Raw genomic sequence first — 230,686 nt, forward strand, 5'->3', positions numbered from 1 at the left:
GGACCGGAAGACGTACTGGTCGCGGATGGTGACCGCGCCCGCGTTCTCCATCGCGCCCGCGTTGAACTCCGGCACGAAGAGCTGGTCGTACTTCTCGAACGGGTAGGCGTAGTCGAACTTCTCCTGGAACCAGTCGAAGCCCTGCCGGGTGACCTCGAAGATCGCGTCCGCGTCGAGGAACTCGGCGAGGGAGGGCCGGCAGTAGACGCCGAGCGGGACCGACTGCCCGTTCTTCTCGTACACGCCGTGGACGCTGTGGTACGGGCCGACGATCAGCGCCGTGATGTACGTCGAGATGCGCGGCGTCGGCTCGAACACCCAGACGTCGTCCTGCGGCTCGGGCGTCGGCGAGTTGGACACCACCGTCCAGCCCTCGGGGGCCTTCACGGTGAACTGGAAGGTGGCCTTCAGGTCCGGCTGCTCGAAGTTGGCGAAGACCCGGCGGGCGTCCGGGACCTCGAACTGGGTGTAGAGGTAGGCCTGGTCGTCGACCGGGTCGACGAAGCGGTGCAGGCCCTCACCGGTGTTGGTGTACGCGCAGTCGGCGACGACCCGCAGCACGTTGCGGCCCCGGAGCAGGCCCGGCAGGGCGATCCGGGAGTCCTCGAAGACCTCGGCGGGGTCGAGGGCGTCGCCGTTGAGGGTCACCTCGTGGACGGTCGGGGCCACCAGGTCGACGAAGGAGGCGGCGCCGTCCTCCGCGACGTCGAAGCGCACCGTGGTCACGGACCGGTAGGTACCGCCCTCCTGCGCGCCGGAGAGGTCGAGATCGATCTCGTACGAGTCAACGGTGAGCAGCTTCGCCCGCTGCTGCGCCTCTTCGCGAGTCAGGTTTGTGCCAGGCACGCGGTCATCTCCTCGTGATGTGTGGATTGCGCCATCCTTCCACGTGACCCGCACGGAACGCGACGACCGGATCCCGCCGGTGACCGGGGCGGCGGGGCACGAGCCTGAGGGCATGACGACAGTGAGCGAAACGACGGGACACAGCGCACGTGCCATCGCTCCGGCCGTGCTGGCGCGGCTGCGGGAACGGGACGACGCGGGACGTCCGACGGCCCCCTTCACCGACGAGGAGGGCGGCGCGCCCCTGCGCTGCTGTCTGCGCAGGAGCGAGCCGGGGGAGCGGATCGCGCTGGTCTCCTACGCCCCGCTGCGGCGCTGGGCGGCGGAGACGGGTGCCACTCCGGGCGCGTACGACGAGCAGGGGCCGGTCTTCGTCCACGCGCGGGAGTGCGCGGGGCCGGCCGGCGAAGGCCACCCGTTCACCAACGCCCACCGTGTGGTCCGGCGCTACGGCACCGACGGGCGCATCCTGGGCGGGCGGCTGGTCGGCGAGGGCTCCGCCCGGTTCGACGCGGCCTTCGCGGAAGCGTTCGACGACCCGGCCGTGGCGCTCGTCCACGTCCGGGCCGTCGAGTACGGCTGCTTCCTCTACGAGGTGCGCAGGGATCGGGTGACCGGCGACTAGCCCTTGAGCTCCGCCGCCACCAGCTCCGCGATCTGCACCGCGTTCAGGGCCGCGCCCTTGCGGAGGTTGTCGTTGGAGATGAACAGGGCCAGGCCGTTGTCCACCGTCTCGTCGCGGCGGATGCGGCCGACGTACGACGGGTCCTGGCCGGCCGCCTGGAGCGGCGTCGGGATGTCGGAGAGGGCGACACCGGGGGCGCCGCCCAGCAGCTCGGTCGCGCGCTCCACGCTGAGCGGGCGCGCGAAACGGGCGTTGACCTGGAGGGAGTGACCGGAGAAGACGGGGACGCGCACGCAGGTGCCGGACACCTTCAGCTCCGGGATCTCCAGGATCTTGCGGGACTCGTTGCGGAGCTTCTGCTCCTCGTCGGTCTCGTTCAGGCCGTCCTCGACGAGGTTGCCCGCGAAGGGGAGCACGTTGAAGGCGATCGGGCGCTTGTAGACGGACGGCTCGGGGAAGTCCACGGCCGCGCCGTCGTGGGTCAGCCTGTCGGCGTCCGCGACGACCTTCTGGGTCTGGCCGTGCAGCTCCGCGACGCCCGCGAGGCCCGAGCCGGACACCGCCTGGTAGGTGGCGACGACCAGCGCCTGAAGGCCCGCCTCCGCGTGCAGGGGCTTGAGGACCGGCATCGCGGCCATCGTGGTGCAGTTCGGGTTGGCGATGATGCCCTTGGGGCGGTCGGTGATCGCGTGCGGGTTCACCTCGGACACCACCAGCGGGACGTCCGGGTCCTTGCGCCACGCCGAGGAGTTGTCGATCACCACGGCGCCCTGCGCGGCGACCTTCTCGGCCAGCGCCTTCGAGGTCGCGCCGCCCGCCGAGAACAGCACGATGTCCAGGCCGGTGTAGTCCGCGGTTGCCGCGTCCTCCACCGTGACCCCGTCGAGGACCGTCCCCGCCGAGCGGGCCGAGGCGAACAGGCGCAGCTCGGTCACCGGGAAATCGCGCTCCGTGAGGATCCCACGCATGACCGTGCCGACCTGACCGGTGGCTCCGACGATTCCGATCCTCACGGTGACTCCTTCTGCTCACTTCACTGGCGCTGCGTACGCGGTACGCGCAGGACGGTTCCATCATGCGTCTGTCCCGGGTCCGTCTGTCCAATCATTGCCCACGGAGTGGGACGGCGTGCGACGGCCCGGTGGGTGGGCTCCGCCGGAAACGCAAGGGGCGGGCTCCGAGTGGAGCCCGCCCCGCCGTCACGTACCGGAGGTGGAGACCGCCGTTACGGGACGACCTTGCCGATCTTCACGCTGCCGAGGCCCGCGGCGGTGCCGCGGGTGTTCAGCACCTGCACCTCGCCGAAGAACTCGCGGCCCGCGGGGGCCGGCTCGTTCGCGATGACGTCGGCGGAGATCTGCGCCGTGCCGTTCGGGGCGAGGGAGAACACCTTCGCCTCGTCGACCTTGACCGAGCCGAGCGCCGCCGAGTAGTACACGTCCCGGTAGTCGTAGGCCGTGGTGCCGGCCGGCACCGAGTAGGCGTCGATCAGGATGGTGTACGTGCCCGCGGCGGGCTTGGCGATGGAGACGGACTCCTCCGAGCCGCCCGCGGCGGAGTAGGCGACGCGCGTGCCGGCGGCGTTGTACACGTACAGGTCCAGGTCGGCCCCGGCGTCCGAGACGTTGCCGATGGCGACGTCCAGGCGCTCGGCACCGGCGGGGACGACGACCGTCCTGGTGTGGGTGTCATGGTTGGCGATGGTCGGCCGGTCCGTCTTCGACGAGCCCAGCGAGCCGCCCTTCAGCTTGGCGTCCAGCCCGGCGAGCTTGTTCGTCAGCGTCCAGGACACGGGGGCCGGCGTACCGGCCTTCGCCTCGTCGACCGTCTGCACCGCGGGGCTGAAGTCCAGCCCGTAGACCGCCGCGTTCAGCGTGTACGGGTTGTCGAGCAGCGGCGAGGTACGACGCGACTCGACCTCGATCTCCCACACTCCCGGCATCGGCTTGGCGTACGAACGCACGTCCGGACGGCAGGTGTTGGCCGGGTTGTTGTAGTTCGGGTAGCAGTTGGGCGTCGAGGTGGGGTCCACCGGGGTGCCGTACGGGTGGATCGCGATGAAGCGGGTCTGGCTGCCGTCCTTGAGACCGCTCATCGAGACCTCGAGGGTCTTCGCGCCCTGCGGGACCGTCACGAAGTACGACGTGGTGCTGTTGCGCTGCGCCACACCCGACACCGAGTAGGTGTAGGACGGCTTGGCGATCTCCGTGGAGACCACGACGGTCAGCATGATCTGCTTGTCCACGCCCTCGGTGCGGCGGTCGTCGACCTCGAGGATCGCGCTGTGCACACCGGCGGAGTCGGGACGTGCCTCGATCTTGACCGTCACCGGCTGGTTCAGCGGCAGCGAGACCTCGTCGTCGCCGAGGATCCTGAAGGTGCCGTCGTCGTTCTTCAGGCTCAGCTTGTGCTTGACCGAACCGGCCGGGCCCGTCGTGCGGGTGACCTGGACGTCGTAGGTCTTCTTCTGGCCCTTCTTCAGGCCGCCCTCGCGGTCGTACAGGCCGGTGCCGAAGTCGGGGGTCTTGAGCGCCCAGGACAGCGAGGTGGTGACCGGGGCCTTGACCGCGTACTGGTGCGCCGAGGCGCCCTGCTCGATCGACTCCCAGGCCTTGACGATGTCCATCAGGCCGGCGCCCTCGCTGTGCGGCTGCTCGCCCTTGATGTGCTTGGCGGTCGAGGTCAGCGCGGTGCGGAGCGTGGCCGGGGGCAGGTCGATGCGCTTCTGCTTGGCCGCCGAGAGCAGCAGCGCGGACGCGCCGGCCGCCTGCGGGGACGCCATCGAGGTGCCCTGGAGCATCGAGTAACCGGCCGGGAGCGTGTAGCCGGCCTCCGCGACCGGGCCGCCGGGCAGCCAGGTCTGCGTGGTGTTGATGGCCGCGCCGGGCGCCGAGATGATCGGCGTGAAGCCGCCGTCCTCACGCGGACCGCGTGAGGAGAACGGCATCATGGCGTACGACTTGTCCACCACGGAGCCGTAGTTGGCCGCCCAGGTCTCCTTGGAGATGGTCGCGCCGACCGAGATGACCTTGTCGGCGAGGCTGGGGTCACCGATGGTGTTCAGGCCCGGGCCGCTGTTGCCCGCCGAGATGACGAGCTGCACGCCGTAGGTGTCGATGAGCCGGGTGTACAGCAACGCGCGGGCGTTGTTGCCGTCGTTGAGCGCCGGCAGGCCGCCGATGGACATGTTGACGATGTCCACGCCGCGGTTGACGACGAGGTCGGTCATGCCCTCGGTGAGCGCGACGCTGGTGCAGCCGCCGCCCCAGTTGCAGGCCCGGGAGGAGACGATCTTCGCGCCGGGGGCGGCGCCGTTCATCTTCCCGCCGAACAGGCTGTTGGCGGCGGTGATGCCGGCGACGTGCGTGCCGTGCTCGGACTCGATGAGGCCGATGTTGACGAAGTCAGCCTTCTTGCCGATCCAGGACCCGCCGTAGGGGTCCATCGCCACGTCCTTGCGGATCTCCACGACGAACGGCACGCGCAGGTCGGCGCCGGTCTCCGGGTCCTTCTTGTCCTGGCCGAAGTAGCCGACCTGGTAGCCGTCCTTGTACGGCTTCATCGGGACGTCGTCCGTGAAGTCGTTGTTGTTGTTCAGGTCGACACGGACGGTGCCGTTCGCCGGGTCGTACAGGACGCCCCACACGCTGGTGGTCCTGCCGTCGCGGTCGAGGTCGCCGTTGGCGTCGCCGCCCTTGGTCGCGGACTCGCTGAAGGTGTTGAACAGGAAGTTGCCCGCCGGCGTCTTCCAGGTCTTGCCGCCCGAGGTGAACTGACCCGAGACGCTGGTGGTCATCGGCCGCCAGGTGCCGTCGCTGTCGACGATCGGGTCGGTGGCGGTGACCCAGTCGACGATCTTGCGCTCGCCGGTGGTGGTCTTCTGGAGCGCCGGGTGGGCGATGTCCACGCCGGAGTCGAGGATGCCGATGGTGACGCCCCGGCCGTCGGCCTTCGGGTTCTTCTGCACGAAGTCGACGGCGCCCGTCTCGAAGGACGGGTTGTACGGGTTCTCGGCGGGGGTGTTCTTGTCCGGCGCCGGGTAGGTGCCGTTGTCCTGGCCCTTGCTCTTGTCCTTGCCCTGGGGGGCGTCGGCCTCGGGCCTCGGGTCGTCGAGCTGGATGTCCTGGTTGAGCTCGATGGCCTGCACGGAGGACAGCTTCGTGGCGGCGGCGATCGCCGAGTCCGCCTTGTCCGTCGGCACGGTGGCGCGGACGTAGCCGAGCTTGTCGTAGGTGCGGCCCACGGCGCCGCCGTCGACCGCGTCCAGCTGCTTGGCGACCTGCGCGGTCTGGCCCGGCTCGGTCGCGATCATCATGGTGACGTTCTTGGCGCCCTCGGCCTTGGCCTCGGCGAGCAGTTCGGCGTCGGCCGAACCGAGTTTGTCGCCCGCCGGCTTGACGGTCGGGTCGGTGGCCGCGGGGCCGTCCTGGGCGACGGCCATGGGTATCGGGCCGGCCACGGAGAGCGCGGCCACCACGCCGGCGGCCATGGCGATGCGGGCCAGGCGTCTCGCGCCCGTGAGCGGTGCGCGCTGGGGGTCGGGGGTCATCGGCATCCCTTGCAGGTAAAGGAACCAAGCGAGGTGCGATCGGGGTCGATCGCGATCGTCCGGATTTCGGAGTCGGATGATCGCTCAGCTTTACCCAAAGGAAAGATGTTTGACGAGACTTGGTCCTGGCGGGATGGAAGCATGGCGTACTTCCGCCATGCGCCACGAGGGGCATAGGGGCCCAAACCATGGCGCTTCCCCCGGCATCGCCGGAGGGCAACCACCCCTGCCGGAACGAGCGTTCACCCGGCCGCGCGTGAGCCCCGTCCTCGTCGATTCACGCCGGACAGCCCCCTTCCTGCCGTAACGTCCACCCATGAACAAGGAGTTGAGGGTGGCGGCCTACGCCGTGTGTGTGCGGGACGGACGGCTGCTGCTGGCCCGCTGGGTGGCGGGCGACGGCGCCCGGCGGTGGACCCTGCCCGGCGGTGGCATGGAGCACGGCGAGGACCCCTACGACACCGTCGTGCGCGAGGCCGAGGAGGAGACCGGCTACACCGTCGAACCGGTCGCCCTCCTGGGCCTGGACTCCGTCCGCCGCAACTACCCGCGCCCCCTGGGCACTCACGCCGACTTCCACGGCCTGCGCATCCTCTACGAGGGCCGTGTCACCGGCGGCGAACTGCGCCACGAGACGGGCGGCTCCACGGACCGAGCCGCCTGGCACCCCCTGGACGCGGTACCCGCACTGCCCCGCGTCGGCCTGGTCGACGTGGGCCTGCACCTGTGGCACAACCGCCCACCCACGGGAAACCCCACCTGACGGCACCCGGATGCCCGCGGCACGCGCCCGTACGCCTTGTGGCGTGCGAGAAGGGGCCGCCGGGACGTGGCCGGTGGCCCCTCCTCTCCTGACGTGTCCGTCGGGCGCTCGGGCGCTACCGGGGGAGTGCCACCACGTGTGCGGCCGGGTCGCGGTCGGTGGCTGCCATCAGGGCGGTGCGGACGACGGTCGCCTGCTGGTCCGGGGACTCCCGCAGCTTCCGGGGGGTGACGTGGACGACCGTGATGCCCAGCCGCTCCAGGTGCTCGCGCTTGCGGGCGTACTCGGAGTGCCGGGTCTCGTCGTCCGTCCGGCTGCCGTGGCGGGGTGTGCGGGTGTCCAGCTCCAGGGCGACCGCCTGCTCCGGCCAGTACGCGTCCACGCCGCCGAGACAGGGGCCGCCCGGCAGCCGCAGGTCCACGTTCCAGACCGGGTCCGGCAGCCCGTGCTCGCGCACCATCCGGTACAGCCGGTCCTCCGCGAGCGCCCGCCCCTCGGCCAGCAGCAGGCCCACCGCGTCCACCACGTGCGGCCGGCCCAGCAGCCCGGTCCCGGTCAGTTCGCGGACCACGGCGGACGGTTCGCAGTACCCGCCGCGCACCGCCTCCGTCAGCAGCCGCCGTACCGTGCCCGCGTCGGACAGACCGGCCACCGCGTCCGCCAGGGCGCGCGGCACCGGGGCCACCGGCAGACCCGTGACCGCCTCGGCGGCGGGCAGGCCGGCCGCCCGGACGATCCGCGCGCAGCCGGCCGAGCGCAGCCGCCGGCCGCGCTCGACCAGGACGTCGATCTTCTCCAGGGCCGGCAGGCCGGGCGACGTGGCGAAGCCGTGCAGGGTGAGCGCCGCCAGACCGGTGACCATCACCTCCGCGTACACCGGGCGGTGCGGATCCTGGGCGCTCGGCTGCGTCGGCACCCCGGCGGCCGCGTGCGGAAGCGGTCCGCGCGCCGCGTACAGGAGCACCGCGTGGAGCCGCTCCTCACTCGTCGGTGGGCCCGGATGCAGCAGGAACACGCCGGGCAGGAGCTGTTGCCAGGGTCCTCCGGCGCGGCACCGCACGGCCGTCTCGGCCGCCGGCACTCCGTGCTCGCGCAGCTGAGCGGTGGTCAGGACCCGGCGCGGTGCCTCTGCGAGGTGGTGCAGGGGGCGGGGGGAGAGCGGAGTTTCGTGGTTCATGTCCGGCACGTTTCCCGCTTCGCGACCGGCCCGTAACCGCTGTTACACGCCCGTTGGCAAACCTGGACAAGCCCGCCCTAAAGGACGGTTGTTCGGATGCCGAAAACCCCTGGTCCCCTCATGGGTGGACCAGGGGTTACGGCGAGCCGGGCACGCATCGTGTAACAGTTACGGCGTGCCCGACCCTTGGCCAGAACTGCGGGTCAGCCGGCGGACGTTCCGGCCGCCGCGTCGCACGCCTGTCCGCGCAGCGCCCGTGCCAGGTCGTCCCGGGCCTCCAGCACCAGGCGGCGCAGGGCGGGAGCGGCTCCCTCGTGCGCGGCGAGCCACGCGTCGGTCGCCTCCAGGGTCTCCGGCGAGTCCTGCAACGCCGGGAACAGCCCCCGTACGACGTCCATGCCGATCTGGATGGACCGCTCGGTCCACACCCGCACGATCGCCTCGAAGTACCTCGGCGTGTACGGCGCGAGCAGCTCCCGCTGGGAGGCCTGCCCGAAGCCCGCGATCGTCGCCTCGACCAGCGCGTTCGACAACGCGTCCGAGTCGACCACCTGCTCCCAGGCCCCCGCCTTGACGGCGGCCGAGGGCCGCGCGGCCAGGCAGCGTACCTGGTGCCGCTTGCCGGAGGCGGTGTCGTCCCGGGCGAGTTCGGCGGCCAGCACCTTCTCGTCCGCCACCCCGTGCGCCGCCAGCGGCTCCAGGAACGCCCAGCGCAGCTCCTGGTCGACCTCCAGGCCGGCGATCTCCTCCGTGCCGTCCAGCAGGCCCTTCAGCAGCTCCAGGTCGTCCGGCGCCGAGGCCGCCGTGGCGAAGAACCGCGCCCACGCGAGCTGGTGCTCGCTGCCCGGCTCGGCCTGCCGCAGCTCGGCCAGCGCGCCCTCGGCCAGCGCCCGCCCGCCGGTCTCCCGCCACTGCGGCGCCGCGTAGTGCACCAGCGCGGACTCCGCCCAGGCGTGCAGCATCTGGAGCACGCCGATGTCGGTCTCACGGCCGGCGAAGCGCAGCACCAGGCCCACGAAGTCCCGCGCCGGCAGCAGCGCGTCCCGGGTCAGGTTCCACAGCGCCGACCAGCACAGCGCGCGGGCCAGCGGGTCGGTCAGGCCGCCCAGGTGCTCCCGCAGGGTCGCCAGCGAGGTCTCGTCGAAGCGGATCTTGCAGTAGGTCAGGTCGTCGTCGTTGACCAGCACCAGATCGGGCGCGTCCGCACCCGCCAGCTCGGACACCACCGTACGGGCGCCGGCCACGTCGGTCTCGGCGCGCGCGTACCGCTCCAGCGCCCCCACCTGGGACCGCTGGTACAGGCCCACCGCCACCCGGTGCGGGCGCAGCTCCGGGTACGACTCGGCGGCCTCCTGCACCACGGCCAGCTCCTCGATCCGGCCGTCGGCACCCAGCACCACCTGCGGGGTCAGCGAGTTGACCCCGGCCGTCTGGAGCCACGACCGCGCCCACGCGCCCATGTCCCGGCCGCTGGTCTCCTCCAGCACCGCGAGCAGGTCGCCCAGCCGGGTGTTGCCGTAGGCGTGCCGCTTGAAGTAGCGCCGCGCGCCCTCCAGGAACGCGTCCTGGCCGACGTACGCCACCAGCTGCTTGAGCACCGAGGCGCCCTTGGCGTAGGTGATGCCGTCGAAGTTCAGCTTGGCGTCCTGGAGGTCGCGGATGTCCGCGGTGACCGGGTGCGTGGAGGGCAGCTGGTCCGCGCGGTACGCCCAGGCCTTGCGGCGGTTGGCGAAGGTGATCCAGCCGTCCGTGAAGCGGGTCGCGCCGACCAGCGAGAACGAGCCCATGAAGTCGGCGAAGGACTCCTTCAGCCACAGGTCGTCCCACCACTCCATGGTGACCAGGTCGCCGAACCACATGTGCGCCATCTCGTGCAGGATCACATTGGCCCGGGCCTCGTAGGAGGCCTGCGTGACCTTCCCGCGGAAGATGTACTCCTCCCGGAAGGTGACCATGCCCGGGTTCTCCATCGCGCCGAGGTTGTACTCGGGCACGAACGCCTGGTCGTACTTGCCGAACGGGTACGGGTAGTCGAAGTGGTCGTGGAAGAAGTCCAGGCCCTGCTTGGTGACCAGGAAGACGTCCTCGGCGTCGAAGTGCTTGGCGAGCCCCTTGCGGCACAGCGCGCCCAGCGGGATCTCCAGCCGCGTACCGTCCTCGAACACGCGCTCGTAGGAGTCCGTCACCTGGTGGTACGGGCCCGCGACCACGCAGGTGATGTACGTCGAGATCGGCTTGGTCTCGGCGAACCGCCACACCCCGTCCTGCCGCTCGCCGACCCCGTTGCTCCACACCGTCCAGTCCTCCGGCGCCCGCACCTCGAAGCGGAACGGCGCCTTCAGGTCGGGCTGCTCGAAGTTGGCGAAGACCCGGCGGGAGTCGGCGGGCTCGTACTGCGTGTAGAGGTAGACCTCGCCGTCCTCCGGGTCGACGAAGCGGTGCAGGCCCTCGCCGGTGCGCGAGTAGGCGCACTGCGCGTCCACGACGAGCTCGTTGTCGGCGGCCAGGTCCTCCAGGAGGATCCGGGAGCCGTCGAAGACCTCGCTGGGGTCGAGGTCCCTGCCGTTGAGCGAGACGGCGGTGACGCTCGGCGCGAGCAGGTCGGCGAAGCTCGACGCGCCCGGCTCGTTGCAGCGGAACCGGATCGTCGTCACGGACCGGAACGTCCGCGGACCGTCCCCGGTGTCCTCGCCCACCGCGGACCGCACGTCCAGGGACACCTCGTACGCGTCGACGGACAGCAGGGCGGCCCGCTCCCGGGCCTCGTCGCGGGACAGATTCTCACCGGGCACAGGCGGCACTCCCTCGGATGGTTTCACGATGTGGACAGCACCGATCCTGCCATGCGGGTTTGCCGCGCGGCAGCCGGGAATGCCGTGCACGACCGTCGATGTTGGCAGTTCAACGACCCTTTACCGAGGAGAGCCATGTCCGAGACCGCCTCCGCCGCGACCCCGTCGTCCGGCAAGACTCCCGTCGACTTCTGGTTCGACCCGCTGTGTCCCTGGGCCTGGATCACGTCCCGGTGGGTGCTGGAAGTGGAGAAGGTGCGGGACATCGAGGTCCGCTGGCACATCATGAGCCTCGCGGTGCTCAACGAGCCGAGGCTGGACGAACTGCCCGAGGAATACCGGGAGCTGCTGACCACCAAGGCGTGGGGGCCGGTGCGGGTGGTCACCGCGGCCTGGCAGAAGCACGGCCAGGACGTCCTCGGCCCGCTCTACACCGCGCTCGGCACCCGCTTCCACAACCGCGGCGAGGGCCCCACCCGCGAGGCCGTCGTCGCCGCGCTCGCCGAGGTGGGCCTGCCCGCCGACCTGATCGACTACGCCGACCAGGAGAACTTCGAGTTCGACGCCGAACTGCGCGCCTCGCACAAGGAGGGCATCGAGAAGGTCGGCCAGGACGTCGGCACCCCGGTCATCGCGGTTCCCGGCCCGGACGGCGAGCAGATCGCCTTCTTCGGCCCGGTCGTCACCCCCACCCCCAAGGGCGAGCAGGCCGCCCGGCTCTGGGACGGAACCCTCGCGGTCGCCTCCGTCCCCGGCTTCTACGAGATCAAGCGCACCCGCACGGTGGGACCGGACTTCAGCAACCTCTGACCCGGCCGGTCAGCGGAAGCTCTCGGGGAGGCTGAAGCCCTTCGCCTGGGTCCAGCGCGGCTGGACCCACAGGCAGCGTCCCTTGGGGCTCTGGCTCTCGCACCGCCACCAGCCGTGGCCGTCCCGCACTCCGCGTGCCTCGTTGATGTGCTTCGCCTCGTCCGGGCCCACCTTGCCGAAGGGGTGCAACTTCTTCTCGGGGCAGTTGGGGCAGTGGATGTAGTCGGGCATGCGCGCCTCCGGTCCGGTCGTCGGATCGCTGTACGATTCGCCGGAATTGGGATCGTAAGGGCGCGGGTGCCGCGCCGCGAGCCCGGAACCGGTCCTGCCGGGGGCGGAACCGGCCCTGCCAGGGCGGCATCCGAAGGCGAAGCCCCCGCGAGTCAGGTTCTCGAGGGGGCTTACTTCTTTCCGCCTGCCGGGTGAAGGGTGACGGGCGAGGGGTGAGCAGACGATCACGACGCCGGACGGACCCGGGCGGCGTTCCGGGGCGCGTCAGCTGCGGGCGCGCCCGCACTGCCGGATGTACCCGGCCGCCGCCAGGAACAGTGTCATGGCGCCCGTCGAGTACAGCTGCACCCGCGTGCCGGACTCGCCGGCCATCAGGACGAAGACCGCCGCCATACCGGCCAGGGCCACCCAGGTCAGCCATGGGAACGCCCACATCCGGACCACCAGCTTCTCCGGCGCCTCCCGCTCCAGCGTGCGGCGCAGCCGCAGTTGCGAGACGGCGATGAAGACCCAGACGACGAGGATCACCGCGCCGATCATGTTCAGCAGCCAGGGGAAGACGTCGTCGGGCCGCCAGTAGCTCAGCAGCACGCAGACGAAACCGAAGACGGAGCTGGCCAGCACCGCGGTCCGCGGCACCCCGCCGGAGACCTTCGCCAGCGCCTTCGGGCCCTGACCGCGCTCGACCAGCGAGTACGCGATGCGCGAGGAGCCGTAGATGTTGGCGTTCATCGCGCTCAGCAGCGCGACCAGCACCACCACGTTCATCAGCTGACCGGCCCCCGGGATGCCGAGGTGGTCCAGCGCGGCGACGTACGGGCCCTTCCCGACGACCTCCTCGGAGTCCCAGGGGACGAGCGTGACGATCACCGCCATGGAGCCGACGTAGAACAGCGCGATGCGCCACATCGCCGTACGCACGGCGCTCGCCACGCCGCGCACCGGGTTCTCCGACTCGGCCGCCGCGATGGTGACTGTCTCGAGGCCGCCGTAGGCGAAGACCGAGGCGAGCAGGCCGATGACCAGGCCGTGGCCGCCGTGCGGCAGGAAGTCGGTGAGGTTCGAGACGCCCGGGGAGTCCGTGCCGGGCAGCACGCCCGCGACGGCCAGCACACCGAGGACCAGGAACAGGGCGATCGCGCCGACCTTCAGCGCGGCGAACCAGAACTCGAACTCGCCGAAGTTCTTCACCGCGGCCAGGTTCGTGCCGCAGAACACCACCATGAACAGCGCCACCCACGCCCACTCCGGCGTGCCCGGCAGCCAGCCGGTGACGATCTTCGCGGCGCCCATGCCCTCCAGGCCGACCGCGGTGCACAGCAGCACCCAGAACGACCAGCCCGCGGTGAAACCGGCCCACGGACCGAACGCCCGCTCGGCGTGCGCGGAGAACGAGCCCGACGACGGGTACGCGGCCGACATCTCGCCCAGCATCCGCATGACCAGCATCACGAGCGCGCCGGACAGGGCGTAGGCGACGACGATCGAGGGGCCGGCGGCGGCGATGCCCGCGCCGGAGCCGACGAAGAGGCCGGCGCCGATCACACCGCCGAGGGCGATCATCGACAGATGGCGCTGCTTCAGGCCGTGGGACAGGGAGGCGTCGTCCACCCGCGGGGGCGTCGACGGGGGTCCCCCTTGCTCCGGTGAAGCCGAGAGATGGGGGGAGGCGGTGTCGCTTGGCATGGGGAGGCTCGTCCGGTGGGGGGCAGATGCGAAAACGCCCACAGTCTGGGCGGCCGCTCCACCGCGACGGAGCGCCCGCTCACCATCCGGACGCGCCCTGTGCGCAGAGTGAGACGGTGATTACCCGCACGGGCCGTCGCGGCCGGTGTGCGGCGCGCGGCACCGCCCATGATCCAGCCGTCGAGCCGTTTGGTGGGACCCTACAGTCGCCGTGCCCTCGGCCCGAGTGGCGGAAACCGCGCCACCTCAGTGACAGGCGTCACGTGCCGCCGGGTGTAGGGCGTTTCCTTTGTGTGAAACCGACCAAGCGTCCGTCCCCCCCTTGTCGAGCGCTGACGGTGATCGCCGCGCCGCCGCTGGGATAGCGTCACGCTGTCCCGAACTGTCCTCACTCCGCGGAGTCCCCATGAGCACCGCTGCCGCCACCCCCGCCCGTACCGGGGTCGTCCTCGCCGACCTGCTGCCCACGTCCCGTGTCCGGGACGTGGCCCTCGTGGTGGGCGGCGCCGCGCTCACCGGACTCGCCGCCCAGATCGCGGTGCCCGTCCCGCACTCCCCGGTGCCGGTGACCGGTCAGACCTTCGCGGCGCTGCTCGTGGGCACCACGCTGGGCGCCGGCCGCGGTTTCCTCGCCCTCGCGCTGTACGCGCTCGCGGGCGCGGCGGGCGTGCCGTGGTTCGCGGGCGGCGCCTCGGGCGCGGGCTCCGTCTCCTTCGGCTATGTCCTCGGCATGCTGCTCGCCGCCACCGTCGTGGGCGCCCTGGCCCGCCGCGGCGGGGACCGCAAGGTCTGGCGCACGGCCGGCACGGTGGTGCTGGGCCAGGCGATCATCTACGCGGTCGGCGTGCCCTACCTGGCCCTGGCCACCGGCATGTCGGCGTCCGCCGCGCTCGCCGCCGGCCTCACCCCGTTCCTGATCGGCGACGTCCTCAAGGCCGCCCTGGCGATGGGCCTGCTGCCCAGCGCCTGGAAGCTGGCGGGGAAGTGACCGACCGCTTCGCGATGCCGTAGTTCCCGCCGGTACTGGCGAGAGGTTCCCGCCGTACTCGCGAAAGCCCGCGAGAATCCCGCGGAAATCCCGCGAAATCGTGTGAAAGAGGCCCGCCGCGTCGCCCTGCGACGCTCCGGCGGGCCTCTTTCGCGTTCCGGACCGTCAGGCCCGACTGCGCCTGCCGGGCCCTGCCGCGACCGTCGTCAGCCGGCCGCGACCTTGTCCTTCTCCTCGGCGGCCGGGGCCGCGACAGCCGTACGGCCGCTCCCGAACCTCTGCTTGACGAAGGAGATCACCAGCACGATCGCCGCGACCAGCAGCGACAGCAGCACGGTCTCGCGGCCGTCGTGCTCGGTGTCGGTCAGCATGTAGCCGAAGACGAAGACGATCAGCGCGGCCGCCGCCCACGTCAGATACGGGTACAGCCACATCTTCACGACCAGCTTCTCCGGCGCCTCCCGCTGGATGATCTTCCGCATCCGCAGCTGCGAGAAGCAGATCACCAGCCAGACGAACAGGGCGACCGCGCCGGAGGAGTTGACGAGGAAGAGGAATACGGAGTCCGGGAACCTGTAGTTGAAGAACACGGCCACGAAGCCGAACACGACCGACGAGACGATCGCGGCCATCGGCACACCGCGGCGGGTGGTCCGTGCGAACGCCTTCGGCGCGTCCCCGCGCTCGCCGAGCGAGAAGGCCATCCGGGAGGCGGTGTAGAGGCCGGAGTTGAGGCAGGAAAGCACCGACGTCAGCACGATGAAGTTCATGATCTGACCGGCGTGCGGGATACCGAGGGAGTCGAGGGCGGCCACGTAGGAGCCCTTCTCGGTGATCGCCTTGTCGTTCCAGGGGAGCAGGGCGACCACGACGAAGACGGAGCCGAGGTAGAAGACGCCGATACGCCAGATGATGCTGTTGGTCGACTTGGTGACGGCGCGCTGCGGGTCCTCCGACTCGCCCGCCGCGAGGGTGGCGATCTCACTGCCCATGAAGGAGAAGACGACGAGCAGTACACCGGTCAGGATGGCGCCGGGCCCGTTGGGCAGGAACCCGCCGTGGTCGGTGAGGTTGCCGAGCCCCGCCTTGTCGCTGTGCACGCCGGGCAGTGCGCCGAAGACGGCCAGTCCGCCGACGACGATGAACGCGGCGATCGCCACGACCTTGATCCCGGCGAACCAGAACTCGAACTCGCCGTAGGAGCCGACGGAGACGAGGTTGGTGGCGGTCAGTACCACCATGACGATGAGGGCCCAGCCCCACTGGGGCACGGCCGGCACCCAGCCGGAGAGGATCTTGGCGCCCGCCGTCGCCTCCACGGCCAGCACGACGACCCAGAAGAACCAGTACAGCCAGCCGATGGAGAACCCGGCCCAGCCGCCGAGCGCCCGGTCGGCGTGCGCGGAGAAGGAGCCGGAGGTGGGGTTGGCGGCGGACATCTCGCCGAGCATGCGCATCACGAGGACGACGAGCGTGCCGACGAGGGCGTAGGAGAGGAGGATGCCCGGTCCGGCGGTGGCGATGGCCGAGCTGGAACCGACGAAGAGACCGGCGCCGATGACACCGCCGATGGCGATCATCGACAGATGGCGGTTCTTGAGCCCGGCCTGGAGTCCCGAACCGTGGCCCTCGGGGTTCGTATGGCCGCTTCCGGTCTCCGACAGGGTCGGCTGCGAAGTCATGGGGGGAATTCCTTTGCTCGGGTGGAGCGGTCTCCCGTACGAGCGGTGCACGGGATGCTCCAGTGAAACGGAGGCATTGGAATCCGTGAACCTTCGAAATGTAATTGTTACTTGAGGTTTCTTTGAGCTTTGAAAGATTAGCCACATTCTTCTGGCGGATGTGATAGTGCACGTGACCCGGCGCTGCCGCGCGCATTCCGCCGTGTCACACTCGGACCATGCGCGTGTATCTCGGCTCCGACCATGCGGGCTTCGAACTCAAGAACCACCTCGTCGAGTGGCTCAAGGCGGCGGGCCACGAGCCCGTCGACTGCGGACCGCACATCTACGACGCCCAGGACGACTACCCGCCCTTCTGCCTGCGCGCCGCGGAGCGCACGGCCGCGGACCCCGACTCCCTCGGCATCGTGATCGGCGGCTCCGGCAACGGCGAGCAGATCGCGGCGAACAAGGTCAAGGGCGTGCGCGCGGCGCTCGCCTGGAGCGAGGAGACGGCCTCCCTCGGCCGCCAGCACAACAACGCGAACGTCGTCGCGGTGGGCGCGCGCATGCACACCACGGAGGAGGCGACGAAGTTCGTCGAGACCTTCCTCGGCACCCCCTTCTCCGGCGACGAGCGCCACATCCGCCGCATCGACATGCTCACGGCCTACGAATCGACGGGCGACCTCCCCCCGATCCCGGCCCACCACCCCCAGCAGTAACCGCCTCACCGTCCAAGGCACGGCGCCCTGAGGGGAGCCGTGCCGCCACCTTGCGGGCCGGCTCAGCCCTCGATCCCGGCCGAGTTCTGCCAGGGGTGCAGGGGACGGAGTCCCCGCGGGGGTCTGGGGCGCAGCCCCAGGCTCGGCACCCCTTCACCCACCGAGACGGGGGGTGGGTGGGAAACGGGGTCCGGGGCGAAGCCCCAGCGGGGTCCGGGGCGAAGCCCCAGCGGGGTCCGGGGCGAAGCCCCAGCGGGGTCCGGGGCGAAGCTCCAGGGCCGGCGCCCCTCCAGCCACCGAGTCGGGTGGGTGGGCAAGGAACCGCAAGAAGGGACACCCCGTGCCAGAGGGGCACACCATCCACCGCCTCGCACAGGACTACGCCGCCCACTTCTCAGGCCGGCAGGCCCACGTCACCAGCCCCCAGGGCAAGTTCTCCACCTCCGCCACCCTCCTCACCGGAGCGGAGCTCACCCGCACGGAAGCCCACGGCAAACACCTCTTCCTCCGCTTCCGCGACAGCGACTGGATCCACATCCACCTCGGCCTCTTCGGCAAGGTCACCTTCGGCGACGCCCCCGCGCCCCCGCCCACGGACACCGTCCGGCTCCGCCTCGCCAACGCCACCTCGTACGTCGACCTGCGCGGCCCCACCACCTGCGCCCTGATCACCGACGCCGAGAAGCAGGCCGTGCACGACCGCCTCGGCCCCGACCCCCTGCGGCCCGACGCCGACCCGGACCGGGCCTACGCCCGCATACGCCGCAGCCGTACGACCATCGCCGCCCTGCTGATGGACCAGAAAGTCGTCGCGGGCGTCGGCAACGTCTACCGTGCCGAGGTCCTCTTCCGGCACCGCGTCGACCCCTACCGCCCCGGCAGGGACCTGACCCCGGGCGAGTGGGACGCCATCTGGGCCGACCTCGTCGCCCTCATGCGCGAGGGCGTCCGCAACAACCGCATCGACACCGTCCGCCCCGAGCACACCCCCGAGGCCATGGGCCGCCCGCCCCGCGTCGACGACCACGGCGGCGAGGTCTACATCTACCGCCGTACCGCCCTGCCCTGCCACATCTGCGGCACGGACATCCGCACCGCCGACCTCGCCGCCCGCAACCTCTTCTGGTGCCCCACCTGCCAGCAGCCCGCGAAGGTGGGATGAGACGCCCGTCTCAGAACCCGTGCGGCAGCCACGGCGCCACCGCCGAGCCGAACGCCACCGACGCCTCGGACAGCGCCCCGCGCCGCAGCTCCCGTACCCGCCCGGCCGCCGCCAGCCCGGACAGCGGTATGCCGCCGAGGTACGTCGCCCCCAACTCCCGTACGGACAAGGAGAGTTCCGCCGCGTCCGTGGTCCGCTCGCAGGACGCCCCCTTCGCGTCCCCGGTCAGCCGCCACCGCCCGGCGTTCCAGGGGCAGAAGTCGTCCGCCACCTCCAACACCACGTCCACCGGCGTCTGGTAGGTCCGCGCGGCGAGCGCCGCGCCCACGTCCACGAGCCGTACGTACAGCACGTCCCGCAGCCGCGGCCGGCACCGCCGGATGTCGGACACCAGGTACTGCCAGGCATCGTCGACCGGCCGCTCCCGCAGGATCAGTGTCGAGGTCAGGTCGATGCCGAACAGGAAGCGCCACAGGGCCGCGTCGCTCTCCGGGTCCAGCGCGGCCAGGTCGGTCAGGAGCACCGCGCCCTCGGGCCCGCCGACGCCCCAGCCGGGCTTGACGCGATAGCGGGCGTACCCCGTGACCTCGCCCGCCCGCTCGGCGACCACGCACTGCAGCGGCGAGGCGCCGTCCCGTGCGCTCTCCGGGTCGAGCAGCGCCAGCCGTTCCCAGCCGGGCTGCCGGGCCAGCATCCCGGGCCGGCCGGGCACCAGCCGCGCGTACACCGCCTCGCAGCCGTCCAGCACCTCGGCGGGCGCCGCGTACCGCAGGCGTACGTCGTCCGTGCCGGCCGGGACCGTCAGGCCGGCCCGGTCGGTGTCGATCTCGGCGCTGAGCTGGAAGGTCGCCGCGCCGTACCCGAAGCGGCCGTAGATCGCCGGCTCGGAGGCGGTCAGCACCGCCAGCGGCTCACCCCAGGAGCGCACGTCGTCCAGCTGCCGACGCATCATCGACGTCAGCACACCGCGCCGCCGGTGGGTGGCGGCCACGCTCACCATCGTGATGCCGGCCGCCGGCAGCGAGTCGCCGCCCGGCACGGTGATCCGGAAGCGGAACGCCCCCGCCGTGCCCACGCACACGTCCCCGTCCCAGACACCCAGGGAACGGTCCGGCTCGGTGAGGGAGTTCCAGGCCTCCCGCTCCTCGGCCGGCTCCGGGACCCCTCCGAAGGCGCGGATCAGGTTGTCGTACCAGCGGTCCCACTCGTCCCGCCGCAGCACCCTCGGCTCGGTCGCACGCTCAGTCGCCATGCGCCATGCCTACCAGCGCGCCACGGAACAGGCGAACGAATTTCGCCCGGGTGGCAGCGAGACGGCCGCCGGTGAAGTTCACTGTGAATCCGAGCCTCGGACGGGGGACAAGTGGGACCTCCCGTGCCAAGCGTCAGGTCCGATGGATAGGGTCCCCAACTAATGGCAGCAGGACGACAGCGGCGCGCGGAAGCCGAGACGTTCACGGCCCGGTTGAAGATGCAGTGGCACCGGGCCCGCGTCGGCGTGCGCAGAGCCGCCGTCGACTACTTCCGCGGGGACGGCTCGGACTGGATCGCGCTCGGCGGTCTGCTGCTGACCATCCCGCTGATCCTGGTGCTGACGCTCGCCAACTCGGTGTGGTTCTCCCCGGTCGCGCTGGTGCTGCCCATCGTCGCCGGCGGGCTGCTGCTGCGCCCGGCGAGCCTGCTCGGCCTGTACGCCGCCGCGGCCACGGCGCTGATCGTGGAGTCGGTGCGGCTGGGGCCGTACACGGAGGGCCCGTCCAGGGTGACCCCGGGCGTGGTGCTCGTGGTCGCCGCCTGCGGCTTCTTCGGGCTGATCATCGCCCAGTTCCGCAGCCGGGTCGGCGTGCCCTGGCGGCGCGGTGGCACCATGCTGTTCGACCTGCGCGAACGCATCCGCGTCCAGAGCAAGCTGCCGCACCTGCCCGGCAGCTGGCACCACGAGATGGCGCTGCGCCCGGCCGGCGGCCAGTCCTTCTCCGGTGACTTCGTGGTCGCCGCCCGTACGAACGGCGGCCGCACCCTGGAGGTCGTGCTCACGGACGTGTCCGGCAAGGGCATGGACGCGGGCTCGCGGGCGCTGCTGCTGTCGGGCGCGTTCGGCGGTCTGCTCGGCAGCCTGCCCCCGCACGCGTTCCTGCCCGCCGCCAACGGCTACCTGCTGCGCCAGGACTGGGACGAGGGCTTCGCGACCTCCATCCATCTGGTGCTGGACCTGGACTCCGGCGACTACGAGCTGTACTCCGCGGGGCACCCGCCGGGCCTCCAGCTCAGCGCGGGCAGCGGCCGCTGGGAGGAGAAGGCCGCCGAGGGCCCGCTCCTCGGCGTCTACGACGGCGCCCAGTTCGACCCGGTCAAGGGCTCCCTGCGCGCCGGAGACGTCCTGATGCTGTTCACCGACGGCCTGGTGGAGACGTCCGACCGCGACATCGTCGAGGGCATCGACCGCCTCACCGGCGAGGCCGACCGCTATGTCGCCGGCGGCTTCCACGGCGCCGCCTGGCACCTGATCGAAGCGGTGGCGAAGGACGTCAACGACGACCGCGCGCTGCTCCTGATCTGCCGCGAGGGCCCGACGGCCCTGGCGGCACGCTGACACACTGGACAGGTGACCGACACGCCTGGCACCCCGCGCACCATGTCCCCGGCCGAGGTCGAGACCGTCGCCCGGGCCGCTCACCAAAGTCAGACCGACAAGGCGGGCCGGCCCTACGCCGAGCACCTGCGGGCCGTCGCCGAGGGCGTACGGGCCCGGGGCGGTGACGACGAGCAGATCGCGGCGGCCTGGCTGCACGACTCCGTGGAGGACGGCGCCCTGTCCGAAGGGTGGCTGCGCGAGGCCGCGCTGAGCCGCCGTACGAAGGACATCGTGCTGGCGGTCACCAAGCGGGCGGGGGAGGACCCGGAGGCGTACGCGCGGCGGATCCTCGCCACGCCCGGCGCGCTCCTGGTGAAGGAGGCGGACCTGGCGCACAACGCCGACCCGGTCCGCCTCGCGGTCCTCGACGAGGCCACCCGCACCCGGCTGACCGGGAAGTACGCACGGATGCGCGCACTTCTCGGGCTCCCGGCCGGTCCTCTCAGGCGCTGACCGAGCCGGCCTTCTCCCACCGCGGCCGCTGTGCCTCCCGGCGCTCGCGGGTCTGATCGCCCGCGTCCTGCCGGAAGGCCCACTTCATCTCGGGCTCCATGACGCAGCGGAAGACCCGCCGCACGGGGCGCGTGCACAGCAGGGTGATGACCGTCGCCGCCAGGACGGTGACGAGGATCTCGCCGAGCGGACGGTGCAGCCAGGCGTGGTCGAACCAGCCCTGGAAGTCGGCGCCCTTGATGACGAAGCCGTGCAGCAGATAGCCGTACAGCGTGCCCGCGCCGAGCGCCGTGAACCACATCCGCCGCCCCGGCACCCAGGCGAAGAAGCAGGCGGTCAGCACCACCGAGCAGCCGAACAGCGCCAGCGTCATCACCGGGCCGGCCCACCAGGGAGCGCCCAGATCCTGCGCGGCGTCACGGTGGTAGAACCAGGAGGTGTTCATCCGCGGCGCCGCCCACCAGGCGGTGACCAGCGCCGCCGCGAACACCGGCACCGCCGCGATCCGCACCGAACGGCGGCGCACCAGCCGGAAGTGCTCGGCCTTCATCGACAGCCCCAGCACGAAGAACGGCAGGAACTGCAGTACCCGCTGAAGGTCCAGGTCGTTGCCGATGGCCGAGCTGGCCGATGCCAGCATGGCGATGACGAGCGCGAGCGGCAGCGGCCGGCGGACCAGTTTCCAGATGGGGGCGGTCAGCCGCCAGATGAACAGGGCGCACAGGAACCAGGTCAGGTACCAGGGGTCGAGGAGGCTGATGTCCTGTTCGGGGCTGTGGCCGGCGTAGCGCTTGAAGAGGGAGAGAGCGGTCTCGAAGACGATGTACGGAACCGCGACACCGGTGATCAGCCGCTTGAGCCGGTCGGGCCGGGCGTCGAAACTGCGCGAGAAGTAGCCGGAGATGACGATGAAGGCCGGCATGTGGAAGGTGTACACGAACATGTACAGGCTTCGCAGGACGCGGCTGTCGTCCATGAGCGGCGCCCAGGAGTGACCCGCTGCCACCAGCACGATCGCCAGGTATTTGGCGTTGTCGAAGAACGCGTCGCGCTGTGCGGCCGGTCTTCCGCCCGACTGGTCCGACCGGCGCGGACTCGGCACCCCGGGGGCCGGTGACTGTGCCGGAGGGAGCGGTGTTCTGTTCTGACCGGGGGACGAGGCAGCGTGGAACATCTGAGGCACCCTAGTGTTGTCCGCGGGGTTCCGTAAAAGCGCCGACGTCATACGCCGGTTATTCGCTGCGGCTACCCGGGATTTGACGAAGTCGGCATGCCTTCAAGGGTGATGGTCGACACATCGCACGTTCCCTTCATGCGGGCAGTCGCACCCTCAATGTCCGGACTCATCCTGATGAGTTGGTGCACGGGTTCACGTTCTGGGCGATGATTCGAATTCCTTGCGAACATAATGTGCAGGCGTGTAAAAGATCACGCTGAATTCCCTGCGGAGGCGGTGCGCCGAACGGCGCCGAATTGCCGTACGGATCAAGGTCGGAGAAGCGCCCCGCCCCAAGGGGCGCGGTCCCCGGAGCGAGTGGCGTGGCCGATGATGTGTCAGCCGCCGCATAGGGGAGCCGGGTTGGTGGCACGATGGTTCCAGCGGGGTGCGCGGGGCTGGCGTCCGCGGGCCGGGAGAGCGACCGACCGAGGGTGTGATCAGTTGTGGCCATTTCACTGTCAGTGGTGCTGATGTTGGCGATCATCCTGGTGGTGCTGCTCCGAGGGGGCTCCATCAAGGCGGGCCCGGCCATCGTCGCCATACTCTTCGGCTTCTTCCTCGCCTCCACCGGAATGGCGCCGTCCATCAACCGCTTCCTGAACTCGATAGCGCACACGATCAACTCGATCGGCTTCTGACGGCCAGGTGACGTGCCGCTGACCCGGCGGGATGGGGTGCGAGCAGTCCGTGTTCGTGGAAACGGCTCAGGGCCGGGTCGGAGGATCAATCCTCCGACCCGGCCCTGAGCCGTACAGAGCGGGCGACGGGAATCGAACCCGCGTAGCCAGTTTGGAAGACTGGGGCTCTACCATTGAGCTACGCCCGCACACAAGGCGCCGCTGGTCTGCCGACCGCGGCACACAAGGCATCGTAGCGGGTCGTGCGCCGTCGACGCACACTCCGTTCCCCCGAGGTCGCCGTTCGCGCCCGGCGCGCTCCCGGTGGTCGTGGAATGCGGCGTCCGCACTGCCTGCGGGCATGTACCCTACCTGTCGCACCAGACGGGGTGTGGCGCAGCTTGGTAGCGCGTCCGCTTTGGGAGCGGAAGGCCGTGGGTTCAAATCCCGCCACCCCGACCATCCGCCGGCCGCCGGTCGGCGTCACCACGCGTGATCGCCTTTGGGGGCGCGGAGTGGCTGCGGTTACTATGCAAACTGCGCGCCCGTGTGTCCGGTCCTGCTGGGCCTGCGAACTCCTCCGGGCGGGTCGAAATCCGCCGGACCCATCTGGCCCCGGCAGAATCCAAGCAGTCAGCCACAAGGAGACCGAACCGTGAAGAGCGCCGTGGAGACCCTGAACCCGACCCGGGTTCGGCTCACTGTCGAGGTGCCCTTCGAGGAGCTCAAGGACAGCCTCGACGCGGCGTACAAGAAGATCAACCAGCAGGTCACGGTGAAGGGCTTCCGCAAGGGCAAGATCCCGGCCCGCGTCATCGACCAGCGGTTCGGCCGCGGTGCGGTTCTCGAGGAGGCCGTCAACGACGCGCTGCCGAAGTTCTACACCGAGGCGGTCAACGAGGCGGAGCTGAACCCGCTGGGCCAGCCCGAGGTCGACATCACCGAGCTGAAGGACGGCGAGACGCTGAACTTCACCGCCGAGGTCGACGTCCGCCCGACCGTCGAGATCCCGGACTACTCCGGCATCGAGGTCGAGGTCGACGCCATCGAGGTCGCGGACGAGGACGTCGACAAGGCCGTCGAGCAGCTGCGCGAGCGCTTCGCCTCGACGAGCCCGGTCGAGCGCGCCGCCGAGGACGGCGACGTGGTCACCATCGACCTGGAGGCCAAGGTCGACGGCGAGGTGCTCGAGGACGGCGTTGCCAACGGCGTCTCCTACACCATCGGCTCCGGCGAGCTGCTGGACGGCATCGACGACGCCGTGAAGGGCCTGGAGGCCGGTGGCGAGGCCACCTTCACCTCCGAGCTCAAGGGCGGCTCCGCGGCCGGCAAGGAGGCCGAGGTCTCCGTCAAGGTCACCCAGGTCGCCGCGCGCGAACTGCCCGAGCTGGACGACGACTTCGCGCAGCTCGCCTCAGAGTTCGACACCCTCGAGGAGCTGCGCGCGGACAGCCGCAAGCGCCTGGAGAACATGAAGCAGTACGACCAGGCCACGCAGGCCCAGGAGCGCGTCCTGGACAAGCTGCTCGAGCTGGTCGAGGTCCCGGTCCCCGAGAAGCTGCTCGAGGACGAGATCAACACCCGCAAGCACAACCTGGAGCACCACCAGCTCGGCCAGATGGGCCTCACCCTCGACAAGTACCTGGAGATCCAGGGCAAGACCGCCGAGGAGTTCGAGACCGAGACCCGCGACGCCGCGGTCAAGGGCATCAAGACCCAGTTCGTCCTCGACGAGCTGGTCAAGACGGAGAAGCTCAACGTCAACCAGGAGGAGCTCACCGAGCACCTCATGCGGCGCGCCGCCTCCTCCGGCATGTCCCCCGACCAGTTCGCGCAGGCGGTCGTCGAGCAGAACCAGGTTCCGCTGCTGGTCGGCGAGGTCGCCCGCGGCAAGGCCCTGGCCGTCGTGGTCGAGGCCGCGACCGTGAAGGACACCAACGGCGAGATCGTCGACCTGGACGACGAAGAGGACGAGGCGGAGACTGCCGACGCCGACGCCGACGCCGACGCCGACGCCGACGCCGCCGCCGCCGAGGGCGAGGGCGAGGGCGAGGAGAAGGCCGAGGCCTGATCCGTACGGCATACGGATGCGCGCGGCGGGCGGGCCCCGGGTACGTTGGTGACCTGGGGCCCGTTCGCTTTTTCCGAAGGCCACGCGCTACGCCCCCGGCGAACACTCCCCTCAGCGGGATTCGCCGACGGGAGCCGCGCGTTAGGGTCCATGAGTACGGGGGCAGGGGAGTCCCCAGCCCCTGGCAGGAACACGTGAGACGGCCCGGCGCCGTCGTAAGACGAGCAGGTGGATACGTGACGAATCTGATGCCCTCCGCCGCCGGCGAGCCTTCCATCGGTGGTGGCCTCGGCGACCAGGTCTACAACCGGCTGCTCAACGAGCGGATCATCTTCCTCGGCCAGCCGGTCGACGACGACATCGCGAACAAGATCACCGCACAGCTGCTGCTCCTTGCCGCGGACCCGGACAAGGACATCTACCTGTACATCAACAGCCCCGGCGGCTCGATCACGGCCGGCATGGCTATCTACGACACCATGCAGTACATCAAGAACGACGTGGTGACCATCGCCATGGGCCTCGCGGCCTCGATGGGCCAGTTCCTGCTGAGCGCGGGCACCCCCGGCAAGCGCTTCGCGCTGCCGAACGCCGAGATCCTGATCCACCAGCCCTCCGCCGGTCTGGCCGGCTCGGCCTCGGACATCAAGATTCACGCCGAGCGGCTGCTGCACACCAAGAAGCGCATGGCCGAGCTGACCTCCTTCCACACCGGCCAGTCGGTCGAGCAGATCACCCGCGACTCCGACCGCGACCGCTGGTTCGACGCCCACGAGGCCAAGGAGTACGGCCTCATCGACGACGTCATCACCTCGGCCGCCGGCATGCCGGGCGGCGGCGGCACCGGGGCCTGAGCCGCTCCCACGGGGCCCACGAGGCCCCCTGAGCCGCTCCTGCGGAGTTCCCGGCCCCGTGCGGGCGTCCGAGACCTCCGCGCAGCCCAGCCAGCCCCAGCCGACCGCCCAGCCCCTTTCCAGGAGACACCGTGAACGACTTCCCCGGCAGCGGCCTCTACGACCGTACGCGTGCCGAGTACACCGGCCCCACGGCCGAGTCCCGTTATGTCATCCCGCGCTTCGTGGAGCGCACCTCCCAGGGCATCCGCGAGTACGACCCGTACGCGAAGCTCTTCGAGGAGCGCGTGATCTTCCTCGGCGTCCAGATCGACGACGCCTCCGCCAACGACGTCATGGCGCAGTTGCTGTGCCTGGAGTCGATGGACCCCGACCGGGACATCTCGGTCTACATCAACAGCCCCGGCGGTTCCTTCACGGCGCTGACCGCCATTTACGACACCATGCAGTTCGTGAAGCCCGACATCCAGACCGTGTGCATGGGCCAGGCCGCCTCGGCCGCCGCCGTCCTGCTGGCCGCGGGCACGCCGGGCAAGCGCATGGCGCTGCCCAACGCCCGGGTGCTGATCCACCAGCCGTACAGCGAGACCGGCCGCGGTCAGGTCTCCGACCTGGAGATCGCCGCCAACGAGATCCTCCGGATGCGTTCGCAGCTGGAGGAGATGCTGGCCAAGCACTCCAGCACGCCGATCGAGAAGATCCGTGAGGACATCGAGCGCGACAAGATCCTCACGGCCGAGGAGGCCCTCTCGTACGGGCTGATCGACCAGATCATCTCGACCCGGAAGATGAACAACGCGTCCGTCCGCTGACGGGAGGCAGTATCGTCTGCCACTCCTTGGCACGGTGCACGTCAAAGCGAACCGTGCCAAGGGGGGCCCGAACGAGGGGCCCGGCAAGGTACCGTCGACATAAGGCAGCACCAGGAGCCGCTGGACGTAGGCGTCTCCCAGGCGAAGGGGAAGCACACCGTGGCACGCATCGGTGACGGCGGCGATCTGCTCAAGTGCTCGTTCTGCGGCAAGAGCCAGAAGCAGGTCAAGAAGCTCATCGCAGGGCCCGGTGTGTACATCTGCGACGAGTGCATCGATCTCTGCAACGAGATCATCGAGGAGGAACTCGCGGAGACCAGCGAGGTGCGCTGGGAGGAACTGCCCAAGCCCCGCGAGATCTACGAGTTCCTGGACGGGTACGTCGTCGGCCAGGAGGCCGCGAAGAAAGCCCTGTCCGTCGCGGTGTACAACCACTACAAGCGCGTCCAGGCCGGCGAGAACGGCGGCGCGCAGGGCCGTGACGACGGCATCGAGCTCGCCAAGTCCAACATCCTTCTGCTGGGCCCCACGGGGTCCGGCAAGACCCTGCTGGCCCAGACGCTGGCCCGCATGCTGAACGTCCCGTTCGCCATCGCCGACGCCACGGCGCTGACGGAGGCGGGGTACGTCGGCGAGGACGTCGAGAACATCCTGCTGAAGCTGATCCAGGCGGCCGACTACGACGTCAAGAAGGCCGAGACCGGGATCATCTACATCGACGAGATCGACAAGGTCGCGCGGAAGAGTGAAAACCCGTCCATCACGCGGGATGTGTCGGGCGAGGGCGTCCAGCAGGCCCTGCTGAAGATCCTCGAGGGGACCACGGCCTCGGTTCCGCCCCAGGGCGGCCGCAAGCACCCCCACCAGGAGTTCATCCAGATCGACACGACGAACGTCCTGTTCATCGTGGGCGGCGCCTTCGCGGGCCTGGAGAAGATCATCGAAGGCCGGGCGGGTGCCAAGGGCATCGGCTTCGGTGCGACAATCCGTTCCAAGCGGGAGCTGGAGACCAAGGACCAGTTCGAGGACGTCATGCCCGAGGACCTGGTCAAGTTCGGCATGATCCCCGAGTTCATCGGCCGGCTGCCGGTGATCACCTCGGTCCACAACCTGGACCGCGAGGCACTCCTGAAGATCCTGGTCGAGCCGCGCAACGCGCTGGTCAAGCAGTACCAGCGCCTGTTCGAACTCGACGGCGTGGAGCTGGACTTCGAGCGCGAGGCCCTGGAGGCCATCGCCGACCAGGCCATCCTCCGCCAGACCGGCGCCCGCGGCCTGCGCGCCATCATGGAGGAGGTGCTCCAGGGCGTGATGTACGAGGTCCCGTCCCGCAAGGACGTGGCCCGCGTGGTCATCACGGCCGACGTCGTCCTCTCCAACGTCAACCCGACCCTGATCCCGCGCGACGCGCGCGGCCGCGGTCCGGGCGAGCAGAAGACGGCGTAACCGCCGCCGCGGGAGCGAGGACGCCGCACGCACGAGGAAGGGCCCCGGTCGACCGACCGGGGCCCTTCCTCATCTGGCGGATACCGGATGCCGGCGTCACGCCTTGACGCGCACGTCCTTGCGGAGCTTGGCCGCGGTCGCGGCCGCGTCCTCGAGGCTGCTCGCCTTGCCGGTCATGGCGGATGCGAAGTCGACCGCCATCACCAGTCCGAGGGTGCTGTGGTCCCCCCAGATGCAGACCGGCATCGTCATGTCCTTGGGGCCGCCGGCCGTGCTGCCCGACGTGCCCAGGCCGACCTTGATCTCCTGGCACTTGAGGACGGCGCCGTCCAGGCCGCTCGGGCTGTACGCCTTCGGGCTGCCGAGGAGCTCTCCGCCGTCGCTCTTGTCCTTCTCGGCGTTCTTCTTCATGTCCGCGAACATGTTGTCGACGGCCTTCTCGGGGTCGTCGATGGTGCCGTAGACGCCGCCGAAGGTGACCTGCTTCATGGCGAGCGGGTTGCTCTTGTCCCCGGACTGGTAAGTGGCGCTGACGTCCTTCGGGCTCTTCACGCCCCAGCTCTCGGCGTCCTTCAGGTCCGACTTGGACATGCCGTCGTTCCCGGAGCCCTCGGCCTTCTTGTACTGGCCGTCGAGAACCGTCGCCGGCGTGATCAGCTTGTGCGGGCCGTCGTCCGCGACGCTGGAGCCGCCGCCCCCGTCCATCAGGAAGTACACGCCCGCCGCGATCACCGCGATCACCACGACGACCGCCACCACGCCGATGATCAGGCCCGTCTTCTTGCCGCCACCGGAGGCCGGGGGCTGCGGGAAGCCGCCCTGGGGAGGCTGCTGGCCGTACGGGGGCTGCTGTCCGTAAGGAGGCTGCTGGCCGTAGGGGCCCTGCTGGGGCGGGACGCCCGGGGCCTGCTGCGGGTAGCCGTAACCGGGTTGTGGCTGGGCGGGAGGGGCCTGCTGGGGGTAGCCGTAGCCGGGCTGGGCGGGCGGTCCCTGCGGCGGCTGCTGGCCGTAGGGGCCCGGCTGGCCGTACGGCCCGGGCTGCTGGGGCTGCCCGCCGTACGGGCCCGGCTGGTTGTTGCTCATTTCCTGGGTTCCCCTCCAGATGCTTATGTGTCCCTGACATCCTGGCCCAGGTACGGCGATGCCATGTCGTCGGGGTCGCCACCGTTACGAAACAAATGCGGTTCGGGACAGCGCCGTGACGCCTCTAAACTGACCCCGTGACCGAAAACGCTCAGCAGCAGCCACCAGCGCCCGACACCGAACTGCCGACCCAGTACGCGCCGGCCGACGTAGAGGGGCCGCTGTACGAGCGCTGGGTAGAGCGGGGTTACTTCGAGGCGGACGAGAAGAGCGACAAGCCGCCGTTCACCGTCGTCATCCCGCCGCCGAACGTCACCGGCTCGCTCCACCTGGGGCACGCCTTCGAGCACACGCTCATCGACGCCCTCACGCGCCGCAAGCGCATGCAGGGTCACGAGACGCTGTGGCAGCCCGGCATGGACCACGCAGGCATCGCCACCCAGAACGTCGTCGAGCGCGAACTCGGCAAGGAGGGCAAGTCCCGGCACGACCTCGGCCGCGAGGCCTTCGTCGACCGCGTCTGGCAGTGGAAGAACGAGTCCGGCGGGCAGATCTCCGGCCAGATGCGCCGCCTCGGCGACGGCGTCGCCTGGTCGCGTGAGCGCTTCACCATGGACGAAGGGCTGTCGCAGGCCGTTCAGACCATCTTCAAGCGGCTCCACGACGACGAACTCATCTACCGCGCCGAGCGCATCATCAACTGGTGCCCCCGGTGCCTGACCGCCATCTCCGACATCGAGGTCGAGTACCAGGACGACGACGGCGAGCTCGTCTCGATGAAGTACGGCGACGGGGACGACACCATCGTCGTCGCCACCACCCGTGCCGAGACCATGCTCGGTGACACCGCCGTCGCCGTTCACCCCGACGACGAGCGCTACCGCCACCTCGTCGGCAAGCTCATCAAGCTGCCGCTCACCGACCGTTCGATCCCGGTCGTCGCGGACGAGCACGTCGACCCCGAGTTCGGCACCGGCGCCGTCAAGGTCACCCCGGCCCACGACCCGAACGACTTCGAGATCGGCCGGCGCCACGACCTGCCCGCCATCACCGTGATGGACGAGCACGCCGTCATCACCGTCCACGGCCCCTTCCAGGGCCTGGACCGCTTCGAGGCCCGCTCCGCCATCGTCGGCGCGCTGCGCGCCGAGGGCCGGATCGTCGCCGAGAAGCGTCCGTACGTCCACTCCGTCGGCCACTGCTCGCGCTGCAAGACCACCGTCGAGCCGCGCCTGTCCATGCAGTGGTGGGTCAAGGTCGGTCCGCTGGCCAAGGCCGCCGGCGACGCCGTCCGGGACGGCCGCGTCAAGATCCATCCGCAGGAGATGGAGAAGCGGTACTTCGACTGGGTCGACAACCTCCACGACTGGTGCATCTCACGGCAGTTGTGGTGGGGCCACCGCATCCCCGTCTGGTACGGGCCGAACGGCGAGGTCGTCTGCGTCGGCCCCGACGAGCAGCCGCCCGGCACCGAGGCCGAGGGCTGGAAGCAGGACACCGACGTCCTCGACACCTGGTTCTCCTCCGGCCTGTGGCCGTTCTCCACCCTCGGCTGGCCCGAGCAGACCGAGAGCCTCGCGAAGTTCTACCCGAACTCCGTCCTGGTCACCGGCTACGACATCCTCTTCTTCTGGGTCGCCCGGATGATGATGTTCGGCCTGTACGCGATGGACGGCACCCCGCCGTTCCACACCATCGCCCTGCACGGCATGGTCCGCGACCAGTTCGGCAAGAAGATGTCGAAGTCCTTCGGCAACGCGGTCAATCCGCTGGACTGGATGGACAAGTACGGCTCCGACGCTCTCCGGTTCACCCTGGCCCGCGGCGCCAACCCCGGTGTCGACGTGCCGATCGGCGAGGACTGGGTCCAGGGCTCGCGCAACTTCGCCAACAAGATCTGGAACGCCACCCGTTTCGCGCTGATGAACGGCGCGACGGTGGACGGTCCGCTGCCGGACGCCTCGAAGATGTCGGCGACCGACCGCTGGATCCTGTCCCGGCTGAACTCGGTCGTCGCCGAAGTCGACGCGTACTACGAGGACTTCCAGTTCGCCAAGCTGTCGGACACGCTGTTCCACTTCGCCTGGGACGAGGTCTTCGACTGGTACGTCGAGCTGTCCAAGACGACGTTCCAGGCGGGCGGCGAGCCGGCCGAGGTCTCCAAGCGCGTCCTGGGCGAGGTCCTGGACGTCACGCTGAAGCTGCTGCACCCGGTGGTCCCGTTCGTCACGGAGACGCTGTGGACGACGCTGACGGGCGGCGAGTCCGTCGTCATCGCCGAGTGGCCGACCGACAGCGGCTTCCGGGACGCGGCCGCCGAGCGGGAGATCGAGACCCTCCAGTCCGTGATCACCGAGGTGCGCCGGTTCCGCGCCGACCAGGGGCTCCAGCCGGGCCAGCGCGTCCCGGCCCGCCTGGTCCTTGACGGTACGGCGCTGGCCACGCACGAGCCGGCCATCCGGCAGCTCCTGCGGCTTCAGCCGGAGGGCGACGGCTTCACCGCCACGGCGACGCTGCCGGTCGCGGGTGTCGAGGTCGCGCTGGACCTGTCCGGGGCGATCGACGTCGCCGCGGAGCGCAAGCGGCTGGCGAAGGATCTGGCGGCCGCGGAGAAGGAGAAGGCCCAGGCGAACGGCAAGCTCGGCAACGAGGCGTTCCTGGCGAAGGCGCCCGACCAGGTGGTCGAGAAGATCCGTACGCGGCTGGCCAAGGCCGAGGAGGACATCACACGGATCGCGGCACAGCTGGAGCGGCTGCCGCAGGGCTAGTACGCCGCCTGCGGGCGCATTCCACGGTAACGACGGCCCCCGGAGTCACGCGACTCCGGGGGCCTTCGCCCAGAATGTCGGCGGCCCTCCGTACACTTGGGCCCGTGAGTGAGTTCCCCCCGGACAGCAGCGGCCAGCCAGACCCTCTCGACACCTTCGACGAGATCATCGCCACGGAGACCGAGCGCGACCCCGATCTCGCGGTCATCGAGGCCGGCAGCCGCACCCTGCGGACCCAGGGCGGTCCGTCGCAGGCGGACGTACCCGGGCGCCCGGAGGACCCCGAGGTCGACAAGGCGCTGCGCGAGGTCGAGGGCGAGCTGGCCACCCGCTGGGGTGAGACCAAGCTGGAGCCCTCGGTCAGCCGGATCGCCGCGCTGATGGACGTCCTGGGCGAGCCGCAGCGGTCGTACCCCTCCATCCACATCACCGGCACCAACGGCAAGACCTCCACCGCCCGCATGATCGAGGCCCTGCTCGGCGCCTTCGAACTGCGCACCGGCCGGTACACCTCCCCGCACGTGCAGTCGATCACCGAGCGGATCAGCCTGGACGGCGCCCCGATCTCCGCCGAGCGGTTCGTCGAGACGTACCACGACATCAAGCCGTACGTGGAGATGGTCGACGCCTCGCAGGAGTACCGGCTGTCCTTCTTCGAGGTGCTGACCGGCATGGCGTACGCCGCCTTCGCCGACGCGCCGGTCGACGTGGCCGTCGTGGAGGTCGGGATGGGCGGCAGCTGGGACGCCACGAACGTCATCGACGGTGACGTGGCCGTGGTGACCCCCATCGACCTGGACCACACCGACCGCCTGGGCGGCACGCCCGGCGAGATCGCCGGGGAGAAGGCCGGCATCATCAAGCAGGACGCCACGGTGATCATGGCCCAGCAGCCGGTGGACGCCGCGCAGGTGCTGCTGAAGAAGGCCGTGGAGGTCGACGCGACGGTCGCCCGCGAGGGGCTGGAGTTCGGTGTCGTGGCCCGCCGGGTGGCCGTGGGCGGGCAGCTGCTGACCCTGCGCGGCCTGGGCGGCGACTACACCGAGGTGTACCTGCCGCTGCACGGCGCCCATCAGGCGCACAACGCCGCCGTGGCGCTCGCCGCCGTCGAGGCGTTCTTCGGCGTCGGCGCGCAGCGCGCCCAGCCGCTGGACGTGGACACCGTGCGCAAGGCGTTCGCGTCCGTCGCCTCGCCGGGCCGGATGGAGGTCGTGCGGCGCTCGCCGACCGTGGTGCTGGACGCCGCGCACAACCCGGCGGGCGCGCGGGTGACCGCCGACGCGATCCGGGAGGCGTTCGACTTCAGCCGGCTGATCGGGGTGGTCGGGGCCAGCGGCGACAAGAACGTGCGCGGTCTGCTGGAGGCCTTCGAGCCGATCTTCGCGGAGATCGTGGTCACGCAGAACTCCAGCCACCGCGCGATGGACGCCGACGAGCTGGCCGGGCTCGCCGTGGAGGTGTTCGGCGAGGACCGGGTCCAGGTCGAGCCGCGGCTGCCGGACGCGCTGGAGGCCGCGATCACGCTCGCCGAGGAGGAGGGCGAGTTCGCCGGCGGCGGTGTGCTCGTCACCGGCTCCGTCATCACCGTCGGTGAGGCCCGACTGCTCCTGGGGAGGGGCTGACTTCTCGTGCGTACGCTGTGTTCCTCGACCCTGATCGGCGAGTTCTTCGTCATCGGCTTCGCCGCGCTGGTCGCGATGAAGGACCCCGGCCTGTCCATGGCGGCCGTGTGGACGGTCAGCGGCATCGCGATGCTGCTGTGCCTGCTGCTGTGCGGTGTGGTGACCCGGCCCGCCGGTGTGGTCCTCGGCTGGGTGCTCCAGTTCGCGCTGATCGCGTCCGGCGTGGTGGTGCCGATGATGTACTTCCTCGGCGCGGTCTTCGCGGCGCTGTGGTGGGCGTCGGTGCACTTCGGGCGGAAGATCGAGGAGGCGAAGGCCAGGTTCGCGGCCCAGGCCGCCGAGGTCGGCCCTCCGGCTGACGCTGCGTGACAGGTGCGGCGACACGCCCTGTAACCTCGTCCCACCGCACATCTGCCAGGAGAAGGAGCCACCCGTGACTCAGCGCACCCTCGTCATCCTCAAGCCCGACGCCGTCCGTCGTGGCCTGACCGGCGAGATCATCAGCCGTATCGAGCGCAAGGCCGGCTGGCAGATCACCGCGCTGGACCTGCGCGCCCTGGACACGGAGACCCTGGAGCAGCACTACGGCGAGCACAAGGGCAAGCCCTTCTACGAGCCGCTGATGGTGTTCATGGCCTCCGGCCCGGTCGTGGTCATGATCGTCGAGGGTGAGCGGGTCATCGAGGGCGTGCGCGCGCTGGCCGGCCCGACCGACCCGATCGCCGCCGCCCCGGGTTCGATCCGCGGCGACTACGGCGTGATCGTCCGGGAGAACCTGATCCACGCCTCCGACTCCGAGGAGTCCGCCGAGCGCGAGGTGAAGATCTTCTTCCCGGGCCGCGGCTGACCCCCGAGCGCCCTCTCCGACCCGGCCGAGCTGATGCCCCGTCATCTCGGCCGTCCGCCTGACCTGGGCGGCCGCACGAACCCGGCCGCCCGGTGGCATACGGGGTGCCGATCGGGGGAACGAGTGCCCCCGATGGACCGTCTCCAGAAGCGAGGCGGTACGCCATCTGCTGACAATGGCGAAGACCCTCGCGCAGTGTTCGTGCAGGCGCGTCTACGATGGAAGCCTTCACGTCACAGCACCCACCTCGCCGTACCTGAACTGCCGTCAAACGCTCCCAGGGAAGGCCAGACGAATCCTGATGGGGAACTCAATGTCGTTCATCGGCCGTGACATGGCTGTCGACCTCGGGACCGCCAACACGCTGGTGTACGTCAGGGGTCGCGGGATCGTACTCAACGAGCCGTCCGTCGTCGCGATCAACACCAACACCGGTGGGATCCTAGCGGTCGGCGCCGAGGCGAAGAAGATGATCGGGCGCACGCCGGGCAACATCGTCGCCGTGCGTCCGCTCAAGGACGGCGTGATCGCGGACTTCGAGATCACCGAGCGGATGCTCCGCTACTTCATTCTGAAGATCCACAAGCGGCGGTATCTGGCTCGTCCGCGCGTCGTCGTCTGCGTGCCCTCCGGTATCACCGGCGTCGAGCGCCGCGCCGTCATCGAGGCCTCGTCCCAGGCCGGCGCACGCCAGGTGCACATCATCGAGGAGCCGATGGCCGCGGCCATCGGCTCCGGCCTGCCGGTCCACGAGGCCACGGGCAACATGGTGGTGGACATCGGCGGCGGCACCACGGAGGTCGCGGTCATCTCGCTCGGCGGCATCGTCACCGCCCAGTCCATCCGCGTCGCGGGCGACGAGCTGGACAACGCCATCATCCAGCACGTCAAGAAGGAGTACTCGCTCCTGCTGGGTGAGCGGACGGCCGAACAGATCAAGCTCACGATCGGTTCGGCGTACGACCTCGACTCCGACGAGCACACCGAAATCCGCGGCCGGGACCTCGTGTCCGGGCTGCCGAAGACCGTCGTCATCTCGGCAGCCGAGGTGCGCAAGGCGATCGAGGAACCGGTCAACGCGATCGTCGACGCGGTCAAGACCACCCTCGACAAGTGCCCGCCGGAGCTGTCCGGCGACATCATGGACCGCGGAATCGTTCTGACCGGCGGCGGAGCACTGCTGCGCGGCCTGGACGCGCGGCTGCGCAGTGAGACCGGCATGCCGATCCACATCGCCGAGGACCCGCTGGACAGCGTGGCGCTCGGCTCGGGCAAGTGCGTCGAGGAGTTCGAGGCACTCCAGCAGGTCCTGGACGCCCAGCCCCGCAGATGACACAACTCAGCGACTCCGCCGTACGAGATGATCTTTTCTCGTGCGGCGGATCGTTGATATAGAGGCATAAGCACCCGCAAACGGGCCCCTTGGGATCGCGCGCGCAGACCGCGCTTCGACGGGGCCACCCGGTTCCTATGAGGAAGGGCACGGCCGCCGCACGTGAGGGACACGAAAGAGAGCCGGCTGCTCCTGGTGCTGCTGATCGCCATCGCGTTCGCGCTGATCACGGTGGACATCCGCGGCGGGGAGAACTCCCCGGTGGACGGTGCCCGGCAGGCCGCCGCCGCCGTCTTCGGCCCGATCGAGAACGGCGTGTCGGCCGCGGTGGACCCGGTCGGCAACGCGGTCTCCGCGGTTCGCGACTCCGGCGAGCGCCACGACCGGCTCGCCGCGCTGGAGAAGGAGAACGCCGCCCTCAAGGCCGAACTCGGCAGCGACGACCGCAAACGCAGCCGCCTCACCCAGCTGAACAAGATGCTGAAGCTGGCCGGCGACGGCCAGTACGGCATCAAGGGCGCCCAGGTCATCGCCATAGGGGCGGCCCAGGGCTTCTCCTGGACCATCACGATCGACGCCGGCGCCGACGACGGCATCCAGCGCGACATGACCGTCCTCAACGCCGATGGACTGGTCGGCCGTGTCACCACCGTGGGCCCCAGCACCTCCACCGTGCTGCTCGCCAGCGACCCCGACTTCACCGTCGGCACCCGCATGGAGGGCAGCGACGAACTCGGCTTCGCCTCCGGCCAGGGCGACCGGCCGCTGCGCGTGCAACTCCTCAACGGCAAGGCGGACGTGAAGAAGGGCGACCGCATGGTGACCTTCGGCTCCCAGGCCGACCGGCCCTTCGTGCCGGGCGTCCCGGTCGGTGTCGTCTCCCGCGTCGACCCCTCCGGCGGCGACCTGACCCGCACCGTCTACGTCACGCCGTTCGCCGGCTTCACCAAGCTCGACGTCGTCGGCGTCGTCGTCCAGGCCCCGAAGAAGGACCCGCGCGACGAGGTCCTGCCACCGAAGCCCAAGCCGACCCCGACGCCCACGGTGACCGTGACGGTCACCCCGTCCGCCGACGCCTACGCCAACGACTATCCGCAGCAGTAGGAGCTTCACGTCCCATGCGCCCCAACCGGATCCTGCTCTCCACCGCGCTGGTCGTCGTCGCCCTGGTGATCCAGGTGAGCGTCCTGTCCCGGCTGCACCTGCCCGGAGCCGTCCCCGACCTGCTGCTGCTCACCGTCCTCGGCCTGGCCATGGTCTACGGCCACGTCGGCGGCGCCCTGGTCGGCTTCGGCGCCGGACTGCTCGCCGACATCGCCCCGCCCGCCGACCACGCCGCCGGCCGCTACGCCCTCGTGCTGTGCGTCATCGGCTACCTCGCCGGACTCATCAAGCCCGAGACCGGCCAGGTCAAGTCGGCCACCGGCCCCATGGCCGTGGTGGTGGCCGCCGCCATCGGCTCCACGCTGCTGTACGCGGGCGTCGGCGCCCTCGTCGGCGACACCGCCGCCCGCCATGTCGGCCTGGGCGGACTACTGCTGACGGCCGCCGTGTACGACCTGCTGCTCGCGCCCTTCGTCGTGCCCGGGATCATGTGGCTGGCCAGGCGCGCGGAGAACGATCCGCTCGCCGAGTCCGGCTCCGTCGCCAAGAAGGCCGACATCTCCTCCGGCTGGCTCTCCTCCGGCACCGGACTGAGTATCGGCGGCCGCCGCGGGGCGCTCGGCAGCCTGAAGGCCAAGGCCCGCACCCGCTCCACCCGGGTCGGCCGCATCAAGGGGGTCAAGCGGCTGTGACAGCACGGCAGTCGGCCGCCCTGCCGGCCGCACAGGTCCGTTACACGCACTGAGAGGGGGAGGCAGCACCCGTGACCAACATCCCTGAGACCGGCCGGACCCCACGCGTCCAGACCCGGCTCGTCGTCATCCAGATCCTCGTCCTCTCCCTGCTCGGCACGCTCGGCGGCCGGCTGTGGTACCTCCAGATCCGCGAGGGCGCCCACTACCAGAAGGAGGCCTCCGGCAACCACGTCCAGCAGGTCGTCCAGCCCGCCGTGCGCGGCTCCATCCTGGACGCCCGCGGTGTGCCGCTCGCCGACAACGAGACCCGGCTGGTGGTCTCCGCCTCCCGCACCGACCTGCTCAAGCAGAAGGACGACGGCAAGGCGGTCCTCACCAAGCTCGCCGCCGTCCTCGGCATGGACGCCGACGAGGTCATGCAGAAGGTCCGGCTGTGCGACGCCAAGACCCCACAGCCCTGCTGGAACGGCTCGCCGTACCAGCCCATCCCCGTCACCGACGAGGCCACACCGCGCCAGGCCCTGCAGATCCGCGAACGCGCCGAGGACTTCCCCGGCATCACCGCCGAACCCGCGGCCGTGCGTCGCTACACCGGGCCCGGCAAGTCCAACTCCGCGCAGGTCCTCGGCTACCTCTCACCGGTCACCGACGACGAGATCCAGAAGGCCAAGGACACCGACTCGCCCTACCTGCGCTCCGACATGGTCGGCCGCTCCGGCCTCGAACGGCAGTACGACCGGGAGTTGCGCGGCAAGGCCGGCGTCACCCGCTACGAGGTCGACAACCTCGGCCGCGTCATCGGCAAGTCCAAGGCGGACGCCGCCGAATCCGGCTCCAGCCTGGTCACCAGCATCGACTCCCGCGTCCAGCGGATCGCCGAGTACGAGCTGGACAAGGCGATGAAGGCCGCCCGGACCCAGTGGGACAAAAACACCGAGACGAACTACAAGGCCGACTCCGGGGCCGTCGTCGTGATGGAGGCCAAGACCGGCCGTGTCGTCGCCATGGCGTCCGCCCCCACGTACGACCCGAACGTCTGGGTCGGCGGCATCTCCGCCAAGGACTACAAGGCGCTCACCGGCAAGGACTCCGACTACCCGCTGCTCAACCGGGCCATCCAGGGGCAGTCCGCGCCCGGCTCGACCTTCAAGGTGGTCTCCACGGCCGCCGCGGTCGAGGCCGGCTACGACTTCAACGGCAACTACCCGTGCACCAGCTCCTACTCGGTCGGCGGCCAGGTCTTCAAGAACTTCGAGGGGGAGAGCTTCGGCCCGATCTCACTCGGCCGGGCCCTGGAGGTCTCCTGCGACACCGTCTTCTACTACCTCTCGGACAACGAGTGGAAGAAGGACGGCGGCATCAACCCCAAGAAGGGCAAGCCGAAGGACTACTTCTACAAGGCCGCCCACCAGTTCGGCCTCGGCAAGGAGACCGGCATCGACCTGCCCAACGAGGTCTCCGGCCGCGTCCCCGACCGCCAGTGGAAGCAGCGGTACTGGGAGGCCAACAAGGACGCCTGGTGCAAGACCGGCAAGAAGGACGGCAGCTACGTCGAGAAGATCGCCTACGAGAACTGCCTCGAGGGCAACAGACTGCGCGAGGGCGACTCGATCAACTACTCCATCGGCCAGGGCGACACCCTCCTCACCCCCATCCAGGAGGCCGTCATCTACGGGGCGATCTCCAACGGCGGCACCATGTACACCCCGACCATCGGCAAGGCGATCGTCAGCCCCGACGGCAAGCACGTCACCGAGATCAAGCCGAAGTCCCACGGCAAGCTGCCCATCACCAAGGCCACCCGCGACATGATGGACCAGGCCCTGGCCGGCGTGGCCACCCGCGGTACCGCCGCCTGGAAGTTCGCCGGCTGGCCGCAGGACAAGATCCCGCTGCACGCCAAGACCGGTACCGCCGAGGTCTACGGCAAGCAGACCACCTCCTGGCTGGCCACCTACACCAAGGACTACACGGTCATCATGACCATCGCCCAGGCCGGTACCGGCTCGGGCGCCTCCGGTGAGGCCGTCCGCAACATCTACAGCGCCATGTACGGCGTCCAGGCCGACGGCTCCATCGACAACAAGAAGGCCCTGCTGGGCACCCCGCAGAAGAGCCTGCCGCAGATCCGGCCCGACGGTTCGATCGCCGCCCCGAAGATCCCCGCCGACCCGGCCAAGGACCAGGAGGAGATCGCCAAGCAGGCCGCCGAGCAGGCCGGGCAGGGTGGTATCGCGCCGAACGACCAGCAGGACGGCACCACGGCGAACGACCAGCAGGGCGGCGCCGCACCGAACGACCAGCAGCCGCCGGCGACCACCGCCTCGCCCCCCACAGGCAACAGCAACACCCGCAGGCGCCAGCGCCGAAGGGGAAGCCGGAGGATGACCGCATGACCGGCGCGAACAGCTTCTCCATCTCCGGATACGGCCCCGAACGCGGCGGCTGGACACGGGTCTTCGCCCGCGACTCGGCTGCCCGTCGGCTCGACTGGCCGATAGTGTTCTGCGCGCTGGCGCTGTCCGCGATCGGCGCCGCCCTGGTCTACTCCGCCACCCGCAACCGCACCGGCATCAACCAGGGCGACCCGTACTACTTCCTGGTCCGTCACCTCATGAACACCGGCATCGGGTTCGCCCTGATGATCGGCACCGTCTGGCTCGGCCACCGCACCCTGCGCAACGTCGTGCCCATCCTGTACGGGCTCTCGGTCCTCGGGGTGCTGCTGGTGCTCACCCCGCTCGGCGCCACCATCAACGGCAACCGCAACTGGATCGTCCTCGGCGGCGGCTTCTCCCTCCAGCCCTCCGAGTTCGTGAAGGTCACGATCATCCTGGGCATGGCGATGCTGCTCGCGGCCAGGGTCGACGCGGGCGACAAGATGTACCCCGACCACCGCACGGTCCTTCAGGCGCTCGGCCTGGCCGCCGTACCGATCTCGGTCGTGCTGCTCATGCCCGACCTCGGCACGGTCCTGGTCCTGCTGACCATCATCCTGGGCGTGCTGCTCGCCTCCGGCACCTCCAACCGCTGGGTCTTCGGCCTGCTCACCGCGGGTGTCGTGGGCTGCATCGCCGTCTGGCAGTTGCACATCCTGGACGAGTACCAGATCAACCGGTTCGCCGCCTTCGCCAACCCCAGCCTCGACCCGGCCGGCGTCGGCTACAACACCAACCAGGCCCGTATCGCGATCGGCTCCGGCGGCCTGTCCGGCGCGGGTCTCTTCCACGGCTCCCAGACCACCGGCCAGTTCGTCCCCGAACAGCAGACCGACTTCGTCTTCACGGTCGCGGGCGAGGAACTCGGCTTCCTCGGCGCCGGCCTGATCATCCTGCTGCTCGGCATCGTGCTCTGGCGCGCCTGCCGTATCGCCCGCGAGACGACCGAGCTGTACGGCACCATCGTCGCCGCCGGAATCGTCGCCTGGTTCGCCTTCCAGTCCTTCGAGAACATCGGCATGACCCTGGGCATCATGCCGGTCACCGGCCTGCCCCTGCCCTTCGTCTCCTACGGCGGCTCGTCGATGTTCGCGGTCTGGGTGGCCGTCGGACTGCTCCAGTCGATCAGAATGCAGCGGCCCATGTCGGCGTAGCGGCGGTGACCTGCGCCCGGACCCCTGCCGCCGGGGCCGGACCCGCACTAGATTCGGGTCATGGCGGACATGAAGGCGAAAAGGGAGATCGAGCGGAAGTACGAGGCCGGCGACGGCGGGCTGCCCGACCTGACCGGCGTCGGCCCGGTGGCGGCCGTCGTCGACCAGGGCGTCGCCGAACTCGACGCCGTCTACTACGACACCCCCGACGAACGCCTCACCGCCGACGGACTCACCCTGCGCCGCCGCACCGGCGGCACCGACGCCGGCTGGCACCTGAAGTTCCCGGTCGGCCCCGGCGTACGCGACGAGATCCACGCCCCCCTCTCCGACACCGTGCCCCCCGCCCTCGCCGGACTCGTCCGCTCCCGCGTCCGCGACGCCGAACTGCTCCCACTGGTCCGCATCCGCTCCCGCCGGGGGATCAGCCACCTCGTCGACGCCGACGGCACCCCGCTCGCCGAGGTCGCCGTCGACGCCGTACGGGCCGAACGGCTGACCGGTCACGGCGGCGCCGCCCAGTGGACCGAGATCGAGGTGGAACTCGCCGACGACGGCGACCCGAAGCTCCTCGACGCCGTCGGCAAACGCCTGCGCAAGGCGGGCGTACGCCCCTCCCCGGCGGCCTCGAAACTGGCCCGCGCCCTGACCGAGACCGCCCCGCCGGACCACCCCCGCCCCACGGCGGCCGGGCACGCGGCCCCCACGACGGCCGGCGACCACGTCCTCGTTTACGTGCGCGCCCAGCGCGACGCCCTCGTCGCACTCGACCCCGCCGTACGCCGGGACGAGTACGACTCCGTCCACCAGATGCGCGTCGCCACCCGCCGACTGCGCAGCGCCCTGCGCACCTACCGCAAGGTCCTGGACCGGACCGTCACCGACCCGGTCCGCGCGGAACTGAAATGGCTCGGCACCGAACTCGGCCTCGGCCGCGACCAGGAAGTCCTCACCGAACACCTCACCGCCGGCCTCGACGACCTGCCCTACACCCTGGTCACCGGCCCCGTCCGCACCCGGCTGCGCACCTGGTCGCAGACCGCCCGCAGCGACTCGCGCCGACGCCTCCTCGCCGACCTCGACGGCGCGCGCCACCTGGCCCTCCTCGACACACTCGACGCCCTGCTGGCCGACCCGCCGCTGCGCCCGGCCGCCGCCGGGAAACCGGCCAAGGTGATCACCAAGGCCGTGCACAAGGACTTCGCGGCGCTCTCCGCCCTGCTCCGGCACGCCCTTGACCTGCCCCCGGGCCACGACCGCGATCTCGCCCTGCACGAGGCCCGCAAGAAGGCCAAGGCGACCCGGTACGCGGCCGAGGCGGCCGTACCCGCCCTCGGCGATCCGGCCGCCGGCCTGGTGAAGGCGGCGAAGTCGCTGCAGAGCCTGCTCGGCGACCACCAGGACAGCGTCATGGCCCGCCGGACCCTGCGCGAGCTGGCCGGCCAGGCACACGCGGCGGGGGAGAGCGCGTTCACGTACGGAGTGCTCCACGGGCGCGAGGAGCAGCGGGCGGCCGAATTGGAGGCGCGGCTGCCGGAGACCTGGCGGGCGATCGAGAAGGGGACGGCCCTCTGAGCGCTCCCGCGACCGCCTTCCGGGCGTGTTCGGGACAGGTCCGGGACCGGGTTAGGCTTGATGGTCACCCCTGTCAGCTCACGAAGGTCCGTCGAGATGCCTGCCGAAGCCGCCGAGACCGTGTTCCCGCAGCTCGAAGCTCTGCTCCCGCATGTGCAGAAGCCGATCCAGTACGTCGGCGGAGAACTCAACTCCACGGTCAAGCCCTGGGAGTCCTGCGACGTCCGCTGGGCGCTCATGTACCCGGACGCCTACGAGGTCGGCCTGCCCAACCAGGGCGTCATGATCCTCTACGAGGTCCTCAACGAGCGCGAGGGTGTCCTGGCCGAGCGCACCTACAGCGTGTGGCCCGACCTGGAGGCGCTGATGCGGGAGCACGGCGTCCCGCAGTTCACGGTGGACGGCCACCGCCCGGTGAAGGCCTTCGACGTCTTCGGCCTGTCCTTCTCCACGGAGCTGGGCTACACGAACATGCTCACGGCCCTGGACCTGGCCGGAATCCCCCTGGAGTCCAAGGACCGCACGATCGACGACCCGATCGTGATGGCGGGCGGCCACGCGGCCTTCAACCCCGAGCCGATCGCCGACTTCATCGACTGCGCGGTCATCGGTGACGGCGAGCAGGCGGTGCTGGAGGTCACGGAGATCATCCGCGCCTGGAAGGCGGAGGGCCGCCCGGGCGGGCGCGAGGAACTCCTCTTCCGCCTGGCGAGGACGGGCGGGGTGTACGTGCCCGGCTTCTACGACGTCGAATACCTCCCCGACGGCCGTATCGGCCGCGTGGTCCCCAACAAGTCGGGCGTCCCGTGGCGTGTGTCGAAGCACACGGTGATGGACCTGGACGAGTGGCCGTACCCCAAGCAGCCGCTGGTGCCGCTGGCGGAGACGGTCCATGAGCGCATGTCGGTCGAGATCTTCCGCGGCTGCACGCGGGGGTGCCGCTTCTGCCAGGCCGGCATGATCACCCGCCCGGTGCGCGAGCGCTCCATCACGGGCATCGGCGACATGGTGGAGGCCGGTCTGAAGGCCACCGGCTTCGAGGAGGTGGGCCTGCTCTCCCTGTCCTCGGCCGACCACTCGGAGATCGGCGATGTCGCCAAGGGCCTCGCCGACCGCTACGAGGACGACAAGATCGGCCTCTCGCTGCCCTCCACCCGCGTGGACGCCTTCAACATCGACCTGGCGAACGAGCTGACCCGCAACGGCCGCCGCTCGGGCCTCACCTTCGCCCCGGAGGGCGGCTCGGAGCGCATCCGCAAGGTCATCAACAAGATGGTCTCGGAGGACGACCTGATCCGCACCGTCGCCACGGCCTACGGCAACGGATGGCGCCAGGTGAAGCTGTACTTCATGTGCGGTCTGCCCACGGAGACGGACGAGGACGTCCTCCAGATCGCCGACATGGCGATGCGCGTGATCCAGAAGGGCCGCGAGGTCTCCGGCTCCAACGACATCCGCTGCACGGTCTCGATCGGCGGCTTCGTCCCCAAGCCGCACACCCCGTTCCAGTGGGCGCCCCAGCTCTCCGCCGAGGGGACGGACGCCCGTCTGGAGAAGCTCCGCGACAAGATCCGCGGCGACAAGAAGTACGGCCGCTCGATCGGCTTCCGCTACCACGACGGCAAGCCCGGCATCGTCGAGGGCCTGCTCTCGCGCGGCGACCGCCGGATCGGCGCCGTCATCCGCGCGGTCTACGACGACGGCGGTCGCTTCGACGGCTGGCGCGAGCACTTCTCCTACGACCGCTGGATGGCCTGCGCGGACAAGGCCCTCGTCCCCTTCGGCGTGGACGTCGACTGGTACACCACTCGCGAGCGCACCTACGAGGAGGTCCTCCCCTGGGACCACCTCGACTCCGGCCTCGACAAGGACTGGCTCTGGGAGGACTGGCAGGACGCCCTCGACGAAACCGAGGTCGAGGACTGCCGCTGGACGCCGTGCTTCGATTGCGGGGTATGTCCGCAAATGGACACCCACATCCAAATCGGCCCGACCGGCAAGAAGCTGCTGCCTCTGGCGGTCAAGAACGCAGGTCCGACGCCCGCTGCGAGTGGTCACACCCACTGACGTGAGCGAGGCACTCGATCGGGTGATCGAGGCGCCGACGGGGGCGAGTGAGGACGAGGTGGCCGCGGCGTTGGCTGCGGTCGGCGCTTCGCGTCCTCGCTCGCCGGTTCCGAAGTGGGGTGGGTTCAGGGGGCCGCTCCGATGGCCCGTTCTCGGGCTTCGTCCTCACGCCGGAACAAAGCGCCGTCTCACATGCGTCGCCGCGGTATCCGGGGCAGGCTGGTGGTGCGGGGAGTTCTGACGTGGGAATCCTGCGTGCGCGACGGCCTGTCCGCCCCGGCATTGGCCCGAAATGTAGGTGAAGATCCAGAGCCGGCCTCAGGGGCGATGATTCTCCCTCTGCGCGAGTCGCACACGGACATGGGCGTGCCACGAGGCGGTCCGATTCAAGGCGTCCGATCGCAGCGTCCCCTCGTCCCAGTGCCTGCCGTGCTCGGCAGGCGGCAGCGGGAAGGAAGCGCGATGGAGATCAAAGGATCGATTGCCCTGGTGACGGGGGCCAATCGCGGCATCGGCCACGCCTTCGCTCGCGCACTGATCGAGCGGGGAGCAGCCAAGGTCTACGCCGGTGTCCGCGATCCGGCGAGTGTGAGCGACGAGGATCTCTCTGCGCTGCGTCTGGACGTCACCAAGCCGGATGACGTCGCCGCGGCGGCCGCGGCCGCCGGTGACGTCACCATCGTCGTCAACAACGCGGGCGTCGGAGGTTTTGGGACCAAGCTACTGACGGGCTCCTTCGACGGCGCGCGCGAGGCGATGGAGATCAACTACTTCGGCACCTGGGCCGTGTCCCGTGCCTTTGCCCCGGTCCTGGCGCGCAATGGCGGCGGCGCACTGGTGAACATGCTGTCGGCTGTCTCCTGGATCTCCCGGCCGGAGTATCCCGGATATGCGGCCTCCAAGGCGGCCCAGTGGTCGTTGACGGGCGCGCTGCGGGAAGGCCTGCGCGAGCAGGGAACACTCGTGATCGGTGTCCACGCCGGTTTCGTGGAGACGGATCTCAGCTCCTTCACGGACGCACCGAAGATCAGCGCAGCGGACGTGGCGGAGCAGACCATGGACGCCCTGGCGAACGACCGGGTCGAAGTCCTCGCCGACGAGCGGACCAAGCAGATCAAGCATGCCCTGGCGCAACCACTCGAACAGTGAGGAGACGTTGGCTGGGCCGGGAGGAATCATGACCGAGACGTACGATCGCCGCCGCACGGCCGTTCTGCTGGTCGATCCCTGCAGCGACTTCCTCTCGGAGGGCGGCAAGGTCTGGCCGCGGCTGGAGCCCGTGGCCGGCAGCGTCGGTCTGCTGGATCATCTGCGCTCTGTTGTCGCCTCGGCCCGTGCGGTCGGTGTGCGCGTGGTGTTCGTGCCGCACCGCCGCTGGGAGCCGGGTGACTACGAGACATGGGACCATCCGACCCCCTCGCAGCGGAAAATCCTGCTGCGAGGGGTCACACCCACTGACGTGAGCGAGGCACTCGATGGGGTGGTTAGTAGTGCATTGGCGGGGCTGAGTGAGGACGAGGTGGCCGCTGCACTGACTGCGGCAGGTGTTTCGCCGCCCACCCGCTTGGGGTGGTGGGGGAGTTGGACGGTTCCTGGTGTCGGCGCTGTGTGCGACCCTCGAGCGGTTCGGCGTGTTCGTGGCGCTGGATGAGGGTCCTGACCATCCGGTCTATCCCGGCGTCGGCTTCATCACGTGTCCCGAACTGCCCTGGCGCCGTTCGAGGTGTCGTTCGAGGTCGTGGAGATCGGCCAGCGAGTGTCGTGCGGGTTCTTGCAGTTCGACATGCGGAGCGGGGAAGCTCGGCGCCCACGTCTCGTCGCCGGGCCGGCTCGGTGCGATCACCTACGCGGGTCTGAGTGCGCGAGCGGTTGCCTGCCGCGCGCGGCGACGGAAGGGTGGGCGCATGCGCCGACTGCTGCTGCTCGCCACGCTGTTGCTGTTCACCGCCGGCTGCGGGGTGGTGCAGTCCTCCGCCGAGGACGAGGCGACGGACGCCGCACGGGAGGTGGCCAGGAAGGCGGGCGAGCGGCTCTACGGCCAGCGTCCGCGCACGGCGGAGGAGGTCGGGCGCTCCGCTTCCGGCATCGACGGGGTGGAGGTACTGCGGGTGACGGGTACCTCGACACACGACGGGGACGGCGTCGACGTGGTCGTCCGCACGTCTGTGGGATGGCGCGACCTTGAGGAGGTCGCCGTGCGGCGCTGTTTCGCGGTGCGGGTGTCGCCCAAGTCGGAGTGGGGTGAGGATCCCCGTGACGTGGACTGCCCGGATGGCCGTCCGCTGACCTTCGCCCCGCCACTCGAACCGCCCCGGCTGCCCTACGAGGAGCTCCGCGCGAAACTTCCCCGGGTGCCGGAGGGCGGCCGGGTGGACGAGGCCGAGGTGCGCTGTGCGCTCGCCGCCGTGGACTTGCCTCCGGCGATCCGTACCGAGGTGAAGGCGGACGGCGGCCGGGTCGGCGTTCTCCTGTCGGTAAAGGGCAATGGCTTCGACGCGCAGGACTGCCTTCTTGCCCGCGTGGTCCCCGGCGTCACCGAGGTGTGGGTGCCGCCCCGGATCCAGCGGATGCCCGGAGAGGGCGGCTGCACCGTCGGCAACGCCCTGGACCCGATACCGTCACCGCACTGAAAACGGGGTGCCTGGCTCCGGCGTGTCCTCTCCCTGATCCGTGCCGAGCCCAGCAGGGCGGCTCCGCCGATGTGACGCTCCTGCGTGGATTTCCTTCCGCCCACCGTCCACCACCCAGCGCCCACGTGTCACGTCATATTTGCGCAATCTGGAAATTGTGCCGTTATGCTGCCGCCGATTCGCGACAGACGGCTCGCTCGCCGTGGCGTCTGGAGGAAGGACGGAACGTGCGGAACGCGGATACGGCGGCAGACGCGCCCAGGACCGGGGCGCGGCTCGGCCGGCTCGGACGGCATCCGGTGAGGTGGCACACCGCGCTGCTGACTGTGTGGGCGGCCCTCTGGTTCGTCGTGGCCGAGCGCCACGGCGCCGTGTCCTGGCACTATCTGAGAACCGGTGAGGAGCTGCTGTTCGGTGAGATTCCGGGCGGCGGCCTCGGGCTGTACGCCAACCATCCCGAACTGCAGATCGGCCCGGTCAGTTTCGTGGCCGCCGGCCTGTTCACGCCGTTCCCCGAGGTCGTGGGCGAGAAGCTGGCGGACGCGTTCATGTCGGGCCTCGCGCTGTACATGCTGGTCCTGGTCGGTCGCACCGCCGCCGACCACTACCGGGGTACCGGACTGAACCACCGGCGCCTCCAGCAGCGCGTACTGGTCGCCGGGGCCGCCTTCATCCCCATGTGGGTGGAGGTCGCGGTGCGTTTCGCGCACCTCGACGACGTGCTGGCGCTGTTCTTCACCACCCTCGCCGTGCGCGCGCTGGTGCGCGGCAACGCCACCGCCGTCGGGGTCCTGCTGGCCCTGGCCGTTGACTCCAAGCCCTGGGCGGTGGGCTTCCTGCCGCTGCTGCTGGCGCTGCCCCGGCCAGTACGGCTGAGGGCGGGCGCCTGGGTGGTCGTGCTGGTGGCCGCCGCCTGGCTGCCGTTCTACTTGACCCATCTGGACACCTTCGCTGCGGCGCACTTCACCATCCCCAACCAGCCGGCCTCCGCCCTGCGCTGGTTCGGCGTGAACGACCCGGGCACCCCCTGGTGGGATCGCCCCGCGCAGATGACCCTGGGCATGGCCCTGGGCGCGCTGGCGGTGCGCAGGCACCGCTGGGCCGCCGTGGTGCTGCTCGCCGCCGATGCGCGGATCGTGCTGGATCCAAGCGTGTACACGTACTACAACGCCTCGGTCCTGCTCGGCACGCTGATCTGGGACTCGATCGGTCAGCGGCGGCTGGTGCCCTGGGTGAGCTGGATCGCCCTGATCTCCCTCTACGGCAGCACCCTGCTGGTCCCCTCCGACTCCGCACGGGGCCTGATCCGGCTGGCCTTCGCGGTCGGTTCCGCCCTGTACGTCCTGTGGTGGCCGCAGCGCACCCTCCGCAGCCGCCGTGGGCCGACCGGTTCCGTCGGCCCGTCGGCCGAGCAGGATCCGGTCGCACGGGTTCCCGGATCGGCCCGACCGGCAAGAAGCTCCTGCCCCTGACGGTCAAGAACGCGGCCCCGGCACCTGCGTCGAGCGGTCACGCACACTGAGCCGAGCGAGGCACTCGGACCGTGGGCTTGGCGATCGCGAGAACACCGCACCGGCGCCGAGTGGTCCCGTGTGCGGGTGGGGCGGGGGACCATACGGTGGAAGTGCAAGCCGCCGGCGCGCGGTGCCATGTTGTGCGGGTGTCGTCGCGCCGGTTCCGCACAGGACCGGAAGGTGGTCCGGATATGGCTACAGCGTCCGACGCTCCCGTTCTCGACACGCTCGCCGCGATGACCATCGACTCGATCGAGCGATGCGGCATGGACAACAGGACTCTGATCCTCACACGTATCGCCGCGCTCGCGGCCATGGACGCACCGGCGGTCTCCTACCTCGCCCATGTCGATCCCGCGGTCAAGGCCAACCTGACGGTAGACCAAGTGCAGGACGTTCTCGTCGCGATCGCTCCCGTGGTGGGCACGGCACGCGTGATGGCGGCGGCGGGTCACATCACCGAGGCGCTCGGCTTCGCCATCGCGGTGGCGGACTCCGACGCCGAGGCGATGGCCGCGGCCCAGAGCAGGAGCGGCTCCTGAACAGTCGCCGCCGCTGACGGCCGGTCAGCGGCGGCGGTTGCGCCCGGATCGAGTCGGCCCCCTCCCGTTGAACGGGAGGGGGCTTCAACGTGTTTGAGAAGTGGGGAACTGGTCAGATCGAGGCCGGAAACGAGTGGCTGCGGTGTGCCGGGAATTGTTTGTATGACCTGTCACTTGCCGCTCAATTGCTTGAGGTGTGAAGCCACTTGAAGAAGGTCCTGACCGCAATAGCCGCCGCTGTCATGGGTGTCACGATGTTCGGCGGGAATGCCCAGGCGGTGGATGCCACTCCGTTCAGCGCGACGAACTGCACCGGGAATGCGGGATCCACGGACGGGTCCGGATCCGTTTGTATCACGGTGAACGGGACCGGGCTCAAGGTGGACAGCTTCTACCTGTCCAAGCAGTCGAACAACCGGGCCTGGACCGATTACGCGCACATCAACTTCACGGACGGATCGGGCGGTTTCATGAGCCAAACCGTCAGTGCCGCGCGGGTCGAGAAGAAGACGGTCGGAACCACTTGGGGGCTTTCGGCGGCGGACGGCAGCAAGATCTGCGGGTATTGGCACAATTACCCGGGAACCAAGGCCTGCGCGACGATTCACAAGTAATCCGCGGCGCGGAACGGGCGGGGCGGGCCGGTTCGGTCCGCCCCGTTGTCGTGGGCGGGCAGAGGCGGATCGGGGTCCGGCCTCTGCGGAGTCCTGCCGAGTGATGTGTGGGCCTCGTGCATCCGGCGGGGGCGCCGCCGCGTCCTCTCCGGTATGGAACTGGAGAAGCGGGGGACCGGTGAGCGACCGCCCGAGGGGTGCCTCGTGGTGGCGATCCGGATGCCCGTACGGATCGTCGTGCTCGTGCTGGTCGTGCCGGTGCGCATGGCGTGGGACGCGCTAGTCGTCGGCGGGCGGCTCCTGCGCGACACCGTGCTGCGACCGCTCGGCCGGGCGCTCGCATGGCTCGGGCGCGTACTGGTCGTCGTGCCCCTCGTATGGCTCGGGCGCGTACTGGTCGTCGTCCCGCTCGTATGGGCGTACCGGTGGGTGCTGACGCCGATCGGGCACGCGCTCGTGTGGCTCGCGCGGAGAGCCGGCGACCTGCTCGCGTGGGTGTACGCGCGCGTGCTCGCGCCGATCGGGCGCGCGGCCGAGTGGGCGCTCAGGAGGCTCGGGCTCGTGCTCGCCGCCGTGGGAGCAGCGGTGTTCGCGGGCGTGGCCTGGCTCGTCCGGTGGCTCCTCGTGGCCCCCGGCAAGTGGTGCTGGACCTGGATCCTCACGCCGGTCGGCCGTGCGCTCGCCCGGTGTGCGAGGGGGCTGTGGTGGGTTCTCGCGGCGGTGGCCGCCGGGGTCGGTGCGGTTCTGTACTGGACCTGCCGTGTCCTGCTCGTCCTGCCCGCGCTCGCGCTGTGGCTGTGGGTCCTCACGCCGGCCGGCCGTGGGCTCGCCTGGTGCGGGAGGGGGCTGTGGCGGTGGGTGCTCGTACCCGCCGGTCGCGCCCTGGCCGTCGCCGGGCGGGAGGTGGCGGACGCCCTCGGGCATGCCTGGCGGGTGGCCGGGCGGATCTCCCTCGCCGTCGGGCGGTTCCTGGGGAGCGTCCTGCGCCTGCTCGTCGTGGAGCCGGTGCGCTGGGCGTACCGCCGGGTGCTCACGCCCCTCGGGCACGCCGTCCGGGACGCCGTCCTGCGCCCCGCGGCGCGGGCCGCGCGCCAGGTGGGCCGCACCACCCGGCAGGCTTTCGCCGCGGCGCGCGACATCGCCCGGCAGACCCGCGCCGACCTGCGCCGGGCGCTCCTCGGGGAACCCCGGCCGGTGGCCCGTCGGGAACCTGTGGCGGCCGAGACGCGTACTCTAGAGACAAGGACCGGGCGCGAAGTCTCCCCGCCGACGCGGGGGTGATCCGGACGGGACGGCACTGGAAAGGTGCCGGACCGGACGCTCCCCGCCGACGCGGGGTGGTGCCACGGACCGTCCGCCGTACACGAGGAGAAGTTCCACTGGGCAAGCGACAGCCCGAAGGCCCACCGCCCGCACCCGCGGTGCAGCGCATCCGACTGCGCTACACCAAGCGCGGCCGCCTCCGGTTCACCAGCCACCGTGACTTCCAGCGCGCCTTCGAGCGTGCGCTGCGTCGTGCCGAGGTGCCGATGGCGTACTCGGCGGGGTTCACGCCGCACCCGAAGGTGTCCTATGCCAATGCCGCACCCACCGGCACGGGCAGTGAGGCGGAGTACCTGGAGATCGCGCTCACCGCGCCCCGCGAGCCGGAGCGTCTGCGTGAGCTTCTCGACGAGTCGTTGCCCGCCGGGCTGGACATCGTCGAGGCGGTCGAGGCCCGTACGCCGGGGCTCGCCGACCGGCTGACCGCTTCCGTCTGGGAGCTGCGGCTGGACGGTGTGGACCCGGCCGAGGCCGAACGCGCGGTCGCGGCCTTCAACGGGGCCGAGACCGTGGAAGTGCAGCGCCTGACCAAGAACGGCATGCGCACCTTCGACGCCCGGTCCGCGGTGGTGGACATGGAGAGTGCGGAAACGCACCGTTCGGCGGCTGATGGGCCGACCGACCAGCCTTGTGCGATACTGCGGCTGGTTGTTCGGCACGTGACGCCTGCCGTGCGACCCGACGACGTCCTGTCCGGTCTCCGCGCCGTGGCCGACCTGGCGCCGCCGGTCCCCGCAGCGGTGACCAGGCTGGCGCAGGGGCTGCTCGATGAAGAGACCGGCACGGTGACCGACCCGCTCGCGCCCGACCGCGAGGCAGACCTGGCCGCCCCGGCCGATTCAGTGGGGGCCGCCGTTCCTGCCGCCGCGAAGGCGCCCGCGTAGGGACGGTTCCGCACCGGGACGGACGTCGAAGCGCCGCCCTCGTACTCGGGAGCCACCTGGGTCGGGCAGCGCACCGACCAGAAGACTTTCGCCAGGCCGTACACGACAAGGCGTACGGAACCGGCGAGACAGGACACAGAGAGCTCCCGTGCGGCGCCCGCGCCCCGGACGGCGGCCGGCGCCCATGCGCGGCCGTGGACGTCAACGGTGCCGATCGACGTGATCGGCGCCGGACCAGGCGCGGCGCCCGGGAGCCTGACGGGAGATACCCCCGCATGCTCGAACCGACCGAACCCATCGAGGGTTCCGAAGAACTGAACACTCCCAGCGACACCCTGCCGCCGCGTCGTCGGCGCCGTGCCGCGTCCCGCCCGGCGGGTCCGCCCGCCGCCGCGTCCTCCGAGGCCGCGGCCGAGATCACCGCTCCGGCCGTACCGGCCGCCACGTCCGCGGAACTCGCGGAACAGGTGGAGGAGCTGGAGACTCCCGGGACCGCGGAGGCCGCCGAGACGGTGACCGCCGAGACGGTCGCGGTCACCGGTGAGGCGCCGGAGGAGACCGAGGAGACGGAGGAAGCCGCGGAGGCCGCACCCGTGCGCCGTACGCGCCGCCGTGTCTCCGTGCCCGCCGGGACCCCCTCGACCGCCCAGGGCGAGGCTGCCGCCGAGACCGTCGTGCCGGCGGCGGCCGTCGCCGAGACGTCGGTCGCCGGGTCCGGTGCCGTCGAGACGCCTGCCGGGTCCGTGGAGGTCGGCGAGGCCGCCGCTCCGCGGCGTACCCGCCGGCGTGCCACGCGCAGCGTGTCCGCGCCCACCGCGTCTGCCGCGTCCGCCGCGTCCACGGAGGCGCTCGACACGGCCGTCCCCGCCACGCCCGCGGAGAGCGCGGAGCAGCCGGCGAGTGCCGAGGCTGTCGCCGAGCCGGCGGCCGAGGCGCCCGCGCCTGCCGCTCGTACGCGGCGCCGCGCGACCCGGCGTGTGTCCACGCCCGCCGGTGCCCCCGCCGCGGCCGAGGCCCCTGAGGCCCCTGAGGTGAACGCCGCTCCCGAGGCCGCGATCCCCGAGCCCGCCGAGCCTGAGCCCGTTGCCCAGGTTGCGCAGGACGAGGCTCCGCGCCGCACTCGTCGGCGTGCCACGCGCCGTGTGTCCGAGCCCGCCGCCTCGCCCGAGAGCGCGGCGGAGTCCGGGAGCGGCGCCCCCGCCGAGGAGGCCACGACCCCCGAGCCTGTCGCCGAGGTCGTGGAGGACGCGGCTCCGCGGCGTACCCGCCGTCGTGCCACACGCCGCGTGTCCGAGCCCGCCGCCCAGACCGCGGACGTCACCGAGGCCCCCGCGGCCCAGTCCGCCGAGGCTCCCGGCGAGGACGAGGCCCCCGCCGCCGTCGCCCCCAGCACCCCTGCCACCGACGAGTCGCAGGCGCCCAAGGCGCCCGCCGCCGAGGCCGGGGCCGAGGAGACCGGGACGCGGCGGAGCCGGCGTCGGGTCGTCCGGCGTGCCGCGACCGGGTTCTCCGAGCCGGCCGCCGAGTCCGCCGCCGGCGACGGCGAGTCGCCGCGCCGGCCCGCGCGGCCCGCCGTCGCTGTGTTCCAGGCGCCCGTCTTCACCGAGCCGATGTTCCAGACCCCGGAGCGGGCTGCCGCCGCGGCGGCAGCCGAGGCCGCGGAGGTCGAGGAGCTTCCGGAGGAGCAGCCCGAGCTGGCCGAACAGGCCGAGCAGGCCGAACAGACCGAGCAGACCGAGCAGGGCGGTTCGCGCCGCCGCCGTCGCCGCCGGGGTTCCGGTGGCGAGGAGCCCGAGACCCTGACGGCCGGGCCCGCCGACGAGTCCGCCGAGGACGAGACGGAGGAGGAGACCGCCGAGTCGGCCGAGGAAGCCGCCGAGGGCGAGGACGGCGAGGAGTCCGGTTCGCGCCGTCGCCGCCGTCGCGGTGGCCGCCGCCGTCGCCGGGGCGAGTCCGCCGAGGCCGGCGGGGACGAGGACGCGGAGGAGAGCGACGAGCTCGCCGCCGAGCAGGCTGCGCAGGACGCCGAGGACACCGCCGAGCAGCTCGACGAGGACGACGAGGAGTCGGCCGACGAGGACGAGGGCCGGCAGGCCGGCGGTGGCTCCAGCAGCAGCCGGCGTCGCCGTCGGCGTCGTCGCCGGGCCGGTGACAGCGGCACGGACAACGAGCCGTCCGCCGACGACCCCGAGCGCACCGTCGTCAAGGTCCGCGAGCCTCGCAAGGCTGCCGAGCCGTCCGACGAGGTGCAGTCCATCAAGGGGTCGACCCGCCTGGAGGCCAAGAAGCAGCGCCGCCGCGAGGGCCGCGAGCAGGGCCGCCGCCGGGTGCCGATCATCACCGAGGCCGAGTTCCTGGCCCGCCGTGAGGCCGTCGAGCGCGTGATGGCGGTCCGGCAGCACGGCGACCGTACGCAGATCGGCGTCCTGGAGGACGGCGTGCTCGTCGAGCACTACGTCAACAAGGAGCAGTCGACCTCGTACGTCGGCAACGTCTACCTCGGCAAGGTGCAGAACGTCCTGCCCTCGATGGAGGCCGCCTTCATCGACATCGGCAAGGGCCGCAACGCCGTGCTGTACGCCGGTGAGGTCAACTTCGAGGCGCTCGGCATGGCCAACGGCCCCCGGCGCATCGAGTCCGCTCTCAAGTCCGGCCAGTCCGTGCTCGTCCAGGTCACCAAGGACCCCATCGGACACAAGGGCGCCCGCCTGACCAGCCAGGTCTCCCTCCCGGGCCGCTACCTCGTGTACGTCCCCGAGGGCTCGATGACCGGCATCAGCCGCAAGCTGCCCGACACCGAGCGGGCCCGGCTGAAGACCATCCTCAAGAAGATCGTCCCCGAGGACGCGGGCGTCATCGTGCGCACCGCCGCCGAGGGCGCGAGCGAGGACGAGCTGAGCAGGGACGTCGAGCGGCTCCAGGCGCAGTGGGAGGACATCCAGAAGAAGGCCAAGAACGGCGGCAGCTCAAGCGCACCGTCGCTGCTGTACGGCGAGCCGGACATGACCGTCCGGGTCGTGCGCGACATCTTCAACGAGGACTTCTCCAAGGTCATCGTCAGCGGTGACGAGGCGTGGCAGACGATCCACGGGTACGTCTCGCACGTCGCCCCGGACCTCGCGCCGCGTCTGCAGCGCTGGACCAGCGAGGTCGACGTCTTCGCCACGTACCGGATCGACGAGCAACTCGCCAAGGCGCTGGACCGCAAGGTCTGGCTGCCCAGCGGCGGTTCGCTGGTGATCGACCGGACCGAGGCGATGGTCGTCATCGACGTCAACACCGGCAAGTTCACCGGCCAGGGCGGCAACCTGGAGGAGACGGTCACCAGGAACAACCTGGAGGCGGCCGAGGAGATCGTGCGTCAGCTCCGGCTGCGCGACCTCGGCGGCATCATCGTGATCGACTTCATCGACATGGTCCTGGAGTCCAACCGCGACCTGGTGCTGCGCCGCCTGCTGGAGTGCCTGGGCCGCGACCGTACGAAGCACCAGGTGGCCGAGGTGACCTCGCTGGGCCTGGTGCAGATGACCCGCAAGCGGGTGGGCCAGGGCCTGCTGGAGTCCTTCTCCGAGACCTGCGTGCACTGCAACGGCCGCGGCGTCATCGTCCACCTGGAGCAGGCGAGCGCCGGCGGTGGCGGCGGGAGCAAGCGCCGCAAGCGCGCCCGCGCCGGTGCCGAGCAGCCGCACGAGCACGAGGCCGTGGCCGCCGAGGTGGTCGCCCCGACCGCCGAGGAGGAGGCGGAGGCCGAGACGGAGGCCGCCGAGCCCATCGCGCTGCCCGCGCTGGAGATGGCCCCGGACGAGGAGCTGTACAGCAGCGTCGCCGAGGCGGAGGCCGCGGCGAGCCGTGGCCGTACGCGGCGCCGGGCGAGCCGGCGGGCGTCCGCGCCCGCGGGCGCGCCGAAGGCCCACGCCGACGGTGGCACCCCTGCTCCCACGGCCCAGGACGTCACGGCGGCCGAGGAGGCCGCGCGCCCGGAGCCGGCGGAACGGGCTCAGGCCGAGCCCGTGGCCGTCGAGGACCTGGCCGTCCCGGCGCCGGCCGCCGAGGCCCCGGTCGCGGAGGCCGCTCCCAAGGGCCGTACGCGTCGCCGCGCGACCCGCAAGGTGTCGGCGCCGGCCGACTCCCCGGCGGGTGCCGAGGAGACCGTGGTGACGGTGTCCGAGGCCGCGCCGGTGGCACCCGCCGAGCCGCAGGACGTCGCGGTCGACGCGGCTCCTGTTCCGGCGGAGCAGCCGGAGGCCCCCGCCGAGCCCGTCGCCCCGGCCCGTCCGCGCCGCCGCGCCGTGCGCAAGGCCACCGCGCCGACCGCGTCCGAGGACACGGCCGTCATGGTCGTCCCGTCGGCCCCGGCGGAGGAGGCCGAATCGGCCGCCGCCGCGGAGGAGTCCGCCGAGGAGACCGCGTCGGAGGCGACTCCGGCGAAGAAGGCGGCGGCCCGCAAGACGGCCAAGAAGGCGACGGCGAAGAAGGCCGCCACCAAGAAGACCGCGGCCAAGAAGACGGCCGTGAAGAAGGCCACGGCCAAGAAGGCGGCGAAGACGACGACCGCCAAGAAGACCACGGCGAAGAAGGCGACGGCCAAGAAGACGACCGCCAAGAAGACGCCCGCCAAGAAGACCGCGGCGGCGGCCCAGCAGGCGCCGTCCTCGGTCGGCTCGTCGGCGGAGGAGTGACGAGGGCTTAGCCCCGGCCGCGTGCCCCGGCCCGGGACACCCCTGCGGTGTGCCGGGCCGGGGCACGCGGCTGTTTCCGGCCCGTCCGGGGGTGAGAGGCGCTTGGCGGGAACGCACAGGTTTCTGTGGTTCATCGGCGGCCGACGGCCCGGTTTGACCCCTCAAGCCGGGCCCCGTAACCTTGACCGTCGGCGTGTCGCCAGATGCGTCTCATCCTCGTAAACCTCTTCCTCCCGGGAACGGGCCCGCACGGGCTGTGGCCGGGAGAGGCCGTTCGCGCGTGTCGCGGGGCGGCTGGACTGCGGGGATGCCGTTCCGAGCGAGAGAGTGAGATCCGCGTGTACGCCATCGTGCGCAGCGGTGGTCGCCAGCACAAGGTTGCTGTCGGCGACATCGTTGAGGTTGACAAGATTTCCACTGCCAAGGTTGGCGACACGGTCGAGCTCTCGACCCTGCTCGTTGTCGACGGCGACGCTGTGACCAGTGACCCGTGGGTGCTGGCCGGCATCAAGGTCCAGGCCGAGGTCGTGGACCACCACAAGGGCCAGAAGATCGACATTCTGCGCTACAAGAACAAGACCGGCTACCGCCGTCGGCAGGGCCACCGCCAGCAGTACACGGCGATCAAGGTCACGTCGATCCCCGCGGCTGCGAAGTAAGGGACTGAGGAGACATGGCACACAAGAAGGGCGCATCGTCCACCCGGAACGGTCGCGACTCCAATGCCCAGCGGCTCGGCGTGAAGCGCTTCGGCGGTCAGGTCGTCAACGCGGGTGAGATCCTGGTCCGCCAGCGTGGCACCCACTTCCACCCGGGCGCCGGCGTCGGCCGTGGCGGCGACGACACGCTGTTCGCGCTGCAGGCCGGTGCGGTGGAGTTCGGCAGCCACCGCGGCCGCAAGGTCGTGAACATCGTTCCGGTCGCCTGACCGGAAGCTTTCGCGAGGCGGACCTCACTTCCCCGGCGGGAAGGCGGGTCCGCCTTTCGCGTGTTACGCAGTAACCAGATTCGTACGTTTGCTCAGTGCTGGAGGCACACACCATGACCACCTTCGTGGACCGCGTCGAACTGCACGTCGCCGCGGGTAACGGAGGCCACGGCTGTGCCTCCGTGCACCGTGAGAAGTTCAAGCCGCTGGGCGGCCCGGACGGCGGCAACGGCGGGCGCGGCGGCGACGTGATCCTCACCGTCGACCAGTCCGTCACGACGCTGCTCGAGTACCACCACTCCCCGCACCGCAAGGCCACCAACGGCAAGCCCGGCGAGGGCGGCAACCGCTCCGGCAAGGACGGCGAGGACCTGGTGCTGGCGGTGCCGGACGGCACGGTGGTCCTGGACAAGCAGGGCAACGTGCTCGCCGACCTGGTCGGCCACGGCACCTCCTTCGTCGCCGCGCAGGGCGGCCGGGGCGGCCTGGGCAACGCGGCGCTGGCCTCCGCCCGGCGCAAGGCGCCCGGCTTCGCGCTGCTCGGCGAGCCGGGGGACCTCCAGGACATCGTCCTGGAGCTGAAGACCGTCGCCGACGTGGCGCTGGTCGGGTACCCGAGTGCCGGCAAGTCCTCCCTCATCTCCGTTCTCTCCGCGGCCAAGCCGAAGATCGCCGACTACCCCTTCACCACCCTCGTGCCCAACCTGGGCGTGGTGACGGCCGGTTCGACCGTCTACACCGTCGCCGACGTGCCGGGCCTCATCCCCGGCGCCAGCCAGGGCAGGGGGCTGGGCCTGGAGTTCCTGCGCCATGTGGAGCGGTGCAGCGTGCTCGTGCACGTACTGGACACGGCGACGCTGGAGTCCGACCGCGACCCGGTCTCCGACCTCGACGTCATCGAGGAGGAGCTGCGGCAGTACGGCGGCCTCGGCAACCGCCCCCGCATCGTCGTCCTGAACAAGACCGACGTGCCCGACGGCAAGGACCTCGCCGAGATGGTCCGCCCCGACCTGGAGGCGCGCGGCTACCGCGTCTTCGAGGTGTCGGCGGTCGCGCACATCGGGCTCAAGGAGCTGTCCTACGCGCTCGCCGACCTGGTCGCGAAGGCGCGTGCCGCCCGTCCGAAGGAGGAGGCGACCCGGATCGTCATCCGCCCGAAGGCGGTCGACGACGCCGGCTTCTCCGTCACCCACGAGGACGACGGCCTCTTCCGCGTCCGCGGTGAGAAGCCCGAACGCTGGGTGCGCCAGACCGACTTCAACAACGACGAGGCGGTCGGTTACCTCGCCGACCGGCTCAACCGCCTCGGTGTCGAGGAGGCGTTGATGAAGGCGGGCGCTCGGGGCGGCGACGGCGTCGCCATCGGACCCGAGGACAACGCGGTCGTCTTCGACTGGGAGCCGTCGGTCACGGCGGGCGCGGAGATGCTCGGCCGCCGCGGGGAGGACCATCGCTTCGAGGCGCCGCGTCCGGCCGCCCAGCGCCGCCGGGACCGGGAGGCCCAACGGGACGAGGCGGAGCGGGAGTTCGACGGCTTCGAGCCGTTCTGACGGTCGTGTCTCAACTGTGACCATAAGCTTGCGCAACTTCTCGCAGCGGTCGTCGCTCTAACGAGCCGAACAACCGGTATGGCGCGTCGGGGAACGCGCCACCTGGGGGAGGAAGCTCGTAGTGAAAATTGCATTTCTGGTCCGCGATCTCTGCCACATGGGGGGTGTGGTGACGGCGACGCAGAACCTTGCCGGTGCGCTCGCCGAGAAGCACCAGGTGGAGATCGTGGCCCTGCGGAAGGTGCGGGACGAGTCGTACTTTCCGCTCGACGGCCGCGTGCGCGTACGCGCCCTCACCGACCTGCGGAAGCACTCCGCGTCCTACGACGGTGACGACCCGCTGGCCCACGAGTTTCCGGCGCGCTACCCATATCCGAAGACCGAGCAGAAGCCGCTGGTCAGCAGGCTCGCCGAGAAGCGGCTCCTGGCGTATCTCGACGGCACGGACGCCGACGTGGTGGTGAGTTCCAACCCTCGGATCACCGTGCTGCTGGCCGCGGCGCGGGGCCGGTACATGAAGATCGCGCAAGAGCACTCCATGCCCGGTATCTATGAGGAGCAGATACAGGGGCCGCTCTTCGGCGACGCCTACCGAAGGCTCGACGCCATCACCGTGCTCTCGCCCGAGGAACGCGACAACCTCGGCGGGCTGGTCCCGAACGTCCGTGACCGGATCAGCGTCATGCCGAACTGTATTCCGGATCCCGGCGGCCGGGTCTCCGACGGCAGCAGCAAGGTGGTGGTCACCGCCGGCGTCCTCAAGCCCCACAAGAACTTCCACGGTTTGATCGACGCCTTCGCGACCGTGGTGGAACGGCATCCGGACTGGCGGCTGCGGATCTACGGCAGTGGCGTCGAGGAAGCGGCTCTGCGGCGCCGGATCCACGAGCGGAGTCTCTACAACCACGTTCACCTGATGGGGCCCGCGTTTCCGGTCACCGCCGAGTTCGCCAAGGGTTCGATCTTCGTGCTGCCCTCGCTGCGCGAGCCTTTCGGCAATGTGACGGTGGAGGCGATGACCCGAGGGTTGCCGGTGGTCAGCATGGACTGCGACCACGGTCCGCGCAACATCCTCACTTCCGGCACCGACGGCCTTCTCGTCCCCCTCGACGACACCGAGGCCATGGCGGCCGCGATCAACGAGCTGATCGAGGACGAGGACCGGCGCGTCAAGATGGGCCGTGAGGCACGCCGGACGGCCGAGCGGTTCGCTCCAGGGCCCAGTGCCGAGCGGTTCGAGGCGATCGTGGCCAAGGCGCTGTCCCGGTCCGACGTCGTCCGCGCACTCCCCGGGACGGCCGACTGCACCGTCCTGCCCGACGGTGACGTGCAGGTCGAACTCGCCCGCCGCGAGACGGAGGACGAGGTGCCGGCCGGACTGCGCCTCGTCTGCCGCGATGTGCGCAACGCCAAGGAGCCCGTCCATGTGCCGTTCGTGCACGGCACGGCCAGGATCCCGCGGCGTGGCACCCTCGCTGACGGTCTCTGGGAACTCGGCCTGGCGTCGGGCGAGGGGTACGAGAAGGCGCTGCGGGTGGGTCACTGTGACGTGACGGACCTGGTGTCACCGCGCCACGAGCCGGGCGGACAGGGACTGGAGATGCTGCTGCCGTTCAGGGAGCAGACCGGTCACCTTCGGGTGCGCAGCCGGGTCCGGCCGCGGTACTCGGAGGTGACCGGACTCGAAGTCATGTCCGACAGCGTCCGTATCGAGGCCGACTCCTGGAGCGGTGAGGAGATCGTCGCCGGAGCGGCAGTCGCCGCGGTCAACCGGAAGGACAAGAAGCGGGTGCTGCTGTTCCCTGTCGCCTGGGCGGAGGGAACCCGGTTCGGCTGTGAGGTCCCGCTCGACTCCCTGACCGCGGAGCACCGGCACGAGGAGGAGATCTGGGATCTCTGGCTGCGGCCCGCCGACGGTGCCCCGGTGCGGATGAGCAAGCTCGCCACCGATGTGCTGGAACCCTTCAAGGTCTTCAAGTATCCGCGTCCGGTGCGTGAGCGTTCGGCGGGCGAGGCGAGTGCGCCGGCCAAGGGCGGTGCGAACCGCGCCGCATGGTGGTCCCGGCGAGGTGCCCCCGATCCGCAGCCCGCCGCACCATCCCGGGTGGAGATCCGCCCGTACTTCACGACGGCCGCACAACTGGCCTTCAAGACGGTCACGCTCTGACACGAACAAGGGGCCCCGGCGGAGTCGTCCGCCGGGACCCCTTGTCATCCGGCCGGGCCCTTCGCCCGGCCGGTTCGGCCGATCACTCTTCCTTGGCCTGCTCCAGCATCCGGTCCACGACCCGCCGGGAGGCGTGGCCGTCGTCGAGGTCACAGAACAGATGGTGGAACCGTGCGAACCGGTCCTCGTACTCGGCGGACACGCTGTCGATGTCGCGGATCGCCGTCACCAGTTCCTCGGACGTGGCGATCAGCGGCCCGGGCGAGTCCTTCTCGAAGTCGAAGTAGAAGCCACGCAGCGTGTCCCGGTAGTGCTCAAGGTCGTACGTGAAGAACAGCATGGGACGCTTCAGATGGGCGTAGTCGAACATCACGGATGAGTAGTCCGTGATCAGCATGTCCGCGGCCAGGTACAGATCAGCGATGTCCGGGTACTCCGAGACGTCCCACACGAAACCGTTGCCCGCGCCGGGCACGGCGTCGACGACGTTGGAGTGGCGGCGGATCAGCAGCACATGGTCGTCGCCGAGACGCCGACGGGCGTCGTCCAGGTCGATCCGCAGATCGAACAGGTACTGGCCGGCGCTGTGCGACTGGTCGTCACGCCAGGTCGGTGCGTACAGCACGACCTTCTTGCCGCTCGGGATGCCGAGCGTCTTCCGCACCTTCTCCGCGATCTTGTCGCGGTCGGGCGAGTAGAGGTAGTCGTTGCGCGGGTAACCGGCTTCGAGTATCTCCCCGTCGTAGGAGAAGGCGCGCTTGAGGATCGGCGTGGAGAACCGGTTGGAGGAGACGAGCAGGCTCCAGTTCTTCGCCTCGAGCGCCAGGCGGTTCTGGTACTCGCGGTCGAAGTACAGGGTCTCGATGTCATGGCCGATCTTCTTGAGCATCGTGCCGTGCCAGGTCTGCACGATGACCTGACCAGGCCGGCGCTCGGCCCACTCGGGCAGATGCCCGTTGGTGACGATGTACCGGGACGTGGCCAGCGCCTCGAACCATTCGCGGCCCCACATGCGGACCTTGTCCGCCGTGGGCGGCAGGATCACCTGGCCGTCGCGCACGGCCCACAGGAACTTCATGTCGCTGCCGCGGTGCAGCAGCTCCTCGTGCATGGCGCGCGGACTGTCGGAGTACTGCTTGCCGTTGTAGCTGAGGAAGAACACCTGGTCGCGCAGCGGCAGGTCGCGGGCCGGCTCGTACACCTCGCGGCGCAGCTGGAGCTGGCGGTATGGGCCGCGCTCCAGGTCGCTCAGCTCGGACCGGCAGTTGAGCTGCGGGAAGCCACCCCACCGGTTCTCGAACCAGTAGCGGCGCCCGTTCAGTTCGCTGTGCAGCGGGAACTGGGGCAGCGCGAGACGGTCGATGACGAACGCGGTGTCCGGCACCTCCGGGTCCGAGGTGCGCAGGATGAGGTTCCAGCGGCCGGCCCTGAGAGGCACCTGACCGGATCCGCCCATCACCGACGGGTCGAAGGCCGTCGTGAACGTGCCGTCCTCGGACCAGTCGACGGATGCCTTGCGCTCGTCGAAGCGAGCGCTCGCCTTGAGGATCAGATCGGCTCCGGCGAGAGCGAGGCTGCTGCGGCCCTTCACCACGATCCGCCCGTTCTCCAGGCCGATCCCGGTGATCACCGCGCGGCGCGTCCGGCCGATGATCTTCAGATAGCCGTTGTGCCCGGACACGAGCGCGATCTCCCGGTGGGCGCCCGCCTCGCCGAAGGAGCTGGGCAGGTCGAAGGAGAGGTCCTCGAGTCCTTCCCGCATCACACTGCTGAACCGGCGCTCGGTGCCGTCCTCGGTGGTGGCCAGCAGCGCGGTGCTCCACTGGCGGCGCTCCGGCTGGGCCTGGTCGTCGACGCTGGTGTCGCCGAGGAGGGCCACGTCGGTGAGCGGGACACGGCTGCGGAAGGTCGTCCTGCGGTCCTGCTGTGCCACCTCGACGGGGTACTTGCGCACCTCGCCGCTCTTGGCATGGAGCAGGCGGAACACCAGCGTCTCGCCGTCCTTCAGCGGGACGCGGATGTCACCGCTGATCTCCACCGCGTCACCGTCCAGCCGGCGGTCGGTGATCAGGGCGCGCACCTTCTCGACGCGCAGCTTGAAGGCCTCGCGCTCGACGGTCGGCAGCAGCCGGAAGTCCTCGTCCAGCCACTGGTAGGGCGGGAAGTTCGCGGCCGAGCCCCCGCGGGCCCAGACGCCACTGCGCCGAACCAGGCCGGAGGCGTAGACGTTGATGCCGACGTGCCAGAGGCCTTCCTGCCAGGCGCCGCCCTTGCGCAGCTTGGCGGGGTCGAGAGCAAGCTCCCAGCCCGCCCAGTCGTAGTTGTACCGTCGCTGCCCGGAGTCGGTAGTGCACTCCGGCCGGTGGATGTTCCTGGCGGGGAGGAACATGCGGCGGCGCGAACCGTTGCGCTTGAGCTGAACGACCTTGATGCTGCTCCGCTTGGCCGACACGTCGACCTTGTCGATCCAGGCGTCGCCGGACAGCAGCAGCTTGCCGTCCTGCCAGGTCACCGAGCGCAGCGGGGCGCGCAGGTCCAGGTCGCCGTCGATGCGCAGGGCTGCCTTGGGGAGTTCGAAGCCGCTCTCCTCCAGCGTGCGGAAGCTCGCGTACTTGCGGAAGGTCCCGGAGACCTCCACCGGCTCCCTGCGGCGCTGGGAGGCCAGAAGGGCGATCAGCTCGGGCATGGCGTGCTTGCGGACCAGGAGCCACTGAACCCGCAGGTCCGTGGGCAGTGCCATGACGATTTTCGGGTCCACCATGTCGAGGTAGCGGTTGGTGGCTTCCAGGAAGGCTTCGTGGAACTCCGCCGTCGCGTCCGGCACCACCCGCAGGAACAGCCTGAGGTCGTCGCGGAGCACCCGGTCGTCGTACTGGCGCTTGTACTCGGCGAACTCCGGGCCCGGCTGGGACGCGAGGTAGTCGCTGACCATGCTCACCGCGGTGACCCGGTCGCGGATGGCCTGGGGCTCCTTGCGGCGCTGGGTGATCGAGGGCGCCGACTCGCCCTCGCGCAGCCGCCAGAAGTACGTCGGCTCACCGATGATGTCGACGGCCTGGGCGCGGTAGTGCGCGGGCAGGACGACCGGGATGTCCTCGTGCAGGATGCCCTCGGGGAAGACGAAGGCCTCCCCTTCCCAGTAGGAGCGCCGGAACACCTTGTTGCAGGCGATGCGGTCGGCGATCAGCTTGGGGTACTGGGATATGTGGGTGCGCTTGCGGGCCTCACCGGCGAGCATCTTCAGCAGCGGCACCTGCCACGACTTCTCGCCCTTCAGGTGGAAGACGTTGCCGGTGGCGAAGTCCGAGCCGGACTCGTCCAGGCTGGCGATCATCAGCCGGTAGGCGTCCGGCGGGATGACGTCGTCACTGTCGACGAAGGTGAGGAACTCCGCCTCGGCCGACATGTGGGCGATGCCGGTGTTGCGGGCCGCGCCGAGCCCGGCGTTCTCCTTGCGTATGAGCTTGAAACGCGGGTCGCGGGCCTCGTACGCCGCGGCTATGGAGGCGGAGTCGTCGGGGGAGCCGTCGTCGACCATCAGGACTTCGATGTCCCGGAAGGTCTGCGCAGCGAGCGAGTCCAGGCACGCGGGCAGGTAGCGCTCGACGTTGTAGATGGGGACGATGACACTGAGCCGAGGGGCCATGGCTTTGGTGTGCTCCTTCCGGGGGTCAGGCCCGCTCGACCAGTTCGAGCGCCTGGTCGGGGGTCGGTGCGTGAGATCGTTCGGCGAACGGGACGAACGGCAGAGGTCTCTCCTCGCCGAGGAAGACGCGTCGCACCACTCGCTCGGCCGCGCGCCCGTCGTCGAACTCGCAGAAGCGGCGGCGGAACGCGGCACGGCGTTCGGTGGCGTCCGGTCCGCTGTACTCCTCCGAGCCGAGCAGCCGGATCAGTTCGGCCTGCGAGGTGGCGACCGCACCGGGCGGTTCCTCCAGCAGGTTGAAGTACGTGCCGCGGACCGCGGAGTAGATGTCCCAGTCCGGGGCGTAGGTGATGATCGGCCGGTCGAGCACGGCGTAGTCGAACATCGCGGAGGAGTAGTCCGTGATGAGCGCGTCCGCGGCCAGGTACAGCTCCTCCACCCGGGCGTGCCCGGAGACATCCACGATCCGGCCGCTGCGGCGCAGTTCGGCGACGTGTGGCGAGCTGCCGTAGAAGTAGTGACCCCGCATCATCAGGGTCACGTCGGGGCCGAGTTCGTCGGCGAGCCGGGCGAGGTCGAGTGCGGGGGTGAAGCCCGGCTGGTACTCGCGGTGGGTGGGCATGTATAGGAAGGCCTTGGCGCCGTCGGCGAGTCCCAGCGCGGCACGCGCCCGGCGCACGTCCTCGACCGTGGCGTTCACGAGGATGTCGTTGCGCGGGTAGCCGGTCTCCAGGGAGGTGAAAGAGCAGGGGTACACCCGCTCCCAGACGGCGGTCGAGAAGCTGTTGGAACTGAGGCTGTAGTCCCAGCGGTCGCATCGCTCGAGGAGCTTGGCGAAGTTCATGTTGGTGGAGGCGGGGTACTTCTGCTGGTCCAGGCCCATCGTCTTCAGCGGCGTCCCGTGGTGGGTCTGCAGATGGATCTGGCCCTCCCTCTTCACCACGGTGTCCGCGAAGTTGACGTTGTTGACGAGGTACTTGGCGCGCGCCAGGGCCGTCCAGTACTCACGCGAGCCGACGGGGACGACTTCCACGCCCTTGGGCACCTGGCTCACCGCGTCCGGCCGGATGGCCCACACACGGCGGATCTGCGGGGCCAGGCGGGCGAGTTCGGCGTCGATCGCGGCCGGATTGCAGGCGACGCTGCGGCTCCAGTAGGCGGAGAACAGCGCGAGGTTCCCGTCGATCGGGAGCCGGAGCCGGGACTGGTAGAAGATGCCCATCGCGCTGCGCTTGGACCGGTTGAGCGCCGTACCGGCGCGGGCCCTGACGGATCGCCGGAACTTCGTGGCGGCGGTGGCGCTCGCCATGGTCGCGTACGCGTTGCGCTCCAGGAGCGCGTACTTCTGGCCGAGTCGGCCGACCGGCCGCGCGAAACCCTTGGGCACACGTGCGCGGTAGTCCGCGGCCGCGCGGCGGAAGAACTCCGACCTGGCGCTCTGCGGCAGACGGCCCGGGCGCTCCAGCACCGTCAGGTAGTGGTCGACCATCTTGCGGAACAACGGCCCCCGCCACTGGTCGAGTTCTTCATGCGCGTCGACGAAGTCGAAGACACGGGCGTACTGGTCGAAGACGTCGAAGTGCTTGCGGCTGACGGTCTTGAGGATGTTGCCGCCCTCGCGGCGCTGCCGGTAGTACAGGCAGACGCGGTCCAGTACGGCTATTCGCTCGGCGCTGATCATCGCGCAGAACGTCCAGGGGGCGTCCTCGTAGTACCCGGGCGGGAAGGTGAGGCCGGTGCGAGTGATGAAGTCGCGGCGGTAGGCCTTGTTCCAGGCGATCTGGAGCAGGTCGAGCAGTTGCGGGCGGTCGGCGAGGCGGAAAACGTCCGGGCCCTCGGCCTTGAGCAGGCCCCCTCGCTGATTGCGGCGGACCTGGCCGTCCCAGTAGGTGCGCGCGTAGTCGTAGACCAGTATCTCGGGGTCCCCCGCGGCCTCGAGACGGTCGGATATCGCGGCCAGCGCACCGTCGGACAGCGTGTCGTCACTGTCCAGAAACAGGACGTAATCGCCCTGGGCTTTCTCCAGTCCCGCGTTGCGCGCACGCCCCAGGCCCACGTTTTCAGTGAGGTGAATCACATGAATACGGGCGTCCCTCTCCGCGTATTCGTCAAGAATGGCGCCCGATCCGTCCGGAGAGCAGTCGTCGACGGCGATGATCTCGAAGTCCGTGCAGCTCTGCCCGAGTATGGAGTCGAGACACTCGGGTAGGTAACCCTGCACCTTGTACACAGGGACAACGAGGGAAAGTCTGGGCATCCTTACAACCTGTTCCGAGAACTGACCATGTGCGCACGAGGCTGGACCGCGCTCCGGGAGTCCGTGGGCTTGGAGGGTGTCGTCGCCTCAGGGTAAAGGATTCACGTGAAGTTTCCGTTGGCGCGGTTGCGGATGTCCAGAGAGTAACCAGTGTCTGAGTGGCCCGATTTCAGATCGTTCTCAATCTCCCGGTAAGAAAAACGAGAGAGATCCCATGATCGGCGAAATCGTACCGTTTTCGCCTTATGTCCCATCTGTCGGATTCGATTTTCTCGCGCGGGCAGAAGAGTCTCTGCATGCAGTGACCACGACCTTGGAGGCATGAGGATGAGCTGGCTCGTCACGGGTGGAGCCGGATACATAGGCGCGCATGTGGTGCGTGCCTTGCGCGACGGCGGAGAGTCCGTGGTCGTGTACGACGATCTGTCCACCGGCAGTGCGGACCGGGTGCCGGAAGAGGTGCCACTCGTTGTCGGCAGCGTCTTGGACCGTGAACTGCTGGAGCGGGTGATCCGCGACCATGGCGTGACGGGTGTGGTGCACATCGCGGCCAAGAAGCAGGTCGGCGAGTCCGTCGAGCGGCCACTTCACTACTACCGCGAGAACGTCACCGGTCTGCAGACGCTTCTGGAAGCCATGTCCGCGACCGACGTCGCCAAGATCGTGTTCTCCTCCTCCGCGGCGGTCTACGGCATGCCCGATGTGGACCTCGTCACGGAGGACACGCCGTGTGCCCCCATGAGCCCGTACGGGGAGAGCAAGCTCATCGGGGAGTGGCTGATCAAGGCGGCGGCCACCGCGTACGGCATGAGCGGCGCGTCCCTGCGCTACTTCAACGTGGCCGGGGCGGCGTCCCCCGAACTGTCCGACACCGGCGTCTTCAACCTCGTCCCCATGGTGTTCGAGCGGCTGGAGGCGGGGGAGGCGCCACGGGTCTTCGGCGACGACTACACGACGCCTGATGGCACGTGCGTGCGCGACTACATCCATGTGCAGGACATCGCCTCCGCCCACCTCGCGGCGGCGCGGCGTCTCGAAGAGGCGCCACGGGGTACGGCCCTCACGCTGAACATCGGCCGTGGTGAGGGAAGTTCGGTGCGGGAGATGGTCGACCGCATCCTCAAGATCACCGGCAATGAGGGCGTGACCCCGGAGGTGACGGATCGTCGTGCCGGCGATCCGGCCCGCGTGGTGGCTGCGGCGGATCGCATTCGCGACGAACTGGGGTGGTCGGCCCGGCATGGCCTGGACGAGATGATCGAGTCGGCCTGGCGGGGGTGGCGGCACCGCCGTCGGTGATGCCTTTCGGAAATGGGGTCGAACGCGCCATGTGCATGCTCTCGTAGATTCATGTCCACGCCAGGCATAAGGGAAAAGCGTTATCGGATCGGCGTGGTCTCCAGGATTTCGTAGAACAATCCCCTCGACGGGCGGGTTTTGCATGCCCATGCCCACTAGCGAGCAGAGTGGGCATGGACGCATTCCCGTTCCGTCGCAAGGAAACGAGGGCCGCCGTGATCCTCGCGTCCGTACAGAGGTTCGGATGCCTGACCGTGTCGGCCGCTCCCGCCACGGCGGACCAGCAGGTCGCGCTGATCAGTACGGCGCGGTGTTGAACAACCCCTGGGCCTCAACAGCGCAGCAGAGCGCAGTGAAGAGCCACATCATCGCCGCGATGAACAACACGCAGAACGGGCGGATGATCTGGTCCGCGCTCTATGCGCTGAAGGACCAGAACCGCACCGACGCTCTCGTCGCTGCCCACCGCGCGGAGTTGCCGTACGCGTGTGGTCCTGGACGTCAAGTTCAAGTCGTCCGGGGCGCCCCAGAGCCTTGTCTCGGCGTTGGGTGCCGGACAAGTCCCAGGACTCGTGGGTGCATATCTCTACGGCAGGGGCCACCTGCATTGCCACAGGTCGCAGCAGCATGATCAACCATAATGAGTTCCTCACCTTCTCGCGCATCAGGAACGCGGGAGAGGCGGAGGGCGTGGTGATCCAGACTTCCACGAATGAGACCTCTCTCAATCCGGAGAAATGCTGGAACAGCGTATACACGGTCGTAGGGAACACCGCGCTCCACCTCGCCTACCGCGATTACTTCAACCACCTGGCGGCGATGAAGAAGAATGAGAACTGTTTCACGAGCGAAAAGGTGGACGCCGGGAATATTATTTCTTCCCGCAGAAGACCGGAGCCATCGTGGTGAGCATCCTCGATAATCTCTCATGCGCGCCGGGCGCTACGGTGCGGATGGTGGCTTTTCGCACTGCACAGGGACGCGGTCGCCCAGAAAGTCAGGTCGTTGGCCGATCAGGGTTGCTCCATACGCATCGTCTACAACGACAGCAATGACGTCGACAGGCTCTCCGGGCACGGTGATACAACTCTGCGTCGGCGACGCCCACCGGCAGAGCCTCGAGAGCGTGTTCGCCGTTGCGACTCCTTCCTGACGGCGATCCGGCCCCGCCGAAGGGTCGATGTCCGTAGCCTGGACGGATGCGCGGCGCACCACCCCCTTCGCGTAGATTCGGATGGGCAGTTCGACCTACGCGAGGGAGCAGGCGGCAAGGTGACTGGGGCAAGGCAAGCCGTGTGCGAGGCCCGCAGGATCGTCGTCAAGGTGGGTTCCTCGTCGCTGACCACCGCGTCGGGCGGCCTGGACGCCGACCGCGTGGACGCGCTCGTGGACGTCCTCGGCAAGAGCCTCAAGGAGGGTGGTGCCCGAACGGCCCCGGCCGAGGGCGGCGAGGGACGCGCGGGCGGCGGACAGAAGGAGATCGTCCTCGTCTCCTCCGGTGCCATCGCCGCCGGCCTCGCCCCGCTGGGCCTGCGCCGCCGCCCCCGCGACCTCGCCCGCCAGCAGGCCGCGGCCAGCGTCGGCCAGGGCCTGCTCGTGGCCCGCTACACCGCCTCCTTCGCCCGCTACGGCATCCGCGTCGGCCAGGTCCTGCTGACCGGCGACGACACCAGCCGCCGCGCCCACCACCGCAACGCCTCCCGCACCCTCGACAAGCTGCTCGCGATGGGCGCCCTCCCGGTCGTCAACGAGAACGACACCGTCGCCACCGACGAGATCCGCTTCGGCGACAACGACCGGCTCGCCGCGCTCGTCGCCCACCTGGTCCGCGCCGACCTGCTGGTGCTGCTGTCCGACGTGGACGGCCTCTACGACGGCGACCCGAGCAGGCCGGGCACGTCCCGGCTGGCGGAGGTCCGGGGCCCCGGCGATCTGGAGGGCATCGAGATCGGCAGCGCGGGCAAGGCCGGCGTCGGGACCGGCGGCATGGTCACCAAGGTGGAGGCGGCCCGGATCGCGGCCGCCGCCGGCATCCCCGTGGTGCTCACCAGCGCCGTCCACGCCGCCGACGCCCTGTCCGGCCGCGACACCGGCACCTACTTCCACCCCACGGGCAAGCGCTCCGCCGACCGGCTGCTGTGGTTGCAGCACGCCTCCACCCCGCAGGGCTCGCTCACCCTCGACGACGGTGCGGTCCGCGCGGTCGTCGAGGGCCGCAAGTCGCTGCTGCCCGCCGGGATCGCCGCCGTGGAGGGCGAGTTCACCGCCGGCGACCCGGTCGAGCTGCGCGACGGCGCGGGGCGCGCGGTGGCCCGCGGCCTCGTCAACTTCGACGCCAGGGAGATCCCCCGGCTGATCGGCCACTCCACCCGCGAACTCGCCCGCGAGCTGGGACCGGCGTACGAACGCGAGGTCGTACACAGGGACGACCTGGTGCTCCTGGAGCCGTAATACGCCGAAACATCCGGCCACCCGGGTGCCGAAGGTGGGGGACGTTCCGTAAAACCGCCCCATGGAGCCGTGCGGCCTGCTCCACTTTGAGGCAGGGACGCATTCCGCATGAGCGGGACCAGCGATACGAGCGATGCCAGCGATGCGAGCGAGCGCTGCGTGAAGGAGGACGTCGTGAGACGAGTGCGCCCTGGGGCGGCGGCGTCCCGCGGTGGCCTGACGAGCGTGGCGGCCGGAGCGGGCTACGAGGAACCGCAGGACCTGCCCCGGCTGTGGCACGTCACGCTCAGCGTCTCCGGCGCCCAGGCCCCGCTGAAGGAGGTGCGGCGCGGCCTCGAGCAGCTCGCTCACGACCACCCCTTCCTGCTGACCAGCCGGTACGCGGGCGACCACGCCGAGATCCGCTACTGGGAGGAGGCCCGCGACCTCCACGACGCGGCCGCCGTCGCCCTGCGCCTGTGGGGTGAGCACCGGCAGAGCGCCCGGCTGCCGCCCTGGGAGATCGTCGGCCTCGAGGTCATCGACCGCGAGACCTACCACCAGCGCCTCGCCGAGGGGTACGGAGCGCCGCCGGCGACACCGGTCGGAGTACACCCCTTTTGACCCCGTCTCGCGGTGTGGGATGAGCGGTGTCCGCCCCTCGTGGCGCACTACCCTTCCCTCATGACCACGCTCTCGCCGTACGACTCGATGTCCCCGGTCACCCAGGCCGCGTACCGCGCCAAGGCCGCCGCCGCCGACCTCGCGCCGCTGCCGCGGGTGGCGAAGGACGACGCCCTGCTGGCCGTCGCGGACGCCCTGGAGGTCCGTACCGGCGAGATCCTCGAGGCCAACGCCAAGGACGTCGCCAAGGCCCGCGAGGCCGGTACCAGCGAGGCCATCGTCGACCGGCTCACGCTCACCCCCGAGCGGGTGCGCGCCATCGCCGCCGACGTGCGGGACGTGGCGGCGCTGCCCGACCCGGTCGGCGAGGTCGTCCGCGGCAACACGCTGCCGAACGGGCTCGACCTGCGGCAGGTCCGCGTCCCGCTCGGCGTGGTCGGCATCATCTACGAGGCCCGCCCGAACGTCACCGTGGACGCCGCCGCCCTCTGCCTGAAGTCGGGCAACGCGGTGCTGCTGCGCGGCTCGGCCTCCGCCTACGAGTCGAACACCGCCCTGGTCCGGGTCGTCCGCGACGCCGTGGGCGGGGCGGGACTGCCCGCCGACGCCGTGCAGCTGGTCCCTGGCGAGAGCCGCGAGAGCGTGCGCGAGCTGATGCGCGCCCGAGGCCTGGTCGACGTGCTGATCCCGCGCGGCGGCGCCTCGCTGATTCGGACGGTGGTGAACGAGTCCACGGTCCCGGTGATCGAGACCGGCACCGGCAACTGCCACGTCTACGTCGACGCGCAGGCCGACGTCGACACGGCCGTCGACATCCTGATCAACTCCAAGGCGCAGCGGCCCAGCGTCTGCAACGCCGCCGAGACGCTGCTGGTCCACCAGGACATCGCCGCCGAGTTCCTGCCGCGCGCCCTGGACGCGCTCGCCGAGGCCGGGGTCACCGTGCACGCCGACGAGCGGGTCATGGCCCACGCCAAGGACTCCCGGGCCACGGTCGTCGAGGCCACCCCGGAGGACTGGGAGACCGAGTACCTGTCGTACGACATCGCCGCCGCCGTGGTGGACTCCCTGGACCGGGCCGTCGCGCACATCCGGCTGTGGAGCTCCGGGCACACCGAGGCGATCGTCACCACCTCGCAGCAGGCCGCCCGCCGCTTCACCCAGCTGGTCGACTCCACGACCGTCGCCGTCAACGCCTCCACCCGCTTCACCGATGGCGGCCAGTTCGGCTTCGGCGCCGAGATCGGCATCTCCACCCAGAAGCTGCACGCCCGCGGCCCGATGGGGCTGCCCGAGCTGACCAGCACGAAGTACATCCTCACGGGGGACGGCCACACCCGCCGCTGACGCCGCCCGGCCCGTAGCGGGGCCGTCTCAGCAGTTGGATGAATTTCCATACCGTCTGCCCAAATTGACCCCTCAGGTCTACTCTGGATCCGTGCCGGAGGATGTGGGGGGCACGCCGTTCCCTGACGGCTGGGAGCCCGACGACGACCACGACCACGGGGTGTCGGACGAAGAGTTCGCCTCCGTGGTCTTCGACGAGGCCTTCGTACGCTCGGCCGTGATTCACGAGCCGACCGCCGTCGAACGCCTCCTGGCCGCCGCGCAGGCCAGAGCCGAGGCCTCCGAGGCGGAGGCCCGCCGCGCCCACGCGAGAGGCGAGCGCTACGAGGACGGGTACGGCCCCGGCCTCGGCCCCGACCACCCCTACGGCGACTTGGACGACCCCGACGTCCTCGAAGGCCGCCACGGCGCCCCGGGGACCTTCGGCAGGCACGTCCGCTGGCATCGCCCCGTCGCCTGGGTGCTCGCCCTCGTCATGGGCATCGGCATGGTCGCCCTGGCCTTCGCGGCGGTCTACCGGGGCGGCTCCTCGGGCAGCCGGGAGCAGGTCCCGCCGCCCGCCTCGACCGGCCTGGAGCAGGGCAGCGCCGCAGCACCCTCCGCCTCCGCCGACTACTCCCAGCCACCCGTCCCCGCGGTCCCGCGCACGCCCTGACGGCGAGGCGGCGGTTCTGGTGAGAACCTGTCAGAACTTGTCGCACATCAGGGCGTTTACCAGGGCTTCCGGAGACCTACCCTGAAGATATGGGAGGGCCTGGCGAGCCACCTGAGGGGACACCCGAGGGCGTCCCGGGAGGTGCGGAGGACGAGTACCGATCCGTCGTCTTCGACGAGTCGTTCGTCCGGGCTGCCCACCTCCAGGAGTACTCCGCGCGTGAGCGGATGACCGACCACACCCCGGCCGTGCGCCGCCGGCCGCCGCTGCGCCGAGGGCTGCCCCGGCAGGCGCTGCTGCTGGTCCTGCTGATCGTCGTCGCCTTCGGCACCGCGATCTACATGGGAGTACGGCACCCCTACCAGAGCGCGCAGGCCCAGCGGCCCGTGGAGCCGCTGCGGATGACCGTCATCCCGCTCGCCCCGCAGGGCAAGGTGCCCGGCGCGGCCGACCCCGAATACCTCTACACGCACAGCCCGGCCGCCCAGTTCGCCATCGGCGCGGAGGGCGTACCGATGCCCGTCGTCCGGCGCACCGCGCACTTCGCCGAAAGCCAGGTCGTCGCCGCGCTGACCGTGGCGAAGGAGTACGTCGTCGCGTCCTCCCTCTACCCGGAGGTGCTCACCGGCGGCCAGACCCGCCCGGTGCGGGCGCTGCTCGACCCCGGTCAGCTCGACCAGTTCGACCAGAGCTTCGTCCGCCCCACCGCCGACGGCCGGCACGCGCCCACCGGCTGGCTCGTCCGCTTCGACCCGGCCCGGGCCGAGCTGGCCGACCGCGAGATCCGGGTGCAGGGCAGCCTCCAGGCCGTCGAGACCGACTCCTCCACCCTGGAGGTCAGCGCGGACCACACCTTCGTCTACGCGCTGAAGCCGGCCGGCTCCGCGGCGCACGCTCCGGCGTCGCTCTTCACCGTCCGGCGCGAGCTGCAGTTCCGCTTCACCCAGGACGACCTGCGGCTGCACCAGGTCCAGATCGTCGTCTCCTATGTGCAGGCCGGCCCGCTCTCCTGCGCCGGGGACTCCGCGGGGCGCTTCGAGCCACTGCTGGCCGGCCAGACGGCCAAGGCGGGCAGCCCGCCCGGCACGGACCCGTACGCCACGGACACCGCGGCGGCCCTGTGCGGCTCCCTGGCGCACAGCGCCGAGCCGAAGGTGTGACGCCGCCGCGGGCGGTGGCCGCGCGGGACCGGCCCGCGCTCGCTCGGAAGGTCAGTCCTCGTCGCGGGGCGGGGTGTCGGTGGACCGCTCGTCCTTGCCCCGGTCCTGGGGCGGGGCCGATCCCGTGAAGCCGCCGAAGCCGCGCCGCACCCGGTCGCCCAGGTCGCCGGCGCCGCCCGCCAGATCGCTGACCAGCTTCATCAGCGGGTCCTTGGAGCTCTTGACGTGGCTGGCGTAGTGGGCCGCCGACTCGCGGAAGGAGTCGGTGACCGAAGTGTCCTTGTCCTCGGTGCGGCGGGGGTAGTGGCCGTCCATGATCCGCTGGTAGTCGCGGGACTCGGCCCACTTCTTCAGCTCGGCCGCCCGCACGGTGGTGAAGGGATGCGAACGCGGCAGCACGTTGAGGATCTTCAGCACGGAGTCGCGCAGGTCGCCCCCGGCCTCGTACTCCTCGGCCTGCTCGAGGAACGCGTCCACGTTCATCTGGTGCAGGTGGTTGCCGCCCGCGATCTTCATCAGGCCCCGCATGGAGGCCTTCAGGTCCTGGCCGACGAGCAGACCGGCCCGGTCCGCCGACAGCTCCGACTTGCGGAACCACTCGCGCAGCCCGGTGACGATCGCCATGATCGCGAGGTTGCCCAGCGGGATCCAGGCGACCCGGATGGCCAGGCTCGTCAGGAACAGCAGGATCGTGCGGTACACGGCGTGCCCGGACAGGGCGTGGCCCACCTCGTGGCCGACGACCGCCCGCATCTCCTCCTCGTCGAGCAGCTCGACCAGGCCCGTGGTGACGACGATGATCGGCTCGTCCAGGCCGATGCACATCGCGTTGGGCTGGGGATCCTGGTTCACGTACATCGGCGGGACCTTCTCCAGGTCCAGGATGTAGCAGGCGTCCCGCAGCATGTCGTTCAGGTGTGCGAACTGCTGGTCGGAGACGCGGACGGAGTCGGACAGGAACAGCAGCCGGAGACTGCGCTCGGGCAGCAGGCCGCTGAGGGCCTTGAACACCGTGTCGAAGCCGCTCAGCTTGCGCAGCGCGACCAGGGCGGAGCGGTCGGCAGGGTGCTCGTACGCGCGCGAGGAGATCTCCGGGAAGCGCCTGCGCTGCCGGCTCGGCACGTGCTCCTGCCCGTCTTGTTCGCGGCCGTCGTCGGACATGTGGTCCCCCATGTGTGTCAGTGTCCCAATGCGCCCCCGAGGCAGGACCCAGCCTAGGCGGAGATACCGTGGACGGGCAGTGCAACGAAGGAGTCCACACCATGGAGCACCACCCCGCAGCCGCCTGGCTGACCGAGGCCGCCGGCGCCGCCGCCCAGCACCAGGGGACGGGCTACCTGCTCCGGGTCGTCCTGATCGTGATGGTTCTGGGCTGCGTCCTCACCGGCTGGTTCCTCCTCCGCGGCTACAAGCGGGACGACGACTGACGCGGTGGAAAGGTTCCCGAGGGCTCCCGCGGCCGTCGCGCCCGCACCGGCGGGGCCGCGCGGGCGCGGGTGGGGCGCAAGCGTCCGCGGTGCCAACGGTGGAGTCGGGGTGAGCGGTGCGCCGGGGGTTGCTTACGATGGGCCGACATCCTTGTCCCGCTCACTCCCGGATAGGTCCTGCCAAAGATGAGCTTCCCCAGCACCGCTGCTGCCCAGTTGGTCAACCTCGCCGAGTCCGAGGGGGGCAACCACGAGAGCCTCAGCCCCTTCCTCACCGGCGGTGGCGCGCTGTTCATCCTGCTGCTCCTGCTGTGGATCACCACGCGTTTCAACCGCGACCGCTGAAGCCCTGTCCGGCCCGTCCCCGGGATCTGGTTCACGGAGTCCTCAGGCCGGGCCGGTAGGGTCTGCACGCATGGGAGAGCAGGACATGCCTACCGGTCCGGCGAGTGACACGGTGAACCCCCTCGAACACGGGCCCGGAGGCGGGCCTTCGGCGTCGGGCAAGCGGCGCCTCGGCGTCATGGGCGGAACGTTCGACCCGATCCACCACGGGCACCTCGTGGCGGCCAGCGAGGTCGCCGCGCAGTTCCACCTGGACGAGGTGGTGTTCGTGCCCACCGGGCAGCCCTGGCAGAAGTCCCACCGCCATGTCTCCCCGGCGGAGGACCGCTATCTGATGACGGTCATCGCGACCGCCGAGAACCCGCAGTTCTCCGTGAGCCGCATCGACATCGACCGCGGCGGTCCCACCTACACCGTGGACACCCTGCGCGACCTGCGCGCGCTCAACCCCGACACCGACCTGTTCTTCATCACCGGCGCCGACGCGCTCGGCCAGATCCTCACCTGGCGGGACTCCGAGGAACTGTTCTCCCTCGCGCACTTCATCGGCGTCACCCGGCCCGGCCACCATCTGACCGATCCCGGCCTGCCGGAAGGCGGCGTCTCGCTCGTCGAGGTCCCCGCCCTCGCCATCTCCTCCACCGACTGCCGGGCGAGAGTCGCCAAGGGCGACCCCGTCTGGTATCTGGTGCCTGACGGAGTCGTGCGCTACATCGCCAAACGCCAGCTGTACCGAGGCGAGTGAGCCGAGAGGGGCACCGGTGAACGACCGATACGACGCTGGTCACGGAGGCGACCAGTACGAACTCGTCGGCTACGACGAGTACGGCCGGCCTGTGTACCGGCAGGTCCCCGTCCAGCAGACACCGCAGCAGGCCTACGACGCCTACGGACAGCAGGGCTACGGCTACGACCCGTACGCGACCGGCGGCCAGCAGCAACTCGATCCCTCGGCCTACCAGGGCGGTCACGACGGCGCCTATCAGGGCGGCTACGGAACCGGCTACGACGGCGGCCGCCAGTCGCCCGGTCCCTCCGGCCACGGAGCCCATGGCGCCCATGGCTCCTACGACGCGTACGGTTCCGGCGCGACGGCGGCGCCGTACGACCCGTACGGCCGGGCCGCGACCAGCGGGCAGCAGCCCCGGGTCGCCGAGCAGACCGCGCACATCCCGCAGCAGACCGGCCCGGCGGACGCCGACCGGGCGGCGCAGGGGCCCGACCGGGGCGGTGCGGACGGACCCGACTACCGCACCGAGCAGTTCGCCTTCGTCGAGGAGCCCAGCGACGACTCCGAGGACGTCATCGACTGGCTGAAGTTCACCGAGAACCGCACCGAGCGCCGCGAGGAGGCCCGCCGCCGCGCCCGCAGCCGCGTCATCGCCCTGACCGTCGTGCTGGCCCTGGTCGCGGTGGGCGGCGTCGGCTACCTCTGGTACGCCGGGAAGCTGCCCGGACTGTCGTCGCCCGGCTCCGAGACCGGCACCACGACCGCGTCCGGCGCCCAGAAGCGCGACGTGATCGTCGTCCACCTGCACGACACCGAACGGGGCGGCACGTCCACGGCGCTGCTCGTCGGCAACACCACCACCAAGCAGGGCACCACCGTCCTGCTGCCCAACTCCCTCGCCCTGACGGGCGACGACGGCACCGTCACGTCCCTCGCCAAGTCGGTCAAGGGCGACGGCTCCTCGGGTACCCGCGACCAGCTCGACACGGTCCTCGGCACCGACATCGAGGGCACCTGGCGCCTGGACACCCCCTACCTCCAGAACCTCGTCGACCTGGTCGGCAACATCGACGTCGACACCAACGCCGAGGTGCCCGACCCGGACGCCAAGAAGAAGGGCACCGCGCCCCTGATCCGCAAGGGCAAGGCGCAGACCCTCAGCGGCAAGATGGCCGTCGCATACGCCACCTACCACGCCTCGGGCGAGGGGGAGAACGCCCAGCTCGAACGGTTCGGCCAGGTGATGCAGAGCGTGCTGCGCAAGGTCCCCTCCGACGCCACGGGCGCGACGACGACGGTGCAGACGCTCCAGCAGATCCTCGACCCCTCGCTCACCGACGAGGACCTCGGCACCTTCCTCGCCAAACTGGCCGATTTCGCCAAGGGCGGCGACTACAAGACGGCGCTGCTGCCGGTGCAGACGGACGGCACGCTGAGCACGCAGACCAGCGAGAGCGTGGTCAAGGACGTCCTGGGCGGCACCGCGAAGAGCCCCGACCAGTCGTCCGCCGTCCGGGTCTCCGTGCGGAACGCCACCGGCACCAAGGGCAACACCGAGAAGGCCCGGATCGTCCTCCTGGGCGGCGGTTTCACCTTCCTGGAGGGCGGCACCGCGTCCGAGGTCCGCTCGGCGTCCCAGGTCGTCTACGCCGACGCCGCGGGCAAGGAGAAGGCCACGGAGGTCGCCAAGACCCTGGGGCTGCCCGACACCGCGGTGACGAAGGGCATGGTCACCTCGAACGCCGACGTCTCGGTCGTCCTCGGTCAGGACTACCGGGGCTCCTCGGAGCAGTGATCCCTCAATTGCGTGGGGTGTCCTCGGTGGTCCGTGAGACCCTTGGTGTCAAGTGACCGCCGAAGGAAAGCCCTGTAGTGACCGCGACCGACCACTCTCTCGACCTCATCAACACCGCCGCCCAGGCGGCCGCCGACAAACTCGCGCACGACATCATCGCGTATGACGTCAGCGACGTGCTGTCCATCACGGACGCCTTCCTGCTGGCGTCCGCGCCCAGTGACCGCCAGGTCAAGTCGATCGTCGACGAGATCGAGGAGCGGCTGCTGAAGGACCTCGGCGCCAAGCCGGTGCGCCGCGAAGGCGACCGCGAGGCCCGCTGGGTCCTGCTCGACTACGTGGACATCGTCGTGCACGTCCAGCACAGCGAGGAGCGCGTCTTCTACGCCCTGGAGCGGTTGTGGAAGGACTGCCCCGAGCTCGAACTGCCCGCCGACGCCAAGGCCACCCGGGGCAGGGCTGAGGAGCACGCCAAGCAGCAGGCCGCCGAGGAGACGGCGGAGCCAGGCGGTGAGTGGCGGTGAGCGGCGCCGCCGAGGGGCCCGGCCGGGCGCCGGGCCGTGGCCGCCGCATCATCCTGTGGCGCCACGGCCAGACTCCCTGGAACGTGGAACGGCGCTTCCAGGGCAGCACGGACGTCGAGCTGACCGAGACCGGCGTCGGCCAGGCCCGCCGTGCCGCCCGACTGCTGGCCTCCCTGCGGCCCGACGCGATCGTCTCCTCCGACCTCCTGCGGGCCGCCCGCACGGCCGCCGAGCTGGCCGCGCTCACCGGCCTTGAGGTCACCCGCGACGAGGCCCTGCGCGAGACCTATGCGGGCGTCTGGCAGGGCCTGACGCACGAGGAGATCATCGACCGGTACGGCGAGCAGTACGCCGCCTGGAAGCGCGGCGAGCCGGTGCGCCGCGGCGGCGGCGAACTGGAGACCGAGGTCGCCGACCGCGCCGCCCCCGTCGTGCTGCGGCACGTGGAGAAGGTGCCCGAGGACGGCACGCTCGTCGTGGTCAGCCACGGCGGCACCATCCGCACCACCCTCGGTCGCCTCATCGGCCTCGAACCCCACCACTGGGAGAGTCTGGGCGGCCTGTCCAACTGCTGCTGGTCGGTCCTCGGCGAGGGCGCTCGCGGCTGGCGGCTGCTGGAGCACAACGCCGGCACTCTGCCCGAGCCCGTCCTCGGCGACGACGACTGAGCCGCCCCGCGGCCCACAGGACCCGGATTTCACTTTCCGGCAGGTCGCAGGCTAAAGTTCTTCTTGTTCGCCCCGCCGAGTGGGGCGAAACACCACGCGGTTGGTTCGCGTGGAGGCAAGGGGCTATAGCTCAGTTGGTAGAGCGCCTGCATGGCATGCAGGAGGTCAGGAGTTCAATTCTCCTTAGCTCCACGGACCGGCACTCGGTTGAGTCGCCGAAGATCGTTCGCCAGGATCCCGTCCCGTTCAGGGGCGGGATTTTCTGTATTCCTGTGAACCGGCTTGAGTCACTTGAGGCTCGGGGGCGTATACCTCTGCGAGCGCGCTACCGGAGTGCCTGGACGCGCCGGCCCGGACGTCCGCGGTGCAGGCCGTGGCCGTACTGGTACCAAGGCGTCGCTGACCGTGTCGGCCCGGCCGTGGCAGAATCAAACGGCCGGAAGGGGGCGCGGCCCGACGGGAGGGAGTAGCGATGCCTGCCTGCATCCTCGAGGAGGTCGATCACCTCCTCGGTGCGGCGTTGATACGAGACACGGTCACCCGCCTCGTCTGCCCCTCCTGCGGCTCCCTCCATGTGGCCCAAGTCCTCGGCGACAACGGGGGGATCTCGTACGTGTGCACGGCCTGCGGCCACAGCTGGAGCTGACCCATGGGTGCACACAGGCGGAAGTGCGACTGGTGCGGCGGCGGCACCCCGATCGTCCGCGACATGGAGCCGATCAACCCCGACTACCAGTACTGGTGCGAGGAGTGCGCGCGGGCGCTGATCATAAAAGGCGACCCGATCGAGACCTACCGCGAACTCGAGGGAGAGCCGATCTACGGCCGGCTCCTGGAGGAGCACTGCACTCTGAAGCGGTTCTATTCGTTCGTGACGGCGTGACGTCGGCCCTGGGCTCAGGGGCGTGCCGGGCAGAGCGAAACCGATTTGGTGTTCCACCCCCTGGACCGTGTAATGTTGGCGTCGCCGCCGGGGAAACCGGGCGACACGGTCGAATACGCGGCTCAGCCGCGTGGCCACGAGGGGCTATAGCTCAGTTGGTAGAGCGCCTGCATGGCATGCAGGAGGTCAGGAGTTCAATTCTCCTTAGCTCCACAGGAAGTGAGGGCGGGTCATCCATCGGATGATCCGCCCTCGACGTATGTCCGGACGCGTACGCGGCGGCATCGGGAGCGGCAATGCGACGGCGGGTCGCCCTCCCAGAGGGGCGACCCGCCGTCGCGTGCGTTCAGCGGCCCAGAGCGCGGCGGCCGCGGCCCTGGGAGAGGACCGGCAGGTTGCGCGGCGGCGCCTGCGAGCGGGTGTCCTCCTCGAGGCGCAGGGCCAGTGCCGGGCAGCGGCGCACGGCGCGCAGGGCCTTGTCCTCCGCGTAGCGAGGAACCTTCGCCTGGGCGACGGTCGGAAAGCCGTCGGCGCCCAGTTCGAAGACCTCCGGGAGGATGTCCGCGCACAGGCCGTGTCCCCGGCACAGCGTCCAGTCGACGTAGATCTTCTGACGGCTGGAGCCGGACTCCTCGGCCTCGCCGCCGCCGGGGACGCCGGTGGGAGCCCTGCCGCCCTCGAAGAGCGGCAGGACGCCCTCGACGGGGCGTCCGCAGCCGTTGCCGAGGACGTGCGCGGCCAGGTCGTCGGTGAACGCCTTGATGGTCGATTCCAGGAACATCGCCGAGCCGTCGGGGTGCGAGCAGGCGCCGCGCCGCTTGACGTTCTTGGCGACCTGCTTGAGGGCCTCCAGGGCGGCCGGGCCGCCGCCGTTCAGGATGTCCTCCAAGCCGCGCGCGGCGGCCGGCAGGCCGAGGTAGCAGGGACCGCACTGGCCCGCGCTCTCCTCCGCCAGCCACTTCGCCACCTGGAGCGACTCGCCCAGCGGGCAGGTCTCCTGACTGATCGGCAGAATCGCCCCAGCGCCGAGTGAACCGCCCACCGCGTCCAGGGAGTTGCGCGAGACGATCGCCTCGTTGACGGTCGCCGCGTCGATCCACTTGCCGTGGTAGCCGCCGGTCAGCACGCCCTGCGGCACCGGCGGGGCGCCGGCGAGCTGGAGGACGTAGCGCAGCGGCACCCCGGTGGGCGCCTCGACCACCATGGGACGGGCGACGGCGCCGGAGATGGTCAGCATCACGGTGCCCGGCTCGTCGTACAGGCCGGTGTTGCCGTAGCGCTCCGGGCCGATGCGGGCGGCGATCGCCAGCTGGGCGAAGGTCTCCGCGTTGGACAGCAGGGTGGGCGCGCCGCCCACGCCGTTCTGCGAGGCGCTGGTCTTGCGGCCCGGCGGGATCGCGGGGCCGCCGTCGATGGAGCGGATCAGCGACGCGGCCGCGCCCGTGACCATGCGCACCGGGTTGCGCTGCACGCTCGCGCGCAGAGCCGACCTGCGGCTGTTGCTCAGTCCGCGTTCGGCGAGCGCCGCCTCCATGGAGCGCTGGGTGGACTCCCGGGTGACCCCCACCACGAGGGTGCGGGCACCGAGGGCCTCAGCGCACAGCAGGGCCCCGTCCAGGATGAGGTGCGGGGCACGGTGGATCAGGACCGTGTCCTTGCGGCAGGCCGGCTCGTCCTCGCTGCCGTTGACGACGACGACCGGCCGTACGCCGCGTTTGATCGCCGACTCGGCGACCGAGCGCAGCTTCCTGTGGAAGGGGAAGCCCGCGCCGCCGCGGCCCTTCAGATTGATGGCCTCGGAGAGCTGCGCGAGCTGCTCGCCGCCCATCGGTTCGAGCGGCCCGTGCACCTTCAGGTGCATGGGCAGATCGAGTCTTTCGACAAGGTCGAAGCCCGACGTGAGCTGGGGAAGCCCGACCACGCGGACTTCGGGGACGTCGGGCAGGGCCTCGTTCACCTGTAGCCTCCGGAAGGCGTGTTCCAAGGTTCGCCCGAACCCGGCGCGTCGTAGGAGACGCCGGGCGGTGTTTCAGTGGCGGGACCGCTGTTGTACGTGTCGTTCGGGTTGTACGTGCCGTAGGGGGCGTTCGTCTCACCGATGTCGTACACATCACGTCCGCCGTAGCCGGTGGTGCCCGCGGCAGCGCCCGGATTGTTGTAGGCCGGGATGTTGTACCCCGTGTCGTTCAGCGGGTCGTAGGCGGACGGGGGCGCCTCGCCGACCGGCGGCGGCGAGGGGATCGGCCAGCTGCCCGAGGTGCTGCCGGGGCCGTCCACGCGCGGCGTCGCGCCGGTGGCCTGCGGGTCGAACGGCATGTTCATGCGCGCGGTCTGGTCGGCCGCGAAGGGCTGCCTGTCGCGCGGCGGCGTCGCGACGGCCCGGTAGGCGGCGGCGAAGCCGGGGGCGGGTTCGGGCTCCGCGGCGGGCGCCGGCGTGTCGTACAGCGGGGAGGAGGGCCGCGGACCGCGCGGCGCCGGCCTCGTCGCGTCGGCGCGGGGGGGCGTCGCGCCGCGTGCGTTCTCGTAGCCCGGCAGCGCGGACTCCGAGGCCCTGGCCCGGCTCGCGTCCAGGTCGTCCAGCTCCGGCCGCTCGCCGCCGCCCAGCACCGACACGAGCCGGTCGGCGAGCCTGCGCTTGAACGGGCGCGGCGCCGCGCGCACGGCCAGGGCCGCCATGACGCCCAGCAGGGACAGGCCGTAGAGGATGAAGAAGATCGGCTTGGCCTCCCGGCCCGCGTACAGGCCGTGCACCAGCGCCGCGCACCAGGCCGGGTACGCCAGCATGTGCATCGCCCGCCAGCGCGCCGCGACCGGGGCGGGGGTGGCGAAGTTGCTGCGCAGCGCCCCGGTGATGCCCACGAAGATCATCAGCAGGCCGGCCAGGGAGCCGAGGCCGACCAGGCCCTCGATCCCGGTGAGGCCGAGCGAGAACGGGATCAGCGCGGCGATCAGCTGGGTGTGCCCCAGCACGATCTTGGTGGTGATGTGCACCAGGAGGAACGCGATCGAGGCGACCGCCGTGGTCCGGTGCACCGCCTGGCCCACGATTCGCTGGCGTGTGTTGAGGATGATCCGGTCCTGGGCGACCAGGCCCCAGATCACCGAGCAGCTGAGCGAGACGAGCGAGAGCACGCCCGCGCCGAAGTTCAGGAACTCGCGGAACTGGCTGCCTCCGGCCAGTACGACCACGGGTATGAGGAGCAGGACGACAGCCGATGCCACCCCATAGGCCGAGCGGCCGGGTTTGGGGAGGGAGCTGTTACTGCGACGAGGGTTCATGGGGGCGACTCCGAGCGGTTCGGGAAAGCGGTCCCGGGCACGAACTCTAAGTGGCTCCAAACCGAGCAGTACGCCGTTTGAGTTATTGCGTTGTTATCAACGGCGCTGCCGGGGCTCGTGTTGTCCCCATAGGATCCATTACGCCGGGTTAAATTTGAACTATGTTCAGCTTTTCTGAACCTTCACAAACGGACCCCCGGTCCCTCACGGCTCGCCGAGGTCCGCGTCCCGCCCCGCGGACGCTCGTCGCCCCGCACTCGACGGCTGCGGTACCCTGACGCCATGCGTGCCGTACGCCTTCTGCTTAGCGAGCCGCGCTGATCAGTCCCGACCGCCGGACCAATCGGATGGTCGGCATCGGCGCGGCGTCCCCTCCTGTGCGAGGGGATTTTTCGTTTCTGAAAGTCGCAGCCGTGGGCAGAGACGATCGATGGAGCTTTGAGGATCATGAGCGAGACGAACCCCGCTGCCGCCTCCGAGGTGGCAGCGCCGCACCGCTACACGGCCGCCGTGGCGGCCGACATCGAGGCACGCTGGCAGGACTTCTGGGACGCCGACGGCACCTACGCGGCGCCGAACCCCAAGGGTGACCTGGCGGGCGACCCCGAGCTGGTCGCCCGGCCCAAGAAGTTCATCATGGACATGTTCCCCTACCCCTCCGGTGCGGGCCTGCACGTCGGTCACCCGCTCGGGTACATCGCCACCGACGTGTACGCCCGCTTCCAGCGGATGACCGGCCACAACGTCCTGCACACCCTGGGCTTCGACGCCTTCGGCCTGCCCGCCGAGCAGTACGCCGTGCAGACCGGCACCCACCCGCGGGTGTCCACCGAGGCCAACATCGAGAACATGAAGGCGCAGCTGCGCCGGCTGGGCCTGGGCCACGACAAGCGCCGGTCGTTCGCCACGATCGACCCGGACTACTACAAGTGGACCCAGTGGATCTTCCTGCAGATCTTCAACTCCTGGTACGACGACGAGGCCGGGAAGGCCCGTCCGATCTCGCAGCTGATCGCCCAGTTCGAATCCGGTGAGCGGGTCGTGCCGGGGCACACGCGCGCGTGGCCCGAGCTGAGCGCCGCCGAGCGCGCCGAGGTCCTGGGCGAGTTCCGCCTGGCCTACGCCTCCGACTCGCCCGTCAACTGGTGCCCCGGCCTGGGCACCGTGCTGGCCAACGAGGAGGTCACGGCCGACGGCCGCTCCGAGCGTGGCAACTTCCCGGTCTTCAAGGCCAAGCTGCGCCAGTGGAACATGCGCATCACCGCCTACGCCGACCGGCTGCTGGACGACCTGGAGGAGCTGGACTGGCCCGAGGCCATCAAGCTCCAGCAGCGCAACTGGATCGGCCGCTCCGAGGGCGCCCGCGTCGACTTCCCGATCGACGGCGAGCGGATCACGATCTTCACCACCCGCCAGGACACCCTGTTCGGCGCCACCTACATGGTGCTGGCGCCCGAGCACCCGCTGGTGGAGAAGTTCACCCCGGCCGCCTGGCCGGAGGGCACCCACGAGGTGTGGACCGGTGGCCACGCCACCCCGGCCGAGGCCGTCGCCGCCTACCGCGCCCAGGCAGCCTCGAAGTCGGACGTGGAGCGCCAGGCCGAGGCCAAGGACAAGACCGGCGTCTTCACCGGCGCGTTCGCCGTCAACCCGGTCAACGGCGAGAAGATCCCGGTCTTCATCGCCGACTACGTCCTGATGGGCTACGGCACCGGCGCGATCATGGCCGTCCCCGCCCACGACAGCCGCGACTTCGCCTTCGCGCGCGCTTTCGAACTGCCGATGCGCTGCGTGGTCGAGCCGGCCGACGACCGCGGCACGGACACCTCGACCTGGGACGACGCCTTCGCCTCGTACGACGCGAAGATCGTGAACTCCGCCGGCGACGACGTGAAGCTGGACGGCCTGGGCGTCGTCGACGCCAAGGCGCGCATCACCGAGTGGCTGGAGCGCAAGGGCATCGGCGAGGGCACCGTCAACTTCCGCCTGCGCGACTGGCTGTTCAGCCGCCAGCGCTACTGGGGCGAGCCCTTCCCGATCGTCTACGACGAGGACGGCGTGGCCCACGCGCTGCCCGAGTCGATGCTGCCGCTGGAGCTGCCCGAGGTCGAGGACTACTCGCCGCGCACCTTCGACCCGGACGACGCCGACACCCAGCCCGAGACGCCGCTGTCGCGCAACGAGGACTGGGTCAACGTCACCCTGGACCTGGGCGACGGGCCGAGGAAGTACCGCCGCGAGACCAACACCATGCCCAACTGGGCCGGTTCCTGCTGGTACGAGTTCCGCTATCTGGACCCGCACAACGACCGGCAGCTGGTCGACCCGGAGATCGAGCGCTACTGGATGGGCCCGCGCGAGGGCATGCCCCACGGCGGCGTCGACCTGTACGTCGGCGGCGCCGAGCACGCCGTGCTGCACCTGCTGTACGCGCGCTTCTGGTCCAAGGTCCTGTACGAGCTGGGGCACGTCTCCTCGCCGGAGCCGTTCCACAAGCTGTTCAACCAGGGCATGATCCAGGCCTACGTCTACCGCGACAGCCGTGGCATCGCGGTGCCGGCCGCCGAGGTGGAGGAGCGCGACGGCGCGTACTACTACCAGGGCGAGAAGGTCTCCCGGCTGCTGGGCAAGATGGGCAAGTCCCTGAAGAACGCGGTCACTCCGGACGAGATCTGCGCCGAGTACGGGGCCGACACGCTGCGCCTGTACGAGATGGCGATGGGACCGCTGGACGTCTCCCGGCCGTGGGACACGCGCGCGGTGGTGGGCCAGTTCCGGCTGCTGCAGCGGCTGTGGCGCAACATCGTCGACGAGGCGACCGGTGAGGTCACCGTCGTCGACGCCGAGGACGCCGACATCGACGAGGAGACGCTGCGCGCCCTGCACAAGGCGATCGACGGCGTCCGCCAGGACCTGGAGGGCCTGCGTTTCAACACAGCCATCGCCAAGGTGACGGAGCTGAACAACCACCTGACCAAGACGGGCCGGTCCGTGCCGCGCTCGGTCGCCGGGCGGCTGGTGCTGATGGTCGCCCCGCTGGCCCCGCACATCGCCGAGGAGCTGTGGCACAAGCTGGGCCACTCCGGCTCGGTCGTCCACCAGGACTTCCCCGTCGCCGACCCGGCGTACGTCGTCGACGAGACCGTGACCTGCGTCGTCCAGGTCAAGGGCAAGGTGAAGGCGCGCCTGGAGGTCTCCCCGGCCATCTCCGAGGAGGAGCTGGAGAAGGTGGCGCTTGCCGACGAGAAGGTCGTCGCGGCGCTGGAGGGCGCGGGCATCCGCAAGGTGATCGTGCGGGCGCCGAAGCTGGTGAACATCGTTCCGGCGTGAGTGCGTGCGGGACGGGGTGTGAGCTGTCGTTCGGCGTGAGCGCGTGTGCACGCGTGCGCGTGAGGGCCGGGGCGTGAGTGCCTCGGGGTAGTCCCCTACGGGCAGGTTCGGGGTTCTTCTGGAACCCGGGGCCTGCCCATTGCGTTTACCGTGGAGGGGCGGCGCGACCGGTGCCGCGTGAGCCGGAGGAGGAGCGCCGTGGAAACAGTCGTCACCGTCCTCGTCCTCCTCTTCGCGGTCTTCGTGGTGCTCGGCGCCTACGCCGCGGTGAAGGTGGTCGGGGCAGCCAAGCGCAGTGTGGACCGCACCATCACCCAGGCCCGCCGCACGGTCGAGGACCACACGCTGCGGGCCAAGTCCTTCACCCAGCTCGGCCCGGCGGGCGAACTGGCCCAGCTGCGGCTCACCCTGCGCACCTCGATGCGTGCCACCCAGGACGCCCTGCACGCGGGCGTGCACGAGGACGAGTCCCTCAAGGAGTCCATCGCCCTGTTCGAGCGGCTCAGCGTGCACGGGCGCGAACTCGAGGGCGACCTCAAGCGCCTGGAGGCCGAGCCGGACCGGGCGACGCTCACCGAGCGGCTCCCGGCCCTGCGCGAACGCACCCAACGCATCACGGAATCGGCCGACTCCCTGCGCTGGGCGGCCCGCGACCGCGCCCGCCGCTTCGCCGACGACGACCTGGACACGCTGAGCGCCCAGATCGACGTGGAGGCCGGCGCGCTGCGCCACTGGACCAAGACCGAGCCGACCGAGCCGACGACCGGGCCGCCGAGCGGGCCGACGGCCGAGCCACCGGCCGCCGCGGGGGACCCGCGGACCTGGCCCGGGGCCCCGCGGCAGGCCTCCGCCGAGGAGCCGGTCCGGCCCGCCATCACCCCGTCGGGCCGTCGCCCCGTCTACCCCTGGCAGAAGAAGCCCCGGCCCGAGAGCACGACTTGAACACGGCCCGATCCGGCCACACGTGACCCGGTGAGAGGGGCTGGGCTGCCATCGGGGCACTACGGCAGGTAACCTCCAGCTCATGTCCCGCCATGTCGCGATCGTCACCGATTCAACGGCCTACCTGCCGCCGCGGACGATGGAGCGCCACGGCATCACCGCGGTTCCGCTGACCGTGGTCCTCGGCGACCAGGCGCTCGAAGAGGGCACCGAGATCTCGACGCGTTCACTCGCCCAGGCGCTGCAGAAGCGGCGGCCCGTCACCACCTCGCGGCCCAGCCCCGAACTGTTCGCCGAGACCTACCGCAGGGTCGCGGCGTCCGGCGCGAGCGGCATCGTCTCCCTGCACCTGTCCGCGGAGCTCTCCGGCACGTACGACGCCGCGGTGCTCGCCGCGCGTGAGGCGCCGGTGCCGGTACGGGTGGTGGACACCCGGATGGTCGCGATGGCGCTCGGCTTCTGCGCCCTGGCCGCGGCCGGGACCACGGAGGCCGGCGGCACGGTGGACGAGGCGGTCGCGGCCGCCGAGAAGCGTGCCGGGGGCACCTCCGCCTTCTTCTACGTCGACACCCTCGACTATCTGCGCCGGGGCGGCCGCATCGGCGCGGCGCAGGCGCTGCTGGGTTCCGCGCTCGCCGTGAAACCGCTGCTCCAGTTGCAGGACGGCCGGATCGAACTCCTGGAGAAGGTGCGCACCGCCTCGAAGGCGATCGCCCGCCTGGAGGAGATCGTGGCCGAGCGCGCGGGCGGTGCCGACGTCGATGTCGCCGTCCACCATCTCGCCGCTCCCGAACGGGCGTCGGCCCTCGCGGACCGGCTGCGCACCCGGGTGTCCGGCCTGGCCGACCTGCACGTCAGCGAGGTCGGGGCGGTCATCGGCGCGCACACAGGTCCGGGGCTGCTGGGGGTCGTGGTCTCGCCGCGCTGACCCGTACGGGTGAGCGAGTTGTCCACAACTGGGCGGTAGTCCCCGGAATTTGAGCAAGATCATCGCGAGTGTGCCGGGTTGCCGGATGCTCCTGGCATGGCACTTCGATCACGCTCACGCACAGCGGTGGCGACCAGTGGCCCGGGCCGGGCCCCCGACTCGGACGGCCGCACCCGCCACCGCCGCCCACCGGTCCGCCGGGGCTCCCACGCCTCGGCGGAGGATCTGCAGCGGCGCGCACAGGCGCTGTTCGCCGAACGCGCGGCGCGGGCCGGGGAGCCGGGCGGTGACTCCCGGGAGGTCGCGCGGAAGCACCAGACCGGTCCTGACCCGGCGCCGCCGATTCGGCCCCCTCGTCCCGGGCCGTCCTGGGCCAGGGCGGCGCCGGAGCGGACGGGCCGCCCACCGGACGCGGCGAGCGCGGCTGCGGCGGTTGGCGCGGGTCCGGCTCCTGCGGGTGGTGAGGGTGCGATGGCCGGGGCCGACTTCGGGCGCGTTGGCGCGAGTGAGCCGAGCCCGGCGGCCGCGGGCCGGCTTGCGGTGGGCGGCGTGGATCCGAACGGCGTGGCTGATGTGGGGCTTGGCGTTGCGGGGAAGACGGGTGCGGCTGCCGTGGGCTCGCTTGCGGTGGGTGGTACGGGCCCGACTGTCCTGGCCGACGTCGTCACTGTCACGAGTGAGCCGAGCGTGGCGGCCGTGGGTCCGCCTGCGGTGGGCGGCGTGGATCCGAACGGCGTGGCTGATGTGGGGCTTGGCGTTGCGGGGAGGACAGACGCGGCTGCCGTGGGCTCGCTTGCGGTGGGTGGTACGGGCCCGACTGTCCTGGCCGACGTCGTCACTGCCCCGAGTGAGCCGAGCGTGGCGGCCGTGGGTCCGCCTGCGGTGGATGGCACGGAGTCGACTGCCCTGGGCGACGGGGGTTTTGTCGCCGTGCGGAAGGTTGGCCCGGCCACGGTGGTCGGTGGTGGGTTGGTTGGCGTGGGCCGGGCAGTCGCGCACGGAGCCTCTACTGCCGCGGTGGGCGTGGGTCCGGCGGCCGTGGTCGGCGGCGGGGCGCCTGGCATGGCCGGTGGCGGCTCGGCCGCAGCGGTCGATGTCGGCCCGGCTGCGGTCGTCGACGGGGGCTTGGCGGACCTGAGTCCGTCTGGCGCGGGCCGTGCGAACCCCGCTGTCGTGAGCGAAGTGAGCTGCTCGACCACGGTGGTTGGGGCGGGCCCGACGGCGGCGGGCCGGAGGGGCGCGGCCAATCCCGCTGTGCGGGGCGCCGTGGAGACGGGCGGCGGCGCCGAGACGGGGCTCGTGGGTCCTGCCGGGGCACCGGACTGGCGGGAGCGGGCCGGGGCCGCGGTGCGCGAGCGGATGCCGTTGTGGTTGCAGACGCGGTGCGGGCTGGAGCGCAGGAATGTGGTGGCGCTCACCGTGCTGTTCGCCGTCGCCGCACTCCTCGCCGTACAGCACTTCTGGACCGGCCGTACGCAGACGGTCCAGGCACCCGAGGTGGTGCGTGCCGTGGCTCCCCACGGGAACCAGGGGCAGGACAAGGCCACCACGGCCGGGACGCCGGTCACCGCGCGGGGCGCCCCGGCGTCTCCCGGCGCGGAGATCGTGGTGGACGTCAGCGGCAAGGTCCGGCGCCCCGGAATCCAGCGCCTGCCGGCCGGGTCGCGGGTAGCCGACGCCCTCCAGGCGGCCGGCGGGGTGCGTCCCGGCACCAATACCGACGGCCTCAACCGGGCCCGCTTCCTGGCGGACGGCGAACAGGTCGTCGTCGGCGGCCCGGCCCCCGCCGCCGTACCCGAGGCGCCCGGGACGGGCGTCGCCGGCGCGGCCGGTACGGGTGCCGCCGGCACGTCCACGGCCCCGGTCTCCCTCAACACGGCCACCGCTGACCAGTTGCAGACCCTGCCCGGCGTCGGTCCCGTACTGGCCCGGCGCATCATCGACTACCGCACGCAGCACGGCGGCTTCCGCTCGGTGGACCAACTGCGCGAGGTCAGCGGCATCGGCACGCGCCGCTTCGCCGATCTGCGGGACCTGGTCAGCCCGTGAACCCCGATACCGATACCGATACCGAGACCGGCACCGACGCCGACCGAGGCCCCGCGCCTCCTGGCCGCCGCGCCCCCGCCGAGCCCCCTTCCACTCCGACCCACCTCCGCCCCGCGGTGCACGCCGCGTCCGGCAAGCGGCTGGGAGACGCCCATCCCCGGCAGGAAGGCCCGGCAGACCTCCGGCTCGTCCCACCGGCCCTCGCGGCCTGGGCCACGGCGGCTGTGGCGCTGGACGCCTCCACGGGCCGCGTGACCGGCTTCGTGACGGCCTGCCTCGCCGCTGTCGCCGTACTCTTGGTAGGCCGACGACGAGGAAGCCGTGGAACACACACGGCAGGACAGCCGCCCGCCCCCACCGCCGGGCGGTCCCGGGCACGTACCTCCTGGGCGCGTACCTCCGCTGCCGCCGCGCTGCTCGGTGCCGCCGCTGCCGCCGTGTCCGCCGGGCTCCACGGGGCGGACGTGCGGCGCGGTCCGGTGCCCGCTCTGGCACGGCAGTTCGCCACGGTGACCGCCGAGGTGGAGCTGACCTCTGACCCCCGCCTCACCCGCCCCCGGATCCGCGGCGGCCGCCAGGCACCTCCCTCCGTACGGATGGACGCCGAGGTGCTGCGCGTCGACCGACCCGGCTCGGCGGCGGCCGTGGTGACCCGGACTCCGGTGCTGATCCTCGTCAACATCGGCTCGCAGACGGCGGACCGTGTCGGCGACCCGTCGGGAAGACCGGGACGCCCGCCGGACGGGCACGACACGCACCCCACGGAAGGGGCGCAGCTCTCGCCCTGGCTCGGGCTGCTGCCGTCCACGCGGCTGAAAGTGACCGCGCGGCTTGCGCCCCCGATGACGGGCGGCGACCGGATCGCGGCGGTCCTCCGGGTCCAGGACCGGGCGCCGCCCGAGGTGGTGGCGGAGCCGTCCGCGCCACAGCGGCTGGCGGGCCGGCTGCGCGCCGGGCTGCGGGCGGCGACCGACGGCCTGCCGGCGGACGCGCGGGCGCTGCTGCCGGGCCTGGTCGTCGGGGACACCTCGCGGATCACCCCCGAACTCGACGAGGCGTTCAAGGCGACGGACCTCACACACCTCCTGGCCGTCTCCGGGAGCAACCTCACCATCCTTCTCGTCCTGCTCCTGGGGCCACCGGGCCTGGCCCAGCGGGTGGAGCGCCGCGGCCTGGCGCCGCGGCTCGGCCTTCCCCTGCGCGGCACCGCGCTGTTCGGGGCGGCGCTCACCCTGGGGTTCGTGGTCGTGTGCCGGCCCGACCCGAGCGTGCTGCGGGCCGCGGCCTGCGGAGCGGTGGCACTGCTCGCCCTCGCGACCGGGCGCCGCAGATCGCTGCTCCCGGCTCTGGCGACGGCCGTACTGCTGCTGGTGCTCTACGACCCGTGGCTGTCGCGCAGTTACGGCTTCCTGCTGTCGGTGCTGGCCACCGGAGCCCTGCTCACCCTCGCGCCCCGCTGGAGCGCGGCGCTGCAACGGCGCGGGGTCCCCGCCCGGGCGGCCGAGGCGCTGGCAGCGGCGGCCGCGGCGCAGGCGCTGTGCGCGCCTGTCGTCGCCGTGTTGTCGGCCCGGGTGAGCCTGGTGGCGGTGCCGTGCAACCTGCTCGCGGAGGCCGCCGTCGCGCCCGCCACCGTGCTGGGTTTCGCGGCGCTGGCGACGGCACCGTTGGCGATGCCGGTGGCGAAGGCGCTCGCCTGGTGTGCGAGTTGGCCGGCCGGGTGGATCGCGGACGTGGCCCGGACCGGGGCGGCCCAGCCCGGCGGGGGAGTGGACTGGCCGGACAACTGGACCGGGGCGCTGCTGCTGGCCCTCGTCACGGTGGTGGCCGTGCTCGTGGGCCGGTGGCTGCTGAGGCACCCCTGGCTCTGCGGGGTCTGCGGGGCGCTGCTCCTGCTGGTGGTCGTGCAGCCGCCGCCGCTGACCAGGGTGATCACCGGCTGGCCGCCGCCCGGCTGGCGGTTCGCGATGTGCGACGTGGGCCAGGGTGACGCGACCGTGCTCGCGGCGGGCCGCGGCGCCGGTGTGGTCGTGGACGCCGGACCCGACCCGGCACTGGTGGACCACTGCCTGCGCAAACTTGGCGTCACCAGCGTTCCGCTGGTCGTACTGACCCACTTCCACGCCGACCACGTGGCCGGTCTGCCGGGTGTACTGCGCGGACGCGCGGTGGGCGCGATCGAGACGACCGGGTACGAAGAACCCGCGCAGCAGGCCGAGTTCGTACGGAAGGAGGCGGCTCGCCGCGGCATCCCGCTCACCCACGCCGGTGCCGGGGAGCAGCGCGGTACCGGTGACCTGACCTGGGAGGTGCTGTGGCCGCCACCATCCCCCGCACCGGACCCGGACGGACCCAACGACGCCAGCATCACGCTGCTCGTCCACTCCGGCGGACTGCGCCTGCTGCTCCTGGGCGACCTCGAACCCCCGGCGCAGCAGGCGCTGTTGGACTCGCCGATGAGCGTGCGACTGGCGGGCGTGGACGTGCTCAAGGTCGCCCATCACGGCTCGGCGTACCAGAGCCCGGACCTGATACGCGTGGCGGCTCCGCGCCTGGCCCTGATCTCGTGCGGCGCGGACAACACCTACGGGCACCCGGCTCCTCCCACCGTCGCGGCCCTGCGCGCGTTGGGCGCGGTGGTGCTGCGCACGGACCGGGACGGGGCGCTCGCGGTGACCGGGGCGGGTGCGGGGGTGCGTGTGGCGCGGGACTGAACGCCGGGGATGTGTGCCGACTGTGAGGGAAGTGAGGTGAAAATATTCATTTTCTGGCAATGAACGGCCAGTTGATGCTCCTTGTGTGCAGTCCCATGGCATGTGCCGGATTCTCGCGATGTGGGCTTGTGTTGCCTGGAATGCCCTGTTGGTGATCGAATACTTCTTCGGCAATGGAGATGTCGAGGCATGCATGGGGTGGCGTAGATGTTCGGCCGCTGGCTGGGAAACCGGACGAACCGGGTGCAACAGGCGAGTCCGCTCGCGGCGGTGCAGACCCCGCCCGACGCGGGTGTGTTGAGCTGCCGGGTGCTCGATCCGGTCAACGATCCGGTGGCGCACGCCGAGTTCACCGTCAGCGACGCCATGGGGCGCACGGTGGTCGGCGGCGGCACGGATCCCTACGGGTTGTTCCTGGCGACGGTGCCGGCGGGGGAGTACCGGCTCGCCATCTCCGCGGAGGGGTACACGCCGCACCGGGCGACCGTGTTCGTCAGCGAGAACTCGCTGGCCCCGTTGGGCGATGTGACCCTCCAGGTCGCCCAGCCGCCGGAGCTGCCGGCGCCGGGCGACTGGGAGATAGAGGCGACGCACTCCTCGATCGGCTTCACCGCCCGGCACATCGGGCTGGCCCGGATCCATGGGCGGTTCAACTCCTTCGCGGGAGTGGTGCGGATCGCCGATCCCGTGGAGCGGTCCGCGATGCACGTGGTGATCGACGCGGCGTCCATCGACACGAACGTGCCGATGCGCGACAACCATCTGCGCTCGGCGGACTTCCTGGACGTGGCGAACTTCCCGACGCTCGAGTTCTACAGCGAGCGGTGCGTGCACAGGGGCGGCAACCGATGGGCCGTAACCGGCGCGCTGTCGCTGCACGGAGTGACGCGTACGGTCACCCTCGACATGGAGTACCTCGGGCTCGGCAACGGCATAGAGGGCGAGGTGCGGGCGGCCTGCCGGGCCACCACCGAGCTGCACCGTGACGACTACACGGTGAGTTGGCAGACGATGCTGGCGCGGGGGATCGCCGTGGTCGGACCGACGATCCAGGTCACCCTCGACGTGCAGCTCGTCGCCAAGGCCTGACGGCCGGCCGGGCACGGCCGTCAGGCGCCGCCGGCCGCCGCCACGGCGGGGTGCCGGACAATGACCCCGTGAGCGATGTGAGACACGTGCTGGTGCTGCCCGACCGCGATGCCGCGGAGGAGGCGGCGCAGGCGCTGGCGGAGCGGTTCGCGGTCGACGAGGAGCCGCGGATCGTCCGCGACGCGCTGGCCGGTGAGGACGACGCCGAGGACGCGCAGTGGCTCGTCGTCCTCCGGGACGAGGCGGAACGGCTGGATCCGGCGGAGCTGGACGCGTTCGCGGCGGAATGGGAGGGCTGGCGCGAGGAGCCCTAGTAGTGCTGTGACCGGAAAGGTTCACCGGCTCGCGACGCCCGGCACGGCACTCCCTCAGCCTTCGGCCGGGGGTACCCCCACGCCGCGTTGTCGCATCACCCGAGTACATCCAGTACGCGGGCGATGCTCCGCCTTGCGATGCTCCCCCACAGCCTGAACGGCGCGGGAGGTACCCCCAGCACCGGACGCCGCGAGCTTCCCGGCAAACCTTTCCGGCCACAGCACTAGCTAGGCGGAGGAGGGCGGCAGGGCGGAGCCCTGCCAACCGACGACAACGCGGCGAGGCGACCGGTGCCATGTGCCGGGGGCGTTGTCAGTGGTCCGTGGGATGCTTGTCGCGATGGCCAGGAAGACTGCGAACGACGACCCTCTCGCCCCGGTGACGCTAGCCGTGGGGCAGGAGGACCTCCTGCTCGACCGTGCCGTGCGGGAGGTGGTGGCCGCCGCCAGGGCCGCCGACGCCGACACGGACGTACGGGACCTCACCCCGGACCAGTTGCAGCCCGGCACGCTCGCCGAGCTGACCAGTCCGTCGCTCTTCGCCGAGCGCAAGGTCGTGGTCGTACGCAACGCGCAGGACCTGTCGGCCGACACGGTCAAGGACGTCAAGGCGTATCTGGGGGCGCCCGCCGAGGAGATCACGCTGGTGCTGCTGCACGCGGGCGGGGCCAAGGGCAAGGGCCTGCTCGACGCGGCGCGCAAGGCCGGCGCGCGCGAGGTGGCCTGCCCGAAGATGACCAAGCCGGCCGACCGGCTCGCCTTCGTGCGGGGCGAGTTCCGCGGCCTCGGGCGCTCGGCCACACCGGAGGCGTGCCAGGCGCTGGTCGACGCGATCGGCAGCGATCTGCGGGAGCTGGCGTCGGCGGTGGCGCAGTTGGTCGCCGACATCGAGGGGACGATCGACGAGGCCGTCGTCGGCCGCTACTACACGGGGCGGGCCGAGGCGTCCAGCTTCACGGTCGCCGACCGGGCCGTCGAGGGGCGGGCGGCGGAGGCGCTGGAGGCGCTGCGGTGGTCGCTGGCCACCGGCGTGGCACCGGTGATGATCACCAGCGCGCTGGCCCAGGGCGTGCGGGCGATCGGGAAGCTGTCGTCCGCGCGCGGCGGCCGTCCGGCCGACCTGGCGCGGGAACTGGGCATGCCGCCCTGGAAGATCGACCGCGTCCGGCAGCAGATGCGCGGCTGGACCCCGGACGGCGTGGCCGTCGCCCTCCGTGCGGTGGCCGAGGCCGACGCGGGCGTCAAGGGTGGCGGAGACGACCCCGAGTACGCCCTGGAGAAGGCCGTGGTCACCATCGCCCGGGCGGCCCGTTCCAGAGGGCGCGGCTGAGAAGCCCCGCGCCACCCCACCTCGAAGGCCCCGGCCTCCCTTCACGTTCCGCGACACGCCGAAGGCCCCGCCGCTCTCCCTGGGGAAAGGGAGTGCGGCGGGGCCTTCGGTTCACGCTGTTCGGTTCCGCGCCCGCGTGGCGAACGCAGGCCGCGCGCGGATCCGGGGGTGCCGGTCGGGGGCGGATGAGAGAGGGCCCGCCCTCAGTCCTTCCGGCCAAGTCGGATCCCGGAGGATCCGTTCAGATCAAGGAAGGGGCTCAGCCCTTGAGGGCCGTGACCTTGGTGGCCAGCGCCGACTTCTTGTTGGCGGCCGCGTTCTTGTGGATGACGCCCTTCGAGACGGCCTTGTCGAGCTGACGCGCGGCAGCGCGCTGGAGCTCGGTGGCCTTCTGGACGTCACCCGCGGCAGCGGCCTCGCGGGCCTTGCGGATCGCGGTCTTCAGAGAGGACTTGACGGCCTTGTTGCGCATCCGTGCCTTCTCGTTGGTCTTGTTCCGCTTGATCTGGGACTTGATGTTCGCCACGAATGAGCCTTTTCAGGTTCTGGTACGGGGCCGCACGGGTCCCGCACCGGTGATTTCTTGAGTTGTGCCTCGCGCGTAGAGGGCATGAGACACAGTCGCCCAGGCTACCAGCGGCCCGCTGGGCGGCCCAAACCGGCCGCCGGTCGCCGCCCGTGGGACCATGGAAGCTACGTATCGTTCCGACCCGAGGCATAAGGCGCCTCAAGAAACAGGACCCTGCGTGCCCGCGACCCCTGACAACGTGCCCGAGCCGAGCCGTACCGCCCCGGCTCTGATCCGCAACTTCTGCATCATCGCGCACATCGACCACGGCAAGTCCACGCTCGCCGACCGGATGCTCCAGCTGACCGGGGTGGTCGAGCAGCGGCAGATGCGCGCTCAGTACCTCGACCGCATGGACATCGAGCGCGAGCGCGGCATCACGATCAAGTCCCAGGCGGTGCGCCTGCCGTGGGCTCCCTCCCACGACCCCGGCAACACGCACATCCTCAACATGATCGACACCCCGGGGCACGTCGACTTCACCTACGAGGTCTCGCGGTCGCTCGCCGCCTGCGAGGGGACCGTCCTGCTCGTCGACGCGGCCCAGGGCATCGAGGCCCAGACCCTCGCCAACCTCTACCTGGCGATGGAGAACGACCTCACGATCATCCCGGTCCTCAACAAGATCGACCTGCCGGCCGCGCAGCCGGAGAAGTTCGCCGAGGAGCTGGCCAACCTCGTCGGCTGCGACCCCGACGACGTGCTGAAGGTCTCCGCCAAGACCGGCCTCGGCGTCGACGCGCTGCTCGACCGGGTGGTCAAGGAGATCCCGGCCCCGGTCGGCGTCGCCGACGCCCCCGCCCGCGCGATGATCTTCGACTCCGTCTACGACTCCTACCGCGGTGTCGTGACCTACGTCCGTGTCATCGACGGTCAGCTCAACAAGCGCGAGCGGATCCGGATGATGTCCACCGGCGCCACCCACGAGCTGCTGGAGATCGGCACCAACTCCCCGGAGATGCTGCCGGCCGACGGCCTCGGCGTCGGCGAGGTGGGCTACCTGATCACCGGGGTGAAGGACGTCCGCCAGTCCAAGGTCGGTGACACCGTCACCAGCCAGCACAAGGGCGCGGAGGAGGCCCTGGGCGGCTACAAGGACCCCAAGCCGATGGTCTTCTCCGGCCTGTATCCGCTGGACGGCTCCGACTACCCCGAGCTGCGCGAGGCGCTGGACAAGCTCCAGCTCAACGACGCCGCCCTGGTCTACGAGCCGGAGACCTCCGCCGCCCTCGGGTTCGGCTTCCGCGTCGGCTTCCTCGGCCTGCTCCACCTAGACGTGATCCGCGAGCGGCTGGAGCGCGAGTTCGGGCTCGACCTGATCGCCACCGCCCCCAACGTGGTCTACCGCGTGCTGATGGAGGACGGCACCGAGCACACGGTCACCAACCCCAGCGAGTTCCCCGAGGGGAAGCTCGCCGAGGTGTACGAGCCCGTCGTGCGGGCCACGATCCTCGCGCCCACCGAGTTCATCGGCTCGATCATGGAACTGTGCCAGACCCGCCGCGGCACGCTGCTGGGCATGGACTACCTCTCCGAGGACCGCGTCGAGATCCGCTACACCCTCCCGCTCGCCGAGATCGTGTTCGACTTCTTCGACCAGCTGAAGTCCAAGACCCGCGGCTACGCCTCCCTCGACTACGAGCCCACCGGTGAGCAGAGCAGCTCCCTGGTCAAGGTCGACATCCTGCTGCACGGCGACAAGGTGGACGCCTTCTCGGCGATCACCCACAAGGACCAGGCGTACGCGTACGGCGTCCGGCTCGTCGCCAAGCTCAGGGAGCTGATCCCGCGGCAGAGCTTCGAGGTGCCCGTCCAGGCCGCCATCGGCTCCCGGGTGATCGCCCGCGAGACCATCCGCGCCATCCGCAAGGACGTCCTCGCCAAGTGCTACGGCGGTGACATCTCCCGTAAGCGGAAGCTGCTGGAGAAGCAGAAGGAGGGCAAGAAGCGCATGAAGATGGTGGGTTCCGTGGAGGTTCCCCAGGAGGCCTTCATCGCGGTGCTCTCCAGCGATGACAGCGCGGGGTCGGCCAAGGGCAAGAAGTGACCGCCCGGTAGCTCGGAACGTGCGGCCGTTACCCGGTGAACCGGGTGAAAAAGGGGCCCGTCGTGCGAAAGCGCGGCGGGCCCTCGCACATTCACGCGGTAGCTCTCTGTGGGAAGTCACCGAGCGCTGCCTCTTACGCGGTGGCCGGTCGCACCTTAGTCTGATCCTGCTCGTTAGTTACTCGCGAGTTAAGCAACAGTTCGAACCACCACACGTGAGTCACCCCAGCCGCAAAGAGCCAGCCGCATTGTCGCGGGCCCCGGAGGATGTCGTGAGCGACGCACAGACCCTGATCGAGAACCGTCCGCCGTCCGTGGCGGCCCTCTTCCTGGAGCGTGTGGCGGCCACACCGGACGCCGAGGCCTACCGCTACCCCGTACCCGCGGCATCCGGCGCGGGCCCGGACGACTGGAAGTCGCTGAGCTGGGCGCAGTCCGCCGAGCGGGTCTACGCGATCGCGGCCGGACTCATCGAACTGGGCGTGCGGCCGGAGGAGCGGGTCGCGCTCGCCTCCTCCACCCGTGTGGAGTGGCTGCTGGCCGACCTCGGCATCATGTGCGCGGGCGCGGCCACGACCACGGTCTACCCGCAGACCAACGCAGGCGAGTCGGCCTTCATCCTCTCCGACTCCCAGAGCAGGGTGCTCATCGCGGAGAACGCCGAGCAGCTGGCCAAGGCCGAGGGGAAGCGCGCCGAGCTGCCCGAGCTGCACCACGTCGTCGTCATCGACGCGGACGGCGTCGAGACCGGCGACCGGGTGCTCAGCCTGGCCGAGCTGGAGCGGCGCGGCGCCGCGTACCTGGGCGAGCACCCCGAGCTGATCAAGGAGCGGGTCGGCGCGATCACCAAGGACCAGCTCGCCACCCTCATCTACACCTCCGGCACCACCGGCCGCCCCAAGGGCGTTCGGCTGCCGCACGACAACTGGTCGTACATGGCCAAGGCCATCGCCGCCACGGGGCTGGTCGGCGCCGACGACGTGCAGTACCTGTGGCTGCCGCTCGCGCACGTCTTCGGCAAAGTCCTCACCTCCGGCCAGATCGAGGTCGGGCACGTCGCCGCCGTGGACGGCCGCGTGGACAAGATCATCGAGAATCTGCCGGTCGTCCAGCCGACCTACATGGCGGCCGTGCCGCGCATCTTCGAGAAGGTCTACAACGGCGTCGCCGCCAAGGCGCGCGCCGGCGGCCCGGCCAAGTACAAGATCTTCCAGTGGGCCGCCGAGGTCGCCCGCGAGTACGCCAAGGTCACCCAGGACAACTTCAAGCGCACCGGCACCCGCTCCGCGCCCTTCGCCCTGGCCGCCAAGCACAAGGTCGCCGACGCGCTCGTCTACGCCAAGATCCGCGAGGCCTTCGGCGGCCGGCTGCGCGCCTGCGTCTCGGGCAGCGCCGCCCTCGCCCCGGAGATCGGCTACTTCTTCGCCGGCGCCGGCATCCACATCCTGGAGGGCTACGGCCTCACCGAGTCCTCCGCCGCCTCCTTCGTCAACCCCGGCGAGGCCTACCGCACCGGCACGGTCGGCAAGCCGCTGCCCGGCACCGAGGTGCGCATCGCGGACGACGGCGAGATCCTGCTGCGCGGCCCCGGCATCATGGAGGGCTACCACAAGCTGCCCGAGCAGACCGCCGAGGTGCTGGAGGCCGACGGCTGGTTCCACACCGGCGACATCGGCGAGCTCTCCCCGGACGGCTATCTGCGCATCACCGACCGCAAGAAGGACCTCATCAAGACCTCCGGCGGCAAGTACATCGCGCCCGCCGAGGTCGAGGGCCAGTTCAAGGCGGTGTGCCCGTACGTCTCCAACATCCTCGTGCACGGCGCCGCCCGGAACTTCTGCACCGCGCTGATCGCCCTCGACGAGCTCGCGATCATGGAGTGGGCCAAGGAGAACGGCCTGGAGGGCAGGCCGTACGCCGAGGTCGTCGCCGCGCCGCGGACGGTCGAGATGGTCGACGGCTACGTCAGGCAGCTCAACGAGGGCCTGCAGCGCTGGCAGACCATCAAGAAGTTCCGCCTGCTGCCACGCGACCTCGACGTCGAGCACGGCGAGATCACCCCGAGCCTCAAGCTGAAGCGGCCCGTGGTGGAGCGGGAGTACAAGCACTTGATCGACGAGATGTACGCGGGCGCGCGGGAGGCGTGATCGCTGAGCCGGCCCGGCCGGCGAACTCCCCGCGCGCCTCGGGTGCGCGGGGAACGATCACGAATACGTTCACGGGCATTCGGATCTGTCTGTCTTTGATCACTCCGGTAGTGCAGTTCTCATACAAGGCGACACACTTCGGTAACTCCTTGCTTATGGACGCGGTCGGTCTGTCACCCTGTCGGCGTTGACTGAAACCGATTCGTCCGGACCGCCCGGGGAGCCGCAGATGGGGGCCATTCCCACGCAGCGGGAGACCGCTTCCCGTGCCTCCGGGGTACCCGCGCACGCCGCGGGGGCGTGCCCGCGGACCCACGCGGTGCTGCCCGGGGGCTCCCTCGCGCCCCGCTCCGCCCGCGCGGTGCTGCGCTCCGCGCTGGCCGAGTGGACGGACCTCGGGTTCGAGATCGGGGAGCGACTGGCCGAGGACGCCCTGATCGTGGTCAGCGAACTGGTCACCAACGCCGTCGTGCACGCGGGCACCGACATGGAGCTGACCTGTTGGCTGGAGCCGGAGACCGGCGCCTGCGTGGTCGAGGTGTGCGACCACCACCCCTCGCGCGCTCCCCGCGAGCACAGCCCAGGGACACCGCACGAAACCCCGGAGTACGGCCGCGGCCTGCGGCTGGTCGCGACGCTCTGCGAGGCGTGGGGTGTCACCTACCGGACCGGCACCAAGACGGTGTGGGCGCGGCTGCCCGCCGAGGCCGGCCCGGCGAAGGAGGACGAGGAGGCGGCGTACGGCGCGGAACGCGGGCTCGGCATCGCCGAGGTCCTCACGCCCGAGCCGCAGCACGCCGGGCGGGACCGGGACTGGCTGGGGCGCGGCGCGCTGTCCTTCCTCGCGGAGGCCTCCGACCTGCTCGCCGGACAGCTCGACGAGGACCTGGTCGCCTCGCTCACCGGACAGCTGCTCGTGCCCCGGCTCGCCGACTGGTGCGCGGTGTGGCTGGAGGACGAGTCCACCGGCCGGTGGGGTGCCTCGCGCTGGAGCGGAGGTGAGGGTGGCGGAGGCTGGAACGACGGGATCGGCGCGGCCGGGCCGCGGCTCGCCCGTGTCTGGCACGGCAGCGAGAGCCGGATCGAGGAACTGCGCCGTGTCCTGGAGAAGGACCCGCCGCGCCCCACCGACGGCCTGCGGTCAGGGCCCGCCGCCTATCCCTGGCCCGGGGAGGCCCTCGGCCCGCACGCGGCCCACGGCGCGGCGCTGGCGTACCGCCTGATCGCGGGCGGCCGTCCGCTGGGCACGCTGGTCATCGGGCGGACCGGGCTGCTCCGCTTCCCCGACGAGGTCACCGGGCTGGTCGAGGACCTCAGCCGGCGGGTCGCCCTCGCCATCGGCGCGGCCCGGCAGTACGCCCGCCAGGCCACCATCAGCGCCGTGCTCCAGCGTGGCCTGCTGCCCGGCGCGGTCGCCGAGATCCCCGGTCTGCGCAGCGCGCTGGTGTACGAGCCGTGCGACAAGGGCGGCCCGAGCGGCGACTTCTACGACCTCTTCCCGGCCGGCGACGGCCGTTGGTGCTTCGCCGTCGGCGACGTGCAGGGCAAGGGCCCCGAGGCCGCCGTGGTCATCGGGCTCGCCCGCCCCTGGCTGCGGCTGCTGGCCCGCGAGGGCTACGGCGTCGCCGACGTCCTGGACCGCCTCAACCAGCTCCTCCTCGACGACGCCACCGAGGCCGCCGACGCCGCCGCGCGCGTCCTGGTGGCGGCCGGCGGACGGACCCCGGTGCCCGGCGACACCCAGACCCGGTTCCTGTCCCTGCTGTACGGCGAGCTGGTCCCCTTCGACGGAGGCGTGCGCTGCACCCTCGCCTCCGCCGGGCATCCGCTGCCGCTGGTCCTCGGGCGCGAGGGCGGCGTCCGTACGGCGGCCCGGCCGCAGGCGCTGCTCGGGGTGATCGAGGACGAGACGTACGCCTGCGAGACCTTCGAGCTGCGGCCCGGCGACACGCTGCTGTGCGTCACCGACGGCGTCACCGAGCGGCGCTCCGGCTCCCGCCAGTTCGACGACGGGGACGGCCTCGCCACGGCCCTCGCCGGCTGCGCCGGCCTCGACGCGGAACCGATCGCCGAGCGCATCCGCCGCCTCGTACACGACTTCGGCACGGGCCCACCGGAGGACGACCTGGCCCTGCTGGTACTTCAGGCCGAACGCGACTGACAGAACTCCGGCGCTCAAGAAACCGCCCCGCCCCGCGCCAGCCATGGGCCCCGGGCTTCGCCCGGGGTGCTGGACAATGGGAGGTATGCCTTCCGCACTTCCCGATGGTGAGTCCGTTCCCGATGACGGTGCGCTGCCCGTGGGCGCGCTCGCCGGGGCGGCCGACCGGCCTCTCGGGTTCTATCTGCACGTCCCCTACTGCGCGACCCGCTGCGGCTACTGCGACTTCAACACGTACACCGCCACCGAGCTGCGCGGCACCGGCGGGGTGCTCGCGTCCCGTGACAACTACGCCGGGACGCTGACCGACGAGGTCCGCCTCGCCCGCAAGGTGCTCGGCGACGACCCGCGCGAGGTCCGCACGGTCTTCGTCGGTGGCGGCACGCCCACGCTGCTGGCCGCGGACGACCTGGTGCGGATGCTGGGGGCGATCCGCGACGAGTTCGGCCTCGCGGCCGACGCCGAGATCACGACGGAGGCCAACCCCGAGTCGGTCGACCCCGCCTACCTGGCCACGCTCCGCGAGGGCGGCTTCAACCGGATCTCCTTCGGCATGCAGAGCGCCCGGCAGCACGTGCTGAAGATCCTCGACCGCACGCACACCCCCGGCCGCCCCGAGGCCTGTGTGGCCGAGGCCCGCGCCGCCGGCTTCGAGCACGTCAACCTCGACCTGATCTACGGCACCCCCGGCGAGTCCGACGACGACTGGCGGGCCTCGCTGGACGCGGCCCTAGGCGCCGGCCCCGACCACGTCTCGGCGTACGCCCTGATCGTGGAGGAGGGCACCCAGCTCGCCCGCCGGATCCGGCGCGGGGAGATCCCGATGACGGACGACGACGTGCACGCCGACCGCTACCTGATCGCCGAGGAGACGCTGACCGCGGCGGGCTTCGAGTGGTACGAGGTGTCCAACTGGGCCACCTCGGAAGCCGGCCGCTGCCTGCACAACGAGCTGTACTGGCGCGGCGCCGACTGGTGGGGCGCCGGACCCGGCGCGCACAGCCACGTGGGGGGCGTGCGCTGGTGGAACGTGAAGCATCCGGGGGCGTACGCGGCAGCCCTGGCGGTCGGCCGTTCCCCGGGCGCTGGAAGGGAACTCCTCACGGAGGAGGACCGCCGGGTGGAGCGCATCCTGCTGGAACTGCGGCTGCGGGAGGGCGTCCCGCTGGACCTGCTGCGCCCGGACGGACTGGCCGCGTCCCGGCGCGCGCTGTCCGACGGGCTGCTCCAGGAGGGGCCGTACGAGGCGGGGCGCGCCGTGCTCACCCTGCGGGGCCGGCTGCTGGCGGACGCGGTGGTGCGGGACCTGGTGGACTGAGGCGCCCGGAGCACCCGGAGCCGGACCCGCGCGGCTACTCGGGCTGGACGGTGACGAAGTCGATCAGCTGCTCGACCCGGCCCAGCAGCTCCGGTTGAAGGTCCTTGTAGGACCGCACGTGGGACAGGATCCCCTTCCAGGCCGCGCCCGTGTTCTCCGACCAGCCCAGGGCGCGGCACACGCCCGTCTTCCAGTCCTGGCCGCGCGGGACGCGGGGCCAGGACCCGATCCCGAGCGAGGACGGCTTCACGGCCTCCCAGACGTCGATGTACGGGTGGCCGACCACCAGCGCGTGCTCGCTGGTCACCGATTCGGCGATGCGCCACTCCTTGCTGCCGGGGACCAGGTGGTCCACGAGGACGCCGAGGCGGGCGTCCGGACCGGGCGCGAACGCCTCGACGATCGCCGGCAGGTCGTCGACGCCCTCCAGGTACTCCACGACCACGCCCTCGACGCGCAGGTCGTCGCCCCACACCTTCTCGACCAGTTCGGCGTCGTGCCGGCCCTCGACGTAGATGCGCCCGGCGCGGGCCACGCGCGCGCGTGCCTCGGGCACGGCGACCGAACCGGATGCCGTACGGGTGGGCCGTACCGGGCCGGACGACGGCTTCACCAGGGTGACCACCCGGCCCTCCAGCAGGAAGCCGCCGGGCGCGAGCGGGAACACCCGGTGCTTGCCGAAACGGTCCTCCAGCGTCACCGTGCCCGCCTCGCAGCGGATCACCGCCCCGCAGAAGCCCGTCCCGGGCTCCTCCACGACCAGACCCGGCTCGGCGGAAACCTCCGGCACGGTCCGCGGCTTCTTCCAGGGAGGGGTGAGGTCGGGCGAATACTGGCGCATTCGAGTGACGATATGGACAGGCCCGTGTCCGATCAGGGCGACACGCCGAAGCGCGCGGCCAGGGCGTCCCGCTGGGCGCGGACGAAGGCGGCGTCCACCACCGCTCCGTGACCGGGGACGTACAGTGCGTCCTCGCCGCCGAGCGCCAGCAGTCGGTCGAGGGCGGCGGGCCACCGGGACGGCACGGCGTCCGGGCCGGCCTGGGGCTCGCCGGACTCCTCGACCAGATCCCCGCAGAACACCACCGGCGGCTCGCCCGGCACCACCACGGCGAGGTCGTGCGCCGTGTGGCCCGGCCCCACGTTCACCAGCAGCGCCTCCCGCCCGCCGCCGAGCCGCAGGGTCAGCCGGTCGCCGACCTCGCGGCCCGGGCGCACCAGCGCGTCCGCCGCCTCGCGTGCCGCCCCCGCGTCCAGCCCGTGCCGCACCGCGTCCGCGCGCAGCTCCTCGCGCCCGCCGGTGAACACCGCGGCCGCGCCCGCGGCGGCGAACACCTCCGCGCCGGTGAACTCGGCCGCCCCGAAGACGTGGTCGAAGTGCGGGTGGGTGAGCGCGAGAAGTGTCACACGGCCACCGGAGAGCTCTCGCGCCCGCGCGCACAACCGTGCGCCCTCCGCGCGGCTCGACCCCGCGTCGACCATCAGCGCGGCGTCCGCCCCGACGACCAGCCCGGCCGTGCAGTCCCACACCGGAAGACGGCACCGCCCGACGCCGTCCGCCAGCCGTTCCCATTCCAGTTCGTCCCGAGGTTCTTTACGAGGTTCTTCCCGACCAGCCGTCATACGGCGACGCTAGTGCGCTGCGACCGCGGCCGGGTACGACATCCCGGCCGATCCCGGGTGATCCCGGTCCCGACCTCGTAGTCCGTCGCGGCCCGGCCTTGCCGGGGGCGTACCCGGCGGCCGTACACTGGGCCGGGTAGAGCTGGCACTCGTATGCGCAGAGTGCCAGGCGGGTGGCCGAGGAACGACCCTGGAGGTGTGCGCGATGCTCAGCGAGCGGCGGCTTCAGGTGCTGCGCGCCATCGTCCAGGACTACGTCGGCACCGAGGAGCCGGTGGGCTCCAAGGCCCTCACCGAGCGGCACGGCCTGGGCGTCTCACCGGCCACGGTCCGCAACGACATGGCGGCCCTGGAGGACGAGGGCTACATCGCCCAGCCGCACACCAGTGCCGGCCGTATCCCCACCGACAAGGGGTACCGCCTGTTCGTCGACAAGCTGGCCGAGGTCAAGCCGATGACCGCGCCCGAGCGGCGCGCCATCCAGAACTTCCTCGACGGCGCCGTCGACCTCGACGACGTGGTGGCCCGCACGGTACGGCTGCTCGCCCAGCTGACCCGGCAGGTCGCCGTGGTGCAGTACCCGTCGCTGACCCGTTCGACCGTGCGGCACGTGGAGCTGCTGGCCCTCGCGCCCGCGCGGGTGATGCTCGTGCTGATCACGGACACCGGCCGGGTCGAGCAGCGGATGGTCGACTGCCCGGTGCCCTTCGGGGAGGCCTCCCTGGCCGACCTGAGGGCGCGGCTGAACAGCCGGGTCGCGGGGCGCCGTTTCACGGACGTCCCACACCTCGTGGAGGACCTGCCCGACGGCTTCGACATCGAGGACCGGGGTACCGTCTCGACCGTGCTGTCCACTCTCCTGGAGACGCTCGTCGAGGAGAACGAGGAGCGGCTGGTCATCGGCGGCACCGCCAACCTCACCCGCTTCGCGCACGACTTCCCGCTCACGATCCGGCCCGTTCTGGAGGCGCTGGAGGAGCAGGTCGTGATGCTGAGGCTGCTCGGTGAGACGCAGAATCCGGGCATGACCGTGCGCATCGGTCACGAGAACGCCCATGAAGGACTCAACTCCACGTCCATCGTGTCGGTCGGCTACGGTTCGGGCGGCGAGGCAGTGGCCAAGCTCGGCGTGGTCGGACCGACCCGCATGGATTACCCGGGAACGATGGGAGCGGTACGCGCAGTGGCACGGTACGTCGGACAGATCCTGGCGGAGTCGTAGGTGGCCACGGACTACTACGCCGTTCTCGGCGTGCGCCGTGACGCGTCGCAGGAAGAGATCAAGAAGGCCTTCCGGCGGCTCGCGCGCGAGCTGCACCCGGACGTCAACCCGGATCCCAAGACCCAGGAGCGGTTCAAGGAGATCAACGCCGCTTACGAGGTGCTCTCCGACCCGCAGAAGAAGCAGGTCTACGATCTCGGCGGCGACCCCCTCTCGCAGGCCGGCGCGGCCGGCGCGAGCGGCTTCGGGGCCGGTTCCTTCGGGAACTTCTCCGACATCATGGACGCCTTCTTCGGCACGGCGTCGCAGCGCGGACCGCGTTCGCGCACGCGCCGGGGTCAGGACGCGATGATCCGGCTCGAGGTCGAGCTGGACGAGGCGGCCTTCGGCACCACGAAGGACATCCATGTCGACACGGCCGTCGTCTGCAACACGTGCAGCGGCGAGGGCGCGGCTCCGGGCACGACCGCACAGACGTGCGACATGTGCCGCGGCCGGGGTGAGGTCTCGCAGGTCACCCGGTCCTTCCTGGGCCAGGTCATGACGTCGCGTCCGTGCCCCCAGTGCCAGGGCTTCGGCACGGTGGTGCCCACCCCGTGCCCGGAGTGCGCCGGCGACGGCCGCATCCGCGCCCGCCGCACCCTGACCGTGAAGATCCCGGCCGGTGTCGACAACGGCACGCGCATCCAGCTCGCGGGCGAGGGCGAGGTCGGCCCCGGCGGCGGTCCGGCCGGCGACCTGTACGTCGAGATCCACGAGCTGCCGCACTCGACCTTCCAGCGGCGCGGCGACGACCTGCACTGCACGGTCACCATCCCGATGACCGCGGCGGCCCTCGGCACCAAGGTGCCGCTGGAGACCCTGGACGGCCTGGAGGAGGTCGACATCCGCCCGGGCACCCAGTCCGGCCAGTCGATCCCGCTGCACGGCCGCGGCGTCACGCACCTGCGCGGCGGCGGCCGGGGCGACCTCATCGTCCACGTCGAGGTCCAGACCCCGACCAAGCTCGACCCCGAGCAGGAACGCCTGCTGCGCGAGCTCTCCAAGCTGCGCGGCGAGGAACGCCCACAGGGGCAGTTCCAGCCGGGGCAGCAGGGCTTGTTCTCGCGGTTGAAGGACGCCTTCAACGGTCGCTGAGGCGGGGGCTGGGGTCGGCCGGGGGTTGCGGGGGTTGCCCCCGGGCGGGCACAGTCAGCCGGGGCGGCAAGGTGATTGGCCCGGAAGGGATTCCTCCGGCATATGCCAGAGGTCGCCCGGATTCGGACCCGTCAGGAGGACGTGACAACATGCCGTCATGTCCTCCGCACTGACCGATCTCTTCCCGCACCCGATCGTGCAGGCGCCGATGGCGGGCGGTCCCGCGGTGCCGCCGCTCGCCGCGGCGGTTTCCGATGCCGGTGGACTGGGATTCCTCGCCGCCGGTTACAAGACCGCCGACGGCATGTACCAGGAGATCAAGCAGCTGCGCGGACTGACCGGCCGCCCCTTCGGCGTCAACGTGTTCATGCCGCAGCCGGAGAGCGCCGAGACCGGCGCCGTCGACCTCTACGCCCACCAGCTCGCCGGCGAGCCCGGCTGGTACGAGACCGAACTCGGCGACCCGGAGTCCGGACGCGACGACGGCTACGACGCCAAGCTCGCCGTGCTCCTGGAAGACCCGGTGCCCGTCGTCTCCTTCCACTTCGGCGTGCCCGCCCGCGAGGTCGTGGACTCCCTGCACCGGGTCGGCACCTTCGTCCTCGCCACCGCCACCACCACCGAGGAGGCGCTCGCCGTGGACCGCTCGGGCGCGGACGCGGTGATCGCCCAGGGCGTGGAGGCCGGCGGCCACCAGGGCACCCACCGCGACCTGCCGGAACAGAACGGCGCCGGGATCGGCGTGCTCTCGCTCGTCGCGCAGATCCGCGAGGCGGTCGCCCTGCCGATCATCGCCACGGGCGGCATCATGCGCGGCAGCCAGATCGCCGCCGTGCTCGCGGCGGGCGCCCGCGCAGCCCAGCTCGGCACGGCCTTCCTCGTCACTCCCGAGTCCGGCGCGCACGACCTGCACAAGCAGGCGCTCACCGACCCGGTGTTCCCGCATACGGAGCTGACCCGGGCGTTCTCCGGGCGGCCGGCCCGCGGACTGGTCAACCGCTTCATGCGGGAGCACGGCCCGTACGCGCCCGCTGCCTACCCGGAGGTCCACCACCTCACCGCGCCGCTGCGCAAGGCGGCCGCCAAGGCGAAGGACGCGCAGGGCATGGCGCTGTGGGCGGGCCAGGGCCACCGGATGGCACGCGAGCTGCCCGCCGGGCAGCTGGTGGAGGTGCTGCTCGCCGAACTCGACGCCGCACGGGCGGCGTTGGCGGCCGGTTTTGCGGCAGGAGGTGACGCGCGATGACCGCGCCGGTGTTCGTCGTGGACGAACTGAAGGCAGTCGGACCGGAGTTCGTGCTGGAGGGCCCCGAGGGGCGGCACGCGGTCTCGGTCAAGCGGCTGCGGCCGGGCGAGGACGTGGTGCTCACCGACGGCCGCGGGCGCTGGATCGAGGGCGTGGTCAAGGCCGCCGAGGGCAAGGACCGGCTGGTGGTCTCGGACTTGGCGTCCCTCGTCGAGGAACCGCCGGAGTCCCCCCGTATCACCGTCGTCCAGGCCCTGCCCAAGGGCGACCGCGGCGAACTCGCCGTGGAGACCATGACCGAGGTCGGCGTGGACGCGATCGTGCCGTGGGCCGCCTCCCGCTGCATCACGCAGTGGAAGGGCGACCGGGGTCTGAAGGCGCTCGGCAAGTGGCGCGCGACCGCCCGCGAGGCCGGCAAGCAGTCCCGCCGGGTGCGCTTCCCGGAGGTCGCGGACGCGGCGACGACCAAACAGGTTGCCGCACTTCTGGCCGAAGCGGACCTCGCCGCCGTGCTCCACGAGAGCGGCGAGGAACGTCTGGCCACCGTCGAACTCCCCGCCCAGGGCGACATCGTGCTGGTCGTCGGCCCCGAAGGCGGGGTGTCGCCCGAGGAGTTGGCGCAGTTCCAGGACGCGGGGGCGAAGGCGTACGTGCTCGGCCCCACCGTGCTGCGCACCTCCACCGCCGGCACGGCGGCCGCCGCCCTGCTGCTGGGCCGTACCGGCCGCTGGTCCTGACCGGCAGGGCCGCATGAGCGCGGGCGCGCGCGGCGCGCGTGTGGCCGTATGCGCTCTACCGCGCCGGGCGTGGCGGTGGCAGGCTGCCGTACATGGGGGCATTGAGACGGATTCGGCACCTGCCGCGCGGGCGGCGGGTGAGGGCCGTGGCGGTGCTCGCGGTGGTCGCCGCGGGCGGGGCCGTCGCATGTGAACCCGGCGGGCTCAACGCCGCGTCGGCGGCGTCCACGACCGACGTGACGGCGACGGCTGAGCTGAACCGGCGTCACACATCGGTGAGTTGGCTCAGCTGCATAGGCAGGGACGACGACGGTGGACGGACACGCACGGCGGGAAACCAGGGGAACCAGTCACCGTCGGCGTCCGAGACCACCGTGGTCACCGTGGACTGCCAGGGGGAGACGAAGGACGGCCGGAAGATCTCCGTCACCGGGAAGGTCACCCGGGCCGTCGACGGAGCCTGTGTGCGCGGGGACCTGACCGCCAAGGTGGGCGGCAGGGTCTTGTTCCACGTGGGCGGCCTCGGCAACTGCGACGCCACGACCGCGCCGACGTACCGGCCGCCCGTCACCTACCGGCCGACCCACGGTCAGCCGGAGCCGGGGGTCACGGTGACCGTCACACGGACGATCTGGTGCCAGGGTGATCCCACCTGCTGGCCCGTCCGGGGCAAGTGAGGCCGCACCGCCGCCGGTTCGCGTGCGGGGGGAGCCATCCGACCCCTGTCCGTCGCCGTCGCCCCTGCGTAGGGTGATCACGTGACTCAGCCCGCATCGTCTCCGTCGCCCGTGTCGTCCGTATCGTCTGCCTCTTCCGCGTATCTCCGGTTCCCGCATCTGCGCGGCGAGTTGGTCGCCTTCACCGCCGAGGACGACGTGTGGCTCGCGCCACTGGACGGCGGCAGGGCCTGGCGGGTCAGCGCCGACAACGTGCCGGCGAACCATCCCCGTATCTCGCCCGACGGCACCTTCGTCGCCTGGACCTCCACCCGCGACGGCGCTCCCGAGGCGCACATCGCCCCCGTCGCCGGCGGCCCCGCCAAGCGCCTGACCTACTGGGGGAGTTCGAAGACCCAGGTGCGCGGCTGGACCCCGGCGGGCGAGGTCCTCGCGATCAGCACCCAGGGCCAGGCCAGCCTGCGCCGCACCTGGGCGCGCGCCGTCCCGCTCGACGGCGGACCGGCCACCACCCTGCCGTACGGGCCCGTCGGCGACATCGCCCACGGCCCGCACACCGTCCTGCTGTCCGCGCCGATGGGCCGCGAGGCGGCCTGGTGGAAGCGGTACCGGGGCGGCACGGCGGGCAAGCTGTGGATCGACCGTGAGGACACCGGGGAGTTCGTCCGGCTGCACGAGGACCTGGACGGCAACCTCGAATACCCGCTGTGGGTGGGGGAGAGGATCGCGTTCCTCTCCGACCACGAGGGCACCGGCGCGCTGTACTCCTCCCTCGCCGACGGCTCCGACCTGCGCCGGCACACCCCGTTGGACGGCTTCTACGCCCGGCACGCCGCCACCGACGGCACTCGGGTCGTCTACTCCAGCGCCGGTGAACTGTGGCTCCTCGACGACCTGGACGGCGCCGAGCCGCGCCGGATCGACGTCCGGCTCGGCGGGCCGCGCGTCGACCTCCAGCCGTATCCGGTGAACGCCTCCCACTGGTTCGGCTCGGCGGCCCCCGACCACACCGCGCGCGGCAGCGCGGTCGCCGTGCGCGGCGCCGTCCACTGGGTCACCCACCGCTCCGGTCCCGCCCGCGCGCTCGCCGCCGAGCCCGGTGTACGCACCCGGCTGCCGCGCACCTTCCGCGCCGAGGGCGAGGAGTGGGTGGTGTGGGTGACGGACGCCGAGGGCGACGACGCCCTGGAGTTCGCGCCCGCCACCGGCCTGGCGCCCGGCGCGACCCCGCGCCGGCTGGGCGCCGGGCAACTCGGCCGCGTCCTGGAACTCGCCACCGCCCCCGACGGCAGCCGCGTCGCCGTCGCCTCGCACGACGGCCGGCTGCTGCTCGTCGAACGCGAGAGCGGCGAGGTGCGCGAGGTCGACCGCAGCGAGCACGGGGACGTCGGCGACCTCGCCTTCTCGCCCGACTCCGCCTGGCTGGCCTGGTCGCACCCCGGCCCACGCCCCCTCAGCCAGCTCCGCCTCGCCAACACCACCGACCTGTCGGTCACCGAGGCGACCCCGCTGCGCTTCCGGGACCACGCGCCCGCGTTCACCCTCGACGGCAAGCACCTCGCCTTCCTCTCCCACCGCTCCTTCGACCCGGTCTACGACGAGCACGTCTTCGACCTGGCGTTCGTCGAGAGCTCCCGCCCGCACCTGATCACGCTCGCCGCGGCGACCCCCTCGCCGTTCGGCCCGCAGCGGCACGGCCGGCCCTTCGAGGCGCCCGACAAGGAGGAGACCCCGGACAGCGAGGGCATCCCGGCGACCCGGATCGACCTGGAGGGCCTGGCCGACCGCATCGTGCCCTTCCCGGTCGAGGCCGCCCGCTACTCCAACCTGCGCGCCGCCAAGGACGGCGTGCTCTGGCTCAGGCACCCGGTGCGCGGTGTTCTCGGCGCCTCCCGCGCCACGCCCGGCGACCCCGACCCGAAGACCGAGCTGGAGCGCTACGACCTCCTCCAGCAGCGCATCGAGCACCTCGCCGCCGACGCCGACCACTTCGCGGTCAGCGGCGACGGCAAGCGGGTCCTGCTGTGGACGGACGGCAAGCTCAAGGTCGTGCCCAGCGACCGGCGCGCCTCCGGCGACGAGGACAGCGACTCCAACATCACCGTCGACCTCGGCCGGGTCCGGCAGACCGTCGAGCCGGCCGCCGAGTGGCGGCAGATGTACGAGGAGACCGGCCGCATCATGCGGGACCACTTCTGGCGGCCGGACATGGGCGGCGTCGACTGGGACGGCGTCCTCGACCGCTACCGGCCCGTCCTGGACCGGATCGCCACCCACGACGACCTGGTCGACCTGCTCTGGGAGGTGCACGGCGAGCTGGGCACCTCGCACGCCTACGTCATGCCGCCCGGCGGCTTCGGGCACGGCACCCGGCAGGGGCTGCTCGGCGCGGACATCTCCCGGCACGAGGACGGGAGTTGGCGGATCGACCGGATCCTGCCCTCGGAGACCTCCGACCCGGACGCGCGCAGTCCGCTCGCCGCTCCCGGCGTCGCGGTGCGCGCCGGGGACGCGATCGTCGCGGTCGGCGGCCGCCCGGTCGACCCGGTGGCCGGCCCCGGCCCGCTGCTGGTCGGCACGGCGGACAAGCCGGTCGAACTGACCGTCCTGCCGGCCGGCGGGGGCGACCCGCGGCACGCGGTCGTGGTCCCCGTCGCCGACGAGGAGCCCCTGCGCTACCACGCGTGGGTGGCCGACCGCCGGGCCTACGTCCACGAGCGGTCCGGCGGCCGCCTCGGCTACCTGCACGTACCGGACATGCAGGCCCCCGGCTGGGCGCAGATCCACCGCGACCTGCGCGTGGAGGTGGCCCGCGAAGGGCTCGTCGTCGACGTCCGCGAGAACCGCGGCGGCCACACCTCCCAACTCGTGGTGGAGAAGCTGGCCCGGCGGATCGTCGGCTGGGACCTGCCGCGCGGCATGCGACCGGAGAGCTACCCGCTGGACGCGCCCCGCGGCCCTGTCGTCGCCGTCGCCAACGAGTTCTCCGGCTCCGACGGCGACATCGTCAACGCGGCGATCAAGGCGCTGGGCATCGGGCCGGTCGTCGGCACCCGCACCTGGGGCGGCGTGATCGGCATCGACAGCCGCTACCGCCTGGTCGACGGCACGCTGATCACTCAGCCCAAGTACGCTTTCTGGCTGGAGGGTTACGAGTGGGGCGTGGAGAACCACGGGGTGGATCCGGACGTCGAGGTCGCGCAACGCCCGCAGGACCACGCGGCGGGCCAGGACGTCCAACTCGACGAGGCGATCCGCCTCGCGCTTCAGGCGCTCCAGGAGACGCCCGCGAAGACGCCGCCGTCCCTGCCGTGACGGTCCGGGGGTCGCGGCCCCCGGACCCGGCCGGATCCGCGCGCCCTGGATACCATGCCCCCGTACCCGATCAACCCGGCGTGAGGAGCACCGCATGGCAGGGGAACCCCAGGGCGACTGCCTGTTCTGCAAGATCGTCGCGGGACAGGTCCCGGCCACGATCGTCCGCGAGACGGAGACGACCGTCGCCTTCCGGGACATCAACCCCCAGGCGCCCACCCACGTCCTGGTGATCCCCAAGGCGCACTACAAGGACGCCGCGGTCCTCGCCACCGAGGCCCCGCAACTCGCCGCGGACATCCTGCGCGAGACGCAGGCGATCGCCGACGAGGACAAGCTGGACAGCTACCGCATCGTGTTCAACACCGGTTCCGGCGCCGGCCAGACCGTCTGGCACGCCCACGCGCACGTCCTCGGCGGCCGCGGCCTCGAGTGGCCCCCCGGGTAGGCCGTCGTGTCCGTACGCGAACTGGTCGTCCTCGGCACCGCCAGCCAGGTGCCCACCCGGCACCGCAACCACAACGGCTATCTGCTGCGCTGGGACGGCGAGGGCATCCTGTTCGACCCCGGCGAGGGCACCCAGCGCCAGATGCTGCGCGCCGGGGTCGCCGCGCACGACCTGAACCGGATCTGCGTCACCCACTTCCACGGTGACCACAGCCTCGGCCTGGCCGGGGTGATCCAGCGGATCAACCTCGACCGGGTGCCGCACGAGATCACCGCCCACTACCCGCGTTCGGGCCGGCGCTTCTTCGAGCGCCTGCGCTACGCCACCGCCTACCGCGAGACGGTCGAGCTGACCGAGGCCCCGGTCGACGCCGACGGCGTCCTCGCGACGACCCCGGCGTACACCCTCGAAGCCCGCAGGCTCTCCCACCCGGTGGAGTCCTTCGGCTACCGCCTCGTCGAGCCGGACGGGCGCCGCATGCTGCCCGAGCGGCTCGCCGCGCACGGGATCAAGGGCCCGGACGTGGGCCGCGTCCAGCGCGAGGGTTCCCTGGGCGGGGTGCCGCTGGAGGCCGTCAGCGAGGTGCGGCGCGGACAGCGGTTCGCGTTCGTCATGGACACCAGGCTGTGCGAGGGCGTGCACGCGCTCGCCGAGGGCTGCGACATGCTGGTCATCGAGTCGACCTTCCTCGACGAGGACGAGCAACTGGCCGTCGAGTACGGTCACCTGACGGCAGGTCAGGCCGCACAAGTGGCGCGGGACGCCGGCGTGCGGCATCTGGTCCTCACCCACTTCAGCCAGCGGTACACGGACCTCGAGGGAGAGTTCGAGCGGCAGGCGCGGGCGGCCGGGTTCGACGGCGAGCTGACCGTGGCGCGCGACCTGCTCAGGGTGGCGGTTCCGAAACGCCGCTGACCAGGCCGTACGATGTTCCGATGCCGCTGCCGAAAGCCGAACTGCACCTGCACATCGAAGGCACCCTGGAGCCCGAGTTCGTTTTCGAGCTGGCCGCGCGCAACGGCGTCGAGCTGCCGTACGCGGACACCGACGCGCTCCGCGAGGCCTACCGGTTCGAGGACCTCCAGGCCTTCCTGAACCTGTACTACGAGCTCATGGCCGTCCTGCGCACCGAGCGGGACTTCGAGGACCTGGCCGACGCCTATCTCGCGCGGGCCGCCGCGCAGGGCGTGCGGCACGCGGAGATCTTCTTCGACCCGCAGGCCCACCTCGCCCGGGGCGTCGGCATGGGCGCGGTCGTCGACGGGCTGTGGCGGGCGCTGGGCCGCAGCCAGGAGAAGCACGGCGTCTCGACCCGGCTGATCATGTGCTTCCTACGCGACGAGTCCGCCGAGTCGGCCATGGAGACGCTGGAGGCCGCCAAGCCGTACCTCGACCGGATCGCGGGGATCGGGCTGGACTCGGCCGAGGCGGGCCACCCGCCGGCGAAGTTCCGCGAGGTGTACGAGGCCGCCGCCGCCCTCGGGCTGCGGCGCGTGGCGCACGCCGGCGAGGAGGGCCCGCCGGAGTACATCACGCAGGCCCTCGACGTGCTCGGCGTCGAGCGCGTCGACCACGGGCTGCGCTGCATGGAGGATCCGGAGCTGGTCGCCCGCCTGGTGCGCGACCGGATCCCGCTGACCCTGTGCCCCCTGTCGAACGTCCGCCTCCGCGCGGTCGCCACGCTGGCCGACCACCCGCTGCCCGCCATGCTGGACGCCGGCCTCCTGTGCACGCTCAACTCCGACGACCCGGCCTACTTCGGCGGCTACGTGGGCGACAACTTCCACGCCGTGCGCGACACCCTGGGCCTGGGCAAGGACCGGCTGCGCGAACTGGCCCGCAACTCCTTCCTCGCCTCCTTCCTGGAGCACGACGAGGAGTTGCGCCGGCGGTACCTCGCCGAGGTCGAGGCGTACGAGTTCCCGTAAGCCCCCGCCGAACCCGCCTCCCGCATGCGCCGGGCGCCCTGTGCGCCCGGCGCATGCGGGTTTTCGGACGTCTACGGGTTTCGGGCGGCCGACGACGCAACCCCCGCAGGCCCGTTGACGGAGCATGTTCGCGTTTCTAAACTCCGTTCTCATACGTGGATGACGTCTGTATGGGGAGATGGCCAGGGTGAGTCCGGAGACGAACACCGCGAGTCCGTCCGGTGTGGTGCGCAGGCTGCGGGACGGGATGGCGGGCGGTGTGCTGTCCTTCCCGCTGACGGCGTTCCACGACGACGGCTCGCTCGACCCCGACGGCTGCCGCGCGTACCTGGCCGCCCAGCTCGCCACCGTGCCCGGCGCCGTCTTCCCGGCCTGCGGCACCGGCGAGTTCTTCTCCCTGGACGAGGACGAGTACCGCCAGGTCGTCTCGATCGCCGTCGAGGAGGCGGCGGGCCGGGTGCCCGTGGTGGCGGGCGCCGGGTACGGCTGGGCGCAAGCCGCACGGTTCGCGCGCATCGCCGAGGAGGCCGGCGCCGACGCGCTCCTCGTCCTGCCGCACTACCTCGTCGCCGCTCCGCAGGACGGACTGGCCGCCCAGCTCGAACAGCTCGCGGCCCGCACCCGGCTCCCGCTCATCGCCTACCAGCGCGGCCAGGCGGTGTACGGCCTGGAGGCGTTCCGGCGCATCGCGCGGATCCCCTCGGTCATCGGCCTCAAGGACGGCCGCAGCGACCTCGACGGCCTCCAGCGGCTCACCCTCGCCGCCCCCGAGGGGTTCCTGTTCTTCAACGGAGCCCCCACCGCCGAGATGCAGGCCCGCGCCTACGCCGCCGTCGGCGTCCCCGCCTACTCCTCCGCCGTGCACGCCTTCGCCCCGGAGATCGCGAACGCCTTCTTCGCCGCGCTGCGGTCCGGCGACGGCGGCTCCGCCGACAAGCTGCTGCGCGACTTCTACATCCCCTTCGTCGAACTGCGCGACCGGGTGCCCGGATACTCCGTGTCCCTGGTGAAGGCGGCCGCCCGGCTGCGCGGGCGCCAGGTCGGACCCGTACGGGCCCCGCTCACCGACCCCTCGTCCGCCGACCTGGCCGACCTGAGGGAACTGCTGGCCTCGGGACTCGACATGGTGGGAGCCGCCCTGTGACCCGCGACCTCACCGTCACCGAGGTACGGCTGACCCCGATCCTGATCGCCGACCCGCCGCTGCTGAACACCCAGGGCGTCCACCAGCCGTACACCCCCCGCCTGATCGTGGAGGTGGTGACGGCCGACGGGATCACCGGATACGGCGAGACCTACGGCGACACCAAGTACCTGGAGCTGGCCCGCCCCCTCGCCGACCGGCTGACGGGACGCCGGATCACCGACCTGAACGGCCTGTTCGGCCTCGAACTCGCGGTGGACGCCTCCCGGGTGGAGAACGCCGTCGACGTCGGCGGGCTGCGCGGCGTCCAGACCGCCGACAAACTGCGCCTGTCCGTCCTGTCCGGCTTCGAGGTCGCCTGCCTGGACGCCCTGGGCAAAGCGTTCGGCCTGCCCGTGCACGCGCTGCTCGGCGGCAAGGTGCGCGACTCCGTCGAGTACAGCGCCTACCTCTTCTACAAGTGGGCCGGGCATCCGGAGGGCGTCGACTGCGAGAAGGACGACTGGGGCGCCGCCCTCGACCCGGCGGGGGTGGTGGAGCAGGCGCGCGGGTTCACCGAGCGCCACGGCTTCACCTCCTTCAAGCTCAAGGGCGGCGTCTTCCCGCCCCAGGAGGAGATCGCCGCCGTACGGGCCCTGGCCGAGGCTTTTCCGGGACACCCGCTGCGGCTGGACCCCAACGGGGCCTGGTCGGTGGAGACCTCCGTGGAGGTGGCCCGGCAGCTCGGGGACGTCCTGGAGTACCTGGAGGACCCCGCCCTCGGCACGCCCGCCATGGCCGAGGTGGCCGCGCGGACCGGCGTGCCGCTGGCCACCAACATGTGCGTGACGACCTTCGCCGAGATCAAGGAGGCGTTCACCTCGAACGCGGTCCAGGTGCTGCTCTCCGACCACCACTACTGGGGCGGCCTGCGCAACACCCAGCACCTGGCGGCCCTGTGCGCCGCCTTCGGCGTGGGCGTGTCGATGCACTCCAACACCCATCTGGGGATCAGCCTGGCCGCGATGACCCATGTGGCGTCCACCGTGCCCGGCCTCCACCACGCCTGCGACACCCACTACCCCTGGCAGTCGGAGGACGTCCTGACCGAACGGCTCACCTTCGACAGCGGCCGGGTCGCCGTCCCCGACGGCCCCGGTCTCGGCGTCGAACTCGACCGGGACAGGCTGGCCTTCCTGCACCGCCGCTGGGCCGAGGACGACGGCCGCCTGCGGGACCGGGACGACGCGGCGGCGATGCGCGTCGCCGAACCGGGCTGGACCGCCCCGCCGACCCCCCGCTGGTAGACGCGGCCCGCGCTCCCCGGCGTGAGCGCCGACGCGCCGCCGGCGCTCTGGTGCACACTGGCCGGACCAGCACCACGTCAGGGAGCGCACCGTGACCGCGTCCAACACGTCCGCCGGAGCGGGACCGGAGTACCCGGAGGACCGGGAAGACCTCGCGGACCGGGAGGACCGGGAGTACATCGTCGGGGCACCGCACGCCCACGCCGATGCCCAGGTCGACCCGCTGGCCGGGCTGCGCTCGGCGGACGATCCGCCCTGGGACGTGTACCTCACGGGCACCGTCTTCCTCGACATCATCTTCACCGGACTCGGCTCAGCCCCGGTGCGCGGGACCGAGTCCTGGGCGCGCGGGATGGGATCGAGCCCCGGCGGGGTGGCCAACATGGCGACCGCGCTGGCCCGGCTGGGACTGCGGACGTCCCTGGCGGCGGCCTTCGGCGACGACCACTACGGCGACTACTGCTGGGACGCGCTGGAACAGGGCGAGGGCATCGACCTGTCCCCGTCCGGCACCGTGCCCGGCTGGCACTCGCCGGTCACCGTCTCGATGGCGTACGAGGGCGAGCGCACCATGGTCTCGCACGGCCACGAGCCGCCCCCGGAGGCCGTGTTCCTCCAGGAGGGCGTCCCGGAGTGCCGGCCCCGCGCGCGTGCCGCCGTGGCCTCCCTGACGCCGGGCCGGCGCTCCCCGTGGATCGCCCAGGCCGCGGGTGAGGGCACGCGCATCTTCGGGGACGTCGGCTGGGACGACACCGGCGCCTGGGACCTGGCGGGCCTGTCCGACCTGGAGCACTGCGAGGCGTTCCTGCCCAACGCCGAGGAGGCGATGCGCTACACGGGCACCGACTGCCCGCGCGCCGCCGCGCACGCGCTCACCGCGTTCGTCCCGCTCGCGGTGGTCACCCTCGGCTCGGAGGGCGCCTACGCGGTCGACCGGCGCACGGGGGAGAGCGCCGAGGTGCCCGCCATCGCGGTGGAGGCGCTGGACCCGACCGGCGCGGGCGACGTCTTCGTGGCCGGCTTCGTCACCGGCACCCTGGCCGGCTGGCCGCTGGCCGACCGCCTCGCCTTCGCCGGCCTCACCGCCGCCCTGTCCGTGCAGGAGTTCGGCGGCTCCCTGTCGGCCCCCGGCTGGTCCGAGATCGCCGCCTGGTGGCGCCGGGTCCAGTCGGTCGAGGGCCAGGACCCGGCGGCCCTGCGGCGGTACGCGTTCCTGGAGCACCTGGTTCCGGAGGCGAGCGTCGAGCCGTGGCCGCGGCGCCGGGCCGTGCCGACCATCGGGTTCCGCCGGCCGGCGTGACCGGTGCCGCGCGGCCCGCGACCGCGCGCCGGGCCGCCCGCTACGGCGGGTTCCGCTGATTCGGCGGATTCGGCGGTTTCCGACACGACGTCAAGGCCGGGAACGTCGTTGACAGGTGGCGTCCGCCGTCCGATCATCGGCGCGACCGAGCACGATGAGGCAAGCAGCCTCCGGCCTCCTGACTCCCTCCGTCGAAGGACACGCGTCGTGCGCAGACCATCACGCAGACCCGGAGTGCTCCTCGCCGTGTCCGGCCTCGTCCTTGCGCTGCCCGTCGCGTTGACCACGCCGGAACCGGCCGAGGCGCGACCGCGGACCGGGGCCGCTCCCGACGGCCAAGCGCCCCGGTTCACCGACTCCGAGGGTCAACTCACCCTGACCGTATCGGCGGGCCGCAACACCCCCGGTTACGCATTACGGGTGATGAAGGATCAACTCTCCTTGACGACGAGCCGTTCGGGCGGCACGGTTCTGGCCACCGCGGGCGGCGACACCGGCGCCCTGCGCTTCCAGACCGCCGGCAGATGGCAGCACGCCACCCGAGTCACCGACTGGACCTGGCGGAACGGCACGCTCACCCTCACCGCCGCCACGACGACGCCCGGTGCCACCGTACGGGCCCGGGTCACCCCGTCCACCGACCGCTACCGGCTCGACTGGCAGGTCGTGGGAACCGCCCCCGAACGCCTCGGCCTCGCCTACGACCTGCCGTCCGCCGGCCACTGGTACGGCCACGGCGAGACCCGGACCCCGCACGGCGGCCCCGCCACCGACCAGCCCTGGCCGCTCGACAGCGGGCAGGTCGCCGACCCGGCCTTCGGGCCCGCCTCCTACTACATGGTCGACCCGTTCTGGTACACGTCCTCGGCGGCCGGACTGCACGTGGACACCGGGCACGTCATGAACGTGGCGGTCAACCAGGACGAGGACGGGCTCGGCCGCTTCGACATCGAGTCCGCCGACCCCTACCGGGCCACGGTCTTCGTCGAGTCCACGCCGCTGGAGGTCTACCGCGACTACGTAGGCGTCGTGGGCAAGCCGGACAAGAGCGACGCCACCCAGCGGCAGTACGCCGAGCCGGTGTGGAACTCCTGGGCGCAGTTCTACACCCACGTCGACCAGGCCAAGCTCGTCGGCTACGCCCAGGACCTGCACGACCACGGAATCACCGGGCACACGCTCCAGCTCGACGACAAGTGGGAGTCCGACTACGGGAACATGACCTTCGACGCGAAGGCCTACCCGGACCCCGGGGCGATGTCCCGCCGGATCCACGACCTCGGCTTCGACTTCGGCCTCTGGGTGACGCTGTGGATCAACCTGGACTCCGACCAGTACCGGTACGCCGCCGACCACGGCTATCTGCTCGGCGCCGCCACCGATCCCGCCGAGCCGTGCCGGGTCACCTGGTGGAACGGCACCGCCGGCATCGTCGACCTCGCCAACCCGAAGGCCAGGGCCTGGTACGCGGGCCGGCTGCGCGGCCTGATGAGCACCTACGGCGTCGACGGGCTGAAGTTCGACACCCGCTTCTTCGACGAGCGGTGCGTTCCCCGCGCGGGCTACGAACCCACCGACTACCAGCGCCTGGGCGCTCAACTCGCCGACGAGTTCGACCTCCAGGGCGTCGGCATCCGCGTCCACTGGGACACCACCGCCCACCGGGCCGGGTTCGTCACCCGCCAGCTGGACAAGGGCACCGGCTGGGACTCCCTGCGGGCCGCCGTCACGCAGAACCTCGCCATCTCCACCATCGGCTACCCGTTCGTCACCACCGACATGATCGGCGGCTCCAGCGGTCAGCCCGCCCCCACCCAGCAGGTCCTGGTCCGCTGGGCCCAGGCCGCGTCGCTGATGCCGCTCATGTACTCCTCCACGTCCCCCGTGGACACCGTCGACGTGACGACCGGCGGGAAGGTGGTGTACGACGCGCGGACCGCCGCCCTCTACCGCGAGGCCATCGCCCGCCACGGCCGCCTCGCCCCCTACATCCGCGACCAGGTCCGGCACACGCTGCGCACCGGCGACCCGATCATGCGCCCGCTCTTCTTCGACTTCCCGCACGACGAGCAGGCGTACACGATCAGCGACGCGTGGATGCTGGGTCCCGCGATCCTGGCGGCCCCCCAACTGGCCGACGCGCCCGCCCGCTCCGTCCACCTTCCCCCGGGCACCTGGTACGACGTCATCCACGGCCGCACCCTGCAAGGCCCCCGGACCATCCCGGCCTACACGACCCCGCTGAACGCCACCCCGGTCTTCGTCAACCTGAACGCAAAGGAAGCGAAGAAGGCCGTAGAGGCCCTGCGCTGACACCCACCGAGACGGGTGGGAAAGCGGGGGCGCGGGGGGCGGAGTTCCTTGGCGGGGTCCGGGGCGGAGCCCCAGGGAGGGAGCCCCAAGTCACCGGGCTCTCAGAAGCCGAGGCGGCGGAGCTGCTTGGGGTCGCGCTGCCAGTCCTTGGCGACCTTCACATGAAGGTCGAGGAACACCGGCGTCCCCAGGAGCGCCTCGATGTGCTTGCGGGACTTGATCCCGACCTCCTTCAGCCGCTTGCCCTTGGGCCCGATGATGATGCCCTTCTGGCTCGGCCGCTCGATGAACACGTTGGCGTGGATGTCGAGCAGCGGCTTGTCCGCCGGCCGATCCTCGCGGGGCAGCATCTCCTCCACCACCACCGCGATGGAGTGGGGCAGTTCGTCCCGCACACCCTCCAGCGCCGCCTCCCGGATCAGCTCGGCGACCATCACCTGCTCGGGCTCGTCCGTGAGGTCGCCCTCGGGGTAGAGCGCGGGACCCTCGGGCAGCAGCGGGACCAGCAGATCGGCCAGCAGGTCCACCTGCTTGTTCGCCGTCGCCGACACCGGCACGATCTCGGCCCAGGCGATCCCCAGCTCCTCGCCCAGCCGGTCGATCGCGATCAACTGCTCGGCGAGCGTCTTGGAGTCCACCAGGTCCGTCTTCGTGACGATCGCGACCTTGGGCGTCTTCCTGATCGCGGCCAGTTCCTTCGCGATGAACCGGTCACCGGGACCGATCTTCTCGTCGGCCGGCAGGCAGAAGCCGATCACGTCGACCTCGGCCCAGGTGGTCCGTACGACGTCGTTCAGTCGTTCCCCCAGCAGCGTGCGCGGCTTGTGCAGCCCCGGAGTGTCCACCAGGATCAGCTGCGCGTCCGGGCGGTGGACGATGCCCCGCACGGTGTGCCGCGTCGTCTGCGGCCGGTTCGAGGTGATCGCCACCTTCTGCCCGACCAGAGCGTTCGTGAGGGTGGACTTGCCCGCGTTGGGACGGCCCACGAAGCAGGCGAAGCCCGCCCGGTGGGCAGCCTCGACGGACTGCTCGGATGACTGGGTGTGAACGCTCATGGCGCCCATTGTCCCTGATCCACGAACACCGGCTGCACACGGACGGGCGAGCGCGGCTCCGGCGGGCCCAGAGGCGTACGCGACGCCTGTCGGCGCAGCGGGCCTCAGCCGTCCTCGCCCGCCGGCAGGGTGAGCCGCACGGTGCCGTCCGGACCGGCCAGGAGGACCGGGGTGCCGGCGCCGCCCAGGTCCCGTACGGCGGCCCGGTCCTCCGGGGCGATCTCGTCCGCCTCGCTGACCACCGCCGCCGCCTCCAGGGACGTCGCCCCGGACGCCACGGCCATCGCCACCGCCGTCCGGAGGGCGCTCAGCTTCAGTGAGGCGAGGTGCACCGACCCGGCGACGTACGTACGCCCCGTCTCGTCCCGTACGGCCGCGCCCTCCGGCACACCGTTGCGGGCCCGGGCCGAACGGGCCAGGGTGACGATCTTGAGGTCCTCGGGATCAAGCGCGTTGGTCTCGGTCATGCCCCGAGCATAAGAGCCGCCCCGGCGGCCGCCGAGATCACCCCGGCGACCGCGGAGTCCGGGTGCTCAGGCCCGGTCGAGACGGAGCCGGTCCGCGCGCGGCAGCCCCGCCACGACCAGGTCGTAGGAGTCCTCGACGAGCTCGCGGACCAGGCGGTCCGGGAGCCCGGCGCCGACCGTGACGGTGTTCCAGTGGCGCTTGTGCATGTGCCAGCCGGGGACGATCAGGCCCTCGTACTCGGCGCGCAGCCGGATCGCGTCCTCCGGGTCGCACTTGAGGTTGACCTTCAGCGGCCGGGAGGCCAGGGCCGACAGCGCGAACAGCTTGCCCTGGACCTTGAAGACCGAGGTCTCCGGGTTGAAGGGGAAGTCCTCCACCACCGCGTTGAACGACAGGCAGAAGGAACGCAGCTCCTCCGGGCTCATTCCGGCTTCCCCTCCCCGTCCCCGGTGGGCGCCACCGGGCCCACCGGCTCCGCGAGCACGGTCACGATCTTGTTCCGGCGGCCGGCCGCGGCCTCCGCGGTCAGCCGCAGCTCCCGGCCGTCGGGCAGCTCCACGACCGACGACGCGCCCGCGATGGGAACCCGGCCCAGGGCCTTGGCGAGCAGCCCGCCGACCGTCTCCACGTCCTCGTCGTCGTACTCCTCCAGGCCGTACAGCTCGCCCAGGTCCGTGATGTCCAGGCGCGCGGTGACGCGGTAGCGGTCGTCGCCGAGCGGCTCCACCGGCGGCAGCTCGCGGTCGTACTCGTCGGTGATCTCGCCGACGATCTCCTCGAGGATGTCCTCGATGGTGACGATGCCGGCCGTGCCGCCGTACTCGTCGATGACGACGGCGACGTGGTTGCGTTCCTTCTGCATCTCGCGCAGCAGGTCGTCGGCGTTCTTCGTGTCCGGCACGAAGACGGCCGGACGCATGGCCGTCGACACCAGTTCGCTCTCGGCGTCCCGGTTGATGTGCGTCTTGCGGGCCAGGTCCTTCAGATAGACGATCCCGACGATGTCGTCCTCGTTCTCGCCGGTGACCGGGATCCGCGAGAAGCCGGAACGCAGCGCCAGCGTGAGGGCCTGGCGGATGGTCTTGTACCGCTCGATCACCACCAGGTCGGTGCGCGGCACCATGACCTCGCGCACGAGGGTGTCGCCCAACTGGAAGACCGAGTGCACCATGCGCCGCTCCTCGTCCTCGATGAGCGACTCCTGCTCGGCCAGGTCGACCAGGGCGCGCAGCTCAGCCTCGGAGGCGAACGGGCCGCGCCGGAACCCCTTGCCGGGGGTCAGCGCGTTGCCGATGAGGATCAGCAGCGACGGGATCGGGCCCAGCACCCGCGCGAGCGGCACCAGCACGTACGCCGCGACGGTCGCCGTGTTCAGCGGGTGCTGGCGGCCGATGGTGCGCGGGGAGACCCCGACGGCCACGTACGAGACGAGCACCATGACCGCGATGGCGACGACCAGCGCCTGGGCCGTGCCGGAGAACGCCTCCAGACACGCATAGGTGACCAGGGCCGCCGCCGCCATCTCGCAGGTCACGCGGACCAGCAGCGCCAGGTTGAGGTAGCGGGTCGGGTCGGCGGCGACCTGGGCCAGCTTGGCGCTGCCGCGGCGGCCCGACTTCACGGCCTCCTCGGCACGGAAGCTGGACACCCGTGCGAGGCCCGCCTCCGCGCAGGCGGCGAGCCAGGCGACGACGACGAGCGCGATCGCGCCGACGACGATCTGAGGGCTCATGGGCGGGCTTACGAGACGGTGGGCGCCGGGGACGGGCCGCGCAGGCCCCGGTCCGCGCGCCAGCCGTCCACGATCGCTGCCTGCAGACCGAACATCTCGGCCTTCTCGTCCGGCTCCTCGTGGTCGTAGCCGAGCAGGTGCAGCACGCCGTGGACGGTGAGCAGCTGGAGCTCCTCGTCCATCGAGTGCTGCGTCGGAGCCTCGGCACCCTGCTTCGCGGCGACCTCGGGACAGAGCACGATGTCGCCGAGGAGGCCCTGCGGTGGCTCGTCGTCGTCCTTCGACGGCGGGCGCAGCTCGTCCATCGGGAAGGACATGACATCCGTGGGCCCCGGCAGGTCCATCCACTGGACGTGCAGCTGCTCCATGGCGTCGGCGTCCACGACGATCACCGAGAGCTCGGAGAGCGGGTGGATGCGCATGCGGGTGAGTGCGTAGCGGGCGATGTCGAGGATCGCCCGCTCGTCGACCTCGGTTCCCGACTCGTTGTTGACGTCGATCGACATGGTGGTGCTGGTCTACTTCCCCTTGTGCCCGTGTCCGTGCGCGTGCCCGGCCCTGCCGTGGCCGCCGGTCCTCGGCGTGCCGTTCTCGGTGCCGTTCTTGCTGTCGTACTTCTCGTACGCGTCGACGATACGGCCCACGAGCTTGTGCCGTACGACGTCGTGCGACGACAGCCGGGAGAAGTGGACGTCCTCGACGCCCTCCAGGATCTCCTGCACCTGCCGCAGCCCGGACTTCGTGCCGTTGGGCAGGTCCACCTGGGTGACGTCGCCCGTGATGACGATCTTCGAGTCGAAGCCGAGCCGGGTGAGGAACATCTTCATCTGCTCGGGGCTGGTGTTCTGGGCCTCGTCCAGGATGATGAAGGCGTCGTTCAGGGTGCGGCCACGCATGTAGGCGAGCGGCGCGACCTCGATCGTCCCCGCCGCCATCAGACGCGGGATGGAGTCGGGGTCGAGCATGTCGTGCAGCGCGTCGTACAGCGGGCGCAGGTACGGGTCGATCTTCTCGTAGAGCGTGCCGGGCAGGAAGCCCAGACGCTCGCCGGCCTCGACCGCCGGGCGGGTCAGGATGATGCGGTTGACCTGCTTGGACTGCAGGGCCTGCACCGCCTTGGCCATGGCCAGGTAGGTCTTTCCGGTGCCGGCGGGGCCGATGCCGAAGACGACCGTGTGCTTGTCGATCGCGTCGACGTACCGCTTCTGGTTGAGCGTCTTGGGGCGGATCGTGCGGCCACGCGAGGACAGGATGTTCTGCGTCAGGACCTCGGCGGGGGTCTCGTGGCCGTCGCTCTCGCCGTTCTCGCTCGCCTTGAGCATGGCGATGGAGCGTTCCACTGCGTCCTCCGTCATCGGCTGCCCGGTGCGGAGCACCAGCATCATCTCGTCGAACACGCGCTGGACCAGGGCGACGTCCGCCGGGTCGCCGACCGCGCTGATCTCATTGCCCCGGACATGTATGTCGGCCCCCGGGAAGGCCTTCTCGATCACGCGCAGGAGAGAGTCGCCGGACCCCAGCACGGTCACCATGGGGTGCTGGGCGGGGACGGTGAACTGTGCTCTGGCCTGCCCCTGCGCGGGGGTCTTGGCTGCGGGTGTCTGAGTCATGGGCCGGCGCTGAAGGCCTGCGGTTCCTCCTCGTCACGGCCGCACAAGTATGGGCGGCCTCGCGCTTCCAGGGTACGACGGGGGAGTGACAACGCCGTAGGGCTTTTCGGCGGCCTCCGTGACCCCGGTGACCCCTGAGCGGGATCAGTCCGGCACGGGGGACGCGCCGGCCGCCGTCCCGGCCCCCCGCTGGGCCCGCAGCAGGTCCCGGAACCAGCGGTAGGACGCCTTCGGGGTGCGCTCCAGGGTCTCGTAGTCGACGTGCACCAGGCCGAACCGGCGGGCGAGGCCTTCCGCCCACTCCCAGTTGTCCAGCAGCGACCACACGAAGTAGCCGCGCACGTCCACGCCCGCCTCCAGGGCCCGGTGCAGGGCGCGGATGTGGCCGTCCAGGTAGGCGATGCGGTCCTGGTCGTCGAGGCCCTCGTAGGAGCACCCGTTCTCGGTGATGACGACGGGCGGGAGCCGGTCGCCGTAGCGGTCGCGGAAGCCGGTCAGCATCTCGGTCAGCCCCTCCGGGACCACGGGCCAGCCGAAGTCCGTGACCGGGCGGTCCTCGATCTCCCGTACCGAGAAGGGCAGTTCGGCGGGCAGGGTGAGACCGCCGAACTCGATCTCCTCGCCGCGCGGAGCGCCCACCCGGGTCGGGGCGTAGTAGTTGACTCCGTACCAGTCCAGGGGCTCCGCGATGACCTTCAGATCCGAGTCGACGTCCTCGGGGGCACCCGGCATCAGCTCGCCCAGCCCCTCGGGGTACCGGCCGAGCAGCAGCGGGTCGGCGAACAGCCGGTGCAGCAGCAGGTCGTAGAAGCCGGCCGCCTCGATGTCCGCCTGCTCCCCGGACGCCGGCCAGACGGGACTGTGCGAGTTGGCGATGCCGATGTCCGCGGCCCCGGCCGCGCGCAGCGCCCGGACCGCCAGGCCGTGGGCGAGCAGTTGGTGGTGGGCGGCCGGGAGCGCGTCGAACCGCAGCCGCCTCCCCGGTGCGTGCACGCCGAGGGCATGGCCGAGCAGGGTGTGCTCGGCGGGCTCGTTGAGCGTGATCCACTTCGTCACGCGGTCGCCCAGGCGCTCGGCGACCACCGACACGTGGTCGGCGAACCGCGCGGCCGTGTCCCGCTCCAGCCAGTCCAGCCGGGCCGGCAGGTCCCAGTGGAAGAGGGTCGGGACCGGGCGGACGCCGGCCGCGCACAGCTCGTCGACCAGGCGGTCGTAGAAGTCCAGGCCGCCGGGGGCGTTCACCCGGGGCCAGGAGACGGAGAAGCGGTACGCGTCCACGCCGAGGCCGGCCAGCAGCGCCACGTCCTCGCGGTGGCGGTGGTAGTGGTCGCAGGCCACCGCGGCCGTCGAGCCGTCCTTGACCCGCCCCGGCTCGGCCGAGAACGTGTCCCACACGGACGGCTCGCGCCGGTCGGCCGCCCCCTCGATCTGGTGGGCCGAGGTCGACACGCCCCACAGGAAGCCGGCCGGGAACCGGGGTATCGCGTTCGTCGCCATGGGCGGGATCATCCTTACCGCTGGTAACGGAAGTCAACGCCCGGGCGGCAAAAGGACCTCACGCCCCCTCCTTGAGCACGCGGGAGATGAGCTCGCGCTGCTCCCCGGTCAGCCGGGGATCGGCCGCGTACACCGTCCGGCCGTCCACGGTGATCTCGTAGCTGAAGCCGTCGGGCACCCCGGCCGGCGGCGCGGCCTTGCCTGCGGCCAGCGCCCGCTCGGCCAGGTCCCGCCACTGCGGGGCGTCGGGCCGCCCCGAGACGTCCACCTCGGCGCGGCGCTCGATGCCCGCGAACCCTCCTGTGCGCCTCACTCGAATCCGCATGGTCCGTGTCTAGTACGGAACTACAGCGTCCGCACCCCCACCTGTTCCCAGGCCTTCCGTACGGCCTCGAGTTCGCCGCCGTCGGTGCCGTACCGCTCCCGCGCGGCCCGCACGGTGAGCGTGGCGAAGTCCGTGAACTGCGCGTCCTCGTGCAGCTCGCCGCCGGTCAGCACGTCGTACCAGAGCTGCCCCGCCTTCTCCCAGGCGCGGCCGCCGAGCGCGATGGCGACCAGGTAGAAGGCGTGGTTGGGGATGCCGGAGTTGATGTGCACGCCGCCGTTGTCGCTGCCGGTGTGGACGTAGTGGTCCATGTCGGCGGGCTGCGGGTCCTTGCCGAGCACGTCGTCGTCGTACGCCGTGCCGGGCGCCTTCATGGAGCGCAGCGCGGTGCCGCTCACGCCCGGGGCCAGCAGCCCGGCGCCGATCAGCCAGTCGGCCTCGGTGGCGGTCTGGCCGAGCGTGTACTGCTTGATCAGCGAGCCGAAGACGTCGGAGAGCGACTCGTTGAGCGCGCCGGACTGTCCGAAGTAGGCCAGGTTGGCGGTGTGCTGGGTGACGCCGTGGGTCAGCTCGTGACCGATGACGTCGACCGGGATGGTGAAGTCCAGGAAGATCTCGCCGTCGCCGTCGCCGAACACCATCTGCTCGCCGTTCCAGAAGGCGTTGTTGTAGTTCTCGTCGTAGTGCACGGTGGCGTCCAGCGGCAGGCCGCTGCCGTCGATCGAGTCGCGCCGGTAGGCCGTGAGGTACAGCTCGAAGGTGGCGCCGAGACCGGCGTAGGCGCGGTTGACCGTGGCGTCCCCGCCGGGCTCCTCGCCCTCGCCGCGCACCTTCCTCCCGGGCAGGTCGGTGCCGTGCCGGGCGTCGTAGACGGTGCGGTGCGGCTGCCCGTCCCGCTTGCCCGAGGGTGCGGCGACGGCGGACGCGCCGATGACGGTGGTCAGCCGCCGCCGGGTGCGCTCGAAGGCGTCGCGCTCCAGGGTCCGGCGGGCGGGTCCGGAGAGCGCGGGGTCGTCGCTGCGGGCGATGCGGTCGAGGACGTGGGGCGGCACGATGGTGCAGAAGACGGGCTCGAAGCCCCCGTTGGTCGTCGTCATACCCGGCACACTTGCACTGTGTGGTCGCGCTGTCACCACCCGCAACCATGATTGGTGAAATATCGGGGCAAGGGGTCCGCTCTTCCGTCACGCAGTGATAGGTGCCGGTGGCGGAGCGGTAGAGGGCCGGGGGGTGGCGTCGGTGACATCGCGCACGTTTTGCCCTGTTTGCCCCTTCGGTTTCGCATACTGGGACGGGCCCGCGCATCCGTCGCGGCTCGGCTAGGCTGCGCAGCATCATGCGTTTCGGGCTGCTTCTCCTTAGCTGCCGCGGCGAGGGCCTGTAGTCGAGGCCGACCCCCTCCCCGCGGAGTTCGGCGTTGCGCCGTCGGCCGTTCTCCGGCACCCGCGGACCCGCGGACTTTTCGAGGAGCCCACGCAAACATGGTCAACCGCCAGCAGCCCAGTTCCATGCCGATCAACAAGTACGGCCGCTACGAGCAGGTCGACATCCCCGACCGCACCTGGCCCGGCCGGCGGATCACCGCCGCCCCCCGCTGGCTCTCCACCGACCTGCGCGACGGCAACCAGGCCCTGATCGACCCGATGTCGCCCGAGCGCAAGCGCCGGATGTTCGACCAGCTGGTCAAGATGGGCTACAAGGAGATCGAGGTCGGCTTCCCGGCCTCGGGCCAGACCGACTTCGACTTCGTGCGCTCGATCATCGAGGAGGAGGGCGCGATCCCCGAGGACGTCACGATCTCCGTACTGACCCAGGCCCGTGAGGACCTGATCGAGCGGACCGTGGAGTCCCTGAAGGGCGCCCGGCGCGCCACCGTCCACCTCTACAACGCCACCGCCCCGGTCTTCCGCCGGGTCGTCTTCCGCGGCTCCAGGGACGACATCAAGCAGATCGCCGTCGACGGCACTCGCCTGGTGATGGAGTACGCCGAGAAACTGCTGGGCCCCGAAACGGAGTTCGGCTACCAGTACAGCCCGGAGATCTTCACCGACACCGAGCTGGACTTCGCCCTGGAGGTCTGCGAGGCGGTGATGGACGTGTACCAGCCGGGCCCGGGCCGCGAGATCATCCTCAACCTGCCCGCCACGGTGGAGCGTTCGACGCCGTCGACGCACGCGGACCGCTTCGAGTGGATGCACCGCAACCTGTCCCGCCGCGAGTACGTCTGCCTGTCCGTCCACCCGCACAACGACCGCGGTACGGCCGTCGCCGCCGCCGAGCTGGCGCTGATGGCCGGCGCCGACCGCGTCGAGGGCTGCCTGTTCGGGCAGGGCGAGCGCACCGGCAACGTCGACCTGGTCACCCTGGGCATGAACCTGTTCTCGCAGGGCGTCGACCCGCAGATCGACTTCTCCGACATCGACGAGATCCGCCGTACGTGGGAGTACTGCAACCAGATGGAGGTCCACCCGCGCCACCCGTACGTGGGCGACCTGGTCTACACGTCCTTCTCCGGCTCCCACCAGGACGCCATCAAGAAGGGCTTCGACGCCATGGAGGCCGACGCGAAGGCCAAGGGCGTCACGGTCGACGACATCGAGTGGGCGGTGCCGTACCTGCCCATCGACCCCAAGGACGTCGGCCGCTCCTACGAGGCCGTCATCCGCGTCAACTCGCAGTCCGGCAAGGGCGGTGTCGCCTACGTCCTGAAGAACGACCACAAGCTGGACCTGCCGCGCCGGATGCAGATCGAGTTCTCGAAGATCATCCAGGCGAAGACGGACGCCGAGGGCGGCGAGGTCACGCCGAAGGAGATCTGGGCGGCCTTCCAGGACGAGTACCTGCCGATCCCGGAGAACCCCTGGGGCCGCATCCAGGTCAGGACCGGCCAGTCGACGACGGACACCGACGGGGTCGACACCCTCACCGTCGAGGCCACCGTCGACGGCGAGGACACCGTCCTGACCGGCTCCGGCAACGGTCCGATCTCGGCCTTCTTCGACGCCCTGCACTCCATCGGCGTCGACGTACGCCTGCTGGACTACCAGGAGCACACGATGAGCGAGGGCGCCTCCGCCCAGGCCGCCTCGTACATCGAGTGCGCGATCGACGACAAGGTCCTGTGGGGGATCGGCATCGATGCGAACACGACACGTGCGTCGCTGAAGGCGGTCGTCTCGGCCGTCAACCGCGCGGCGCGCTGATCGCTCTGACCGGCGCTTTCGGGGCCCCGGCCGCCTGCTGAGGCGGTCGGGGCCCCGTCGTGTGCCCGGCGAGTATCGGCCAGTCTGCGGCGCAGGTCACGGAAAGGTCTCCTCCGGGGTGCTGACTACACCTCGACAATGTGGCTAACATCACGCCAGTGCGGCGATGTTGCCGTGCCGTTACGGAGGTGGGACGTGCTGCCAGTACGGGGACAAAACGGCCGTGTCACCAGGCTTGCCCGACTGCTGGGCACCCGTACCGCGTGGACGCCGGTCGGCGACGGAGAGTTCTTCTGCCCCGGCTGCGGCGGGGACCGCAACTACCAGCGGCTGAGCGGGCGTCGGCGCTTCACCGTCCTGGGCGTACCGCTGCTGCCGCGCGGGACGACCGGGCCGGTCGTCGAGTGCGCCGCCTGCGGCGGCCACTTCGGCACGGACGTCCTGGACCATCCGACGACCACTCGCTTCTCCGCGATGCTCCGCGACGCCGTGCACACCGTCGCCCTGGCGGTGCTGTCCGCGGGCGGAACCGGCTCCCGTACGGCCCTGGAGACCGCCGCGGCCACCGTCCGCGCGGCCGGCCTGGCCGACTGCACCGAGGAGCAACTGGCCGCTCTGGTCGAGGCGTTGGCCGCGGACACCGGTCGCGCCTACGAAGATCAGCCGTGCGGTGCGGGTCTGGCCATAGAGCTGCACGAGGCCCTCGATCCGCTCGCCCCGCACCTGGCCCCCGCGGGCCGGGAGTCGATGCTCCTCCAGGCCGCCCGCATCGCTCTGGCCGACGGCCCCTACACCCCCGCCGAACACGACACCCTCAGCACCGTCGGCGCGGCCCTGACCATCTGCACCAACGACGTGACCCGCCTCCTGACGGAGGCCCGCACACCGTCGTGAGGCGGCCCTCGCCGTGTTCGCCGTGTACGGTCGTCGCGCCGCTGGAGACGGGCCGGAAGGGGGACGCGGCGCCATGAACGAGGAGCACACCACCGGAGACGAGAAGCCGTGGGACGAGCGGACCCCGGGCGTCCTGCGGCTGCCGTCCGGACGGCTGGTGCGGGGCAGAGGCCTGCGCCGCACCCTCGACCCGTCGGCGCAGGCCCCGTCGTACGGCGTCTACCTCCTCGGCGAGCAGCCGCCCGCGACTCCCTGGGCGTCCCGCTGGCTGCGCTGGCCGGACTTCCGCCTCCCGGCGGACCGTGAGGCGGCCCGCACGGTGCTCACCGACGCCTGGACCCGTGCCGCCACCGAACGCGTCGAACTCGCCTGCGCCGGCGGCCGCGGCCGCACCGGCACGGCCCTGGCCTGCCTGGCGGTCCTCGACGGCGTACCGGCTGGCGAGGCCGTCGCCTACGTCAGAACCCACTACGACCGGCACGCGGTGGAGACACCGTGGCAGAAGCGGTACGTACGGCACTTCACACCACTGCGGTGACCGGCGATGCGGCTGCCGCCGTCGCCCGCAGCCGCGGCGAAGTGCCCTGAGCGCCGCGCCTATCCCAGTCCCTCCGCCGCCGCGGCGGCGGCGCGGGCCACGAGGGCGTCGTCGTACGGGGCGTCCTGGGCCGGTTTGGTCGACAGCACGGCCAGGACCACGGGGGAACCGGACCCGGTCCACGCGACGCCCACGTCGTTGGTGGTGCCGTGGGCACCGGAGCCCGTCTTGTCCGCGACCGTCCAGGTCGGTGGCAGGCCCGCGCGGAAGCGGTTCGCGCTGGTGGTGTTGTTCAGCAGCCAGTGCGTCAGCAGCCGGCGGTCGTGACGGTTCAGCGCGTCCCCGAGGACGAGACGGGCGTAGGTGCGGCCGATCGCGCGCGGGCTCGTGGTGTCCGTGAGCCGCCAGGGCTCGGCGGTGTTGAGGTCCGGCTCCCAGCGGTCCAGGCGGGTCACCGGGTCGCCGAGCGTACGGGCGAAGCGGGTGATGGCCGCAGGGCCGCCGAGCTCGCGCAGGAGCAGGTTGCCGGCGGTGTTGTCGCTGAAGCGGATGGCGACGTCGGCGAGTTCGGCGATGGTCATGCCCGTGGCCAGGTGCGCACGGGTCTGGTCGGAGCCTTCCGGCACCAGGTCGGCCTCGGTGTAGTGGACGCGGCGCGAGAGGACCTCGCCGTGGCGGTCCAGGTCCCGCAGGACCGCTGCCGCCGCCAGGGTCTTGAACACCGAGCACATCGGGAAGCGTTCGTCGGCGCGGTACCGGACGGTCCGGCCGGTGGCGGGGTCGTGGGCGAACACGCCCAGCCGGGCGCCGTGCCTCTGCTCCAGGGCGCGCAGGCGCGCGGTGGTGTCGTCGTCCGGCAGGGCGTGCGCGGGCGTGGCCGTGGCGGCCGTCGTCGCCGCGGCGAGAGCGGCGGCGGTGGTCAGTAAGGCACGTCGGGTCGGGGCGGACTTCCTCGGGGCTCGGATGACGCTCTCCTCCGGTCGGTGCGGACGGAACGATCGGGCGGTGCGGACAGGACGATCTCCACAGTGACCGACGCCGCCGGGGGTATCGCGGTTGCGCCGCGCCGGGAGCCGGACCGGGGTGCGGGCGCGGCCACGCCCGCGTCCGCCGTAAGCGACAATGGACTCCATGAGTCTGTTCCGCGACGACGGCATCGTGCTGCGCACCCAGAAGCTGGGTGAGGCGGACCGGATCATCACGTTGCTCACCCGCGGACACGGGCGGGTGCGGGCCGTGGCGCGGGGGGTGCGGCGGACGAAGTCGAAGTTCGGGGCCAGGCTCGAACCGTTCTCGCACGTGGACGTGCAGTTCTTCGCTCGGGGCAGTGAGCTGGTGGGGCGGGGGCTGCCGCTGTGCACGCAGAGCGAGACCATCGCCCCCTACGGCGGCGGGATCGTGACCGACTACGCCCGCTACACCGCCGGGACGGCCATGCTGGAGACCGCCGAGCGGTTCACCGACCACGAGGGCGAGCCGGCCGTTCAGCAGTACCTGCTGCTGGTGGGCGCCCTGCGCACCCTCGCCCGGGGCGAGCACGCCCCGCACCTCGTGCTCGACGCCTTCCTGCTGCGGTCGCTGGCCGTCAACGGCTATGCGCCCAGCTTCGGCGACTGCGCCCGGTGCGGGATGCCCGGCCCGAACCGTTTCTTCTCGGTGGGCTCCGGTGGCTCGGTCTGCGCCGACTGCCGGGTGCCCGGCAGCGTCGTACCCTCGCCGCAGACGCTCGTGCTGCTCGGCGCGCTGCTCACGGGGGACTGGGCGACCGCGGACGCGTGCGAGCCGCGGTACGCCAGGGAAGGCAGCGGGCTGGTCTCCGCCTACCTGCACTGGCACCTGGAGCGCGGGCTGCGCTCACTTCGGTACGTGGAAAAGTAGTACGCCCACCAAGTAGTACGTCAGTACGTACGAAAGCAAGGGAGACGAGAAGCACATGGCCGTACGCGGGATCCTGGGGCGCCGGCGCCCGGAGTACAGGGCGCCCGAGCCGCATCCGTCCGGCGCCCGCGCGCCGAAGCTCCCCGGAGAACTGGTCCCCGAGCATGTGGCGATCGTCATGGACGGGAACGGGCGCTGGGCGAAGGAGCGCGGGCTGCCCCGCACCGAGGGGCACAAGGTCGGTGCCGAGCGGGTGCTGGACGTGTTGCAGGGCGCGATCGAGATCGGCGTCGGCAACATCTCCCTGTACGCCTTCTCCACCGAGAACTGGAAGCGCTCGCCCGACGAGGTGCGCTTCCTGATGAACTTCAACCGCGACTTCATCCGCAAGACCCGCGACCAGCTCGACGAGCTCGGCATCCGGGTGCGCTGGGTGGGCCGTATGCCCAAGCTGTGGAAGTCGGTCGCCAAGGAACTCCAGGTCGCCCAGGAGCAGACCAAGGACAACGACCGGCTCACGCTGTACTTCTGCATGAACTACGGCGGCCGGGCCGAACTCGCGGACGCGGCCAAGGCGCTCGCGGAGGACGTCAGGGCGGGCCGGCTCGACCCGGCCAAGGTCACCGAGAAGACCATCCAGAAGTACCTGTACTACCCGGACATGCCGGACGTCGACCTGTTCCTGCGCCCGAGCGGGGAGCAGCGTACGTCCAACTACCTGCTCTGGCAGAGCGCGTACGCGGAGATGGTCTTCCAGGACGTCCTGTGGCCCGACTTCGACCGCCGCGACCTGTGGCGGGCCTGCATCGAGTTCGCCTCCCGCGACCGCCGCTTCGGCGGCGCCATCCCGAACGAGGCCCTCCTCGCCATGGAGGGCGACGGCGAGTAGAACGAGCCTGTCCGGCGATGTGAGGACGAGGCCGTTCAGGCCGAAAGCGGGGGTCTGGGGGCGGCAGCCCCCAGGGCCGGCCACCCCAGACCACCCGCACAGAACAGGCTCAACCTGCGGAGCACTCCGCGCAGGTGCCGAAGATCTCCACCGTGTGGGCGACGTTGACGTAGCCGTGTTCCGCGGCGACCGCCTCCGCCCACTTCTCCACCATCGGCCCCTCCACCTCGACCGCCTTGCCGCAGACGCGGCAGACGAGGTGGTGGTGGTGTTCGCCGGTGGAGCAGCGGCGGTAGACCGACTCGCCGTCGGAGGTGCGCAGGACGTCGACCTCGCCCGCGTCGGCGAGGGACTGAAGGGTGCGGTAGACCGTCGTCAGGCCCACCGAGTCGCCCCTGTGCTTGAGCATGTCGTGGAGTTCCTGCGCGCTGCGGAACTCGTCGACCTCGTCGAGGGCCGCCGCGACAGCGGCACGCTGCCGGGTGGCGCGGCCCTTCACGGGCGGTCCAGCGGTGGTCACCGGTCGGCCTCCTCACGTCTCGCCTGCGGGCCATTGTGCCAGCACGGGCCGTGCGCGGTCAGGCGCCGGCCCCGTCGCCGGCGGCCCGGGTGGCCGGAATCGCGCACTCCACGGGGTCCCCGGCGGGCCGCGCGGCGGCGAGTGCCCGCGCGCGTCGCCGGGCCAGCGGCGTGACCAGTACGGTGAGCGCGATGAACGCGGCGATGGTGAGCAGCACGATCGTCGCGCCGGGCGGCACGTCCTGGTAGTACGACGTGACCGTGCCGCCGATCGTCACGCTCACCCCGATGGCGACGGCGATCGCGAAGGTCGCGGCGAAGCTGCGGCTGAGCTGCTGGGCCGCGGCCACCGGGACCACCATCAGCGCGCTGACCAGCAGCAGCCCGACCACGCGCATCGCGACCGTCACCGTCACCGCCGCCGTGACCGCCGTCAGCAGGTTCAGGGCGCGCACCGGCAGCCCGGTCACCCGGGCGAACTCCTCGTCCTGGCTGACCGCGAACAACTGGCGGCGCAGGCCCAGGGTGACCAGGACGACGAAGGCGGCCAGCAGGCAGATCGCCGTGACGTCGGACTGCGAGACCGTGGAGAGCGAGCCGAACAGGTACGACGTCAGGTTCGCGTTGGAGCCGCCGGGGGCGAGGTTGATGAACATGACGCCGCCCGCCATGCCGCCGTAGAAGAGCATCGCCAGGGCGATGTCGCCGCGGGTGCGGCCGTACCAGCGGATCAGCTCCATGAGGACCGCGCCCAGGACGGAGACGGCCGTCGCCATCCACACCGGGGAGGTGGACAGCAGGAAGCCCAGGCCGACGCCGGTCATGGCCACGTGGCCGATGCCGTCGCCCATCAGGGCCTGGCGGCGCTGGACGAGGTAGATGCCGACGGCGGGGGCGGTGATGCCGACCAGGACGGCGGCGAGCAGGGCCCGCTGCATGAAGGCGTAGTTCAACAGGTCCATCAGCTCAGCAGTCCCGTGCGGATCGGATCGGCGCCCGAGGCGTCGTGCGGGTGTACGTGGTCGTGGCCGGGCAGGGCGTGCTGGCCCACGGCCTTCGGGGGCGGCCCGTCGTGCAGGACGCAGCCGTCGCGCAGCACCACCGCCCGGTCGATCAGGGGCTCCAGGGGGCCCAGCTCGTGCAGCACGAGCAGCACCGTCGCCCCGGCCGCGACCTGCTCCCTCAGCGTGCTCGCCAGCACCTCCTGGCTGGCCAGGTCGACGCCGGCCATCGGCTCGTCCATGATCAGCAGCTCGGGTGCGGCGGCGAGGGCGCGGGCGATCAGCACGCGCTGGTGCTGACCGCCGGAGAGGGCGTTCACCGAGTCCTTCGCGCGGTCCGCCATGCCGACCAGTTCCAGGGCGTGCCGCACGGCCGCGTGGTCGGCCTTGCGGAAGACCCCGAAGCGGGTGCGGGAGAGCCGGCCCGAGGAGACGATCTCGGTGACGGTCGCCGGGACGCCGCCCGCGGCGGTCGTGCGCTGCGGTACGTAGCCGACGCGCGCCCAGTCGCGGAAGCGGCGGTGCGGGGTGCCGAAGAGTTCGATCTCACCGTCGCTCACCGGCACCTGGCCGATGACGCTGCGCACGGCCGTCGACTTGCCGGAGCCGTTGGCGCCGAGCAGCGCGACGACCTCGCCCCGGCGCACGGTGAGGTCGATGCCGCGCAGGACGGGGCGCGCGCCCAGGTCGGCGCGCACGCCGCGCAGGGATATGACGGGTTCGGCGGGTTCGCTCCTGACGTCCATGACGCCCTCCGTCGTGCTCACTTGGCGCCCAAAGCCTTCTGCAGCGCCTTGAGGTTGGCGTCCATGACCTGGAAGTAGTCGCTGCCCCGGGACTTGTCGGTGATGCCCTCGAGGGGGTCGAGGACGTCGGTCTTCAGATGTGCGTCCTTGGCGAGGGTCTTCGCGGTCTTGTCGCTGACCAGCGTCTCGTAGAAGACGGTCGTGACCCCGTCGGCCTTCGCCGTCTCCTGGAGGTCCTTCACCCGGGCCGCGCTGGGCTCGGACTCCGGGTCGAGGCCGTTGATGGCCTCCTGGGTCAGGCCGTAGCGCTCGGCGAGGTAGCCGAAGGCGGCGTGGGTGGTGATGAAGACCTTGCTCTTGGCGTCCTTCAGCCCGGTCTCGTACCGGGTGTTGAGCTCGCCGAGCTCCTTGACCAGGGCCGCGGTGTTCTTGCGGTAGTCGGCCGCGTGGTCCGGGTCGCCCTTCTCGAAGGCCTTGCCGACGCCCTCGGCGATCTGCGCGTAGCGGACCGGGTCGAGCCAGACGTGCGGGTCCTTGCCGCCGTGCTCCTCGTCGTGGTGGGCGTCGTGCTCGTCGGCGTGGCCGCCGACGTCGGTGCCGTGCTCCTCCAGCGTGGTCAGGGACGCGGCGTCGACCTTCGTCCCGATCCCGGACTGGGCGACGGCCTCGTCGACGTTGGGCTGGAGGCCCTTGAGGTAGAGCACCGCGTCGGACTTCTCGAGCTGCACGGTCTGCTGGGCGCTGATCTCCAGTTCGTGCGGCTCCTGGCCGGGCTGGGTGAGACTGGTGACGTGCACGTGGCTCCCGCCGATCCGCTCGGCGAGGAAGGCCATCGGGTAGAAGGACGCGACGACGTCGTACTTCCCGCTGCTGTCGCCGGCCGCGCCGGCGGAGGAGCAGGCGGAGAGCGCTCCGAGGCCGAGAGCGGTGACCGTCAGGGCCGTGGAACCGGATATGAGGCGTCGCCGTACGTTCATGACAGTCATTTTCAACGAAGATGGAAACCGTTGTCAACAAGTCACGTCACAAGCCCGAAAAGGGCCCTTACCCGGCACCGATTTGGTCGAGGGGGAGCCACCGCCGGTACCCTGAAGCATTCGCTCGTGAAGCGTCTCGCTTCGTCGCCCGTCGTCGTAATGAAGAGAGCACCGTGGCCGCCGACAAGATCGACACCATCGTCAGCCTGAGCAAGCGCCGTGGCTTCGTATTCCCCTGCAGTGAGATCTACGGCGGCCAGCGTGCCGCCTGGGACTACGGGCCTCTGGGTGTCGAGCTCAAGGAGAACCTCAAGCGCCAGTGGTGGCGCTACATGGTGACGTCCCGCGAGGACGTGGTCGGCATCGACTCGTCCGTGATCCTGGCGCCCGAGGTCTGGGTCGCCTCCGGTCACGTCGCCACTTTCACGGACCCGCTGACGGAGTGCACCGCCTGCCACAAGCGGTTCCGCGCCGACCACCTGGAAGAGGCCTACGAGGAGAAGAAGGGCCGCGCCCCGGAGAACGGCCTCGCGGACATCAACTGCCCCAACTGCGGCAACAAGGGTCAGTTCACCGAGCCCAAGCAGTTCTCGGGCCTGCTCTCCACCCACCTCGGCCCCACCCAGGACTCCGGCTCCGTCGCCTACCTGCGTCCGGAGACCGCCCAGGGCATCTTCACCAACTTCGCCCAGGTGCAGACCACCTCGCGCCGCAAGCCGCCGTTCGGCATCGCCCAGATGGGCAAGTCGTTCCGCAACGAGATCACGCCGGGCAACTTCATCTTCCGCACCCGCGAGTTCGAGCAGATGGAGATGGAGTTCTTCGTCAAGCCGGGCGAGGACGAGAAGTGGCAGGAGTACTGGATGGAGCAGCGCTGGAACTGGTACACGGGCCTGGGTCTCCGTGAGGAGAACATGCGCTGGTACGAGCACCCGAAGGAGAAGCTCTCCCACTACTCCAAGCGCACCGCCGACATCGAGTACCGCTTCCAGTTCGGCGGCAGCGAGTGGGGCGAGCTGGAGGGTGTCGCCAACCGCACCGACTACGACCTCTCCTCCCACGCCAAGTCCTCCGGCCAGGACCTCTCCTACTTCGACCAGGAGGCCGGCGAGCGCTGGACGCCGTACGTCATCGAGCCGGCGGCCGGTGTCGGCCGGGCGATGCTCGCCTTCCTGCTCGACGCCTACGTCGAGGACGAGGCGCCCAACGCCAAGGGCAAGATGGAGAAGCGCACGGTGCTGCGCCTGGACCACCGCCTGGCCCCGGTGAAGGTCGCGGTGCTGCCCCTGTCGCGCAACCCGGAGCTGTCGCCCAAGGCCAAGGGCCTGGCCCAGGCCCTGCGCCAGAACTGGAACATCGAGTTCGACGACGCCGGCGCCATCGGCCGCCGCTACCGCCGCCAGGACGAGATCGGCACGCCGTACTGCGTCACGGTCGACTTCGACACCCTCGAGGACAACGCGGTCACCGTCCGCGAGCGCGACACCATGAAGCAGGAGCGCGTCTCCCTCGACCAGATCGAGGGCTACCTGGCCAGCCGCCTCGTCGGCTGCTGACCCGGTAACCCGGCAGTCCCTCAGCGCCGGACGGCCGCCGAGACCTCACTCGGCGGCCGTCCGGCGTTCGCCGTTCCTCAACGGCCTTGCAGGGCCTTCACGTTGTCGCCGAAGGTCCAGTTCTTCGACCCGTCCCAGTTGATCGACCAGGTCATCAGGCCCTTCAGGCTCGTGCCGTAGTGGCGCCAGGCCTGGGAGACCAGCGCGGGCGCCATGTGGCCGCCGCCCGCGCCGGGCTGGGCGGGCAGGCCCGGGACCTGCTTGTCGTAGGAGACCTTGATCGTCGTGCCCTGGATCACCAGGTCGTCCGGCACATCGGCCTCAGCGAGGTCGGCGCCGACACGATCCGCCGGGCCGCCGCCACCGCGCCGATCTCGGACGTCCAGATCGAGTACTCGCTCGTCTCCCGTGGCGTCGAGGACCGGATCCTGCCCACCGTCCGCGAACTCGGCATCGCCATCACGGCGTACGGGGTGCTCTCGCGCGGTCTGATCTCCGGGCACTTCGCCCGCGACCGGAAGCTCGCCGCGAACGACTTCCGGGCCCATTCGCCCCGCTTCCAGGGCGAGAACCTCCAGCGCAACCTGGACCTCGTCGAGGCCCTGCGCAAGGTCGCCGAGGGCAAGGGCGTCACGGTCGCGCAGACCGCCATCGCCTGGGTGCTCTCCCAGGGGCCGCGGCACGACACGGTCGTCGTCCCTCTGATCGGCGCCCGCACCCGGGAGCGGCTGACGGAGGCACTGGGCGCCACGGCCGTCACGCTGGAGGAGGCCGACCTGGCGGCCATCGAGGAGGCCGTACCGGCGGACGCGGCCGCGGGCGCGCGCTACCCCGAGGCGCAGATGGCCCACCTGGACAGCGAGAGCTGACCCGGCCGCCGGGTACGGTCTAGGGCATGCCACCCACCATCGAGACCCTGACCGCCGAGCGCATCCTCGAGGCGACCGAGGAGGTGCTGCGCCGCCACAGCCGGCCAAGGCCACCGTGGTGGACGTGGCCCGTGCGCTCGGTGTCAGCCACGGCAGCGTCTACCGGCACTTCCGTACCAAGGCGGCGCTGCGCGAGGCCGTGACCAAGCGGTGGCTGGACCGCACGTCCGACGCCCTCGCCGGCATCGCCGCCGAGCACCGGGACCCGGAGGCGCGGCTGCGCGACTGGCTGCGGGGGCTGTTCGAGGCCAAGCGCCGCAAGGCGGGCGACGACCCCGAGCTGTTCGCCACGTACTCGGTGCTCACCGGGGAGAACGGCGTGGCGGTCGGCGAGCACATCGCCGACCTGACCGGCCAGTTGACCCGGATCGTCCGGGACGGCGTCGCGGCCGGTGCCTTCACGGCCGCCGACCCGGCCGTCGCGGCCCGGGCCCTGTTTCACGCCACCGGCCGCTTCCACGATCCGGGTCATGCCCGGGAGTGGAAGCGGCCGGCGGTCGAGGAGGAGTTCGAGGCGGTGCTCGAACTGGTGCTGGGCGGGCTACGAGCCCGTTAGCACCGTTGTCTCCCGGGTCAGGTCACGTCGACGGTGACCGACTCGGAGCGCGTGTCGCCGTGCACCACGCGCAGTTCCTGCTTGCCCTTGACCGCGAGCTTCGTCGACACCGTGAAGGTGTCGCCCTTCTTGACCGCGGTGGTCTCGCGCAGCGTGGTCCACTTGCCGTTGTTCAGGTGCTGGACGGTCAGCTTGGTGCCGGCCGCCAGGTGCGCGGTGCGCCCGGTGAGTGTCACGCTCTGCCCGGCCCTGATCGAGGAGTGGCTGGCCCTGGCCGTGATCGACGCGGCCGCCTCGGTCGGCATGGCCATGTGCGCGCGGGTGGGCTTCGGGCTGGGACTGGTCGCGGCGAAGGCTCCGGCAGAACCGGCCGACACCAGCGCGGCGGACAGGGCGCCCGCGGCGACTCCACAGGCACAGCGGCGGAGGGTGAGATTCATGGTGGTCTCCCGTTGGTGGTTCCCCCCTGTGTGACGCGTGCCCCGCAGGGGGCTCATCGCGCTCATCCAGATTTGCCTCTGATCGCTCGCGCGGCGACTCGGGAGGAGTAACGCGGGGCTGTGGGCGAGCGGCGCTTTGATGAGAATCCGCAGCTCAGCGGCCATGATCGCGCTTACTTCTTTCTTACCAAGCTCTCTGTGGCGCCCCGCTCCGGACCGGCTTTCACGCCCCGAAATTGCCCGTGCACGATGCGTGAGCAGTATCCGAGGCCCTTTTTGTCGCGTTCACCGGACTCCCTTTCGCGCGTCCTGGGAGCTCAGGCGCCGATGCCCGCCGCCTCCCGCACCTCGTGCTCCTGGAGCCGTTCGGCCGTGCGCTCGGCGGTCCCCCTGGCCCACCGGCCGCTGGTGACCGCGCCCAGTGCCAGCACCGCGGTGCCGCACACCACCAGCACCCACCATCCGGGCCGGGCCGCCGGGACGAACGCGTCCCGGTAGGGCGAGGAGCCGACGCCCGCGGCCAGCAGCGCGCCGACCACCGCGACCCCGAGGGTCTGCCCGAGCTGGCGGCTGGTGGAGGCGACCGCGGCAGCGACCCCGGCCTGGGCGCGCGGCATCCCGGAGACGGCCGTGTTGGTGATCGGCGCGTTGACGAAGCCGAAGCCGATGCCGAACAGGACGTACCCGATGACGAGCGTGACGTCGGAGGTCTCGGCCTCGAACGCGGCGAACAGCACCGAACTCGCCGTCATGGCCGTTCCGGCGATCAGCAGGGGCAGCCGCGGCCCCCGGGTGCCGACCAGCCGCCCGGACAGCGGCGCGCACAGGAAGGTCGGTGCCGCCATCGGCAGCATCCATAGACCGGCGTGCAGGGCGTCGAGGCCGCGCACGTTCTGCAGGTACAGCGTGGACAGGAACAGGAAGCCGCCGAGCGCCGCGAACGCGCTGATCGCGATGACGGTGGCCCCGCTGAACGGCGCCGAGCGGAAGAAGCGCAGGTCGATGAGGGGTTCGGTGCGGCGCGGCTCGTACCACAGCAGGCCGAGCAGGGCCGCGAGCGCGACGACGGCGAAGGGCAGGATCGTGGCGAGGCCGGAGACCGGGGCCTCGATGATCGCGTACGTCAGGGCGCCGAACAGGGCGATGACCAGGATCTGGCCGATCGGGTCGGGCCGGCGGGCCTTCGGCGCGCGGGACTCGGGGACGAAGCGCGCGGTGAGCACCAGCGCGGCCAGGGCCACCGGCAGGTTGACCCAGAAGATCGAGCGCCAGCCGACCGACTCCACCAGCAGGCCGCCGACGAGCGGGCCGGCGGCCATGGATATGCCGACCACCGCGCCCCAGGCCCCGATCGCGCGGGCGCGCTCGCGCGGGTCGGTGAAGGTGTTGGTGATGATCGACATGGCGACCGGGTTGAGCATCGAGCCGCCGACCGCCTGCACCATGCGGAACACGACCAGCAGTTCCAGGTCCGGCGCGAGGGAGCACAGCAGTGAGCCGATGCCGAAGACGACCAGGCCCGCCATGAACACGCGTTGGCGGCCGATCCGGTCGGCGGTGGAACCGGCGAGCATCAGCAGCGAAGCGAGCACCAGTGTGTACGCGTCGATCGTCCACTGGAGGCCTGAGGTGCTCGCGTGCAGCTCGCGTTGCATCGAGGGCAGAGCGACGTTCAGAACGGTGTTGTCGAGGCTCACGATCAGCAGGCTCATGCAGCAGATCGCGAGAACCAGGAGCCGTCGTCGGTGGCTGAGCTCGGGCATGCGTTCCATGGTACGGGATTTCAATAGTGCGGTTAACTAATGATTGCTCCATGGACCGCGCCGATACGCGACAATGAGGGAATGCCCAAGCCCGAGTCCCCCCTCCAGATCGGCCCGCACCCCGTCCGGCCGCCCGTGGTGCTGGCCCCCATGGCCGGTATCACCAACGCGCCCTTCCGCACCCTGTGCCGGGAGTTCAGCCAGGGCAAGGGCCTGTACGTCAGCGAGATGATCACGACCCGGGCGCTGGTCGAGCGCAACGACAAGACCATGCAGCTCATCAGGTTCGACGCGAGCGAGCGCCCGCGCTCGATCCAGCTGTACGGCGTGGACCCGGCCACGGTCGGCAAGGCCGTCCGCATGATCGCGGAGGAGGACCTCGCCGACCACATCGACCTCAACTTCGGCTGCCCGGTGCCCAAGGTGACCCGCAAGGGCGGCGGCTCGGCCCTCCCCTACAAGCGCAACCTGCTGCGGGCGATCCTGCGCGAGGCGGTCAGCGGGGCCGGCGACCTGCCGGTCACGATGAAGATGCGCAAGGGCATCGACGACGGCCACCTCACCTACCTCGACGCCGGAAGGATCGCGGTCGAGGAGGGCGTGACGGCGATCGCGCTGCACGGTCGCACGGCCGCCCAGCACTACGGCGGCACGGCGGACTGGGACGCCATCGCGCGCCTGAAGGAGCACGTGCCCGAGATCCCGGTGCTCGGCAACGGCGACATCTGGTCGGCCGAGGACGCGCTGCGGATGGTGCGGGAGACCGGCTGCGACGGTGTGGTCGTGGGCCGCGGCTGTCTGGGCCGGCCGTGGCTGTTCGCCGACCTGGTGGCGGCGTTCGAGGGGCGGGTCCAGGACCTGGCCCGCCCGTCCCTGCGCGAGGTCGCGGACGTCATGGTCCGGCACGCCACGCTGCTCGGCGAGTGGATCGGCGACGAGTCGCGCGGTGTCGTCGACTTCCGCAAGCACGTCGCCTGGTACCTGAAGGGCTTCGCCGTCGGCTCCGAGATGCGCAGGCGGCTGGCGATCACCTCCTCGCTGGAGGAGCTGCGCGTCGGCCTGGACGAGCTGGACCTCGACCAGCCCTGGCCCGCCGGCGCCGACGGGCCCCGAGGCCGTACCTCGGGCAACAACCGGGTGGTCCTGCCGGACGGCTGGCTGAAGGACCCCTACGACTGCGCGGGCGTCGGCGAGGACGCCGAACTGGACACCTCCGGCGGCTGAGGCGGTCTCGACAACCGCGACGGGCCGCGCCGACACCGGTCCGCGTGGCGGACAGCGCGTCGTGGGCGGCGGCGCTCACCGGGGGCACGGCCGTGCTGACGAGCTGGGTGACGAACCCGGGGAACGTCCGCGCGGCCAGGACGCAGGCGGAGGCGTCGGCCCGCGCCCAGCACCGAGACCGGGTGCGGGAGGCGCGGCGGGCCGCCGATCTGGAGCTGATGGAGCGGGCCCATGTGGCACGTGTCCCTCGGCGAGGCCGGGGCGCGCGCCCGCTTCGACCGTGCCCGGGAGGCCTGCCTGGGTTGCCTCGAACGGTTCGCCGAAGCGGCACGCGCGGCCATGGAGACCTTCCAGGACCGGGACCGGCCCCGCCGCCTGCCCGCCGTCAGCCCTTCGGCGGGTGCGGCGTGGAACCGTACGCCGTCAGGAAGCGGTCGCGGAAGGCGCTCATCTTCCAGACCGGGGCGTCGTGGTCGGGGCGCAGGCCCTCGGTCCAGCCCCAGTCGTCGATCTTGTCCAGGACCTTCGGGTCCTTGGCGAGGATCGCGCAGGGCACGTCACGGCTGGCGTGGTCGCCGCTGACCCGGGCGTTGGGCTGGTGGTCGCCGAGGACCACGAGCACGGTGTCGTCCTTGCCGTAGCGCTCCATCCACTGGGTCAGGGCGGTCACCGAGTACTCGATCGACTTGCCGTACTCCTCGCGGGAGCGGGTGGAACTGGTGAGGACGTCCGCCGGCTTGGTGCCTGCCGCCTCGATGCCCTTGAAGACCGAGCCGTCACCGAGCCGGTCCCAGCCGACCATCTCCGGCACCGGCGCCCAGGGCTGGTGGCTGGAGGTCAGGATGACGAACGAGGTCAGTGGCTTGTCGCGCTTCCTGCCGTGCTCCAGACGCTGGAAGGCCTCCAGCGCGTACTGGTCGGGCATGGTCGACCAGCTGAACTTCGGCCCCTCGTAGCCCATCCCGAAGGCGTTGTAGACCTTGTCCAGGCCGTACCACTTCGCCTCCGGCCAGCCCTTCTGCACGCCCGGCATGACGCCGACCGTGTCCCAGGCCCCGGTCTTCCTGAACGCCTCGGTCAGGGTGAGGTGGTCGCCGGAGGTCACCGTGCGGTAGCGGTTCTGGTTGTCGACCCACAGGCCCGACATGAACGTGGAGTGGCCGAGCCAGCTGCCGCCGCCGTACGTCGCCGACGTCAGCCAGCCGCTCCTGGCGTGGAAGCCCGCCTCGGCCAGGGCCCGCGTACTGGTGTCGAGGGTCTTGCTGACGCCCGGCGCCGTGATCGGGTCCTCGATCGCGGTGCGGCCGTAGCTCTCGATGAACGTGAAGATCATGTCCTTCCCGCGCAGGTCCGGCACCAGCTCGCTGCCGGGGGTGTCGCGGAACGGGTCGGCCTCCGCCGTCCTCGCGAACTCCCGCTCGTCCCGGATCGTGGAGCGCAGCGCCCGCTCGTGGTACTTGGCCATGACGACCGTGTGCTCGGAGGCCACCGGGACGCCGGAGACCTGGACGTCCAGGGCCGAGCACGTCATCCACACCACGCTGGCGAGCAGCAGTCCGCGCATCGAGCGGGCCTTGTCGCGGCCCAGGAAGTCGCCGACGCGCACGACCGCTAGGGCCATCACGGCGAGCACCGCCAGTACGAGGAGGACGACCCCGACGGCGGCGAGCAAGGCCGTCGTTCGGCCAAGGGTGTCCGCGAGGTACGACTGGGCGTCGTCCAGCAGCTCCCAGTCGAGGACCACGTTGAAGCTGCGGCCCAGGTACTGGTTGAACTCGATGTCCGTCAGGTTCAGCACGGTCAGCCCGCCGAGCGCCAGCCCGCCGAGCACCGCCACGGCCACCCGCGGCCGGCGCGGCAGCACCAGCAGCGCGGCCGCCAGGAGCAGCCCCTCCACCGGCAGCCGCGTGAACGCCGCGACCTGCAACTGCGCCTCCTTGTTCGGCAGCAGAAGCGCGACGGCGACCAGCAGGAACGCGAGAAGGGTGCCCCCATGGGACACCCTTCGCGCGGCCACGGGATGAGCCCCCTTCCAGCCACGCCAGGCCCGGCGAAGGGTCCGGGGCCGTATCGCCCGCAGGACACGGAGGGGGAGGGGCGGGGAGGCGAGGGCCTCTGCCGGGGTTGCGGCGGATTCGTCGGCCTGGGCTGACACCGCGCCTTCGCCCGCGGCTGCCGGGGCTTCGGCGGCAGGGGAGGGTGCGGCTTCCTGGCTCAGGGGAGCGGGGCCTTCGGCGGCTCCGGAGGGTGCGGCTCCTTGGCTCGTGGGCGCCGGGGCATCGGCCGGCGCGGAGGTTTCGGCTCGGGAAGGTGCTGCCTGCTCGCTCGCGGGTACGCGTGTGCGGGCTTCGGAGGTGGCGGGCTCACCGCCGGCGGCGGCCCCCAACCCGCCGGCCTCGGATGCCGCCGGGGACTCGTCGTCACCGGGAGCCCCCGTGTCGCCGGAGGCGCCCTCGGCCGTCGCACCCACCGCGCACGGGGCGTCGTCCACCGGGGGAGCGGTCGAGGCGGGCGTGTCTCCGGTGCGGGGCGTGGGTGCCGTCGCCCTCGGCCTGCGCGCGGCGGGGATGGATCCGGCGGGCAGGTCCGGCGGCAGGTCCGGCGCGGCAGCGGGTGCCTCGGACCCAGGCTCGACGTCCGCCCCCGACTCGGCGCCGGCCGCCGATTGAGCGTCCGCGCCCGACTTGGCGCTCGCCTCCGCGCCTGCGCCCGCCCCGCCTGCGCTCGCCTCCACACCCGACCCAACCGCGCCCGCCTCCGCGCCCGCGCCCGGCTCCGTCGGGTGCGGAGTGGCGGCGGCCTCGGTCCCGCCGCCGCGCGACGCCGGTTCTCCGGCCGAGTCCGATGGTGCGCCCGATGACTGGCGTGTATCCGTGTGCTGAGGCACCCGAGGGTCCTTCCGTGCGCGGCGTCGCTGAGGCGGCGGGCCGCGCTGGGGCCCGCCGCACTCCCCGTACGGCCGGGCCCTCGCCCGTGTTCACCGGCGCCGGGCAAACACCCGGCAAACGGAGCCCCGGCCGAGGGGCCGGGAGCCGTCCGCATGGTGAAATCCGAGCGCCTGTGGCAGCGTGATTCTCGCCACCCTTGATAAGGGTTGCGCTCAGATGAGCGGATCTTGAGCGGCTGCACTTCTCCAAGGAGTGGCACTCAGTGCCACTCCTCGATCGTTCATCGATCGAAAACAAACGCGCTGAGGGTCGCTCATCTGAGCGGCTAGGCGCGTCTACGAGCGTTGATTCGTTCAAGAAGTGAAAACATCTGCACCCGACGGCTTGCCAAGCCTTGACTTTCGATCCGCTGGCGGACGACTGGTTACGGGCGCATGACCCACAAGTGGACGTACCCATCGGCCTTCGATCTGGGTATGTTCCTCGCCGTCAGGGCAGCCACCGCGTCCTCGAGGAGTCGAGACCCGTGTCGGAAAACAAAGATCTCCAGGTAGCCGATCGCGGCAACAGCGTTGAGGGCGTGAAGTTCGTCTACGACTTCACCGAGGGCAACAAGGACCTCAAGGACCTCCTCGGCGGCAAGGGCGCGAACCTGGCCGAGATGACGAACCTGGGCCTTCCGGTCCCGCCGGGCTTCACGATCACCACCGAGGCCTGCAAGGTCTACCTCGACAGCGGCGAGGAGCCCGCGGCACTCCGTGACGAGGTCAGCGCGCACCTCGACGCGCTCGAGCAGAAGATGGGCAAGAAGCTCGGCCAGCCCGACGACCCCCTGCTGGTCTCCGTCCGCTCCGGCGCGAAGTTCTCCATGCCCGGCATGATGGACACCGTCCTGAACATCGGCCTGTCCGACAAGTCCGTCCAGGGCCTGGCCAAGCAGGCCGGCGACGACCGGTTCGCCTGGGACTCCTACCGCCGCCTCATCCAGATGTTCGGCAAGACCGTCCTCGGCGTCGAGGGCGAGCTGTTCGAGGACGCCCTCGACAAGGCCAAGGAGACCAAGAAGGTCACCGTCGACACCGAGCTCGAGGCCGCCGACCTGAAGAAGCTGGTCACCACCTTCAAGAAGATCGTCAAGAAGGAGGCCGGCCGGGACTTCCCGCAGGACCCGCGCGAGCAGATGGACCTCGCCATCAAGGCGGTCTTCGACTCCTGGAACGGCGAGCGCGCCAAGCTCTACCGCCGTCAGGAGCGCATCCCGCACGACCTCGGCACGGCCGTCAACATCTGCTCGATGGTGTTCGGCAACCTCGGCCCCGACTCCGGCACCGGCGTCGCCTTCACCCGCGACCCCGCCTCCGGCCAGCAGGGCGTCTACGGCGACTACCTGCAGAACGCGCAGGGCGAGGACGTGGTCGCGGGCATCCGCAACACCGTCCCGCTGGCGGAGCTGGAGCGGATCGACGGCAAGTCGTACGACCGGCTGATGCAGATCATGGAGACGCTGGAGAACCACTACAAGGATCTCTGCGACATCGAGTTCACCATCGAGCGCGGCCAGCTGTGGATGCTGCAGACCCGCGTCGGCAAGCGGACCGCCGGTGCCGCGTTCCGCATCGCCACCCAGCTCGTCGACCAGGGCCTGATCGACGAGGCCGAGGCTCTGAAGCGGGTCAACGGGGCCCAGCTCGCGCAGCTGATGTTCCCGCGCTTCGACGAGGAGGCCAAGGTCGCGCAGGTCGCCCGCGGCATCGCCGCCTCCCCGGGCGCGGCGGTCGGCAAGGCGGTCTTCGACTCGTACACCGCCGTCAAGTGGTCCCGCTCGGGCGAGAAGGTCATCCTGGTCCGCCGGGAGACCAACCCCGACGACCTGGACGGCATGATCGCGGCCGAGGGCATCCTGACCTCCCGCGGCGGCAAGACCTCCCACGCGGCCGTGGTCGCCCGCGGCATGGGCAAGACGTGCGTCTGCGGCGCGGAGGACCTGGAGGTCGACACCAAGCGCCGCCGGATGACGGTCCCCGGCGGGCACGTCGTCGAGGAGGGCGACGTGATCTCCATCGACGGCTCCTCGGGCAAGGTGTACCTGGGTGAGGTCCCGGTCGTCCCGTCCCCGGTCGTCGAGTACTTCGAGGGCCGGATGCACCCGGGCGCCGACGACGCGGACGAACTCGTCGAGGCGGTCCACCGGATGATGGCCTTCGCCGACCGCAAGCGCCGCCTGCGGGTGCGCGCCAACGCCGACAACGCCGAGGACGCGCTGCGCGCCCGCCGCTTCGGCGCCCAGGGCATCGGCCTGTGCCGTACCGAGCACATGTTCCTCGGCGACCGCCGCGGGCTGGTCGAGCGGCTGATCCTGGCCGACACCCAGGCCGAGCGCGAGGAGTCCCTCAAGCAGCTCCTGCCGCTCCAGAAGCAAGACTTCGTGGAGCTGTTCGAGGCCATGGACGGCCTGCCGGTCACGGTCCGCCTGCTCGACCCGCCGCTGCACGAGTTCCTGCCCGACATCACCGAGCTGTCGGTGCGCGTGGCCCTCGCCGAGTCCCGCCAGGAGCCGCACGAGAACGAGCTGCGCCTGCTCCAGGCCGTGCACCGCCTGCACGAGCAGAACCCGATGCTCGGACTGCGCGGCGTACGCCTCGGCCTGGTCGTCCCCGGCCTGTTCACCATGCAGGTCCGCGCCATCGCCGAGGCGGCCGCCGAGCGCAGGGCGGCCAAGGGCGACCCGCGCGCCGAGATCATGATCCCGCTGGTCGGCACCGTCCAGGAGCTGGAGATCGTCCGCGAGGAGGCCGACCAGGTCATCGCCGAGGTCGAGGCGGCGACCGGCACGCGGCTCAAGCTGGCGATCGGCACGATGATCGAGCTGCCGCGCGCCGCGCTGACCGCGGGCCAGATCGCCGAGGCCGCGGAGTTCTTCTCCTTCGGCACGAACGACCTGACCCAGACGGTGTGGGGCTTCAGCCGTGACGACGTCGAGGCGTCGTTCTTCACCGCCTACCTGGAGAAGGGCATCTTCGGGGTGTCGCCGTTCGAGACGATCGACCGGGACGGCGTCGGCTCCCTGGTGAAGTCCGCCGTCGAGGCCGGCCGGGCCACCCGCCCGGACCTCAAGCTCGGCGTCTGCGGCGAGCACGGCGGCGACCCCGAGTCCGTCCACTTCTTCCACGAGGTGGGCCTGGACTACGTCTCCTGCTCCCCCTTCCGTATCCCGGTGGCACGCCTGGAGGCCGGCCGGGCGTCGGTCGAGGCGGAGGGCAGCGACCACCGGTAGCCGGTAACAGACCCCGGAGTCCTCGTCGTGGTCCCCGACCCTCACTACCGATTACGACGAGGACTCCGGTCCACGAAAGAAGAGGGGCGGCATCCCGTGCGGGGGTGCCGCCCCTCTCCTACGTTGGATCACAGGTGCCCGCCGTCCCTCCGTCACCAGGGAGCCGTCCATGCCCGGCTGGAACACGCACGACATGCCCGACCAGAGCGGCCGTACGGCGGTCGTCACCGGGGCCAACAGCGGGCTCGGTCTCGTCACCGCGCGGGAACTGGCCCGCGGGGGCGCCCGGGTGGTGCTGGCGTGCCGGAGCGAGGCGCGGGGGAGTGCGGCGGCCGATCGGATGGCGCGTGAAGTGCCAGGCGCGGAGGTCGAGTTCGCGCGGCTGGATCTCGGGGACCTGGGATCTGTGAGGGAGTTCGCGGACGGGTACCCGTACCAGCGGCTCGATCTGCTCGTCGACAACGCCGGGGTGATGGCGCCGCCGTACGGGACGACGGCGGACGGGTTCGAGACCCAGTTCGGGGTCAACCACCTGGGGCACTTCGCCCTCACCGGGCTGCTGCTGCCCAGGCTGCTCGACACGCCGGGCGCCCGCGTCGTGACCGTCTCCAGCATGATGCACGCGCTGGCCAACGTCGATCTGCACGACCTCAACAGCGAGCGCCGCTACCGGCGTTGGATCGCCTACGCCCGTTCCAAGACCGCCAACCTGCTCTTCACGCACGAGCTGGCGCGCAGGCTCGCGGCCACCGGGTCCGACGTGGTCGCGGCCGCCGCCCACCCCGGATACGCCGCCACCAACCTCCAGACCGCGGGGCCACGGGCGGAGGGCCGCCGGACGGCCGAACGGCTCATGGAGGCCGGCAACCGGGTCGTCGCCCAGCCGGCCGAGGCGGGCGCCCTGCCCACTCTGTACGCGGCCACCGCCCCCGGCGTGCGCCCCGACTCCTTCCACGGCCCGTCCTTCGCCATGTGGCGCGGAGCCCCGGCCCCGTCCTGGCGGGCGCCCTGGACCCTGGACGACAGGGGCGGCCTGCTGCTTTGGGAGGCGTCCGAGGGGCTCACCGGGGTGTCGTACGACGCCCTGAAGCACTGAGGCGCCCTGAAGCACTGGGGCGAGGCGTCCTGGAGGACTGAGCCGGCCGTACCTCACATGGCCCTCGGACCTCAAAAGACCCTCAGATACGTGGACCGCGCACGCATCCCTGCCTAGGGTCGCGATCATGCCCGACATATCGCTGACCGTGGTCGTCCTGCTGTGCCTCGCCGCGTTCGCGGCCGGGTGGATCGACGCCGTGGTCGGCGGGGGCGGGCTCCTGCTGCTGCCGGCCCTGCTGCTGGGACTGCCCGGCGGCACCCCGGCCGCGGCCGCGCTCGGCACCAACAAGGCGGTCGCCATCGTCGGCACGACCGGAGCGGCCGTGACCTACGTCCGCCGGGCGCCCGTGGACGTCCGCACCGCCGTCCGCATCGGGCTGGCCGCGCTCGCCGGGTCCTCCGCCGGGGCGTTCTTCGCGGCCGGGATGAGCACCGAGGTGCTCAAGCCGGTGATCATGGTGGTGCTGCTCGGGGTGGGAACCTTCGTGATCCTGCGTCCCTCGTTCGGCACCGCCCCGGTGCCCGGCCCGGCCACCCGCCGCCGGATCCTCGCGGCGATCGGCCTCGCGGGCCTCGGCATCGGCTTCTACGACGGCCTCATCGGCCCCGGTACCGGCACGTTCCTCGTCCTGGCGCTGACCGCCGTACTCCACCTGGACCTGGTGACCGCCTCCGCCACCGCCAAGATCGTCAACTGCTGCACCAACGCGGGCGCCCTGGCCACCTTCGCCTGGCAGGGCGCGATCCTGTGGCAACTGGCGGCCGTCCTGGCGGTGTTCAACCTGGCGGGCGGCGCCCTGGGCGCGCACACCGCGCTGAAGAAGGGCAGCGGCTTCGTCCGGATCGTGCTGCTGACGGTGGTGTTCGCCCTGGTGGCGAACATGGCCTACCAGCAGTGGGTGGCCTAGGGCCTCGTCATGCCGGGCTCAGCGGCTGCCGGTCAGGTGGGCGAAGACGACCACGTTGCCCCGGTAGCCGGTGGTCTTCGAGTAGCCGCCGCCGCAGGTGATGACGCGCAGTTCCGGGCGCTTGGCGGCGCCGTAGACCTTCTCGTCGGGGAAGTCCTTGGCCTCGTAGACCTCGATCGCGTCCACGGTGAAGACGGCGACGCCGCCGTCCCGGCGGTCCACCTCGATGGTGCTGCCCTTCTTCAGGGCGCCGAGGTTGTAGAAGACGGCGGGTCCCTGGGCGTTGTCGACATGGCCGGCGACGATCGCGGTGCCCCGCTCGCCGGGGGTGGTGCCGGCCTCGTACCAGCCGGCCAGGTTCTTGTTGTCGGCGGGAGGGGCGTTGAGGCTGCCGGACTTCGTCAGAGCGAGGCCGGTCAGGGGGGCGTCTATCCGGATGGAGGGGATGCGGATGCGCAGGGGCGGGGACGGTGGCAGCGCGGGGGCGGCGCGGGCTTCCTCACCGGGGTCGAGCACGCCCTCCGCCGCACCGGGCTGGGGCGGGGCGTGGGACTCGGCGCCGCTGTGCAGCAGCCAGGCGCCGGAGCAGAAGGAGACCACGGTGACGGTTGCTATCGCGGCGTTGCCTATGCGCATAGGGACGACCCCTCTCGGAATCCCGCGGGATTCCTTCCGGCCCCCCTTTCGGCCCCTCTGGGACCCCTCCCGGACTCGGTGCCCCGCACCCCCCTCCGGGCCGCGAGGGGCGTCGCACCCGGAAGGGGGCGGGGACATGCGGTACTGGCGGACGGACAGCGGAGGATGCCCGTCAGATCCCGTCGCCTCTCGCCCGGCGATGCAGGAGCCAGGTACCGCCCGCGGCGGCGACGGCGAGAGCCGCCACACCGGCCGCGGTCTTCACGGGGTCGCGGTCCAGCTCGCTGCCGCCGACCCCCGTCTTCACGCTTCCCCGGGGCTCCACCTGCTCCTGAGCGGCCATCAGCGTGACGACCAGGTCGCCCCTGACCTCCTGGTCGCCCTCGGCGCACTGCGCGACGATCTCGTACGTCCCCGGCTGCGCGCTCTCCGGCACCCGGAACCGCCCGACGGCCTCGCCCTCGTGCGCGCTGGGCGCCAGCGTGAAGGGACCCGCGCCGACCGCGCTGGCGTCACCCGCCGCGGACGCCTTCTTGCCGCACCCCTTGGTGTTCACCGTGACCTGACCGCCCGGCTGGACCGAGTACGGATTCACCTCCAGGCTGCCACCGGCCGCAGCGTACGCGGGCGCGGCCAGACCGCCCACGGCGGCCGCGGTGAGCACGGCCCCGGCCATGGCCCTGGCCGGCCGGCGGGCGATACGTCGCATCGGTGCTCCTCCGGGCTCTGCGGTGGGGCCACGGCCCGCGACACCCGCGTGTGCCGCCGTCGGCCGTGCCCTTGCCCTATCGAGGTAAGTGGCCCGGCGCCGTTCCCGCTTGCTGAAGGCCTGTCAGAAATGCGACGAACGGGTGGTAGGACCACCCGCCCCGGACCGCCCCGTGGCCGAATTTCGGCAGGTCAACGCCGTTCTCCTGACGGCACGTCGGAGACCACCCGGAAGGGCGCGGGACATGAGGGTGAACGGGTGCCCGAGCCGCCGCACCGGGCGGTCTACGCTGCCACCGCTGCCCATGACGTTCGACGGCCGAGCGCCCTGGGAGCAAGCCTCGAAGCGTTCCCGGGTACCCGGGAACGCTCCGGCCGCCCGCGGAAGGGACAAAGCGATGGATCCCGATATCCGGACCAGGGCCGCGATCGAGGAACACTGGCGGGCATCGGAACGCGGGGACACCGAGGCCGAGCACGCCATCTACGCCGCGGACGCGATCCTCGACTACCCCCAGTCAGGTGAACGATTCCGGGGCCGCGCGACGATCTCGGCGCAACGTGGCGGGCACCCCGCCAATCGGCACTTCACCGTCCACCGGATCGCCGGCGGCGGGGACCTGTGGGTGAGCGAGTGTGTCATCACCTACGACGGGGTGCCCACCTACTCGGTGAGCATCATGGAGTTCGCCCACGGACAAGTGGTGCACGAGACCCAGTACTTCGCGGACGTCTTCGGCGCACCCGAATGGCGGACGGCACTCGCGGAGCCGATGCCGGGCAGGAACATCACCAGGGCCTGACCGGACTCCGGACTTGCGCGGCAAGCTCCGCCATATACGTGCTGTCCGGAGGTGCCTCAGCGTTCACGTCGCCGGACGGCAAGCGCGGTCGACGGGATCCCCAGCGCGTTCAACCGGGCCAGGAGTTCCTCCTCTTGTCCCCGTGTGACGGTGATCCACAGGGACGTTCCCGAGTCACTGGCGCTGAAGACCAGCCGGTCCCCCCGCCATCCTTCGGCGTTGATCGTGCAGGGAGCCAAGTCCGAGAGCACCGCGAACTGTTCGTCGTCGCCGACGTCGATGTCGATCCCCATCCCGGGATCGCCGCGCCGGGAGCGGGCGCCGTCCGCCACCGCCTGCCGGGCCAGGGACAGCGCGCGTTCGTACGGGTGCCGCACCGCGGGCGGCCAGGCGGCGGAAGGCCGTCCAGGTGGTCGTCCCGTCGAGCCGGACGTGCTGCGGCCGCCCCGGCCGGGAAGGCGGGGGCGGCCGCAACGCTCGGGAGCCGAGCTGTCAGTTCACGTTGGTCGCGCTCCAGGCCGCTGCCACCGCGTTGTACTCGGTGCCACCGGCGCCGTAGAGGTCCTTGGCGGCGTTCAGGGTCGCCGTCCTCGCGCCCGCGTACTTCGTGGAGGACGTCATGTAGACCGTCAGGGCCCGGTACCAGATCTTGCCGAGCTTGTCGCGGCCGATGCCCGTCACCGAGGAGTTGTTGCAGGTGGGGGAGTCGTAGGCGACGCCGTTGACGGTCCTGGCGCCGCTGCCCTCGGCGAGCAGGTAGGCGAAGTGGTTGGCGACGCCGGAGGAGTAGTGGACGTCGAGGTTGCCCACCGAACTGCTCCAGCAGTCGGCCGAACTGCCGTCCTTGGAGGGCTTGTCCATGTAGCGCAGGGCCGACTTGCCGAAGCCGGAGCGGACGATCTTCTCGCCGATCAGGTAGTCCCCGGGGTCCGAGGGGTTGTCGGCGTACCACTCCACCAGCGTGCCCAGGATGTCGGAGGTGGCCTCGTTCAGGCCGCCGGACTCGCCCGAGTACGTCAGTGCCGCCGTCTTCGACGTCACGCCGTGGCTCATCTCGTGGCCGGCCACATCGAGGGCGACCAGCGGACCGAACGTGGTGCCGTCACCGTCGCCGTACGTCATGCAGAAGCAACTGTCGTCCCAGAACGCGTTGTTGTAGTTGCTGCCGTAGTGGACGCGGTTGTACGAGCCCTTGCCGTCGCCCGCGATGCCGTTGCGGCCGTGGACGTTCTTGTAGTAGTCCCACGTCTCGTTGGTGCCGTACTGCGCGTCGACCGCCGCCGTCGCGCGGTCCGCGGTCGTGCCCGTGCCCCAGTGGTTGTCGGCGTCCGTGAACACCGTCGCGGGGGCACGCTGGAAGCAGATGCCGAAGAAGCACAGGTCGGTCTTGTTCGCCGCGTCGCCCGTGTACGTGTTGCCGCGCGTCGGGTCCTTGAGCTGGTACGTCGAGCCCGAGAGCGTGGTCTCCAGCGGCACCGTTCCGCTGTAGAGCGACTGGCCGTCCCCCGTCGCCGTCTCGATGCTGTCCCAGGCATCGATCTGCGCACTCGTGCGGGCGTCGGTCAGCACCGTACGGGCCACCGGGTTGCCGAGCGAGTCGAGCCCGACCGCGTCGGTGCGCCAGGCCAGGCGCGGGGCGCCGTGCAGGGCGTCGACGATCAACTCCGGCTTGGCCTTGACCTGTCGCAGCTTCGTGCCCGGGTTCTTGGCGCGCAGCGCGTTCACCGCGAGGTCGGCCGCCTTCGGGGCGGAGAGCCGGGGCGTGGTGCTCGGGAGGGAAACCGTGCCCTTCGAGGCCCGGTCGGCGTCGCGGTAGCTGCCGTCCGTGGCCAGGTGGACGATGAAGTCACCTCCCAGCACGGGAAGTTGGTGGTACGTGCGGTCATAGCGGACGTGCTGCGTGCCGTCCTTGTCGACGATCACGTCCCGTACGGTGGTGGCCTCGGCGGAGGAGAGGCCCAGGGCCGTGGAGTTGTTCACGAGCGCCGACGCGGCGTTGTGGATCGCGGCGGCCCGGTCGGGTCTGCCCTCCGCGTGCGCGGCGGGGGAGAGGGCGGCGGCCAGCAGGGTGGCGGTGGTGGCGGCCACGCCGGCTGTGGCAAGGCGGGAAGCTCGGATGTGCCGTGTCCGACTCATCGGTCTCCTTGAGCGCGGGCGCCCCGGGGGGCGCTTGGGGGTTGCGCTGGCGTTGCCCAGTGATTTAAGTGCTCATGACATGTCATGTCCATAGCGTCCGCAGGGTGGGTGTTCAGGGGAGAGAGAATCGTTTCCGTGACGACTTCGACTGCTCCGACGCCGCCGCCCGCACCGCTTCCGTTCTTCGTCTACGGCACCCTGCGCCCCGGCGAGGGCAACCACGGCCTGTTCCTGCGCGGCCGCACCCGTTCCGAGGAGCCCGCCCGGCTGTCCGGCGCGGTGCTCTACGACGGACCCGGCTATCCCTACGCCGTGGAGGAGCCCGGCGGGCTGGTGCGGGGCGACCTCGTCGCCGCCCGGCCGGAGGAGTACGGCGAGGTGCTCACCGCCCTGGACCGGCTGGAGGGATACGTGGCCGGCGACCCGCGCAGCCTCTACGAGCGCATCGAGCGCGAGGTGGTCCGCGAGACCGACGGAGCGTCCGTACGCGCCTGGGTCTACGTCGCCGGACCGTCCGTCACCCGGCACCTGCGCACCGAGGGCTCGCGCATCGAGGGCGGGGACTGGCGAACGCGGCACACACGGCACCGGGCCTGACGGGCGGCGACGCGACCGGGGCCGGGCCGGCGACGACCCGTTCGCAACGAGGTGCCGGAGCCCCACGAGACGGTGATCGGGACCTTCGGCGTCCAGCCCCCGTACACCGAACACGTCCCGCCCGCGGAGCATGAGGGCCCGCGGTAGGAACTCCGCGTGACCACCCGTGGGGTGCGGATGCGGACCGTGGGCCCTACCCGGCGTCGGCCAGGGCCCTGGCCACCCCGTGCTCCGTGCGGCCCAGGAACTTCGGGTCGGGCTGGAACACCGCCTCCAGGGCCGCCTTGCCGGCCGCGAACACCTCGCGGGTGCCGCCGTAGTACCAGGTGGCGTCGTGCTTGGCGTCGACGCCGACACCGTAGGAGTCGATGCCCGCCGCGTCGCACAGGGCGACCGCGCGCCGGACGTGGAACCCCTGGGTGACCAGGACCGCCCGGTCCACGCCGAAGATCTTCTTCGCGCGGACGCAGGAGCTCCAGGTGTCGAAGCCGGCGTAGTCGCTCACGATCCGGACGCCGGGCACGCCCCGCCTGGTCAGGTAGGCGCGCATGGCGTCCGGCTCGTCGTAGTCCTCGCGGCTGTTGTCGCCGGTCACCAGGAGCACCTTGACCCGGCCCTCGTGGTACAGCTTCGCCGCCGCGTCCAGCCGGTGCGCCAGGTACGGCGACGGCTCCCCTTCCCACAGGCCCGCGCCGAAGACCACGGCCACGTCGGTGCGCGGCGCGTCCGCCGTGGTGCGCAGCCTGTCGCCGGCCACGACGTACATCCAGGTCGCCGGGAGCAGGGCCAGCACGCACCCGGCCACCACCGCCTGCACCAGCAGCCGCCGCCCGGCGCGGGTGCGCGGCAAGCGCGGACGTGTCCACGACAGTCCGCGCGACGTGCGCGGCGCATGCGTCAAGCGCATCGGTCAGTCCCCTCCCCAGGCGGCCCCACGGCCCTCGATCAGCAAGGACGCGGCGCACGCCACCCCGGTTCACCCGCCCCTGACCCATTCCTGTGACGCCGGACACGACAGACACGACAGACACAGCAGCGGAGTCCGGGAGGGCCCCGCGCCCGCCTCGGCCCGGCGGAGCGGGACACGCACGCGACACGCACTCGACACGCACACCGTCGCGGACCGGAGACGGACGGTGACATCCCGATTGTCGGTACCTGCGCTTACTGTCGAACCATGGAAGGGATCGCATCCGAGGCAGCCCACCCGAGCCGGCACGCCCCCCGGCCGCCCGAGAACCACGTGCCGCCCGCCGGCTACGAGGCGCCGGCCGTCGAGCGGTGGGCCGCCGAGCCGGACAAGCGGCCGGGGCGTACCGCCTTCCAGCGCGACCGTGCGCGCGTGCTGCACTCCGCGGCCCTCAGACGGCTGGCCGGCAAGACCCAGGTGGTCACGCCGGGCGATCACAGCCAGGTCTGGGACGCCAGCCCCCGCACCCGGCTCACCCACTCGCTCGAATGCGCCCAGGTCGGTCGTGAGCTGGGCGCCGCCCTGGGCTGCGACCCCGACCTGGTGGAGGCGGCCTGCCTCTCGCACGACCTGGGCCACCCGCCCTTCGGGCACAACGGCGAACAGGCGCTGAACGAGTTCGCGCGGGACTGCGGCGGCTTCGAGGGCAACGCCCAGTCCCTGCGCCTGCTCACCCGCATCGAGCCCAAGCGGTTCGTCGTCGACGCCGCCACGGACGAACTCGTCAGCGTCGGCCTCAACCTCACCCGCGCCGCCCTCGACGCCGCCACCAAGTACCCCTGGCCGCGCGGCGCCCATCCCACCGACCCGGCCTCGCCCAAGTTCGGTGTCTACGAGGACGACCGGCCGGTCTTCGACTGGGTGCGCAAGGACGCGCCCGGCACCCGCACCTGCTTCGAGGCCCAGGTCATGGACTGGGCGGACGACGTGGCGTACTCGGTGCACGACGTGGAGGACGGGCTGCACGCCGGCCACATCGACCCGGGCTGCCTGCACGCCGAACCCGAGCGGCAGGCGGTGTTCGCGGTCGCCGTCGGCCGCTACGTCCCGGCCGGCACCGACCCCGGGGAACTCGCCGAGGCCCTCGACAGCCTCCTGGACCAGGAGTGGTGGCCGCACGGATACGACGGCTCGGCCGTCGCCCAGGCCCGCCTGAAGGACGCCACCAGCCAGCTCATCGGCCGCTTCTGCCTGGCCGCCGAGGGCGCCACCAGAGAGCGGTACGGAAGCGGGCGCCTCACACGCTACGGCGCGGAGCTCGTCGTCCCCCGGACCACCCGAATGGAGTGCGCGGTCCTCAAGGCCGTCGCCGACCGGTACGTCATGCAGCGCGCCGAGCAGGAGCGGCTGCGCGCCGACCAGCGGATCGTGGTCGCCGAGTTGGCCGAGACGCTGACCGCCCGCGCCCCCCACGGCCTCGACCCCCAGTTCCGCGCCCTGTTCGACCAGGCCGCCGACGACGGTGCGCGCAAGCGCGTGCTCGTCGACCAGATCGCCTCCCTCACCGACGCCTCGGCCCGTTCGCTTCACGCGCGCCTGAGAGGGCACGCATGACTTCGAGAGAGCGCGTATGACATTGACAGCACGTTTACAGACACCCGTGGTACGGGTGGGACCCGAGTGAACCCCGTGGCCCCGACCGGGTCCGCAGGTGACCCTCCGTGGCCTGATCGGGCCACTCCCTCTTCCCGCACCACGCTCCGTGCGGGACGCTCCCATGTGGCGGCACCCTTACGAGGAGGCATCAAGTGGTCGACGCGGATCAGACATTCGTCATCGTCGGAGGAGGTCTGGCCGGCGCGAAGGCGGCCGAGACCCTGCGCGCGGAGGGCTTCAGCGGCCGCGTGATCCTCGTGTGCGACGAGCGCGACCACCCCTACGAGCGGCCGCCGCTGTCCAAGGGCTACCTGCTCGGCAAGGAGGAGCGCGACAGCGTCTTCGTGCACGAGCCCGCCTGGTACGCGCAGAACGACATCGAACTGCACCTCGGCCAGACGGTCGTCGCGATCGACCGCGCCGCCAGGACCGTCCACTACGGGGACGACGGCACCCATGTGCGCTACGACAAGCTGCTGCTGGCCACCGGCGCCGAGCCGCGCCGCCTGGACATCCCCGGCACCGACCTCGCCGGCGTCCATCACCTGCGCCGCCTCGCCCACGCCGAGCGCCTCAAGCACGTCCTGACCCACCTCGGCCGGGACAACGGCCACCTCGTCATCGCGGGCGCCGGCTGGATCGGCCTGGAGGTCGCGGCAGCGGCCCGCGAGTACGGCGCCGAGGTCACCGTCGTCGAGCCGTCCGCCACCCCGCTGCACCACGCGCTCGGCCCCGAGCTGGGCCAGCTCTTCGCCGACCTGCACCGCGAGCACGGCGTCCGCTTCCACTTCGGCGCACGGCTGACCGAGATCGTCGGGCAGGACGGCATGGTGCTCGCCGCCCGGACCGACGACGGCGAGGAGCACCTCTGCCACGACGTGCTCGCCGCGATCGGCGCCGCGCCGCGCCTCGCCCTGGCGGAGTCGGCGGGCCTGGAGCTGGCCGACCGCGCCCACGGCGGCGGCATCAAGGTGGACGAGCGGCTGCGCACGTCCGACCCGGACATCTACGCGGCCGGTGACGTGGCCTCCTTCCCGCACGGGCTGTTCGACACCCGGCTGCGGGTGGAGCACTGGGCCAACGCGCTCAACGGCGGCCCGGCCGCGGCCCGCGCGATGCTCGGCCAGGAGGCCGTGTACGACCGCGTGCCCTACTTCTTCACCGACCAGTACGACCTGGGCATGGAGTACAGCGGCTGGGCGCCCCCCGGCTCGTACGACGAGGTGGTGATCCGCGGAGACGCCGGAAAGCGCGAGTTCATCGCGTTCTGGGTGAAGGAGGGCCGTGTCCTGGCCGGGATGAACGTCAATGTGTGGGACGTCACGGACCCGATCCAGCGCCTGATCCGCACGAAGGCACACGTGGACACGGAGGCGCTCGCGGACCCGCACGTGCCGCTGGGCAGCCTGGCCCCGTAGCCGGACGGGAGCCTCGGCGACCACCGTAGACTTCTGGCGTGGCAGGACGGATCAACGACGAGGACGTGAAGGCGGTACGGGACGCGGTCCCGATCGACGCCGTGGTGTCCGAGTACCTCCAGCTGCGGAACGCGGGCGGCGGCAACCTCAAGGGCCTGTGCCCGTTCCACGACGAGAAGTCGCCGTCCTTCCAGGTCAGCCCGAGCAAGGGGCTCTTCCACTGCTTCGGCTGCCAGGAGGGCGGCGACACCATCACGTTCGTGATGAAGATCGACCACCTCTCCTTCTCGGAGGTGGTCGAGCGGCTGGCCGCACAGGCCGGCATCACCCTGCGCTACGAGGAGGGTGGGTACAACCCCACCCACCAGCGCGGCGAGCGCATCCGCCTGGTGGAGGCGCACAAGCTGGCCGCCGACTGGTACGCCGAACAGCTCGCGAGCTCCGCCGAGGCCGAGACCGGCCGGGTCTTCCTCGCCGGGCGCGGCTTCGACCAGGGCGCCGCCGTCCACTTCGGCGTCGGCTACAGCCCCCAGGGCTGGGACCACCTCACCCGCTTTCTGCGCGGCAAGGGCTTCACCGACAAGGAGCTGATCCTCTCCGGCCTCGCCCAGGAGGGCCGCCGCGGCCCCATCGACCGCTTCCGGGGCCGGCTGATGTGGCCGATCCGCGACATCGGCGGCGACGTGGTGGGCTTCGGCGCGCGCAAGCTGTACGAGGCGGACAACGGACCGAAGTACCTCAACACCCCCGAAACGGCGATCTACAAGAAGTCCCAGGTGCTGTACGGGATCGACCTGGCGAAGAAGGAGATCGCGAAGACCTCCCGCGCGGTGGTGGTCGAGGGCTACACCGACGTCATGGCCTGCCACCTGGCCGGCGTGCCCACCGCCATCGCCACCTGCGGCACGGCGTTCGGCGGCGACCACATCAAGATCCTGCGCCGGCTGCTGATGGACAACGGCTCGGCGCGTGTGATCTTCACCTTCGACGGCGACGCGGCAGGGCAGAAGGCGGCCCTGCGAGCCTTCGAGGACGACCAGAAGTTCGCCGCCGAGACCTACATCGCGATCGCCCCGGACGGCATGGACCCCTGCGACCTGCGCCTGGCCAAGGGCGACGAGGCGGTCGCCGACCTGGTCGAACCGCGCACCCCGCTCTTCGAGTTCGCGCTGCGCCAGATCGTGGCCCGCTACGACCTCGACACCCCGGCCGGCCGGGCCGGCGCCCTGGACGAGGCCGCGCCCGTCGTCGCCCGGATCAAGAACAGCGGCGCCCAGCACGAGGTCGCGGTGCAGCTCGCCGGACTGCTCGGCATCCTCGACACCCAGTTCGTGGTCAAGCGGGTGGCCCAGCTGGCCCGCTGGGCACGCGAGCGCGGCGGCCGCGGCCCGGCGCCGGACCAGCGGCAGAGGGGCCCGAGGCAGGAGCAAGCGCCGACGCGCCCCGCGTCCCGGGGCCCGGCGCTCAACCTGCGCAACCCGGTCTTCGCCACCGAACGCGAACTGCTCAAACTCGCCCTGCAGCGCCCGGAGCTGGTCTCACCGGCCTTCGACGCCTACGGCGTGGACGAGTTCACCGCCCCGTCCTACGCCGCCGTACGCCAGGCGGTCCTGGACGCGGGCGGCGCCGAGTACGGCGTGGGCGACCCGCAGGAGTACCTGGCCCGCGTCCGCGAGGCCGCCCCGGACGACACGGTCCGCGCGATGGTCACCGAGCTGGCGGTGGAGGCGATCCTGCTCCGCCGGGAGGTCGACGACGCCTACGCGGGTGCCCAGCTGGTGACGGTCCGCCGTCGCGCGGTCGAACGCCGCATCCGCGACCTCCAGAGCACGGTCGCCCGCCTCGGCACCGGCGGCGACCCCGCCCAACTGGCCTCCGCCCAGAACGAGTTGTGGATCCTCCAGCAATACGACCAGGCTCTGCGGGAGCGCGGCGCGGCGGCACTGTGAGCGCCGGCCCGACCGTCGGGCGGTCTGCGTAACCGGCCGGTAACGGACCGGACGCAAAAAGTCATCGCACGCCCCTCGTGGTGGTGATGTGTCGTACCCCACACTGGGTCCGGTTGCCTGAGTCCTCGGAGCGCGGCCGCTCCGTCTCCCACGGGTCCCACATCTGAGCGGCTGTGCTCCTCGCGACGGGACGGACGGTGGCGAGGCCGCCGACTCCGCCCCCCTAGTACCGCTGCCGCACACCTCAGCAGCGATCATCCTGGAGGTCGCCCCCGTGCAGACCCAGACCCTCACCCAGACCGATATCGCCACCGGCCCGGGCCTCGCCGGACCGGTCCCGGACCTGGGGGAGGCCGACGTCGTCGCGGCCGTACCCCCGCAGGGCCGGGGCGCGCACTACCCCGAGGCGGAGCCGGAGGCCCCGTCCGAGCTTCCCGAGCCGGTTCCCGCCCGCACCGAGAGCGGCGGTCCGTCCTCCGACCTGTTCCGCCAGTACCTGCGGGAGATCGGCCGGATCCCGCTGCTCACCGCGGCCGAGGAGGTCGAACTGGCCCGGCGTGTGGAGGCCGGCCTGTTCGCGGAGGAGAAGCTGACCACCACCCCTGACCTGGACAGCCGGCTCGCTCTGGACCTGGACCGGATCGTCGTCCTCGGCCGGATGGCCAAGCGCCGGCTCATCGAGGCCAACCTGCGGCTCGTGGTGTCCGTGGCGAAGCGGTACGTCGGCCGGGGGCTCACCATGCTCGACCTCGTGCAGGAGGGCAACCTCGGGCTCATCCGGGCCGTGGAGAAGTTCGACTACGCCCGCGGCTACAAGTTCTCCACCTACGCCACCTGGTGGATCCGCCAGGCCATGTCCCGGGCCCTGGCCGACCAGGCCCGCACCATCCGCGTGCCCGTGCACGTCGTCGAACTCATCAACCGGGTCGTGCGGGTGCAGCGGCGGATGCTCCAGGAGCGGGGCTACGAGCCGGCCCACGAGGAGGTCGCCGCCCACCTCGACCTGCCGCCCGAGCGGGTGAGCGAGGTCCTGCGGCTCGCCCAGGAGCCCGTCTCCCTGCACGCCCCGGTCGGCGAGGAGGACGAGGTCGCCCTCGGTGACCTGATCGAGGACGGCGACGCCGCCTCGCCCGTGGAGTCGGCGGCGTTCCTGCTGCTGCGCGAGCACCTGGAGGCCGTGCTGTCCACGCTGGGGGAGCGCGAGCGCAAGGTCGTGCAGCTGCGGTACGGGCTCGTGGACGGGCGCCCGCGCACGCTGGAGGAGATAGGACGCCTCTTCGGCGTGACGCGGGAGCGGATCCGTCAGATCGAGTCCAAGACCCTCAACAAGCTGCGCGACCACGCCTTCGCCGACCAGCTCCGCGGCTACCTGGACTGACGGGGGGCCGCTCACCCCGGGCGAGCGGCCCCCCGACAGCAGCACGCACCGCCGGTCAGTCGACCTCGGCGACCGCCTGCGCGAACTGCGCCTTGTACAGGCGCGCGTACGCCCCGTCGGCCGCCAGCAGCTCGTCGTGGGCGCCCTGCTCGACGATGGAGCCGTTCTCCATGACGAGGATCGTGTCCGCGTCCCGGATCGTGGAGAGCCGGTGCGCGATGACGAACGACGTCCTGCCGTGCTGGAGTTTGGCCATCGCCTTCTGGATCAGCACCTCGGTACGGGTGTCGACCGAGCTGGTCGCCTCGTCCAGGACGAGGATCACCGGGTCGGACAGGAACGCCCGGGCGATGGTGATGAGCTGCTTCTCACCGGCGCTCACCCCGGAGCCCTCGTCGTCGATCACGGTGTCGTAGCCGTCGGGCAGCGTACGGACGAACCGGTCGGCGTGCGCGGCCCGCGCCGCCTCCTCGATCTCGCCGCGGGTGACCTCGCGGGAGGCGCCGTAGGCGATGTTCTCAGCGATGGTGCCGCCGAACAGCCAGGTGTCCTGGAGCACCATGCCGATCCCGGACCGCAGTTCGTCACGCGACATCTTCCCGATGTCGATGCCGTCGAGCGTGATGCGCCCGCCGGTGACGTCGTAGAACCGCATGAGCAGGTTGACCAGTGTGGTCTTGCCCGCGCCGGTCGGACCGACGATCGCGACCGTGTGCCCCGGCTCCACCGTCAGCGACAGGTCCTCGATGAGCGGCTTGTCCGGGTCGTAGCGGAACGACACCTGCTCCAGCGCGACCCGCCCGCGCAGCTCCTGAGGCCGCACGCCCGGCACCGGATCCGCCGTCTGCTCCTCGGCGTCCAGCAGTTCGAAGACGCGCTCGGCCGAGGCGACGCCGGACTGCACCAGGTTCGCCATCGACGCCACCTGGGTCAGCGGCATCGAGAACTGCCGCGAGTACTGGATGAAGGCCTGCACGTCGCCGATGGACAGCGTGCCCGACGCGACCCGGAGACCGCCGACGACGGCCACCAGCACGTAGTTGATGTTCGAGACGAACATCATCAGCGGCTGCATGACGCCGCTGTTGAACTGCGCCTTGAACCCGGCCTCGTACAACGCCTCGTTCTGCTCGGCGAACTGCTTCGCCGACTCCTCCTGGCGTCCGAACACCTTCACCAGGGTGTGCCCGGTGTACATCTCCTCGATGTGCGCGTTGAGCTGGCCCGTCGAGCGCCACTGCTGCACGAAGTGCGGCTGCGACCGCTTGCCCACGCGCGTGGCGACGACGAACGACAGCGGCACGGTCACCAGCGCGACCAGCGCCAGGATCCAGGAGACGTAGAACATCATGACGAGCACGCCGATGATGGTCAGCACCGAGTTGATCAGCTGGCCCATCGACTGGTTCAGCGTCTGCCCGATGTTGTCGATGTCGTTGGTGGCGCGGGACAGCACCTCGCCGCGCTGGCGCTTGTCGAAGTACGACAGCGGCAGCCGCGACAGCTTCGTCTGCACGTCCTCGCGCATCCGGAACATGGTCCGGTTCACCGACCGGTTCACCAGCCGGGTCGCCACCGCCATCAGCAGGCCGGCCACCAGGAACGTACCCAGCGCGAACAGCAGGACCTCGCCGACGGCGCCGAAGTCGATGCCCTTGCCGGGGGTGAAGTCGGTGCTCTTCAGCATGTCGGCGATCGAGCCCTGGCCGCGCTCCCGCATGGAGGCGAGGACCTCGTCCTTGGTCGCCCCGGCCGGCATCTGCCGACCGACGATCCCCGCGAAGACCAGGTCGGTGGCCTTGCCGAGGATCTTCGGCCCGATCACGCTGAGCGTGACGCTCACGACCACGCACAGCACCAGGGCGGCGAGCGTGATCCGTTCGGGTCTGAACTGGGTGATGAGCCGCTTGCTCGACGTCTTGAAGTCCATCGAGCGGTTGTCGGGCCCGCCCCCGGACATCATCCGCCCCATCGGCCCGGCCATCAGGCAGCCTCCGCTTCCGTCAGCTGGGAGAGCACGATCTCCCGGTAGGTCTCGTTGTCCGCCATCAGCTCGCGGTGGCGGCCGGTGCCGACGACCCGTCCCTCGTCCAGGACGACGATCCGGTCGGCGTCGCGGATGGTCGCCACGCGCTGGGCGACGATGACGACGGTCGCCTCGGAGGTCTCGCGCCCCAGCGCCGCCCGCAGGGCCGCGTCGGTGGCGTAGTCGAGGGCCGAGAAGGAGTCGTCGAAGAGGTAGATCTCCGGGCGCTGCACCAGGGTGCGGGCGATGGCCAGGCGCTGGCGCTGGCCGCCGGAGACGTTGGTGCCGCCCTGGGCGATCGGCGCGTCCAGGCCGTTCTCCAGCTTGCTGACGAAGTCCTTGGCCTGCGCCACCTCCAGCGCGTGCCACAGCTCCTCGTCGGTGGCGTCCGGGTTGCCGTAGCGCAGGTTGGTCGCCACGGTGCCCGCGAACAGGTACGGCTTCTGCGGCACCAGGCCGACGGTCTTGGCGAGCAGCTCCGGCTCCACGGTGCGTACGTCCACGCCGTCGACGAGGACCTCCCCGTCGGTCGCGTCGAACAGCCGGGGCACCAGACCGAGCAGGGTGGACTTGCCGCTGCCGGTCGAGCCGATGACGGCGGTCACCTCGCCGGGGCGGGCGAGCAGGTCGATGGCCTTCAGGACGGGCTCCTCGGCGCCCGGGTAGCGGAAGCCGCCGCCGCGGATCTCCAGATGGCCGTGGCGGCGCAGCTCGGTCACGGGCGCGACGGGCGGCACGACGCTGGACTCGGTGTCCAGGACCTCCTGGATGCGCTCGGCGCACACCTCCGCGCGCGGCACCATCATGAACATGAAGGTGGCCATCATCACGGACATGACGATCTGCATCAGATAGGCGAGGAACGCGGTCAGGTCGCCGATCTGCATCCCGCCGCTGTCGATGCGGTGGGCGCCGAACCACACCACGGCGATGGACGACAGGTTCACCACCGTCATCACGATCGGGAACATCAGCGCGAGCAGCCGGCCGGTGGCCAGCGACATCTCCGTCAGGTCCCCGTTGGCCCCGCGGAAGCGGTCCTTCTCGTACTCGTCGCGGACGAAGGCGCGGATCACGCGGTTGCCGGTGATCTGCTCGCGCAGCACCCGGTTCACGGTGTCCAGGCGGGTCTGCATGGACCGGAACAGCGGACGCAGCCGGCGCACGATCAGGGTCACGCTGATGCCGAGCACGGGGACGACGGCGACCAGCACCGCGGACAGCGGCACGTCCAGGCCGAGGGCCAGGACGACACCGCCCACACACATGATGGGCGCCGACACCATCAGGGTGAACGTCATCAGGGCCAGCATCTGGACCTGCTGTACGTCGTTCGTCGTCCGGGTGATGAGGGAGGGCGCCCCGAAGCCGCCGACCTCGCGGGCAGAGAAGGACTGCACACGGTCGAACACGGCCGCCCGTACGTCCCGGCCGAGCGCCGAGGCGGTGCGGGCGCCGTAGTAGACGGCACCGATGTTGCACACGACCTGCGCCAGTGAGATGCCGATCATCACGGCACCGAACGTCAGGATGTAGCCGGTGTCACCCTTCACCACACCGTTGTCGATGATGTGGGCGTTCAGGGTGGGCAGGTACAGCGTGGCGCAGGTCTGCAGGAACTGCAGCAGCACCAGGAGGGCTATGGGTTTCTTGTAGGGCCTGAGATAGGTCCGCAGGAGTCGAATGAGCACGCTGGGTCTCTCGGAGTCGGCGGTGGGGGCAGTCGATGTCCCCTGGCACCTATCGTCGAACACTCCACCCGCGTTACCTCAACCGATTAACTCGACCGCGGGTCAACGACCGGGGCCGGGTCGTCCGTTGACCCCGTGTCGTCGGACCCACCGCACGAGTGAACCGTTATGCCCCAAACGCCCCCGTAAGGATGCACGTTGCGGACAATACGACCGACCTTTATGCCCGATAAGCCGGAAAAAGCTTGTGCGGACGAAAAGGCTCGTGGGGCGGTCGTCACCCTTGGAAGGCCCCGGGGTGAACCTGCTCACGCACCGACACGTACTGCTGGCGCACCGCCTGGCCCACCGCCAGATCCTCGCCGGGCTCAAGGATCTGGGCCACCGCGCCCTGCCAGGCCGGCGGGGTGCGCGGATCCAGGGTGCCCTGGGAGGTGCCGAGCGCCCAGGCGGCCTGCCGGGCGGCGCCGATCGCGGCGTAGTCGGCCGGCTGCGGTACGACGACCTGCGCGCCGAACACCGAGGGCGCCACGGCCTGTACGGCGGACAGCTCCGCGGCGGGGCCGAGCAGGAAGACGCGGCGCACCTCCACGCCCCGGCCGCGCAGCACGTCGAGCGCGTCCGCGAGCCCGCACAGCATGCCCTCGAACGCGGCCCGCGCCACGTGCTCCGGCTTCATCGACTCGCGCCGGAGTCCGGCGAGCATCCCGGCGGTGTGCGGCAGGCTGGGTGTCCGCTCGCCTTCCAGATAGGGCAGCAGCACGAGTCCGTGCGAGCCCGGCGTCGACTTCATCGCCAGGTCCGACAGGCCCTCCAGGTCGGGCACGCCCAGCAGTTCGGCGGTGCCGCGCAGTGCCCGTACCGCGTTCAGCGTGGTCACGACCGGCAGGTGCATGCCGGTGGCGTCGGCGAGCGAGGTGATCATCCCCGTCTGGTCGACGAGCGCCTCGGGGTGAACGGCCATCACGGAACCGGAGGCGCCGAGGGAGACGACCGCGTCGCCCAGGCCCAGTCCCAGTCCGAAGGCGGCGGCCATGGTCTCCCCGGTCCCGGCCGAGATCAGCAGCCCCTCCGGGGTGGTGCCGGCCGCCTCGGCGGGGCCGATCACCTCGGGCAGCGCGGCCTGCCGGCCGAGCGCCAGCTCGACCAGGTCGGGCCGGTAGGCGCCGGTGGCGGCGGACCAGTAGCCGGTGCCGGAGGCGCCGCCGCGGTCGGTGGTGCGGCGCATCGGCCGCCCCAGCAGCTGCCACACCAGCCAGTCGTGCGCCTGGAGCAGGAGCGCGGTGCGCCCGGCGGCCTCGGGCTCGTTCTTGGCGAACCAGCGCAGCTTGGTCACCGGCAGCGGGGCCTGCGGCACGCAGCCGACCGCCTGCGCCCAGGCCTCCCGGCCGCCGAGCGCGTCGATCAGGTCGGCCGCGGCGACCTGTGCCCGCCGGTCGCCGCCGACCAGCGCGGGCCGCACGGTGGCGCCCTGGGCGTCGATCGGGATCAGCGCGTTCTGCTGCGCGGAGACGCCGATCGCCTGCACGCCCTCCAGGAGTCCGCCGCCCGCGGCTTCCCCGAGGGACAGCAGCCAGGCCTGCGGATCGACGTCGGCGGAGCGCCCGCCGCCCTCTGGGGTATCGACCGGATGTGGCGCATATCCCTGCCTGAGTACGGACCCCGTGTCCGCGTCACAAACGACGATACGAGTGAAATCGGGCGAACTGTCCAACCCGGCGACTATCCCCATGGCGAAAATTCTGCCGTACCGCCGGGCCTGCTCGGGCCGCGGTAGCCCCGACGTCGCGGGGGGTGCGCGCGGTCCCGCCGGTGCGGGCCGCTCACGTGTTGCTGGTGCCCCAGTCGTCCTCGCCGCTGCCGTTGGCGTGGGCGCGCAGGGAGCGCACCCGCTGGGCGACCGATTCGGGAACGCGGTCGCCGACCTTCTCGCTGACCGTGTGGTAGGCCTTGCCCGCGAACTGCCGGCCCTGCTGGGCCGCGGTCTCGGCGGTGTTGCGCACGGCGGGGTTCTGCGCGATCTGACGGGCGGACTTCTTCAGCTGCTCGTAGCGCTCACGTCCGGCCCTCGTGCCCAGCACGTAACCCACGGCGATCCCTGCGATGAACGTGAGCCGGTAACGCATGGCGGCCACCCTTCCCTTGCCTCGAGGTCACAGCCGGGGAGAACCGATTGGCGGAGCACCCCCCTGCTTGCGCTAATGTATGTGTCGCAGCGAGCGCGCGCCCCCTGGCGGATACCCAGGTAGGTGCGTTCGATGCAACGAGGCATTCCTCCGTAGCTCAATTGGCAGAGCAGCCGGCTGTTAACCGGCAGGTTACTGGTTCGAGTCCAGTCGGGGGAGCTCGGTCCTCCGTAGCTCAATTGGCAGAGCAGCCGGCTGTTAACCGGCAGGTTACTGGTTCGAGTCCAGTCGGGGGAGCATGGTGAACGAGGACCCTTCGGGGTCCTTTTTCATGTCCGGTTTCATGTCCCCGGGGAACCGCCGCGGCCGCGGTGAAGTCCTCAAGGTCGTGAACAGCCGCGGAAGACGACCATCCGAAGCAGGAGATCGTATGAGCGGCTATGCTGCGGCAGACGGCGCGCACACTTGTACGCGACGCGCCGCAACGGGGCGGTAGCTCAGCCGGTTAGAGCAGCGGACTCATAATCCGTCGGCCGTGGGTTCGAGTCCCACCCGCCCCACCAGGCGCTACCCGCGCAGAATCGATGTGACCAGCGGTTTCGCGGGTCACTCCCAGCAAGTCTGTGGCCCCCGGAACTGGATCCGGGGGCCTTCGGCGCGTGTTGGCCCGTTTTGCACTCGGCCGGAGCAACGGCAGGCGCGGACGGGCTACTGACGGGCTGCTCAGGAACGGTCGTCGGCGGGGTCGGCGGTCTCCGGCAGATCGTCGCGGTCGCCCTCGGCCTGGGAAGGGGTCGGGTACGGCGTGTCCGGCGGTCCTGCGGCGCGCTGCGTGTCCTCGTCGTCGCGTTCGCCCTCGGCCTGGGATGGGGTGTGCTCTCTCATGGTGGTGACTCCTGCGGACGGGACTGGTCACTCGTCCGCATATCGGGTACCCCGGTGGCCGGGCCGTCACCGTGTCCGCGGCGCGTCCGTGCCGTCTCCGGGCCGGGGTGTGTCCGGGCCGGTGTGCCGCGCCAGCGCGGTGCGCAGTGCCGAGCGGATCTTCCGCGGCGGTGCGGGGCCGTCGTCGCGCGCGCCCGCGGTGATCGCGGCGGCCACCGCGTGCAGCTTGGTGTTGGAGCGCTGGGAGGCCTCCCGGAGGACGTCCCAGGCCTGTTCCGCGGTGCACGCGTGGGTGGCCATCAGGACACCGCGGGCCTGGTCGATCACCGGGCGCGAGGAGATGGCCCGGCGGAGCTGCTCGACCTCCGTCTGCAGCTGGAGCAGCCGTTCCGTCCGCTCCAGGGCCACCGCGGAGGTGAGCGGCGGCGCGGGCGGCTCCGGTCCCGCGGCGGCGGCCGACGGGTGCGGCGGGTCCGTGGTGTCCAGGCCGGTCAGCTCCAGGACGCGGCGCGGCTGGCCCGTCCAGCCGGTCGCGGTCACCCGGACCGGGGGACGCCGGCCGTGGTCGTCGAGGCTGTCCAGGAGTTCCAGTCCGGCGGTGTCCATGAACGTCACCCCGGACACGTCCAGATCGACCCGGCCGACGTCCGGCGGCAGCTCGGTCAACGCCTGGGCCAGGGCCTCCGCGCAGCCGTGCACCAGCTCCCCGCGCGCGGTGAGCGACGTCCGGTCGGCCACCGGGTCCGTGCGGACGTCGACGGTGAGCGTGCCGGCCGGGGTGTTCCGCCGTCGTGCGTGAGATCGTGATGCCGCTGCGGCCATGTCCCCGCCCCGTCCGTCCTCGGCAGCCCTCGCGCGTCCTCGCGACGCTGCGTTTCCCGTCGTCCCCGTCGCCCCGGCCGGCCCGTGCCCCACGCACACCGCGGCGCTGCGGAGCCACGGAACCCCGGCGGTGCTGCCCTGCGCCTGCCCGCTCCCCGGACGACTACACACGCCCGGGAACGGGCCTTGTCGGGGACGCAGTGGGTACGCGTAAGGCACAGGTGCCGGATGGGCGGAGGACAGGGGGCGTCGCGTCCGGGGGCAACCGAGACGTTCTGGCCCGAGCTGCCGGGGATGGAGGTGTCGACGGCATGACCGCGACTGCGGCGGAACCCTTCGTCCACCCCGCCCTGTTCTACCGGGACGAGCGGGAGTACCTCGCGGGCACCGTGCCCTTCGTGCGCGAAGGACTGGAGTCGGGCGAGCCGGTCGCGGTGGCCGTCCCCGGCGACAACCTCCGGCTGATCGAGACCGGTCTGGGCGCCGACGCCGGGTCCGTACGGCTGCTCGACATGCGCGAGGTCGGGCGCAACCCGGGCCGGATCATCCCCGCGGTGCTGCGCGCCTTCGCCGACGCCCAGCCGCCCGGCCGCCGGGTGCGGATCATCGGCGAGCCGGTCTGGGCCGGCCGTACGCCCGCCGAGTACCCGGCCTGCGCCCAGCACGAGGCACTGATCAACTCGGCCTTCCAGGGCCGCGAGGTCACCATCCTGTGCCCGTACGACGCCGCCCGCCTCGGCGGACGGGCCCTCGCCGACGCGCACGCCACCCACCCCGTGGTCATCTCCGCGGGTGCCGCCGGGCAGCGGGAGAGCGCCGCCTACGCTCCCGAGCAGGTCGTCGCCCGGTACAACGAGCCGCTGCCGCCGGTGCCGGACGCGCTGTCGTTCTCCTTCACGGAGCAGACGCTGTCGCAGGCCCGGCACGTCGCCGTCGCCGAGGGCGCGCGGCTCGGGCCCGCGGCCGCCCGGCTGGAGGACCTGGCCCTGTCCGTGGCCGAGCTGACCACCAACAGCGTGGTGCACGGCGGCGGTTCGGGTGAGCTGCGGGTGTGGGCGCAGGACGGGTGCGTGCTGTGCGAGGTGCGGGACAAGGGCCGCCTGGCCGATCCGCTGGCCGGCCGCCGGCCCGTCCCCCGCGAGCAGCGCGGCGGTCGCGGTCTGCTGCTGGTCAACCTGGTCGCCGACCTGGTCCGCGTGCACTCGGGCGCGGAGGGCACCACCGTCCGCTGCTGGTTCGCCGACTGACCGCCACCGGGGTCCCCGTGCCCCGACCGGTCAACGCGCCTACGCGCCCAGCGGGTTCAGCGCCAGCGGCTCGATCTCGCCCTCCAGCATCGCGCCCAGCCCCTGGATCGCGCACACGTCGGGGCGTTCGGCGATGTGCACCGGCATGCCGGTCGCGTCGCGCAGCATCTGGTCCAGGCCCGGCAGCAGCGCGGAACCGCCGACCATCATGATCCCGCGGTCGGCGAGGTCGGCCACCAGATCGGGCGGGCACACGCGCAGCACCTTGTAGATGCCGTCGAGCACGGCGGTCAGCGGCGTCTGGATGGCGTCCCGTACGGCGGCCGTGTCGATCCGCACGGACCGGGCCAGCCCGGTGGCCACGTCCCGCCCGTGGATCTCGGTGGACGCCGGGCCGGACGGGGTGAGCCCGTTCCCGGACAGGGCGATCTGGAGCGGCCGCAGGGACTGGCTGGGCAGCGTCAACGCGTGGGCGAGGCGCAGGTGTTGCACGATGGCGTGGTCGACGGCCTCCCCGCCGACGGGAATGCGCTCGGCGGCGACGATCGAGCCGAGCGAGAGGACGGCCACCTGGGTGGCCGCGGCCCCGCACATCATGATCATGGTGGCCTCGGCCCGCTCCACGGGCAGCCCGGAGCCGACGGCGGCGGCGATCAGCGTGTCGACGAGTTCCACGCGGCGCGCGCCGAGTCCGACGAGCGTCTCGATCGTGGCCCGTTGGGCGAGCGGATCGGCGTCGTGCGGGGTGCAGGCGGCGGCCCGCAGCCGGGCCGCCTTGCGGCGCAGGGCGCGGCGCATCCCGTCGCCGAGCAGGTGCCGCAGCATGCGCTGCGCCATCTCGATGTCGACGACCGTGCCGCCGGAGACCGGGCGGACGACCCGGATGTAGGCGGGGGTGCGGCCCGTCATCCTCTCCGCGAACTCGCCGACCGCGATCAGGGCTCCGTTACGGATGTTCACGGCCGCGACCGAGGGCTGGTCGACGACGAGCCCGGGGCCCTTGACATAGACACGGGTCCGCGCCGCTCCCAGGTCGACGGCGAAGTGGCAGCGGCGCAACTGCTCCAGACTGGCGGACATGGCGGAGCCTCCTGAGAGCGCGGACCGTGGCGGCCACCGGGCGGCGGCCTCCCTGGCATCGTGCGGGCGCGGCGGAGCGGGCGCCTGTTCAAGGGGGCCGGGCGGGGCGCCGCTGGACGGGTGGATTCCGGCGCTCTGCGCGTAAGGAGTGAGGGACAAGGACACATGGACGGCTCCCGGCGCCGGCGGTCGGGGCCTGTCCCACTGGCGGGAACCCGCCAGGCGCCGACTCGCTGTCCCCTTCCAACTCCCCTGCCACACAAGGGTTCTGCCACTCTTCGCAGCACTGAGGACGTGTGGCGCGGAGAGGAGAGCAAGGATGCGTGCAGGACCCCCCGGACGGACAGCGGCCCTTGTGTCGGCCGGGCTCGTGATCGCCCTGCTGCCGGCCGGACCGGCGGCGGCGCGGCAGCCCGCGGGGCCGCCCGGTCCTCCGGCGGCCACCCCGGGCGGCGCCCGCGCCGTCACCCTCGTCACCGGCGACAAGGTCACCGTCACCGACCTCGGCGGCGGGAAGCGGACCGTCACGGTGCGCCGGCCCCAGGGCGCCACGGGTGCCGTGCGCACCCAGACGGCGGGCGGCGCCCTGAGCGTCGTACCGGACGAGGCCCTGCCGTATCTGCGGGCGGGCCGGCTGGACCGGCGGCTGTTCGACGTGGACACGCTGTTACGGCAGGGGCTCGCTGACACTCGCACCGGCGAGCTGCCGCTGATCGTGACCTACGGCAAGGGCGTCCGGGCGGCGACCCCGCGCGGAACGGAGCGGACCCGGAGCCTCGCCAGTGTGCGCGGGGCCGCCGTGGAGGCCGCCAAGGGCCGGGTGTTCTGGCGGGAGTTCACCGGGCACGGCACCCCGTCCGGCGGTATCGACAAGGTGTGGCTCGACGGTCGGGTCACCGCCGACATGGCCGAGAGCAACGCGCAGATCGGCACCCGCGAGGCCTGGGCGTCCGGTCTGACCGGCAAGGGCGTCACCGTCGCCGTCCTCGACACCGGCGTCGACACCTCCCACCCCGACCTCGCCGGACGGGTCGCCCTCACCAGGAACTTCGTCGACGGCGAGGACGCCGCCGACCACAACGGCCACGGCACCCATGTGACCTCCACCGTCGGCGGCAGCGGCGCGGCCTCCGGCGGTGAGGAGAAGGGGGTCGCCCCGGACGCCACCCTCGCCGTCGGCAAGGTGCTCGGCGACCAGGGGTCGGGCAGCGAGTCGCAGATCATCGCCGGGATGGAGTGGGCCGCCCGGGACGTGCGCGCGCGGATCGTCTCCATGAGCCTCGGCTCCAGCGAGCCCAGCGACGGCACCGATCCCATGGCGCGGGCCGTCGACACCCTCTCCCGGGAGACCGGCGCCCTCTTCGTGGTCGCCGCGGGCAACACCGGCGCTCCCTCCTCCATCGACTCGCCCGGCGCCGCCGACGCCGCCCTCACCGTCGGCGCGGTCGACCCGTCCGACCGGGCCGCCTACTTCACCAGCGCCGGGCCCCGCACCGGCGACAACGCCCTCAAACCCGACCTCGCGGCACCCGGCGTCGACATCCTCGCCGCCCGCTCCCGACTCGCTCCCGGCAGCGGCGCCTACACCACCATGAGCGGCACCTCCATGGCGACGCCCCATGTCGCCGGTGCCGCCGCGCTGCTCGCCCAGCAGCACCCCGACTGGAGCGGTGAACGGATCAAGGACGCGCTGATGTCGACGGCGAGGCAACTCGACGCGTCCGCCTACCTGCTGGGGGCGGGCCGGGTGAGCGTCCCGGACGCCGTGCACGCGCGGATCACCGCCACCGGAAGCGCCGACCTCGGGTTCCACCGCTGGCCCCACGGCACGGACAAGCCGGTGACCAGGACCCTCACCTACGCCAACTCCTCCGACGCCGACGTCGAGTTGAGTCTCGCCGTCCAGGGCGCCCCGGACGGCGTCGCCACCCTCGCCGACTCCGCGCTGACCGTGCCCGCCCACGGTGCCGTCACCACCACCGTGACCGGAGACGCGGCCAAGGCGCCAGTGGGCGGGACCAGCGGGCGGATCGTGGCCTCCGCGTCCGGCACCCCGGTCGCGCACACCGTGTTCGGGCTGGTCAAGGAGGACGAGCGGTACACGCTCACGGTGCGCGTCAAGGACCGCGACGGCGCTTCCGTGCCCGCCGATCTCACCGTGCAGCGGCTCGCCGCGGGCGCCGATCCGTACCCCGCGCACGTCGGCGACTCGGGCACCCTGCGGTTGCGCCTCGAGCCGGGCACGTACAGCCTGACCTCCTTCCTCGACGTACGCGGCGGCCACGGCGCCGACTCCCTCGGCCTGGGCTTCCTCGCGGCGCCCGAGATCACGCTGGACCGGGACCGCGAGGTCACCCTGGACGGGCGTCGGCTGCGGGAGATCAGGGCCGAGACCGGACGGCGCACGGAGACCCGGCAACTGCTCATGGAGTACGACCGGACGGCGGACGGCTCCGACCTGTTCGGCGCCGTCCAGGTGCCCGTGGCGTACGACAGCGTCTTCGCCGCGCCGACCGAGCCGGTCACGCGGGGCACCTTCGAGTACCGGACCGTGTGGCGGCTCGGCAAGCCGCCGCTGGAGGTCAAGGGCGTCGCAGAGGCGCTCGTCCAGCCCGGCGGCACGCTGATCGAGGGCCGCAGCAGGCTGCCGCTCGTCGATGTCGGCGACGGGGACCTCACCGGCAGGGACGTACGGGGCAAGGCGGTCCTGGCCCGGTTCACCGGCTCCGCCGAACCCGCCGCGCTGGCCCAGGCAGCCCAGGACGCGGGTGTGAAGGCCCTGTTCGTGACGGACGACGTGCCCGGCCGGCTGAGCGCCTGGTGGGGCACCGACGACAACGCCGACCGCCCCCTCCAGATCGCCACGGTCGACGCGGCCGACGCGGCACGGCTGCGGACCGCGGGTCGCGTCGACATGACCGGGACGCGGAACACCCCGTACGTGTACGACCTTTCGCAGGGGCATCGCGGAGCGATCCCCGACACGGAGCTGACGTACGCGCCCGGGCCTCGCCAACTGGCCGGAATCCGGACCAGGTTCCACGCGATGCGGCCGACGAGCGGCGGCGAGTTCCGGTACGCACTCACCGACACCTTCCCCGTCGGCATCGGCTACCAGGAGCGGATCGACCTCCCGGCCGAGCGCACCGACTACGTCTCCACCGGTCCCGGCGAGCGCTGGCAGGAGTCGGTGACGGTCGGCGACGGCACGCTGGAGCAGCGCGGCGGCCAGGTCCGCTACGAGGGCGGAACGCACCCCGTGCTCGACTGGTTCAAGCCGGTCTGGCACCCCTGGCTCGGCACCGGACTCGACTGGGGTCAGCAACGGGTGGGCGACCGGCTCCAGTTCAACGTACCCGGCTGGGGCGACTCCGGGCCCGACCACACCGGCTTCGGGGACGTGTGGAGCGCGGACAGCGGCATGTCCCAGACGACGGCGGTCTACCTGGACGGGCAGTTGGCCGACCGGCGCACGGGCGCGGCCGCGTACGTGGCGGACGCGCCCCCGGACGAGCACACGTACCGGCTTGTCACGGACACGGCGCTGGACGCCGGCAGGTGGCGGCTCGCCACGCGGGGGCACGCCGAGTGGACGTTCCGCTCGTCGGCCACCCCCGAGGACCACTGGACCACCCTGCCCCTGATCAACCTCGCCTTCGACATCGGCACCGACCTCGCGGGCGACCTGCGCGGCGGCGGCCGGGTGCCGGTCGGCGTCCGCGCGCGGTACGTGGCGGGCGCGACCGGCACCGGCACCGTCGGCGACGCCGGCCTCGAAGTGTCCTACGACGAGGGCGCGACCTGGCGGCCGGTGCCGCTCACCGGCGGGCACGGCTCCTGGCGCGGCACCCTGTCGGTGCCGCGCGGTGCCGCCTCCGTCTCGCTGCGGGCCGCCGCGGGAGACGACCGGGGCGGTTCGGTACGGCAGGAGGTCGTCCGGGCGGTGGGGGTCGGTCAGGAGCACCGTTCCCCGTCCTGATCGGGCCGGGGGACGGAGGGCGGGAGACGAGCCCGCGAGGGGCCCGCCGGGGCAGGGCCCCTCGCGGCCGCCGCTCAGCCCCGCGCCAGAGCCGCTTCATGGTCTTCCCCATGTCGTTGCGGGGCAGGGGGTCGAGGAGACGGACGACCCGGGGCCGCTTGTGCGGGGCCGGCCGCCGGGTCACGTGATCGGCCAACTCCTCGGACCGACTGGGGCCGGGGCCGGTGACTCCGTTCCTGCGCCAGGGGGCGACCATACGCGCCGACGCGGGCGGTTGTTAGCCTGCGGGCCCGTCACTGTTCGAAGCCTCGTACCAGGATCTGCGCGGATCTGCGCGGATCTACGAGGAACTACGCGGATGGAGCCCCGCCGTGCCCCGCATCGCGCTCGTCACCTGCCGGCCCGCGCCCGGTATCAGCGACGACCCGGACCTTCCGGTGCTGGTGGAGGCGCTGGAGGAGGCCGGGGCCGAGGCGCGGGTCGTGGCGTGGGACGACCCCGGGGCCGACTGGGGCGGGTTCGATCTCGCCGTGATCCGGTCGACCTGGGACTACAGCTGGCGGGTGGGGGAGTTCACGGAGTGGGCCGAGCGGTGCGCGAAGGCGACACGGCTGGCCAATCCCGTCGAGGTCGTGCGGTGGAACGTCGACAAGCGGTACCTCGGGCAGCTCGGGGCGGCCGGTGTGCCCGTCGTGCCCACCCGGTACCTGGCCCCCGGAGACCCGGCTGACCTGCCCGACGACCACGAGTACGTGATCAAACCGGCGTCCGGGGCCGGAGCGCGGTTCGCCGCCCGGTACACGCCCGACGAGCGTGACACCGCCGTACGGCAGCTCGCGCGGATGCACGCCGAAGGGCTCACGGCCATGGTCCAGCCGTACATGCGGCGCATCGACGCGGGCGGGGAGCGGGCGCTCCAGTTCTTCGGCGGACGCCTGCTGCACGCCGGCCGCAAGGGCGCCGTCCTCGCCCCCGGCGTCGCCTACGACGAGCGCAAGGCGGCCCACCCGGGCATCGCGCCCTGGACCCCGACCCCGGCCGAACTCTCCGTCGCCGAGCGCGCGTTGGCCGCCGTGCCCGGTGCTCCCGAGCTGCTCTTCGCCCGGGTCGACCTGGTGGACGGGGAGGACGGCGAACCCCGCCTCATGGAGCTGGAGCTGGTGGAGCCGAACCTGTTCCTGTGGCTGCATCCGGAGTCGGTGGCTCCGGTGGCGGAGGCGATCCTGGCCGCCGCGGGCTGAGCCGCTGCCGGGCGGCTGCCGCCGCGGGGTCACTCGCCGATCCGCGTCCGTTGCAGCAGGCCCCAGGTGAACTCGGCCACCACCTCCCGGCGGACACCCTGACCGTCCGGGGCCTGGAAGGACAGGCCCCAGCGGGTCGGGGCGGTGCCCTCCAGGGGGCGGACCGGGGCGAAGGCGCGGGCGGCCTCGTCGACCGTGCAGGACCAGGGGGTCAGGTCGGCCACGGTCCGCAGGTCGGGTCCCTCGGCCCCCGGGGCACGCACCAGCCACTCGTTCCAGACCCGGCCGTCCGGGGCGGCCAGCACCTCCAGGCGCAGATCGGGCCAGAGCGGGACGGGCCAACTGCGGGCCTCGCAGTCCAGGTCGCCGATACGGCGGGCGGTCGTCGACTCGGGCTCGCCGAGGATCGAGCGGTACCGGGACGCCGCCGAGCGGGACCGTGGTGAGCGGACCATCGCCTGCCAGCGCTTGTTGGCCTCGCGCATCTGCGCGCGGGAGGCGCCCAGCGTGCGGCGGGCGTCCTCCACCAGGTCCGGGTTGTGGTCGGCCATGCGGCGCAGCAGCACCAACTGGAAATCCAGCGGGGTGAAGGGGCCGGCGGGGCGCTTTCCGGAGGGCGTGGTCATGGGATCCATCGTCGCCCACCCGGCCCGACCGGCCCTCCCCCGCTCATTGCCCGCGCGCCTGCTCATTGCCCGCGCGCCCGCCCATTGCCCACGCACACGCCCATTGCCCGCGCAATCCGCGGTGACTAGCCTGTGTTCGTCATTCCGACCGCCTTTTGATATGTCGAACACAGGCTTGTATCACTCGGATCACTTGGATCAAGGGAGGTGGCCGGTCGTGGGACGCCTCGTACCTGCCGTGACCCGGGCTCTGGACATCCTCGAGCTCTTCCTCGACGGGGACGGGACGCTCTCCGCCCCCGACATCGTGCGCAGGCTGCGGCTGCCGCGCACCACGGTGCACGAGCTGGTCACCACGCTCGCCGCCCGCCAGTACATCGTCCCCGTGACCGGGCAGCCCGGACGCTACCGGCTGGGCGTACGCCCCTACCAGCTCGGCAGCCGCTACGCCGAGCAGCTGGACCTCGCCGCCGAGGGCCAGCAGGTCGCCCGCTCGGTCGCGGAGACCTGCGACGAGACCGTGCACGTGGCGATCCTGGAGGACACCGACGTCATCTACATCGCCAAGGTGGACTCCACGCACGCGGTGCGCATGGTCTCCGCGGCCGGCCGCCGTCTCCCGGCGCACTGCACCTCGGTCGGCAAGATGCTGCTCGCCTCCCTGCCCGAGGAGGAGCTGGGCGCGCGCGTCCCGGACGACGCCGAACTGGCCGCGATGACGCCGAACAGCATCACCGACCCGGCCGCGCTGCGCGAGGCCCTGGGCGAGATCCGGCGGCGGGGCATGGCGGTGGAGAGCCGCGAGTCCAACCCGGACGTCAGTTGTGTGGCCGCGCCGGTGCGCGACCGCACCGGGCAGGTGGTCGCGGCCCTGTCCATCTCGGTGCCCATGATCCGCTGGAGCGAGGAGCGGCGGGCGGAGCTGGAGCAGCTCGCCGCGAAGGGCGCCGCCGAGCTGTCGGAGCGGCTCGGCCACCGGGGCGCGGCATGACGAGGTACGAGGTCGCCGTCCGCGCGCGGGCGGAACTGGGTGAGGGCCCGACCTGGGACCCGGAGACCGGGCGGCTGATCTGGGTCGACATCCTCTCCTCCCGGGTGCACGGCTACGACCCCTCCACGGGCCGGTGCACGGTCCGTACGACCGGGCAGCACGTGGGCGCGGCGAAGCCCCGCACGGGCGGCGGGCTCGTCCTCAACCTCCGTGACGGGGTGGGCCTGGTGGACCCCGACGGCGCCTTCCGCTGGCTGCACCGCGACCCGGTTCCCGGCCGGCGCGGCAACGACGCCGCGGTGGCACCCGACGGCTCCCTGTGGGCCGGCACCATGCGCTACGACGAGGCGCCGGGCGGCGGCACCCTGTCCCGCCTCACCGGCGACGGCACGGCCGAGGTGGTGCTGCCCGCCGTGGCGGTGAGCAACGGCACCGGCTGGAGCCCCGACGGCCGCCTGATGTACTACGTCGACTCACCGACCCGCCGTGTCGACGTCTTCGACTTCGACGGCCGACGGATCACGGGCAGGCGGCCGTTGGCCCAGGTGGAGGACGGCGCCGGCTTCCCGGACGGCCTCACGGTCGACGCCGACGGCTGTGTCTGGGTGGCCCTGTGGGACGGCGCCGCGATCCGCCGGTACACCCCCGCCGGCACCCTGGACCGCGTACTCGCCCTCCCCGTCTCCCGTCCGACGGCCTGCGTCTTCGCCGGCCCCGGTCTGACCGACCTCTACGTGACCACGGCCCGTACGGGCCTGGCCGCCCCCCACCCGCTGGCGGGCTCGCTCCTCGTCGTCCCCGACGCGGGCCAGGGCCTGGTCCAACCCGCCTTCGCGGGCTGACCCCGTCGGTCCGCTTCGGCAGTCGGGCCCGGTCAGGTGTTCGTCCGGTCCAGCCCCTCCAGGATCTTGCGCTCGGCCGGGGTCAGCGGGGGACCCGCCAGCGGGGGGAGCAGAGGGCCGTTCAGGACGTCGAGGAGGGTGTCGGGGCGGAGGAGGCGCTGCGGCCCGGTGCGGAGGCTGGTGACCTCCCAGAGGGCGGCCGCGGCCCGGTAGGAGCCGGTGGCCGCCCGTGTCAGACGGCGGCTGTAGGAGGTGACCAGGCGGTCGGCGGCTTTGGGCGAGGCGCCGCGGCTGTTCGGGTACCAGACGTCCTGGCCGACAGCGGCCGCCCAGGCCGCGTCGACCGATTGGGCGGCGCCGCGCTGCACACGGCGGGCGAGGCCGGGCGCGTCCGGGCCGGAGCGGCGCAGTTCGTCGCGCAGCAGCCGGGCACCGAGCGCGGCCACCGACATGCCCTGCCCGTACGCCGGGTTGTAGGTGGCCACCGCGTCGCCCAGCGCCACGAAGCCCTCCAGCCACCGCGGCAGCTTCTCCAGGTAGCGGCGCGCGTTGCTGGTGCTGCGGCTGATGTGCACGTCGGTGAGGGGTTCGGCGCCGGAGACGAGCCGGCCGACGATGGGGGACGGCAGATCGAGGGCGTACCGCAGGAACCCGTCGGGGTCCGCCGGCGGCTCACCGCCCCGCGTGCCGGCGAGGCTGACCATCCAGCGGTCGCCCTCGATCGGCAGCACCATGCCGCTGCGGCCCGGCCGGCCCGCGTACGGATTCGCCTGCACCATCGTCAGCGGGAACTGCTCGGCCCCGGCAGGCGTGCGGTACACGCGTGTGGCGTTGACCAGCCCGGCGTCCACGCCACGCTCCCGCACCCCGGAGATCCCGAGCTCCCGGAGCCAGGTCACCACCCGCGACCCGCGCCCGCTCGCGTCGACCACGAAGTCCGCGGCCAGCACCTCCTCCGCGGCGGGGGTGGCGACGCGGACACCGCGCACGCGCCCCGCGCCGCCCACCAGGCCGACCGCCTGCGCCTTGCGGATCACCGTCCCGGTGTGGGCGAGGACGGTGGAGCGGACGGTGAAGTCCAGCAGGGCGCGGGTGCAGCTGAGCATCCGCGGTCCGTCGTGCCGCCAGCGCCGCAGCCAGCCCTCGGGGGTCAGGGCCACCATTCCGTGGCCCAGCGGTATCTCCCGGGCGCCCGCGGCCAGCAGCCGCTCCCGGATGCTCCCGCCCGGCATCAGTTCCTCCATGGCGGCCAGGCCACCGGCCATGAGCAGATGGGCGTGGCGCCCCTGCGGCAGCCCCCGGCGGTGCTCCGGCCCCTCGGGCAGGTCGTCGCGGTCCACTACGACCACGTCGTCCACGACGCCGGACAGCACCGCCGCGGCCAGCATGCCGGCCAGTCCGGCACCGATGACGACAGCTCTACGGGGCATGGGGCTCCTCGGAGTCGGCCATGGCCTCAGCCATGGGAGGTCCTCACCGTTCCTGCTCGTACGGCGGTTTCGGCGGGTGTGGGGACCAGCGCCTGCGCCAGTTCCACGAGACCGCTGGTTCCGGACACCTCCGTGGCGTGGAGGCGGTATCCGCTCGGCGCCGTGAGCGGCTCCTCGCGGGCGGCGGCGCGGCGCGCGGCGTCGGTGAGCATCGCCGCCTCCGCAGCGATCCGGGCCTCGTGGGCGCCGTGGCCCGCGCGCCGGGCGGCGGCCAGCGCCCGCTCGCGGACCCCGTCGTCGAAGTACGGGGCGAGGCCCAGCAGCGCGTCGTGGATGGACACCTCCCGCCACTGGAGGCGCGCGAGCGGCAGTTGCCACCACGGGCTCGGCGGCTTGGGCGCGGTGGACACGAACCGCACCCGCGACCACAGCGGGCCCAGCCGCCGGTGGTCGCGCAGGCCGCGCGCCTGGGCGAGGACCGCCGGGAGCAGCCTGGGCAGCACGAAGCCCGCCGAGCACAGCAACGCGGCGAGCGAGGCCATCGGCGGGGCGACCTTCGTGGACAGCACGTCCAGGTCGTGGCCCGTCCAACGTGCGGCGATCGCCGTGTACTTGGCCAGCTGAAAGCCCACCACGTCCAGCGCCGAGCCGGCCAGGATCAGCCGCAGCCCGGCCCGCAGCAGCCCGGTGACCTCGCGGCTCCACTTGACGCACATCGCGCACGCCGCGAGTGTCGCGGCGCTGTGCCCGAGCAGGTAGAGCAGGATCATCTCGCGCAGGTATGGCCTGTTGGCGTAGTAGGTGTCCAGGTCGGTCAGCCGCTCGGTGCGGGCGTCGCCCAGCATGAACAGCACGACGATGACGACGATCAGCGGAGCGTAGGCGGCGATGCTCCGCAGCACCGTGCGCCGCACCCGCTCGCGCGGGCCGCCCCGCCAGTTGATCAGCAGGATGAGCAGCGAGCAACTGTACGCGGAGAGCATCCCGTAGGTCAGCGGGGCACCGAAGTTGGGGATGCCCGTGAGGTCGTTGACGGTGGCCAGCGTCAGCGGCGCCGAGCAGACGAACACCAGCGAGCCGAGGACGATCGCCGCACACGTGGACATGGTCAGCGGATTCCGCACCGCGGTACGCGGCCGCCGCAACAACACGGTCGCGGACAGCCCGAAGATCCCGGCCGCCAGGTAAACGACAAGACTCACGACGACCACCTCCCCACACGCCCGACCGGTCCGAGGCCCCTCCCACCCGAAACATCCTCGACCGCATCGGCCCCACGGACGACCACCCGGGGCAATGTCGTCGGGTGGGCCGTGGGCGTGGCTTTGGGGGTTTCGCGTTGCGGTCGTCGGGCCGCGTGGGAGTCGGTCATGGTGTGGTCGTGGGGGTCGTGACGCGGGTGGCCGTGGCGGGGGTGGGGGTGGGGGTGGCCAGGGCGTCCGCGACGCGGACCAGGGCGGCCGGGCCCGGCACGCGGACGGTCAGCCGGTCCGCCTCGCCGGGCAGCGGCCCGCCGGGCTCGCGCACGGCGGCGGCGATGACCGCCGCCCACGCGGCGGCCTCGGCGCGCTCGGTGTCACCGGTCGCCTCCAGCACCGCCTCGTGGGTGCGCTCGTACAGGGACCGGTCGAAGGACGCGTCCAGATAGCTGAGCGCGTTGTGGATGCTGGTCTGACGCCATATCAGCCGGGTGGTGGGCGTGGCCCAGCGCGGCCGCGGCAGCCGCAGACAGCGGCGGGTGAGCAGGTCGTCCAGCTCGCGCTCCAGCGGTTCCAGCCGCGCGTACGCCAGCCGGGACCGCCGCCACTCGGTGAGGCGGGGCCCGGCCAGCGGCAGCAGGATGCCCGCCGACGTCAGCAGGGCGCCCAACCCGGCGGCGGCCGGCGAGACGTTCGTGCCGAGCGCCGACCAGTCCCGCCCGCACCAGCGGGCGACCACGGCCACGAGCTTGGTCACGCTGTACCCGCCGGCGCACAGCGACCCCACCCCCAGGACCACCAGCCCCGCGCGCAGCCAGCCGGCCACCTCGCGCGCCCAGCGCAGCGCGGACACCGTGGTGACGCTGACGGCGCAGAGATGCCCCACCAGGTACAGCACGATCATCTCAGCCACGAACGGCGTCGTCGCGTAGTAGGTGTCCAGGTCGGTACGGCGCTCCACCGGCGCCTCGCCGAGCGCGAACGTGGCGGCGATGCCGACGAGCACCAGCGTGTAGGCCACGATCCAGCGCCGGGCCACCCGGTGCACGTGCTCGCCGCCCCGCCAGTGGACGACGAGGACCTGGGAGGCCGCGCTGTACGCGGTGATCGACGCGTACGTGAGCGGCGCGGCGAGGTTCGGCACACCGCTGAGCCGGTTGATCGCGCCGACCGTCGGCGGGGCCCCGAGGAGGAAGCAGAAGCCGCCCAGACCCAGCACCGCGCAGATCGCGCGGAGATAGGGATCGCCACGGTGGCGGGCCAGATCGGGAGCCTTCACGGCCAGACCCAGCCACAGCACACCGCAGCTGGCGTAGTTGATCAGGCCGCTCATGTTCCCCGGTTCCCCCGGTAGTTGAGCGCCGCCCCGATACGTCCGGCGAGGCCCTGGCCGTGGTCGGCGCCGTCGCCGAACGCCGGGTCCGCCGGCGCCTCCAGCCAGGTCCGCAACCGACGGCCCATCAGCATGCCGAACTGGTCGGCCTCCTGCTCGTCGGCCAGGCTGAAGTCGGTGCGCGCCGCGACCGGCCGGGGTGGGCCCGCGGCGGGCGCGGCGTCCGCGTCGGCCGACCGCCGGCTCATGTGCCACACCTCGTGGCAGAAGATCACGATCTGGTGCCACACGGCGGCCCGCTGGTCGACGACGACCACGTCCTGGGTCTCGCCCTCCAGCCACAGCCCGCTGGCGGTGTGCGGCGGGAACACCTCCCGCCGGACGACGACCCGGCGGCCCCGCCAGGCGCTGACGGAGTCGACGAGCGCGGTTAACAGCACCTCCGGGTCGGCGGGTACCGGCACCTGGATGGGGTCGATGAGCGCGTCGGCGAGCCGCCGCATCTCCCGTTTCCTACGCACCATGTTCCCCCGTGCATCTCCCAGGTCTGCCCCCATCATCCTCGCGCCGCCCGCGGTGGCGGAAGGACTTCAGAGAGGGCCGTCCGAGCCTACGCGGCGGGAGTTGCCCGCGTCATGCGATCCGGCGACCGTTGTGCGACCGTGAACGACCTCCGCCTTTCGGCTGGTTGCGCGGTCGCCATGTCACCGCCCCGGCGACGGCAGCGGTGTCACCGGCACCCCGCCGGCCGCCGCGCCCAGCAGCGTCAGCCGCACCTGCCCCGGGCCCGACAACGTCGTGAACTCCGACAGCACCGCCAGGGCCAGGGTGTTGGTGCCCCGGGTGCGCAGGATCCCGTTCGGCAGGACGAACGTGTGCTGCGGACCGACATCGTTGATGTACTGGCCCATGTTCCAGCCGTTGAGGAAGATCTGCGCGCGGTAGGAGCGGTTCCGGTCGTCGTCCAGGGTGAGCCCGATCGAGGCGTCGACGCCCTGCTCCACGGCCAGCCGGAACGTGGTCCGGTACCAGGTCACCCCCTGCCGCCGCGCCGCGCGCGGGAACGTCACCGGCTCCCAGTCGCGGTCCGGGAAGCCCGGCAGGTGCCAGCCCTCCCGCTCCCCGTACAGCCCGCCGTTGTTCAGCGGCCCGCGCACCGGGTCGGGCGCGGCCTCGCCCTGGATCCGCCACCGCACCTTCGGCGCGGCCCCGGTGAAGGCGACCGCCGTCAGACCGCGCGCCGCCTTGTGCGTGTCGCGCGCCGCGCCGTCCTGGTCGTGCTGCATCCGCCGCACCAGGACCGACAGCACGCGCCGGCCGGGCCCGCGCTGCGGGCCGCGCACCGGGAAGACCGCCGTGTCCGACCAATTGCCCTGCCGGATGGCGCTGTTGTCGGGCACCGGCATCCGGTGGGTGCCCAGCGGCTCGCCGTCCAGCCAGGCCATCAGCAGTCCCTGCGTGCCGGTGCTGTAGGAGAGGGAGACCGACTCGACGCTCGTGGAGTCCGTGAACGTGCCGCGGTACCAGACGTCCCCGTAGTGGAAGCCGTAGTCGTCGGCGAACAGCACCGGCTGCCCCTTCGGCACGGGGGTCGTGCTGTGCGAGGACGTCCGGTCGGCGGCCTTCCACGCCGAGTCGTCGAAGCCCGGCCCGGACTCGGGGTTCTCGGTGCGCGTCCGCCAGCCGCCGAGCGCGGGCAGCGTCAACTCGGGCACGCCCGGCAACGGCGCGCCGGCCCGAAGGCTCCCCGAGCCGGTGGCCGACACCGGCACCGCGCGGCCGTTCCACGTCGCACCGTCGAGGCCGCGCGGCCCCCACATCTCCAGCCCGGTCTCCCCGACGGTGTCGCCGGTGAGGTGCACCGTGGAGCCGCGCACGGTGGCGGTGCGCAGCAGCGCGGGGCCGTGCACCAGCAGGGAGCCCGACGGGGTGTCGTACGGCCACAGGCGCATCGAGGTCGCCTCGTCGGCGAAGAGCAGCAGCAGCGGACGGTCGTTCCCGTCGCCCTCCACCCGGACCCCGATCAGCCCGCCGGCGCCGAGCGGGACGGTCAGGCGCAGCAGGCCCCGGTCGTAGGCGTACGCGGCCTCCTGGCTCATCCGCGTGACCAGCGGCTCCTCGGCGGCCTCAAGCACCACGCGGGCCAAGTCGCCCTGCCGCCCGCAGAACACGGCGACGTCCTGCTGTCCCGCGGTGAGGAGCAGCATCGGCTGCGCGGTGGAGTACCGCACCTTGCGCCGTCCCAGGGACAGCCCGGTGACCATCAGCCGGGCGTCCCGGGCCGGCACGGTCACCGGCAGGTCGCCGCCGGCCGCGCGCAGCGTCGAGGAGACCTCCTGGTCGCCGTCGTTGCGCAGGATGTAGACGTGGGCGCCGGTGTCCGGGTTCTTCAGGTGGTACGTCCTCAGCCCGCGTACCTTCACGTCGGCCGCGCGGTCCAGCCTGGCGAAGTCCGGGATGCGCTGGAGCATGTGCCCGATCTGGTGCATCGGCACCAGCTTGTCGGTGGGCCGGCGGCCCTCGTCGAGTGCCGCCCCGTAGTCGTACGACGTGTAGACGACCGGCGCGGGCAGCCAGCCCCAGGAGGTGCCGCCGAAGGCCATGTACACGTTGTGGACGGTGATGCCGTTGGCGAGGTGGGTCAGATAGAAGCGCCGCTCGTACGCCGCGTCCCGGGTGCGCCGCGACTCCGCGTACCCCTTGCCCTTCGACCAGGCACCGCCCCACGGATCGAACCAGCCGCCGCCGGACTCCGGCATGAACCCGGGCGTACGGGGGCTGGCGCTCGCCCCGCCGGTCTTCCCGCCGCTCCCGAAGTATCCCCAGTCGGGCGGGGTCTGGGACGGCGAGGGGTACCCGTCGAATCCGTACAGCCATCCCCGCTTCTCGCCGCCGGTGTCGAACGAGCCGGGGATCCAGTGGCCGTTCCTGCCCTTGTCGTTGTGGAAGAGGGGGACGTCGATGCCGTCGGCGCGCACCTTCTTGTACAGGTGGGCCATGTAGGCGCGCCCGGTCGGCTCGCCCACGTGGGCGTCGTATTCGTTCTCGATCTGGTAGAGCAGGACCGTGCCGGTGCCCCGGGTGAACAGGTGCCGGGCGGCGATGGCGTCGACGTGGCTCAGCCACTCGTCGACGTGCTTCAGGTACGTGGGATCGGCGGTCCGCGCGGTGCCCTCGGTGGCGGTCAGCCAGCCGGGGAAGCCGCCGCCGTCGACCTCGGCGTTGATGTAGGGGCCGGGGCGCAGGATGACGTAGAGGCCGGTCTCGGCGGCCATGCGCAGGAACAGGTCCAGATCCCGCACTCCGGTGAAGTCGTACTTTCCGGGGGCGGGGGAGTGGTAGTTCCAGGCCACGTAGACGCTGACGGCGTTGTAGCCGTACGCGCGCATCTTCTGGAGCACGTCACGCCACAGGGCGGGGCTCGGCAGCCGGAAGGGGTGCATCTCGCCCGACCACAGCACCAGCCGCCGGCCGTCGACCAGCAGCGAGTAGCGGTCGAAGCCGACGCTGTGCCGCCGTCCGTCGGCGCTCGGCGGGGGCGGCGGCGGGCCGGTGGGCACGGAGCGGGCGGCGTAGGCCGACGGCGCCCCCGGTCCGCCGCTGCCGCCCAGGGCCAGTCCGAGCGCGGCGGCGCCCGCGAGGGCGCTGAATGAACGTCTGCTGAGCGCCAAGGGTGTGCCTCCGGGGGCGATCTTACGGGGCGCGGGTGCCGCCATTCTGCACGGAGGCGGGCCCGCAGCCCGCACGCACACGGAACTCGGCGCGCTCGCACGACGCCGTACGAGCGGCGCCGGAGCCCTGCGGAGGAGGCGCCCCCGGCCTCGCCGCCAACCCGCTTGTCCCATGCCCGCCGCATTCGGCCGAGGGGGCAGGCATGCCACGGACCTGGGCGGAGGTGAGGCCGCGGCGGGCAGGGACGCCCGGCAGGGCGGGCCGGGGGCCGGTGCGGGAGCGGGCGCCGATGCCGGTGCGGGAGCCGGGACCTGTTGCGCCCCTAGCCCGCTTGTCCCATGCCTGCCGCGTTCGGCCAGTTCTGGGGGCTGGGCCAGCCGGTCGCCGGGGCCGGGGTCAGGCCGGGGGCGCCGGGGGGCGGGGCGGTCATGCCACGCACCTGGGCGGCGGTGAGCCCGCCGCGGGCGGGGACGCCCGGCGGGGTGGGTCCGGGAGCGGGGACCGGTAGAGGGGCGGGGGCCGGGACCTGTTGCGCTGCCGGTGCCAGGGGGTGCATCGGGGCCGGTGCGGGGGCCGGCGGCGGGGCGGTGGCCGCCGGCAGGGGCGTGCCGGGGGCGGGCGGCTGCGGGGCGGGGGCCGCCGACGCCGTGACGGGGAGCGGCATCGCGGTGCCGGCGGCCGGGGCGGCTATTCCCGGGGCGGCTATCCCGGGAACGGCGGCGATCCGCGGGGCGGCGGCCACCGCGGCCTGTGCGGCGGCCGGCAGCCGCATCCCGCCCCCGTTGGTCTCGCTCACCAGCCGGTCCACCGCGGCCGTACCCGAGCTGTAGTTGGTCCCTGTACCCAGCTCGGGTACGGCCGCTCCGCTCCCGCTCCCGTAGAGCACCTGTTCCAAGGCGGAGACGAGACGACGAACGTCCACCTGGGGGCGCACCACGAGCCGCAGGAAGCGGCTGGAGGAGCCGATCTTGTTGCCGCACTCGCGGACCAGGATCCGGTGCTCGGTGAGCAGCCGGTCCCGGACCACGGTGCCCTCGGCGCCCACGGGAAGGCGTACGAAGAGGAAGTTGCCCTGGGACGGGTAGACCGTCAGACCGGGCAGCGCCGAGAGGTGGGCGGCCATCTCCAGCCGGTCGCGACGCACCTGCTGAAGGCTCTGCCGGTACTCCGCGCCGTGCTCCTTGAGCATGAACACCACGTGCTCGGCGAAGGAGTTGAGGTTCCACTTCGGCAGCATCGAACGGACCTTGCCCGCCAGCGCCGGGTTGGCGACGAGGTATCCGAAGCGGATGCCGTGCAGGCCGAAGTTCTTGCCCAGGCTGCGCAGCACGACCACGTTCGGGCGCAGCATCGCCTCCTGCACCACGCTCGGCTCGGCCTCGGCGTCGGCGAACTCCAGGAACGACTCGTCGATCACCACCAGGTCCAGGTCGGCCAGGGCGTCCATGAACTGCACCAGGGCATGCTTGGGCACGAAGCCGCCGTCGGGGTTGTTGGGGTTGCAGACCACGGCGACCCTGGTCCCCCGCGCTCGGATGAACTCGGCGTACCGCGCCGGGTCCAGGCCGAAGCCGTTGGACTCCTGGAGCGGGAACATGTCGACCCGCTTGCCGGTCTCCATGGGCTGGTCGGTCCAGCGGCCGAAGGTGGGGACGGGGACGGCCAGGGACTCACGCACGAGCAGATGGTCGATCCAGGTGATCAGCTCGGTGGAGCCGTTGCCCATCGCCACGCACTGCGGCGGAAGTTGGAGCAGGCTGCACAGCTCGGCGGTGATCGTGTCGGCGCTGGACGGGTAGTACGTGACGATCTCGCGCAGCCGCGTCGCCATGTCCTGGAACATGGCGGTGGTGGGGAAGTAGGGGCACGGAATGCAGAAGTCCACCGGCCCGGCCCCGTCGCCGCCCTCCCGCGTCAGCGCCGCCATCGACGGGCTGTGCGCCGCGGTGCTGCGGAACAGCGAGGTGACGTTGTCGGCCATGCATCCTCCGTGTGTGGCGGGCCCGGCGGGGACGACCGGGCCCGTCGTCCTGGGGTGGCCCGCGCGGGGGAGCACGGGCCACCCATGGATACGGAGAGGGAGGCGGCGTTGTTCAACTCATGTGTGAAAAGTGTGATTTCCGCGTACCCGAGGACCCCGCGCGGGTGCGGCGCGGGCCGTCTACGAACCGGACCTGCGCTTGTTCCACACGTCGAACCCGACCGCCGCCAGCAGTGCCAGGCCCTTGATGACCTGCTGCCAGTCGGTGCCGACGCTGAGGAGGTTCATGCCGTTGTTCAGCACGCCGAGGACGAGGCCGCCGATGATCGCGCCGAGCACGGTGCCGACACCGCCGCTCATGGACGCGCCGCCGATGAACGACGAGGCGATCGCCTCCAGTTCGTAGTTCACGCCCGCCTTCGGAGAGGCCGCGTTCAGGCGGGCCGCCACCACCAGGCCCGCCAGGGCTGCCAGCACGCCCATGTTCAGGAACACCTGGAAGGTGACCCGCCGGTCCTTGACGCCGGACAGCTTCGCGGCCGGCAGGTTGCCGCCGATGGCGTAGATGTGGCGGCCGAAGACGGCGTTGCGCATCACATAGCCGTAGCCGACCACCAGCACGCCGAGGACGATCAGCACGATTGGCGCGCCCTTGTAGCTGGCGAGCAGCAGCGTGACGGCCAGGACCGCGGCGACGAGGGCGACGAGCTTGAGCGCGAACAGCCGTGCGGGCGGCACGTCGAGGGAGAACTCCTGCTGCCGGCGCCGGTCGCGCACCTCCTGCCACACCACGGAGGCGATCAGGACGAGGCCGAGGAGCAGAGTGAGGTTGTGGTAGTTGGTGTGCGGCCCGACCTCGGGCAGGAAGCCGTTGCCCATCTTCTGGAGCCCGCCCGGGAACGGGCCGAGGGTCTGGCCCTTGAGCAGGATCTCCGTCAGACCGCGGAAGAGCAGCATCCCGGCGAGGGTGACGATGAACGACGGTATGCCCAGATAGGCGATCATGAACCCTTGCAGTGAGCCCGCGGCCGCCCCCACCAGCAGGCACAGGCCCACCGCGACCGGCCACGGCACCTGGTGGCTGACCGTCAGCGCCGCCGCCACCGCGCCGACGAAGGCGGTCAGCGAGCCGACCGACAGGTCGATGTGGCCCGCGATGATCACCATCATCATGCCGATGGCCAGGATCAGGATGTAGCTGTTCTGGAGCACCAGGTTGGAGACGTTGCGCGGCAGCAGCAGGTCCCCTCCGGTCCAGATCTCGAACAGGACGACGATCAGGCCGAGGGCGAGCAGCATCCCGTACTGCCGCATGTTGCGGCGCAGGCCGTTCAGCACCAGCCGGAGCAGACCCTGGCCGGCGGCCGCCGCTCCGCGCTCCGGTGGCGCGGGGGCCGGGGTCTGCGCGGTCACGTCCGTGCTCATCGCGTCACCTCTTCGTCCTTCGTGTTCTTCGTCATGTGGCGCATCAGCACTTCCTGGGTGGCCTCGGCCCGCGGCACCTCACCGGTCAGCCGCCCCGCGGCCATCGTGTAGATGCGGTCGCACATGCCGAGCAGCTCCGGCAGTTCGGAGGAGATGAAGACGACCGCCTTGCCCTGGGCGGCCAACCGGTCGATGACCGTGTAGATCTCGTACTTGGCGCCCACGTCGATGCCGCGCGTGGGCTCGTCCAGGATCAGCACGTCCGGACCGGCGAAGATCCACTTGCTGAGGACGACCTTCTGCTGGTTGCCGCCGGACAGCCTGCCGACCGGCTCGAAGACGGTCGGTGCCTTGATGTTCATGGACGTGCGGAAGCCCTCGGCGACCTGCCGCTCCCCGTGCTCGTCCACCACGCCCCGCCGGGCCACCTTGCGCAGCGCGGTCAGCGAGATGTTCCGGTGGACGGTGTCGATGAGGTTCAGGCCGTAGTGCTTGCGGTCCTCGGTGACGTAGGCGATGCCGTGCCCCACCGCCTCCGCGACGGTCCTGGTGTTGATCTCCCGGCCGTCCTTGAGGACCGTGCCGGCCGCGTACCGGCCGTAGGTGCGGCCGAAGACGCTCATCGCCAGTTCGGTGCGGCCGGCGCCCATCAGGCCCGCGATGCCGACGATCTCCCCGCGCCGCACCCGGACCGACACGTCGTCGACGACCCGGCGCTGCCGGTCGATCGGGTGGAACACCGTCCAGCCCCGGATCTCCAGGGCCGGGGCCACGCCCTCCTCGGGCTGGTGCGGGGTGCGTTCGGGGAAGCGGTGGTCGAGGTCGCGGCCGACCATGCCGGCGATGATCCGCTCCTCGGTGGTGCCGGCCGCCTTCACGTCCAGGGTCTCGATGGTGCGGCCGTCGCGCAGGATCGTCACCGAGTCGGCGACCCGGCGGATCTCGTTCAGCTTGTGGGAGATGACGATCGAGGTGATGCCCTGCTTCTTCAACTCCAGGATCAGATGCAGGAGTTTGCCGCTGTCCTCGTCGTTCAGGGCGGCCGTCGGCTCGTCCAGGATGAGCAGCTTCACCGACTTCGACAGCGCCTTGGCGATCTCCACGAGCTGCTGCTTGCCGACGCCGATGTCGGCGACCCGGGTCTCGGGGTGCTCGTCGAGGCCGACGCGGCGCAGCAGTTCGGTGGCGTGCCGGAGGGTGTCGTTCCAGTTGATGAACCCGCGGGTCGCGTGTTCGTTGCCGAGGAAGATGTTCTCCGCGATGGACAGGTACGGCACCAGCGCCAGCTCCTGGTGGATGATGACGATGCCGCGCCGTTCGCTGGCCCGGATGTCCTTGAAACGGCAGACCTCCTGCTCGAAGAGGATCTCGCCCTCGTAACTTCCGTGCGGATGGACGCCGGAGAGCACCTTCATCAGGGTGGACTTGCCGGCGCCGTTCTCCCCGCAGATGGCGTGCACCTCGCCCCGGCGAACCGTCAGCGTGACGTCCGACAGCGCCTTGACACCGGGAAAGGTCTTGCCGATCGAGCGCATTTCCAGGACGGGTCCCGCCATGGTCGTGCCTTCCAGTCGGTTGGGGTCGGTGGATGCGGCGGTCGTTTCCGGGGCTACTTGTTCAGCTCGGCGTCCGTGTAGTAGCCGCCCTTCACCAGGACCTCCTCGTAGTTGCTCTTGTCGACGCTCGCCGGCTGCAGCAGGTAGGCGGGCACCACCTTCGAGCCGTTGTCATAGGTCTTGACGTCGTTGACCTGCGGCTTCTTGTCCTTCAGGGCGTCGTCGACCATCGCCGAGGCGACCTCGGCGAGCTTGCGGGTGTCCTTGTAGACGGTCTGCGTCTGCTCGCCCGCGATGATCGACTTCACCGAGGCCAGCTCGGCGTCCTGACCGGTGACGACGGGCAGCGGCTTGCTTTTCGAGCCGTAGCCGTCCGACTTCAGCGCGGAGAGGATGCCGATCGAGATGCCGTCGTAGGGCGAGAGCACCGCGTCGACCCGGTCGCTCTTGTAGGAGGAGGTGAGGATGTCGTCCATGCGCCGCTGCGCGGTCGCGCCGTCCCAGCGCAGGGTGGTGACCTTGGTGAGCTGCGTCTGGCCGGACCTCACCTTCAGCTTGCCGCTGTCCAGGTACGGCTTCAGGACGCTCATCGCGCCGTTGAAGAAGTACTTGGTGTTGTTGTCGTCGTTGGAGCCGGCGAACAGCTCGATGTTGAACGGGCCCTTGCCGTCCTTCAGGCCGAGCTTGTCGACGATGTAGCCGGCCTGGAGCCGGCCGACCTTCTCGTTGTCGAAGGAGGCGTAGTAGTCGACGTGCTCCGTGCCGAGGATCAGCCGGTCGTAGGCGATGACCGGGATGCCGGCGTCGGCCGCCTCCTGGAGCACGTTGTTCAGCGACTTGTTGTCGATGGCGGCGACGATCAGGCCCTTGACGCCCTGGGTGATCAGGTTCTCGATCTGCGAGACCTGGGTGTCGGGGTTGTCCTCGCCGAAGACCAGCTTGGTCCGGTAGCCCTTGGCCCGGAGGTCCTTGACGACGTTGTCGCCGTCGGAGATCCACCGCTCGGAGGACTTCGTCGGCATCGCGATGCCGATGGTGGCGCCTTTGGTGCTGCCCGCCTTCTCCTTGCTGCCGCCCTCGCTGTTCTGCCCGCAGGCGGACAGGGTCAGGGCGAGGGACGCGGCTGCGGCCGTGGCGGCGAGGGCGGCTCTGCGGTTGCGCATGGGGATCAGTCCTTGTCCGTCTGGTCGGGGTGGGGCGTGGGGAGGTGCTCTCGGCGCCTGTCAGGCGTCGGTGGGGAAGCGGTGGAGCGGGCCCGGCATCCGGGAGCCGAGCGGAGCCATGTCACCGGCGGCGCCGTGGCGGGCGAGCAGGTCCAGGGCGAGCCGGCCGCGCCGCACCCGTTCCCGGGCGGTGGCCAGGGTGAGCTCGCGCAGGTGGTGTCCGTACGGGTAGATGCCGGGCGCCTTGGACAGGCCGAACTTCAGATAGAGCGGTGCGCCGCGCCGGATCAGCTCGGCGACCTCGTACATCCGCACATAGCCGCCGAGGTCGTCGGGCGCCTCGATGTACATGTCCATGGGGGCGCCCGACACCCGCCGGATCTCGGTGAGGTGATTCAGCGTCAGGTCGCTGGGCACGTTCACGGAGTCGGCGCCCAGCCGCTCGAAGACGGCGTACGACGCCGGGTTCACCGGGCCGATCAGCGCGGACACCTTCAGGGTGGTGTCGGCGGGGATCAGTCCCGTCGTACGCGCCCGGTGCAGCGTCCACAGCACCCCCTCGTCGGCGACCAGCAGGCAGCGCACGCCCAACTCCGTGGCTCGTACGGCGTCTTCGACGCACCCGGCGACCGCGTCGTGGCCGCGGGCGCGCAGGCCCGCCCCGCGCGAGTCGGAGCGCACCGAGCCGCCGGTGTCCCAGGTGCCGCGCGGGCCGGTGAACAGGCACAGCTCGATGCCGCGTGAGGCACTCGCCCCGGCCATCTCGGTGATCTCGGCGTCGGTCAGCATCCACACGCCGCTGCCCTGGCTGATCCGGTGGATCGGCACATCGAGCCGTGCGGCCTCGTCGAGGACCACCGCCAGCGCCTCCGGGCCCTCGCACGAGGGGATCTCGGTGCGCCAGCGGCCGCCGCCCGGGAAGGCGTGGGGCGAGGCGTCGGCGGGGTCGAGGGCGGGGGCGCCCAGGCCGAGTGCGGTGAGCATCTGCTCACCGGGCCTGCGGGCGGCCGTGGCGGAAGCGTCGGTCACGGGCAGTCCTTCGTGTTCGGTATCTCGGACAAGGTTCGCGTCTCCGGGCGTGGCGGGCCGTGCACGGGGCCGGCGGTGAACCGGGCCCGGCGTACCGCTGCCGGTGATCCGAGCCCTGTGCGCCGCTCACGGCGTCGTCGGGTCACGCCGTGAGCGGCGCACGGTCACGGGCGGAGCAGCACCTTGCCCACCTTCGGGTCGCCCGCCCCGACCAGGTCGATGGCGTGCGAGAACTCGGCGAGCGGGAGTTCGTGGGTGACGAGCGGGAGCGGATCGAGCAGCCCGGCCGCGAACACCCGCACCGTGTGCGCCCAGGCGTGCGGCGGCGCCCCGAAGACGGTGTGCACCTCCAGCTGCCGTACGACCAGGTCGGTCGGGTCCAGTCCCTCGGCGCCCGGTGCAGGGATGCCCGTCAGGACCAGCCGCCCACCACGTCTGAGCAGCGCGGCGGCGGTCCGCGCCGCGTCCGCGGATCCGGCGGTCTCGATCACCACGTCGAAGCCGCCGGGCAGTTGCCGGTCCTTGGTGGAGAAGCCGGTGGCGCCGAACCGCCGGGCCAGGCCCTCGCGGTCGTCGCGCGTGCCGACGACCAGCAGCTCGGCCGGGGAGAGGGCCTTGAGGAACTGCACGGCGAACATCCCGAGCGTGCCGGTGCCGACCACGGCGACCCGCTCGCCCGGCCCGGCGTCCGCCTTCAGCGCGGCTGCCGCGACACAGGCGGCCGGCTCCAGCAGGGCGGCGGCGGTGAGGTCGGCGCCCTCGGGCAGCACGTGCAGCAGCCTGGCCGGCAGCGTCAGCGTGGCGGCCATCGCGCCGGGCCGGGTGAAGCCGGTCTCCTCGTACCCCGCCGTGCACAGGGTCGTCTCGCCCGCGTGACAGCGGTCGCACACCTGGCAGTTGCGGAAACCCTCGCCGACCACCTTGCGGCCCACGAGACCGCCGGGCACGCCGGCGCCCACCCGCCGGACCGTCCCGGACCACTCGTGGCCCGGCGTCAGCGGGTAACGGACGTACCCCTCGGGCCGGTTGCCCCGGTACACCTCGCGGTCGCTGCCGCAGATCCCCACGGCGTGCACGGCGACCAGCGCCTCGCCCGGGCCCGGGTCGCGGGGAGTGTGTCCGGCGATCCGGTGCGCGCCCGGGGCCTCGACGACGACCTCGGTGCTCACTTCGCCCCCTTCGGCCTGCGCTGCTCCCAGCCCTCGGCCCACAGGTCGAACCGGGCCTGCTGCTGGGGGAATTCGGCCGCCGCGTCGACGTCCAGCTCGACGCCGAGACCGGGCGCGTCGGAGAGGTGGAAGCAGCCGTCCTCCGGATCCACCAGGGGCGCGCCTCTGACCACCTTCTTGATCTCCGCGTCCGCGAAGTCGTTGAAGTGCTCAAGAACCTTGAAGTTCGGTGTGGTGAAGCCGACGTGGAGCGACGCGGCGGTGAGCACGGATCCGCCCACGTTGTGCGGGGCGACGAGCATGTAGTGCGTCTCGGCGGTCGCGGCCAGCTTCCGGGTCTCCCAGATGCCGCCGATGTGGCCGACGTCCGGCTGGATGATGTCGGCGGACTGGTCGTCGAAGAGCTCGCGGAACTCGATCCGGTCGTGGATGCGCTCCCCGGTGGCGACCGGTACGTCCACCTTGGCGGCGACCTTCCGCAGCGCCTTCAGGTTCTCCGGCGGCACCGGCTCCTCCAGCCAGGCCGGGGCGAAGGGCGCCATCTCCCTGGCCAGCCGGACGGCGGTGGCGGGGGAGAAGCGGCCGTGCATCTCCAGCATCAGCTCGGCGTCCGGGCCGATGGCGTCCCGTACGGCCTCGATGAGCGAGGCGGCGTACAGGGTTCCCTCGTGGTCGAGTTCGAAGTGCCCGGTGCCGAAGGGGTCGATCTTGAGCGCCCGGTAACCGCGCTCCATGACCCCCCGAGCGGCCTTGTGGTACGCCTCGGGGGTGCGCTCGGTGGTGTACCAGCCGTTGGCGTACGCCTTGACCCGGTCGGTGACCTTGCCGCCGAGCAGCTGCCACACCGGGACGCCCAGCGCCTTGCCCTTGATGTCCCAGCAGGCCATCTCCACCACCGCGATGCCGGACATCACGATCTCACCCGCGCGGCCGAAGTCGCCGTACTTCATCCGGCGGACCAGGTCCTCCGCGGCGAACGGGTCCGAGCCGAGGATGTGGTTGGCCTCGGCCTCCCTCAAGTAGCCGATGAGCGCGTCGGTGTGGCCCAGCATCCGCGTCTCGCCGACCCCCGTGATGCCCTCGTCGGTGTGCACCTGGACGTAGGTCAGGTTGCGCCACGGCGTCCCGACCACATGGGTGCTGATTCCGGTGATGCGCACGGCGCCCGCCCCTCGGCTGCTCGACATCGATGTCGTTGTTCGAGATTTCGTCAGACGTTCGAAATGCTGGCGAGACAGTAAGGAGGGGGTGGTGAGGGTGTCAATGGGTCCGACAGATAACGGTTTCGGCGAGACTTTCGACCACTCTTTCGATCCCGCACAGAACCTTCACAGGGGTGCCTAGGAACCGCGCCCATCCGGAACTTACTCTTCCCGCGTCATGAACTACTGCCACCCGTGCCGACGGCACCTCAACGGCGCCCTCGCCTGCCCGGGGTGCGGCACCCCAGTGGAGACCCTTCCCGCGTACGCGGAGGATCCGGGGGTGGGCACGGAGACGGCGTCCGCCCAAGTCCCGCAGGAGAGCGGGGAGTTCCGCCTCGACGACGGACGGGACGGCCACGGCGGGCATGACGGCCGCGACGGGTACGACAGCCACGACGGGTACGACGGGGATGGCCCTGACGGCGGCCCTGTCGAGCCGGAGGGGCGGGCCGGGCGGCGCCGCCCGCGCGGCCGGGGCCGGGGCGGAGCCGCCGAGACAGCCCGGACGGACACCGAGGGCGCTGAGGACACCGAGAACAGCGAGGCCGCCGAGGACGCGGAGAGCACGGGGAGCGCGGGGACCGCGGGGCGCCGGGGAGCGAGCCGGCGGGACCGGAAGGCCGCGGCCCACCGCAGGCGTCGCCGCCGGGTCCTGCTGATAGCCGCCGGCTTCGTACTGGCGGGCGGTGGTCTGAGCCTGGCCGAACTCGGCGTCGACGCACCGGGCCTGCCGGGCTTCTCCCACCCCGAACCGGCGGCGGTCGGCGACGACTTGGGGGAGGGTGACGCGTCCTCCACCGGTACCGGCGGGACCACCGCGCCGGCTGACGGCGCTCCGGGGACCGGTACGGGCACGGCGTCACCGGACGTCTCCAGGTCGGCCTCGCCCTCCGCCTCCGCGAAGGGCGGGAATCCGAAGCCGGGCGCGAGCGGTGCGAGCAGCCCCCGGGAGTCGGCCGAGGCGACGGCGCAGGACGGCACGGGCCGGGGCTCGGACGGGCCGGGCGCGCCGGACCCGGCGACCTCGGAGGCGCCCCGGCCCGCGGACCCGCCGACGACGGACCCCGCTCCACCGCCCCCTCAGCCGGACCCGACCCCCACGCCGACGCGCAAGTGCGACCGATTCCTCTGGTGGTGCACGTAGGGCGCGATCCACGTGCCTGCGGGCCGCCCCGTCGGTGCCGGCTCGACGCCCCTGTGACGGCGGCCGCGGTCAGCCGAGTTCCCCCTGGTCCACCATCCGCCGCAGCAGGTCCCGCAGTGCCAGCCGCTCCCCCTCGGAGAGGCCTGCCAGCGGTTCCCGCGCGAAGCGCAGCCCTTCCCGCAGTTCCCGGGCCACCCGCCGCCCCTCCTCGGTCGCCGCCGCCAGTTTCACCCGCCGGTCGCCCGGATCCGGCCGCCGCTCCACCAGTCCCCGCGTCTCCAGCCGGTCCACGATCCCGGTGACGTTCGACGGCTCGCACTTCAGCTTCTGCGCCAGCTTCCGCATCGGCAGCGGTTCCAGCGACAGCAGGCTCAGCAGCCGCGCCTGCGCCCCGGTCAGCGCGTGCTCCCCGGCGGCTTCCTCGTAGTCCTCGTAGAACCGGGCCACGACGTCGCCGATCAGTTCGACGACCTCCAGGGTCAGCGCGTCGGGTCGGCGGGTGTTCGGTGCAGCGGCCATGCGTCCAGCGTACCGGCTTACTTGACTTCATGAAATATTCAGGCGCATGGTTGTTTCAGTAACTGAAGTAACTGAAAGGCGCTGTCGTGATCAACCGAGAATGGCACCTGCTCAGCCGTCCGGTCGGCTGGCCGAAGCCCGAGGACTTCGCCCTGGTCGAGACCGAGGTCCCGCAGCCGGGTGAGGGCCAGGTCCTCGTACGCAACGAGTACCTCTCCGTCGACCCTTATATGCGGGGCCGGATGAGTGCGGCCAAGTCGTACGCCGCGCCGTACGAACTGGGCAGGCCCATGCAGGGCGGGGCCGTCGGCGAGGTCGTCGCCTCCGAGGCCGAGGGGATCGCCGTCGGCGACCACGTCCTGCACTTCGGCGGCTGGCGCGAGTACGCCGCCGTGAACGGACGCAGCGCGGTCAAGGTCGACCCCGCGGCCGCGCCCCTGCCGGCGTACCTCGGCGTGCTGGGCATGACCGGGCTGACCGCCTACGCGGGTCTGCTGCGCACCGCCTCCTTCAAGGAGGGCGACGCCGTCTTCGTCTCCGGCGCGGCCGGCGCGGTCGGCGGGCAGGTCGGGCAGATCGCCAGGCTCAAGGGCGCCTCGCGGGTGATCGGCTCCGCCGGCTCCGACGAGAAGGTCCGGCTGCTGACCGAGGAGTACGGCTTCGACGCCGCCTTCAACTACAAGAGCGGCCCGGTGGCCGAACAGTTGCGTGCCGCCGCCCCGGACGGCATCGACGTCTACTTCGACAACGTCGGCGGCGAGCACCTGGAAGCCGCCATCGGCTCCCTCAACCTGGGTGGCCGCATCGCGATCTGCGGAATGATCTCGGTCTACAACAACACCGAGCCCGCCCCGGGCCCGAGGAACCTCGCCCGTCTGATCCAGACCCGTGGCCGCATCGAGGGCTTCCTCGTCGGCGACCACTACGACCTCCAGCCCGAGTTCGTGCGGGAGGTCGGCGCCTGGGTGCGCTCGGGCGAGCTGAAGTACCGCCAGACCCTCGTCGAAGGCATCGAGAACACGCTGGAGGCGTTCCTCGGCGTGCTGCGCGGCGACAACACCGGAAAGATGATCGTCACGCTGTGACCCCTCCCGGCGGCCGTTCCCTGGGGTTTCGGTATGCGGTAACTTCTTTCCGGAACCCGAAACCGCCAGGTGCGATCGTGGGCGCGAGTCGCGGCGGACGAAGGAAGGAACGCAACCCCATGCCCAGCCCTGCAATCCGACGTTCTGACGTCCTGTACACCGCCGTCGCCACCGCCGAGAACGGCCGTGACGGCCGGGTCGCCACCGACGACGGCAAGCTCGACGTCGTCGTCAACCCGCCCAAGGAGATGGGCGGCAGCGGTGCCGGCACCAACCCGGAGCAGTTGTTCGCCGCCGGCTACAGCGCCTGCTTCCAGGGCGCCCTCGGCGTCGTCGCCCGCCAGGAGGGCGCCGACATCTCCGGCTCCACCGTCACCGCGAAGGTCGGCATCGGCAAGAACGAGGACGGATTCGGGATCATCGTGGAGATCTCGGCCGACATCCCGAACGTCGACGCCGCGACGGCGAAGAGCCTGGTGGAGAAGGCCCACCAGGTGTGCCCGTACTCGAAGGCGACCCGGGGGAACATCACGGTGACGCTGGCCTGACCCCGACGGCCCGTTTCGCCCGGCCCGGCCCCCACCACAGGTGGGGGCCTTTCCCTTCTGGGTCGAACTCGTGTGCCTCTTTCCGGCGGTCGCGGCGGTCGGGGCGGTCGCGGCGACCGGTGGCGACCCGGAGGAGAGCGCCGCGGGCCACCCGCTGACACGCCGGGCCGATCCCACGGCGATCGACGCGTTCGAATGCGCCCTGGCCGGGTTCTACGCCCACAGCGCACGCCTGCCGGCGCCATGCTGGTCACCGCACATCCGGACCCACGAGGCGTGGTACGGCAGACTGTGCCGCACATGGCCGGCCCAGCGCACGGGCTGGTCGTGACCACGGATCCGCCACGACCCGATCATGACGCAGTCCCCGCAAGAGCCCTTGTCCGAGAACGGTGCCAGGAGCGGAAGCCGGCCATGAGACGCACCCACCCCGTGATCGCCTTCGACCTCGACGGGACGCCCTCGCGGATCCGCGGTCACCTGCGGGACGCACCGGACGGCGAACTCGCCTTCGTCGAGGAGTGGTGCCGCTCGCACGGTGCGGCACTCCACGAGATCGCCGTCGTGGGCGACTCACGTTCCGACGTCCCCCTGTTCCGCGCGGCGGGAAAGCCCACCGCCCTCGACGCCACCGCCGACCACGTCATCGACACCGAGGACCTGCGCGACATCCTCCCCCCTCCTCCGCTAGGCCGCACTCATGCCTCTTTCCCCCGTCCTGGATCCCCTCGACGCCCCGGTTCCCGCCTACGGCACCGGCTCCCTCTGCGACCTGCTGCCGGCAGTCGCCGCGGGCTTCGGCCTGAAGAACAGCGCACCCCCGCCCATTCCGGCGACCGCGCTGCGGCTGCCTCCCGCCGACCGGGTGTGCGTGTTCCTCATCGACGGCCTGGGCCATCACCAACTGCGTGAGCACGCCCCCTACGCACCGTTCCTCGCCTCACTGACGGACTCCGCGCCGGCCGACGGCAACCCCGCCCCCACGCTGACCGCCGGATTCCCCTCCACCACGGCCACCTCGCTGGCCTCCTTCGGCACCGGCCTGCCCACGGGCCGCCACGGCCTGGCCGGCTACACCGTCGCCGTTCCCGGCCACGGCGTCCTCATGAACCAGTTGCGCTGGGAGCCGTGGACCGAGCCCACCGACTGGCAGCCGCACCCGCCCCTCTTCCGCACCCTGCACGCCCAGGGCATCCATACCGCCCAGGTCCTGCCCACCCGTTTCGCCACCACGGCGCTCACCCGCATCGCCGTCTCCGGTGGCCGCTTCATCCCGGAGGACGACGCCGACCGCCGAATGGACCGGGCCGCCGCCGAACTCGCCCTGGCCGGCCGCGCCCTCGTCTACACCTACCTCGGCGACCTCGACGCCGCCGGCCACACCTTCGGCGTCGACTCCGACGAGTGGCGCGAACAGCTCATGCGCGCCGACCGGCTCGCACAACGCCTGGCCAACCGCCTGCCGCCCCGCTCCGCCCTGTACGTCACCTCCGACCACGGCATGGTCGATGTCGCACCCCAGGACCGCGTCGACTACGACGACGAATGGGATTTGCGTGCAGGCGTCGCCCTGCTCGGTGGCGAAGCCCGTGCCCGCCACGTCTACACCGCGCCCGATGCCGCCGCCGACGTCCACGCCGCCTGGTGCGAAAGGCTGGGCGAGCGCATGTGGATCGCCACCCGGGACGAGGCGATCGAGGCGGGCTGGTTCGGCCCGGAGGTCGAGGACCGCGTCCGCGAACGCATCGGCGACGTGATCGCCGTCGCACAGACCGACGTGGCGGTGATCGCCGGCCGCACCGAGCCCGGCGCCAGCACCATGACCGGCCTCCACGGCGCAATGACCCCCGACGAACTGGCGGTACCCCTGCTCCGGGTACAGGCCTAGGCCTCTCGTCTGGATCACGCCGGGCTCGCGGGCCCTGGCGCCGCGTCTCGCCCGTGGTGCTCAGCCTGCCAGTGCTGCCCGCTGCACCGCCCTCGCCAGGCGGTCGTTCTCCGGGGCCGCGCCGCCCGGGAAGGCGAAGCGGCGGCGGGTGTAGCCGTAGGCCAGGCCGCTCGCCGGGTCGGCGAAGGCCTGGGAGCCGGCGGCGCCGCTGTGGCCGATCGAGCCCGCGCCCAGGAACGGGTGCCAGGTGTCGGCGGTGGCCTGGAAGCCCAGGCCGTACGACCTGTGGCTCCGGGCCACCAGGTCGTACCCGACGGAGTGGAACTGCCCGGACTCCGCCACCATGTCCGGCTTCAGGAGCGGGGCCTTGCCATCGACCTCGCTGATCGCCGCCGCGTACAGGCCGGCGAGGCCGCGCGCCGAGGCGATCCCGCCGACCGAGGCGGGGCCCTGGGCGCGGATCAGCCGGTCGTTGGGGAGCGACTCGAGGTCGGTCGGGACGGCGCCCTGGCGGTTGAACGCGATCGACGCGAGCGAGTGCGGTCCGCTCGGCAGCGCGTCCAGCACCGCCTGCTGCTCGGCGGTCGGCGTCATGGGCTGCGTGGGGCGGAAACGGGGCTCCTGGGAGCCGGGCAGGCCCAGGAAGAAATCCAGGCCGTAGGGGGCGCGGACGCGCTCCTCGTGCAGCTCCTGGAGCGTACGGCCGGTGGCGCGGCGCACGATCTCGCCGGTGAGCGCGCCGATCACCAGGGCGTGGTAGCCGAAGGCGGTGCCGGGACGCCAGAACGGCCGCTGGTCGGCGAGGCGTTCGGCGACGGCCCGGTCGTCGGCCAGCTCGGCGGGCGTGAAACCGCCGTCGGCGCCGACCAGGCCCGCCCGGTGCGCGAGCACGTCCCGCAGGGTCAGCGCGCCCTTGCCCTCGGCCGCGAACTCCGGCCAGTAGTACGTCACTTTGCGGTCCAGTTCCAGGGTGCCGTCCTGGACGAGCAGCGCGACCACGAGATGCGCGGCGCCCTTGGTCGACGAGTACACCCCGTACAGCGAGCCGCCGTCGGCGCCGTCCGGTCCGGCCCACAGGTCGACCACCCGCCGCCCGTGGACGTACGCGCACAACTGCCCCTCGTAGTCCGGCCGCTGAGCCGTCACGAACGCGGCGAACTCCTCCCGCACCCGTTCGTAGCCGTCGGCGACGGTGCCGTGGATCTCCTGGGTCATCCGCTCTCCTCAACCTGGCCGGTGCACGCTGGCGACACAGTGCGTCCCTCCGATCGGTACGGCGGCGCCCGGCCGTTCGACTCAACGGGCCGCGTACCCGGAGGACGAGCGGGCGCGCACCCGGAGGTTGGGCGGGCGCGGGCCCCGCATACAGTTTTCCCATGCGTGACCTCGGGGCCGGTTTCGCCCATCTCCTCAAAGGCCAGCGCTGGATGACCCGGCACGGGCAGTCGTACCGCTTCGGATTGCTCCCGGGTCTGATCACGCTGGTGCTGTACGCGGCGGCGCTCACCGCGCTCGCGCTGGGGGGCGGCGACGCCGTCACCTGGGCCACCCCCTTCGCCGACGACTGGCCGGGGCCCTGGACCGGCCTCTTCCGCGGCCTGCTCACCGCCGTGCTGTTCGCCCTGGGGCTGCTCCTCGCCGTGGTCACCTTCACCGCGGTCACCCTCCTGATCGGCCAGCCCTTCTACGAGAGCCTGTCCGAACAGGTGGACCGGGACGTGTCGCCCGACGGCACGGCGCCCGAGTCCGGCCTGCCGCTCTGGCGCGACCTGTGGATGTCGGCCCGCGACAGCCTGCGCATCGTCGTGCGGGCCGCGCTCTGGGGCGTACTGCTCTTCGCGCTGGGCTTCCTGCCGTTCGTCGGGCAGACGGTCGTGCCGGTGCTCGGCTTCTTCGTCACCGGCTTCTTCCTGACCGAGGAGCTCGCCGCCGTCGCCCTCCAGCGCCGGGGCGTCGGGCTCGGTGACCGTCTGGCCCTGCTGCGCTCCCGCAAGCTGCTGGTCTGGGGCTTCGGCGCCCCGCTCGCCCTGGCCTTCCTGGTGCCGTTCGTGGCGGTGTTCCTGATGCCGGGCGCGGTCGCGGGCGCCACCCTGCTCGCCCGTGAGCTGCTGGACGAGGAGACCGACGACGCGGTCACCCCGGCACCCCGGACGCCGCCGCCGTCGCAGTCGCCGGCGCCCGCCTGACGCGGGGACCCCGGCACAGCCGGGCGAAGCCGCCCGCGTTTGTGAAGGGTTCGTACGAGATCGCGGCACAGTGCCCGATGACCGGCCGGCTTCTCCCTGCAGGCGGTTAACGTCGGGTCCGGGCCGAGTCTGCCCACCGGCAGCCCCGGTCCGGGACCTGACCCCTGGGCCGGGGCTGGGCCGGCGCCCTCAGCGCGCCGAGAAGCCGTACACCGTCCGCGAGCGGAAGACCTCGCCCGGCCTGAGCTCGGTGCTCGGGAAGCCGGGGCGGTTGGGGGAGTCCGGGAAGTGCTGGGTCTCCAGGGCGATCCCGTCGCCCGGGGCGAAGGGGGCGGGGAGATGGTCGCCGGTGTAGAGCTGGAGGCCCGGCTCGGTCGTCGCCACCGTCAGGACCCGGCCGCTCGCCGGATCGTGCAGCTCTGCGACCTGCACCGGCTCGTCCGTGACGCCCTTGTCGAGGACCAGGTTGTGGTCGTAGCCGGAGCCCACCTCCCGCGTCTCCCGGAAGTCGAAGCGGGTGCCCGCCACCTCGTCGAGGGCACCGGTCGGGATCAGATCCGCGTCCACCGGCGTGTACCGGGAGGCGGCGAGCCGCAGTTCGTGCCTGCCCGCGCCGCCGGAGCCGCCGAGGTTCCAGTACGAGTGGCTGGTGAGGTTGACGACGGTCGGCGCGTCCGTGACCGCCGTGTAGGCGAGGTGCAGGGCGCCCGCCTCGTCCAGGGTGTACGTCACCGAGACCTCCAGGCGGCCCGGGAAGCCCTCCTCGCCGTGCGGACTGACCCGGCTGAGCCGCACACCGTGCTCGACCGGCGCCGCCTCCCACATCCGCTTGTCGAAGCCGCCGTCACCGCCGTGCAGCGAATTGCCGTCCTCGTTCTGCTCCAGCGCGTACGTCCGCCCGTCCAGCGGGAAGCGGCCCCCGGCGATCCGGTTGGCGTACCGCCCGATCAGCGCGCCGAGGAACGGCTCGGGGTGGGCCAGGTAGCCGTCCAGGCCGGGGAAGCCCAGCACCACGTCCGCCGGGCGCCCGTCCCGGTCCGGGACCTCCACCGACTGCACGATCCCGCCGTACGACAGCACCCGTACCCGCACCCCGGCCCGCTCCAGCGTCCAGCGGTGCACCTCGGTGCCGTCGGCCAGCGTGCCGAAGAGTTCGCTCATGGGGAAAACCCTAAGTCCTGTCGTCAGGAGGCATTCAGGGGCTCTTCGGGGGCCTTTCAGGGGGTCTTCGCGGTGACGGTCCGGTAGGCGATCTCGGCGATCCGGGCCTGGCCGTTGCGGCTCGGGTGGAACCAGTCCCAGCGGCTGAGCTGGTCGGTGCCGAAGCGGTAGTCGAAGACCGCGTTGTTGTCGAAGCGGCAGCGGTGGTCCTTCGCGCAGACCTCCTTCAGCACCTCGTTGTACGACCGCACCCGGGCCTGCACCGTGTCGCGCCGCTCGGTGGCCGCCGCGTCCAGCGCGTCGGCGTTACCCAGCATGGACGGGCAGATGCCGAGCTTCCAGATCTGCTTGCCCAGCGCGTTCGTCCGGCCCTCGGACCACAGCCGCTTGAGGTCCGGCACGCTGGAGACGTACACCTGTGTCTTGGGCAGGGCCTGACGCAGTGTGTCCATCGCGGCCTCGAACTCGGCCCGGAAGACCGCCACTGGTGTCATGGCGTCCAGGGAGTCCCGGCAGGCGTCGTTGGCTCCGGCCATCACCGTCACCAGCTGCGGCTTCTTCCGCGCGGCCTGCGCCATCTGGCTGTTCAGATCGGCCATCCGGGACCCGGTCACCGCGAAGTTCCAGCTGCGCTGGGCCGCCCCGGTCAACCCGAGCAGCCGCACCGCCAGGCTGTTGACCGACGCGTCGCTGCCCGTCGCCCAGGACGCCTCCGGGCAGTCCGTCAGCACCATGCAGGAGTCGAAGCCGCGGGTGATGGAGTCGCCGACCGCGGCGATCGAGTCCGGGCTGGTGTTCCAGACCGGTGGCGGTGCCGCGGGCGGGCGGGAGGCTCCGGCCCCGGCCTCCAGGCCGACGGCGTTGCAGCCCGCCGTGGCCAGTACGGCCGCCGCCACGACGGCGTGAGCGGCCCGGGTACGGTGACGTCGTTTCCGCATGCCCTGGTGATCCCCTCGATCGTCGTGAAGTGCTCCCCTCCATGAGAACGCGCGAGGGTTCCCGCCCCCACTCGAGTGGGGGGCTCGCACCCGTACAAGCGTCCCCCTGGGTGAATGGAGGGCGTTTCCTGGCACTGGGACCGACGGTACGTCACACTCCTTGCCCCGTCTCACGGTAGCCTCGCCATCAACGTGGCCTCAACGCCACCGCTGTCCGCCCGCCCGCACCATGTCCCGCTCTGTCCGGAGGTCCCGGTGACGACACGTGGAGTTCTGTACGTGCACTCCGCGCCGCGCGCGCTGTGCCCGCACGTCGAGTGGGCCGTCGCCGGGGTGCTCGGTACGCGCGTCAGCCTGGACTGGATCCGGCAGCCCGCCTCGCCCGGCACCTGGCGCTCGGAGTTCTCCTGGCAGGGCCAGCCCGGCACCGCCTCCAAACTCGCCTCCGCGCTGCGCGGCTGGCAGCTGCTGCGCTTCGAGGTCACCGCCGAGCCCTGCCCCACCGCCGAGGGCGAGCGTTACAGCTGCACCCCCGACCTCGGCATCTTCCACGCCGTCACCGGCATCCACGGCGACATCCTCATCCCCGAGGACCGGCTGCGCGCCGCCCTGCTGCGCTCCCAGCGCGGCGAGACCGACCTGGAGGCCGAACTCGCCAAGCTCCTGGGCAAGCCCTGGGACGACGAGTTGGAGCCGTTCCGCTATGCGGGTGAAGGCGCTCCCGTCCGCTGGCTGCACCAGGTGGTCTGACGACTTCGGACCACTCCCGGATCCGAGGCTCCCACAACCACGACGTTCCTTGCAGAGCCGAAGGGCCCCCACCGATCGGTGGGGGCCCTTCGGACATCCGCTGCCGGGCGTTCTCAGACCGTCCGGAACGCCAGCACCACGTTGTGCCCGCCGAAGCCGAACGAGTCGTTCAGCGCGGCGATACGGCCCTCGGCGGGCAGCTTGCGCGCCTCCCCGCGGACCACGTCCGCGTTCGCCTCGGCCTCGGGGTCGATGTTCTCGACGTTGATGGTCGGCGGAGCCACCCGGTGGTACAGCGCCAGCACCGTGGCCACCGACTCCACACCGCCCGCGCCACCGAGCAGGTGGCCGATCATCGACTTGGTCGCGGAGACCGCGATGTGGTCGGCGTGGTCGCCGAAGACCTTGCGCAGCGCCTTCAGCTCGGCGATGTCACCCGCCGGCGTCGAGGTGGCGTGCGCGTTCACGTGCACGATCTCCGCCGGGTCCAGGCCGGTGCTGTCGAGCAGGTGCTGCAGGGCGTGCGAGATGCCCCGGCCCTCCGGCTCCGGCTGGACGATGTCGTGGGAGTCGGCGGAGATGCCCTGGCCGACCGCCTCCGCGTAGACGCGGGCACCGCGCTTGGCGGCGTGCTCGGCGGACTCCAGGACGAGCACACCCGCGCCCTCGCCGAGGACGAAGCCGTCCCGGTCGACGTCGTAGGGGCGCGAGGCGCCCTCGGGGTCCTCGTTGTTCTTCGACATCGCCATCATGTTGCCGAACGCGGCGATGGGCAGCGGGTGGATCGCCGCCTCCGTACCGCCGGCGACGACGACGTCGGCACGGCCGGTGCGGATCATCTCGATGGCGTAGCCGATGGCCTCGGCACCCGAGGCACACGCGGAGACCGGCGTGTGCACGCCCGCGCGGGCGCCCACGAGCAGGCCCACGTTGGCCGAGGGGCCGTTCGGCATCAGCATGGGGACGGTGTGCGGGGAGACACGGCGGACGCCCTTCTCCTTCAGCACGTCGTACTGGTCCAGCAGAGTGGTCACGCCGCCGATGCCGGAGGCGACGACCGTGCCGAGCCGGTCCGGGTCGACGGAGCCGTCCTCACCGGCCTTGCCGGTGAAACCGGCGTCCTTCCAGGCCTCCTGGGCCGCGATCAGCGCGAACTGCGCCGAGCGGTCCAGACGGCGGGCCTGCGGCCGCGGGATGACCTCGGTCGGCTCCACGGCCACCGGAGCGGCGATACGGACGGCCTGGTCGGCCGCCCACTCCTGGGTCAGGGGCTTCACGCCGGACTTGCCGGCGATCAGGCCCTCCCAGGTAGAGGCTACGTCGCCACCCAGCGGTGTGGTTGCGCCGATACCGGTGACGACCACGGTGCGATTGGTCGAGCTCACGGGAATTCTTTCTCCAACGGAACGAGGATTCGTACGGCGCCACCGCCGGGTGGCGGGGCAGTCAACCCAAGGCTGTGATCGGTCGATCAGCCCTGGTGCTTGAGGATGTAGTCGGTCGCGTCGCCGACCGTCTTGAGGTTCTTGACGTCCTCGTCGGGGATCTTGACGTCGAAGCGCTCTTCGGCGGCGACGACGACCTCGACCATGGACAGCGAGTCGACGTCCAGGTCGTCGGTGAAGGACTTGTCCAGCTGGACGTCCTCGACCGGGATCCCGGCGATCTCGTTCACGATCTCCGCGAGACCGGCGACGATCTCTTCCTGAGTGGCGGCCATGTCGGCGCTCCTTCGTAGATTTCCAGAGGGTGTGGCGCCCACCGCGTCAGCGGCAGGGGTGTGCGGTCCCGCACCGGAAGCATGATCCGGCACGGAGTGCCTAGGGGAGGGTAACGACCGTCGCGGCGTACACGAGACCCGCCCCGAAGCCGATGACGAGCGCGGTGTCGCCGCTCTTCGCCTCGCCGGTCGCCAGGAGCCGCTCCATCGCGAGCGGGATCGAGGCGGCCGAGGTGTTGCCGGTGGTGCGGATGTCACGGGCGACCATGACGTGCTCCGGCAGCTTGAGCGTCTTCACCATCGAGTCGATGATCCGCACGTTGGCCTGGTGCGGGATGAAGACGTCCAGTTCGTCCGGGGTGATCCCGGCCGCGTCCAGCGCCTGCTGGGCGACCTTCGCCATCTCGAACACGGCCCAGCGGAACACCGCCTGGCCTTCCTGCGTGATCGCGGGGAACTTGACGTTGCCCTCGCTGTCGACGGGAAGCTCGGACACGTCGCCGCTGTGGAAGCGGTCCCACGACACGGTCTGCTTGATGGTCTCGGCCTTGTCGCCCTCCGAGCCCCACACGGTCGGGCCGATCGCGGGCTCCTGCGAGGGGCCGACCACGACCGCGCCCGCTCCGTCGCCGAAGAGGAAGGCCGTGGCCCGGTCCTCCAGGTCGGTCAGGTCGGAGAGCCGCTCCACGCCGATGACCAGCACGTACTCCGCCGAGCCCTCGACGACCATGCCCTTGGCCAGGGTGAGGCCGTAGCCGAAGCCGGCGCAGCCCGCCGAGATGTCGAAGGCGGCCGCCTTGTCCGTGCCGAGCTTGTCCGCGATCTCGGTGGCGATGGCCGGGGTCTGGCTGAAGTGCGAGACCGTCGAGACGACCACCGCGCCGATCTGCGAGGCGTCGATCCCGGCGTCCGCGATCGCCTTGCCGGAGGCCTCGATCGACATCGCCGCGACGGTCTCCTCGGGCGACGCCCAGTGCCGGGTCTCGATGCCCGAGCGCGAGCGGATCCACTCGTCGGACGAGTCGATCCTCTCGAGGATCACCTCGTTGGGCACCACGCGTGTGGGCCGGTACCCGCCCACACCGAGGATGCGCGCGTACGGGGCACCCTTGCTGGGCTTGATCTTCGACATGCTCGTCGGCTCCTTAAAGGCGTCAGGCGCTCGCGTGCTCGGCGATGAGCTCGCGGGCCGCGTCGAGGTCGTCGGGGGTCTTCAGCGCCAGCGTCTTCACGCCGGGCAGCGCGCGCTTGGCCAGACCGGTCAGGGTGCCGCCGGGGCACACCTCGATCAGGGCGGTGGCGCCCAGCTCCTTGAAGGTCTCCATGCACAGGTCCCAGCGGACCGGGTTGGCGACCTGTCCGACCAGCCGCTCGACGACCTCGCCGCCGCTGTGCACGGCCCGGCCGTCCTTGTTGGAGACGTAGGTGACCTTCGGGTCGGCGGGCGAGAGCGACTTGGCGGCCTCCGCCAGCCTCTCGACCGCGGGGGCCATGTGGTGCGTGTGGAAGGCGCCGGCCACCTTCAGCGGGACGACCTTGCGTACGCCCTCGGGCTTGTCCTCGCTCAGCGCGGCGAGCTGCTCCATGGTGCCGGCGGCCACGATCTGGCCCGCGCCGTTGACGTTCGCCGGGGTCAGGCCCAGCTTGCCCAGGTGCGCGGTGGACACGTCCGGGTCGCCGCCCAGCAGCGCGGACATGCCCGTCTCGGTGATCGCGGCGGCCTCGGCCATGGCCTGGCCCCGGCGGCGGACCAGGGTCAGCGCGGCGGTGTCCTCCAGGACGCCCGCGAACGCGGCGGCGGTGATCTCGCCGACGCTGTGGCCCGCGACCACGTCCGCGCCGGTGTCACCCAGTGCCGCGGCCGACAGGAGCCCCGCGGCGACCAGCAGCGGCTGGGCCACCGCGGTGTCGCGGATCGCGTCCGCGTCGGCCTGCGTGCCGTAGTGCACGAGGTCCAGGCCGATGACGTCGGACCAGGCGGCCACACGGTCGGCGGCGCCGGGCAGTTCGAGCCAGGGAGTCAGGAAGCCGGGCGTCTGGGCGCCTTGGCCGGGAGCGACGAGTACGAGCACTCTCACACTCTCTCTTGGGGACGGCCGCGGCCGCCCGTGGGGACAGGGACGAAGAACGGCAAGGGGTTTTGTGGGCCCCCGACAAAAGCCTAGGCCTGGGGATCTCCGTCGGCCAGACGCCCCAGGATCAGTGCGATCCGCAGGGTGAACGCGGATCGTACATCGGAGGGTGACCAACCGGTGACGTCAGTCACACGTCGGAGCCGGTAGCGCACGGTGTTCGGGTGAACGAAGAGCATCCTGGCCGCGCCTTCCAGACTGCTCGCCTGCTCCAGATAGACGCTGAGAGTTTCCAGCAGCGCGGAGCCGGCCTCCTCCAGCGGTCTGTAGATCTCCTCTACCAACTGCTCCCGCGCGCCCGGGTCGCCGGCGATGGCGCGCTCCGGCAGCAGATCGTCCGCCAGCACCGGCCGCGGTGCGTCCTGCCAGGCGGAACACGCCTTCAGCCCGGCCGCGGCGGCCTGTGCGGACCGGGTCGCGGCCAGCAGGTCCGGCACGACCGGCCCGGCGACGACCGGCCCGGCGGCGAAGGGCCCGATCAGCGACTTGGCCACCGCCAGCGGGTTGTCGCTCCCGCCCGCGATCACCACCAGCCGGTCCCCGAGCACCCCGGTGAGCACCTGGAGCTTGGCGTGCCGGGCGGCCCGCCGGATGGCCTCCACGGTCAATTCGGAGTCCCCGTCGGGCGCGGTCCCGAGCACCACGCACACGTGTTCGGGGGAGTTCCAGCCCAGGGCCGCGGCCCGCGACACGGCCCCCTCGTCGGCCTCCCCACTGAGCACCGCGTTGACGACCAGGGACTCCAGTCGGGCGTCCCAGGCACCGCGTGCCTCGGCGGCCTGCGCGTAGACCTGGGCGGTGGCGAAGGCGATCTCGCGGGCGTAGACGAGCAGCGCCTCCCGGAGCACGGACTCGTCCCCCGGCGCCGCCACCTCGTCGATGGCCGACTCCATGACCTCGATCGTGGTGCGCACCATCTCCACGGTCTGCCGCAGCGTGATCGCCCGTGTCAGTTCGCGCGGCGCGGTCCCGAACACATCGGTGGAGATCGCCTGGGGCGCGTCCGGGTGCCGGAACCACTCGGTGAAGGCGGCGATGCCCGCCTGGGCGACCAGCCCGATCCACGAACGGTTCTCCGGGGGCATCGCCCGGTACCACGGCAGCGTCTCGTCCATCCGCGCGATCGCCTGCGCGGCCAGCGACCCGGAGGACTTCTCCAGTCTCTTCAGGGTCGCGGAGTGCGGATGGACGGAGTGGGCCGCGGCTTCGGCCTGGCGGGATTCGGGTTCGGGCACGGGGACAAGACTGCCTCATCCGGACGTGCGTGCGTGTCGCCGGGTCGGGGCTGGGCTGCTCCGGCCCGTCACGGCCGGGGACTACGGTGGTCCGCGTGACGATGGAAGTATGGCGCGCGGCAGAGCGCTACGAGGGCGGCGAGCCGGCTGCCGGAATCACCTCCCGGCACGCCTTCTCCTTCGGCCCGCACTACGACCCGGACAACCTCCGCTTCGGCGCGATGATCGCCTGCAACGAGGAACACCTGGTCCCCGGCGCCGGTTTCGACGAGCACCGGCACAGCCACACCGAGATCGTCACCTGGGTCGTCGAGGGCGAGCTGACCCACCGCGACTCCACGGGCCACGAGACGGTGGTCCGCCCCGGCGACGTGCAGCGCCTGAGCTCGGCGGGCGGCGTCCACCACGTGGAGCGCAACGCGGGCCCCGCCCCCCTGACCTTCGTCCAGACCTGGCTGGCCCCCCTGGAACCCGGGGGCACCCCCTGCTACGAACTCGTCCACGGCATCGCCGACTCCACCCCCTACGCCATCCCGGAGGCCGGCGCCATGCTCCACGTACGCCGCCTCACCCCGACCGAACGCACGGCGATTCCGGACGCGGCATACGTGTACGTCCACGTCGTACGCGGCGAAGTACGCCTGGGCGCCGAAAAGCTGGGTCCAGGGGACGCGGCCCGCATCACATCCGCCAGAGACATCGAGACGCTGGCACTGACGAACGCGGAGCTGCTGATGTGGGAGATGGGAGCGGGCTGAGCCGCAGTGTTGCTGTGGTTGAGGGTCGGCACTGACCCTTGGCCGGTGTCTGTCCTGATTCCGCTGTTCCGGCCCATTTGTCAGAGCCATGAAGTACACCTGTCGTCATGGGGATCAACGCGTACGACTTGAATGAGGACGAGACGTGCAAGCGGTTCGTCCTTCCTGCTCTCCGAGTAGCGGGGTGGGGCGAGAAACAGATCCGTCCGCAGTATCGGATCAACGACGGGCGACTGGTGCCGACCCGTAGGCGCCACAAGAGGGGTGCCGCTCTCGCTGCCGACTATGTCCTTGAGTACATCCCCGATGTACCGATCGCTGTGGTGGAGGCCAAGCGGTACCGCCTCAGCGAGGAGAACGGCGTGGAGCAGGCGCGCTGTTACGCGCGCAAGCTGGGGCTGTCCTTCGCGTACGCCACCAACGCACGTGCCCGTGCTGTTGATCCGCTCGAAGATCCGGGCCGAATCCTCCTCAGAGACGTCGAACAGCGTCACGATGGGCACTTGGTAGTGAGCGAACTGATCACTCAATGCCTGGGCGCGCTCCTGGAGTTCCACCGGAGGGTTGTCGCGCCGGATCCATGACATCATCGCGCCGACCGAGGTCAGATGCCGTACCGGCATGATGTGCGGGTCGGTCGGGGCGTCCTCCGTCAGGTGCAGGAACTCCTCCCGCTTCAAGTCGTACGCGATGTCCCATGTAGGTCCGGAGCCATGCAGGGCTCCTACCAGACTGGCGAGCCGCTGCTGGCCGTCCAGCACGTAGTGCACGGGAGCACCCTCGTGCTGCGGCACGGTGTCCAGGCCCGCGATCTCGTGCCCGCTGGCGAGCTTGGCCGTGGTGCACCACATCAGGACGCTGCCGATGGGATAGTTCCGGCGCACCGAGTCGAGCAGGTACAGGATCTGCTGCGGAGACCAGACGAAAGCCCGCTGGAACTTGGGTAAAACGATGTCGCCCGACAGGACCCGCGTCGCGAGTGAAGTGATGGGCGCGATCGTGGGCTCGGGCGCGCGTACCCGAGCCGCAGACGTCGATGACGTTCCCAACGAGCATCCCCCTGCCTGACGGCCTCCGCCGCACGAGCGGCCACGCAGTCGGGAGTAGGGGGTGCCACTGACAATCGGGCAGGTCTGCGGATTACCGCAGGCCGTTGACAAACGCCTGCCAGGCTCCCACGCCGACCGTTATCACCGGCCCGGACGGATTCTTGCTGTCGCGGACCGGGACGGCGCCAGCGGGGCAGCCGTCGGCGACCTCGACGCAATCACCGCCGGTGTTTCTGCTGCACGAGGACGTGCGCCAGGCGGCGCCGTCGGCGACAGTGCACTCCACGCATTCGCCGCCGTTGCTTCCGCTGTAGCTCGACTTACGCCACTCGACGTTCCTCGGTGCTGTGCGGGGTCGCATAGCGTTCCTCCATCACGTGGGTGATCAGTCTCGCCGACTCCTCGGGGGAGAGGGCTGAGGCTTGCAATCGAGCGTATCCGACCGAACGCTCCTTGATCACCTCAGGATTGGCCGTCATGTGACCTTGGTCGTAGCCGTCCATGTAGAAGAAATCGGGGTCGTCGTCGAACCGCAGCAGGGTGAACGTGCCCATCATGCCGGTGTGTTGACCTGTTGAGAACGGGAGAACCTGGATCTGTACCCATGGATCCTCCTGGGAGCACAACACGTGCATGAGTTGCCGACGCATGACATCCCGGTCACCGATTTCCAGCAGTAGCGCGGCCTCGCTCAGGATGACCCAGAGCGCTGGCGGTTGGTTGCGTTCAAGGATGCGTTGACGCTCCATCCGGGCAGCCACCATCTCATCCACCTTGCTGCGCTGGTCCACGGCCAGTACCGCCCGCGCGTACTCCTCCGTCTGCAGCAGCCCGTACACCAACTGCGCCTGGTACGTGGAGATGTACGTGGCCTTGGCCTCCATCTCGGCGTACGGCTGGAACCAGCTGGGAAGTTGGCTGCGGAGCACCAGGCCGATCAGGCGGGAGAACAGGCCGTCCGTGCCGAGGGCTGCGTCGACGCGCTCGGAGAAGTCGCGGGTGGGCACCTTCCTCGTGGTCTCGATCTGGCCGATCAGCGATCCCGTGCAGAAGATGATGTCGCCGAGCTGGCCCTGTTTGAGGCCGTGTGCCTCGCGCTGGCGGCGCAGTTCCCAGCCGTAGTAGTCGAGCGGGGAAGCGGTCGGGTCAGAGCGTCTGGATGTTGGCCACGGCGGCACCTCACTTCGGAACTACGCACTGCAACGCCTCACGGCGTTCGTTTCGTTACGTAGTCAAGCGTAAGCGCACAGTCGGCAGAGTCGTGGTGTGAATCACGTAGCTGATCCGCGCGGGGCGGACACCGACAGTGGGTACCGCGCCGAGTTCGCCGTCGGTGAGCACTCGGCCCGGCATCTGCGCCGCATCCTGCGGCTCTATCTCGCCGGCTCGGGACTGGACGGCGTGGCCGATGCCGCCGAGCTGGCGCTCACCGAGTTGGTCGCCAATGTCGTACGGCATGTGCCCGGCCGACGTTGTCGTATCTGCTTCCTGCTGCAGCCGGGCGGGGTGCGGGTGAAGTCGTCGACGAATGCCCGGAGTTGCCCGTGCGGGCGAACGGCGGTCCCCTCGCGGAGGGCGGACGCGGGCTGGTGCTCGTGGCGGCCGTCACCGACCGGTGGGGAGTCACCGTCCGTCCCGACGGGCGCGGCAAGACGGTCTGGATCGAGTGTCTGGCCGACGGCGTCAGCGCAGCTCGGACAGGACCCCGTCCGTGAACGGTGGCCAGGACTCGATGGCCCAGGGGCCGAAGGCGCGGTCGGTCAGGGCTACGCAGGAGGCGCCCGCGGCCGGGTCGATCCACAGGAACGTGCCCGACTGGCCGAAGTGGCCGAAGGTGCGAGGGGAGGAGGAAGTGCCCGTCCAGTGGGGGGACTTGGAGGCGCGGATCTCGAAGCCGAGGCCCCAGTCGTTCGGGTTCTGGTGGCCGTAGCCCGGCAGGACGCCCTTGGTGCCTGGGTACTGCACCGTCATCGCCTCCGCGACCGTGCGCGGGTCCAGCAGGCGCGGGGCCTGGATCTCGGCGGCGAAGCGGAGCAGGTCGTCGACCGTGGACACCCCGTCCTTCGCCGGGGAGCCCTCCAGGGTCGTCCGTGTCATGCCCAGCGGCTCCAGGACCGCCTGGCGCAGGTACTCGGCGAACGGGATGTCCGTCGCCTTGGCCACATGGTCGCCGAGTTGCTCGAAGCCGGCGTTGGAGTAGAGCCGCCGCTCGCCGGGCGGGGAGGTCACCCGGTGTTCGTCGAAGGCCAGGCCCGAGGTGTGGGCGAGCAGATGGCGGACGGTCGCGCCGGGCGGACCGGCCGGCTCGTCCAGCTCGATCGCGCCCTCCTCGTAGGCGACGAGCACCGCGTACGCCGCCAGCGGCTTGGTGACCGAGGCCAGCGGGAAGGGCCGCGCGGTCGGGCCGTGGGTGCCCAGGACCGTGCCGTCCGCGCGGACCACGCCCGCCGCCGCGGTGGGGACCGGCCAGTTCTCGATCGACGCCAGGGAGTTCAACGACATGACGTCGAGCCTAAGCGCTCACAGCCACAGCTCCAGCAACGGGTCGGGCTTGGGCCGGAAGCCGAGGGAGGTGTACAGCGGCGCCCCCTCCGTGGACGTGGTGAGCTGCACCCGGCCGGCACCGCGCTCGCGGAACCACTCCAGCAGTGTCTCCATGCACGCGCGCGCGTACCCGCGACGGCGGGCGTCCGGGTCCGTCGCGACGCTGAAGACGTAGCCGACGGCGCCCCGCGGGTGGCCCGCCCGGCCGATCCGGTAGTCGATCGTGCCCGCCACCAGCGCGGCCAGCGCCCCCGGTCGTTCCGGATGGTCCACGACGTACGCCGCGAAGTCCCCGTCCGGGTCGGCCAGCTTCGCGCGCAGGGTGGGCAGGGACTCCGCATGCCAGTCGGTGGAGGGATCGGTGCCGTGGACCGAGTCGATCATCACCTGGCGCAGTCGCAGCACTTCCGCGGCGTCCTCGGGCTCAGCACGTCGTACGAGACTCATGTCCGGCACGCTAGTCACCGCGCCCGCCCCGCGTCGCGCGCATTTCTCGCCGCCCTGCCGGGTTCCGCTTGCTTGGAGTGCACTCCAAGGTCATAGCGTGGGGCCATGACGGTGACGCAGACCACGGCCGTGACCATCGAGGTGACCGAGGAAGCCCCCACCGGCGCCGACCTCTGCTCCGCCCCACCCCGGCGGCCCCCGCGCCCCGACGGGCAGGACGGCTACACGATCAGCGAGGTCGTCGCCTTCACCGGGCTGACGGCCCACACCCTGCGCTGGTACGAGCGGATCGGACTGATGCCCCACGTCGACCGCTCGCACACGGGCCAGCGCCGGTACACCAACCGCGACCTCGACTGGCTCGACCTGGTCGGCAAGCTCCGGCTGACCGGGATGCCGGTCGCCGACATGGTCCGGTACGCGGAGCTGGTGCGCGCGGGCGAGAGCACCTACGGCGACCGGCACGCGCTGCTGGAGGCGACCCGCCGGGACGTCCTGGCCCGGATCGCCGAACTGCGGGACACGCTCGCGGTACTGGACCGCAAGATCAGTTTCTACGCGGACGCCGGACGCCACTGAGCTACGGACGCCACTGAGCTGTGGACGCCGCTCCGATGCCGGACGTCACCGAGAAGCGGATGCCCCTGGGAAGCGGAGACAACGCGATGACCGAAAGCAGGATCCCGACCGTACGGCTGGGCGAGGACGGACCGGAGGTCGGCGTACAGGGCCTCGGATGCATGGGCATGAGCTTCGCCTACGGCCCCGCGGACGCAGGGGAGTCCCGCGCCACCCTGGAGCGGGCCCTGGAACTGGGCGTGACCCTCTACGACACGGCGGACGCCTACGGGCAGGGTGAGAACGAGCGGTTCCTCGCCCCGTTCCTCAAGGCGCACCGGGACGAGGTCGTGATCGCCACCAAGTTCGCCCTGTCGATCCCGCCGGACGAGCCTGCCAAGCGGATCATCCGCAACGACCCGCCCTACATACGGCAGGCCGTCGAGGCGAGCCTGGAGCGCCTGGACGTCGACGTGATCGACCTCTACTACATGCACCGCCGCGACGTGAACGTCCCGATCGAGGAGAGCGTCGGGACCATGGCCGACCTGGTGCGCGAGGGCAAGGTGAAGCATCTGGGTCTGAGCGAGGTCACGGCCGACGAGCTGCGGGCCGCGCGGGCCGTGCACCCGATCGCCGCCGTGCAGTCGGAGTGGTCGCTGTTCAGCCGCGACATCGAGACGCACGTGGTGCCCGCGGCGCGCGATCTCGGTGTGGCGCTGGTGCCGTACTCGCCGCTCGGGCGGGGCTTTCTGACCGGCGGGTTCGTCGACGCCGAGAAGGAGCTGACCGGCGACGACTTCCGCCGCACCATGCCCCGCTTCCAGGGGGAGAACGCGGTGGCCAACGCCGCCCTGCTGGAGCCGATCCGCACGGTCGCGAAGGCCCACGGAGCCTCGCTCGCGCAGATCGCCCTGGCCTGGGTGCAGCAGCGGTCGTCCGTGCACGGTCTCCCGGTCGTCCAGATCCCCGGCACCCGCAAGCCGAGCCGGGTGGAGGAGAACGTGGCGGCGGCGCGGATCGTGCTCACCGAGGAGGAGCTGGCGCTGCTGGAGCCGATCGCCGCGAAGGTGTCGGGCACGCGTTACGCCGACATGTCGTTCACGTCGCGGGGCCGGGAGCGGCAGTGATCGTCCGCCGCCGGGTGCGGCCGGGCGGAAGCCCGCCCGTGCCGCGCCGGCGGCACGGGCGCCCCTGGCCGGGCCGCTACAGCTCGGCCAGGAGTTCCGCCTTCTTCAGCGAGAACTCCTCGTCGGTGACCAGCCCCGCCTGATGCAGCTCCCCGAGGTGGCGGATCCGCTCCGCGATGTCCGCGGGGTCGCGGCGCGGGGCCGGCACCGGAACCGGCACCGGCGTCGCCGGGCCCGCCGCCCGCACCGCGGCCAGTACGGCCGCGGCGAACGGCAGTGACTCGTGCACGGGCCCGTACCCGAGCCCGAACACCACCGCGGCCGGATCCTGATCCGGCTGCGGCGACTGCGCGGGGGCGCCCGGATCGCGCGGCAGCAGCCGCAGATGCCCCTCGAACACCTCCGGCGAGCGCCACTCCACCCCGCCCATGTCGGCTACGGGGAAGCTCTGGTCGCCGGCCTTCCACTTGGCCGAGGAGGCTCCCGTCCACGACCACCGGAACCGCACCGCGGTACCGTCGAAGGACGCCTTCCCGTCGTACGCCTTGAACTGCTGGGGGGCCTCCGGTGCCGCCACCAGGTGGCGGTCGGCCGGTCCGCTCGCGGAGAGGCGGGCGCGCAGTTCCTCGGCGTAGTACTCGGCCAGCGTCTCCCGCTCGGCGGGCAGCACCAGCCGATACGGGTCGCACCCCTCCTTGAGCTGCCCGTCGGCCGCCTCCATGAGTGGATCGGCGCCCGGTCTGGGCTCGGCACGCAGGACCACGGTGCCGCGTCGGCCCGCGGTGAGTGTCACGCCCGCGAGTGCCGCCAGCGGGATCCGGCGGGCACCGAGGGCCTGGAAGAGCTTGGGTGTTCGAATCCCCCGTTCGTAGCGGATGAGCACGGAATCGGACTCGAACTCCCAGGCAGCGTGAAATCCGGCCAGTACGTCACCCATGCGGCTCATCGTAGGGGGCGCAAAGCTCCTTCGTCCCTCCCCGGGCAGACCGCAGTTCCTGCTGTCTCTACGCGCGTCCGGCCCCTGTCGCGCCGGACAAATCCGCCCGGCATCCGTCATCGTCATGTGCGCACCGCACCGACCCGTACGAGCCGACCCCGATCTCGGCGAAGTTCGCCAGGCTGTCGGTGCCCGGCTCGAAGTAGCCGGCGTGGCCCTTGGCACCCCGTGCCGACAGCACTCGTGCCCCGAACGCCGCGGAGACCGGGTCGGCGCCGTGGCCGAGGCCGCCGAGTTCGAGGTAGGGCACGTCCTGGATCCAGTCGGTGGCGTCCCGCATCGCCCACACCCGGGCGGAGGTGTGCAGGTGGGAGGCGCTGCGCACCCGCATGCCGGGGCTGGCGGCCACCGCTATGTCGGACACCCGCTGCGGCAGCGCCCGCGCGGCGACGCCGCACACCACCGACCCGTAGCTGTGGCAGAACAGCGAGACGGACGCGTCGCCGGGCAGTCCCCGCAGCAGCTTGTTCAGCCGCACCGCGCCCTCCTCGGCACGCATCGCCGTGGCTGCGTCCACGCCGAGCCCGCTGGGCGCGGTGTAGTCGGCCCAGGCGATCACGGCCGTACGGGTCGAGGGGGCCGCCGTGCGCTCGGCCGCGTACAGCGACTTCGCCATGCCGTACGGCGCCGAGTACGGGCGGTAGGTCTTCCGGAAGGTGATCAGGTCCGTGTCGACGCCGGGGACGACGACGGAGACCCGCTCGGCTCTGCCCAGGTCGCCGAAGACCTCGGCGACCCGGCCCGAGCCCTCGGGATCGAAGGCCAGGATCTGCCGGTCCTTCGCCATCAGCGAGGTGTAGCGCTCCATGCGGCGGCCCGCGTCCTGCTGACCGACCGGTGAGAGCCGGCTGTCGTGCATGCGGGCCAGCTCGACCTTGCGCGCCCGGTGGAGCGCGATGCGGTTGGCCTGGTAGCGCAGCCGGACCGGGGCGCCGTCCATGTTGCCGACCGCGAGCGGGTAGCGATGGGCGAGCCGGCCGCGGTCCTGCGCGCCGAGCGAGGCGAAGAAGCGCCGCAGCAGAGTGGGGGAGGCGTCCGCGTCCGGCAGTCGGTGCCCGTGCAGGCGGCCGTGGTCCCAGGCGGTCAGCGACGCCTGGAGGGCGGTGGTCCCGCGATGGCCGCGCACCGCGGTCCAGCCGGTGGTGGCCAGCATCACGAAGACCACGGCCAGCGCGAGCAGTGCGCGCCAGACGTTGAGTTGTGGAGAGGTGTCGAAGGAAGTCACTGGGAGGACACACTAGGAGAACGAGACGGTCTCGCGTTAACCGAGTGACAGGTATCACGTTTCGAGCAGTGTGACGGAGACCTCAGCCGGTGAGCGTGTCCAAGATCGGTTCCGCGTACGGCAGTTCAAGATCGGCGGAATGTCCGGACTCAAGGCCGCGGGCTCGTACGCCAGTTCCCGGTGAGCGCGGGGCCCACCTGATCGAGGTAGGCGGCGGTGAGCTCCCGCATGGCCTCCTGGCCGGCGTCCTCGCGCGTGCTCCACTGACGGCTCGTCACCCGCATCACCGCGCCGAACACGGCCACCGCCAGCCGCGGCCGCGGATCGGCGTCCACGTCGAGGCCCTCGCGCTCGGCGAGCAGCCGCGCGATCTGCTCCTCGGTCTCCGCCGAACGGCGCAGATGCTCGGCGAGCAGGGCCGGCGTCGACTCGATCACCCGGAACATGCGCAGGTACAGCTCCACGGGCACGACGCTCCCCACGGCGTCGCTGATCGTGTCCCAGCCCTCCAGCAGGCCCCGGCGCAGCACCTCCAGCGGAGCCTCGCCGGGCGGGCGGGCGCGCAGCGAGTCGACGAAGTGCGCCTCCACGATCTCCTGCACGGCGAAGGCGGCTTCCTCCTTGTTGGGGAAGTAGCGGAAGAAGGTGCGCTGGGAGACGTCGACGGCCTCGGCGATCTCGTCGACCGTCGTCCGTTCGTACCCCTGGGTGGTGAAAAGTTCCAGCGCCGCCCGCAGCAGCGCGTCGCGGGTGCGCCGCTTCTTGCGTTCGCGCAGGCCCGGCCGGGCCGCCGTCCGCGGCACCGCCCCGGCGGCGGTCCCCGCCGTCTCCATGGACCCCGGACCTCTTTCCCGCACCGCTACCCCGAACGCGAACTGTTCCCCTGATCAGACTATAGGAGAGCGACACGTCAGTTACCGACTTGTGAATTGGTTTGTCGTTTGTCAGTGACTGTCATTAGCCTCGAATGTATGACTAGTCAGACCACCATCGACACGACGGGGCCGGGGGACAAAGCCCCAGCGGGCCCATCGGACCCCATGCCGGACAAGGGGCTGCGCGGGCACCCGTGGGTCACCCTGATCACCGTCGCCGTAGGGGTCATGATGGTGGCCCTCGACGGCACCATCGTGGCCATCGCCAACCCCGTCATCGGCAAGGAGCTGCACGCGACCCTCGCGGACGTGCAGTGGATCACCAACGCCTACTTCCTCGCCCTCGCGGTCTCCCTGATCACCGCGGGCAAGCTCGGTGACCGCTTCGGGCACCGGCAGACCTTCCTCATCGGCGTGACCGGCTTCGCCGCCGCCTCGGGTGCCATCGGCCTGTCGAACAGCATCGCCATGGTCATCACCTTCCGCGTCTTCCAGGGCCTGTTCGGGGCGCTGCTGATGCCGGCCGCCCTCGGCCTGCTGCGGGCCACCTTCCCGGCCGAGAAGCTGAACATGGCCATCGGCATCTGGGGCATGGTCATCGGCGCCTCCACCGCGGGCGGCCCGATCCTCGGCGGTGTGCTCGTCGAGCACGTCAACTGGCAGTCGGTGTTCTTCATCAACGTGCCCGTCGGCGCCCTCGCCCTGATCCTGGGCCTGCTGATCCTGCTCGACCACCGCGCCAGGAACGCGCCGCGCTCGTTCGACATCCCCGGCATCGTCCTGCTCTCCGGCGCGATGTTCTGCCTGGTGTGGGCCCTGATCAAGGCTCCGGCCTGGGGCTGGGACGACGGTACGACGTGGGCGTTCATCGCCGCGTCCGTGCTCGGCTTCGCCACCTTCGCCTTCTGGGAGACGAAGGTGAAGGAGCCGCTGATCCCGCTGGCGCTGTTCCGCTCGGTCCCGCTGTCCGCCGGTGTGCTGCTCATGGTGCTGATGGCCATCGCGTTCATGGGCGGCCTGTTCTTCGTCACCTTCTACCTCCAGAACGTGCACGGGATGAGCCCGATCGAGGCGGGCACGCATCTCCTCCCGCTCACCGGCATGATGATCGTCGGCTCCCCGCTCGCGGGCTTCGTGATCACCAAGGTGGGCCCGCGCGTCCCGCTGGCGAGCGGCATGGCCGCCACCGCGCTCGCCATGTACGGCATGTCGACGCTCGAGACGGGCACCAGCAGCCTCACCATGTCGCTCTGGTTCGCCCTGCTCGGCCTCGGCCTCGCCCCCGTCATGGTCGGCGCCACCGAGGTCATCGTCGGCAACGCGCCTTTGGAGCTGTCCGGGGTGGCCGGCGGTCTCCAGCAGTCCGCCATGCAGATCGGAGGCAGCCTCGGTACGGCCGTGCTGGGCGCCGTGATGGCCTCCAAGGTCAACAACGACCTGGCCGGCAACTGGAAGGACGCGGGGCTCCCGCCGCTCACCCCCGCCCAGCTGGACCAGGCCTCCGAGGCGGTCCAGTTCGGCGCGGCGCCGGTGCCGCAGGGCACGCCCGAGATGATCGCCACGAAGATCACCGCCGTCGCGCACGACACCTTCATCTCCGGCATGAGCCTCGCCTCCCTCGTCGCCGCCGCGATCGCGGCCGTGGCCGTGCTGGTGGCGCTGCTCACCAAGCGCGGGGAGAACGCGGAGGCGGGCGCGGGCGTCGGCCACATCTGAGGACGCCCTCGATCGGCGGAGTTCGCCCGTCAGGGTGACTCCGCCGAATATCCCTCGCCTTCGGTCCGCACCGCAGGTGACAGTGGGTCAAGTCCTCCGCAGGGGACGGGGGAGAAGCGGCCGCGGCGCGCTGCCGGAGGGGGGCAGCGCGCGGGCGGCTTCGGCGGCCGGAACCGGGGTACCCGCACACACGAACCCAACGAAACTCCAACGCGACAGGTGTCACAGGGAGTTGATGATGGCGGGCTTCGGACGCGGAACGCGCGGGTACCCCCGTTCGCGCAGCCGGACGTGGCAGCGATGGGGGTCCCCCCTGCTCGAGCGAAGCCGAGAGCTCGGGGGAAGGCCGGACCGCGCGACACTCGGGATCATCGGGACCATCTGCGCGATCGCCGGCTTCTTCGCGCTGGGCATCATCCTCGGCCCGGCGGCGGTCGTCTGCGGCCGGCTCGCGATGGGCCGCACCTGGACGGGCGGCCGCTCGCTCCCGGCCCTGGTCGCCGTGGTCCTGGGCGCCATCGACACACTCCTGGCCGTCGTCTGGCCGGCCCAGGCGGCAACCCCGGGCAACGGCCTGTTCTGACACCGGAAAATGGGAAAGGGGGGCGGCGGACCGACGGCCCGCCGCCCCCCTTTTCCGGTTCTTCCGGCTCTAGGCGTCGCCGCCCGCCGTGCCCGGGTCGGCCGCCGACACCTCCAGGATCCGGTAGCGGTCGAGGGCCTGCTTCAGCACCGACCGGTCGACCTTGCCCTCGCGGGCCAGCTCCGTCAGCACCGCCAGCACGATCGACTGGGCGTCGATGTGGAAGAACCGCCGGGCCGCCCCACGGGTGTCGGCGAAGCCGAAGCCGTCGGCGCCCAGCGACTGGTACGTCCCCGGCACCCACCGCGCGATCTGGTCCGGCACCGAGCGCATCCAGTCGGAGACGGCCACGAACGGCCCCTCGGCCGCGCTCAGCCTCCGCGTCAACCACGGCACCCGCTGCTCCTCCTCCGGGTGCAGCAGGTTGTACTCCTCGCACGCCACGGCCTCGCGCCGCAGCTCGTTCCAGGAGGTCGCCGACCAGACGCCGGCCCTGACGTTCCACTCCTCGGCGAGGATCCGCTGGGCCTCCAGGGCCCACGGGACCGCCACGCCCGACGCCATGATCTGTGCCGGGATGTCGCCCGTCGTGCCCTCGCCGAGC

General features: G+C 71.4%; 186 protein-coding genes, 7 tRNA genes and 9 pseudogenes (2 of these 202 only partly in view). 121 read left to right on the forward strand and 81 right to left on the reverse strand.

What is annotated here, in order from left to right:
* Positions 1–846, reverse strand: partial view of an aminopeptidase N gene (gene pepN, locus ABZ818_RS00240; RefSeq protein WP_361408398.1) — the 5' portion only. 1,737 nt of this gene lie to the left of the window's left edge; only the first 846 of its 2,583 coding nucleotides appear in the window; its start codon is at positions 844–846; its stop codon lies beyond the left edge, outside the window.
* Between the two features lie 112 nt (positions 847–958).
* Here pepN (ABZ818_RS00240) and ABZ818_RS00245 point away from each other — a divergent pair, with 112 nt between their 5' ends.
* Complete coding sequence (locus ABZ818_RS00245; protein WP_361409557.1) at positions 959–1,471, forward strand: DUF1203 domain-containing protein; 513 nt, start codon at positions 959–961, stop codon at positions 1,469–1,471.
* On the opposite strand, the gene ABZ818_RS00250 is transcribed toward ABZ818_RS00245, so the two are convergent.
* Both ABZ818_RS00250 and ABZ818_RS00255 read right to left on the reverse strand, forming a co-directional pair.
* Positions 1,468–2,484: an aspartate-semialdehyde dehydrogenase gene (locus ABZ818_RS00250; protein ID WP_361408401.1), complete on the reverse strand. Its 1,017-nt coding sequence runs from the start codon at positions 2,482–2,484 to the stop codon at positions 1,468–1,470. The two genes, ABZ818_RS00245 and ABZ818_RS00250, sit on opposite strands and share 4 nt — an antisense overlap.
* 212 nt (positions 2,485–2,696) lie before the next feature.
* Positions 2,697–6,020 carry a S8 family serine peptidase gene (locus tag ABZ818_RS00255; RefSeq protein ID WP_361408404.1) on the reverse strand — a complete coding sequence of 1,108 codons (3,324 nt, stop codon included), beginning with the start codon at positions 6,018–6,020 and terminating at the stop codon, positions 2,697–2,699.
* A gap of 316 nt (positions 6,021–6,336) precedes the next feature.
* Here ABZ818_RS00255 and ABZ818_RS00260 point away from each other — a divergent pair, with 316 nt between their 5' ends.
* Positions 6,337–6,783, forward strand: coding sequence for an NUDIX hydrolase (locus ABZ818_RS00260; RefSeq protein ID WP_361408407.1), 447 nt, complete (start codon positions 6,337–6,339; stop codon positions 6,781–6,783).
* Between the two features lie 115 nt (positions 6,784–6,898).
* Here ABZ818_RS00260 and ABZ818_RS00265 read toward each other — a convergent pair whose 3' ends face one another.
* Together ABZ818_RS00265 and pepN (ABZ818_RS00270) are read right to left on the reverse strand one after the other, a co-directional pair.
* Positions 6,899–7,960, reverse strand: coding sequence for a hypothetical protein (locus ABZ818_RS00265; protein WP_361408410.1), 1,062 nt, complete (start codon positions 7,958–7,960; stop codon positions 6,899–6,901).
* A 203-nt stretch (positions 7,961–8,163) separates the two neighbouring features.
* A complete protein-coding gene (gene pepN, locus ABZ818_RS00270; protein ID WP_361408413.1) occupies positions 8,164–10,752 on the reverse strand; it encodes an aminopeptidase N in 2,589 nt (862 codons plus the stop codon).
* Positions 10,753–10,887: 135 nt separating this feature from the next.
* On the opposite strand from pepN (ABZ818_RS00270), the gene ABZ818_RS00275 reads away from it, so the two are divergent.
* Positions 10,888–11,562 (forward strand): DsbA family protein, encoded by a 675-nt coding sequence (locus tag ABZ818_RS00275; RefSeq protein WP_361408416.1) that lies wholly within the window; start codon positions 10,888–10,890, stop codon positions 11,560–11,562.
* Positions 11,563–11,571: 9 nt separating this feature from the next.
* Here ABZ818_RS00275 and ABZ818_RS00280 read toward each other — a convergent pair whose 3' ends face one another.
* Both ABZ818_RS00280 and ABZ818_RS00285 read right to left on the reverse strand, forming a co-directional pair.
* Positions 11,572–11,793 (reverse strand): hypothetical protein, encoded by a 222-nt coding sequence (locus ABZ818_RS00280; RefSeq protein ID WP_361408419.1) that lies wholly within the window; start codon positions 11,791–11,793, stop codon positions 11,572–11,574.
* Positions 11,794–12,057: 264 nt separating this feature from the next.
* Positions 12,058–13,404, reverse strand: coding sequence for an amino acid permease (locus ABZ818_RS00285; RefSeq protein WP_361408421.1), 1,347 nt, complete (start codon positions 13,402–13,404; stop codon positions 12,058–12,060).
* A gap of 481 nt (positions 13,405–13,885) precedes the next feature.
* Here ABZ818_RS00285 and ABZ818_RS00290 point away from each other — a divergent pair, with 481 nt between their 5' ends.
* Positions 13,886–14,467, forward strand: coding sequence for a biotin transporter BioY (locus ABZ818_RS00290; RefSeq protein ID WP_361408424.1), 582 nt, complete (start codon positions 13,886–13,888; stop codon positions 14,465–14,467).
* 206 nt (positions 14,468–14,673) lie between these two features.
* Here the strand turns inward: ABZ818_RS00290 and ABZ818_RS00295 are convergent, their stop codons facing one another.
* Positions 14,674–16,149 carry an amino acid permease gene (locus ABZ818_RS00295; RefSeq protein WP_361408427.1) on the reverse strand — a complete coding sequence of 492 codons (1,476 nt, stop codon included), beginning with the start codon at positions 16,147–16,149 and terminating at the stop codon, positions 14,674–14,676.
* A 218-nt stretch (positions 16,150–16,367) separates the two neighbouring features.
* On the opposite strand from ABZ818_RS00295, the gene ABZ818_RS00300 reads away from it, so the two are divergent.
* Entirely contained in the window at positions 16,368–16,853 is a 486-nt protein-coding gene (locus tag ABZ818_RS00300; protein WP_141360894.1) for a ribose-5-phosphate isomerase, read from the forward strand.
* A gap of 340 nt (positions 16,854–17,193) precedes the next feature.
* Positions 17,194–18,015, forward strand: a complete 822-nt coding sequence (locus ABZ818_RS00305; protein ID WP_361408430.1) for a DNA-formamidopyrimidine glycosylase family protein — start codon at positions 17,194–17,196, stop codon at positions 18,013–18,015.
* A 10-nt stretch (positions 18,016–18,025) separates the two neighbouring features.
* Here ABZ818_RS00305 and ABZ818_RS00310 read toward each other — a convergent pair whose 3' ends face one another.
* Positions 18,026–19,267, reverse strand: a complete 1,242-nt coding sequence (locus ABZ818_RS00310; protein WP_361408433.1) for a GNAT family N-acetyltransferase — start codon at positions 19,265–19,267, stop codon at positions 18,026–18,028.
* A gap of 162 nt (positions 19,268–19,429) precedes the next feature.
* Here ABZ818_RS00310 and ABZ818_RS00315 point away from each other — a divergent pair, with 162 nt between their 5' ends.
* Together ABZ818_RS00315 and ABZ818_RS00320 are read left to right on the forward strand one after the other, a co-directional pair.
* Positions 19,430–20,608: a PP2C family protein-serine/threonine phosphatase gene (locus ABZ818_RS00315; protein ID WP_361408436.1), complete on the forward strand. Its 1,179-nt coding sequence runs from the start codon at positions 19,430–19,432 to the stop codon at positions 20,606–20,608.
* Between the two features lie 42 nt (positions 20,609–20,650).
* Complete coding sequence (locus tag ABZ818_RS00320) at positions 20,651–21,103, forward strand: HD domain-containing protein (protein WP_361409560.1); 453 nt, start codon at positions 20,651–20,653, stop codon at positions 21,101–21,103.
* Here ABZ818_RS00320 and ABZ818_RS00325 read toward each other — a convergent pair.
* A complete protein-coding gene (locus tag ABZ818_RS00325) occupies positions 21,093–22,277 on the reverse strand; it encodes an acyltransferase family protein (RefSeq protein WP_361408439.1) in 1,185 nt (394 codons plus the stop codon). The two genes, ABZ818_RS00320 and ABZ818_RS00325, sit on opposite strands and share 11 nt — an antisense overlap.
* Positions 22,278–22,765: 488 nt before the next feature.
* Here ABZ818_RS00325 and ABZ818_RS00330 point away from each other — a divergent pair, with 488 nt between their 5' ends.
* Positions 22,766–22,960, forward strand: coding sequence for a hypothetical protein (locus ABZ818_RS00330; RefSeq protein WP_361408442.1), 195 nt, complete (start codon positions 22,766–22,768; stop codon positions 22,958–22,960).
* A gap of 117 nt (positions 22,961–23,077) precedes the next feature.
* Here ABZ818_RS00330 and ABZ818_RS00335 read toward each other — a convergent pair.
* A tRNA-Gly gene (locus ABZ818_RS00335) sits at positions 23,078–23,148 on the reverse strand.
* Positions 23,149–23,324: 176 nt separating this feature from the next.
* Here ABZ818_RS00335 and ABZ818_RS00340 point away from each other — a divergent pair.
* From ABZ818_RS00340 to clpX, 5 genes are all read left to right on the forward strand, one after another.
* Positions 23,325–23,401, forward strand: a tRNA-Pro gene (locus ABZ818_RS00340).
* Positions 23,402–23,594: 193 nt separating this feature from the next.
* A complete protein-coding gene (gene tig, locus ABZ818_RS00345) occupies positions 23,595–25,010 on the forward strand; it encodes a trigger factor (RefSeq protein ID WP_361408444.1) in 1,416 nt (471 codons plus the stop codon).
* A 248-nt stretch (positions 25,011–25,258) separates the two neighbouring features.
* Entirely contained in the window at positions 25,259–25,864 is a 606-nt protein-coding gene (locus ABZ818_RS00350) for an ATP-dependent Clp protease proteolytic subunit (RefSeq protein ID WP_172633231.1), read from the forward strand.
* A 131-nt stretch (positions 25,865–25,995) separates the two neighbouring features.
* Positions 25,996–26,676 (forward strand): ATP-dependent Clp protease proteolytic subunit, encoded by a 681-nt coding sequence (locus ABZ818_RS00355; protein WP_361408447.1) that lies wholly within the window; start codon positions 25,996–25,998, stop codon positions 26,674–26,676.
* Positions 26,677–26,835: 159 nt separating this feature from the next.
* Entirely contained in the window at positions 26,836–28,122 is a 1,287-nt protein-coding gene (gene clpX / locus ABZ818_RS00360; protein WP_100566838.1) for an ATP-dependent Clp protease ATP-binding subunit ClpX, read from the forward strand.
* Between the two features lie 96 nt (positions 28,123–28,218).
* On the opposite strand, the gene ABZ818_RS00365 is transcribed toward clpX, so the two are convergent.
* A complete protein-coding gene (locus ABZ818_RS00365; protein WP_361408451.1) occupies positions 28,219–29,205 on the reverse strand; it encodes a hypothetical protein in 987 nt (328 codons plus the stop codon).
* Positions 29,206–29,342: 137 nt separating this feature from the next.
* Between ABZ818_RS00365 and ABZ818_RS00370 the strand changes: the two genes are divergently transcribed.
* From ABZ818_RS00370 to ABZ818_RS00490, 25 genes and pseudogenes are all read left to right on the forward strand, one after another.
* Positions 29,343–31,973 carry a valine--tRNA ligase gene (locus tag ABZ818_RS00370; RefSeq protein WP_361408454.1) on the forward strand — a complete coding sequence of 877 codons (2,631 nt, stop codon included), beginning with the start codon at positions 29,343–29,345 and terminating at the stop codon, positions 31,971–31,973.
* A gap of 104 nt (positions 31,974–32,077) precedes the next feature.
* Complete coding sequence (locus ABZ818_RS00375) at positions 32,078–33,595, forward strand: folylpolyglutamate synthase/dihydrofolate synthase family protein (protein WP_361408457.1); 1,518 nt, start codon at positions 32,078–32,080, stop codon at positions 33,593–33,595.
* A 6-nt stretch (positions 33,596–33,601) separates the two neighbouring features.
* The gene (locus ABZ818_RS00380) at positions 33,602–33,964 is read left to right on the forward strand and encodes a DUF4233 domain-containing protein (protein ID WP_361408460.1); all 363 of its coding nucleotides are present in this window, start codon (positions 33,602–33,604) and stop codon (positions 33,962–33,964) included.
* 64 nt (positions 33,965–34,028) lie between these two features.
* Positions 34,029–34,442: a nucleoside-diphosphate kinase gene (gene ndk / locus ABZ818_RS00385; RefSeq protein ID WP_361408463.1), complete on the forward strand. Its 414-nt coding sequence runs from the start codon at positions 34,029–34,031 to the stop codon at positions 34,440–34,442.
* Between the two features lie 313 nt (positions 34,443–34,755).
* The gene (locus ABZ818_RS00390; RefSeq protein ID WP_361408466.1) at positions 34,756–35,775 is read left to right on the forward strand and encodes a rod shape-determining protein; all 1,020 of its coding nucleotides are present in this window, start codon (positions 34,756–34,758) and stop codon (positions 35,773–35,775) included.
* A gap of 162 nt (positions 35,776–35,937) precedes the next feature.
* The gene (gene mreC, locus ABZ818_RS00395) at positions 35,938–36,879 is read left to right on the forward strand and encodes a rod shape-determining protein MreC (protein ID WP_361408469.1); all 942 of its coding nucleotides are present in this window, start codon (positions 35,938–35,940) and stop codon (positions 36,877–36,879) included.
* Between the two features lie 14 nt (positions 36,880–36,893).
* Complete coding sequence (gene mreD / locus ABZ818_RS00400) at positions 36,894–37,571, forward strand: rod shape-determining protein MreD (protein WP_361408472.1); 678 nt, start codon at positions 36,894–36,896, stop codon at positions 37,569–37,571.
* 71 nt (positions 37,572–37,642) lie between these two features.
* The gene (gene mrdA, locus ABZ818_RS00405; protein ID WP_361408475.1) at positions 37,643–39,970 is read left to right on the forward strand and encodes a penicillin-binding protein 2; all 2,328 of its coding nucleotides are present in this window, start codon (positions 37,643–37,645) and stop codon (positions 39,968–39,970) included.
* Positions 39,967–41,166, forward strand: coding sequence for a rod shape-determining protein RodA (gene rodA, locus ABZ818_RS00410; protein ID WP_361408477.1), 1,200 nt, complete (start codon positions 39,967–39,969; stop codon positions 41,164–41,166). The genes mrdA and rodA overlap by 4 nt, the downstream gene beginning before the upstream one ends.
* A gap of 60 nt (positions 41,167–41,226) precedes the next feature.
* Positions 41,227–42,741, forward strand: coding sequence for a CYTH and CHAD domain-containing protein (locus ABZ818_RS00415; RefSeq protein WP_361408480.1), 1,515 nt, complete (start codon positions 41,227–41,229; stop codon positions 42,739–42,741).
* Between the two features lie 96 nt (positions 42,742–42,837).
* Positions 42,838–44,808: a TIGR03960 family B12-binding radical SAM protein gene (locus ABZ818_RS00420; RefSeq protein WP_361408483.1), complete on the forward strand. Its 1,971-nt coding sequence runs from the start codon at positions 42,838–42,840 to the stop codon at positions 44,806–44,808.
* A 462-nt stretch (positions 44,809–45,270) separates the two neighbouring features.
* Positions 45,271–45,957 carry an SDR family oxidoreductase gene (locus ABZ818_RS00425; protein ID WP_361409563.1) on the forward strand — a complete coding sequence of 229 codons (687 nt, stop codon included), beginning with the start codon at positions 45,271–45,273 and terminating at the stop codon, positions 45,955–45,957.
* 28 nt (positions 45,958–45,985) lie between these two features.
* Positions 45,986–46,459, forward strand: coding sequence for a hypothetical protein (locus tag ABZ818_RS00430; protein WP_361408486.1), 474 nt, complete (start codon positions 45,986–45,988; stop codon positions 46,457–46,459).
* Positions 46,422–46,612 (forward strand): annotated as a pseudogene (locus ABZ818_RS00435) (30S ribosomal protein S1); the annotation flags it as partial. The gene ABZ818_RS00430 and the pseudogene ABZ818_RS00435, both read left to right, overlap by 38 nt.
* 100 nt (positions 46,613–46,712) lie before the next feature.
* Entirely contained in the window at positions 46,713–47,438 is a 726-nt protein-coding gene (locus ABZ818_RS00440; protein WP_361408489.1) for a translation initiation factor IF-2, read from the forward strand.
* A gap of 227 nt (positions 47,439–47,665) precedes the next feature.
* Complete coding sequence (locus ABZ818_RS00445; RefSeq protein WP_361408492.1) at positions 47,666–48,910, forward strand: hypothetical protein; 1,245 nt, start codon at positions 47,666–47,668, stop codon at positions 48,908–48,910.
* Between the two features lie 233 nt (positions 48,911–49,143).
* Positions 49,144–49,494 carry a carboxymuconolactone decarboxylase gene (locus ABZ818_RS00450; protein ID WP_361408495.1) on the forward strand — a complete coding sequence of 117 codons (351 nt, stop codon included), beginning with the start codon at positions 49,144–49,146 and terminating at the stop codon, positions 49,492–49,494.
* Between the two features lie 206 nt (positions 49,495–49,700).
* Complete coding sequence (locus tag ABZ818_RS00455) at positions 49,701–50,108, forward strand: hypothetical protein (RefSeq protein WP_361408498.1); 408 nt, start codon at positions 49,701–49,703, stop codon at positions 50,106–50,108.
* Between the two features lie 153 nt (positions 50,109–50,261).
* Positions 50,262–51,389, forward strand: a complete 1,128-nt coding sequence (locus ABZ818_RS00460) for a hypothetical protein (protein WP_361408501.1) — start codon at positions 50,262–50,264, stop codon at positions 51,387–51,389.
* A gap of 140 nt (positions 51,390–51,529) precedes the next feature.
* Positions 51,530–52,315 (forward strand): TIGR03936 family radical SAM-associated protein, encoded by a 786-nt coding sequence (locus ABZ818_RS00465; RefSeq protein ID WP_361408504.1) that lies wholly within the window; start codon positions 51,530–51,532, stop codon positions 52,313–52,315.
* A gap of 275 nt (positions 52,316–52,590) precedes the next feature.
* Complete coding sequence (locus ABZ818_RS00470; RefSeq protein WP_361408507.1) at positions 52,591–56,994, forward strand: Rne/Rng family ribonuclease; 4,404 nt, start codon at positions 52,591–52,593, stop codon at positions 56,992–56,994.
* Between the two features lie 338 nt (positions 56,995–57,332).
* On the forward strand, positions 57,333–57,653 hold the full coding sequence (rplU, locus tag ABZ818_RS00475) for a 50S ribosomal protein L21 (protein WP_030749991.1): 321 nt from the start codon (positions 57,333–57,335) through the stop codon (positions 57,651–57,653).
* A 14-nt stretch (positions 57,654–57,667) separates the two neighbouring features.
* Complete coding sequence (gene rpmA / locus ABZ818_RS00480) at positions 57,668–57,922, forward strand: 50S ribosomal protein L27 (RefSeq protein ID WP_061922958.1); 255 nt, start codon at positions 57,668–57,670, stop codon at positions 57,920–57,922.
* Between the two features lie 113 nt (positions 57,923–58,035).
* Positions 58,036–59,472 (forward strand): GTPase ObgE, encoded by a 1,437-nt coding sequence (obgE, locus tag ABZ818_RS00485; protein ID WP_361408512.1) that lies wholly within the window; start codon positions 58,036–58,038, stop codon positions 59,470–59,472.
* Positions 59,473–59,593: 121 nt separating this feature from the next.
* Positions 59,594–61,639, forward strand: coding sequence for a glycosyltransferase (locus ABZ818_RS00490; RefSeq protein WP_361408515.1), 2,046 nt, complete (start codon positions 59,594–59,596; stop codon positions 61,637–61,639).
* A gap of 82 nt (positions 61,640–61,721) precedes the next feature.
* Here the strand turns inward: ABZ818_RS00490 and ABZ818_RS00495 are convergent, their stop codons facing one another.
* Positions 61,722–65,285: a CDP-glycerol glycerophosphotransferase family protein gene (locus ABZ818_RS00495; protein ID WP_361408518.1), complete on the reverse strand. Its 3,564-nt coding sequence runs from the start codon at positions 65,283–65,285 to the stop codon at positions 61,722–61,724.
* A 25-nt stretch (positions 65,286–65,310) separates the two neighbouring features.
* Complete coding sequence (locus ABZ818_RS00500; RefSeq protein WP_361408521.1) at positions 65,311–67,542, reverse strand: bifunctional glycosyltransferase family 2 protein/CDP-glycerol:glycerophosphate glycerophosphotransferase; 2,232 nt, start codon at positions 67,540–67,542, stop codon at positions 65,311–65,313.
* Positions 67,543–67,869: 327 nt separating this feature from the next.
* Between ABZ818_RS00500 and galE the strand changes: the two genes are divergently transcribed.
* From galE to ABZ818_RS00535, 7 genes are all read left to right on the forward strand, one after another.
* Positions 67,870–68,841, forward strand: coding sequence for a UDP-glucose 4-epimerase GalE (galE, locus tag ABZ818_RS00505; RefSeq protein WP_361408524.1), 972 nt, complete (start codon positions 67,870–67,872; stop codon positions 68,839–68,841).
* A 627-nt stretch (positions 68,842–69,468) separates the two neighbouring features.
* Entirely contained in the window at positions 69,469–69,750 is a 282-nt protein-coding gene (locus ABZ818_RS00510) for a hypothetical protein (RefSeq protein WP_361408527.1), read from the forward strand.
* 363 nt (positions 69,751–70,113) lie between these two features.
* On the forward strand, positions 70,114–71,292 hold the full coding sequence (proB, locus tag ABZ818_RS00515; RefSeq protein ID WP_361408530.1) for a glutamate 5-kinase: 1,179 nt from the start codon (positions 70,114–70,116) through the stop codon (positions 71,290–71,292).
* A 174-nt stretch (positions 71,293–71,466) separates the two neighbouring features.
* Entirely contained in the window at positions 71,467–71,895 is a 429-nt protein-coding gene (locus ABZ818_RS00520) for a hypothetical protein (protein WP_361408533.1), read from the forward strand.
* Between the two features lie 60 nt (positions 71,896–71,955).
* Positions 71,956–73,242 (forward strand): glutamate-5-semialdehyde dehydrogenase, encoded by a 1,287-nt coding sequence (locus tag ABZ818_RS00525; protein WP_361408536.1) that lies wholly within the window; start codon positions 71,956–71,958, stop codon positions 73,240–73,242.
* Between the two features lie 91 nt (positions 73,243–73,333).
* Positions 73,334–73,897, forward strand: coding sequence for a hypothetical protein (locus ABZ818_RS00530; RefSeq protein ID WP_361408539.1), 564 nt, complete (start codon positions 73,334–73,336; stop codon positions 73,895–73,897).
* Positions 73,898–73,986: 89 nt separating this feature from the next.
* The gene (locus tag ABZ818_RS00535; RefSeq protein WP_361408542.1) at positions 73,987–75,057 is read left to right on the forward strand and encodes a hypothetical protein; all 1,071 of its coding nucleotides are present in this window, start codon (positions 73,987–73,989) and stop codon (positions 75,055–75,057) included.
* Between the two features lie 51 nt (positions 75,058–75,108).
* On the opposite strand, the gene ABZ818_RS00540 is transcribed toward ABZ818_RS00535, so the two are convergent.
* Positions 75,109–76,230: a M48 family metallopeptidase gene (locus ABZ818_RS00540; protein WP_361408545.1), complete on the reverse strand. Its 1,122-nt coding sequence runs from the start codon at positions 76,228–76,230 to the stop codon at positions 75,109–75,111.
* Positions 76,231–76,319: 89 nt separating this feature from the next.
* Here ABZ818_RS00540 and ABZ818_RS00545 point away from each other — a divergent pair, with 89 nt between their 5' ends.
* From ABZ818_RS00545 to ABZ818_RS00590, 10 genes are all read left to right on the forward strand, one after another.
* Positions 76,320–76,484, forward strand: coding sequence for a hypothetical protein (locus tag ABZ818_RS00545; RefSeq protein ID WP_361408548.1), 165 nt, complete (start codon positions 76,320–76,322; stop codon positions 76,482–76,484).
* 186 nt (positions 76,485–76,670) lie between these two features.
* The gene (locus tag ABZ818_RS00550; RefSeq protein WP_361408551.1) at positions 76,671–76,829 is read left to right on the forward strand and encodes a hypothetical protein; all 159 of its coding nucleotides are present in this window, start codon (positions 76,671–76,673) and stop codon (positions 76,827–76,829) included.
* A 70-nt stretch (positions 76,830–76,899) separates the two neighbouring features.
* Positions 76,900–77,574: a nicotinate-nucleotide adenylyltransferase gene (gene nadD / locus ABZ818_RS00555; protein WP_361408553.1), complete on the forward strand. Its 675-nt coding sequence runs from the start codon at positions 76,900–76,902 to the stop codon at positions 77,572–77,574.
* A 16-nt stretch (positions 77,575–77,590) separates the two neighbouring features.
* Positions 77,591–79,354 carry an LCP family protein gene (locus ABZ818_RS00560; protein WP_361408556.1) on the forward strand — a complete coding sequence of 588 codons (1,764 nt, stop codon included), beginning with the start codon at positions 77,591–77,593 and terminating at the stop codon, positions 79,352–79,354.
* Positions 79,355–79,431: 77 nt separating this feature from the next.
* The gene (gene rsfS, locus ABZ818_RS00565) at positions 79,432–79,878 is read left to right on the forward strand and encodes a ribosome silencing factor (RefSeq protein WP_361408559.1); all 447 of its coding nucleotides are present in this window, start codon (positions 79,432–79,434) and stop codon (positions 79,876–79,878) included.
* Positions 79,869–80,546, forward strand: a complete 678-nt coding sequence (locus ABZ818_RS00570) for a histidine phosphatase family protein (RefSeq protein WP_361408562.1) — start codon at positions 79,869–79,871, stop codon at positions 80,544–80,546. The genes rsfS and ABZ818_RS00570 overlap by 10 nt, the downstream gene beginning before the upstream one ends.
* A gap of 119 nt (positions 80,547–80,665) precedes the next feature.
* A tRNA-Ala gene (locus tag ABZ818_RS00575) sits at positions 80,666–80,738 on the forward strand.
* A 280-nt stretch (positions 80,739–81,018) separates the two neighbouring features.
* Positions 81,019–81,192, forward strand: coding sequence for a hypothetical protein (locus tag ABZ818_RS00580; protein ID WP_361408565.1), 174 nt, complete (start codon positions 81,019–81,021; stop codon positions 81,190–81,192).
* Positions 81,193–81,195: 3 nt separating this feature from the next.
* Positions 81,196–81,429, forward strand: a complete 234-nt coding sequence (locus ABZ818_RS00585) for a hypothetical protein (protein ID WP_100566877.1) — start codon at positions 81,196–81,198, stop codon at positions 81,427–81,429.
* A gap of 140 nt (positions 81,430–81,569) precedes the next feature.
* Positions 81,570–81,642 (forward strand) — tRNA-Ala (locus ABZ818_RS00590).
* A gap of 133 nt (positions 81,643–81,775) precedes the next feature.
* On the opposite strand, the gene ABZ818_RS00595 is transcribed toward ABZ818_RS00590, so the two are convergent.
* Both ABZ818_RS00595 and ABZ818_RS00600 read right to left on the reverse strand, forming a co-directional pair.
* The gene (locus tag ABZ818_RS00595) at positions 81,776–83,386 is read right to left on the reverse strand and encodes an NADH-ubiquinone oxidoreductase-F iron-sulfur binding region domain-containing protein (protein WP_361408568.1); all 1,611 of its coding nucleotides are present in this window, start codon (positions 83,384–83,386) and stop codon (positions 81,776–81,778) included.
* A complete protein-coding gene (locus tag ABZ818_RS00600; RefSeq protein WP_361408571.1) occupies positions 83,383–84,708 on the reverse strand; it encodes a cytochrome b/b6 domain-containing protein in 1,326 nt (441 codons plus the stop codon). Before ABZ818_RS00600 ends, ABZ818_RS00595 begins: the two co-directional genes overlap by 4 nt.
* Before the next feature lie 447 nt (positions 84,709–85,155).
* Here ABZ818_RS00600 and leuS point away from each other — a divergent pair, with 447 nt between their 5' ends.
* The 8 genes from leuS (at position 85,156) to holA (ending at position 97,401) form a co-directional block, all read left to right on the forward strand.
* The gene (gene leuS / locus ABZ818_RS00605) at positions 85,156–88,038 is read left to right on the forward strand and encodes a leucine--tRNA ligase (RefSeq protein ID WP_361408574.1); all 2,883 of its coding nucleotides are present in this window, start codon (positions 85,156–85,158) and stop codon (positions 88,036–88,038) included.
* 198 nt (positions 88,039–88,236) lie between these two features.
* Positions 88,237–88,980 carry a hypothetical protein gene (locus ABZ818_RS00610; RefSeq protein ID WP_361408577.1) on the forward strand — a complete coding sequence of 248 codons (744 nt, stop codon included), beginning with the start codon at positions 88,237–88,239 and terminating at the stop codon, positions 88,978–88,980.
* An 82-nt stretch (positions 88,981–89,062) separates the two neighbouring features.
* Positions 89,063–89,908, forward strand: coding sequence for a DegV family protein (locus ABZ818_RS00615; RefSeq protein ID WP_361408580.1), 846 nt, complete (start codon positions 89,063–89,065; stop codon positions 89,906–89,908).
* A gap of 1,173 nt (positions 89,909–91,081) precedes the next feature.
* Positions 91,082–91,957 (forward strand): ComEA family DNA-binding protein, encoded by an 876-nt coding sequence (locus ABZ818_RS00620; RefSeq protein ID WP_361408583.1) that lies wholly within the window; start codon positions 91,082–91,084, stop codon positions 91,955–91,957.
* A gap of 116 nt (positions 91,958–92,073) precedes the next feature.
* Entirely contained in the window at positions 92,074–94,668 is a 2,595-nt protein-coding gene (locus ABZ818_RS00625; protein ID WP_361409566.1) for a ComEC/Rec2 family competence protein, read from the forward strand.
* A 207-nt stretch (positions 94,669–94,875) separates the two neighbouring features.
* A complete protein-coding gene (locus ABZ818_RS00630) occupies positions 94,876–95,757 on the forward strand; it encodes a YceI family protein (RefSeq protein ID WP_361408586.1) in 882 nt (293 codons plus the stop codon).
* 68 nt (positions 95,758–95,825) lie between these two features.
* Positions 95,826–96,071, forward strand: coding sequence for a hypothetical protein (locus ABZ818_RS00635; protein ID WP_361408589.1), 246 nt, complete (start codon positions 95,826–95,828; stop codon positions 96,069–96,071).
* Between the two features lie 340 nt (positions 96,072–96,411).
* Positions 96,412–97,401 carry a DNA polymerase III subunit delta gene (holA, locus tag ABZ818_RS00640; protein ID WP_361408592.1) on the forward strand — a complete coding sequence of 330 codons (990 nt, stop codon included), beginning with the start codon at positions 96,412–96,414 and terminating at the stop codon, positions 97,399–97,401.
* 259 nt (positions 97,402–97,660) lie between these two features.
* On the opposite strand, the gene rpsT is transcribed toward holA, so the two are convergent.
* Entirely contained in the window at positions 97,661–97,927 is a 267-nt protein-coding gene (gene rpsT, locus ABZ818_RS00645; protein WP_361408595.1) for a 30S ribosomal protein S20, read from the reverse strand.
* 220 nt (positions 97,928–98,147) lie between these two features.
* Between rpsT and lepA the strand changes: the two genes are divergently transcribed.
* The 4 genes from lepA (at position 98,148) to hemW (ending at position 105,641) form a co-directional block, all read left to right on the forward strand.
* Positions 98,148–100,016, forward strand: coding sequence for a translation elongation factor 4 (gene lepA / locus ABZ818_RS00650; RefSeq protein WP_361408598.1), 1,869 nt, complete (start codon positions 98,148–98,150; stop codon positions 100,014–100,016).
* Positions 100,017–100,287: 271 nt separating this feature from the next.
* A complete protein-coding gene (locus tag ABZ818_RS00655; protein ID WP_361408601.1) occupies positions 100,288–102,162 on the forward strand; it encodes an AMP-binding protein in 1,875 nt (624 codons plus the stop codon).
* Positions 102,163–102,391: 229 nt separating this feature from the next.
* The gene (locus tag ABZ818_RS00660) at positions 102,392–104,323 is read left to right on the forward strand and encodes a SpoIIE family protein phosphatase (RefSeq protein WP_361408604.1); all 1,932 of its coding nucleotides are present in this window, start codon (positions 102,392–102,394) and stop codon (positions 104,321–104,323) included.
* Positions 104,324–104,408: 85 nt separating this feature from the next.
* On the forward strand, positions 104,409–105,641 hold the full coding sequence (gene hemW / locus ABZ818_RS00665; RefSeq protein WP_361408606.1) for a radical SAM family heme chaperone HemW: 1,233 nt from the start codon (positions 104,409–104,411) through the stop codon (positions 105,639–105,641).
* 34 nt (positions 105,642–105,675) lie between these two features.
* Here the strand turns inward: hemW and ABZ818_RS00670 are convergent, their stop codons facing one another.
* Complete coding sequence (locus tag ABZ818_RS00670) at positions 105,676–106,482, reverse strand: DUF3097 domain-containing protein (RefSeq protein ID WP_361408609.1); 807 nt, start codon at positions 106,480–106,482, stop codon at positions 105,676–105,678.
* Positions 106,483–106,514: 32 nt separating this feature from the next.
* The gene (locus ABZ818_RS00675; protein ID WP_361408612.1) at positions 106,515–107,264 is read right to left on the reverse strand and encodes an MBL fold metallo-hydrolase; all 750 of its coding nucleotides are present in this window, start codon (positions 107,262–107,264) and stop codon (positions 106,515–106,517) included.
* A gap of 205 nt (positions 107,265–107,469) precedes the next feature.
* On the opposite strand from ABZ818_RS00675, the gene hrcA reads away from it, so the two are divergent.
* The 13 genes from hrcA (at position 107,470) to ABZ818_RS00740 (ending at position 124,017) form a co-directional block, all read left to right on the forward strand.
* Positions 107,470–108,486: a heat-inducible transcriptional repressor HrcA gene (hrcA, locus tag ABZ818_RS00680; RefSeq protein ID WP_361408615.1), complete on the forward strand. Its 1,017-nt coding sequence runs from the start codon at positions 107,470–107,472 to the stop codon at positions 108,484–108,486.
* The gene (dnaJ, locus tag ABZ818_RS00685) at positions 108,487–109,623 is read left to right on the forward strand and encodes a molecular chaperone DnaJ (protein WP_361408618.1); all 1,137 of its coding nucleotides are present in this window, start codon (positions 108,487–108,489) and stop codon (positions 109,621–109,623) included. It begins immediately after the preceding gene.
* Positions 109,624–109,780: 157 nt separating this feature from the next.
* Positions 109,781–110,869, forward strand: a complete 1,089-nt coding sequence (locus ABZ818_RS00690) for a nitronate monooxygenase (RefSeq protein ID WP_361408621.1) — start codon at positions 109,781–109,783, stop codon at positions 110,867–110,869.
* Positions 110,866–111,606, forward strand: coding sequence for a 16S rRNA (uracil(1498)-N(3))-methyltransferase (locus ABZ818_RS00695; protein WP_361408624.1), 741 nt, complete (start codon positions 110,866–110,868; stop codon positions 111,604–111,606). The genes ABZ818_RS00690 and ABZ818_RS00695 overlap by 4 nt, the downstream gene beginning before the upstream one ends.
* Positions 111,607–111,698: 92 nt before the next feature.
* The gene (locus ABZ818_RS00700; RefSeq protein WP_361408627.1) at positions 111,699–112,283 is read left to right on the forward strand and encodes a hypothetical protein; all 585 of its coding nucleotides are present in this window, start codon (positions 111,699–111,701) and stop codon (positions 112,281–112,283) included.
* Positions 112,284–112,454: 171 nt separating this feature from the next.
* Positions 112,455–115,598 (forward strand): S41 family peptidase, encoded by a 3,144-nt coding sequence (locus ABZ818_RS00705; RefSeq protein WP_361409569.1) that lies wholly within the window; start codon positions 112,455–112,457, stop codon positions 115,596–115,598.
* 94 nt (positions 115,599–115,692) lie between these two features.
* On the forward strand, positions 115,693–116,046 hold the full coding sequence (locus tag ABZ818_RS00710) for a histidine triad nucleotide-binding protein (RefSeq protein WP_361408630.1): 354 nt from the start codon (positions 115,693–115,695) through the stop codon (positions 116,044–116,046).
* Between the two features lie 6 nt (positions 116,047–116,052).
* A complete protein-coding gene (locus ABZ818_RS00715; RefSeq protein ID WP_361408633.1) occupies positions 116,053–116,961 on the forward strand; it encodes a ribonuclease Z in 909 nt (302 codons plus the stop codon).
* Positions 116,962–116,981: 20 nt separating this feature from the next.
* Entirely contained in the window at positions 116,982–117,974 is a 993-nt protein-coding gene (locus tag ABZ818_RS00720; protein ID WP_361408636.1) for an adenosine deaminase, read from the forward strand.
* A gap of 178 nt (positions 117,975–118,152) precedes the next feature.
* A complete protein-coding gene (locus tag ABZ818_RS00725; protein WP_361408639.1) occupies positions 118,153–119,118 on the forward strand; it encodes a 5-dehydro-4-deoxyglucarate dehydratase in 966 nt (321 codons plus the stop codon).
* Complete coding sequence (locus ABZ818_RS00730; RefSeq protein WP_361408642.1) at positions 119,115–120,404, forward strand: glucarate dehydratase family protein; 1,290 nt, start codon at positions 119,115–119,117, stop codon at positions 120,402–120,404. Before ABZ818_RS00725 ends, ABZ818_RS00730 begins: the two co-directional genes overlap by 4 nt.
* Before the next feature lie 178 nt (positions 120,405–120,582).
* A complete protein-coding gene (locus ABZ818_RS00735) occupies positions 120,583–121,704 on the forward strand; it encodes a PfkB family carbohydrate kinase (protein ID WP_361409572.1) in 1,122 nt (373 codons plus the stop codon).
* A gap of 423 nt (positions 121,705–122,127) precedes the next feature.
* Entirely contained in the window at positions 122,128–124,017 is a 1,890-nt protein-coding gene (locus ABZ818_RS00740) for a glycoside hydrolase family 31 protein (RefSeq protein WP_361409575.1), read from the forward strand.
* Between the two features lie 101 nt (positions 124,018–124,118).
* Here ABZ818_RS00740 and era read toward each other — a convergent pair whose 3' ends face one another.
* The 9 genes from era to ABZ818_RS00785 all read right to left on the reverse strand — a co-directional run bounded on the left by era (position 124,119) and on the right by ABZ818_RS00785 (position 131,801).
* Positions 124,119–125,072: a GTPase Era gene (gene era, locus ABZ818_RS00745; RefSeq protein ID WP_361408645.1), complete on the reverse strand. Its 954-nt coding sequence runs from the start codon at positions 125,070–125,072 to the stop codon at positions 124,119–124,121.
* Positions 125,073–125,176: 104 nt separating this feature from the next.
* On the reverse strand, positions 125,177–125,539 hold the full coding sequence (locus ABZ818_RS00750) for a cytidine deaminase (RefSeq protein WP_361408648.1): 363 nt from the start codon (positions 125,537–125,539) through the stop codon (positions 125,177–125,179).
* A gap of 66 nt (positions 125,540–125,605) precedes the next feature.
* Positions 125,606–125,965, reverse strand: coding sequence for an MmcQ/YjbR family DNA-binding protein (locus tag ABZ818_RS00755; protein WP_361408651.1), 360 nt, complete (start codon positions 125,963–125,965; stop codon positions 125,606–125,608).
* The gene (locus tag ABZ818_RS00760; RefSeq protein ID WP_361408654.1) at positions 125,962–127,272 is read right to left on the reverse strand and encodes a hemolysin family protein; all 1,311 of its coding nucleotides are present in this window, start codon (positions 127,270–127,272) and stop codon (positions 125,962–125,964) included. Before ABZ818_RS00760 ends, ABZ818_RS00755 begins: the two co-directional genes overlap by 4 nt.
* Positions 127,273–127,280: 8 nt before the next feature.
* Positions 127,281–127,778, reverse strand: coding sequence for an rRNA maturation RNase YbeY (ybeY, locus tag ABZ818_RS00765; RefSeq protein ID WP_361408657.1), 498 nt, complete (start codon positions 127,776–127,778; stop codon positions 127,281–127,283).
* 12 nt (positions 127,779–127,790) lie between these two features.
* A complete protein-coding gene (locus ABZ818_RS00770; RefSeq protein ID WP_361408660.1) occupies positions 127,791–128,882 on the reverse strand; it encodes a PhoH family protein in 1,092 nt (363 codons plus the stop codon).
* A gap of 144 nt (positions 128,883–129,026) precedes the next feature.
* Positions 129,027–130,391: a GH1 family beta-glucosidase gene (locus ABZ818_RS00775; RefSeq protein ID WP_361408663.1), complete on the reverse strand. Its 1,365-nt coding sequence runs from the start codon at positions 130,389–130,391 to the stop codon at positions 129,027–129,029.
* A gap of 46 nt (positions 130,392–130,437) precedes the next feature.
* Positions 130,438–130,704, reverse strand: coding sequence for a protealysin inhibitor emfourin (locus ABZ818_RS00780; protein ID WP_361408666.1), 267 nt, complete (start codon positions 130,702–130,704; stop codon positions 130,438–130,440).
* A gap of 20 nt (positions 130,705–130,724) precedes the next feature.
* Entirely contained in the window at positions 130,725–131,801 is a 1,077-nt protein-coding gene (locus tag ABZ818_RS00785) for a M4 family metallopeptidase (protein WP_361408669.1), read from the reverse strand.
* Positions 131,802–132,185: 384 nt separating this feature from the next.
* Between ABZ818_RS00785 and leuA the strand changes: the two genes are divergently transcribed.
* From leuA to ABZ818_RS00800, 3 genes are all read left to right on the forward strand, one after another.
* Complete coding sequence (leuA, locus tag ABZ818_RS00790; protein WP_361408672.1) at positions 132,186–133,907, forward strand: 2-isopropylmalate synthase; 1,722 nt, start codon at positions 132,186–132,188, stop codon at positions 133,905–133,907.
* Positions 133,908–134,102: 195 nt separating this feature from the next.
* A complete protein-coding gene (locus ABZ818_RS00795) occupies positions 134,103–134,801 on the forward strand; it encodes a TerB family tellurite resistance protein (RefSeq protein ID WP_361408675.1) in 699 nt (232 codons plus the stop codon).
* A gap of 73 nt (positions 134,802–134,874) precedes the next feature.
* The gene (locus ABZ818_RS00800) at positions 134,875–135,339 is read left to right on the forward strand and encodes a protein phosphatase (RefSeq protein WP_361408678.1); all 465 of its coding nucleotides are present in this window, start codon (positions 134,875–134,877) and stop codon (positions 135,337–135,339) included.
* A gap of 59 nt (positions 135,340–135,398) precedes the next feature.
* Here ABZ818_RS00800 and bla read toward each other — a convergent pair whose 3' ends face one another.
* Positions 135,399–136,472: a class A beta-lactamase gene (bla, locus tag ABZ818_RS00805; protein WP_361408681.1), complete on the reverse strand. Its 1,074-nt coding sequence runs from the start codon at positions 136,470–136,472 to the stop codon at positions 135,399–135,401.
* On the opposite strand from bla, the gene recO reads away from it, so the two are divergent.
* Positions 136,471–137,217 (forward strand): DNA repair protein RecO, encoded by a 747-nt coding sequence (recO, locus tag ABZ818_RS00810; protein ID WP_361408684.1) that lies wholly within the window; start codon positions 136,471–136,473, stop codon positions 137,215–137,217. The two genes, bla and recO, sit on opposite strands and share 2 nt — an antisense overlap.
* Positions 137,218–137,272: 55 nt before the next feature.
* Positions 137,273–138,106, forward strand: coding sequence for an isoprenyl transferase (locus ABZ818_RS00815; protein ID WP_361408687.1), 834 nt, complete (start codon positions 137,273–137,275; stop codon positions 138,104–138,106).
* Positions 138,107–138,215: 109 nt separating this feature from the next.
* Here the strand turns inward: ABZ818_RS00815 and ABZ818_RS00820 are convergent, their stop codons facing one another.
* From ABZ818_RS00820 to ABZ818_RS00835, 4 genes are read right to left on the reverse strand one after another with little or no spacing between them, the layout of a single operon-like run.
* The gene (locus ABZ818_RS00820; RefSeq protein WP_361408690.1) at positions 138,216–138,626 is read right to left on the reverse strand and encodes a transcriptional repressor; all 411 of its coding nucleotides are present in this window, start codon (positions 138,624–138,626) and stop codon (positions 138,216–138,218) included.
* Positions 138,627–138,684: 58 nt separating this feature from the next.
* Positions 138,685–139,587, reverse strand: a complete 903-nt coding sequence (locus tag ABZ818_RS00825; protein WP_361408692.1) for a metal ABC transporter permease — start codon at positions 139,585–139,587, stop codon at positions 138,685–138,687.
* Positions 139,587–140,372 carry a metal ABC transporter ATP-binding protein gene (locus ABZ818_RS00830; RefSeq protein WP_361408695.1) on the reverse strand — a complete coding sequence of 262 codons (786 nt, stop codon included), beginning with the start codon at positions 140,370–140,372 and terminating at the stop codon, positions 139,587–139,589. Before ABZ818_RS00830 ends, ABZ818_RS00825 begins: the two co-directional genes overlap by 1 nt.
* Positions 140,373–140,389: 17 nt before the next feature.
* Positions 140,390–141,349, reverse strand: a complete 960-nt coding sequence (locus tag ABZ818_RS00835) for a metal ABC transporter substrate-binding protein (RefSeq protein ID WP_361408698.1) — start codon at positions 141,347–141,349, stop codon at positions 140,390–140,392.
* Between the two features lie 173 nt (positions 141,350–141,522).
* Here ABZ818_RS00835 and ABZ818_RS00840 point away from each other — a divergent pair, with 173 nt between their 5' ends.
* Complete coding sequence (locus tag ABZ818_RS00840; protein ID WP_361408701.1) at positions 141,523–142,905, forward strand: glycine--tRNA ligase; 1,383 nt, start codon at positions 141,523–141,525, stop codon at positions 142,903–142,905.
* Positions 142,906–142,982: 77 nt separating this feature from the next.
* Here ABZ818_RS00840 and ABZ818_RS00845 read toward each other — a convergent pair.
* A pseudogene (locus ABZ818_RS00845) lies at positions 142,983–143,207 on the reverse strand (chitinase); the annotation flags it as partial.
* Between the two features lie 3 nt (positions 143,208–143,210).
* Here ABZ818_RS00845 and ABZ818_RS00850 point away from each other — a divergent pair.
* Both ABZ818_RS00850 and ABZ818_RS00855 read left to right on the forward strand, forming a co-directional pair.
* A pseudogene (locus ABZ818_RS00850) lies at positions 143,211–143,774 on the forward strand (aldo/keto reductase); the annotation flags it as partial.
* Positions 143,775–143,800: 26 nt separating this feature from the next.
* Positions 143,801–144,390 (forward strand): annotated as a pseudogene (locus ABZ818_RS00855) (TetR family transcriptional regulator).
* A gap of 17 nt (positions 144,391–144,407) precedes the next feature.
* On the opposite strand, the gene ABZ818_RS00860 reads toward ABZ818_RS00855, so the two are convergent.
* Positions 144,408–144,830, reverse strand: coding sequence for a hypothetical protein (locus ABZ818_RS00860; RefSeq protein WP_361408704.1), 423 nt, complete (start codon positions 144,828–144,830; stop codon positions 144,408–144,410).
* 317 nt (positions 144,831–145,147) lie between these two features.
* Positions 145,148–146,593, reverse strand: a complete 1,446-nt coding sequence (locus ABZ818_RS00865; protein ID WP_361408707.1) for an MFS transporter — start codon at positions 146,591–146,593, stop codon at positions 145,148–145,150.
* Positions 146,594–146,674: 81 nt separating this feature from the next.
* On the opposite strand from ABZ818_RS00865, the gene dusB reads away from it, so the two are divergent.
* The gene (gene dusB, locus ABZ818_RS00870; RefSeq protein ID WP_361408710.1) at positions 146,675–147,817 is read left to right on the forward strand and encodes a tRNA dihydrouridine synthase DusB; all 1,143 of its coding nucleotides are present in this window, start codon (positions 146,675–146,677) and stop codon (positions 147,815–147,817) included.
* 385 nt (positions 147,818–148,202) lie between these two features.
* Here dusB and ABZ818_RS00875 read toward each other — a convergent pair whose 3' ends face one another.
* Positions 148,203–149,897 (reverse strand): CDP-alcohol phosphatidyltransferase, encoded by a 1,695-nt coding sequence (locus ABZ818_RS00875; protein ID WP_361409578.1) that lies wholly within the window; start codon positions 149,895–149,897, stop codon positions 148,203–148,205.
* 1,334 nt (positions 149,898–151,231) lie between these two features.
* Here ABZ818_RS00875 and ppdK point away from each other — a divergent pair.
* From ppdK to ABZ818_RS00890, 3 genes are all read left to right on the forward strand, one after another.
* A complete protein-coding gene (ppdK, locus tag ABZ818_RS00880; protein ID WP_361408713.1) occupies positions 151,232–153,979 on the forward strand; it encodes a pyruvate, phosphate dikinase in 2,748 nt (915 codons plus the stop codon).
* A gap of 169 nt (positions 153,980–154,148) precedes the next feature.
* A complete protein-coding gene (locus ABZ818_RS00885; protein WP_361408716.1) occupies positions 154,149–155,075 on the forward strand; it encodes an oxidoreductase in 927 nt (308 codons plus the stop codon).
* Positions 155,076–155,202: 127 nt separating this feature from the next.
* Positions 155,203–155,985, forward strand: coding sequence for a TSUP family transporter (locus ABZ818_RS00890; protein ID WP_361408719.1), 783 nt, complete (start codon positions 155,203–155,205; stop codon positions 155,983–155,985).
* Between the two features lie 18 nt (positions 155,986–156,003).
* Here ABZ818_RS00890 and ABZ818_RS00895 read toward each other — a convergent pair whose 3' ends face one another.
* Both ABZ818_RS00895 and ABZ818_RS00900 read right to left on the reverse strand, forming a co-directional pair.
* Positions 156,004–156,621, reverse strand: coding sequence for a class F sortase (locus ABZ818_RS00895; RefSeq protein ID WP_361408722.1), 618 nt, complete (start codon positions 156,619–156,621; stop codon positions 156,004–156,006).
* A 172-nt stretch (positions 156,622–156,793) separates the two neighbouring features.
* Positions 156,794–157,330: a hypothetical protein gene (locus tag ABZ818_RS00900; protein WP_361408725.1), complete on the reverse strand. Its 537-nt coding sequence runs from the start codon at positions 157,328–157,330 to the stop codon at positions 156,794–156,796.
* A 397-nt stretch (positions 157,331–157,727) separates the two neighbouring features.
* Between ABZ818_RS00900 and ABZ818_RS00905 the strand changes: the two genes are divergently transcribed.
* Positions 157,728–158,132, forward strand: a complete 405-nt coding sequence (locus tag ABZ818_RS00905; RefSeq protein WP_361408728.1) for a nuclear transport factor 2 family protein — start codon at positions 157,728–157,730, stop codon at positions 158,130–158,132.
* A 56-nt stretch (positions 158,133–158,188) separates the two neighbouring features.
* Here ABZ818_RS00905 and ABZ818_RS00910 read toward each other — a convergent pair whose 3' ends face one another.
* Both ABZ818_RS00910 and ABZ818_RS00915 read right to left on the reverse strand, forming a co-directional pair.
* On the reverse strand, positions 158,189–158,509 hold the full coding sequence (locus ABZ818_RS00910; RefSeq protein WP_361408730.1) for a hypothetical protein: 321 nt from the start codon (positions 158,507–158,509) through the stop codon (positions 158,189–158,191).
* 115 nt (positions 158,510–158,624) lie between these two features.
* The gene (locus ABZ818_RS00915; protein WP_361408733.1) at positions 158,625–160,268 is read right to left on the reverse strand and encodes a M4 family metallopeptidase; all 1,644 of its coding nucleotides are present in this window, start codon (positions 160,266–160,268) and stop codon (positions 158,625–158,627) included.
* Between the two features lie 135 nt (positions 160,269–160,403).
* Between ABZ818_RS00915 and ABZ818_RS00920 the strand changes: the two genes are divergently transcribed.
* A complete protein-coding gene (locus ABZ818_RS00920) occupies positions 160,404–160,865 on the forward strand; it encodes a gamma-glutamylcyclotransferase family protein (protein ID WP_361408736.1) in 462 nt (153 codons plus the stop codon).
* A gap of 193 nt (positions 160,866–161,058) precedes the next feature.
* On the opposite strand, the gene ABZ818_RS00925 is transcribed toward ABZ818_RS00920, so the two are convergent.
* A complete protein-coding gene (locus ABZ818_RS00925; protein ID WP_361408739.1) occupies positions 161,059–161,772 on the reverse strand; it encodes an ElyC/SanA/YdcF family protein in 714 nt (237 codons plus the stop codon).
* A gap of 270 nt (positions 161,773–162,042) precedes the next feature.
* Between ABZ818_RS00925 and ABZ818_RS00930 the strand changes: the two genes are divergently transcribed.
* The 4 genes and pseudogenes from ABZ818_RS00930 to ABZ818_RS00945 all read left to right on the forward strand — a co-directional run bounded on the left by ABZ818_RS00930 (position 162,043) and on the right by ABZ818_RS00945 (position 168,176).
* Positions 162,043–163,389, forward strand: a complete 1,347-nt coding sequence (locus ABZ818_RS00930) for a deoxyguanosinetriphosphate triphosphohydrolase (protein ID WP_361408742.1) — start codon at positions 162,043–162,045, stop codon at positions 163,387–163,389.
* A gap of 194 nt (positions 163,390–163,583) precedes the next feature.
* Complete coding sequence (locus ABZ818_RS00935) at positions 163,584–164,849, forward strand: FAD-dependent oxidoreductase (protein ID WP_361408745.1); 1,266 nt, start codon at positions 163,584–163,586, stop codon at positions 164,847–164,849.
* Positions 164,850–164,887: 38 nt separating this feature from the next.
* Positions 164,888–166,798, forward strand: coding sequence for a DNA primase (gene dnaG / locus ABZ818_RS00940; protein WP_361408748.1), 1,911 nt, complete (start codon positions 164,888–164,890; stop codon positions 166,796–166,798).
* A 173-nt stretch (positions 166,799–166,971) separates the two neighbouring features.
* Positions 166,972–168,176 (forward strand): annotated as a pseudogene (locus tag ABZ818_RS00945) (RNA polymerase sigma factor).
* A gap of 55 nt (positions 168,177–168,231) precedes the next feature.
* Here the strand turns inward: ABZ818_RS00945 and ABZ818_RS00950 are convergent.
* The 4 genes from ABZ818_RS00950 to ABZ818_RS00965 all read right to left on the reverse strand — a co-directional run bounded on the left by ABZ818_RS00950 (position 168,232) and on the right by ABZ818_RS00965 (position 174,019).
* Positions 168,232–170,160, reverse strand: a complete 1,929-nt coding sequence (locus ABZ818_RS00950) for an ABC transporter ATP-binding protein (RefSeq protein ID WP_361408751.1) — start codon at positions 170,158–170,160, stop codon at positions 168,232–168,234.
* On the reverse strand, positions 170,160–171,893 hold the full coding sequence (locus ABZ818_RS00955) for an ABC transporter ATP-binding protein (protein ID WP_361408754.1): 1,734 nt from the start codon (positions 171,891–171,893) through the stop codon (positions 170,160–170,162). The genes ABZ818_RS00950 and ABZ818_RS00955 overlap by 1 nt, the downstream gene beginning before the upstream one ends.
* A gap of 277 nt (positions 171,894–172,170) precedes the next feature.
* The gene (locus ABZ818_RS00960) at positions 172,171–173,625 is read right to left on the reverse strand and encodes an FGGY family carbohydrate kinase (RefSeq protein ID WP_361408757.1); all 1,455 of its coding nucleotides are present in this window, start codon (positions 173,623–173,625) and stop codon (positions 172,171–172,173) included.
* A gap of 91 nt (positions 173,626–173,716) precedes the next feature.
* Positions 173,717–174,019, reverse strand: coding sequence for a YtxH domain-containing protein (locus tag ABZ818_RS00965; protein WP_361408760.1), 303 nt, complete (start codon positions 174,017–174,019; stop codon positions 173,717–173,719).
* A 146-nt stretch (positions 174,020–174,165) separates the two neighbouring features.
* Between ABZ818_RS00965 and ABZ818_RS00970 the strand changes: the two genes are divergently transcribed.
* The 3 genes from ABZ818_RS00970 to ABZ818_RS00980 all read left to right on the forward strand — a co-directional run bounded on the left by ABZ818_RS00970 (position 174,166) and on the right by ABZ818_RS00980 (position 174,582).
* Positions 174,166–174,238: transfer RNA gene (locus ABZ818_RS00970), tRNA-Asn, on the forward strand.
* Positions 174,239–174,243: 5 nt separating this feature from the next.
* Positions 174,244–174,316: transfer RNA gene (locus ABZ818_RS00975), tRNA-Asn, on the forward strand.
* A gap of 189 nt (positions 174,317–174,505) precedes the next feature.
* Positions 174,506–174,582 (forward strand) — tRNA-Ile (locus tag ABZ818_RS00980).
* A 160-nt stretch (positions 174,583–174,742) separates the two neighbouring features.
* Here ABZ818_RS00980 and ABZ818_RS00985 read toward each other — a convergent pair.
* Together ABZ818_RS00985 and ABZ818_RS00990 are read right to left on the reverse strand one after the other, a co-directional pair.
* Positions 174,743–174,904: a hypothetical protein gene (locus tag ABZ818_RS00985; protein WP_172632976.1), complete on the reverse strand. Its 162-nt coding sequence runs from the start codon at positions 174,902–174,904 to the stop codon at positions 174,743–174,745.
* A gap of 66 nt (positions 174,905–174,970) precedes the next feature.
* The gene (locus ABZ818_RS00990; protein WP_361408764.1) at positions 174,971–175,726 is read right to left on the reverse strand and encodes an ANTAR domain-containing protein; all 756 of its coding nucleotides are present in this window, start codon (positions 175,724–175,726) and stop codon (positions 174,971–174,973) included.
* A 311-nt stretch (positions 175,727–176,037) separates the two neighbouring features.
* Between ABZ818_RS00990 and ABZ818_RS00995 the strand changes: the two genes are divergently transcribed.
* Positions 176,038–176,973: an anti-sigma factor RsbA family regulatory protein gene (locus tag ABZ818_RS00995; RefSeq protein WP_361408767.1), complete on the forward strand. Its 936-nt coding sequence runs from the start codon at positions 176,038–176,040 to the stop codon at positions 176,971–176,973.
* A gap of 39 nt (positions 176,974–177,012) precedes the next feature.
* Here ABZ818_RS00995 and ABZ818_RS01000 read toward each other — a convergent pair whose 3' ends face one another.
* Positions 177,013–178,053 carry a rod shape-determining protein gene (locus ABZ818_RS01000; RefSeq protein WP_361408770.1) on the reverse strand — a complete coding sequence of 347 codons (1,041 nt, stop codon included), beginning with the start codon at positions 178,051–178,053 and terminating at the stop codon, positions 177,013–177,015.
* Between the two features lie 319 nt (positions 178,054–178,372).
* On the opposite strand from ABZ818_RS01000, the gene ABZ818_RS01005 reads away from it, so the two are divergent.
* The gene (locus ABZ818_RS01005; RefSeq protein WP_361408773.1) at positions 178,373–182,032 is read left to right on the forward strand and encodes a S8 family serine peptidase; all 3,660 of its coding nucleotides are present in this window, start codon (positions 178,373–178,375) and stop codon (positions 182,030–182,032) included.
* 371 nt (positions 182,033–182,403) lie between these two features.
* Entirely contained in the window at positions 182,404–183,273 is an 870-nt protein-coding gene (locus ABZ818_RS01010; protein WP_361408776.1) for a hypothetical protein, read from the forward strand.
* 29 nt (positions 183,274–183,302) lie between these two features.
* Here ABZ818_RS01010 and ABZ818_RS01015 read toward each other — a convergent pair whose 3' ends face one another.
* Positions 183,303–183,908 (reverse strand): hypothetical protein, encoded by a 606-nt coding sequence (locus ABZ818_RS01015; RefSeq protein ID WP_361408779.1) that lies wholly within the window; start codon positions 183,906–183,908, stop codon positions 183,303–183,305.
* A gap of 208 nt (positions 183,909–184,116) precedes the next feature.
* Between ABZ818_RS01015 and ABZ818_RS01020 the strand changes: the two genes are divergently transcribed.
* Positions 184,117–184,890: an IclR family transcriptional regulator gene (locus tag ABZ818_RS01020; protein WP_361408782.1), complete on the forward strand. Its 774-nt coding sequence runs from the start codon at positions 184,117–184,119 to the stop codon at positions 184,888–184,890.
* The gene (locus ABZ818_RS01025; RefSeq protein WP_361408784.1) at positions 184,887–185,732 is read left to right on the forward strand and encodes an SMP-30/gluconolactonase/LRE family protein; all 846 of its coding nucleotides are present in this window, start codon (positions 184,887–184,889) and stop codon (positions 185,730–185,732) included. Before ABZ818_RS01020 ends, ABZ818_RS01025 begins: the two co-directional genes overlap by 4 nt.
* A gap of 32 nt (positions 185,733–185,764) precedes the next feature.
* Here the strand turns inward: ABZ818_RS01025 and ABZ818_RS01030 are convergent, their stop codons facing one another.
* From ABZ818_RS01030 to ABZ818_RS01085, 12 genes are all read right to left on the reverse strand, one after another.
* Positions 185,765–187,162: an FAD-dependent monooxygenase gene (locus ABZ818_RS01030; RefSeq protein ID WP_361408787.1), complete on the reverse strand. Its 1,398-nt coding sequence runs from the start codon at positions 187,160–187,162 to the stop codon at positions 185,765–185,767.
* Positions 187,163–187,188: 26 nt separating this feature from the next.
* A complete protein-coding gene (locus ABZ818_RS01035) occupies positions 187,189–188,364 on the reverse strand; it encodes an MAB_1171c family putative transporter (RefSeq protein WP_361408790.1) in 1,176 nt (391 codons plus the stop codon).
* A gap of 166 nt (positions 188,365–188,530) precedes the next feature.
* On the reverse strand, positions 188,531–189,694 hold the full coding sequence (locus ABZ818_RS01040) for an MAB_1171c family putative transporter (protein ID WP_361408793.1): 1,164 nt from the start codon (positions 189,692–189,694) through the stop codon (positions 188,531–188,533).
* Positions 189,691–190,215 carry a toxin gene (locus ABZ818_RS01045; protein WP_361409581.1) on the reverse strand — a complete coding sequence of 175 codons (525 nt, stop codon included), beginning with the start codon at positions 190,213–190,215 and terminating at the stop codon, positions 189,691–189,693. The genes ABZ818_RS01040 and ABZ818_RS01045 overlap by 4 nt, the downstream gene beginning before the upstream one ends.
* A gap of 183 nt (positions 190,216–190,398) precedes the next feature.
* Entirely contained in the window at positions 190,399–193,365 is a 2,967-nt protein-coding gene (locus tag ABZ818_RS01050; RefSeq protein ID WP_361408796.1) for a beta-galactosidase, read from the reverse strand.
* A gap of 323 nt (positions 193,366–193,688) precedes the next feature.
* Positions 193,689–195,347 carry a histidinol-phosphate transaminase gene (locus ABZ818_RS01055; protein WP_361408799.1) on the reverse strand — a complete coding sequence of 553 codons (1,659 nt, stop codon included), beginning with the start codon at positions 195,345–195,347 and terminating at the stop codon, positions 193,689–193,691.
* A gap of 180 nt (positions 195,348–195,527) precedes the next feature.
* Entirely contained in the window at positions 195,528–196,772 is a 1,245-nt protein-coding gene (mmsB, locus tag ABZ818_RS01060; RefSeq protein WP_361408802.1) for a multiple monosaccharide ABC transporter permease, read from the reverse strand.
* Positions 196,769–198,328 (reverse strand): multiple monosaccharide ABC transporter ATP-binding protein, encoded by a 1,560-nt coding sequence (mmsA, locus tag ABZ818_RS01065; protein ID WP_361408805.1) that lies wholly within the window; start codon positions 198,326–198,328, stop codon positions 196,769–196,771. Before mmsA ends, mmsB begins: the two co-directional genes overlap by 4 nt.
* Positions 198,329–198,381: 53 nt before the next feature.
* The gene (gene chvE, locus ABZ818_RS01070) at positions 198,382–199,491 is read right to left on the reverse strand and encodes a multiple monosaccharide ABC transporter substrate-binding protein (protein WP_361408808.1); all 1,110 of its coding nucleotides are present in this window, start codon (positions 199,489–199,491) and stop codon (positions 198,382–198,384) included.
* 60 nt (positions 199,492–199,551) lie between these two features.
* The gene (locus ABZ818_RS01075; RefSeq protein ID WP_361408811.1) at positions 199,552–200,520 is read right to left on the reverse strand and encodes a hypothetical protein; all 969 of its coding nucleotides are present in this window, start codon (positions 200,518–200,520) and stop codon (positions 199,552–199,554) included.
* A gap of 164 nt (positions 200,521–200,684) precedes the next feature.
* Positions 200,685–201,689, reverse strand: a complete 1,005-nt coding sequence (locus tag ABZ818_RS01080) for an alcohol dehydrogenase catalytic domain-containing protein (protein WP_361408814.1) — start codon at positions 201,687–201,689, stop codon at positions 200,685–200,687.
* Positions 201,686–202,849, reverse strand: coding sequence for a mandelate racemase/muconate lactonizing enzyme family protein (locus tag ABZ818_RS01085; protein WP_361409584.1), 1,164 nt, complete (start codon positions 202,847–202,849; stop codon positions 201,686–201,688). The genes ABZ818_RS01080 and ABZ818_RS01085 overlap by 4 nt, the downstream gene beginning before the upstream one ends.
* A 220-nt stretch (positions 202,850–203,069) precedes the next feature.
* On the opposite strand from ABZ818_RS01085, the gene ABZ818_RS01090 reads away from it, so the two are divergent.
* The gene (locus ABZ818_RS01090) at positions 203,070–204,038 is read left to right on the forward strand and encodes a hypothetical protein (protein WP_361408817.1); all 969 of its coding nucleotides are present in this window, start codon (positions 203,070–203,072) and stop codon (positions 204,036–204,038) included.
* Positions 204,039–204,107: 69 nt separating this feature from the next.
* Here the strand turns inward: ABZ818_RS01090 and ABZ818_RS01095 are convergent, their stop codons facing one another.
* Positions 204,108–204,557 carry a MarR family transcriptional regulator gene (locus tag ABZ818_RS01095; protein WP_361408819.1) on the reverse strand — a complete coding sequence of 150 codons (450 nt, stop codon included), beginning with the start codon at positions 204,555–204,557 and terminating at the stop codon, positions 204,108–204,110.
* An 86-nt stretch (positions 204,558–204,643) separates the two neighbouring features.
* Here ABZ818_RS01095 and ABZ818_RS01100 point away from each other — a divergent pair, with 86 nt between their 5' ends.
* The 4 genes from ABZ818_RS01100 (at position 204,644) to ABZ818_RS01115 (ending at position 208,078) form a co-directional block, all read left to right on the forward strand.
* The gene (locus tag ABZ818_RS01100) at positions 204,644–205,642 is read left to right on the forward strand and encodes an NADP-dependent oxidoreductase (RefSeq protein ID WP_361408822.1); all 999 of its coding nucleotides are present in this window, start codon (positions 204,644–204,646) and stop codon (positions 205,640–205,642) included.
* Between the two features lie 119 nt (positions 205,643–205,761).
* Positions 205,762–206,190 carry an organic hydroperoxide resistance protein gene (locus ABZ818_RS01105; protein WP_361408825.1) on the forward strand — a complete coding sequence of 143 codons (429 nt, stop codon included), beginning with the start codon at positions 205,762–205,764 and terminating at the stop codon, positions 206,188–206,190.
* 70 nt (positions 206,191–206,260) lie between these two features.
* Positions 206,261–206,521, forward strand: a complete 261-nt coding sequence (locus ABZ818_RS01110) for a hypothetical protein (protein ID WP_361408828.1) — start codon at positions 206,261–206,263, stop codon at positions 206,519–206,521.
* Between the two features lie 369 nt (positions 206,522–206,890).
* On the forward strand, positions 206,891–208,078 hold the full coding sequence (locus ABZ818_RS01115) for a nucleotide pyrophosphatase/phosphodiesterase family protein (protein WP_361408831.1): 1,188 nt from the start codon (positions 206,891–206,893) through the stop codon (positions 208,076–208,078).
* A 60-nt stretch (positions 208,079–208,138) separates the two neighbouring features.
* On the opposite strand, the gene ABZ818_RS01120 is transcribed toward ABZ818_RS01115, so the two are convergent.
* The gene (locus ABZ818_RS01120) at positions 208,139–209,293 is read right to left on the reverse strand and encodes a serine hydrolase domain-containing protein (RefSeq protein ID WP_361408834.1); all 1,155 of its coding nucleotides are present in this window, start codon (positions 209,291–209,293) and stop codon (positions 208,139–208,141) included.
* A 161-nt stretch (positions 209,294–209,454) separates the two neighbouring features.
* Here ABZ818_RS01120 and ABZ818_RS01125 point away from each other — a divergent pair, with 161 nt between their 5' ends.
* The gene (locus ABZ818_RS01125) at positions 209,455–210,264 is read left to right on the forward strand and encodes an EI24 domain-containing protein (protein ID WP_361408836.1); all 810 of its coding nucleotides are present in this window, start codon (positions 209,455–209,457) and stop codon (positions 210,262–210,264) included.
* A gap of 189 nt (positions 210,265–210,453) precedes the next feature.
* Here ABZ818_RS01125 and ABZ818_RS01130 read toward each other — a convergent pair whose 3' ends face one another.
* Together ABZ818_RS01130 and ABZ818_RS01135 are read right to left on the reverse strand one after the other, a co-directional pair.
* On the reverse strand, positions 210,454–211,425 hold the full coding sequence (locus tag ABZ818_RS01130) for an aldose epimerase family protein (protein WP_361408839.1): 972 nt from the start codon (positions 211,423–211,425) through the stop codon (positions 210,454–210,456).
* Positions 211,426–211,481: 56 nt separating this feature from the next.
* Positions 211,482–212,363, reverse strand: coding sequence for an SGNH/GDSL hydrolase family protein (locus ABZ818_RS01135; protein ID WP_361408842.1), 882 nt, complete (start codon positions 212,361–212,363; stop codon positions 211,482–211,484).
* A 255-nt stretch (positions 212,364–212,618) separates the two neighbouring features.
* Here ABZ818_RS01135 and ABZ818_RS01140 point away from each other — a divergent pair, with 255 nt between their 5' ends.
* The gene (locus ABZ818_RS01140) at positions 212,619–213,113 is read left to right on the forward strand and encodes a DUF3145 domain-containing protein (protein ID WP_326802325.1); all 495 of its coding nucleotides are present in this window, start codon (positions 212,619–212,621) and stop codon (positions 213,111–213,113) included.
* Positions 213,114–213,226: 113 nt separating this feature from the next.
* Here the strand turns inward: ABZ818_RS01140 and fabF are convergent, their stop codons facing one another.
* The 5 genes from fabF to fasR all read right to left on the reverse strand — a co-directional run bounded on the left by fabF (position 213,227) and on the right by fasR (position 218,200).
* Complete coding sequence (fabF, locus tag ABZ818_RS01145; RefSeq protein WP_361408845.1) at positions 213,227–214,498, reverse strand: beta-ketoacyl-ACP synthase II; 1,272 nt, start codon at positions 214,496–214,498, stop codon at positions 213,227–213,229.
* 86 nt (positions 214,499–214,584) lie between these two features.
* A complete protein-coding gene (locus tag ABZ818_RS01150) occupies positions 214,585–214,833 on the reverse strand; it encodes an acyl carrier protein (RefSeq protein WP_003989952.1) in 249 nt (82 codons plus the stop codon).
* A gap of 100 nt (positions 214,834–214,933) precedes the next feature.
* On the reverse strand, positions 214,934–215,965 hold the full coding sequence (locus ABZ818_RS01155; RefSeq protein ID WP_361408850.1) for a ketoacyl-ACP synthase III: 1,032 nt from the start codon (positions 215,963–215,965) through the stop codon (positions 214,934–214,936).
* 22 nt (positions 215,966–215,987) lie between these two features.
* Complete coding sequence (locus ABZ818_RS01160) at positions 215,988–216,905, reverse strand: ACP S-malonyltransferase (RefSeq protein WP_361408853.1); 918 nt, start codon at positions 216,903–216,905, stop codon at positions 215,988–215,990.
* A gap of 89 nt (positions 216,906–216,994) precedes the next feature.
* Entirely contained in the window at positions 216,995–218,200 is a 1,206-nt protein-coding gene (gene fasR / locus ABZ818_RS01165) for a fatty acid biosynthesis transcriptional regulator FasR (protein ID WP_361408856.1), read from the reverse strand.
* Positions 218,201–218,301: 101 nt separating this feature from the next.
* Here fasR and ABZ818_RS01170 point away from each other — a divergent pair, with 101 nt between their 5' ends.
* Together ABZ818_RS01170 and ABZ818_RS01175 are read left to right on the forward strand one after the other, a co-directional pair.
* A complete protein-coding gene (locus ABZ818_RS01170) occupies positions 218,302–218,958 on the forward strand; it encodes a pirin family protein (RefSeq protein WP_361409587.1) in 657 nt (218 codons plus the stop codon).
* A gap of 107 nt (positions 218,959–219,065) precedes the next feature.
* Positions 219,066–219,380 (forward strand): annotated as a pseudogene (locus tag ABZ818_RS01175) (type I restriction endonuclease subunit R); the annotation flags it as partial.
* Between the two features lie 15 nt (positions 219,381–219,395).
* Here the strand turns inward: ABZ818_RS01175 and ABZ818_RS01180 are convergent.
* The 3 genes and pseudogenes from ABZ818_RS01180 to ABZ818_RS01190 all read right to left on the reverse strand — a co-directional run.
* A pseudogene (locus tag ABZ818_RS01180) lies at positions 219,396–220,118 on the reverse strand (DUF262 domain-containing protein); the annotation flags it as partial.
* On the reverse strand, positions 220,099–220,368 hold the full coding sequence (locus ABZ818_RS01185; protein WP_361408859.1) for a DUF397 domain-containing protein: 270 nt from the start codon (positions 220,366–220,368) through the stop codon (positions 220,099–220,101). The pseudogene ABZ818_RS01180 and the gene ABZ818_RS01185, both read right to left, overlap by 20 nt.
* A pseudogene (locus ABZ818_RS01190) lies at positions 220,328–221,177 on the reverse strand (helix-turn-helix transcriptional regulator). Before ABZ818_RS01190 ends, ABZ818_RS01185 begins: the two are co-directional and overlap by 41 nt.
* A 96-nt stretch (positions 221,178–221,273) precedes the next feature.
* Between ABZ818_RS01190 and ABZ818_RS01195 the strand changes: the two are divergent.
* Positions 221,274–221,722, forward strand: a pseudogene (locus ABZ818_RS01195) (ATP-binding protein).
* On the opposite strand, the gene ABZ818_RS01200 reads toward ABZ818_RS01195, so the two are convergent.
* Entirely contained in the window at positions 221,691–222,509 is an 819-nt protein-coding gene (locus ABZ818_RS01200; RefSeq protein ID WP_361408862.1) for a serine hydrolase domain-containing protein, read from the reverse strand. The pseudogene ABZ818_RS01195 and the gene ABZ818_RS01200 overlap by 32 nt on opposite strands.
* Positions 222,510–222,527: 18 nt before the next feature.
* On the reverse strand, positions 222,528–222,998 hold the full coding sequence (locus ABZ818_RS01205; protein WP_361408865.1) for a GNAT family N-acetyltransferase: 471 nt from the start codon (positions 222,996–222,998) through the stop codon (positions 222,528–222,530).
* A gap of 105 nt (positions 222,999–223,103) precedes the next feature.
* Between ABZ818_RS01205 and ABZ818_RS01210 the strand changes: the two genes are divergently transcribed.
* Entirely contained in the window at positions 223,104–223,577 is a 474-nt protein-coding gene (locus tag ABZ818_RS01210; protein WP_361408868.1) for a MerR family transcriptional regulator, read from the forward strand.
* An 86-nt stretch (positions 223,578–223,663) separates the two neighbouring features.
* On the forward strand, positions 223,664–224,686 hold the full coding sequence (locus tag ABZ818_RS01215) for an aldo/keto reductase (RefSeq protein ID WP_361408871.1): 1,023 nt from the start codon (positions 223,664–223,666) through the stop codon (positions 224,684–224,686).
* Positions 224,687–224,762: 76 nt separating this feature from the next.
* Here the strand turns inward: ABZ818_RS01215 and ABZ818_RS01220 are convergent, their stop codons facing one another.
* From ABZ818_RS01220 to ABZ818_RS01230, 3 genes are all read right to left on the reverse strand, one after another.
* Positions 224,763–225,623, reverse strand: a complete 861-nt coding sequence (locus ABZ818_RS01220) for a DUF4429 domain-containing protein (protein WP_361408874.1) — start codon at positions 225,621–225,623, stop codon at positions 224,763–224,765.
* A 67-nt stretch (positions 225,624–225,690) separates the two neighbouring features.
* The gene (locus ABZ818_RS01225) at positions 225,691–226,908 is read right to left on the reverse strand and encodes an alpha/beta hydrolase (RefSeq protein WP_361408877.1); all 1,218 of its coding nucleotides are present in this window, start codon (positions 226,906–226,908) and stop codon (positions 225,691–225,693) included.
* Between the two features lie 149 nt (positions 226,909–227,057).
* Complete coding sequence (locus ABZ818_RS01230) at positions 227,058–227,741, reverse strand: TetR family transcriptional regulator (RefSeq protein WP_361408880.1); 684 nt, start codon at positions 227,739–227,741, stop codon at positions 227,058–227,060.
* 138 nt (positions 227,742–227,879) lie between these two features.
* Here ABZ818_RS01230 and ABZ818_RS01235 point away from each other — a divergent pair, with 138 nt between their 5' ends.
* The gene (locus ABZ818_RS01235) at positions 227,880–229,499 is read left to right on the forward strand and encodes an MFS transporter (RefSeq protein WP_361408882.1); all 1,620 of its coding nucleotides are present in this window, start codon (positions 227,880–227,882) and stop codon (positions 229,497–229,499) included.
* A 235-nt stretch (positions 229,500–229,734) separates the two neighbouring features.
* Entirely contained in the window at positions 229,735–230,082 is a 348-nt protein-coding gene (locus ABZ818_RS01240) for a small hydrophobic protein (RefSeq protein ID WP_361408885.1), read from the forward strand.
* A gap of 69 nt (positions 230,083–230,151) precedes the next feature.
* Here the strand turns inward: ABZ818_RS01240 and aceE are convergent, their stop codons facing one another.
* Positions 230,152–230,686, reverse strand: partial view of a pyruvate dehydrogenase (acetyl-transferring), homodimeric type gene (aceE, locus tag ABZ818_RS01245; RefSeq protein ID WP_361408888.1) — the 3' end only. 2,213 nt of this gene lie beyond the right edge of the window; 535 of the gene's 2,748 nt are visible here — the last part of the coding sequence; its start codon lies beyond the right edge, outside the window; it ends in the stop codon at positions 230,152–230,154.

It is taken from the genome of Streptomyces sp. NPDC047453 (assembly GCF_040643155.1).
Classification (GTDB): Bacteria; Actinomycetota; Actinomycetes; order Streptomycetales; family Streptomycetaceae; genus Streptomyces.

Coding starts and splice junctions, on each gene's coding strand:
- ABZ818_RS00760 (WP_361408654.1), bottom strand. CDS start 127,272: ATGAGCCCTCAGATCGTCGTCGGCGCGATCGCGCTCGTCGTCGTCGCC.
- mmsA (WP_361408805.1), bottom strand. CDS start 198,328: ATGGCGGGACCCGTCCTGGAAATGCGCTCGATCGGCAAGACCTTTCCC.
- ABZ818_RS00600 (WP_361408571.1), bottom strand. CDS start 84,708: ATGAACCCTCGTCGCAGTAACAGCTCCCTCCCCAAACCCGGCCGCTCG.
- era (WP_361408645.1), bottom strand. CDS start 125,072: ATGAGCGTTCACACCCAGTCATCCGAGCAGTCCGTCGAGGCTGCCCAC.
- ABZ818_RS01240 (WP_361408885.1), top strand. CDS start 229,735: ATGATGGCGGGCTTCGGACGCGGAACGCGCGGGTACCCCCGTTCGCGC.
- ABZ818_RS01040 (WP_361408793.1), bottom strand. CDS start 189,694: ATGAGCGGCCTGATCAACTACGCCAGCTGCGGTGTGCTGTGGCTGGGT.
- ABZ818_RS01030 (WP_361408787.1), bottom strand. CDS start 187,162: ATGCCCCGTAGAGCTGTCGTCATCGGTGCCGGACTGGCCGGCATGCTG.
- ABZ818_RS00775 (WP_361408663.1), bottom strand. CDS start 130,391: ATGATCCCGCCCATGGCGACGAACGCGATACCCCGGTTCCCGGCCGGC.
- ABZ818_RS00425 (WP_361409563.1), top strand. CDS start 45,271: ATGGAGATCAAAGGATCGATTGCCCTGGTGACGGGGGCCAATCGCGGC.
- ABZ818_RS00990 (WP_361408764.1), bottom strand. CDS start 175,726: ATGGCCGCAGCGGCATCACGATCTCACGCACGACGGCGGAACACCCCG.
- ABZ818_RS00895 (WP_361408722.1), bottom strand. CDS start 156,621: ATGCGCATAGGCAACGCCGCGATAGCAACCGTCACCGTGGTCTCCTTC.
- ABZ818_RS00995 (WP_361408767.1), top strand. CDS start 176,038: ATGACCGCGACTGCGGCGGAACCCTTCGTCCACCCCGCCCTGTTCTAC.
- ABZ818_RS01205 (WP_361408865.1), bottom strand. CDS start 222,998: ATGAGTCTCGTACGACGTGCTGAGCCCGAGGACGCCGCGGAAGTGCTG.
- holA (WP_361408592.1), top strand. CDS start 96,412: ATGGCCAGGAAGACTGCGAACGACGACCCTCTCGCCCCGGTGACGCTA.
- ABZ818_RS00725 (WP_361408639.1), top strand. CDS start 118,153: ATGGCCAGGGTGAGTCCGGAGACGAACACCGCGAGTCCGTCCGGTGTG.
- dusB (WP_361408710.1), top strand. CDS start 146,675: ATGCCCAAGCCCGAGTCCCCCCTCCAGATCGGCCCGCACCCCGTCCGG.
- ABZ818_RS00550 (WP_361408551.1), top strand. CDS start 76,671: ATGAGCTTCCCCAGCACCGCTGCTGCCCAGTTGGTCAACCTCGCCGAG.
- ABZ818_RS00835 (WP_361408698.1), bottom strand. CDS start 141,349: ATGAACGTACGGCGACGCCTCATATCCGGTTCCACGGCCCTGACGGTC.
- ABZ818_RS01120 (WP_361408834.1), bottom strand. CDS start 209,293: ATGACCCAGGAGATCCACGGCACCGTCGCCGACGGCTACGAACGGGTG.
- ABZ818_RS01155 (WP_361408850.1), bottom strand. CDS start 215,965: ATGTCGAAGATCAAGCCCAGCAAGGGTGCCCCGTACGCGCGCATCCTC.
- ybeY (WP_361408657.1), bottom strand. CDS start 127,778: ATGTCGATCGACGTCAACAACGAGTCGGGAACCGAGGTCGACGAGCGG.
- ABZ818_RS01150 (WP_003989952.1), bottom strand. CDS start 214,833: ATGGCCGCCACTCAGGAAGAGATCGTCGCCGGTCTCGCGGAGATCGTG.
- ABZ818_RS01125 (WP_361408836.1), top strand. CDS start 209,455: ATGCGTGACCTCGGGGCCGGTTTCGCCCATCTCCTCAAAGGCCAGCGC.
- ABZ818_RS00525 (WP_361408536.1), top strand. CDS start 71,956: ATGACCACGCTCTCGCCGTACGACTCGATGTCCCCGGTCACCCAGGCC.
- hemW (WP_361408606.1), top strand. CDS start 104,409: ATGCCTTCCGCACTTCCCGATGGTGAGTCCGTTCCCGATGACGGTGCG.
- ABZ818_RS01105 (WP_361408825.1), top strand. CDS start 205,762: ATGCCCAGCCCTGCAATCCGACGTTCTGACGTCCTGTACACCGCCGTC.
- ABZ818_RS00320 (WP_361409560.1), top strand. CDS start 20,651: ATGTCCCCGGCCGAGGTCGAGACCGTCGCCCGGGCCGCTCACCAAAGT.
- obgE (WP_361408512.1), top strand. CDS start 58,036: ATGACCACCTTCGTGGACCGCGTCGAACTGCACGTCGCCGCGGGTAAC.
- ABZ818_RS00950 (WP_361408751.1), bottom strand. CDS start 170,160: ATGGCCGGGCCGATGGGGCGGATGATGTCCGGGGGCGGGCCCGACAAC.
- ABZ818_RS00670 (WP_361408609.1), bottom strand. CDS start 106,482: ATGCGCCAGTATTCGCCCGACCTCACCCCTCCCTGGAAGAAGCCGCGG.
- ABZ818_RS00930 (WP_361408742.1), top strand. CDS start 162,043: ATGGAAGGGATCGCATCCGAGGCAGCCCACCCGAGCCGGCACGCCCCC.
- ABZ818_RS00615 (WP_361408580.1), top strand. CDS start 89,063: ATGTCCCGCCATGTCGCGATCGTCACCGATTCAACGGCCTACCTGCCG.
- ABZ818_RS00430 (WP_361408486.1), top strand. CDS start 45,986: ATGACCGAGACGTACGATCGCCGCCGCACGGCCGTTCTGCTGGTCGAT.
- ABZ818_RS00720 (WP_361408636.1), top strand. CDS start 116,982: ATGCCGCTGCCGAAAGCCGAACTGCACCTGCACATCGAAGGCACCCTG.
- ABZ818_RS00495 (WP_361408518.1), bottom strand. CDS start 65,285: ATGGCCCCTCGGCTCAGTGTCATCGTCCCCATCTACAACGTCGAGCGC.
- ABZ818_RS00460 (WP_361408501.1), top strand. CDS start 50,262: ATGGAACTGGAGAAGCGGGGGACCGGTGAGCGACCGCCCGAGGGGTGC.
- ABZ818_RS01185 (WP_361408859.1), bottom strand. CDS start 220,368: ATGCGACCCCGCACAGCACCGAGGAACGTCGAGTGGCGTAAGTCGAGC.
- ABZ818_RS00365 (WP_361408451.1), bottom strand. CDS start 29,205: ATGAGCAACAACCAGCCGGGCCCGTACGGCGGGCAGCCCCAGCAGCCC.
- ABZ818_RS01000 (WP_361408770.1), bottom strand. CDS start 178,053: ATGTCCGCCAGTCTGGAGCAGTTGCGCCGCTGCCACTTCGCCGTCGAC.
- ABZ818_RS00740 (WP_361409575.1), top strand. CDS start 122,128: ATGAAGGATCAACTCTCCTTGACGACGAGCCGTTCGGGCGGCACGGTT.
- ABZ818_RS00860 (WP_361408704.1), bottom strand. CDS start 144,830: ATGAATCTCACCCTCCGCCGCTGTGCCTGTGGAGTCGCCGCGGGCGCC.
- ABZ818_RS00585 (WP_100566877.1), top strand. CDS start 81,196: ATGGGTGCACACAGGCGGAAGTGCGACTGGTGCGGCGGCGGCACCCCG.
- ABZ818_RS00255 (WP_361408404.1), bottom strand. CDS start 6,020: ATGACCCCCGACCCCCAGCGCGCACCGCTCACGGGCGCGAGACGCCTG.
- leuA (WP_361408672.1), top strand. CDS start 132,186: ATGGTCAACCGCCAGCAGCCCAGTTCCATGCCGATCAACAAGTACGGC.
- ABZ818_RS01210 (WP_361408868.1), top strand. CDS start 223,104: ATGACGGTGACGCAGACCACGGCCGTGACCATCGAGGTGACCGAGGAA.
- ABZ818_RS00500 (WP_361408521.1), bottom strand. CDS start 67,542: ATGCCCAGACTTTCCCTCGTTGTCCCTGTGTACAAGGTGCAGGGTTAC.
- ABZ818_RS00710 (WP_361408630.1), top strand. CDS start 115,693: ATGGCAGGGGAACCCCAGGGCGACTGCCTGTTCTGCAAGATCGTCGCG.
- ABZ818_RS00865 (WP_361408707.1), bottom strand. CDS start 146,593: ATGCCCGAGCTCAGCCACCGACGACGGCTCCTGGTTCTCGCGATCTGC.
- ABZ818_RS00295 (WP_361408427.1), bottom strand. CDS start 16,149: ATGACTTCGCAGCCGACCCTGTCGGAGACCGGAAGCGGCCATACGAAC.
- ABZ818_RS00695 (WP_361408624.1), top strand. CDS start 110,866: ATGACCGCGCCGGTGTTCGTCGTGGACGAACTGAAGGCAGTCGGACCG.
- ABZ818_RS00580 (WP_361408565.1), top strand. CDS start 81,019: ATGCCTGCCTGCATCCTCGAGGAGGTCGATCACCTCCTCGGTGCGGCG.
- rodA (WP_361408477.1), top strand. CDS start 39,967: ATGACCGGCGCGAACAGCTTCTCCATCTCCGGATACGGCCCCGAACGC.
- ABZ818_RS00700 (WP_361408627.1), top strand. CDS start 111,699: ATGGGGGCATTGAGACGGATTCGGCACCTGCCGCGCGGGCGGCGGGTG.
- ABZ818_RS00965 (WP_361408760.1), bottom strand. CDS start 174,019: ATGCGTTACCGGCTCACGTTCATCGCAGGGATCGCCGTGGGTTACGTG.
- ABZ818_RS00310 (WP_361408433.1), bottom strand. CDS start 19,267: ATGGCGACTGAGCGTGCGACCGAGCCGAGGGTGCTGCGGCGGGACGAG.
- ABZ818_RS00275 (WP_361408416.1), top strand. CDS start 10,888: ATGTCCGAGACCGCCTCCGCCGCGACCCCGTCGTCCGGCAAGACTCCC.
- ABZ818_RS00300 (WP_141360894.1), top strand. CDS start 16,368: ATGCGCGTGTATCTCGGCTCCGACCATGCGGGCTTCGAACTCAAGAAC.
- ABZ818_RS00540 (WP_361408545.1), bottom strand. CDS start 76,230: ATGGGGGACCACATGTCCGACGACGGCCGCGAACAAGACGGGCAGGAG.
- ABZ818_RS01095 (WP_361408819.1), bottom strand. CDS start 204,557: ATGGCCGCTGCACCGAACACCCGCCGACCCGACGCGCTGACCCTGGAG.
- ABZ818_RS00325 (WP_361408439.1), bottom strand. CDS start 22,277: ATGTTCCACGCTGCCTCGTCCCCCGGTCAGAACAGAACACCGCTCCCT.
- ABZ818_RS00900 (WP_361408725.1), bottom strand. CDS start 157,330: ATGCGACGTATCGCCCGCCGGCCGGCCAGGGCCATGGCCGGGGCCGTG.
- ABZ818_RS00290 (WP_361408424.1), top strand. CDS start 13,886: ATGAGCACCGCTGCCGCCACCCCCGCCCGTACCGGGGTCGTCCTCGCC.
- ABZ818_RS00750 (WP_361408648.1), bottom strand. CDS start 125,539: ATGACCGAGACCAACGCGCTTGATCCCGAGGACCTCAAGATCGTCACC.
- ABZ818_RS01115 (WP_361408831.1), top strand. CDS start 206,891: ATGCCTCTTTCCCCCGTCCTGGATCCCCTCGACGCCCCGGTTCCCGCC.
- ABZ818_RS01135 (WP_361408842.1), bottom strand. CDS start 212,363: ATGCGGAAACGACGTCACCGTACCCGGGCCGCTCACGCCGTCGTGGCG.
- ABZ818_RS01015 (WP_361408779.1), bottom strand. CDS start 183,908: ATGGATCCCATGACCACGCCCTCCGGAAAGCGCCCCGCCGGCCCCTTC.
- ABZ818_RS00660 (WP_361408604.1), top strand. CDS start 102,392: ATGGGGGCCATTCCCACGCAGCGGGAGACCGCTTCCCGTGCCTCCGGG.
- ABZ818_RS00535 (WP_361408542.1), top strand. CDS start 73,987: ATGGGAGGGCCTGGCGAGCCACCTGAGGGGACACCCGAGGGCGTCCCG.
- ABZ818_RS00470 (WP_361408507.1), top strand. CDS start 52,591: ATGCTCGAACCGACCGAACCCATCGAGGGTTCCGAAGAACTGAACACT.
- ABZ818_RS00420 (WP_361408483.1), top strand. CDS start 42,838: ATGCCTGCCGAAGCCGCCGAGACCGTGTTCCCGCAGCTCGAAGCTCTG.
- ABZ818_RS00390 (WP_361408466.1), top strand. CDS start 34,756: ATGTCGTTCATCGGCCGTGACATGGCTGTCGACCTCGGGACCGCCAAC.
- ABZ818_RS00815 (WP_361408687.1), top strand. CDS start 137,273: ATGGCCGTACGCGGGATCCTGGGGCGCCGGCGCCCGGAGTACAGGGCG.
- ABZ818_RS00985 (WP_172632976.1), bottom strand. CDS start 174,904: ATGAGAGAGCACACCCCATCCCAGGCCGAGGGCGAACGCGACGACGAG.
- ABZ818_RS00675 (WP_361408612.1), bottom strand. CDS start 107,264: ATGACGGCTGGTCGGGAAGAACCTCGTAAAGAACCTCGGGACGAACTG.
- galE (WP_361408524.1), top strand. CDS start 67,870: ATGAGCTGGCTCGTCACGGGTGGAGCCGGATACATAGGCGCGCATGTG.
- hrcA (WP_361408615.1), top strand. CDS start 107,470: ATGCTCAGCGAGCGGCGGCTTCAGGTGCTGCGCGCCATCGTCCAGGAC.
- ABZ818_RS00280 (WP_361408419.1), bottom strand. CDS start 11,793: ATGCCCGACTACATCCACTGCCCCAACTGCCCCGAGAAGAAGTTGCAC.
- ABZ818_RS01200 (WP_361408862.1), bottom strand. CDS start 222,509: ATGTCGTTGAACTCCCTGGCGTCGATCGAGAACTGGCCGGTCCCCACC.
- ABZ818_RS01220 (WP_361408874.1), bottom strand. CDS start 225,623: ATGGGTGACGTACTGGCCGGATTTCACGCTGCCTGGGAGTTCGAGTCC.
- rpmA (WP_061922958.1), top strand. CDS start 57,668: ATGGCACACAAGAAGGGCGCATCGTCCACCCGGAACGGTCGCGACTCC.
- ABZ818_RS01005 (WP_361408773.1), top strand. CDS start 178,373: ATGCGTGCAGGACCCCCCGGACGGACAGCGGCCCTTGTGTCGGCCGGG.
- ABZ818_RS01235 (WP_361408882.1), top strand. CDS start 227,880: ATGACTAGTCAGACCACCATCGACACGACGGGGCCGGGGGACAAAGCC.
- ABZ818_RS00915 (WP_361408733.1), bottom strand. CDS start 160,268: ATGAGTCGGACACGGCACATCCGAGCTTCCCGCCTTGCCACAGCCGGC.
- ABZ818_RS00890 (WP_361408719.1), top strand. CDS start 155,203: ATGCCCGACATATCGCTGACCGTGGTCGTCCTGCTGTGCCTCGCCGCG.
- ABZ818_RS00245 (WP_361409557.1), top strand. CDS start 959: ATGACGACAGTGAGCGAAACGACGGGACACAGCGCACGTGCCATCGCT.
- ABZ818_RS00780 (WP_361408666.1), bottom strand. CDS start 130,704: ATGCGGATTCGAGTGAGGCGCACAGGAGGGTTCGCGGGCATCGAGCGC.
- ABZ818_RS01130 (WP_361408839.1), bottom strand. CDS start 211,425: ATGAGCGAACTCTTCGGCACGCTGGCCGACGGCACCGAGGTGCACCGC.
- ABZ818_RS00350 (WP_172633231.1), top strand. CDS start 25,259: ATGCCCTCCGCCGCCGGCGAGCCTTCCATCGGTGGTGGCCTCGGCGAC.
- ABZ818_RS00885 (WP_361408716.1), top strand. CDS start 154,149: ATGCCCGGCTGGAACACGCACGACATGCCCGACCAGAGCGGCCGTACG.
- ABZ818_RS00545 (WP_361408548.1), top strand. CDS start 76,320: ATGGAGCACCACCCCGCAGCCGCCTGGCTGACCGAGGCCGCCGGCGCC.
- ABZ818_RS00630 (WP_361408586.1), top strand. CDS start 94,876: ATGTTCGGCCGCTGGCTGGGAAACCGGACGAACCGGGTGCAACAGGCG.
- ABZ818_RS00800 (WP_361408678.1), top strand. CDS start 134,875: ATGAACGAGGAGCACACCACCGGAGACGAGAAGCCGTGGGACGAGCGG.
- recO (WP_361408684.1), top strand. CDS start 136,471: ATGAGTCTGTTCCGCGACGACGGCATCGTGCTGCGCACCCAGAAGCTG.
- mmsB (WP_361408802.1), bottom strand. CDS start 196,772: ATGAGCACGGACGTGACCGCGCAGACCCCGGCCCCCGCGCCACCGGAG.
- ABZ818_RS00755 (WP_361408651.1), bottom strand. CDS start 125,965: ATGAGCCCGGAGGAGCTGCGTTCCTTCTGCCTGTCGTTCAACGCGGTG.
- ABZ818_RS00825 (WP_361408692.1), bottom strand. CDS start 139,587: ATGGACCTGTTGAACTACGCCTTCATGCAGCGGGCCCTGCTCGCCGCC.
- ABZ818_RS01055 (WP_361408799.1), bottom strand. CDS start 195,347: ATGGCCGACAACGTCACCTCGCTGTTCCGCAGCACCGCGGCGCACAGC.
- ABZ818_RS00960 (WP_361408757.1), bottom strand. CDS start 173,625: ATGGGGATAGTCGCCGGGTTGGACAGTTCGCCCGATTTCACTCGTATC.
- ABZ818_RS00510 (WP_361408527.1), top strand. CDS start 69,469: ATGATCAACCATAATGAGTTCCTCACCTTCTCGCGCATCAGGAACGCG.
- ABZ818_RS01090 (WP_361408817.1), top strand. CDS start 203,070: ATGAACTACTGCCACCCGTGCCGACGGCACCTCAACGGCGCCCTCGCC.
- chvE (WP_361408808.1), bottom strand. CDS start 199,491: ATGCGCAACCGCAGAGCCGCCCTCGCCGCCACGGCCGCAGCCGCGTCC.
- ABZ818_RS00770 (WP_361408660.1), bottom strand. CDS start 128,882: ATGACTCAGACACCCGCAGCCAAGACCCCCGCGCAGGGGCAGGCCAGA.
- ABZ818_RS00925 (WP_361408739.1), bottom strand. CDS start 161,772: ATGCGCTTGACGCATGCGCCGCGCACGTCGCGCGGACTGTCGTGGACA.
- leuS (WP_361408574.1), top strand. CDS start 85,156: ATGAGCGAGACGAACCCCGCTGCCGCCTCCGAGGTGGCAGCGCCGCAC.
- ABZ818_RS01025 (WP_361408784.1), top strand. CDS start 184,887: ATGACGAGGTACGAGGTCGCCGTCCGCGCGCGGGCGGAACTGGGTGAG.
- ABZ818_RS00440 (WP_361408489.1), top strand. CDS start 46,713: ATGCGCCGACTGCTGCTGCTCGCCACGCTGTTGCTGTTCACCGCCGGC.
- ABZ818_RS00265 (WP_361408410.1), bottom strand. CDS start 7,960: ATGAACCACGAAACTCCGCTCTCCCCCCGCCCCCTGCACCACCTCGCA.
- ABZ818_RS01230 (WP_361408880.1), bottom strand. CDS start 227,741: ATGGAGACGGCGGGGACCGCCGCCGGGGCGGTGCCGCGGACGGCGGCC.
- ABZ818_RS00785 (WP_361408669.1), bottom strand. CDS start 131,801: ATGACGACGACCAACGGGGGCTTCGAGCCCGTCTTCTGCACCATCGTG.
- nadD (WP_361408553.1), top strand. CDS start 76,900: ATGGGAGAGCAGGACATGCCTACCGGTCCGGCGAGTGACACGGTGAAC.
- ABZ818_RS00315 (WP_361408436.1), top strand. CDS start 19,430: ATGGCAGCAGGACGACAGCGGCGCGCGGAAGCCGAGACGTTCACGGCC.
- ABZ818_RS00830 (WP_361408695.1), bottom strand. CDS start 140,372: ATGGACGTCAGGAGCGAACCCGCCGAACCCGTCATATCCCTGCGCGGC.
- bla (WP_361408681.1), bottom strand. CDS start 136,472: ATGGAGTCCATTGTCGCTTACGGCGGACGCGGGCGTGGCCGCGCCCGC.
- ABZ818_RS01170 (WP_361409587.1), top strand. CDS start 218,302: ATGGAAGTATGGCGCGCGGCAGAGCGCTACGAGGGCGGCGAGCCGGCT.
- ABZ818_RS00260 (WP_361408407.1), top strand. CDS start 6,337: ATGAACAAGGAGTTGAGGGTGGCGGCCTACGCCGTGTGTGTGCGGGAC.
- mreD (WP_361408472.1), top strand. CDS start 36,894: ATGCGCCCCAACCGGATCCTGCTCTCCACCGCGCTGGTCGTCGTCGCC.
- ABZ818_RS00415 (WP_361408480.1), top strand. CDS start 41,227: ATGGCGGACATGAAGGCGAAAAGGGAGATCGAGCGGAAGTACGAGGCC.
- ABZ818_RS00450 (WP_361408495.1), top strand. CDS start 49,144: ATGGCTACAGCGTCCGACGCTCCCGTTCTCGACACGCTCGCCGCGATG.
- ABZ818_RS01215 (WP_361408871.1), top strand. CDS start 223,664: ATGACCGAAAGCAGGATCCCGACCGTACGGCTGGGCGAGGACGGACCG.
- ABZ818_RS00905 (WP_361408728.1), top strand. CDS start 157,728: ATGGATCCCGATATCCGGACCAGGGCCGCGATCGAGGAACACTGGCGG.
- ABZ818_RS00690 (WP_361408621.1), top strand. CDS start 109,781: ATGTCCTCCGCACTGACCGATCTCTTCCCGCACCCGATCGTGCAGGCG.